The 226,752-nt window shown below is 69.7% G+C and carries 200 protein-coding genes and 1 riboswitch (2 of these 201 running past the window's edge); of the genes, 100 read left to right on the forward strand and 100 right to left on the reverse strand.

Annotation, left to right across the window (positions count from 1 at the left end):
• Positions 1–2,975: the 3' portion of a bifunctional diguanylate cyclase/phosphodiesterase gene (locus tag E9232_RS17615; protein ID WP_309795919.1), read on the forward strand. Its footprint begins 316 nt before the window's first position; 2,975 of the gene's 3,291 nt are visible here — the last part of the coding sequence; its start codon lies beyond the left edge, outside the window; it ends in the stop codon at positions 2,973–2,975.
• On the opposite strand, the gene E9232_RS17620 is transcribed toward E9232_RS17615, so the two are convergent.
• Positions 2,976–3,905 carry a DMT family transporter gene (locus tag E9232_RS17620; RefSeq protein WP_309795921.1) on the reverse strand — a complete coding sequence of 310 codons (930 nt, stop codon included), beginning with the start codon at positions 3,903–3,905 and terminating at the stop codon, positions 2,976–2,978.
• 102 nt (positions 3,906–4,007) lie between these two features.
• Here E9232_RS17620 and E9232_RS17625 point away from each other — a divergent pair, with 102 nt between their 5' ends.
• From E9232_RS17625 to ssuD, 3 genes are all read left to right on the forward strand, one after another.
• Positions 4,008–4,868 (forward strand): LysR substrate-binding domain-containing protein, encoded by an 861-nt coding sequence (locus E9232_RS17625; protein ID WP_309795923.1) that lies wholly within the window; start codon positions 4,008–4,010, stop codon positions 4,866–4,868.
• A gap of 227 nt (positions 4,869–5,095) precedes the next feature.
• Complete coding sequence (locus E9232_RS17630; RefSeq protein ID WP_309795926.1) at positions 5,096–6,055, forward strand: aliphatic sulfonate ABC transporter substrate-binding protein; 960 nt, start codon at positions 5,096–5,098, stop codon at positions 6,053–6,055.
• Positions 6,056–6,234: 179 nt separating this feature from the next.
• Positions 6,235–7,398, forward strand: a complete 1,164-nt coding sequence (gene ssuD / locus E9232_RS17635; protein WP_309795927.1) for an FMNH2-dependent alkanesulfonate monooxygenase — start codon at positions 6,235–6,237, stop codon at positions 7,396–7,398.
• Positions 7,399–7,503: 105 nt separating this feature from the next.
• Here the strand turns inward: ssuD and E9232_RS17640 are convergent, their stop codons facing one another.
• Positions 7,504–8,547: an aldo/keto reductase gene (locus E9232_RS17640; RefSeq protein ID WP_309795929.1), complete on the reverse strand. Its 1,044-nt coding sequence runs from the start codon at positions 8,545–8,547 to the stop codon at positions 7,504–7,506.
• Positions 8,548–8,747: 200 nt separating this feature from the next.
• Positions 8,748–9,374 carry an FMN-dependent NADH-azoreductase gene (locus E9232_RS17645; RefSeq protein ID WP_309795931.1) on the reverse strand — a complete coding sequence of 209 codons (627 nt, stop codon included), beginning with the start codon at positions 9,372–9,374 and terminating at the stop codon, positions 8,748–8,750.
• A gap of 147 nt (positions 9,375–9,521) precedes the next feature.
• Between E9232_RS17645 and E9232_RS17650 the strand changes: the two genes are divergently transcribed.
• Together E9232_RS17650 and E9232_RS17655 are read left to right on the forward strand one after the other, a co-directional pair.
• Positions 9,522–9,998, forward strand: a complete 477-nt coding sequence (locus E9232_RS17650) for a winged helix-turn-helix transcriptional regulator (RefSeq protein ID WP_445351989.1) — start codon at positions 9,522–9,524, stop codon at positions 9,996–9,998.
• 129 nt (positions 9,999–10,127) lie between these two features.
• Positions 10,128–10,697: a TetR/AcrR family transcriptional regulator gene (locus E9232_RS17655; protein ID WP_309795933.1), complete on the forward strand. Its 570-nt coding sequence runs from the start codon at positions 10,128–10,130 to the stop codon at positions 10,695–10,697.
• Positions 10,698–10,836: 139 nt separating this feature from the next.
• On the opposite strand, the gene E9232_RS17660 is transcribed toward E9232_RS17655, so the two are convergent.
• Entirely contained in the window at positions 10,837–11,079 is a 243-nt protein-coding gene (locus E9232_RS17660) for a DUF1127 domain-containing protein (protein ID WP_309795935.1), read from the reverse strand.
• 299 nt (positions 11,080–11,378) lie between these two features.
• Complete coding sequence (locus E9232_RS17665; protein ID WP_309795937.1) at positions 11,379–12,251, reverse strand: LysR family transcriptional regulator; 873 nt, start codon at positions 12,249–12,251, stop codon at positions 11,379–11,381.
• A gap of 106 nt (positions 12,252–12,357) precedes the next feature.
• Here E9232_RS17665 and E9232_RS17670 point away from each other — a divergent pair, with 106 nt between their 5' ends.
• The 4 genes from E9232_RS17670 (at position 12,358) to E9232_RS17685 (ending at position 14,870) form a co-directional block, all read left to right on the forward strand.
• Entirely contained in the window at positions 12,358–13,284 is a 927-nt protein-coding gene (locus E9232_RS17670; protein ID WP_309795938.1) for a DMT family transporter, read from the forward strand.
• A 109-nt stretch (positions 13,285–13,393) separates the two neighbouring features.
• Positions 13,394–13,780, forward strand: a complete 387-nt coding sequence (locus tag E9232_RS17675) for an NADH:ubiquinone oxidoreductase subunit NDUFA12 (RefSeq protein ID WP_309795940.1) — start codon at positions 13,394–13,396, stop codon at positions 13,778–13,780.
• 23 nt (positions 13,781–13,803) lie between these two features.
• Entirely contained in the window at positions 13,804–14,364 is a 561-nt protein-coding gene (mlaD, locus tag E9232_RS17680; protein ID WP_309795941.1) for an outer membrane lipid asymmetry maintenance protein MlaD, read from the forward strand.
• A gap of 8 nt (positions 14,365–14,372) precedes the next feature.
• Positions 14,373–14,870: a DUF2155 domain-containing protein gene (locus E9232_RS17685; RefSeq protein WP_309795944.1), complete on the forward strand. Its 498-nt coding sequence runs from the start codon at positions 14,373–14,375 to the stop codon at positions 14,868–14,870.
• 19 nt (positions 14,871–14,889) lie between these two features.
• On the opposite strand, the gene E9232_RS17690 is transcribed toward E9232_RS17685, so the two are convergent.
• Genes E9232_RS17690 through aat form a run of 3 tightly spaced genes read right to left on the reverse strand, consistent with a single transcriptional unit; the run spans position 14,890 to position 16,840 of the window.
• Positions 14,890–15,264 (reverse strand): MAPEG family protein, encoded by a 375-nt coding sequence (locus tag E9232_RS17690; RefSeq protein ID WP_309795946.1) that lies wholly within the window; start codon positions 15,262–15,264, stop codon positions 14,890–14,892.
• A complete protein-coding gene (locus E9232_RS17695; protein WP_309795948.1) occupies positions 15,261–16,193 on the reverse strand; it encodes a GNAT family N-acetyltransferase in 933 nt (310 codons plus the stop codon). The genes E9232_RS17690 and E9232_RS17695 overlap by 4 nt, the downstream gene beginning before the upstream one ends.
• A complete protein-coding gene (gene aat, locus E9232_RS17700; protein WP_309795950.1) occupies positions 16,193–16,840 on the reverse strand; it encodes a leucyl/phenylalanyl-tRNA--protein transferase in 648 nt (215 codons plus the stop codon). Before aat ends, E9232_RS17695 begins: the two co-directional genes overlap by 1 nt.
• A 304-nt stretch (positions 16,841–17,144) precedes the next feature.
• Between aat and trpS the strand changes: the two genes are divergently transcribed.
• Complete coding sequence (gene trpS, locus E9232_RS17705) at positions 17,145–18,191, forward strand: tryptophan--tRNA ligase (protein ID WP_309795953.1); 1,047 nt, start codon at positions 17,145–17,147, stop codon at positions 18,189–18,191.
• 9 nt (positions 18,192–18,200) lie between these two features.
• Here trpS and E9232_RS17710 read toward each other — a convergent pair whose 3' ends face one another.
• Together E9232_RS17710 and E9232_RS17715 are read right to left on the reverse strand one after the other, a co-directional pair.
• A complete protein-coding gene (locus tag E9232_RS17710; RefSeq protein WP_309795955.1) occupies positions 18,201–19,127 on the reverse strand; it encodes an aq_1923 C-terminal domain in 927 nt (308 codons plus the stop codon).
• A gap of 32 nt (positions 19,128–19,159) precedes the next feature.
• Positions 19,160–20,077, reverse strand: a complete 918-nt coding sequence (locus E9232_RS17715; protein WP_309795957.1) for an aq_1923 C-terminal domain — start codon at positions 20,075–20,077, stop codon at positions 19,160–19,162.
• Here E9232_RS17715 and E9232_RS17720 point away from each other — a divergent pair.
• Entirely contained in the window at positions 20,076–20,267 is a 192-nt protein-coding gene (locus E9232_RS17720) for a hypothetical protein (protein ID WP_309795959.1), read from the forward strand. The genes E9232_RS17715 and E9232_RS17720 overlap by 2 nt on opposite strands.
• A 63-nt stretch (positions 20,268–20,330) precedes the next feature.
• On the opposite strand, the gene E9232_RS17725 is transcribed toward E9232_RS17720, so the two are convergent.
• From E9232_RS17725 to E9232_RS17765, 9 genes are all read right to left on the reverse strand, one after another.
• Positions 20,331–21,215 carry an aq_1923 C-terminal domain gene (locus E9232_RS17725; RefSeq protein WP_309795960.1) on the reverse strand — a complete coding sequence of 295 codons (885 nt, stop codon included), beginning with the start codon at positions 21,213–21,215 and terminating at the stop codon, positions 20,331–20,333.
• A gap of 164 nt (positions 21,216–21,379) precedes the next feature.
• Positions 21,380–22,717, reverse strand: coding sequence for an acetyl-CoA carboxylase biotin carboxylase subunit (accC, locus tag E9232_RS17730; RefSeq protein ID WP_309795962.1), 1,338 nt, complete (start codon positions 22,715–22,717; stop codon positions 21,380–21,382).
• Positions 22,717–23,163 carry an acetyl-CoA carboxylase biotin carboxyl carrier protein gene (accB, locus tag E9232_RS17735; RefSeq protein ID WP_309795964.1) on the reverse strand — a complete coding sequence of 149 codons (447 nt, stop codon included), beginning with the start codon at positions 23,161–23,163 and terminating at the stop codon, positions 22,717–22,719. The genes accC and accB overlap by 1 nt, the downstream gene beginning before the upstream one ends.
• Positions 23,164–23,170: 7 nt before the next feature.
• Complete coding sequence (gene aroQ, locus E9232_RS17740) at positions 23,171–23,635, reverse strand: type II 3-dehydroquinate dehydratase (protein ID WP_309795966.1); 465 nt, start codon at positions 23,633–23,635, stop codon at positions 23,171–23,173.
• Positions 23,636–23,721: 86 nt separating this feature from the next.
• Positions 23,722–24,213 carry a TPM domain-containing protein gene (locus E9232_RS17745; protein ID WP_309795968.1) on the reverse strand — a complete coding sequence of 164 codons (492 nt, stop codon included), beginning with the start codon at positions 24,211–24,213 and terminating at the stop codon, positions 23,722–23,724.
• 1 nt (position 24,214) lies between these two features.
• Positions 24,215–25,144, reverse strand: a complete 930-nt coding sequence (locus tag E9232_RS17750; RefSeq protein ID WP_309795970.1) for a TPM domain-containing protein — start codon at positions 25,142–25,144, stop codon at positions 24,215–24,217.
• A complete protein-coding gene (locus E9232_RS17755; protein ID WP_309795971.1) occupies positions 25,141–25,695 on the reverse strand; it encodes a TPM domain-containing protein in 555 nt (184 codons plus the stop codon). Before E9232_RS17755 ends, E9232_RS17750 begins: the two co-directional genes overlap by 4 nt.
• A gap of 2 nt (positions 25,696–25,697) precedes the next feature.
• Positions 25,698–26,318 carry a LemA family protein gene (locus E9232_RS17760; RefSeq protein ID WP_309795973.1) on the reverse strand — a complete coding sequence of 207 codons (621 nt, stop codon included), beginning with the start codon at positions 26,316–26,318 and terminating at the stop codon, positions 25,698–25,700.
• Between the two features lie 131 nt (positions 26,319–26,449).
• Complete coding sequence (locus tag E9232_RS17765; RefSeq protein ID WP_309795975.1) at positions 26,450–27,319, reverse strand: LysR substrate-binding domain-containing protein; 870 nt, start codon at positions 27,317–27,319, stop codon at positions 26,450–26,452.
• A gap of 100 nt (positions 27,320–27,419) precedes the next feature.
• On the opposite strand from E9232_RS17765, the gene E9232_RS17770 reads away from it, so the two are divergent.
• From E9232_RS17770 to E9232_RS17790, 5 genes are all read left to right on the forward strand, one after another.
• Complete coding sequence (locus E9232_RS17770; RefSeq protein ID WP_309795977.1) at positions 27,420–28,343, forward strand: DMT family transporter; 924 nt, start codon at positions 27,420–27,422, stop codon at positions 28,341–28,343.
• A 65-nt stretch (positions 28,344–28,408) separates the two neighbouring features.
• Positions 28,409–28,747 carry a hypothetical protein gene (locus E9232_RS17775; protein ID WP_309795979.1) on the forward strand — a complete coding sequence of 113 codons (339 nt, stop codon included), beginning with the start codon at positions 28,409–28,411 and terminating at the stop codon, positions 28,745–28,747.
• A gap of 50 nt (positions 28,748–28,797) precedes the next feature.
• Positions 28,798–29,286 carry a cupin domain-containing protein gene (locus tag E9232_RS17780; RefSeq protein ID WP_309795980.1) on the forward strand — a complete coding sequence of 163 codons (489 nt, stop codon included), beginning with the start codon at positions 28,798–28,800 and terminating at the stop codon, positions 29,284–29,286.
• Positions 29,287–29,336: 50 nt separating this feature from the next.
• Positions 29,337–29,618, forward strand: coding sequence for a DUF3303 domain-containing protein (locus E9232_RS17785; RefSeq protein WP_309796591.1), 282 nt, complete (start codon positions 29,337–29,339; stop codon positions 29,616–29,618).
• Between the two features lie 22 nt (positions 29,619–29,640).
• Positions 29,641–30,444 (forward strand): MBL fold metallo-hydrolase, encoded by an 804-nt coding sequence (locus E9232_RS17790; protein WP_309795982.1) that lies wholly within the window; start codon positions 29,641–29,643, stop codon positions 30,442–30,444.
• A gap of 141 nt (positions 30,445–30,585) precedes the next feature.
• Here the strand turns inward: E9232_RS17790 and E9232_RS17795 are convergent, their stop codons facing one another.
• Complete coding sequence (locus E9232_RS17795; protein WP_309795983.1) at positions 30,586–32,094, reverse strand: multicopper oxidase family protein; 1,509 nt, start codon at positions 32,092–32,094, stop codon at positions 30,586–30,588.
• 105 nt (positions 32,095–32,199) lie between these two features.
• Positions 32,200–32,829 carry a CGNR zinc finger domain-containing protein gene (locus E9232_RS17800; protein WP_309795985.1) on the reverse strand — a complete coding sequence of 210 codons (630 nt, stop codon included), beginning with the start codon at positions 32,827–32,829 and terminating at the stop codon, positions 32,200–32,202.
• 75 nt (positions 32,830–32,904) lie between these two features.
• Between E9232_RS17800 and E9232_RS17805 the strand changes: the two genes are divergently transcribed.
• The 4 genes from E9232_RS17805 to E9232_RS17820 all read left to right on the forward strand — a co-directional run bounded on the left by E9232_RS17805 (position 32,905) and on the right by E9232_RS17820 (position 35,183).
• Positions 32,905–33,504 carry a GNAT family N-acetyltransferase gene (locus tag E9232_RS17805; RefSeq protein WP_309795987.1) on the forward strand — a complete coding sequence of 200 codons (600 nt, stop codon included), beginning with the start codon at positions 32,905–32,907 and terminating at the stop codon, positions 33,502–33,504.
• Positions 33,501–33,815: an antibiotic biosynthesis monooxygenase family protein gene (locus tag E9232_RS17810; protein WP_309795989.1), complete on the forward strand. Its 315-nt coding sequence runs from the start codon at positions 33,501–33,503 to the stop codon at positions 33,813–33,815. The genes E9232_RS17805 and E9232_RS17810 overlap by 4 nt, the downstream gene beginning before the upstream one ends.
• A 30-nt stretch (positions 33,816–33,845) precedes the next feature.
• Positions 33,846–34,250 carry a VOC family protein gene (locus tag E9232_RS17815; protein WP_309795990.1) on the forward strand — a complete coding sequence of 135 codons (405 nt, stop codon included), beginning with the start codon at positions 33,846–33,848 and terminating at the stop codon, positions 34,248–34,250.
• A gap of 360 nt (positions 34,251–34,610) precedes the next feature.
• A complete protein-coding gene (locus E9232_RS17820; RefSeq protein WP_309795992.1) occupies positions 34,611–35,183 on the forward strand; it encodes a GNAT family N-acetyltransferase in 573 nt (190 codons plus the stop codon).
• 12 nt (positions 35,184–35,195) lie between these two features.
• On the opposite strand, the gene E9232_RS17825 is transcribed toward E9232_RS17820, so the two are convergent.
• Positions 35,196–36,005 (reverse strand): hypothetical protein, encoded by an 810-nt coding sequence (locus E9232_RS17825; protein WP_309795994.1) that lies wholly within the window; start codon positions 36,003–36,005, stop codon positions 35,196–35,198.
• Positions 36,006–36,152: 147 nt separating this feature from the next.
• On the opposite strand from E9232_RS17825, the gene E9232_RS17830 reads away from it, so the two are divergent.
• Positions 36,153–37,106 (forward strand): DMT family transporter, encoded by a 954-nt coding sequence (locus tag E9232_RS17830; protein ID WP_309795996.1) that lies wholly within the window; start codon positions 36,153–36,155, stop codon positions 37,104–37,106.
• 12 nt (positions 37,107–37,118) lie between these two features.
• On the opposite strand, the gene E9232_RS17835 is transcribed toward E9232_RS17830, so the two are convergent.
• A complete protein-coding gene (locus E9232_RS17835) occupies positions 37,119–38,384 on the reverse strand; it encodes a 3-phosphoshikimate 1-carboxyvinyltransferase (protein WP_309795998.1) in 1,266 nt (421 codons plus the stop codon).
• A 73-nt stretch (positions 38,385–38,457) separates the two neighbouring features.
• On the reverse strand, positions 38,458–38,802 hold the full coding sequence (locus E9232_RS17840; RefSeq protein WP_309796001.1) for a cupin domain-containing protein: 345 nt from the start codon (positions 38,800–38,802) through the stop codon (positions 38,458–38,460).
• A gap of 269 nt (positions 38,803–39,071) precedes the next feature.
• On the opposite strand from E9232_RS17840, the gene E9232_RS17845 reads away from it, so the two are divergent.
• Positions 39,072–39,839, forward strand: a complete 768-nt coding sequence (locus E9232_RS17845; protein ID WP_309796005.1) for a DUF2867 domain-containing protein — start codon at positions 39,072–39,074, stop codon at positions 39,837–39,839.
• 482 nt (positions 39,840–40,321) lie between these two features.
• On the opposite strand, the gene E9232_RS17850 is transcribed toward E9232_RS17845, so the two are convergent.
• Positions 40,322–41,221: a LysR substrate-binding domain-containing protein gene (locus tag E9232_RS17850; protein WP_309796007.1), complete on the reverse strand. Its 900-nt coding sequence runs from the start codon at positions 41,219–41,221 to the stop codon at positions 40,322–40,324.
• Positions 41,222–41,346: 125 nt separating this feature from the next.
• Between E9232_RS17850 and argH the strand changes: the two genes are divergently transcribed.
• The 4 genes from argH to E9232_RS17870 are packed head-to-tail and all read left to right on the forward strand — an operon-like array spanning position 41,347 to position 45,306.
• Positions 41,347–42,771, forward strand: coding sequence for an argininosuccinate lyase (gene argH / locus E9232_RS17855; RefSeq protein WP_309796009.1), 1,425 nt, complete (start codon positions 41,347–41,349; stop codon positions 42,769–42,771).
• Positions 42,772–42,787: 16 nt separating this feature from the next.
• Positions 42,788–43,675, forward strand: a complete 888-nt coding sequence (locus E9232_RS17860) for an amino acid ABC transporter permease (protein ID WP_309796010.1) — start codon at positions 42,788–42,790, stop codon at positions 43,673–43,675.
• Between the two features lie 3 nt (positions 43,676–43,678).
• Positions 43,679–44,443 (forward strand): amino acid ABC transporter ATP-binding protein, encoded by a 765-nt coding sequence (locus tag E9232_RS17865; protein WP_309796012.1) that lies wholly within the window; start codon positions 43,679–43,681, stop codon positions 44,441–44,443.
• A 32-nt stretch (positions 44,444–44,475) separates the two neighbouring features.
• Complete coding sequence (locus E9232_RS17870; RefSeq protein WP_309796013.1) at positions 44,476–45,306, forward strand: ABC transporter substrate-binding protein; 831 nt, start codon at positions 44,476–44,478, stop codon at positions 45,304–45,306.
• A 221-nt stretch (positions 45,307–45,527) separates the two neighbouring features.
• Here the strand turns inward: E9232_RS17870 and E9232_RS17875 are convergent, their stop codons facing one another.
• Positions 45,528–46,685 carry a patatin-like phospholipase family protein gene (locus E9232_RS17875; protein ID WP_309796015.1) on the reverse strand — a complete coding sequence of 386 codons (1,158 nt, stop codon included), beginning with the start codon at positions 46,683–46,685 and terminating at the stop codon, positions 45,528–45,530.
• A gap of 193 nt (positions 46,686–46,878) precedes the next feature.
• Here E9232_RS17875 and E9232_RS17880 point away from each other — a divergent pair, with 193 nt between their 5' ends.
• From E9232_RS17880 to E9232_RS17890, 3 genes are all read left to right on the forward strand, one after another.
• On the forward strand, positions 46,879–47,628 hold the full coding sequence (locus E9232_RS17880) for an acetoacetate decarboxylase (RefSeq protein ID WP_309796017.1): 750 nt from the start codon (positions 46,879–46,881) through the stop codon (positions 47,626–47,628).
• Positions 47,629–47,732: 104 nt separating this feature from the next.
• Positions 47,733–48,131, forward strand: coding sequence for a low affinity iron permease family protein (locus tag E9232_RS17885; RefSeq protein ID WP_309796018.1), 399 nt, complete (start codon positions 47,733–47,735; stop codon positions 48,129–48,131).
• A 75-nt stretch (positions 48,132–48,206) separates the two neighbouring features.
• Positions 48,207–48,557 carry a hypothetical protein gene (locus tag E9232_RS17890; RefSeq protein ID WP_309796020.1) on the forward strand — a complete coding sequence of 117 codons (351 nt, stop codon included), beginning with the start codon at positions 48,207–48,209 and terminating at the stop codon, positions 48,555–48,557.
• 5 nt (positions 48,558–48,562) lie between these two features.
• Here the strand turns inward: E9232_RS17890 and E9232_RS17895 are convergent, their stop codons facing one another.
• From E9232_RS17895 to E9232_RS17905, 3 genes are all read right to left on the reverse strand, one after another.
• Positions 48,563–49,552 (reverse strand): glutathione S-transferase family protein, encoded by a 990-nt coding sequence (locus E9232_RS17895; RefSeq protein ID WP_309796022.1) that lies wholly within the window; start codon positions 49,550–49,552, stop codon positions 48,563–48,565.
• 52 nt (positions 49,553–49,604) lie between these two features.
• Entirely contained in the window at positions 49,605–50,204 is a 600-nt protein-coding gene (gene wrbA, locus E9232_RS17900; protein WP_309796024.1) for an NAD(P)H:quinone oxidoreductase, read from the reverse strand.
• A 130-nt stretch (positions 50,205–50,334) separates the two neighbouring features.
• Positions 50,335–51,513 carry an MFS transporter gene (locus tag E9232_RS17905; RefSeq protein WP_309796027.1) on the reverse strand — a complete coding sequence of 393 codons (1,179 nt, stop codon included), beginning with the start codon at positions 51,511–51,513 and terminating at the stop codon, positions 50,335–50,337.
• Positions 51,514–51,634: 121 nt separating this feature from the next.
• On the opposite strand from E9232_RS17905, the gene E9232_RS17910 reads away from it, so the two are divergent.
• Together E9232_RS17910 and E9232_RS17915 are read left to right on the forward strand one after the other, a co-directional pair.
• Entirely contained in the window at positions 51,635–51,979 is a 345-nt protein-coding gene (locus E9232_RS17910; protein WP_309796029.1) for an ArsR/SmtB family transcription factor, read from the forward strand.
• Between the two features lie 190 nt (positions 51,980–52,169).
• Complete coding sequence (locus tag E9232_RS17915) at positions 52,170–53,018, forward strand: hypothetical protein (RefSeq protein WP_309796031.1); 849 nt, start codon at positions 52,170–52,172, stop codon at positions 53,016–53,018.
• A 15-nt stretch (positions 53,019–53,033) separates the two neighbouring features.
• Here the strand turns inward: E9232_RS17915 and E9232_RS17920 are convergent, their stop codons facing one another.
• Complete coding sequence (locus E9232_RS17920) at positions 53,034–53,771, reverse strand: GNAT family N-acetyltransferase (protein ID WP_309796032.1); 738 nt, start codon at positions 53,769–53,771, stop codon at positions 53,034–53,036.
• A gap of 104 nt (positions 53,772–53,875) precedes the next feature.
• On the opposite strand from E9232_RS17920, the gene E9232_RS17925 reads away from it, so the two are divergent.
• Positions 53,876–54,763, forward strand: coding sequence for a LysR family transcriptional regulator (locus E9232_RS17925; protein ID WP_309796033.1), 888 nt, complete (start codon positions 53,876–53,878; stop codon positions 54,761–54,763).
• A 32-nt stretch (positions 54,764–54,795) separates the two neighbouring features.
• On the forward strand, positions 54,796–55,707 hold the full coding sequence (locus E9232_RS17930; protein ID WP_309796035.1) for a LysR family transcriptional regulator: 912 nt from the start codon (positions 54,796–54,798) through the stop codon (positions 55,705–55,707).
• On the opposite strand, the gene E9232_RS17935 is transcribed toward E9232_RS17930, so the two are convergent.
• The 3 genes from E9232_RS17935 to E9232_RS17945 all read right to left on the reverse strand — a co-directional run bounded on the left by E9232_RS17935 (position 55,704) and on the right by E9232_RS17945 (position 59,289).
• Positions 55,704–57,182 carry an MDR family MFS transporter gene (locus E9232_RS17935; protein ID WP_309796036.1) on the reverse strand — a complete coding sequence of 493 codons (1,479 nt, stop codon included), beginning with the start codon at positions 57,180–57,182 and terminating at the stop codon, positions 55,704–55,706. The genes E9232_RS17930 and E9232_RS17935 overlap by 4 nt on opposite strands.
• 110 nt (positions 57,183–57,292) lie before the next feature.
• On the reverse strand, positions 57,293–58,564 hold the full coding sequence (locus tag E9232_RS17940) for an ATP-binding protein (protein WP_309796038.1): 1,272 nt from the start codon (positions 58,562–58,564) through the stop codon (positions 57,293–57,295).
• Complete coding sequence (locus tag E9232_RS17945; RefSeq protein WP_309796040.1) at positions 58,561–59,289, reverse strand: response regulator; 729 nt, start codon at positions 59,287–59,289, stop codon at positions 58,561–58,563. The genes E9232_RS17940 and E9232_RS17945 overlap by 4 nt, the downstream gene beginning before the upstream one ends.
• 213 nt (positions 59,290–59,502) lie before the next feature.
• Between E9232_RS17945 and E9232_RS17950 the strand changes: the two genes are divergently transcribed.
• The 4 genes from E9232_RS17950 to E9232_RS17965 all read left to right on the forward strand — a co-directional run bounded on the left by E9232_RS17950 (position 59,503) and on the right by E9232_RS17965 (position 65,609).
• Complete coding sequence (locus tag E9232_RS17950; RefSeq protein ID WP_309796042.1) at positions 59,503–59,736, forward strand: hypothetical protein; 234 nt, start codon at positions 59,503–59,505, stop codon at positions 59,734–59,736.
• 92 nt (positions 59,737–59,828) lie between these two features.
• Entirely contained in the window at positions 59,829–61,337 is a 1,509-nt protein-coding gene (locus tag E9232_RS17955) for an efflux transporter outer membrane subunit (protein WP_309796044.1), read from the forward strand.
• Positions 61,338–61,351: 14 nt separating this feature from the next.
• Positions 61,352–62,503 (forward strand): efflux RND transporter periplasmic adaptor subunit, encoded by a 1,152-nt coding sequence (locus E9232_RS17960; protein WP_309796045.1) that lies wholly within the window; start codon positions 61,352–61,354, stop codon positions 62,501–62,503.
• A 10-nt stretch (positions 62,504–62,513) separates the two neighbouring features.
• On the forward strand, positions 62,514–65,609 hold the full coding sequence (locus E9232_RS17965; protein ID WP_309796047.1) for an efflux RND transporter permease subunit: 3,096 nt from the start codon (positions 62,514–62,516) through the stop codon (positions 65,607–65,609).
• A 4-nt stretch (positions 65,610–65,613) separates the two neighbouring features.
• On the opposite strand, the gene E9232_RS17970 is transcribed toward E9232_RS17965, so the two are convergent.
• On the reverse strand, positions 65,614–66,528 hold the full coding sequence (locus E9232_RS17970) for a LysR family transcriptional regulator (RefSeq protein WP_309796048.1): 915 nt from the start codon (positions 66,526–66,528) through the stop codon (positions 65,614–65,616).
• A gap of 127 nt (positions 66,529–66,655) precedes the next feature.
• Here E9232_RS17970 and E9232_RS17975 point away from each other — a divergent pair, with 127 nt between their 5' ends.
• A complete protein-coding gene (locus tag E9232_RS17975) occupies positions 66,656–67,657 on the forward strand; it encodes a zinc-dependent alcohol dehydrogenase family protein (RefSeq protein ID WP_309796049.1) in 1,002 nt (333 codons plus the stop codon).
• A gap of 135 nt (positions 67,658–67,792) precedes the next feature.
• Here E9232_RS17975 and E9232_RS17980 read toward each other — a convergent pair whose 3' ends face one another.
• The 3 genes from E9232_RS17980 to E9232_RS17990 form a co-directional block, all read right to left on the reverse strand.
• Entirely contained in the window at positions 67,793–70,105 is a 2,313-nt protein-coding gene (locus E9232_RS17980) for a transglycosylase domain-containing protein (RefSeq protein WP_309796051.1), read from the reverse strand.
• A 199-nt stretch (positions 70,106–70,304) separates the two neighbouring features.
• Positions 70,305–76,061: an alpha-2-macroglobulin gene (locus E9232_RS17985; protein ID WP_309796053.1), complete on the reverse strand. Its 5,757-nt coding sequence runs from the start codon at positions 76,059–76,061 to the stop codon at positions 70,305–70,307.
• Positions 76,061–81,190, reverse strand: coding sequence for a hypothetical protein (locus E9232_RS17990; RefSeq protein ID WP_309796055.1), 5,130 nt, complete (start codon positions 81,188–81,190; stop codon positions 76,061–76,063). Before E9232_RS17990 ends, E9232_RS17985 begins: the two co-directional genes overlap by 1 nt.
• Positions 81,191–81,805: 615 nt before the next feature.
• Between E9232_RS17990 and argS the strand changes: the two genes are divergently transcribed.
• Together argS and E9232_RS18000 are read left to right on the forward strand one after the other, a co-directional pair.
• Positions 81,806–83,572, forward strand: a complete 1,767-nt coding sequence (gene argS, locus E9232_RS17995) for an arginine--tRNA ligase (protein WP_309796057.1) — start codon at positions 81,806–81,808, stop codon at positions 83,570–83,572.
• A gap of 131 nt (positions 83,573–83,703) precedes the next feature.
• A complete protein-coding gene (locus E9232_RS18000) occupies positions 83,704–85,953 on the forward strand; it encodes a DUF3141 domain-containing protein (protein ID WP_309796059.1) in 2,250 nt (749 codons plus the stop codon).
• Positions 85,954–86,097: 144 nt separating this feature from the next.
• Here E9232_RS18000 and E9232_RS18005 read toward each other — a convergent pair whose 3' ends face one another.
• The 5 genes from E9232_RS18005 to E9232_RS18025 form a co-directional block, all read right to left on the reverse strand.
• A complete protein-coding gene (locus tag E9232_RS18005; protein ID WP_309796061.1) occupies positions 86,098–86,742 on the reverse strand; it encodes a lysozyme inhibitor LprI family protein in 645 nt (214 codons plus the stop codon).
• Positions 86,743–86,762: 20 nt separating this feature from the next.
• Positions 86,763–87,041 carry an EAL domain-containing protein gene (locus tag E9232_RS18010; protein WP_309796593.1) on the reverse strand — a complete coding sequence of 93 codons (279 nt, stop codon included), beginning with the start codon at positions 87,039–87,041 and terminating at the stop codon, positions 86,763–86,765.
• On the reverse strand, positions 86,968–87,429 hold the full coding sequence (locus E9232_RS18015) for a thiamine phosphate synthase (RefSeq protein WP_309796063.1): 462 nt from the start codon (positions 87,427–87,429) through the stop codon (positions 86,968–86,970). Before E9232_RS18015 ends, E9232_RS18010 begins: the two co-directional genes overlap by 74 nt.
• A 55-nt stretch (positions 87,430–87,484) precedes the next feature.
• Positions 87,485–88,414: a class I fructose-bisphosphate aldolase gene (locus E9232_RS18020; RefSeq protein WP_309796065.1), complete on the reverse strand. Its 930-nt coding sequence runs from the start codon at positions 88,412–88,414 to the stop codon at positions 87,485–87,487.
• A 112-nt stretch (positions 88,415–88,526) separates the two neighbouring features.
• A complete protein-coding gene (locus E9232_RS18025) occupies positions 88,527–88,964 on the reverse strand; it encodes an Lrp/AsnC family transcriptional regulator (RefSeq protein WP_309796066.1) in 438 nt (145 codons plus the stop codon).
• A gap of 131 nt (positions 88,965–89,095) precedes the next feature.
• Here E9232_RS18025 and rocF point away from each other — a divergent pair, with 131 nt between their 5' ends.
• Both rocF and rocD read left to right on the forward strand, forming a co-directional pair.
• Positions 89,096–90,079, forward strand: a complete 984-nt coding sequence (gene rocF / locus E9232_RS18030) for an arginase (protein WP_309796068.1) — start codon at positions 89,096–89,098, stop codon at positions 90,077–90,079.
• A 42-nt stretch (positions 90,080–90,121) separates the two neighbouring features.
• Positions 90,122–91,330, forward strand: a complete 1,209-nt coding sequence (gene rocD / locus E9232_RS18035) for an ornithine--oxo-acid transaminase (RefSeq protein ID WP_309796070.1) — start codon at positions 90,122–90,124, stop codon at positions 91,328–91,330.
• A 13-nt stretch (positions 91,331–91,343) separates the two neighbouring features.
• Here the strand turns inward: rocD and yfiB are convergent, their stop codons facing one another.
• Genes yfiB through yfiR form a run of 3 tightly spaced genes read right to left on the reverse strand, consistent with a single transcriptional unit; the run spans position 91,344 to position 93,707 of the window.
• On the reverse strand, positions 91,344–91,841 hold the full coding sequence (gene yfiB, locus E9232_RS18040; protein WP_309796071.1) for an outer membrane lipoprotein YfiB: 498 nt from the start codon (positions 91,839–91,841) through the stop codon (positions 91,344–91,346).
• Positions 91,834–93,117: a diguanylate cyclase DgcN/YfiN gene (dgcN, locus tag E9232_RS18045; protein ID WP_309796073.1), complete on the reverse strand. Its 1,284-nt coding sequence runs from the start codon at positions 93,115–93,117 to the stop codon at positions 91,834–91,836. Before dgcN ends, yfiB begins: the two co-directional genes overlap by 8 nt.
• Positions 93,114–93,707 (reverse strand): regulatory sequestration protein YfiR, encoded by a 594-nt coding sequence (gene yfiR, locus E9232_RS18050; RefSeq protein ID WP_309796075.1) that lies wholly within the window; start codon positions 93,705–93,707, stop codon positions 93,114–93,116. Before yfiR ends, dgcN begins: the two co-directional genes overlap by 4 nt.
• Positions 93,708–93,908: 201 nt before the next feature.
• Here yfiR and E9232_RS18055 point away from each other — a divergent pair, with 201 nt between their 5' ends.
• A complete protein-coding gene (locus E9232_RS18055; protein ID WP_309796077.1) occupies positions 93,909–94,700 on the forward strand; it encodes a ferritin-like domain-containing protein in 792 nt (263 codons plus the stop codon).
• On the opposite strand, the gene E9232_RS18060 is transcribed toward E9232_RS18055, so the two are convergent.
• Entirely contained in the window at positions 94,679–95,992 is a 1,314-nt protein-coding gene (locus E9232_RS18060) for an MFS transporter (RefSeq protein ID WP_309796079.1), read from the reverse strand. The genes E9232_RS18055 and E9232_RS18060 overlap by 22 nt on opposite strands.
• Positions 95,993–96,226: 234 nt before the next feature.
• Here E9232_RS18060 and E9232_RS18065 point away from each other — a divergent pair, with 234 nt between their 5' ends.
• Positions 96,227–97,570 carry an NAD(P)-binding protein gene (locus tag E9232_RS18065; RefSeq protein ID WP_309796080.1) on the forward strand — a complete coding sequence of 448 codons (1,344 nt, stop codon included), beginning with the start codon at positions 96,227–96,229 and terminating at the stop codon, positions 97,568–97,570.
• Positions 97,570–98,574 (forward strand): alpha/beta fold hydrolase, encoded by a 1,005-nt coding sequence (locus E9232_RS18070; RefSeq protein ID WP_309796081.1) that lies wholly within the window; start codon positions 97,570–97,572, stop codon positions 98,572–98,574. Before E9232_RS18065 ends, E9232_RS18070 begins: the two co-directional genes overlap by 1 nt.
• Before the next feature lie 3 nt (positions 98,575–98,577).
• On the opposite strand, the gene E9232_RS18075 is transcribed toward E9232_RS18070, so the two are convergent.
• Both E9232_RS18075 and E9232_RS18080 read right to left on the reverse strand, forming a co-directional pair.
• Positions 98,578–98,946, reverse strand: coding sequence for a cupin domain-containing protein (locus tag E9232_RS18075; RefSeq protein ID WP_309796083.1), 369 nt, complete (start codon positions 98,944–98,946; stop codon positions 98,578–98,580).
• An 87-nt stretch (positions 98,947–99,033) separates the two neighbouring features.
• Positions 99,034–99,954: a LysR family transcriptional regulator gene (locus E9232_RS18080; protein ID WP_309796085.1), complete on the reverse strand. Its 921-nt coding sequence runs from the start codon at positions 99,952–99,954 to the stop codon at positions 99,034–99,036.
• 170 nt (positions 99,955–100,124) lie between these two features.
• On the opposite strand from E9232_RS18080, the gene E9232_RS18085 reads away from it, so the two are divergent.
• The gene (locus E9232_RS18085) at positions 100,125–100,901 is read left to right on the forward strand and encodes a dioxygenase family protein (RefSeq protein ID WP_309796086.1); all 777 of its coding nucleotides are present in this window, start codon (positions 100,125–100,127) and stop codon (positions 100,899–100,901) included.
• 66 nt (positions 100,902–100,967) lie between these two features.
• Here E9232_RS18085 and E9232_RS18090 read toward each other — a convergent pair whose 3' ends face one another.
• From E9232_RS18090 to E9232_RS18115, 6 genes are all read right to left on the reverse strand, one after another.
• A complete protein-coding gene (locus E9232_RS18090) occupies positions 100,968–101,903 on the reverse strand; it encodes an NmrA family NAD(P)-binding protein (protein ID WP_309796088.1) in 936 nt (311 codons plus the stop codon).
• 83 nt (positions 101,904–101,986) lie between these two features.
• Positions 101,987–102,937, reverse strand: a complete 951-nt coding sequence (locus E9232_RS18095; RefSeq protein WP_309796089.1) for an alpha/beta fold hydrolase — start codon at positions 102,935–102,937, stop codon at positions 101,987–101,989.
• Positions 102,934–103,944: a nitrilase-related carbon-nitrogen hydrolase gene (locus tag E9232_RS18100; RefSeq protein WP_309796090.1), complete on the reverse strand. Its 1,011-nt coding sequence runs from the start codon at positions 103,942–103,944 to the stop codon at positions 102,934–102,936. Before E9232_RS18100 ends, E9232_RS18095 begins: the two co-directional genes overlap by 4 nt.
• 180 nt (positions 103,945–104,124) lie before the next feature.
• Positions 104,125–104,499, reverse strand: coding sequence for a hypothetical protein (locus tag E9232_RS18105; protein ID WP_309796092.1), 375 nt, complete (start codon positions 104,497–104,499; stop codon positions 104,125–104,127).
• A gap of 42 nt (positions 104,500–104,541) precedes the next feature.
• Positions 104,542–104,994 (reverse strand): hypothetical protein, encoded by a 453-nt coding sequence (locus E9232_RS18110; RefSeq protein ID WP_309796094.1) that lies wholly within the window; start codon positions 104,992–104,994, stop codon positions 104,542–104,544.
• On the reverse strand, positions 104,991–105,863 hold the full coding sequence (locus E9232_RS18115) for an alpha/beta fold hydrolase (RefSeq protein ID WP_309796096.1): 873 nt from the start codon (positions 105,861–105,863) through the stop codon (positions 104,991–104,993). Before E9232_RS18115 ends, E9232_RS18110 begins: the two co-directional genes overlap by 4 nt.
• A gap of 400 nt (positions 105,864–106,263) precedes the next feature.
• On the opposite strand from E9232_RS18115, the gene E9232_RS18120 reads away from it, so the two are divergent.
• Positions 106,264–107,220, forward strand: coding sequence for a GlxA family transcriptional regulator (locus E9232_RS18120; RefSeq protein WP_309796098.1), 957 nt, complete (start codon positions 106,264–106,266; stop codon positions 107,218–107,220).
• A 167-nt stretch (positions 107,221–107,387) separates the two neighbouring features.
• Here E9232_RS18120 and E9232_RS18125 read toward each other — a convergent pair whose 3' ends face one another.
• Together E9232_RS18125 and E9232_RS18130 are read right to left on the reverse strand one after the other, a co-directional pair.
• On the reverse strand, positions 107,388–107,849 hold the full coding sequence (locus E9232_RS18125) for a peroxiredoxin (protein ID WP_309796100.1): 462 nt from the start codon (positions 107,847–107,849) through the stop codon (positions 107,388–107,390).
• Positions 107,850–107,952: 103 nt separating this feature from the next.
• Positions 107,953–110,940 carry a bifunctional [glutamine synthetase] adenylyltransferase/[glutamine synthetase]-adenylyl-L-tyrosine phosphorylase gene (locus tag E9232_RS18130; protein WP_309796101.1) on the reverse strand — a complete coding sequence of 996 codons (2,988 nt, stop codon included), beginning with the start codon at positions 110,938–110,940 and terminating at the stop codon, positions 107,953–107,955.
• An 80-nt stretch (positions 110,941–111,020) separates the two neighbouring features.
• Here E9232_RS18130 and E9232_RS18135 point away from each other — a divergent pair, with 80 nt between their 5' ends.
• Entirely contained in the window at positions 111,021–114,221 is a 3,201-nt protein-coding gene (locus E9232_RS18135) for a YhdP family protein (RefSeq protein WP_309796103.1), read from the forward strand.
• Between the two features lie 4 nt (positions 114,222–114,225).
• On the opposite strand, the gene ggt is transcribed toward E9232_RS18135, so the two are convergent.
• The 4 genes from ggt to E9232_RS18155 all read right to left on the reverse strand — a co-directional run bounded on the left by ggt (position 114,226) and on the right by E9232_RS18155 (position 119,015).
• On the reverse strand, positions 114,226–115,989 hold the full coding sequence (gene ggt / locus E9232_RS18140; protein ID WP_309796104.1) for a gamma-glutamyltransferase: 1,764 nt from the start codon (positions 115,987–115,989) through the stop codon (positions 114,226–114,228).
• Between the two features lie 120 nt (positions 115,990–116,109).
• Positions 116,110–117,354, reverse strand: a complete 1,245-nt coding sequence (tyrS, locus tag E9232_RS18145; RefSeq protein WP_309796105.1) for a tyrosine--tRNA ligase — start codon at positions 117,352–117,354, stop codon at positions 116,110–116,112.
• Between the two features lie 100 nt (positions 117,355–117,454).
• Positions 117,455–118,306: a class I SAM-dependent methyltransferase gene (locus E9232_RS18150; protein WP_309796106.1), complete on the reverse strand. Its 852-nt coding sequence runs from the start codon at positions 118,304–118,306 to the stop codon at positions 117,455–117,457.
• 49 nt (positions 118,307–118,355) lie between these two features.
• Positions 118,356–119,015 (reverse strand): alpha/beta hydrolase, encoded by a 660-nt coding sequence (locus tag E9232_RS18155; RefSeq protein ID WP_309796107.1) that lies wholly within the window; start codon positions 119,013–119,015, stop codon positions 118,356–118,358.
• Between the two features lie 378 nt (positions 119,016–119,393).
• Between E9232_RS18155 and E9232_RS18160 the strand changes: the two genes are divergently transcribed.
• From E9232_RS18160 to E9232_RS18215, 12 genes are all read left to right on the forward strand, one after another.
• Positions 119,394–119,861 carry an Rrf2 family transcriptional regulator gene (locus tag E9232_RS18160; RefSeq protein ID WP_309796108.1) on the forward strand — a complete coding sequence of 156 codons (468 nt, stop codon included), beginning with the start codon at positions 119,394–119,396 and terminating at the stop codon, positions 119,859–119,861.
• A gap of 10 nt (positions 119,862–119,871) precedes the next feature.
• On the forward strand, positions 119,872–120,969 hold the full coding sequence (locus E9232_RS18165) for a cysteine desulfurase family protein (RefSeq protein WP_309796109.1): 1,098 nt from the start codon (positions 119,872–119,874) through the stop codon (positions 120,967–120,969).
• An 85-nt stretch (positions 120,970–121,054) separates the two neighbouring features.
• Complete coding sequence (locus tag E9232_RS18170) at positions 121,055–121,381, forward strand: ferredoxin family 2Fe-2S iron-sulfur cluster binding protein (RefSeq protein ID WP_309796110.1); 327 nt, start codon at positions 121,055–121,057, stop codon at positions 121,379–121,381.
• Positions 121,382–121,633: 252 nt separating this feature from the next.
• Positions 121,634–123,088 (forward strand): Fe-S cluster assembly protein SufB, encoded by a 1,455-nt coding sequence (gene sufB, locus E9232_RS18175; protein ID WP_309796112.1) that lies wholly within the window; start codon positions 121,634–121,636, stop codon positions 123,086–123,088.
• A 99-nt stretch (positions 123,089–123,187) separates the two neighbouring features.
• On the forward strand, positions 123,188–123,952 hold the full coding sequence (gene sufC, locus E9232_RS18180) for a Fe-S cluster assembly ATPase SufC (RefSeq protein WP_309796113.1): 765 nt from the start codon (positions 123,188–123,190) through the stop codon (positions 123,950–123,952).
• Positions 123,953–123,959: 7 nt separating this feature from the next.
• Complete coding sequence (gene sufD, locus E9232_RS18185) at positions 123,960–125,288, forward strand: Fe-S cluster assembly protein SufD (RefSeq protein ID WP_309796114.1); 1,329 nt, start codon at positions 123,960–123,962, stop codon at positions 125,286–125,288.
• A gap of 3 nt (positions 125,289–125,291) precedes the next feature.
• Positions 125,292–126,545 (forward strand): SufS family cysteine desulfurase, encoded by a 1,254-nt coding sequence (locus E9232_RS18190; protein WP_309796115.1) that lies wholly within the window; start codon positions 125,292–125,294, stop codon positions 126,543–126,545.
• On the forward strand, positions 126,542–127,000 hold the full coding sequence (locus tag E9232_RS18195; RefSeq protein ID WP_309796116.1) for a SufE family protein: 459 nt from the start codon (positions 126,542–126,544) through the stop codon (positions 126,998–127,000). The genes E9232_RS18190 and E9232_RS18195 overlap by 4 nt, the downstream gene beginning before the upstream one ends.
• Positions 126,997–127,425, forward strand: a complete 429-nt coding sequence (locus E9232_RS18200) for an iron-sulfur cluster assembly protein (protein ID WP_309796117.1) — start codon at positions 126,997–126,999, stop codon at positions 127,423–127,425. Before E9232_RS18195 ends, E9232_RS18200 begins: the two co-directional genes overlap by 4 nt.
• Before the next feature lie 108 nt (positions 127,426–127,533).
• Positions 127,534–127,914: a HesB/IscA family protein gene (locus tag E9232_RS18205; protein WP_309796595.1), complete on the forward strand. Its 381-nt coding sequence runs from the start codon at positions 127,534–127,536 to the stop codon at positions 127,912–127,914.
• Positions 127,915–127,932: 18 nt separating this feature from the next.
• Complete coding sequence (locus tag E9232_RS18210; RefSeq protein WP_309796119.1) at positions 127,933–129,258, forward strand: chloride channel protein; 1,326 nt, start codon at positions 127,933–127,935, stop codon at positions 129,256–129,258.
• A gap of 42 nt (positions 129,259–129,300) precedes the next feature.
• Entirely contained in the window at positions 129,301–129,609 is a 309-nt protein-coding gene (locus E9232_RS18215; RefSeq protein ID WP_309796120.1) for a hypothetical protein, read from the forward strand.
• 14 nt (positions 129,610–129,623) lie between these two features.
• Here the strand turns inward: E9232_RS18215 and E9232_RS18220 are convergent, their stop codons facing one another.
• Positions 129,624–130,010: a nuclear transport factor 2 family protein gene (locus tag E9232_RS18220; protein ID WP_309796121.1), complete on the reverse strand. Its 387-nt coding sequence runs from the start codon at positions 130,008–130,010 to the stop codon at positions 129,624–129,626.
• A gap of 198 nt (positions 130,011–130,208) precedes the next feature.
• Between E9232_RS18220 and E9232_RS18225 the strand changes: the two genes are divergently transcribed.
• From E9232_RS18225 to E9232_RS18270, 10 genes are all read left to right on the forward strand, one after another.
• Positions 130,209–131,186: an aliphatic sulfonate ABC transporter substrate-binding protein gene (locus E9232_RS18225; protein ID WP_309796122.1), complete on the forward strand. Its 978-nt coding sequence runs from the start codon at positions 130,209–130,211 to the stop codon at positions 131,184–131,186.
• A 3-nt stretch (positions 131,187–131,189) separates the two neighbouring features.
• Complete coding sequence (locus E9232_RS18230) at positions 131,190–132,017, forward strand: ABC transporter permease (RefSeq protein WP_309796123.1); 828 nt, start codon at positions 131,190–131,192, stop codon at positions 132,015–132,017.
• Between the two features lie 17 nt (positions 132,018–132,034).
• Entirely contained in the window at positions 132,035–132,829 is a 795-nt protein-coding gene (locus tag E9232_RS18235) for an ABC transporter ATP-binding protein (RefSeq protein ID WP_309796124.1), read from the forward strand.
• A 9-nt stretch (positions 132,830–132,838) separates the two neighbouring features.
• Complete coding sequence (locus tag E9232_RS18240) at positions 132,839–133,348, forward strand: OsmC family protein (RefSeq protein WP_309796125.1); 510 nt, start codon at positions 132,839–132,841, stop codon at positions 133,346–133,348.
• 400 nt (positions 133,349–133,748) lie between these two features.
• On the forward strand, positions 133,749–135,308 hold the full coding sequence (locus tag E9232_RS18245; RefSeq protein WP_441717635.1) for a flavin monoamine oxidase family protein: 1,560 nt from the start codon (positions 133,749–133,751) through the stop codon (positions 135,306–135,308).
• A 38-nt stretch (positions 135,309–135,346) separates the two neighbouring features.
• Complete coding sequence (locus E9232_RS18250; RefSeq protein WP_309796127.1) at positions 135,347–135,748, forward strand: c-type cytochrome; 402 nt, start codon at positions 135,347–135,349, stop codon at positions 135,746–135,748.
• 183 nt (positions 135,749–135,931) lie between these two features.
• Positions 135,932–136,426 (forward strand): RidA family protein, encoded by a 495-nt coding sequence (locus E9232_RS18255; RefSeq protein ID WP_309796597.1) that lies wholly within the window; start codon positions 135,932–135,934, stop codon positions 136,424–136,426.
• A 136-nt stretch (positions 136,427–136,562) separates the two neighbouring features.
• Positions 136,563–137,678, forward strand: a complete 1,116-nt coding sequence (locus tag E9232_RS18260) for a catalase family peroxidase (protein ID WP_309796128.1) — start codon at positions 136,563–136,565, stop codon at positions 137,676–137,678.
• Positions 137,675–138,238: a cytochrome b gene (locus tag E9232_RS18265; RefSeq protein ID WP_309796129.1), complete on the forward strand. Its 564-nt coding sequence runs from the start codon at positions 137,675–137,677 to the stop codon at positions 138,236–138,238. Before E9232_RS18260 ends, E9232_RS18265 begins: the two co-directional genes overlap by 4 nt.
• 73 nt (positions 138,239–138,311) lie before the next feature.
• Positions 138,312–138,614 (forward strand): putative quinol monooxygenase, encoded by a 303-nt coding sequence (locus E9232_RS18270; RefSeq protein WP_309796131.1) that lies wholly within the window; start codon positions 138,312–138,314, stop codon positions 138,612–138,614.
• 16 nt (positions 138,615–138,630) lie between these two features.
• Here E9232_RS18270 and cysW read toward each other — a convergent pair whose 3' ends face one another.
• The 5 genes from cysW to E9232_RS18295 all read right to left on the reverse strand — a co-directional run bounded on the left by cysW (position 138,631) and on the right by E9232_RS18295 (position 143,056).
• Entirely contained in the window at positions 138,631–139,536 is a 906-nt protein-coding gene (gene cysW, locus E9232_RS18275) for a sulfate ABC transporter permease subunit CysW (RefSeq protein ID WP_309796132.1), read from the reverse strand.
• Entirely contained in the window at positions 139,520–140,374 is an 855-nt protein-coding gene (gene cysT, locus E9232_RS18280; RefSeq protein WP_309796134.1) for a sulfate ABC transporter permease subunit CysT, read from the reverse strand. The genes cysW and cysT overlap by 17 nt, the downstream gene beginning before the upstream one ends.
• 13 nt (positions 140,375–140,387) lie before the next feature.
• The gene (locus E9232_RS18285) at positions 140,388–141,389 is read right to left on the reverse strand and encodes a sulfate ABC transporter substrate-binding protein (protein WP_309796135.1); all 1,002 of its coding nucleotides are present in this window, start codon (positions 141,387–141,389) and stop codon (positions 140,388–140,390) included.
• 164 nt (positions 141,390–141,553) lie between these two features.
• Complete coding sequence (locus E9232_RS18290) at positions 141,554–142,618, reverse strand: sulfate/molybdate ABC transporter ATP-binding protein (protein WP_309796136.1); 1,065 nt, start codon at positions 142,616–142,618, stop codon at positions 141,554–141,556.
• A 240-nt stretch (positions 142,619–142,858) separates the two neighbouring features.
• Positions 142,859–143,056 carry a DUF3553 domain-containing protein gene (locus E9232_RS18295; RefSeq protein WP_309796137.1) on the reverse strand — a complete coding sequence of 66 codons (198 nt, stop codon included), beginning with the start codon at positions 143,054–143,056 and terminating at the stop codon, positions 142,859–142,861.
• 97 nt (positions 143,057–143,153) lie between these two features.
• On the opposite strand from E9232_RS18295, the gene E9232_RS18300 reads away from it, so the two are divergent.
• Both E9232_RS18300 and E9232_RS18305 read left to right on the forward strand, forming a co-directional pair.
• Positions 143,154–144,299, forward strand: coding sequence for a trans-sulfuration enzyme family protein (locus E9232_RS18300; RefSeq protein ID WP_309796138.1), 1,146 nt, complete (start codon positions 143,154–143,156; stop codon positions 144,297–144,299).
• Between the two features lie 171 nt (positions 144,300–144,470).
• Entirely contained in the window at positions 144,471–145,565 is a 1,095-nt protein-coding gene (locus E9232_RS18305; protein ID WP_309796139.1) for an ABC transporter ATP-binding protein, read from the forward strand.
• Between the two features lie 15 nt (positions 145,566–145,580).
• Here the strand turns inward: E9232_RS18305 and E9232_RS18310 are convergent, their stop codons facing one another.
• Positions 145,581–146,294, reverse strand: a complete 714-nt coding sequence (locus tag E9232_RS18310; RefSeq protein WP_309796140.1) for a DJ-1/PfpI family protein — start codon at positions 146,292–146,294, stop codon at positions 145,581–145,583.
• A gap of 82 nt (positions 146,295–146,376) precedes the next feature.
• Here E9232_RS18310 and E9232_RS18315 point away from each other — a divergent pair, with 82 nt between their 5' ends.
• On the forward strand, positions 146,377–147,324 hold the full coding sequence (locus E9232_RS18315) for a GlxA family transcriptional regulator (RefSeq protein ID WP_309796141.1): 948 nt from the start codon (positions 146,377–146,379) through the stop codon (positions 147,322–147,324).
• A gap of 7 nt (positions 147,325–147,331) precedes the next feature.
• On the opposite strand, the gene E9232_RS18320 is transcribed toward E9232_RS18315, so the two are convergent.
• The 3 genes from E9232_RS18320 to E9232_RS18330 form a co-directional block, all read right to left on the reverse strand.
• A complete protein-coding gene (locus E9232_RS18320; protein WP_309796142.1) occupies positions 147,332–147,619 on the reverse strand; it encodes a GIY-YIG nuclease family protein in 288 nt (95 codons plus the stop codon).
• A 181-nt stretch (positions 147,620–147,800) separates the two neighbouring features.
• Complete coding sequence (locus tag E9232_RS18325; RefSeq protein WP_309796143.1) at positions 147,801–149,000, reverse strand: lytic murein transglycosylase; 1,200 nt, start codon at positions 148,998–149,000, stop codon at positions 147,801–147,803.
• Positions 149,001–149,243: 243 nt separating this feature from the next.
• Complete coding sequence (locus E9232_RS18330) at positions 149,244–150,233, reverse strand: aldo/keto reductase (protein ID WP_309796144.1); 990 nt, start codon at positions 150,231–150,233, stop codon at positions 149,244–149,246.
• Positions 150,234–150,665: 432 nt separating this feature from the next.
• Here E9232_RS18330 and E9232_RS18335 point away from each other — a divergent pair, with 432 nt between their 5' ends.
• Both E9232_RS18335 and E9232_RS18340 read left to right on the forward strand, forming a co-directional pair.
• Complete coding sequence (locus E9232_RS18335) at positions 150,666–152,168, forward strand: C1 family peptidase (protein ID WP_309796145.1); 1,503 nt, start codon at positions 150,666–150,668, stop codon at positions 152,166–152,168.
• A 24-nt stretch (positions 152,169–152,192) separates the two neighbouring features.
• On the forward strand, positions 152,193–152,591 hold the full coding sequence (locus E9232_RS18340) for a protease inhibitor I42 family protein (protein ID WP_309796146.1): 399 nt from the start codon (positions 152,193–152,195) through the stop codon (positions 152,589–152,591).
• 92 nt (positions 152,592–152,683) lie between these two features.
• On the opposite strand, the gene E9232_RS18345 is transcribed toward E9232_RS18340, so the two are convergent.
• Positions 152,684–153,715, reverse strand: coding sequence for a D-2-hydroxyacid dehydrogenase (locus E9232_RS18345; protein WP_309796147.1), 1,032 nt, complete (start codon positions 153,713–153,715; stop codon positions 152,684–152,686).
• A 250-nt stretch (positions 153,716–153,965) separates the two neighbouring features.
• On the opposite strand from E9232_RS18345, the gene E9232_RS18350 reads away from it, so the two are divergent.
• Positions 153,966–156,476 carry a GcvT family protein gene (locus tag E9232_RS18350; RefSeq protein ID WP_309796148.1) on the forward strand — a complete coding sequence of 837 codons (2,511 nt, stop codon included), beginning with the start codon at positions 153,966–153,968 and terminating at the stop codon, positions 156,474–156,476.
• A 51-nt stretch (positions 156,477–156,527) separates the two neighbouring features.
• On the opposite strand, the gene E9232_RS18355 is transcribed toward E9232_RS18350, so the two are convergent.
• Positions 156,528–157,298 carry a class II glutamine amidotransferase gene (locus tag E9232_RS18355; protein ID WP_309796149.1) on the reverse strand — a complete coding sequence of 257 codons (771 nt, stop codon included), beginning with the start codon at positions 157,296–157,298 and terminating at the stop codon, positions 156,528–156,530.
• Positions 157,299–157,519: 221 nt separating this feature from the next.
• Here E9232_RS18355 and E9232_RS18360 point away from each other — a divergent pair, with 221 nt between their 5' ends.
• Complete coding sequence (locus E9232_RS18360; protein WP_309796150.1) at positions 157,520–158,113, forward strand: PAS domain-containing protein; 594 nt, start codon at positions 157,520–157,522, stop codon at positions 158,111–158,113.
• Between the two features lie 27 nt (positions 158,114–158,140).
• Here E9232_RS18360 and E9232_RS18365 read toward each other — a convergent pair whose 3' ends face one another.
• Complete coding sequence (locus E9232_RS18365; protein ID WP_309796151.1) at positions 158,141–158,308, reverse strand: hypothetical protein; 168 nt, start codon at positions 158,306–158,308, stop codon at positions 158,141–158,143.
• 428 nt (positions 158,309–158,736) lie between these two features.
• On the opposite strand from E9232_RS18365, the gene E9232_RS18370 reads away from it, so the two are divergent.
• Positions 158,737–160,329, forward strand: a complete 1,593-nt coding sequence (locus tag E9232_RS18370; RefSeq protein WP_309796152.1) for a DegQ family serine endoprotease — start codon at positions 158,737–158,739, stop codon at positions 160,327–160,329.
• Between the two features lie 150 nt (positions 160,330–160,479).
• Entirely contained in the window at positions 160,480–162,612 is a 2,133-nt protein-coding gene (locus tag E9232_RS18375; protein WP_309796153.1) for a glycoside hydrolase family 3 N-terminal domain-containing protein, read from the forward strand.
• A gap of 196 nt (positions 162,613–162,808) precedes the next feature.
• Here the strand turns inward: E9232_RS18375 and E9232_RS18380 are convergent, their stop codons facing one another.
• Complete coding sequence (locus E9232_RS18380) at positions 162,809–163,726, reverse strand: helix-turn-helix transcriptional regulator (protein ID WP_309796154.1); 918 nt, start codon at positions 163,724–163,726, stop codon at positions 162,809–162,811.
• 117 nt (positions 163,727–163,843) lie between these two features.
• Here E9232_RS18380 and E9232_RS18385 point away from each other — a divergent pair, with 117 nt between their 5' ends.
• The 4 genes from E9232_RS18385 (at position 163,844) to E9232_RS18400 (ending at position 168,699) form a co-directional block, all read left to right on the forward strand.
• Complete coding sequence (locus tag E9232_RS18385; RefSeq protein ID WP_309796155.1) at positions 163,844–165,307, forward strand: alpha-glucosidase/alpha-galactosidase; 1,464 nt, start codon at positions 163,844–163,846, stop codon at positions 165,305–165,307.
• A 51-nt stretch (positions 165,308–165,358) separates the two neighbouring features.
• A complete protein-coding gene (locus E9232_RS18390) occupies positions 165,359–166,615 on the forward strand; it encodes an ABC transporter substrate-binding protein (protein WP_309796156.1) in 1,257 nt (418 codons plus the stop codon).
• A 291-nt stretch (positions 166,616–166,906) separates the two neighbouring features.
• Positions 166,907–167,851 (forward strand): carbohydrate ABC transporter permease, encoded by a 945-nt coding sequence (locus E9232_RS18395; RefSeq protein ID WP_309796157.1) that lies wholly within the window; start codon positions 166,907–166,909, stop codon positions 167,849–167,851.
• Between the two features lie 2 nt (positions 167,852–167,853).
• Positions 167,854–168,699, forward strand: a complete 846-nt coding sequence (locus E9232_RS18400) for a carbohydrate ABC transporter permease (protein ID WP_309796159.1) — start codon at positions 167,854–167,856, stop codon at positions 168,697–168,699.
• A gap of 85 nt (positions 168,700–168,784) precedes the next feature.
• Here the strand turns inward: E9232_RS18400 and E9232_RS18405 are convergent, their stop codons facing one another.
• From E9232_RS18405 to pepN, 12 genes are all read right to left on the reverse strand, one after another.
• Positions 168,785–169,330 carry a hypothetical protein gene (locus tag E9232_RS18405; RefSeq protein WP_309796160.1) on the reverse strand — a complete coding sequence of 182 codons (546 nt, stop codon included), beginning with the start codon at positions 169,328–169,330 and terminating at the stop codon, positions 168,785–168,787.
• Position 169,331: 1 nt separating this feature from the next.
• Positions 169,332–170,540 (reverse strand): agmatinase family protein, encoded by a 1,209-nt coding sequence (locus tag E9232_RS18410; protein WP_309796161.1) that lies wholly within the window; start codon positions 170,538–170,540, stop codon positions 169,332–169,334.
• Complete coding sequence (locus E9232_RS18415) at positions 170,537–171,340, reverse strand: ABC transporter ATP-binding protein (protein ID WP_309796163.1); 804 nt, start codon at positions 171,338–171,340, stop codon at positions 170,537–170,539. Before E9232_RS18415 ends, E9232_RS18410 begins: the two co-directional genes overlap by 4 nt.
• Entirely contained in the window at positions 171,337–172,161 is an 825-nt protein-coding gene (locus E9232_RS18420) for an ABC transporter permease (protein WP_309796165.1), read from the reverse strand. Before E9232_RS18420 ends, E9232_RS18415 begins: the two co-directional genes overlap by 4 nt.
• Before the next feature lie 21 nt (positions 172,162–172,182).
• Positions 172,183–173,256, reverse strand: a complete 1,074-nt coding sequence (locus E9232_RS18425) for a putative urea ABC transporter substrate-binding protein (protein ID WP_309796166.1) — start codon at positions 173,254–173,256, stop codon at positions 172,183–172,185.
• Positions 173,257–173,355: 99 nt separating this feature from the next.
• Positions 173,356–173,462: riboswitch (guanidine-I (ykkC/yxkD leader) on the reverse strand.
• Positions 173,463–173,623: 161 nt separating this feature from the next.
• A complete protein-coding gene (locus E9232_RS18430) occupies positions 173,624–174,478 on the reverse strand; it encodes a hypothetical protein (RefSeq protein WP_309796168.1) in 855 nt (284 codons plus the stop codon).
• Between the two features lie 113 nt (positions 174,479–174,591).
• Positions 174,592–176,037, reverse strand: a complete 1,446-nt coding sequence (locus E9232_RS18435; protein WP_309796170.1) for a sensor histidine kinase — start codon at positions 176,035–176,037, stop codon at positions 174,592–174,594.
• Positions 176,024–176,704 (reverse strand): winged helix-turn-helix domain-containing protein, encoded by a 681-nt coding sequence (locus E9232_RS18440; RefSeq protein ID WP_309796172.1) that lies wholly within the window; start codon positions 176,702–176,704, stop codon positions 176,024–176,026. Before E9232_RS18440 ends, E9232_RS18435 begins: the two co-directional genes overlap by 14 nt.
• A gap of 81 nt (positions 176,705–176,785) precedes the next feature.
• Entirely contained in the window at positions 176,786–177,199 is a 414-nt protein-coding gene (locus tag E9232_RS18445; RefSeq protein WP_309796174.1) for a YbaN family protein, read from the reverse strand.
• Complete coding sequence (gene cydC / locus E9232_RS18450) at positions 177,186–178,928, reverse strand: thiol reductant ABC exporter subunit CydC (RefSeq protein ID WP_309796175.1); 1,743 nt, start codon at positions 178,926–178,928, stop codon at positions 177,186–177,188. Before cydC ends, E9232_RS18445 begins: the two co-directional genes overlap by 14 nt.
• Positions 178,928–180,640: a thiol reductant ABC exporter subunit CydD gene (cydD, locus tag E9232_RS18455; RefSeq protein WP_309796177.1), complete on the reverse strand. Its 1,713-nt coding sequence runs from the start codon at positions 180,638–180,640 to the stop codon at positions 178,928–178,930. Before cydD ends, cydC begins: the two co-directional genes overlap by 1 nt.
• A 309-nt stretch (positions 180,641–180,949) precedes the next feature.
• Positions 180,950–183,601, reverse strand: coding sequence for an aminopeptidase N (gene pepN, locus E9232_RS18460; RefSeq protein WP_309796179.1), 2,652 nt, complete (start codon positions 183,599–183,601; stop codon positions 180,950–180,952).
• A 609-nt stretch (positions 183,602–184,210) separates the two neighbouring features.
• Here pepN and E9232_RS18465 point away from each other — a divergent pair.
• Both E9232_RS18465 and E9232_RS18470 read left to right on the forward strand, forming a co-directional pair.
• Positions 184,211–186,079 (forward strand): calcium-binding protein, encoded by a 1,869-nt coding sequence (locus E9232_RS18465; protein WP_309796599.1) that lies wholly within the window; start codon positions 184,211–184,213, stop codon positions 186,077–186,079.
• A 93-nt stretch (positions 186,080–186,172) separates the two neighbouring features.
• The gene (locus E9232_RS18470) at positions 186,173–188,947 is read left to right on the forward strand and encodes a beta strand repeat-containing protein (protein WP_309796181.1); all 2,775 of its coding nucleotides are present in this window, start codon (positions 186,173–186,175) and stop codon (positions 188,945–188,947) included.
• 43 nt (positions 188,948–188,990) lie between these two features.
• Here the strand turns inward: E9232_RS18470 and E9232_RS18475 are convergent, their stop codons facing one another.
• The 3 genes from E9232_RS18475 to E9232_RS18485 all read right to left on the reverse strand — a co-directional run bounded on the left by E9232_RS18475 (position 188,991) and on the right by E9232_RS18485 (position 193,905).
• Positions 188,991–191,903 carry a phosphoenolpyruvate carboxylase gene (locus tag E9232_RS18475; RefSeq protein WP_309796183.1) on the reverse strand — a complete coding sequence of 971 codons (2,913 nt, stop codon included), beginning with the start codon at positions 191,901–191,903 and terminating at the stop codon, positions 188,991–188,993.
• 492 nt (positions 191,904–192,395) lie between these two features.
• Positions 192,396–192,794 carry a hypothetical protein gene (locus tag E9232_RS18480; RefSeq protein WP_309796185.1) on the reverse strand — a complete coding sequence of 133 codons (399 nt, stop codon included), beginning with the start codon at positions 192,792–192,794 and terminating at the stop codon, positions 192,396–192,398.
• 250 nt (positions 192,795–193,044) lie between these two features.
• Positions 193,045–193,905: a hypothetical protein gene (locus E9232_RS18485; RefSeq protein ID WP_309796187.1), complete on the reverse strand. Its 861-nt coding sequence runs from the start codon at positions 193,903–193,905 to the stop codon at positions 193,045–193,047.
• A gap of 250 nt (positions 193,906–194,155) precedes the next feature.
• Here E9232_RS18485 and E9232_RS18490 point away from each other — a divergent pair, with 250 nt between their 5' ends.
• Positions 194,156–195,322 carry an arsenate reductase/protein-tyrosine-phosphatase family protein gene (locus E9232_RS18490; RefSeq protein WP_309796189.1) on the forward strand — a complete coding sequence of 389 codons (1,167 nt, stop codon included), beginning with the start codon at positions 194,156–194,158 and terminating at the stop codon, positions 195,320–195,322.
• Between the two features lie 176 nt (positions 195,323–195,498).
• Positions 195,499–198,075 (forward strand): beta strand repeat-containing protein, encoded by a 2,577-nt coding sequence (locus E9232_RS18495; RefSeq protein ID WP_309796190.1) that lies wholly within the window; start codon positions 195,499–195,501, stop codon positions 198,073–198,075.
• 108 nt (positions 198,076–198,183) lie between these two features.
• Here the strand turns inward: E9232_RS18495 and E9232_RS18500 are convergent, their stop codons facing one another.
• The 5 genes from E9232_RS18500 to E9232_RS18520 all read right to left on the reverse strand — a co-directional run bounded on the left by E9232_RS18500 (position 198,184) and on the right by E9232_RS18520 (position 206,312).
• Positions 198,184–200,178 carry a PhoX family protein gene (locus tag E9232_RS18500; RefSeq protein WP_309796192.1) on the reverse strand — a complete coding sequence of 665 codons (1,995 nt, stop codon included), beginning with the start codon at positions 200,176–200,178 and terminating at the stop codon, positions 198,184–198,186.
• Positions 200,179–200,346: 168 nt separating this feature from the next.
• Positions 200,347–202,605 carry a hypothetical protein gene (locus E9232_RS18505; RefSeq protein ID WP_309796194.1) on the reverse strand — a complete coding sequence of 753 codons (2,259 nt, stop codon included), beginning with the start codon at positions 202,603–202,605 and terminating at the stop codon, positions 200,347–200,349.
• A 204-nt stretch (positions 202,606–202,809) separates the two neighbouring features.
• Positions 202,810–203,208 carry a PAS domain-containing protein gene (locus E9232_RS18510; RefSeq protein WP_309796195.1) on the reverse strand — a complete coding sequence of 133 codons (399 nt, stop codon included), beginning with the start codon at positions 203,206–203,208 and terminating at the stop codon, positions 202,810–202,812.
• Positions 203,205–204,179, reverse strand: a complete 975-nt coding sequence (locus tag E9232_RS18515; protein ID WP_309796196.1) for a threonine ammonia-lyase — start codon at positions 204,177–204,179, stop codon at positions 203,205–203,207. The genes E9232_RS18510 and E9232_RS18515 overlap by 4 nt, the downstream gene beginning before the upstream one ends.
• 216 nt (positions 204,180–204,395) lie before the next feature.
• A complete protein-coding gene (locus E9232_RS18520) occupies positions 204,396–206,312 on the reverse strand; it encodes a lytic transglycosylase domain-containing protein (protein ID WP_309796198.1) in 1,917 nt (638 codons plus the stop codon).
• 135 nt (positions 206,313–206,447) lie between these two features.
• Here E9232_RS18520 and dapA point away from each other — a divergent pair, with 135 nt between their 5' ends.
• Together dapA and smpB are read left to right on the forward strand one after the other, a co-directional pair.
• Positions 206,448–207,323 carry a 4-hydroxy-tetrahydrodipicolinate synthase gene (gene dapA, locus E9232_RS18525; RefSeq protein ID WP_309796199.1) on the forward strand — a complete coding sequence of 292 codons (876 nt, stop codon included), beginning with the start codon at positions 206,448–206,450 and terminating at the stop codon, positions 207,321–207,323.
• A 20-nt stretch (positions 207,324–207,343) separates the two neighbouring features.
• Positions 207,344–207,814 (forward strand): SsrA-binding protein SmpB, encoded by a 471-nt coding sequence (smpB, locus tag E9232_RS18530; protein ID WP_309796201.1) that lies wholly within the window; start codon positions 207,344–207,346, stop codon positions 207,812–207,814.
• A 44-nt stretch (positions 207,815–207,858) separates the two neighbouring features.
• Here the strand turns inward: smpB and E9232_RS18535 are convergent, their stop codons facing one another.
• Positions 207,859–208,491, reverse strand: coding sequence for a LabA-like NYN domain-containing protein (locus E9232_RS18535; RefSeq protein ID WP_309796203.1), 633 nt, complete (start codon positions 208,489–208,491; stop codon positions 207,859–207,861).
• A gap of 214 nt (positions 208,492–208,705) precedes the next feature.
• Between E9232_RS18535 and rpoZ the strand changes: the two genes are divergently transcribed.
• The 9 genes from rpoZ (at position 208,706) to E9232_RS18580 (ending at position 219,196) form a co-directional block, all read left to right on the forward strand.
• Positions 208,706–209,149 carry a DNA-directed RNA polymerase subunit omega gene (rpoZ, locus tag E9232_RS18540; RefSeq protein ID WP_309796204.1) on the forward strand — a complete coding sequence of 148 codons (444 nt, stop codon included), beginning with the start codon at positions 208,706–208,708 and terminating at the stop codon, positions 209,147–209,149.
• A 201-nt stretch (positions 209,150–209,350) separates the two neighbouring features.
• A complete protein-coding gene (locus E9232_RS18545; protein WP_309796206.1) occupies positions 209,351–211,513 on the forward strand; it encodes a RelA/SpoT family protein in 2,163 nt (720 codons plus the stop codon).
• A gap of 84 nt (positions 211,514–211,597) precedes the next feature.
• The gene (gene lepB / locus E9232_RS18550; RefSeq protein WP_309796209.1) at positions 211,598–212,371 is read left to right on the forward strand and encodes a signal peptidase I; all 774 of its coding nucleotides are present in this window, start codon (positions 211,598–211,600) and stop codon (positions 212,369–212,371) included.
• Positions 212,323–213,084, forward strand: a complete 762-nt coding sequence (gene rnc, locus E9232_RS18555) for a ribonuclease III (RefSeq protein ID WP_309796210.1) — start codon at positions 212,323–212,325, stop codon at positions 213,082–213,084. The genes lepB and rnc overlap by 49 nt, the downstream gene beginning before the upstream one ends.
• The gene (era, locus tag E9232_RS18560; protein WP_309796212.1) at positions 213,081–213,983 is read left to right on the forward strand and encodes a GTPase Era; all 903 of its coding nucleotides are present in this window, start codon (positions 213,081–213,083) and stop codon (positions 213,981–213,983) included. The genes rnc and era overlap by 4 nt, the downstream gene beginning before the upstream one ends.
• A gap of 242 nt (positions 213,984–214,225) precedes the next feature.
• A complete protein-coding gene (gene recO / locus E9232_RS18565; RefSeq protein ID WP_309796213.1) occupies positions 214,226–214,960 on the forward strand; it encodes a DNA repair protein RecO in 735 nt (244 codons plus the stop codon).
• Between the two features lie 12 nt (positions 214,961–214,972).
• A complete protein-coding gene (gene parC / locus E9232_RS18570) occupies positions 214,973–217,204 on the forward strand; it encodes a DNA topoisomerase IV subunit A (protein ID WP_309796215.1) in 2,232 nt (743 codons plus the stop codon).
• Between the two features lie 168 nt (positions 217,205–217,372).
• Positions 217,373–217,957, forward strand: coding sequence for a biotin transporter BioY (locus E9232_RS18575; RefSeq protein WP_309796217.1), 585 nt, complete (start codon positions 217,373–217,375; stop codon positions 217,955–217,957).
• A 147-nt stretch (positions 217,958–218,104) separates the two neighbouring features.
• A complete protein-coding gene (locus E9232_RS18580; RefSeq protein ID WP_309796219.1) occupies positions 218,105–219,196 on the forward strand; it encodes a TRAP transporter substrate-binding protein in 1,092 nt (363 codons plus the stop codon).
• Positions 219,197–219,254: 58 nt separating this feature from the next.
• On the opposite strand, the gene E9232_RS18585 is transcribed toward E9232_RS18580, so the two are convergent.
• From E9232_RS18585 to E9232_RS18605, 5 genes are all read right to left on the reverse strand, one after another.
• Positions 219,255–220,826, reverse strand: coding sequence for a TRAP transporter large permease (locus E9232_RS18585; RefSeq protein ID WP_309796221.1), 1,572 nt, complete (start codon positions 220,824–220,826; stop codon positions 219,255–219,257).
• A gap of 31 nt (positions 220,827–220,857) precedes the next feature.
• Positions 220,858–221,406, reverse strand: coding sequence for a TRAP transporter small permease subunit (locus E9232_RS18590; protein WP_309796222.1), 549 nt, complete (start codon positions 221,404–221,406; stop codon positions 220,858–220,860).
• Between the two features lie 181 nt (positions 221,407–221,587).
• Entirely contained in the window at positions 221,588–222,322 is a 735-nt protein-coding gene (locus tag E9232_RS18595) for an arginyltransferase (protein WP_309796224.1), read from the reverse strand.
• A gap of 130 nt (positions 222,323–222,452) precedes the next feature.
• The gene (locus tag E9232_RS18600; protein WP_309796226.1) at positions 222,453–223,673 is read right to left on the reverse strand and encodes a threonine ammonia-lyase; all 1,221 of its coding nucleotides are present in this window, start codon (positions 223,671–223,673) and stop codon (positions 222,453–222,455) included.
• 30 nt (positions 223,674–223,703) lie between these two features.
• Positions 223,704–226,085 (reverse strand): penicillin acylase family protein, encoded by a 2,382-nt coding sequence (locus E9232_RS18605; RefSeq protein ID WP_309796228.1) that lies wholly within the window; start codon positions 226,083–226,085, stop codon positions 223,704–223,706.
• A 212-nt stretch (positions 226,086–226,297) separates the two neighbouring features.
• On the opposite strand from E9232_RS18605, the gene E9232_RS18610 reads away from it, so the two are divergent.
• Positions 226,298–226,752, forward strand: partial view of a type III PLP-dependent enzyme gene (locus E9232_RS18610; RefSeq protein WP_309796230.1) — the start only. The gene runs 697 nt beyond the window's last position; only the first 455 of its 1,152 coding nucleotides appear in the window; it begins with the start codon at positions 226,298–226,300; the stop codon falls past the right edge of the window.

The following is a 226,752-nucleotide window of genomic DNA, read 5'->3' on the forward strand; positions in this document are numbered from 1 at the left end:
GGGGCATGGCGCATGTCTCCGCCCTGCGCGACATGGCCGGTGCGCCCAGCCTCTACATCTACCAGATCGTCGATATCGGGCCGAAGAAGCGGGCCGAGGCCGACCTGCTGGCCAATGAGCGGCGCTGGAACTTCGCCCTCGGCAGCGCCGGGCAGGGGGTATGGGACTGGGACGTGGAAAGTGGCCGGATCTGGCGGTCGCGCCAGTGCCGGGCCATGCTCGGCTTCCGCGAGGCGGAGATCGACGAGGTCGGGGACCGGTGGTGGCGCCGCCGGCTGCATCCCGACGATGTCGGCCGCGTGCTGGCGGCGTTCGATGACCTCGCCGGCGGCCGGGACCAGATCTACGACACGGACTACCGGCTGCGGCACCGGGACGGGCGCTGGGTCTGGATCCTGGCCCGCGGCAAGGTGGTCGAGCGGCGGCCGGACGGGCGGCCGCGGCGGATGGTCGGGACCAACACCGACATCACCCGGCAGAAGGAGATCGAGGAGCAGCTGGCGATGGTCAGCGAACGCCTCGAGCTCGCCGTCAAGGCCGGCCGGATCGGGGTGTGGGACCTCGATCTCGTGACCGACATGTACAATCTCAATGCCGAGATGCACGAGATCTATGGGCTCGGCCAGGAGGGGATGCGCGCCGGGGTGGCGCCGGGCGCCTATGGCGGGACCATGGCGGAGGCCTTCGCGCTGATCCATCCCGACGACGTGGCGAAGGTGTCGGAGGACTGGCAGCGCGCCCTGGGGCAGACCTCGGCCTATGAGGGCGAGTTCCGCATCCGCCGGCCGACCGGCGAGCTGCGCCACATCTATTCCGTCGCCCAGGTGCAGCGCGATCCGGCCGGCAAGGCGCGCCGGGGCATCGGCATCAATCTCGACATCACCGAGCAGAGGGAGGCCGCGGCGCGCGTCGCCGCCCTGAACGAGCGGCTGGAGCTGGCCCTGGAGGTCGGCAGCGTCGGCATCTTCGACTTCGACTTCGCCACCGAGCACTACAGCTGGGACGGCCGGATGTACGAGCTGTACGACCTGTCCCCCGGAACCTATGACGGGACCCTGGCGATGTGGATCGGCTTCCTGCACCCGGACGACATCCCGAAGGTGATGAGGGAGTACGAGATCGCGGTGCAGGAGACCTCGGTCTTCAGCATCGACTTCCGGATCCGGGCGCAGCGCACGGGCGGCATCCGCCATATCCGCTCGCTCGCCCGGGTGATCCGCCGGCCGGACGGCAGCCCGCTCCGCGCCGTCGGCATGAACTGGGACATCACCGACCACAGGGACCTGGCCGAGGCGCTGTTCGAGGAGAAGGAGCGCCTGCGCATCACCCTGCATTCGATCGGCGACGCGGTGATCTCCACCGACGCCGAGGCCCGGATCACCTTCATGAACCCGGTGGCCGAGCAGCTGACCGGCTGGCCGGCGGCCGAGGCCATGGGGCGGCCGCTGCCGGACGTCTTCCGGATCGTCGACGAAGCCAGCGGCGAGGTAATCGCCGATCCGGTCAGCATCTGCCTGGAGCGGATGCAGCCATTATACGTCAGCGACGGCGCCATCCTGGTGGGGCGGGGCGGCGAGCGCCGCAACATCCGGGATTCCGCGGCACCGGTCCGCACCGCCTCGGGCGAGATCATCGGCGCGGTGCTGGTGTTCCAGGACGTCACCCGCGACCGCACCCTGCAGCAGGCGCTGGCGCATTCCGCCAGCCATGACAGCCTGACCGGCCTGCCCAACCGGATGGCCTTCGAGCACGGGCTGCGCGAGGCGGTCGAACAGGTCCGGCGCGGCGAGGGGCGTGAGCACGTGCTGTGCTGCATCGACCTCGACCGCTTCAAGATCGTCAATGACGGCGCCGGCCATGCCGCGGGCGACGCCCTGCTGCGCGACGTCGCCAACCTGCTGCGGCGGCGGTGCCGGGCCGAGGACCTGGTGGCCCGGCTGGGAGGCGACGAATTCGCCCTGCTGCTGCGCGACTGCTCGGTCGGCGACGGCGTGACGGCGGCCCGCCAGGTGATCCGCGCGGTGGCCGGCCTGCGCTTCGTCTGGGACGACAAGAGCTACCACATCGGCGCCAGCATCGGCCTGACCGTGGTCGCCGCCGATGGCGGCCGCCCGGACGAGCTGATGAGCCAGGCGGACATCGCCTGCTACACCGCCAAGACGGCGGGCCGTGGCCGGGTGTCGATCTATGGCGGCGACGGCAGCGCCGCCCGCCGCCACCACCGCGAGATCCAGATCGCGGCCGGCATCCGCAACGCCATCGAGACCAACCGCTTCCGCCTGTATGCGCAGGAGATCCGAAGCCTCGGGCCCAACCCGGTGCCGATGAGCCACATCGAGATCCTGCTGCGCATGCAGGACGACGACGGGAACATCGTCGAGCCGGTGGATTTCATCCCGGCCTCGGAACGCTACGACCTGATGGGCAGCATCGACCGCTGGGTGATCCGCACCACGCTGCGCGACCACGGCCCCAACCTGCGGGCCGCCCCCGGCCTGTCGATCGCCATCAACCTGTCCGCCAATTCGCTGAACGACCCGTTCCTGTGGCCGTTCCTGAAGGAGGAGCTGTTCGTCTCCGGCCTCAACCCCGGGCGCCTGCATCTCGAGATCACCGAGACCGCGATGATCAACAACCTGGGCGCGGCCGGGCAGTTCGTGACCCGGGCGCGCGCCGCCGGCTGCCGCGTCGTGCTCGACGATTTCGGCACCGGGCTCAGCTCCTTCAGCTATCTCCGCCAGTTCCCGGTCGATGGGGTGAAGATCGACGGCGGCTTTATCCGCCAGGTGGCGGGCAGCGCGGTCGACCGCGCCATCGTCGAATCGATCAACGCGATCGGGCACCGGCTCGGGGCGATCACCACCGCCGAGCATGTCGAGGATGCCGAGACCCTGGAGATCGTGCGGGCGATGGGGATCGACCAGGCCCAGGGCTATGCGGTCGCCCGGCCGCAGCCGCTGGACACGGTGATCTGACTACCGTCCGGCCTTCGGCCGCGGCGCGGTGGTGACCAGCCGGATGCCGAGGGCGATCGGCACCACGCCGAGCAGGTCGAGCGGCGGCACATGCTCGCCGAGCACGGCCCAGCCGAGCAGCAGGCCGATCGGCGGCACCAGGAAGTGCAGGGCGCTGGCGGTCGAGGCGCCGAGCCGGTCGAGCATGTCGAACCACAGGAGGTAGCTGGCGAGCGAGACGGCGAGGGCGAGCCAGAGGAAGCTGGCCAGCAGCTCCGGCGTCCAGCGGATCGCCGACATCGGCTCCAGCGCTAGGCCCAGAGGCAGCAAAGCGATGCCGGCCGCCAGGGTCTGCACCGCGGTGCCGTACCAGAGGTCGCCGGACGGTCCGTTCGATGGCGGCGCGATCCGCTTGTACAGGATGGTGCTGGCCGACAGCGCCACCAGCGCGCCGAAGGTGAAGGCGATGCCGACCGGCCCCTCGATGCCGCTGCCGAGCCGGCTCTGCAGCACGATGCCGACGCCGACGACGCCGAGCGCCAGCCCGGCCAGCTTCGTCCGGGTCAGCCGCTCGCCCAGCAGCAGCGCCGCCAGCACCGCGGTCAGCACCGGGTTCATGCTGATGATCAGCGCCGCGAAGCCGGAGGTGACGCTCCGCAGCCCGAAATAGGACAGGGCCAGGTAGACCGCCATGGTGACGATGCCGAGCAGGGCGAAGCGCGCCACCGCGCCGGGGCCGAGCGTCCAGCGCCGGCCCGACAGCCGGGCCAGGCCGGCCAGCACCAGCCCGGCCAGCAGGAACCGCGTCGACAGCAGCAGGAAGGGCGGGGCGTAGGTCACCGCCACCTTGGCGGCGGTGAAGGCCGAGGCCCACAGCACCACGAACAGGGCGGGAAAGCCCCAGCGCACCAGGGTGCTGCGGCCGGAAGCCGGGATCGAGGCGGCGTGCATGGTCGATCTCTCCTTTGGATCGGCTGCACCTTAGAGGCCGGAGTGACTATTTAGAAATTCAATGGTTAAATGATGTTCAGTGGAAAAGCAGATAGGTGCCTCATGCTGGATCTCGACCTGTTGCGCAGCTTCGTTTCGGTGGTCGATGCCGGCGGCTTCACCCGGGCGGGCGAGCGGGTGCACCGCACCCAGTCGACGGTCAGCCAGCAGATCCGCAAGCTGGAGCAGGGGATCGGCCGGCCGCTGCTGGACCGCCAGGGCCGCGCGGTGGTGCCGACCGAGGAGGGCGAGCGTCTGCTCGGCTATGCCCGCCGACTCCTGGCCCTCAGCGACGAGGCCGAGGATGCGCTGCGGCGGCCCGACGGCCTCACCGTGGTGCGGGTGGGCCTGAGCGAGGATTTCGCCGCCGAGCGGCTGACCGGGCTGCTGTCCGGCCTGGCGCGGCTGAAGCCGACATTGCGGCTCGACGTGCACTGCGACCATGGCATCGAGCTGCGCCGCGCCTTCGCGGCCGGCGACCTCGACGTCGCCGTGCTCAAGCGCGACCCCGGCGCGGGCCCCGCCTTCGCCGCCTGGCCGGAGCCGCTGGCCTGGGTTGCCAGCCGCCGCCATGGCGTGCCGGACGGCGACCCGGTGCCGCTGGTGGCCTATGAGCAGGGCTGCCTGTACCGGGCGCGGGCGATCCATGCGCTGGAGGCCGCCGGCCGCCGCTGGCGCATCGCCTTCACCGGTTCGAACCTGCCGGCGGTGCAGGCGGCAATCGAATCCGGTTTCGGCATCGGGATCCTGGCCGGACGCGCCGTTCCCGATGGCCTGCGCTTCCTGCGTCCCGAGGAGGGGTTCCCGCCGGTGCCGCCGAGCGAACTCGCGGTGATGCTGCAGCCTGGCGCGGCAGGTCTGGCGCGGCTGGTGGCGGAACGGCTGGCCGAGGCCTGCGCCGAGGCGCGGCCCGAGGCGGCGTAAGCCAGAGGCGCCATCGACTTCGTCATCGCGAGGTGTAGGTTGGGTTCGCAAGAGCGAACCCAACCTACGAAGCTTACTCAAAATAACTCATAATTTATGTTGTTAAATCGATAATTTACATTTTCAACTGAAAATCAGATTGACGAACTCCAGTCCGGATTGAGAGATTATGTATGGGCGCCGGTCTGCCGGGCCTGGACTCGGCCCGGCCTTCCGGAGAACTGGACATGCTTTCCCGCCGCACGCTGCTCTCGACCACCCTGGCCCTCGCGGCCGCGGCCCCCCTGATCGCCGGCCGGCCGGCGCGGGCGGAGGAGGCGCCGAAGGCGCTCCGCATCGGCTACCAGAAGAACGGCATCCTGCTGGTCGCCAAGACCCGCAAGTCGCTGGAGGGGCATTTCGGCCCGCTCGGCGTCACTGTGGAATGGGTCGAATTTGCCTTCGGCCCGCCGCTGCTGGAGGCGCTGAACGCCGGCAGCATCGATTTCGGCGCCACCGGGGACACGCCACCGATCTTCGCCCAGGCGGCGCAGGCAGATCTGGTCTACGCCGCGGCCCAGCCGGCCGCCGGTTCGGGGCAGGGGCTGGTGGTGCCGAAGACCTCGACGGCCAGGACCGTCGCGGACCTCAAGGGCGCCCGCATTGCCGTCGGCAAGGGCTCCAGCGCCCACAACTTCCTGGTCGCGGCCCTGCAGAAGGCGGGCCTCGGTTGGCAGGACATCACCCCGGTCTATCTCGCCCCGGCCGATGCCCGCGCCGCCTTCGCCGGCGGCAGCCTGGACGCCTGGGCGATCTGGGATCCCTATTTCGCCATCGCCGAGCAGGAGGAATCGGCCCGGGTCATCACCACCTCCGCCGATGTCGAGCCGCAGAACTCCTACTTCCTCGCCAGCAAGGGCTTCGCCAGCGACCATCCCGGCGCCCTGCGCAGCCTGGTCGAGGAGCTGAACCGGGTCGGCACCTGGGCCGATGCGCATCACCCGGAGGTGGCGAAGCTGTTCGCCGACGAGACCGGCATCAGCCTGGCGGCGGAGCAGCGCTCGGTCGACCGCGCCACGTTCCACATCGGCCCGCTGACCGACGAGATCGTGACCCAGCAGCAGAAGATCGCCGATCGCTTCGCCGCGCTGGGGCTGATCCCGGGGCCGATCACGGTGCGGGACATCGTCTGGACTCCGAGCGCCTGAGAGACCGTTTGGAAATGCTACTGGTGTGGCCGTCTGACGGCGGTTTCTGCGCTTCCGGTGCTCACGGACCCAAACGTCCGCTGCGCGCCGGTTCTCGAAACCACCGCCAGCCGACTCACACCAGCGCATTTCCAAACAGTCTCTGAGCGCCGCCTTTCCCAATCATCAGGACGCCGCCCATGTCCGACACCCAGAAGCCGCTCGACCTGTTCTGGTTCATCCCGACCAGCGGCGACGGCCCCTATCTCGGCACCCAGGACCGGCACCGTCCGGCCGATTTCCGCTATCTCAGAGAGATCGCGACCGCGGTCGACCGGCTCGGCTTCAAGGGCGTGCTGCTGCCCACCGGCCGCGGCTGCGAGGATGCCTGGATCACCGCCACCGCGCTGGCGACGGCGACCGAACGGCTGCGCTTCCTGGTGGCGCTGCGCCCCGGCGTGGCGACGCCTGCCTTCTTCGCCCGGCAGACGGCGGCGCTGGACCGCATCAGCAACGGCCGGCTGCTGCTCAACGTCGTGGTCGGTGGCGACCCGGCCGAGCTGGCCGGCGACGGCGTCTTCCTCGACCACGACACCCGCTATGCCCAGGCGGCGGAGTTCCTGACCATCTGGCGCGGCCTGCTGTCCGGCGACACCGTCGATTTCGAGGGCGATTTCCTGAAGGTGAAGGGCGGCAAGCTGTCCTTCCCGCCGGTGCAGCGGCCGCATCCGCCGCTGTGGTTCGGCGGCTCCTCCGACGCGGCGCTCGACCTCGCCGCCGACCAGGTCGACACCTACCTGACCTGGGGCGAGCCGCTGGAGCAGGTGGCGGAGAAGATCGCCGTGGCGCGGGCGCGGGCGGCGGCCCGCGGCCGCACCCTGCGCTTCGGCATGCGCATCCACCTGATCGTGCGCGAAACCGAGGACGAGGCCTGGCGGGTGGCCGAGCGGCTGATCCGCGACGTCTCGGACGAGGCGATCGCCGAGGCCCAGAAGAAGCTGGCGGACGGGTCGGATTCGGTCGGCCAGAAGCGGATGACGGCGCTGCATGGCGGCCGCCGCGACAAGCTGCTGGTCGGGCCGAATCTGTGGGCCGGCATCGGGCTGGTGCGCCGCGGCGCCGGCACCGCCCTGGTCGGCGATCCGGAGACGGTGGCGGCGCGGCTGCGCGAGTACCAGGCGCTGGGCATCGAGACCATCATCGCCTCGGGCTACCCGCATCTCGAGGAGGCCTACAACGTGGCCGAGCTGCTGTTCCCGGCGCTCGGGATCGGCGCCGACGGCGAGAAGGCCGGTGCGCATGAGCTGCATCCCGGCGAATTCGGCGCCGTCACCGGAAAGCCGAAGCTGACCGCGGTGTCGTAGGGGCGGGAGCGGCCGTAGGGTGGGTTCGCGATTCGCGAACCCAACATCGTGACGATCGAGCCAATGTTGGGTTCGCCGGGGCGAACCCAACCTACAATGCGAGCCTTACCCTTCCCGCTTGGTCCAGGCGGTCGGCTTCGGGTTGCGCTCGAAGCCGATCTGGTGCCAGTAGGGATAGGCCGGGGTGCGGTGGCTTGCGTCGTCCAGCACCGCCACCTGCTCCGGCGTCAGGTTCCAGCCGACCGCGCCGAGATTCTGCTTCAGCTGCTCCTCGTTGCGGGCGCCGATCACGATGTTGGCCACGGTCGGCCGCTGCAGCAGCCAGTTCAGCGCCACCTGCGCGATCGTCTTGCCGGTCTCCTGCGCCACCCGGTCGAGCGCGTCGACGACGTCGTACAGGTACTCGTTGTCGACCGGCGGCCCGCCGACATCGCCGCCGGAGGCGACGCGGCCCGCCCCGGCCGGCTGGCCGCGCCGGAACTTGCCGGTCAGGCGGCCCCAGCCCAGCGGGCTCCACACCATCAGCCCGACCTTCTGGTCGACGCCGAGCGGCATCAGCTCCCACTCGTAGTCGCGGCCGATCAGCGAGTAGTAGCCCTGATAGGCGACATAGCGTGCCAGCCCGTAGCGCTCGGACGTCGCCAGCGCCTTCATCAGGTGCCAGCCCGAGAAGTTGGAGGCGCCGATATAGCCGATCTTGCCGGCGCGGGTCAGGTCGTCGAGCGCCCGCAGCGTCTCGTCGACCGGCGCGATCGCGTCGAAGCCGTGCATGAAGTAGAGGTCGATATGGTCGGTGCCGAGCCGCTTCAGGCTGGCCTCGCAGGCGCGGATCAGGTGGTGGCGCGACGAGCCCACATCGTTCGGCCCGTCGCCCATCCCGAAGGTGGCCTTGGTCGAGATCAGCACCTTGTCGCGCCGGCCTTTCAGCGCCTGGCCCAGGATCTCCTCCGACACGCCCTGGCTGTACACGTTGGCGGTGTCGAAGAAATTGACCCCGGCCTCTAGGCACAGATCGACCATGCGGCTGGCCTGGGCGACGTCGGTGTTGCCCCAGCGCTCGAAGAACTCGTTGGCGCCGCCGAAGGTGGCGGTGCCGAAGCTGAGGGCCGGAACCTTGAGGCCGGATCCGCCGAGCTGACGGTATTCCATGGGAGGGTCTCCGTGGTGGCGACGGGATGGGTGCGCCGAAGCTGCGGCTCGTTGCCACGGATATGATGGGCGCGCGCGCATCTCCAATCCAGCCGCTGGAGGCATCAGGCCCGTGATCTTGGCATCGGACGGGCCGGCGGCCGTGTGCTAGGCGCCGGGAGATCGGGATCAGCCGCTCCTGGCCGATCCCGATTCTGAGGTCAGGCCGCCTGCGCGGTGACGGCGGAGGCCTTGGCCAGAGCTCCGGACACGGCCTTCTCCGCGGCTTCCGGGCCGTAGGCGACGCCCTCGGCCGCGATCACCTCGACATCGGTCAGCCCGATGAAGCCCAGCAGATGCCGCAGATAGGGCTCCTGGAAGTCATAGGCCTTGGCCGGACCCTCGGAATAGATGCCGCCGCGGGCCTCGACCACATACACTTTCTTGCCGGTGACCAAGCCCTTCACGCCGTCGGCGCCGTAGCTGAAGGTGGCGCCGGCCCGCAGCAGGTGGTCGAACCAGCTCTTCAGCGTCGAGGCGAGGCCGAAATTGATCATTGCCGAGGCGATGACGATGGTGTCGGCGGCGAGGACCTCCTGCACCAGAGTGTCGGACAGGGCGAAGGCCGCGTGCTGCGCCGGGCTGCGGGCCTCGGGCGCCACGCCCAGGACGGCCACGGCCACGAAGTCCTCGCCGATATGCGGCAGCGGGTCGGCGGCGAGGTCGCGACGGACCACCGTGGCGGCCGGATCCGTCGCCGTCAGCCGGTCGACCAGCGCCTCGGCGATCTTGGTGGAATGCGAGGCCGCGCCGCGCGGGCTCGAGGTGACGAACAGGATGCGGCTCATGGGCAAATCGATCCTCATGCTTCGGAAGGGGCCCGGGCCCTGGGCGGCCAATCGGCACGCCGGGATTGACCTCGGCCCGGGTCAGTCACATTTTGTGACCGACGCTAAATTGATGACTGCCCGGAATCCCCGCAAGGAGGCACATTTTTGGAACCCAGTCACAGCGATGTGCATGGCGACTGCCGCGCGATCAGCGACGTGCTGGCGCGGATCGGCGACAAATGGACGGTGATGGTGGTCGGCCTGCTGTCGGACGGGCCGATGCGCTTCAACGAGCTGCGCCGCACCATCGGCGGCATCTCGCAGCGGATGCTGACGCTGACGCTGCGGGGGCTGGAGCGGGACGGGCTGGTGACGCGCACCGTGTTCCCGACCATCCCGCCGCGGGTGGACTATGAGCTGACCGATCTCGGCCAGACCCTGATCGTGCCACTCAAATCGTTGTTCGCCTGGGCGACCAGCAACCGCCCGATGATCGCCGCCGCCCAGCAGGCCTTCGACGCCGCCACGCCCAACACGCCGGTGCCCCATCCGCCGCGGCAGGTGCCGAACCTGCAGGCGGCCCGGCTGCCGAAGATGGCCCAGGCCTTCGACGACGCACCGGGCGGGCGGAACGGCCGCTGACGGGGAGGGCTGCCGCGGTCCGGGGCCGGGCCGCTGGACGGCCGATTACCCTTTGTAAGATACTATCGGTAGGATTGTCGGGCCCTCTGCCCTCGCGGGCGGATCCGGCCTGATGCAGGAGACGATCGGATGAAGCTGCCCAGGGCGCAGCGGCGCGACCAGCTGCTGGAGACCGCGCAGGCGATGGTGCGCGAGCAGGGGACCGATGCCCTGACGCTCGGCGCCCTGGCGGAGCGCGCCGGCGTCAGCAAGCCGATCGCCTATGAGCATTTCAAGACCCGGTCCGGCCTGCTGATCGCGCTGTACGACCTGCTCAACGACCGCCAGGTCGCGGCGCTGCTCGAAGCGCTGCAGCGCACGCCGCGTCGGCTGGAGGATGTCGCCCGGGTGGTCGCCCGGGCCTATATGGACTGCTACACCTCGATCGGGCCGGAATGGCACGCGGTCGCGGCGGCGCTGCAGGGCGACGAGGAGATGGGCGGCCATCAGCAGGAACTGGTCGACTGCTATGTCGCATTCTACTTCGATGCGCTCGCGCCCTATTCGGCGGTGCCGAAGGAGGAGCTGCATCTGCGCTGCGTCGGCATCATCGGGGCGGCGGACGCGATCTCGCGGGACATGATCCGCGGGCGGGTCGACGAGGCGACGGCGGCGGCCAGCCTGGCCTCGCTGATCGTCAACTGGGTCTCGGCGGCCTGAGCAGCGAGGGCGTCTGAGCGGCAGGGGGCGGCGGGCTTGGCGTCCGGACAAAAGAAAACCCCGCCGGCTTACGCTCGGCGGGGTTTTCGCGACCCTTGTCCGGGGGAGGAGTCGGACAGGGTGCCTCCAGTCGCTCCGATCACGCGGCGCGACGGATGACCGAATCTTCGTTCGCGGCGGCAACGACGGCCGTCGGGCGCAGCATGCTGGCAACGTCGGCATGGCCGATGTTGGTGTCGCGGGCGGCGCGGCTGAGGCGCTCCATGATGGTGCCGCGGTTCATGCCGATGTCGGCCAGCAGGCGGTCATCGAGCTGCATCAGGGCAGCATAGGCACGACGACGGTCCCAGGCGGCGACCAGCTTGTTGATGAGGGTGTTCACGTCAGACTTCCTTCTTTGGGCGTGCCGCGACCAGCGAGGTGTTCGCGGCGCGGTGTGCGGTGTGTCTCACTGCACGAGCCGATATATGCGCTTACCTTAGCCATGCTTCCACCCCTGCCTATCGCACCGCAGCAATGCAGGCGATGCAATGCCTGACAATTAATCGCCCACTGCGCCCAGCTTCCGCCTCGGTTGGCGAAATTCGTCGCAATTCCGCCGCAATGCGCAATTGGTGCGCTGCAAAACAATTGGGCAGGCGGTGCAAACCGAATGGGCTTACGAGAAAGTAAGCGAGAGTACTATATCGCCGCGGCGAGCTCGGGGAGGGCCAGTCCTTCGGCCAAGTGCCGGGCCAGCAGGGCGCCGGCCGGGGCCAGGCCGGGCGCCCGGTGCAGCCGGATATCCGCCTCCGGCAGCGGCGGCAGCCCGTCGCGGTCGCCCAGCGGGCGCAGCTCCGGCGGAAACAGCCCGGCCTTGACCACGGTGACGGCCAGGCCCTGCGCCGCGATGGCGGTGACCGCCGCCAGGCTGTGGCTGACGAAGGCCAGGCGCCAGGGCAGGCCGGCCCCGTCCAGCGCCGCCATGGCCCAGGCCCGGAACAGGCAGCCCTGCGGGTAGAGGGCGAGGGGCATAGGGCTGAGGCCGTCACTCGCCAGGGCACGGCCGGCGGCCCACAACGCCCGCTCCCGCCGCAGGAAGGTGCCGCCGCCGTCGCCCGCGGCGTGCATCGCCAGCACCAGGTCGAAGCGCTCGCCCAGCCGCGGCAGCATCGGCCCGGTCAGCCCGGTCACCATCTCGACCTGGATGCGGGGATGGGCGGCGGCGAAGCCCGCCAGCAGCGGCGGCACCAGCCGGGTGCCGTAATCCTCCATCACGCCCAGCCGCACCACCCCCTCGACCTGAAGGTCGCGCAGCCGGCCCACCGCCTCGGCCGAGACCGCGAGGATGCGGCGGGCGTAGCCGAGCAGGACTTCGCCGGCCGGGGTCAGCCGCAGGCTGCGGCGGGTGCGGTCCAGCACCGGCGCGCCGACCGCCGCCTCCAGCCGCTGGATCTGCATGCTGACCGCCGACTGGGTCCGGTTCAGCGCCGCGGCGCCGCGGGTGAACGAGCCATGGTCGGCGACGGCGACGAAGGCGCGCAGCAGGTCCGGGTCCAGCACGATCCCCTCCATCACGGCTCCTTCATCACGGATGGTGATGCAGTGGATCACAGTTATGCGTTTCCGTGAAGTTGGCTGCGGCTCCTATCCTTCTTATGCATGGCGGAAGGGGCAGGGGATGTCGCGGAACGGGATCGGGGTGATGGCGGCGCTGGCGTCCAGCACGCTGGGGGGCACGTCGGTGGTGGCGACGCGCTTCGTGATCGGCGCCACCGACCCGGCGACGCTCAGCGTGTTCCGCTTCGGCATCGGCTGCGCCCTGCTGGTGCCGGTGGTGCTGGCGCTGCGGGCGCCCTGGCCGGCGCGGCGCGACCTGCCGGCGGTGGCGCTGCTGGGGCTGCTGTTCTTCGCAGCCTTCCCCTTCCTGTTCAACGCGTCGCTGGCCCACACCACCGCGGCACGCGGGGCGCTGGCGCTATCGACTCAGCCGCTGCTGACCCTGGCCGCCGGCGCGGCGCTGGGGATCGAGGCGCTGACCCGGCGCAAGGCGGCCGGCGTCCTGCTCGCCATGGCCGGGGTGGCGCTGGCATTGATGGCCGGTCTGGCCGACGCGCCGCCGCAGGCCTGGCGCGGCGATCTGCTGATGGTCGGGGCGGCGGGCTGCGGCGCCCTCTATAATGTGTGGTCGCGCGCCTATGTCAGGCGGTCCGCTGCCCTGTCCTTCACCGCGCTCGGCATGGCGGCGGGCGGCTGCGGCCTGGCGGCGCTGGCGCTGGCGACACGGCCGGTGGCCCTGCCGGCCCTCGACGCCGCCGGCTGGGCCGTGGTGCTCTATCTCGGCGTGGTCGGCGCCGCGCTGACCTTCTTCCTGTGGTCCTTCGCCCTCGGCCGCACCACGCCGACCCGGGTGGCGATCTCGGTCACGGTGAACCCCGTGGTGGCCACGCTGTTCGGCACGCTGCTGCTGGGCGAGCCGGTCGGCTGGCCGCTGCTGCTGGGCCTGGCCACGGTCGCGGCCGGCATCGCCGTGGCGGCGACCGACCCGCGGCGCCCGGCCGCGCCGATGCCGGAGGCGAGCGTTTCTTCACCTGCGCGGCTGCCTTGAAAATGCCCCGGCCGCGCGGCGGCGCGCGCACTGGACGCGGGCGGTCGGCGATGCCATAGTCCGCGCCGTTCGGCGACCTGGGGTCGCCTCTCGGTATGTCCACGGATCCATGGCCTTCGATCTGACCGAATTCGGGCTCCGCGCCTATCTCCGTTTCGTCACCTGGCGGCATGGCGCGCATGTCGGCAATGACGCGCTCGGCAACCGCTACTTCCGCAGCCGCAAGATCCGTGCGGGCGGCCGCGAGAAGCGCTGGGTGGTGTTCAACGGCGGCGTGTCGGAAGCGACCCGCGTGCCGCCGGAATGGCATGGCTGGCTGCACCACACCACCCAGCAGCCGCCGGGCGAGGCCAGCCCGTTCCGCCGCCCCTGGCAGCAGCCGCCCGAGAGCAACCCGACCGGGACCGAGCACGCCTACCTGCCGCCCGGCCATCCGCTGCGCGGCAGCCATCGCGCCAAGGCGACCGGCGACTACGAGCCGTGGACGCCGACGTGACCGGACCCGCCTGAGGAAGAGTGATGCACAGGAACGTCATCGAGACGGTGATGGGCGCGGTCGTGTTGGCCGTCGCCCTGTTCTTCCTGGGATTCGCCTATTCCAGCGCCAATTTCAGCACCGTCTCGGGCTATCGGCTCAAGGCCCAGTTCGACCAGGCTGACGGCGTGTCGGCCGGCACCGACGTGCGCATCGGCGGCGTCAAGGTCGGCACCGTGACCAGCATCGCCCTTGACCCCCAGACCTACCTGGCCAATGTCGACCTCTCGATCGACCCGTCGATCAAGCTGTCGAACGACACCGCTGCGGCGATCAGCAGCGACGGGCTGCTCGGCGGCCGCACCCTGACGCTCAGCCCCGGCGGCCGCCCCGACGATCCCAGCGGCTGGCTGAAGGATGGCGACACCATCGACCACACCCAGTCCAACCCCAGCCTCGAGCAGCTGCTCGGCCAGGTGATCTTCAGCATCGGCCAGATCGGCGACAAGGCCAGCAGCGGCGGCCTGGGCGGGTCGTCTCAGGGTGGGGCGTCCCAGGGCCAGGCCCCGCAGACCAAGCCGGCCGGCGGCATGTTGGGGAATTGAGCGGCATCATGCGTCGTTTCGCTGTCCTGCCGGCCCTGGCGGTCCTCGCCGTCGCGGCGCTTCCCGCCGCGGCCCAGGCCGCCGCCACCATCGACCAGCCGATCGCCGAGCTGCGCGGGCTCGACAAGATCACGGCGCGGACCCAGCCGCTCGAGGCCAAGGTCGGCGACAAGGTCCAGTTCGGCAGCCTGGCCATCACGGTGCGGGCCTGCCGCAAGGCGCCGCCCGAGGATCCGCCGGAAAGCGCCGCCTTCCTCGAGATCACCGACACGCCGCCGGGCCACCCCGCGGCCACGGTGTTCTCCGGCTGGATGTTCGCGTCCTCGCCCGGCGTCTCGGCGCTCGACCATCCGGTCTACGATGTCTGGGTGGTCAGCTGCACCGACGCCTCGCCGGCCGCGGCCGCCGCCAGCCAGGAGGTCGACGACAACGTGCCGGATGCCTCGACCCTGCCGTTGCCGGAAATGAAGATCATCCCGCCGGCGCTGCCGCCCAGCCGTCAGTAGGGTGGGCCACCAGTAGGGCCTACAGCGCCGCGACCGCGAACAGCCCGAGGACGCAGAGGAAGCCGAGCGTCCACAGGCTGGAGCGCAGGCTGGGCAGGTCGGCCGCATAGGCGCCGGTGTAGGCGATCCGGGCCAGCACGAACAGCCCGGCCAGCAGGTCGACCCGGCCCTGCGGTGCCGCCGCCAGCTGGGCCACCAGCACTGCCGCGGCGAAGGCCGGGAACGTCTCGAAATGGTTGCGGTGCGCCCAGTCCAGGCGCTGCGCCCAGCCGGTCATCCGCTCCATGCCCAGGCGCGGCGCGTGGTTGTCGATCCGCGCGGCGGATTTGGCCGGCATGACGGTGAGATAGGGCAGCATCACGGCGGCCAAGATCATCCAGGTGGCGAAGGTCATCGCGGCGACTCCAGCGGGCCAGCCTCGGGAAACGCCTTGGCGAAGACCGGGATGGTCTCGCTGACCGCGAAGCCATGGCGGCGGTACAGCGCCAGCGCCGCGTCGTTCGCCGCCGCCACGTCCAGCACGGCGCTGCCGGCCCCGGCGGCGTGCAGCCGGCGCAGGCTCTCGGCCACCAGGACGTCGCCCAGCCGGCCGCCGCGGAACTCCGGATCCCGCCCGATCAGGCCGACATCGCCCTCGCCGCCGGGCGCCTCGGGCGGATGCACGCGCAGGAAGCCGGCGACACGGTCGCCCTGCAGGATCAGGCCGTGATTCTCGGCCAGGGCCATGGCGCGCACGGCAAAGCTGTCGAAGTCGGGGATGCTTGAGCCGGGGACGGGCGCCATGGCGCGGCGGACGGCGTCGTGCTGGCTGCGCATGGTGGCCTCCGTCGGCCGCCCCCAGGACAGGCCGTCGGGCAGCGGCGGCACTGGCGGCGGCGGGCCGTCCAGGGCGCGACGCATCAGGTACATCCGGTAGGCCTCACGGTAGCCCCGCGCGACCAGCCGGGCCTCCCAGTCGAGGAACAGGTCCGTGGCCTCGATCTCGAGGTGGCGGCGCCGGCTGCCTGGCATCGCCGCCTCGGCCTCCTGCAGCAGCCGATCGGCCAGGGCCTGCCGGTCGCAGCCGGGATCGATGCCGAGCAGCGCGAAATTCGCCGCGTCGGCGGCGTTGCTGCAGGTGTCGACCAGCACGGCCACGGCGACGCGGCGGCCCGCGACATCGGCCAGGTCGAGGATGGCGCCGGGACCCGAGACCAGTTTGGTCAGGCCCCAGCGCGGGTCGAACGGCATCGCAGGCACCGGATGGGCCGCGATGAAGTCGAACAGCGCCTCGTCGATCGGGCTGGCCGGGACCGGGCGGCGGCGCAGGGGCAGGGTGCTCATCATCCCTCCGGTCGATGGTGCAGCAGGTCGTCCATCTCGGCAGCCGGGTCGGCGCCGGCCCAGTCCGGCCGCAACGCCAGCGCGGTGGCAAGCTGCCGGCGGTATTCGGCGCGGTCGATCTCGATGGTGCCGAAGCGGGCGAGATGGTCGGTGACGAACTGGGTGTCGAGCAGGATGAAGCCGGCGGCGCGCAGCCGGGCGACGAGATGGATCAGCGCCACCTTGCTGGCGTCGGTGGCACGGCTGAACATGCTCTCGCCGAAGAAGGCACCGCCGAGCGAGACGCCGTACAGCCCGCCCACCAGCGTGTCGCCGTCCCAGCACTCGACGCTGTGGGCGAAGCCGCCGCGGTGCAGCGTGGTGTACAGCGCGACGATCTCGTCGTTGATCCAGGTGTTCGGCCGGTCGGGCGCGGGCGCGGCGCAGGCGGCGATCACGGCGGCGAAGGCCCCGTCCGCCGTCACCCGGAAGCGGCCGGCCTTGACGGTGCGGGCGAGGCGGCGGGGCACGTGCAGGCCGTCGAGCGGCAGCACGCCGCGACGCGGCGGGTCGAACCAGTGCAGCTCGGTGCTGTCGGCGGATTCCGCCATCGGGAACAGCCCGGCGGCGTAAGCGCGCAGCAGCAGCTGGGGCGTGATGCGGGTCATGGCCGGGACCGGGTGGTGATACCGGAAGCAAGGGGAGTCGCGGCGCTCATGTTCCGTCGATAGCCGAGGGGGAGGGGGCGCGTCTAGCCGCCGCGGTCTTTCCTGCGCGGCCGCGTCGCGCTATCATGCCGGCATGATGAAGCCCGCGACCTCGTTCCGGAATTGGTGGCGCAGCGCCTGACGGCGGCTGCGCGTGCTTCGTCCTGCACCCCGGGCCGCTCCGATGGAGTCGGCCCTTTTTCATCTCCGTGAGACGGCAATCCATCCGAGCGGCCCCCTTGCCTTGCTCGAAAGGACTCGTCCTATGACCGACATCACCCTTGCCCGCCCGGCCCCGGCGCCCGGGATCACCGAGGCCGACACCGTGCTGACCGGCGACCGGCCGACCGGGCCGCTGCATCTCGGCCACTATGCGGGGTCGCTGGCCAACCGGCTGCGGCTGCAGCGCCTGTGCCGGCAATTCGTGCTGATCGCCGACCTCCAGGCCCTGACCGACAACGCCGCCGATCCCGGCCGGGTCAGCCGCAACGTGATGGAGGTGGCGCTGGACCACCTCGCCATCGGCATCGACCCGGCGCGGAGCCACATCGCGCTGCAATCCGCGATGCCGGAGCTGGCCGAGCTGGCGATGCTGTACCTCAACCTCGTCACCGTGGCCCGGCTCGAGCGCAACCCGACGGTGCGCGACGAGATCCGCCAGCGCGGCTTCGCCCGCGACCTGCCGGCCGGCTTCCTGTGCTACCCGGTCAGCCAGGCCGCCGACATCACCGCAGTGGCGGCGACACTGGTGCCGGTGGGGGCCGACCAGGCACCGATGCTGGAGCAGACGGTCGAGGTCGTCCGCGCCGTCAACCGTCTGGCCGGCGATGCGGTGCTGCCGGAGCCGCGCATCCTGCTGTCGGCCACACCGCGGCTGCCGGGCCTCGACGGCCAGGGCAAGATGGGCAAATCTGCCGGCAACGCCATCGACCTGCGCGCCGATGCCGATACGGTCCGCGCCGCGATCCGCCGGATGTACACCGACCCCGGCCATGTCAGGGCGGAGGACCCGGGCCGGGTCGAGGGCAATGTCGTCTTCGCCTATCTCGACGCCTTCGACCCCGATCCGGCCGGGGTGGCGGCGCTCAAGCAGCGCTACCGCGCCGGCGGCCTGGGGGACATGGCGGTGAAGCGGCGGCTTGAGGAGGTGCTGAACGCGCTGCTGGCGCCGATCCGCACCCGCCGGGCGGAATTCGCGCGGGCCCCGGACGAGGTCCGCGCGATCCTGCGGCGCGGCACCGAGGCGGCGCGGGCCGAGGCCGCCCGGACGCTGGATGCGGTGCGCGCGGCCTTCGGGCTGGTGCGGCCGTGAGAACGCAGCTCAGTAGCTGGCGGTCAGGTTCAGCCGCTTCACCAGCGCCGTCAGCTTGGCCAGCTCGCTGACTTCGCCAGGTTCCAACTCCGCCAGCTCGGTGAGAGGGAGCGGCGGCTGCGGCGCCAGCGACAGCCGGAACGGCCCGCGCGGCTGCGGCATGGACTGGATGAAGCGGCCGATCGCCGCCACCGACTCCTTCGGCACCCCCGCCGCGACCAGGATGGCCAGCTGGGCCATGCCCTGTAGCTTGGCCGCGGCGACCGCGCCTTCCGGGTCGGTCTCGCCGTCCGGCAGGGCGAACAGCAGCGGCAGCAGGGCATAGCCTTCGAACATGCCTTGGTTGTCGAACTCCAAGGTCAGCGACTGCAGCGCCACCCCGGCCGCGACCGCCGGGTCCGGAACCTGGTCCGCGGTCAGCTTGTCGAGGTTGAGTCCACGCACCGCGGCAGTGACGGTCAGATGCCCAATCTGCTGGCCGCGGAAGCTGGCGTCGCGGATGGTCAGCACATTGGCGGCCGCGTCGTAATCGAAGTCGAAAGTGATCTCGATCGGCTTCTGCACCAGCTTCATCTGATAATTGTTCGCCGCGGGCAAGGCCGGCGCGGTGAAGCGGATGCCTTCAGCGCGGACCGACAGCGTCAGCGGAAACCGGTCGGTGTAGAAACGCTTGAAGTCGATCCGGTCGATGGTCAGCGACCCGACCATCCAGCCCTGGTACCGGCTTATCGCCACGAGCAGGTCGTTGTAGTGGCAGCCGCTGTCGCCGACCGGCGTCACCTTGCCGACCGTCGGGGCCTCCTCGGTGGCCTTGCCGATCATCGGGATCAGATCGCGGCAGCGCTGCACCGGGTCCGCTGGAACCGGGGCGGCGTGGGCCGGCAGGACGAAGCCGGCCGCGACGACGAAGGCGGCGGCGCTCCAGATGCGGGTCATGGTCTTCTCCGTCTCGGTCGGCTCGGGCGGGCTCAATAGGTCACGGTCAGGTTCAGGCGCCGGAACAGCGCCTCCGGCGTCGCATCCCCGGCATCTTCGCCGAACAGCAGCGCGGGCATCGACACCGTTCCGGCCGGCGCGGCGGTGAGGGTGATCGGCCGGGGCGCCGGGAAGTCGCGCACGAAGGCCAGCAGCGGCGTCACCATCGAGTCCGGGAACCCGCCGGCGGACATGGAGGCGACCTGGTTCTGTACCGCCTGCTGCAGCGCGGCCTTCCGCTCCTCGTTGGTGCCCGGGTCCTTCTCGGCCAGGCCCTGCGCTCCCGCGGTGAGGACGCGGTCGACGATGCCGTCGTCGCGGAAGCGCAGCGACATCGCCGTCAGGTCGCCCGCGCCGATCAGGACGTGGACCGGGAATCTCGGCGCGAAGTCGAAGGAGAAGGTCTGGGCCCGGACGTTCCGGCGCCGGTTGCTGAACGAGATTTCGCCCAGGCCGGGGCCGGACAGTGACAGCGACGAGACATCGAGATCCCCGGTCGCGGCATCCCAGCGGTAGTCGAGCGCCGCGTCGAGCTTGACCAGGCCGGGGCCGAGCGCCGCCGTCACAGCGGAGTCCTTCAGCTGGACGTCCTTGGCCCGCAGCGACGCCGCCTCCAGCCGGCGATCCTGGTAGATTCGGGCGAAGTCCAACCCGTCGGCCGACAAGGTGCCGACGGTCCAGCTGCGGCCGAGCCCGAGATCGACACGCAGCTCGGAGAAGCGGCAGCCATCGGCTCCCAGCGGTTCGACGGTGGCGGCCGCCGGCGTGGCGATCCCGGCCACCGCCGCCGCGATCTCCAGCAGGCCGCGGCAGCGGTCGGCGGGGGCGGTGGGGACCGGCGCGGCATGGGCCATCGGGACGAGGCCTGCCACGATGACGGCGACGGCTGCTGCGCGGCGGATGCGGGTCATGGCGATATTCGTCTCACTTGGCCCGGTCAGTCGGCGACAACGAGATTCAGGCGCTCCACCGCCCGTCGAAGCCGCTGCGGATCCGATCGAAGTCGATACGGTCGACCAGGATCAGTCGATCGATGCCGCCGGCCACAAGGCCGCCGTTGCCAGCGCCAGGATCGCCAGGGTCTTCATGCCGGTCTCCTGAGACGGCGATGGCCGGGGAGTCGCCGCCCCGGCCATCGCTTCACATCAGGTCCGATCGCAGCCGTCAGTAGGCGACGGCGACATTCAGGCTCTTGACCAGCTCGGTGAACTTCGGCTCGCCCGGCTTGGCCGCGGCGAACTGCGCCAGCGCCACCGGGGCGGCCGGGTCGGCCGAGATGGTGATCGGGCCCTTCGGCGCCGGGAAATCCTGGGCGAAGGCCATCAGGCTCTTCACCGCCGGCTCCGGCACGCCGAAGGCGGACAGCATCGCCATGCCCATGGTCGCCTGGCTCTTGCCCTGCTCGATCGCGGTCTTCGGGTCCTCGCCCTGGGCCGTCGCGAAGGCGATGACCTTGTCGATGATGCCCTTGTTCTCGAAGTGCAGCTTGATGCTGCGCAGCGCCGCGGTGGCCAGCATCGCGCTGGGGTCGGACGCCGTGGTGGCATCCGTGCTGATGCCGTCGAAGGCGCCGGTCAGCGCCACTTCGCCCAGCGCGTCGCCGCTGACCGTGAAGTCGGTCAGGGTGAACATCTTGGTGGCGGGGTCGAGCACGTAGTCGACCGAGACGTCGAAGGACTTGGCGTCATCGCCGAGGAATGCCTTGGCTTCCGGGCTGTCGATGGTGATGCCCTTGGCCTCGGCCACCAGCGCGTTCGACGGCTTGCCTTCGTAGACGCTGGCGAAGTCCATCTTGTCGAGTGTGACCTCCTCGATCGAAACCGTCGTCGGGTCGCCGGGCTTGGTGATCTTCAGGTCGGTGAACTTGCAGCCGGTGTCCCCGACCGCTTCGATGTTGCCGATCTGGGCGTCCTTCAGGGGCGAGTCCGGCAAAGCGGTCACCAGGCCCTTGCAACGCTCGAGCGGATCGGACGGGACATCGACCGCAAAGGCCGGGGCCGCAAACAGCGCGACCAGCGCCGCCGCCGTCGAAGCACGAAACACGTTCATCTGTCTCTCCTCGCATATCGGGGCGGCAGCCGGACCCCTAGGCCGGAATAGGCCCGGGAAGGCGATCGCATCATCCCCTATGGATCGCCGTCCCCAGGCTCTTCCCCGGGGCACCTGGCAAGGTCATATCCCCAGAATTGGGCTGAATTCAGGCTGGACGCGCGCTATTTCGCCATCAGCTTCTCAAGCCAGCGAATATCGTATTCGCCGTTGATGAAGTCGGGCTCCGCGATCAGCCGGGCGTGCAGCGGCAGGGTCGTCTTCACCCCGTCGATGACATATTCCTCCAGCGCCCGGCGCAGCCGCATCAGGCATTCGTTGCGGGTGCTGCCGCGCACGATCAGCTTGGCGATCAGGCTGTCGTAGTGCGGCGGGATGCGGTAGCCGTCATAGATCGCGCTGTCGACCCGCACGCCCAGGCCCCCCGGCGCGTGGTAGCCGTCGATCCGGCCGGGGGAGGGGATGAAGGTCTCCGGATCCTCGGCGTTGATCCGGCATTCGATGGCGTGGCCCTGGAACACGATGTCGTCCTGGGTGTAGCCAAGCGGCGCGCCGGTGGCGACGCGGATCTGCTCGCGCACCAGGTCGATGCCCGAGATCTCCTCGGTGATCGGGTGCTCGACCTGCAGCCGGGTGTTCATCTCGATGAAGTAGAACTCCCCGTCCTGATACAGGAACTCCATCGTGCCGACGCCGCGGTAGCCGAGCTTGCGCGCGGTGTCCGCCGCCAGGCCGCCGATAAAGGCCCGCTCCTCGGCGTTCAGGGCGGGCGACGGGGCCTCCTCGATCACCTTCTGGTGGCGGCGCTGGATCGAACAGTCGCGCTCGCCGAAATGCACCACGTTGCCGTGCATGTCGGCCAGCAGCTGGATCTCGATGTGGCGGGGGTGGTCGAGATACTTCTCGACATAGACGCTGTCGTTGCCGAAGGCGGCACGGGCCTCGTTGCGGGCCATGCTGTAGGCCTCGGGCAGCTCGGCATCGGTCATCGCGACCTTCATGCCCTTGCCGCCGCCGCCCGCTGTGGCCTTGACCAGCACCGGATAGCCCATGCCGCGGGCCAGCGCCTGGGCCTCGTCGACCGTGTCGACGGCGCCGTCGGAGCCGGGGACCACGGGCAGGCCGGTGGCCTTGACCGCATCCTTGGCGGCGATCTTGTCGCCCATCACCCGGATGTGCTGGGCGGTCGGGCCGATGAAGGCAAAGCCGTGCTCCTCCACCATCTCGGCGAAGCGCGCGTTCTCGGCCAGGAAGCCGATGCCGGGATGGATCGCGTCGCAGCCGGTGATGGTGGCGGCCGAGAGCAGGGCCGGGATGTTGAGGTAGCTGTCGCGCGCCGCCGGCGGGCCGATGCAGACCGCCTCGTCGGCCAGGCGGACGGCCATGGCGTCGCTGTCGGCCGTCGAGTGCACGACCACGGTGCGGATGCCCATCTCGCGGCAGGCGCGATGGATGCGCAGCGCGATTTCGCCGCGATTGGCGATGAGGACCTTCTCGAACATCAGTCGATCACGACGAGGGGTTCGGCGAATTCGACCGGCTGCGAATCCTCGACCAGGATGGCGGTGATGGTGCCGGACCGCGGGCTGCGGATCGGGTTCATCACCTTCATCGCCTCGACGATCAGCAGTGTCGCGCCCTCGGCCACTTTGTCGCCGACCTTGACGAAGGCGGCGCTGCCCGGCTCCGGCGACAGGTAGACGGTGCCGACCATGGGTGAGGTCACCGCGTTCTTCGGCGGGCCGGCCGGGGCCGCCGGGGCTGCGGCCGGGGCCGCTGCGGCGACGGCCGCGGGGGCTGCGGCATAGGTCGCGGCGACCGGTGCCGGCTGGCGATTCAGCCGGATCCGGCGATCGCCCTCCGAGAACTCGATCTCGGTCAGGCCCGTCTCGTCGAGGAGTTTGGCCAGGCCGCGCACGAAGTCGGGATCGAGGCTGAACGTGCTCATCTATTGCTCACCGGTCGGTTTCGAGAAGCCGCGCCATGGCCTGCAGGGCCAGAAGATAGCCGTGCACGCCCAATCCGCATACCACCCCGGTCGCCGCCTGCGACACATAGGAATGGTGGCGGAACGGTTCGCGGCGAAAGATGTTGGAGAGATGGACCTCGATCACCGGCAGCTCGGCGGCCTGAAGCGCGTCGAGGATGGCGACCGAGGTGTGGCTGTAGGCGCCGGCGTTGACGACGATGCCGTCATGGGCGGTGCGGGCCTCCTGGATCCAGGTGACCAGCTCGCCCTCGTGGTTCGACTGGCGGAAGTCGACCTCGAGCTCGAGCTGCTCCGCCTCGTCGGCGCAGGCCTGCTCGATGTCGGCAAGCGTGTCCCGGCCGTAGATCTCAGGCTGGCGCACGCCCAGCATGTTGAGGTTGGGGCCGTTGAGGATAAGGACCGTCGGCCGGTCCGATTGGATCGCCGTCACGCGTCGCTGCTCCCGGAATCACTAAGGGCGGGGGTATCATAGGCGATGCGGCTTCCACAAGCGCCGTCGCAAGAACCTGTAACCCTTCACAGGGTGACGGGCCGGTCCGGCAGCTCGTCGGGATTGGACTCGCCCTCGGCCAGCGGCCATGTACGCAGCAGCTCGGCGTCGATCGCGGCCAGCGCGTCCACCACGCCCTGCTCGTACTGTCCGGCCTGGAACCGGGCCCGCAGCTCGGCGCAGATCCGCAGCCACACGGCGTCGTCGACCCGGGCGGTGACGCCGCGGTCGGCAACGATCTCGATGCGATGGTCGGACAGCAGGATATGGAGCAGCACGCCGGTGGCCTGCGCCGTGTCCCACACCCGCAGCCGGCCGAACACCTCCAGCGCCCGTGCGCGGCTGTCGCGGATGTGCGGCGGGGCCGCGGCCTCGACCGCCACCACGATCTCGCCGCGGTGCCGGCGCTCGGCGATGTGGATGGTCTGGTGCAGCCGGGCCATCACCGCCGCGCCGAAATGGCGCCGCAGCAGCCGGTGGCCATGCCAGTGGGCGAAGGGCCTGAACCGCCGCAGCATGTTACCAGCTCCCGGATGCACCGCCGCCTCCGCTCGATCCGCCGCCGCCGCTGAAGCCGCCGCCGCTGGATCCACCGCCACCGCCTCCACCGCCGCCGAACCCGCCGCTGGATCCGCCGCCGAACCCGCCCGAGCCGCGGCCGGAGCTGAAGGTGCCGCCGCCGAGGCCGCCCAGCCCGCTGCCGAAGCCGCCGAGGATCAGCGCGCCGAGGCCGCAGAACGCCCCGAGGAATAGGATGCCGGACACCGCCCAGCCGATGCCGCCGGCGACCAGCGCGCTGCCGACCGGCGGCAGCGGCGCGGGCAGGCCGGCGGCCCGCAGGCCGAAGCGGACCACCACGCCGGCGATGATCGCCATGATGAAAACCTGGGGGAAGTCCAGCGGCGCGCCGCTGGACGATCCGCTGTCCGGCGGGGGCGGCGGCAGGGCCTCGCCGTTGATCAGGCGGATCAGGCTGTCGACCCCGGCGCCGAGGCCGCCGGCGAAGTCGCCCTGGCGGAAGGCCGGGGTGATCTGCTCACGGATGATGCGGCCGGCGGCGATGTCCGGGATGGCGCCCTCCAGGCCGCGCCCGGCCTCGATCCGCACGGTGTGGTCGTTCTTGGCCACCAGCACCAGCACGCCGTCGTCCACGCCCTTGCGGCCCAGCTTCCACTGGTCGAAGACGCGGATGGCGTACTGTTCGATGCTGTCGGCGCCGGTGGTCGGCACGATCAGGATGGCGATCTGCGATCCCTTGCGCCGCGCAACCTCGGCCAGCTTGTCGGTCAGCGCCTGGGCCTGGCCCGGCGTCAGGGTCCCGGTCAGGTCGGTGACCTGGGTGGCCAGCTGTGGCACCGCGACCGGCTGCTGCGCCCAGGCCGGCAGGACGAAGGCCAGCAGCAGGGCCAGGGCGGCAAGGTGGCGGGGCAGGCGCAGGCTCAGGGTCATGCCGCGTCCGCCAGGGCAGGGGGCATGGGGGTGGCTTGCGACGCCTTCTCCGGCTTCGGCAGGCCGTCCCGTGCGATCAGCGGCACCAGGGACGCGATGGCGGCGGTGATGCCGCGGGCGAAGTCGCCGGCGCGGAACGCCGGCACCATGTCGTCCTGGATGATCCGCACGGCGGTGGCGTCGGGGATCGCGGTTCCGAGGCCGGTGCCGACCTCGATCCGCATCCTGCGGTCGGTCTTGGCCACCAGCAGCAGAACCCCGTCATTGATGTTCTTGCGACCCAGCCCCCAGCTGCTGAAGACGCGGAGGGCATAGGCCTCGATGCTGTCGGTGCCCGTGGTCGGCACGATCAGCACGGCGATCTGGGCGCCGGTGCGGCGTTCGACCCAGGCCAGCTTGGTCTCGATCATCCGGCTCTGCTCCGCCGTCAGCGTTCCGGTCTGGTCGGTCACCCGGGTGGCCAGGGCCGGCACGGCGACCGGGTCCGCCCGGGCCGGCTGCAGGGCGAGGGCCAGCAACAGGCCGGCCGCGGCGGCCATCCGGCGCAGCATGGTCAAGGCTTCGGCGTCGCCGGGTTCCCGAACTCGACCTTGGGCGCGGTCGAGATCGCGGCCTCGTTCTCGACGCTGAAATTCGGCTTGGGCCCGAAGCCGAGGAGGCCGGCCACCAGGTTGCCGGGGAAGCGCCGGACGCCGACATTGTACTCCTGCACCGCCTGGATCGAGCGGTTGCGGGCGACCGTGATCCGGTTCTCGGTGCCTTCCAGCTGGGTCATCAGGTCCTGGAACAGGGCGTCGGACTTCAGCTGCGGATAGTTCTCCGTCACCACCAGCAGCCGCGACAGGGCCGAGGACAGCTCGCCCTGGGCCGCCTGGAACTTCTGCAGCGCCGCCGGGTCGTTCAGCGTCTCCGGCGTCACCTGCATGGTGCCGACCTTGGCCCGCGCCTCGGTCACCTGGACCAGCACGTCCTTCTCCTGGTTGGCGTAGCCCTGGACGGTCTTGACCAGGTTGGGCACCAGGTCGGCGCGCCGCTGATACTGGTTCAGCACCTCGGACCAGGCCGCCTTGACACCCTCGTCGCCGGTCAGGAAGCGGTTGTAGGCGCTGCCGCCCCACAGGGCGATCAGCACGACCAGGACGATGATGACGATCAATCCGGTGAAGCGACGCATCCGATCCCCCTTCGATGTGCGGAGCGACTCCGCCCGAATTGCAGCATCAACCCATGGCTGCGGCAATCGTGCCGACAAAAATCATATCATCTCCAGCAACTTCTGGGACTGGTTTCACATCCGGGCGATCTCTAAGCGGCGACGGCTTCCGGCCGGCCGATGGTGCCGCGGATCTGATCGGCCAGCCGCAGGGCGGCCGGGCTCCGCGGCCGGGCGCCCCAGGCCAGGGCCACCTCCAGCATCGGCAGGGACGGCAGGCCGTCGCGCTCGCCCAGCACGCGCATGCCGGCGGGCAGGCTGCATTCGACCACCACCGCCACCGCCAGCCCGGCGCGGACCACGGCGGCCAGCCCGACCAGGCTGGGGCTGCTGTAGGCCATGCGATGTGGCCGCTGCGCCGCGGCCAGCGCCTGCAGGGTGACGTCGCGGGCGACGCAGCCGGGCTCGTACAGCGCCACCGGCAGCGGGTCGGCGAGATGCGGATCGTGGTCCGGCGACCCGAACCACACCAGCGGTTCGCGCCGCAGCAGTTCGCCGTCGCGGCCCAGCCCGCGGGTGACCACCGCCAGGTCGATGCGCCCGGCCGCCAGATGGTGGTCCAGCAGCGTGCTCTGCTCGCAGATCAGCTCGACCTCGACATGCGGGTGGGTGGCGGCGAAGCGCGACAGGATCGGCGGCAGCAGCGAGTCGGCGTAGTCGTCGGGAATGCCGAGCTGGACCCGGCCGCGCAGGTCGGGCTCGATCAGCGCCGCCCAGGCCTCCTCCTCCAGCCGCAGCATACGCCGGGCGTGGCCCAGCAGGCTTTCGCCGGCGGCGGTCGGCCGCACGTGCCGGCTGCCGCGGTCGAACAGCCGCTTGCCGGTGGCCTCCTCCAGCCGCCGGATCTGCATGCTGACCGCCGACTGGGTGCGGCCGACCCGCGACGCGGCCGCGCTGAAGCTGCCATCCTCGGCGATCGCCACCAGGGTGCGCAGCACGTCGAGATCGAGACGTCGTTCCATCGCCCAATCATAAATCCAGGTGATGGCTCCCTTCAAATCTATTCGTTTGAGTGAAGGCGGCCGCAGCCCCAGCTTCCAGCGATCGGAACGGGAGGCGGCGATGGCGGGCAGTGTCGAGGTGACGGCGGCGGAGCGGCGGACGGGGATCCTGCAGCTCGGTTTGGGCATGGCGGTGGTCGGCACCGTCGGCGTGTTCATGCAGGAATCGGGGCAGGGGCCGATCAACGCGGTGTTCTTCCGCTGCGTGTTCGGCGCGCTGGTGCTGGCGGCGTTCTGCGCCGCCCGCGGCTGGCTGGGGGGCCTGCGCCTGCCGCTGCGGACCTGGGGGCTGATCCTGTTCGGCGGCGTCTGCATCGTGCTGAACTGGGTCGCGTTCTTCGCCGCGATCCAGCATACCTCGATCGCCTTCGCCACCATCGTCTACCATGTCCAGCCCTTCTGGGTGGTGCTGGCCGGCCCGATCCTGTTCGGCGAGCGCATCAGCCGGCAGAAACTGGGCTGGATCGCCATCGCCTTCGCCGGGCTGGTGCTGGCCATCGGCATCGGCACTGGCGGCGCCGAGCCGGGCCGCCTGCTGGGCGCCGGCCTCGCGATCGTCGCCACGCTGCTCTACACCGGCACAGTGCTGTCGACCAAGGCGCTGCGCGGGGTGCGGCCGCATCTGACCGCGATGGTCCACGCCGCCACCGGCATCGTGCTGCTGGCGCCCTTCGTCAGCATCGCGGCGCTGCCCGCGATGCCCGGCCCCTGGGGCTGGCTGGCCGGGCTCGGAATCGTCCACACCGGCCTGGTCTACGTCCTGATGTACGCCGCCTATCCGAAGCTGCCGACGCCCGTCATCGCGGTGCTGGCCTTCATCTATCCGGCCTCGGCCATCGTCAGCGACTGGGCGGTCTACGGCCACCGGCTGGGGCTCGAGCAGGCGGCCGGCATGGGTCTGATCGCCCTGGCCAGCCTGGCGGTGACGCTGGGCTGGCGGCTGTGGCCGGCGCGGCGGGTGCCGGCGGCGGTCGGCCAGGGCTGACCGCAGGCCGCCTCCCGCCTGCGCAGGGCGTTGACTTAACCGCGGCGTTTGTTCATGATCCGTTCATGAGTAAGCCCACGCGCCCCGCCCCCAACCCAGCCCTCGTCACCGATCCGGTGCTCGCCCGGCTCGAGAAGCGGATGCAGTCGCTGGATGATCTCGCCAAGCGACGCATGGTGGAGGTGGAGGCGCTGGCGAAGGACCCCGACGCCGTTCCGGACATGGTGGACCGCTTCTGCCGCCTCTCCGAGGAGGTGACCGGGGCCATCGAGCAGAGCCACACGCTGCGGCAGACGTACCGGCGCCGGTTCGAGAAGCTGGAAGCGGAGCGGGCCCGGCGCGTGGCGGCCGCCCGCGTCGCGTTCCTGGCTCCCGGCGCGCCGCCCGCGGGCACCAAGCACTAGCCGCCCGACCCGCGCGGCAGGGCAGCGGATCGCCAGCCAGGGAGGCCGCCATGTCCGACACGCCATCCTCGATCAACGCCGACGGCGTCTACGAGCCGTTCTCCGTCGAGCAGGTGCCGTGGGAGGAGTTCTCCCGCGGCAAGCTGGGCAGCCGCTTCCGGGTGCTCAGCAAATTCGGCGGTGGCGACCATGTCGGCGTGGCCTATGAGGAGCTGCCGCCCGGCAAGCAGTCTAATCTGCTGCACTATCATCTGCTGGAGGAGGAGCATGTCTTCATCCTCGAAGGCGCGCTGACGCTGCGCCTGGGCGACAAGGCCTATCCGATGAAGGCGGGCGACTATGTCTGCTTCCCCGCGGGGCAGCAGGCCGGGCACTGCCTGGTCAACCACACCGACGCGCCCTGCCGCTACATCCTGATCGGCGAGAACAACCCGCATGACGTCGCGGTCTTCCCCGAGACCGGCCGGGTCAGCGTGCGCCTGACCGGCGAGGGCTATCGCGCATCCGCCGTGATGGACTATTGGGAAGGCACGGACTGAACCCGGCGGCCGGCGCCGGGACGGGCGAGGGAGGCCAGGCCGTGCTTTTCATGGTCATCGAGCGCTTCGGCGACGGCGATCCGGTGCCCGCCTACCGGCATCTGCGCGATGCCGGGCGCGGCATTCCCGACGGGCTGACATATGTCGACAGCTGGGTCGAGGCCAATGGCGCGCGCTGCTTCCAGCTGATGGAATGCGACGACCTGGCCCTGCTGCAGCAATGGGTGCTGCATTGGCGCGGCACCGGCGTCAGCTTCGAGATCGTCCCCGTGCTGCGCAGCGCCGAGACCCGCGCCGTGGTCGCGCCGCTGCTGGATGCGCCCGGCGCCTGATGCCGAAGAGGATGCGATGACCATGACCGACTCCGCGCTGCCCGTCGCCCCGGACTGGTTCCGCCAGCAGGATATGGGCGGCGGCCTGACGCTGATCGTCGAGCCGCATGTCGACGTGCTGATGCGGGCCAACATCTGGCACCTGCGCGGCCGCGACCACGACCTGCTGATCGATGGCGGCCTGGGCGTGGCGCCGCTGCGCCCGGCCCTCCCGGGGCTGTTCGCGGGCCGCGACACCGTCGCCCTGGCCACCCACACCCATGCCGACCACATCGGCGCGATCCATGAGTTCGAGCAGCGCTGGGTGCATCCGGTCGAGGCGGCGTCCCTGGCGACGCCGCGCCCGGGGTCGCTGATCTCCGACGACATCCCGGCCGAGGCGCGGCAGCGCTTCCTGGCCGCCGGCTATCCACCCCTCGGGCCCGCTTTGGTCACGGCGGTGCCGCATGCCGGCTACGACCTGCGCAGCTATGCCCTGCAGGGCGCGGCGCCGACCCGGCTGATCGAGGCCGGCGAGACGGTCGACCTCGGCGACCGCCGCTTCCGCGTGCTGCATGTGCCGGGCCATTCCCCCGGCAGCATCGCCCTGTTCGAGGAGGCGACCGGCACGCTGTTCGCCGGCGACGTGATCTATGACGGCCCGCTGCTGTACCGCGGCCCGGGCATGGACATCGCCGACTATATCAGCTCCTTCGCCCTGCTGAAGTCGCTGCCGGTCACGGTGGTCCATGCCGGCCATGACGACAGCTTCGGCAAGGCCCGGCTGGACGCCATAATCGACGCCTACCTGGCGCGCTGGCGGGCCGAAGGGCTGGTCGAGGGCTGAGGGCGGGAGGCCTCCAACACTGTCATTGCCCGGCTTGACCGGGCAATCCAGGGGCCACCAAGAGCTGCTCTGGCCGCCCCTGGATGCCACGGTCAAGCCGTGGCATGACAAGTTGGGTGGCGACGCGTCGGCCCTCAGCCCTCAGCCGATCCCCTCATACGCCACCGTCGTCATCATGCCGCCCTCCATGTGGTAGAGCAGGTGGCAGTGGAAGGCCCAGCGGCCGGGGTTGTCGGCGTCGAAGGCGACGGTGACGGTGCGGCCCGGCGGCACCAGGACGGTGTCGCGCCGGGCGCCCGCCAGCGGCGTGCCGTCGATCGCCACCACCTGGAAATGATGGCCGTGCAGATGCATCGGATGGGCCATCATCGACGGGTTGGACATCACGATCGCCACCCGCTCGCCCTGGCGCACCGCCAGCGGCGTGTCCTGGCCATAGACCTTGCCGTTCAGGGTCCAGACATAGCTCGCCATGTCGCCGGCCAGCACCACCGGGATGGTGCGGTCGACTGGGCGGGCGGGCAGGGGATCGGTCGCCGCCAGCTTCGCCTCCAGCGCCAGGTCGAGTGGCGGGGTCTTGTCCCCGCCCTGATCGGCGATGCGCGCCACCGCGGCGCCGGGCGCGGCCAGGACCAGGCCGGTGCGCTGCCGGTCGCCCTCGCGCAGCGCCAGCACCGGCAGCGCGGCGCCGGCGGGCACGGTCAGGCGGATGTCCAGGCGCTGGGCGACGGCGATCGGGAAGCGGCGGCCGATGACCGGCACCACCGGCATGCCGTCGACCGCGACCAGCGAGCCCGACACCGCGCCGAGATCGATGTGGAAGTTGGTGCCGGCGGCGCCGTTGATGATGCGCAGCCGCACCCGGCCGCCGCGCTCCACCCGCACCACCTCCGGGTCGGCCAGGGTGCGGTCGTTGGCGAGGTAGGCGTCGTATTCGACGTCGTTGAGGTCCATCGCCATGCCCGCCATGGTGCCCATGCCGGCCATGTCGTGCTTCATCCCCGGCATGGCGTCCGTACTCGGCTTGGCACCCATGCCGGGCATCGCCGCCATGTCGTGGCCGCTATGGTCCATCCCGGCCATGCCCGTCGCCGCCTGGCCCTGGTCGCCGCGCAGCTGGGCCAGGATCTCGGCGGGGTCGCGGAAGGTGAAGTCGTGCAGCATCAGCACCACTTCCTGCTCGTCCAGCCCGGCCTCGGCCGGGTCGGCGACGATCAGCGGCGCCGCCAGCAGGCGCTGCTCCTGCAGCCCGAAATGGGAATGCATCCAGTTGGTGCCGGGGCGCGTCAGCGGGAAGTCGTAGTCGAAGCCGGCGCCCGGCGGCAGCGCGTCCTGGGACACGCCGGCCACCCCGTCCTGGCGCCAGGGCGGGGTCATCCCATGCCAATGCACCAGCGTCGGCTCGGCCAGGCCGTTGGTCAGCCGCACCCGGAAGGCGTCGCCGGCCGTGGCGCGCAGGCCGTGGCCGCCATCCGGCCGGGTGATGCCGAACACGGTGGCGGCGCGGCCGTCGACCTCGATGCTGCGCGTCGCCACCGTCAGCCCGACCGGTGCTGCGGCGCGGGCCAGCCGGGGGCCGATCCCGGCCAGGGCGGCTGCGGCGGCGGTGCCGGCCAGGAAGCGGCGGCGGGTCAGGGCAGGGGCGGTCACAGGCGGAGCCTCATTCTGTCGACGAGGCCGGGACTCTGAGGCTTCCCCCTGCGGGAAGGTAAAGCGCGTCATCGCGTCGCTCCGGCCCAGGCCAGGGTCGACGGGTCAACCGGCCTCGCGGCTGCGCTCGTAGTGCCGGCGCGCCTTGTGCCGGTTGCCGCAATCCTCCATCGAACACCAGCGCCGGCTGTGGTTGCGCGAGGTGTCGAGGAAGACCCAGGCGCAGTCCGGGTCGGAACAGCTGCCGACCCGGTCGGCGCGGCCGGAGATCAGCAGCTCCGCCGCGTCCCACAGCACCGGCCAGATCGGCTGTTCCAGCGCTTCGGCCGGCGATGTCGCCCAGGCGAAGCCGGCCTTGGTCGGCACCAGCCCAATGCGGGTCGGGGCGCGGGCCAGCAGCGCGTTGACGGTGGCCAAGTCGGCCGGCGCGATGGCGTCCCGCGCCGTGAAGATGCGGTCGATCGCGCCGCGCAGGCCCAGCGCGGTGGCCAGCGCCGCCGCCGCGACCTTGGGGCGGCGCTCCGCCTCCTGCACCAGGCGGCGAACCTCGGCGCGGTCGAGGATCCCGACATGGCCGGCCCACAGCGCCAGCTCGCCATAGCTGGTCAGGCGTTCGCGCCGGTCCGGGACGTCGCCGCGCCACATCTCGGTGTTGATGAAGTCCAGGCACAGCGTGCCGCCGATCCGTTTCGGCGGCCGCAGGGCGTAGGACGGGGCGGGTTCGGCTGTCTGCATCGCCTAACCATCCTACCGGTTGACTCGGGCGGCGCAAGCCCGGCATCGTCGGCCCGACCGGTCCAGGGGTTAGACATGCGGAAGACCGATCGCGAGGACGCCCTCCACTGCCGGCCGCTGACGCCGGACCGGCTCGGCGACGTCGAGGCGGTGTTCGCCGGCTGCGCCGATGCCGGCCGTTGCTGGTGCGCCTTCTGGCGCCGGCCGCGCGCCGACTACAACGCCGGAACCCGCGACGGCGGCAACCGCGCCCTGTTCCACGACCGGGTCGCGGCAGGCGAGACGCTGGGGCTGGTCGGCTATCGCGAGGGCCGGCCGGTGGCCTGGTGCGGCGTCGCGCCGCGCTCGGCCCAGCCGCGCCTGGCCCGGTCGCGCAACCTGGCGCCGGTCGACGACCTGCCGGTGTGGTCGATCACCTGCTTCGTCACCGCCCGCGCCCATCGCCGCACCGGGCTGCTGCGCCCGCTGGTGCAGGCCGCGGCACGGCTGGCGCGGTCGCAGGGCGCGCCAGCGGTCGAGGCCTATCCCATCGATGCCGGCCGCCGGCTGTCTTCGGGCGAGATCTACACCGGCGTGCTGGGGCCGTTCCTCGACCTCGGCTTCCGCGAGGTGGCGCGCCGCGGCCCGACCCGCCCGATCGTCCGCCTGGACCTGACAGAGGAGGATTCGAGATGATCGCACGCATGTGGCGCGGCCCGGTGCCGAAGGCCAAGAAGGACGCCTATGTCGCCTATCTCCAGGAAACCGGCCTCGGCGACTATGCGCAGACCCCCGGCAATCGCGGCGTCTGGCTGCTGTGCCAGGACCGCGGCGACGAGGTCGAGTTCCTGACCCTGACGCTGTGGGAGTCGGTCGACGCGATCAAGGCCTTCGCCGGCGAGGATCACGGCCGCGCCCGCTACTACCCGCGCGACCGCGACTTCCTGACCCGCTTCGACCCGGAGGTCGAGCATTTCGAGGTGATCGACACCAAGGCCGCGGGCTAGAAGACACCGCACGAGACGGGGAGAGACACAATGCAGTTCCACCGGGGCCGCCTGATCGACCATGTCCATCTGGTGGTGCGCGACCTGGCGGCGAGCCGGCGCTTCTACGAAGCCGCGCTGGCCTCGGTCGGCCGCGCCATCACCTTCGAGGGCCCGGGCTTCTTCGCCTCGGACGAGCTGTTCGTCAGCCCGGGCGACGGCATCAGCCATGTCCATCTGGCGTTCCAGGCGGCGGATCGCGAGACCGTGCACCGCTTCCATGCCGCGGCGCTGGCCGCCGGGGGCCGCGACAATGGCGGGCCGGGCGAACGGTCCTACCATCCCGGCTATTACGGCGCCTTCGTGCTCGATCCCGACGGCAACAATATCGAGGCGGTGCATCACGGCCCGGCCGAGCGGTCGGCCGAGTCCGTGGTCCTGACGGCCGAGGTCTGAGCGCGGCATGACCTCCGACATCCGCCTGCGTCCCATCGCCGGGGATGACCTCGCCGCCTTCGCCGCCACCGCCACCGATCCGGCCCATGCCGGGGCGGTGCGGGCCTATGTCGACGACCTCCTGGCCAAGGGCGCCATGCGCCGGGAGTGGTGCTTCCTGGCCGAGGCGGGCGGAGATGCCATCGGCCGCGTCGCCTTCTGGTCGATGCCCAGGGCCGCGGCGCCGTCCGACATCGTGCTGCTCGACCTGCCCTGGACGGCGCCCGAGGCCCCCGCGATCGGCGCGGCGATCCTGGACCAGGCGGCCGGCCTGGCGCGGTCGCTCGGCGCCGCGGCGCTGGGCCATGTGCTGACACCCCGATGCAGGCGCCGCAATGGCAGGCCGAGCCGGAACGGCGGCGGGCGGTGCTGTCCGGCCACGGCTTTGCGATCCGGCGAGAGACGGTCCGCTTCGAGCTGGATGCGGGCACGGCAGTGCGGCCGCCCGCCGGCGACCTGGTGTTCCGCTCGCTGGCGGAGGTGGGGGAGGCGGCGTTCCGCGCCGCGACCGACCGGATCACTGTCGGCACCCTCGACCGTCGCGCGGGTGAGGGCGAGGAGGATGTCTTCGCCGACCTCCAGGCGATGGAATACGATCCGGCGTGGTGGGAGCTGGCCTATGCGCCCGACGGCGCGCTGGTCGGCCAGGTCATGCCGGTGGTGGCGCCGCGCATGGCGTCGATCGGCCATATCGGCGTGGTGCCGGAGATGCGCGGCCGCGGCCACATCGACGCCATGCTGACGCGCGGGTCGCAGACGTTGCTGCGGATCGGCCGCCATCCGATCATCGCCGACACCGACACCCGCAACGCGCCGATGGCCGCGGCCTTCCGCCGGGCCGGCTGGCGCGGCTTCGCGACCCGCACCGAGTTCGAGCTGCCGCTGAAAGGCTGACCGGTCGTTCGGTCAATCTTGTGGCTGGGCTGCGAGCCGGCGCGGCCGGCCGCGCAGCGCCAGCACCGCGCCGTTCCACAGCATGCAGGCGGCCAGGGCCAGGCCCAGCGCCGCAGGGGAGCCGAGCGGGGGTGCTGACAGGTGCAGCAGCGCCAGCGTCGGGATGTACCCGGCCATGCCGATCAGGGCGTTGGTGAAGACCGCTGCGGTGGCCGGGCCGCCGATGCGCGGCTGCAGCAGCATGGCCAGGCTGCTTGTGACCACCGGGAACAGGGCGGCGAAGCCGGCGGCCATCGGCCCCAAGGCGCGGCCGATCAGCAGGACGGCGGCGATCAGCGCCATCACCGCGACGGTCCGCACCGGAATGTCCCAGCGCCGGGCGGCGGCGCGGACCGGCGGGGTCGCCGCCAGGCGCGGCAGCACCAGGGCCAGGCAGGGGGCGAAGACGGCCAGGTTCAGCGCCACGGCGCCGGCCAGGCTCCACTCGACCCGGCTGATCGCGGCGGCGGCCGTCAGCCAGGCCAGCAGCCCGGCGCCCAGGCTCAGGGCCAGGCCGCGCGATCGGGCCAGCAGCGCGTAGAGGGTCATGAACACGGCGGTGGCGGCATTCACCGCCAGGCTGGCCAGGGCGCTGCCGGACACGAAATCGGCGTCGTGCTCCAGCGCCAGGAAGACATAGGCCGGGCCGGCGGAGATCGGCAGGGTCGCGATCATGGCGCCGAGCAGCGGCCCGCTGCGCTCGACCAGCAGCGACGCGGTGACGACGATCCCGGCGGCCAGCACCAGCTTGGCGGCGAACAGGAGCCAGAACGGGTCGATCACGGCAGGGTCTCCGAAGGGGCCGTATTCCTTGGTAGCCCATCCGGCGGCACCGGTGCTCCGGCGCTTTCTGGGGCCTGTCCTGCGCAGCACAGAATACGGCCGCAAGAACCGGGTGGCGGGGCCGTCCCGCTTCGGCCAGAACGGAGCATGACCTCCGCCGCGCCTGCCCTCATCCGCCCCGCAACCCCGCCCGCGATGGGAGCGGCCGACTGGCTGCTGCTGGTCGCGCTGTCGATCGTCTGGGGCGGGTCGTTCTTCTTCGCCAAGGTCGCGGTGGCCGAGGTGCCGCCCCTGACCATCGTCCTGGTCCGGGTCGGGCTGGCCGCGATCGCCCTGCTGGCGGTGCTGCGCGCCATCGGCCAGGCCATGCCACGCGACCCCAAGGTCTGGGCCGCCTTCTTCGGCATGGGGCTGCTGAACAACCTGATCCCGTTCAGCCTGATCTTCTGGGGCCAGACCCAGATCGGCAGCGGCCTGGCCGCCATCCTCAACGCCACCACGCCGCTGTTCACCGTGCTGGTCGCGCATGTGCTGACCACCGAGGAGAAGCTGACGCCGAAGCGGCTGGCCGGGGTGGTGCTGGGCATCGCCGGGGTGGCGGTGATGATCGGGCCGCAGGTGCTGGGCGGGCTCGGCGGTGCGGTGCTGGCCCAGCTCGCGGTGCTGGGGGCGGCGCTGTCCTACGGTTTCGCCAGCATCTTCGGCCGCCGCTTCCGGGCGCTGCCGCCGATGGTCACCGCCACCGGCCAGGTCAGCGCCACCAGCGTGATGATGCTGCCGATCGTCTGCCTGGTCGACCGGCCCTGGACCCTGCCGGTGCCCAGCTGGTCCACGGTGTCGGCGCTGGTCGGGCTGGCGCTGCTCAGCACCGCGCTGGCCTATGTCTTCTACTTCAAGCTGCTGGCCCGGGTGGGGGCGACCAACACCGCCCTGGTCACGCTGCTGATCCCGCCCAGCGCGCTGATGCTCGGCAGCATCGTGCTCGGCGAGGCGATGACCGGCCGCGCCTGGGCCGGGATGGCGCTGATCGCCCTCGGCCTGATCGCGCTGGACGGCCGGCTGTTCGGGATGGTCCGGCGGCGGGTGCTGCGGATTGCCTGACCGGTCGTTCGGTCAATCCACCGTGTCGTAGGTGACGCCGAGCGAAGCCAGCGCATCCCAGAAACCGGGATAGGTCTTGGCGACGCAGCCGGGGTCCAGGATGGTGATGCCGCCGATCTTCAGCCCGGCCAAAGCGAAGCTCATGGCGATGCGGTGGTCGGCGTAGGTCTCGATCCGGGTCGGCAGCACCTGGCCGGCCAGGTCGGGGTCGGACGCCACGATCAAATCGTCGCCGTCCTCGCGGCCCAGGCCGGGGCGGATGCGCGACAGCTCGGTGGCCAGCGCGCTGACCCGGTCGCATTCCTTGACCCGCAGATTGGCGATGCCGGTGAAGCGCACCGGGGTGCGGTTGAAGGCGGCCAGCACCGCCAGGGTCGGCACCGCATCCTGCATCTGCGACCCGTCGATCACCGCCGGCAGATGCGGGAACGCCGCGATCAGCGCCTGGGCCTTGGCATCCGGCTGGGTGAAGGCATCGGCCGGCACGCCCAGGTCGATGGCGCCGCCGGTCAGCACCTCGGCGCCCCACAGATAGGTCGCGGCCGAGGCGTCGGGTTCGACCGTGAAGTCGGCGGCGCGGTAGCCGGTGGGCTGCACCCGCCAGGCCGCTTCGTCCAGCTGCTCGACCTCGGCGCCGAAGGCGCGCATCGCCGCGACGGTCAGGTCGACATAGCCGCGGGCGCCGATCTCGCTGCCGGTCAGCGCCACCTCGACCGGCCCGGTGCCGCAGGCGGCCGCCATCAGCAGCGCCGAGATGTACTGGCTGGACAGGCCGCCATCGATCTCCACCCGGCCGGCGGAGAAGGGGCCGCGGCCATGCACCGTGACCGGCGGATATCCATTGCTGTCGGCGATGTCGATGCCGAGTGAGCGCAGCGCCTGGACCAGCGGGCCGATCGGCCGCTTGCGCATATGGGCGTCGCCGTCGACCACCACGGTGCCGTCGATCATGGTCACCGCCGCGGTCAGGAAGCGCATCGCGGTGCCGGCATTGCCCAGGAACAGCGGCGCGGCCGGGGCCCGCAGCCGGCCGGTGCCGGTGACCGTGAAGCTCGTCGCATCCGGCTCGTCGATGGTCACGCCCATGGCGCGCAGGGCCTGGGCCATCAGCTTGGTATCGTCGCTCTTCAGCGCGCCGGTCAGGCGGCTGGTGCCTCGGGCCAGCGCCGCCAGCAGCAGGGCGCGGTTGGTGATCGACTTCGAGCCGGGCGGGGTGACGCGGCCGGTCAGCGGCCGGCCCGGCGCCTTGATCGTCAAACCGTTTGCGCGCGCATCCATGCCGGTCGTCCAACTCTCTCGGGTGATCATTCTGTCCTAGACGTCCCGGCGGCCTTCAACCAGCGCGATCGGCTCATTCGAGCCATTCGGTGATGAAGGTGCCGTTCTCATGGATGTCGATGGTGTGCAGCGGCGCCGGGCCGGGATTGGTGAATTTGTGCGGGGTGTTCGGCGGCACCACCACGATCTGCCCGGCCTCGGCCAGGATCTCCCGGGCGCCCAGTGTGAACAGGGCGCGGCCGGAGCGGATGATGAAGGTCTCGGGATAGGGGTGGCGGTGCAGCTTCGGCCCGCCGCCGGGCTCGTCGCGCTCGAAGAAGATCACCGAGATACCGGCGCCGTGGCGGCCGAGCTGGACCTCGCCATGCCAGCGTCCGGGATCCTCGGCCCAGTCCTTGCGGTCGATCGCGGGGTTCATGGCGTGTCTCCCTTCGTGCATTCACTGCGTCGTCATCGCCGGTCCTGCAGGGCGTGGCGATCCTGCACAGGGGCGCTATTGATGGGTGATCAAGGATCTGGTGGTCGCGTCGCTTGTCCCTTGTCACATTCATATGCCGAATATGGGAAATCGAGCGTGATGTCGCTTGCCGCGAAGCGCTATGTCTCCTGTGAAATCCATAAACTTCATTTCTTAATCAATTCTCTTCACAACGACGACCTCAATGCGGCTCGCCTCGAAGCAGCCCGTTGAGCTTCGTCGCCATTGCAGCCCGCATCGGCAAAAGCGACCTTAACCCAGTGGCTTTGGCTTGCGACCGCGCCGCTTGGGCTGCGGCAGCAGCGGCACTATCAGAGCGTATTGTTCATCGGACAAATCACTGCATAGCGCTCACGTTCAATATTATATCGTTGCCGATCGGCTCCGTTCCGAGGCATGTACTCCCTCACCGCTATTGGCCGGCCAGCTGTCGCAAAGACTGCCATGATCGAGCTTTCGGCATGTGCTTAGAACGCAAAGCGCGGGTGCGCCGGACCACGCCGCCACCTGAAAGCGTCGTTGCAGGCTGGTACGAGAACGCCAGCCTACTCGATAGCTACAGCACCGATTTGAGTTCATCGAAACAGTACAGCATGCGCGTGCTGGCGACCCGGACACTCGGCGATCCGCCCGCGTGGATCAAGGCTTTGGTCGCGGTGCGCGACGCCATGGTGACGCCCTTCGACGTCAAAGCCTCCGGCGAGGTCCGAGCGTCCAGGGCCGACAATGAACGCGTGGACTTTTTCCCGGTGCAATGGGAAAGCGACGACGAGATTGTGCTGGGTGAGGATGATCGACACCTGGACTTCCGATTATCGCTGCTTCGCGGCAATTCTCCAACCGGCACGAAGCTCATCGCGACAACCGTCGTGCACTCCCACAATGCCTTCGGCCTCACCTATCTCAACGTGATCAGGCCCTTTCATCACCTCGTGGTCAGGACCAGCCTGGCTCGCTTTGCACGAGCACAAGGTTAGGTGGCCACAGAAATCTTGATTTTATGCACCCTCCTGCTTTGGCTCAACCTGGCAGATGAAATGCATTTGGCCTTCGCCCACGGGGCCGAGCCGATATGCACGAACGGCACGCGGTAGGGCTTCACCTGCGCGCGCCAGAGGTCGGCGTGCTGCTGCGCCAACGCCGTCGCGGCATCTGGCGACTGGACGCCTGGAACCTCGCCGCGCCCGGACCCCATACCCGGATCGACACTTATGACCTTTGCGCCGTCAGCACGCCGCGCGCCGTTCGCCCGGGGAACTTCGGATGGGTTTGCCAAGTCGTGGTTATTGACAGAATGTCGCCGTCAACATTGAAGAATCGAAGTCGCTCAGAGCCGACCCAAGCCGGATGCCATGCTGCGTCTACCTTTATGACGAGCCTGACCTCATCCTCGATATGGCACAAGCATCGGCGTGGCGTTGAGGCCAAGCGGCACTGCTTTCTTTAATCGTTTCTCCGACTACATCCCCGGCCCCAGACCACGGGCCTCGTCCAGCAGCCAGTCGCGGAAGGCGACCAGGCCGGGGCGCGGCACGCGGTCCGCCGGCTGGGTGAACCAGTAGCCGTGGCGGCTGTGGAAGCCGAGGCCCTCGGGATTGACCAAACGACCGGTCAGCAATTCCTCCGCGATCAGGCAGCGCGGCACCAGGGCCAGGCCCTGGCCGGCGATGGCGGCGCGGATCACCAGGGCGTAGAAGCCGAAATGTACCATATGGGCCGGGGCGAACTCCGCCAGCCCCTGGGCCCCGGCGAATTCGCTCCAGCGCAGCGGCGTGTGGCGATGGTCCAGCACGGTGTAGCGCCGGACATCTTCGGCCCCGGCGATGCCGCCCATCCGGGACAAAAGCTGCGGCGCCCCGACCAGCGCCACGTTGCGGCCGAACAGGTATTCCGCCCGCTGGCCTAGCCACTCGCCCTCGCCGAAGCGGAACACCGCATCGGCCTCCTCGACCGTGTCGCCGGTGGCCTGGGTGGTGAACTGCACCTCCAGCTCCGGCCGCGCCTTGGCCAGTTGCGACAGCCGTGGCACCAGCCAGCGGTCGCCCAGGATCGGCAGCACATGCAGCCGGATGGCGTTGGGCGACCCGCGCAGCGCCGCGACCCGGCCGGCCGCCGTCTCCAGCGCCCCCAGGGCGATCCGCGCCTGGCTGACGTAGATCCGCCCGGCCTCGGTCGGCACCAGGCCGCGGCCGGTGCGGGCGAACAGCGGCATGCCGGCGATCTCCTCCAGGCTGCGCAGCTGCTTGCTCACCGCGCTCTGGGTCAGGTTCACGCTCTTCGCCGCCTCGGAGGCCGAGCCGTGCTCGACCAAAGCGGCCAGCACCCGCAGCGCGGTGGTGGAGGGAAGGGGGACCTGCATCGGCGGCGCATCTCTGTCGGAACCGGCCGGCACGATATTCCATTCCCGACTATCCCGGGGAAATCATTTCCATTGTGGCTCTCGGCTCGGCTTGACAGCATCCCGGGTCCGAACAGGGGGCTCCCATGACCGAACCGACCCGTCTCTGGGGCGCCCGCTTCCGCGCCGCGCCCGCGCCGGAGCTGATGCGCCTGTCGCGCTCGGATGCCAGCCATTTCCGCCTCGCCCCCTACGACCTCGCCGCCTCGGCCGCCCATGCGCGCGAGCTGGTGCGGGCCGGGATCCTGACCGAAGCCGAGGGCGAGACCACCCTAGCCGCTTTGGCCGAGCTGGGCCGCGACGTCGCGGCCGGCGCGGTGCTGCCGAACGAGGGCGACGAGGACGTCCACACCTTCCTCGAACGGGCGCTGACCGAACGGCTGGGCACGCTCGGCGGCAAGCTGCGCGCCGGAAGGTCGCGCAACGACCAGGCCGCCAACGACCTCAAGCTCTACCTGCGCGACGTCGCCCGCCGCCTCGCCGGCCACGTGATGACCTTGCAGCAGGCGCTGGTCGGGCAGGCCGAGGCGCATGTCGCCACCCTGGCGCCCGGCTTCACCCATCTGCAGCCGGCCCAGCCGGTCACCTTCGCGCACCAGCTGCTGGCCCACGCCCAGACCTTCGCCCGGGATGTCGACCGGCTGCAGGACTGGGACCGGCGCAGCGCCCGCTCACCTCTCGGGGCCGCCGCCCTGGCCGGGTCCGCCATCGCGCTGCGGCCCGATTTGTCGGCCGCCGAGCTGGGCTATGACGGCCCCTGCGAGAACTCGATCGACGCGGTCAGCAGCCGCGACCATGTGGCGGAGTTCCTGTTCGTCGCCGCGATGCTGTCGGTGCATCTGTCGCGGCTGGCGGAGGAGGTGTTCCTGTGGTCGTCGCGCCAGTTCCGCTGGGTCGAGCTGGACGATGCCTACGCCACCGGCTCCTCGATCATGCCGCAGAAGAAGAACGCCGACATCGCCGAGCTGACGCGCGGCCGCGCCGCCCGGCTGATCGGCGGGCTGACCGCGATGCTGACGGCGCTGAAGGGCCTGCCCTTCGCCTACAACCGCGACCTGGCCGAGGACAAGCGCGCCGCCTTCGAGGCGGTCGACACGCTGGACGCCGTGCTGCCGGCGATGGCCGGGATGCTGCGCACCCTGCGGATCAATGTCGAGACGCTGCGGCGCCAGTCGGTCGAGGGCTTCACTTTGGCGACCGAGGTGGCGGACTGGCTGTCGCGGCGCGGCGTGCCGTTCTCCGAGGCGCATGAGATCACCGGCGCCCTGGTCCGCCGCTGCGAGGATCGCGGCATCGGCCTGGAGGAGCTGGAGGATGCCGACCTCGCCGCGGTCGATCCGCGGCTGGCGCCGGAGATCCGGTCCTGCCTGACGCCGCAGGCGGCGGTGGCCGCCCGGTCGGGCCATGGCGGCACCGCGCCGGACCGGGTGCGGGAACAGCTGGCGCGGCTGCGCGAGCTGTTGATGGAGCAGGACGACTGGGCCCAGCGCTATGATGGTCCACACGTCTAGGGCAGGGGGACACGGGATGACCGACACCACGGGGGCCTCGCCCTATTCCATCGCCCATCTGCGCCATGTGCCGCGCCGGCACTACGGCCGCTGGGTCGCGGCGGCGCTGATCCTAGTGGCGCTGGCCGCGGTGGTGCGGGCCTTCGCCGTCGGCCAGATCGCCTGGCCGGTGGTGGGGCAGTTCTTCACCGCCCCGGCGATCCTGTCCGGCCTGGCCAACACCATCCTGATGACGGTCTGCGCCATGGCGCTGGGCATCGCGCTGGGCGTGGTCTTCGCCATCATGGTGATGTCGCCCAACCCGGTGCTGAAGACCGTGGCGGTCGGCTACATCTGGTTCTTCCGCGGCACGCCGCTGCTGCTCCAGCTGCTGTTGTGGTTCAACCTGGCGCTGGTGTTCCCGGTGATCGGCATCCCCGGCCTGTTCGAGGCGCGGACGGTCGAGCTGATCACGCCCTTCGTCGCCACGCTGCTGGGCCTCGGCATCAACCAGGGCGCCTACACCGCCGAGGTGGTGCGCGGCGGCATCCTGTCGGTCGACCTGGGCCAGACCGAGGCGGCCAAGGTGATCGGCATGACCCGGCTGGTGGCGCTGCGCCGCATCGTGCTGCCGCAGGCGATGCGGGTGATCATCCCGCCGATCGGCAACGAGGTGATCTCGATGGTCAAGCTGACCTCGGTCGCCAGCGTCATCCAGTACGCCGAGATGCTGCGCAATGCCCAGACCATCTACTACGCCAACGCCCGGGTGATCGAGCTGCTGATCGTCGCCGCGATCTGGTACCTGGTGGTGGTGACCGTGCTCAGCATCGGCCAGCATTTCCTCGAGAAGCATTTTGCCCGCGGGCGCGACGGGGCGCAGCGCAAGCGCGCCGTTGTGATCGACCAGCCGAAGGAGGCCTGAGCCATGCCGCCGATGGTGGTCGCCGCCGAGATCCACAAGCATTTCGGGTCGCTGCACGCGCTGCAGGGCGTGTCGCTCGAGGTCGAGCCGGGGGAGGTGCTGTGCATCATCGGCCCGTCCGGCTCGGGCAAGAGCACGCTGCTGCGCTGCATCAACCAGCTCGAAAGCGTCGATGGCGGCGCGGTCTGGGTCGATGGCGAACTCGCTGGCTTCCGGCAGGAGGGCGATAGCCTCTATGCCCTGACCGACCGCGAGGTGGCGCGCCAGCGCCTGGCCAGCGGCATGGTGTTCCAGCGCTTCAACCTGTTCGCCCACATGACGGTGCTGGCCAACATCATCGAAGGCCCGGTCACCGTGCAGAAGCGGCCGAAGGCGCAGATGGTGGCCGAGGCGATGACGCTGCTGCAGCGGGTCGGCCTGGCAGACAAGCGCGACGCCTATCCGGCCGAACTGTCCGGCGGCCAGCAGCAGCGCATCGCCATCGCCCGCGCCCTGGCGATGAAGCCGAAGCTGATGCTGTTCGACGAGCCGACCTCGGCGCTGGACCCGGAACTGGTGGGCGAGGTGCTGGCGGTGATGCGCGACCTCGCCGCCAGCGGCATGACCATGATCGTGGTGACGCATGAGCTGGGCTTCGCCCGCGAGGTCGCCGGCCGGGTCGTGTTCATGGATCGCGGCCGCATCGTCGAGATGGGGCCGCCGCAGCAGGTGCTGGGCAGCCCGCGCGAGGCGCGCACCCGCGACTTCATCGCCGCCGTCCTGTCGTGACCGGCGGACCCACAACAACAGGAGAGGCCTTCATGACCCGTTTCGCCCTGCTCGCCGCCACCGCGGCCGTCGCCGCGCTGGCCGTCACCTCCGCCTCGGCCCAGGCCTTGCCCGACCGCATCAAGCAGGCCGGCAAGATCATCATCGGCACCAACAACAACTACCCGCCGATCATCTACAAGGACCTGGCAACCAACGAGCTGACCGGCTTCGACATCGACCTGGGCAAGGCGATCGGCAAGCAGCTCGGCGTCGAGGTCGAGTGGCAGGAGATCGCCTTCGCCCAGATGCTGCCGTCGCTGCAGACCGGGCGCATCGACATGGTGATGGCGGGGATGAGCGACACGCCGGCGCGCCGCGACACCGCCGATTTCGTCGACTACATGAAGTCGGGCGCGCAGTTCTACACCTCGACCGCGCTGGCCGGTGAAATCAAGACGCCGGAGGATCTGTGCGGCAAGACGGTCGGCGCCAGCCGGTCGACCAACTGGCCGCAGCAGATCGGCGAGTGGAGCGACGCCAACTGCGTCGCCAAGGGCAAGCCGGCGATCAATGTGGTCGGCACCGAAGGCTCGGCCGATGCGCGGACCCAGCTGAAGACCCAGCGCATCCAGGCGGCGGCCCAGGGTAACGAGACGCTGCCCTATTTCCAGCAGCTGGAGCCCGACACCTATGTCGCGATCGGCCAGGCCTTCACCGAATCCCTGGTCGGCATCCCGGTCTTGAAGACCGAGCCGCAGCTGCGCGACGCGGTGAAGACGGCGGTGGAGAAGCTGCAGGCCGACGGCACCTACGACCAGATCCTGGCCAAATACGGCCTGCAGGCCAACAAGCTGCCGGCGGCGCTGAACCAGGGGCAGTGAGGGGAGGGGTAACCGCCCCGTACCATCATCGCGAGCCGTCCCACCCCAATTGTCATGCCACGGCTTGACCGTGGCATCCAGGGGCGGCCAGAGCGGCTCTTGGTGGCCCCTGGATTGCCCGGTCAAGCCGGGCAATGACATTGAAAAGAGTAGGATCTAAGGGGTTGCCTCTCCCGCCAGGCGAGAGAGGCAATTTGAAGACACTCGACAGTTCCCCCCCCTCAATCCAGCCGATGCACGTCGTGGATCACGATCCCCGCGCCTTCGCGGGGCATTTCCATCCACTGCTTCCGCTTCAGCGTGCGACGGGTGTCCTCGTAGCCGCTCTGCCAGTGCTCGCGCATCGAGGTGCCGGAGAACTCGTGGTCCTTGGCCTGCCCCTCATAGGCCTTCTGCTGGTAGATCAGGTGCAGGATGGTGATCTCCGGCAGCCGCGCCAGCTCGTCCCGCATCCGCCGCTCATCGTCCGACAGCGTCTCCTCCGGCAGTTTGGCCAGGGCCTGCGCCAGCCGCGTCTTCCAGATGTGCAGCCGCTTGTACAGGTCGGTGGTGTAGCGGGTGCGCGACGAATACATGATGTCCTTGTGCCGGGCCATCACGTCGTGGATGTCGCGCGGCAGCTCGCCCCGGGCGCTGAACAGGTCGACCTGGAACACCAGCGTGTTCAGCCGGCTGTCCTCGTCCAGCAGGTGCTGCAGCGGGGTGTTCGAGACGATGCCGCCGTCCCAGTAATGGTCGGTGCCGATCTTGACCATCGGCAGGGCCGGGGGCAGGGCGCCGCTGGCCATGACATGGTCGGGCGCGATCTCCTCCTCGGCGCTGTCGAAATAGATGAAGTTGCCGCTCAGCACATTGACCGCGCCGACCGCGAAGCGCACCGGGCCGTTGTTGACCAGGTCGAAATCCACCAGCTCCAGCAGGGTCTCGCGCAGCGCCGCGGTGTCGTAGTAGCTGGTCGCGCTCTTGGCCCCGGCCGGGCTCAGCCACGGGCTGGTGCCGTGCGGCGAGAAGAAGCCGGGCTGGCCCTGCAGCATCGTCATCCAGGAGCTGGTGGCGTTGCGCATCTGGCGGAAGATGTCGCCATCCGGGGTGTAGGCCCAGATCCGGCGGTCGGTGATCCGCTCCCAGAACGTCTTCAGCCGCTCCAGCCGCCGCTCCGGCGGGTTGCCGGCGATGATGGCGGCGTTGATCGCGCCGATCGACACGCCGGACACCCAGTCCGGCTCGATCCCGGCCTCGTGCAGTGCCTGGTAGACGCCGGCCTGGTAGGCGCCGAGGGCGCCGCCGCCCTGCAGCACCAGGGCGACGCGGTCGCAGCGGTCTGGCCGCCAGCCGGCGGAAGCGGTGTCGTGCTCTCGAATTGGGCTCTTCGCATCCATGGCCGGCCGGTCTCCTGCTTGGGGAGCGCACGATAGGCCGGGATGGATGACGGTCTGATGACGCGGCGGCGGCCGGCGTCGCGGCCCGCAGCGATGTCACATCTCTGTCGAAAGACTGTCGCGGGAGTTTCAGCGCTTGCTGGCTATGACGGTCGCGGCCCGCATCGCGGCCGTCCGGCAAAGGGTTGAGATCATGCGCAGGGAAGATGTCCTCCGGCTCCCGTCGATGCCGGCCGCTGGGCCGAGCTATCCGGCCGGGCCGTACCGGTTCGTCGACCGGGAATACATGATCATCACCTACGAGACCGATCCGGAGGTGATCCGCGACCAGCTGCCCGAGCCGCTGGAGCCGCTGGAGCGGCCGGTGGTGCATTACGAGTGGATCCGGATGCCGGACAGCTCCGGCTTCGGCAGCTACACCGAATCCGGCATGGTCATCCCCTGCACGTTCCGCGGCGAGGAGATGAGCTTCGTCGCCCAGATGTACCTGGACGACGACCCGCCGATCGCCGCCGGCCGCGAGATCTGGGGCTTTCCCAAGAAATACGCGCATCCCAAGCTGGCGATCGTGAAGGACACGCTGACCGGCACCCTGTCCTATGCCGACCAGCTCGTGGCCATGGGCACCATGGGCTACAAGCATGAGAGCATGGCCGGCAACGGCCACCGGACGATGGCGACGCTGTCGAAGACCCAGGTCAACCTGAAGCTGATCCCGGGCGTCGACGGGCGGCCGGAGATCTGCCAGCTGGTCGCCTACAACCTGGTCGACATCACGCCGAAGGGGTCTTGGATCGGGCCGGCGCGGCTGCACCTGGTGCCGCATGTCAACGCGCCGGTGGCCGACCTGCCGGTGCGCAAGGTGATCGGGGCGCATCACCTGATCGCCGATCTGACACTGCCTTACGGCCGGGTGATCTACGACTACAACCGCCCGGATTGAGGGGAGGGGGCGGCCCGCGAAATCGAACGGCGCGCCGCCTCGCCTCGGCACGATCTGCCCCGTCGTCCCGTTGTCATGGCATCCGGTCCGATTTGGAGGATGCCTTGAAGGACGCCCCCTGGTTCGTTCGCTTCGCCAACCGGTTCTCCCAGCTGGCCGGCCATCCCGTCACCTTCGGCATCGCGGCGGGCGCGATGATCGCCTGGGCCGCGATGGGGCCGTTCGTCGGCTTCTCCGACGTCTGGCAGCTGACCGTGAACACCGGCACCACGATCATCACTTTCCTCATGGTGTTCCTGATCCAGAACACCCAGAACCGCGACAGCGCGGCGGTGCAGATCAAGCTCGACGAGCTGATCCGGGCGACGGAGGTGGCGCGCAACTGGATGCTCGATCTGGAGGAGCATTCCGACAAGGACCTGCAGGAGATCCGGGAGGAGTACCGGACCCTGGCGGCGAAGGCGCGGGCGGAGCGCGACCGCGCAAAACGTATGGAAACTTGATGGGCGGGGGGGCCAGGGTCGCGGCCTCAGCGGTCGTCCCGGACGGGGCGGCGCGCCGACATCCGGACGATGATCATGTTGGACCAAGAGACCCCGCCGGCGGCCGTCAGGCCGGGCCCGGGCGAAACCATCTGGCAGCGGACCGCGCCGGAATCGCGCCGGCGCATCGCCAGCTTCGTCTCGCGGCTGGCGATGATGCTGGGCATGCTGGCGCTGATCGCCCTGCCGGGCCGCCGCTCCATTCCCGAGATGCTGCAGCTGCTTCAGACCGTGATGTTCTTCGCCGGGCTGTGGAGCGCGCTGTTCGCCTGGGTGGCGCATGAGCCGCCGCAGCCGGGCCGCCTGAACCTGTGGGACGAGGCCCTGGCCTTCACCGGCCTGTTCCTGCTGGTGCGCATCCTGCGCACCGTGGTGTTCGGGATGTGAACGGGTTAACGGGCTTCGGGCAGCCGCTCGCGGCCATGCGGTGCGGCCAGGTCCAGCACCGGGCCCTTCGGCACGATGCCGGTCGGGTTGATGCTGTGGTGGCTCTCGTAATAGTGCCGCTTGATGTGGCTCATCTCGATGGTCGCGGCCACGCCCGGCGCTTGAGCGATCTCGCGGGTGTGCCCCCACAGCGCGGTGTATTCGTGCAGCGGCCGCAGGTTGCACTTGAAGTGGCCGTGATAGACCGGGTCGAAGCGCAGCAGCGTGGTGAACAGCCGGATGTCGGCCTCGGTCAGCCGGTCGCCGACCAGCCAGCGATGCGCCGACAGCCGGGCCTCCAGCATCTGCAGCGCCTCGAACAGCCGGGTCACGGCCTCGTTGTAAGCCGCCTGCTCGGTGGCGAAGCCGGCCTTGTACACGCCGTTGTTCACCCGGTCGTAGACATCGGCGTTGATGGCGTCGATCTCGGGCAGCAGCGCGGCCGGCGATAGATTGACCGAACGATCGGCGAATTCATCAAACTCCGAATTCAGCATCCGGATGATCTCGGCCGACTCGTTGTTCACGATGGCGCCGGTCTGCTTGTCCCACAGCACCGGCACGGTGACCCGGCCGGTGTAGTCGGGCTTGGCCAGGCTGTAGACCTCGTGCAGCGCGGTCTTGCCGTTGACCCGGTCGCCGGTCGCGCCGGGCGAGCGGCTGCCGTCGCGGATGTCGTCGAAGGTCCAGCCCTGGGCGCCCATGAACGGATCGACCACGTCGACCGAGATCACGTCCTCGAGCTTCTTCAGCGCCCGCACGATCAGGGTGCGGTGGGCCCAGGGGCAGGCGTAGCAGACATAGAGGTGATAGCGCCCGGCCTCGGCCTTGAAGCCGGAGCTGCCGTCGGCCGTGACCTTGCCGCGGAAGGCGCTGTCCTGCCGCACGAAGCGGCCGCCGGTCGCCTTGGTGTCGTACCACTGGTCGGCCCAGCGGCCTTCGATCAGCAGGCCCATCGTCTTCTCCGCAGCCGCCGGGGCTCGGCGCCCCGGCGGATTTCCAACAGGCTCAGCCGACGAGCTTCGAGGCGATCTTCGTGACATGCGCGCCCTGGAAGCGGGCGGCCGCCAGCTCGTTGGCGCTGGGCTGGCGCTGGCCCTGGCCGCCGGCGATGGTGGAGGCGCCGTAGGGCGACCCGCCGGTGATCTCGTCCAGCGTCATCTGGCCCTGGAAGGAATAGGGCAGGCCGACGATCACCATGCCCTGATGCAGCAGCACGGTGTGGAAGTTCAGGATGGTCGATTCCTGGCCGCCATGCTGGGTGGCGGACGAGGTGAAGACGCTGCCGACCTTGCCGATCAGCGCGCCCTTCATCCACAGGCCGCTGGCCTGGTCGAGGAAGGTCTTCATCTGCGCGGCCATCATGCCGAAGCGGGTCGGCACGCCGAAGATCACGGCGTCGTAATCGGCCAGCTCGTCGACCGTGGCGACCGGCGCCGTCTGGTCGAGCTTGAAGTGGGCGGCGCGGGCGGCCTCTTCCGGCACCGTCTCGGGCACGCGCTTGATGGTGGGCTCGCCGCCCGCTTCGCGGACGCCCTCGGCGATCGCCGTGGCCATGGTCTCGATATGGCCGTAGGAGCTGTAGTAGAGGACCAGAACCTTCGTCATCGCATCGTTTCCCTATCGTACCCGCAGCCGACGCTGCGCCGAGAAGGTAGTCCTTGATGCGGGACGGGAGAACCCGCCCGTCCGGAACAGGATTGTTTCCAAATCAGCGACGATCGAGCGGGGCGGCGGCTCAGACCGCCGGCTGCACCGCCCGTGTGGCCTTGCGCCGCACCGTCACCGCCAGCACGCCCAGCGCGATGGCGGCGCACAGGGCCCCGACCCAGCCGAGATCGGTGACGTCGCCCCAGGCGATGGTCATCGCGCCCAGCGTCGAGCCGAAGGCGACGCCGGCATAGAGCGCGGAGGAGTTCAGGGACGCGGCGACCATCGCCACCTCCGGCGCCAGGCGGATCAGCCGGGTGGTCTGGGCCGGGTGGAAGGCCCAGCCGGCGACGCTCCAGATCACGATCAGCGGCGCCGCGACGATCAGCGCCTGGTGGGCCGGCAGGAGGGCGGCGGCCGACAGGCCGAACAGCGACAGGGTGAGGACTCCAAGCGACCAGGCCTGCACCGGGACCGGGCCGATCCGGTCGGTCAGGTGGCCGCCCAGGGCGTTGCCGGCGGCCGCGCCGATGCCGAACAGGAACAGCATGGCGCTGACGCCGTCGGCGCCGATGCCGGTCGCCCGCTCCAGGAACGGGGCGATGAAGGTGTAGACCACGAAGCCGGCGGCGATCCAGAAGACGGTGACCACCAGCGCCTGCAGCACCGCCGGCCGGCGGGCGACGGCCAGTCGTTCGGCCAGGGTGCTGGCGCCGCGGGGCAGCTGCGCCGGCAGGCCGAAGCGCAGGCCGAACACGCCGGCGAGGCTGAGGCCGGCGACGATCAGGAAGGTGGTCCGCCAATCCGCGTGGTTGCCGATCCAGGCGCCCAGCGGCACGCCCAGCGCGGTGGCGATGGTCATGCCGCTGGTGACGGCGGCGATCGCCCGCCCGCGCCGTTCCGGGACGACCAGGGACGCGGCGACGGCATAGGCCGTCGGCATGAACAGGCCAGCGCTGAGCGCCAGCAGCACCCGGACCGCAACCAGCTGCCACAGCGTCTCGGTCGCCGCCGCCAGCAGGTTGGCGAAGGCGAAGAACAGCAGGGCCAGCACCAGCAGCCGGCGCCGATCGAGGCTGCCGCAAAAAGCCGACAGGATCGGGGAGCCGACCGCATAGGCGAGGGCGAAGATCGTGATCAACTCGCCGGCCGTGGCGACGGAGGTGTGGAAATCCGCGGCGATCGCGGGCAGCAGCCCGGCGATCATCAGGCCTTCGGTGCCGATGGCGAAAGCGCCGATCGCGAGCCAGACCAGGGAGGCGGGCATGGGGATGATCCATTGTTCAACGATATTTGAAATATCGGATTGGCCGAGGGAGCCGTCAAGCCAATTGTTCAAAATTCGTTGAACATTGAATATCGCCGCCGGATGGCTTAGATCTCGGGGCATGCGCACGCCCTATCACCCCGATCGCGACCAGATGGACCTCGTCACCATCCTCGCGGCGCTGAGCGACCCGACCCGCCTGGCGATCGTGCTCCAGCTGTCGGAGATGGGGGAGGAGGCCTGCAGCAGCATCGACCACGCGCCGAAGACCAGCCTGTCCTACCACTACGCCAAGCTGCGCGAGGCCGGGGTCACCCGGACGCGGATCGAAGGAACCCAGCGCTTCATCTCCCTGCGCCGCGACGATCTGGAGGCGCGGTTCCCCGGGCTGCTCGACTCTGTAGTGACAAATGCGCGCAGGGACGGCGGCCTGAAAACCCGGGCATTCCCTGCCGAGATTCGGTGAATCCAAGGCAATCCGGGGCCGTCCGCGGGTTTCTCCATTTTACCAAAGGGTAATTTCACGTCGCAGGCGGGACCACTTATGGTCCGCTGAGGCCAAGACGCGGGAACGCTGGCCGCGGCGATGTGTTTGAGGTTCCGTTGACCCATCCAAGAGCCAGATGACGATCGATATGCGTCGCTCCACCGAGCCCATGCGGAAATTTGCCGTTGTCACCACCTGCAACGGCGCCGGCTATGCCGAATACGGGCAGCGCATGATCGACACCTTTGACCTCTATTGGCCGGAGGATGTCCCCCTCCTGGTCTATCGCGAGGGTTTCGAGCCGGAGGTGCCGAGCGACCGCATCGTGGTGCGGGACCTGGTCTCCAGCTGCCCCGACCTGGTCGCCTTCAAAAGCCGCCACGCCGACAACCCGCTCGCCAACGGCCAGACCGAGCGCTACCGCTTCCGGCTGTCGCGCAACCCCTACAAGAACCGGATCAAGCTGGGCGACCGGCGCTGGGGCACCGGCTTCCGCTGGGATGCGGTGCGGTTCAGCCACAAGGCCTTCGCCATCTTCCACGCCGCGGCAAACACCGATGCCGACGTGCTGATCTGGGTCGATGCCGACAGCCTGTTCTTCGCCGAGCCGAGCCGGGAAGAGCTCGAGAGCTTCATTCCGCGCGACTGCTTCGTCGGCTATCTCGACCGGCCGACCTACTCGGAATGCGGCTTCATCGCCTACAACCTGAGACACCCGGCGACGCGGGAGATGCTGGCGGCGTTCAAGCGCCTCTACACCCATGACGAGCTGTTCGAGCAGTACGAGTTCCACGACGCCTATCTGTTCGATGTCGTGCGGCGGCAGATCGAGCGCGCGGGCCACCAGTCCTTCGACATCGCCGACGGCATCGGCCGGCAGGCCAAGCACGTGCTGATCAACTCCCGGCTCGGTCGGTTCATGGACCACATCAAGGGCGGCCGGAAGACGACCGGCCACAGCCCGCGCAACGATCTGGTGGTCGAGCGCCGGGAATCCTACTGGCGCAACACGGCCTGAGCCTCCGCTGACGGATCACGCATCGGGGCCGGGCGCCACGGTGTCGCCAACGCCGAGGGGCCGCTGCATCAGCACGGTGTCGACCCAGCGTCCCAGCTTGAACCCGATCGACCGGAAGCTGCCGGCCCGGTGGAAGCCCAGCCTTTCGTGCAGGGCGATCGAAGCCGCGTTGCGGCTGTCGCCGATCACGGCGACCATCTGGCGCCAGGGCCCGGCCTCACAGCGGGTGATCAGCCCCGCCAGCAGCGCCCGGCCGATGCCGCGGCCGGCCAGCCCGTCGGCGACATAGACCGAATCCTCGACCGTGTGGCGATAGGCCGGCCGCGGCCGGTGGGCGCCGGCATAGGCATAGCCGACCACCCGGCCGTCGATCTCCGCCGCCAGATAGGGCAGGCCCTGGCCCAGGGTCGCCACCCATCGCGCCACCAGCTCGGCCGCGTCCGGCGGCGTCTCCTCGAAGCTGGCGAAGCCGTGCAGGACGTGATGGGCATAGATCGCCTGCACCGCCGCCATGTCCGCCATGGCCGCATCGCGGATGGTGACCGGGGCGGGCAGGGTGATGTCGTGGCGGTCGGGCATCAGGGTCTCTCTGTCGGGGGCGGGTCGTCCGCGCAAGGCCTCGCCGCGGCAGATGCCGAGATCGGCCAGCCGCCGGTCGTCGAGCCCGCGCAGCATGTCCAGCTGCCGCCGGCGCGACAGGGGCGAGGCGGCGAGCCAGCGCAGGGTCTCGGTCAGGGGCGGAAGGCGGGACATCGGTCACGGCTATGGTCGGGGGAACTGATGAAGTCGAGCTTGCGCCGTGGCTTCGGATAAGGGAAATTTGGATATTCAATGCAGAGGATAAGGAATTCTTTGGGATGCGCGGCCTGAACCTCGACCAGTTGCGCAGCTTCTGCGAGGTGATCCAGGCCGGCAGCTTCTCCGCCGCCGCCGCCCGGCTGAACCTGACGCAGCCGGCGGTCAGCCTGCAGATCCGGCAGCTGGAGGCCAGGCTGGGCGTCCGCCTGATCGAGCGGGTCGGCCGGCGGGCGACCCCGACCCTGGCAGGTGCCGACCTGCTGGCCTATGCCGGGCAGATCGAGGCCGCGGTGGCGACGGCGGTCGAGGCCATGGCCGAACACGCCACCGGCACCATCGGGCGGGTCCGGCTGGGCACCGGCGCCACCGCCTGCATCTACCTGCTGCCGCCGGTGCTGCGGGCCCTGCGGCGGCGGTTCCCGTCGCTCGAGATCGTGGTCAGCACCGGCAATGCCGTCGACGTCCTGCGCCTGCTGGAGGAGAACGCGCTCGACCTCGGCCTCGTCGCCCTGCCGGCGCCTGGCCGCGCCTTCGCCGTGACGCCGCTGCTGGAGGAGGAGTTCGTCGCCGTGGCCCCGGTCGAGGCGGACGACCTGCCGCCGGAGGTGACGCCGGCGGTGCTGGCCCAGCGGCCGGTCGTGCTCTACGAGCCGGGCGGCCAGACCCGGCGCATCGTCGACGACTGGTTCGCGGCGGCCGGGATCAGCCTGAAGCCGGCGATGGCGCTGGGCAGCGTCGAGGCAATCAAGGAACTGGTCGGCGCCGGCCTGGGCTGTGCCGTGCTGCCGCGCATGGCGATGCCGCCGGGCGAGACCCGGCTGGTGGCGCATTCCCTGTCGCCGCGGCTGCACCGCCGCCTCGGCCTCGTGCTGCGCCGGGACAAGCCCCTGACGCGCGGCCTGCGTGAGATGATCGCGGCGCTGCAGCAGGCGGCTCTGGATCGTTGACCCGCCGCTTCGCCTCATAGACCCTGCGCGCCATGGACATGCCCGGCGCCATGATCATCTTCGCCCAGGTCGTCGACAGCCGCAGCTTCTCGGCCGCGGCGGTGCGGCTCGGCCTGTCGAAATCCGCAATCAGCAAGCAGATCGCGAAGCTGGAGGACCGGCTCGGCGCCCGGCTGCTGAACCGCACCACCCGCACCCTCAGCCCGACCGATGCCGGCCAGGATTTCTACGAGCGCTGCGTCCGCGTCGCCCGCGAGGTGGAGGAGGCGGAGCGGGCGATCAGCCACCTGTCGACCGAGCCGCGCGGCCTGCTGCGCCTCAACGCGCCGGCCAGCTTCGGCCGCGACTACATCGCGCCGCTGGTGCCGGAGATGCTGGTGCGCTGGCCCGAGCTGCGGATCGATGCGGTGTTCGACGACCATTTCGTCGATGTCGTGGCCCAGGGCTTCGACCTGGTGATCCGCATCACCAAGCTGCAGGATTCCAGCCTGGTGGCCCGGCGCCTGGCCCATTGCCGGCGGCTGGTCTGCGCCGCGCCCGCCTATCTCGAACGCCATGGCGTGCCGAAGACCCCGGCCGACCTCGCACGGCACGATTGCGTGCTCTACAGCTACGCCGCCGACCAGGGGGAATGGCAGTTCGTCGGGCCGGACGGGCGGCTGGAGACGGTGCGGGTCGACGGCCGGCTGCGGGTCAACAGCGCCGAGGTCATGATGGCGGCCCTGCGCGCGGGCGTGGCCCTGGCGATGCCCCCCGACTTCCTGGTCGGCCCCGACATCGCCGCCGGGCGCCTGGTGCCGCTGCTGACCGAATACGAGAACCCGTTCGGCGCGATCTACGCGGTCTGGCCGCACAACCGCAACCTCGCCCCCAAGGTCAGGGCGGTGGTGGACTTCCTGGTCGAGCGCTTCGCGGTCGAGCCGATCTGGGCGCCGCGCGGCTAGAGCGGTTCTGCCCCGGCGCCCATGTCCGGCCGCTCGCGCAGGGGCCGGTGCGCCACCCGCATGTAGATCACGAGGCTGAGGGCGAAGACCGCGGCCACCGCGGCGAACATGATGGCGAAGGCGCGGGCGATGTCGGTGCGCTCGGTGTCGGTGACCGGGCGGCGCACCAGATCCTCCAGCCCCGAGACCGTGCCGACCGATGGCACCCAGGCGACGATCAGGCCCAGCACCAGGGCCGAGGCCGCGGCGATCAGGATGGCGCCACCCAGGGCGCGGGAGAAGCCGATGGCGCCGGTCACCGCGCCGAGGTCGCGGCCGGCGACCGCGTTCTGCGCCGCCACCATGCTGGCCGGGAAGATCGGGCCGACGCCGAAGCCCGCGACCATCAGCAGGCCGGAGGCGACCAGCGGCGTGGCGTGCTCGGCCACGGCGGCGAGGGCGAGGAGGGCCACGATCGCCACCGGCAGCCCGATCAGCGGCGGCCGGCGGTAGGTGCCGGTGCGGGTGACGTAGCGGCCGGACAGCGACGCGGTGATGGTGGTCGACAGCATCAGCGGGATCATCATCAGCCCGACCTCGCCGACCGGGGCCCGCAGCGCCACCTGCAGGTAGGTCGGCGCCAGCACCGCCAGCACGAGATAGCCGCCGAAGGCCAGGAACACCGCCGCCAGCACCGGCCCGACCACGGTGTCGCCGAGGAAGCGCGGCGGCAGGATCGGCTCGTCGGCCCGGGCCTGGCGGCGGAAGAACAGCCAGCCGCCGGCCGCCGCCGCCACCAGCGCGACGACGATCGGCAGCGATAGCCAGGGGAAGGTGGTGCCGCCCCAGGACAGGCCCAGCAGCAGCGCGGTGGTGCCGAAGGTCAGCAGGCCGATCGAGGCGAAGTCGATCGGCGCCCGGACCCGCCGCACCGGCAGCTTGCGCAGCGCCCGGTCGACCGTGACCAGCGCCAGCGCGCCCAGCGGCAGGTTGATCCAGAAGATCCAGGGCCAGCCGACATACTGGGTCAGGACGCCGCCCAGGGTCGGGCCGATCAGGGCCGACCCGGCCCAGACCGTGGCGAAATAGGCGGCGTAGCGGCCGCGGTCGCGCGGCGCCACCACATCGGCGATCACCGTCTGCGCCAGGGTCAGCAGCCCGCCGCCGCCGAGGCCCTGCACCGCCCGCGCCGCGATCAGCATCACCATCGAGGTCGACAGGGCGCACAGCACCGACGCGCCCAGGAACACGAACAGGCAGATCAGCAGCAGCGGCCGGCGGCCGTAGAGGTCGCTGAGCTTGCCGAGGATCGGCGTGGCGCAGGTCGAGGTCAGGAGATAGACGGTGACGACCCAGGAGATCAGCTCGAAATCGCCGAGCTCGCGGCCGATCGAGGGCAGGGCGGTGGCGACGATGGTCTGGTCGAGCGCCGACAGGAACATCGCCAGCAACGCGCCGATGACGATGGTGCGGACCTCGGACTGGGTCAGGGACATGCTCGGTGCTTCCTCCCGCCCGCGCATGGTTCGTCCCGCGCGAGTCGCTGCCCATCCTAGCGGCTGGGGCGGCCGGCGCGGTCGGCGATTGGCCGGGAGCAGCCCTGCGGTCAGCCCGCGGCGCCGCCGCGGGGCAGGATCACGGTCTGGACCAGGCCGCCCTCGGCGCGGTTCTCGATCACGATGCGGCCGCCGCTGCGGTCGATGATCTCCTTGGCGATGGCCAGGCCCAGCCCGGCGCCGGGCACCGTCTGGCGCCGGGCGAAGTCGACCCGGAAGAACGGCTCGAACACCTGGGTCAGCAGCGCCGGGGGAATGCCGGGGCCGCGGTCGGCGATGGTGATGCGGGCCTCGCCGCCGACCGCCGCCAGCGTCACCTCCGCCCCCTTGCCATGGGTGGCGGCGTTGATGATCAGGTTGCGCAGCGCCCGCTTCAGCGCCAGCGGCCCGGCCTTGATCAGCAGCGGCTCGGCCCGGGTCAGGGCCACCGGCAGCGCCTGCTCGGCCAGCTCGGTGCACACCGTCTCGACCAGCCGGTCCAGGCGCAGCGGCTCGGTGTCACCACCGTCGACCTCCTCGCGCACCAAGCGGATGGCGCTGTCGGCGATGCGGTCGAGCTCGTCGAGGTCCTTCAGCCAGGCGGCCTGGTCCTCCTCCGGCAGGAACTCGGCGCGCAGCCGCATCCGGGTCATCGGCGTGCGCAGATCGTGCCCCGCCGCCGCCACCAGGCGCATCCGGCTTTCCATCGCCGCGCGCAGCCGGGCCGACAGGCGGTTCAGGGTCCGGGCGGTGGTGCGCATCTCGGCCGGCCCGGTCTCCGGCAGCTCGGGCAGGATGCCGTCCGGCCCGATGCGGGCGATGGTGCTTTCCAGCAGCGCCAACGGCCGGATCAGCTTGCCGGCGACCACCAGGGCGATGCCGATCGCGCCCAGCACCAGCAGCACCATCCAGCCGGCGAAGGCCAGCGGCACGCCCTGCGGCACCGGCACGTCGGAGATGGTCAGCCACAGCCAGCGCTGCGGGTCGATCTGCACCGACAGCATCGGCGGCGATTCGGGGCTGGGCCGGGTCACCCTGAGCGGCAGGTCGGGCCCGGTCTTGCGCATGGCGTCCTGCAGGTAGTCGGCGAAGCGCTCGATCGGCTCGCCCGGCCCCGGGATGGGGTGCAGCTCGAAATCCGCCACGCGGCCGGGGGCGCTCACCGGGCCGATGCCGTTCTCGACCAGGTCGGCGATCAGCCGCACCTGGCGGACCAGCGGGTCGATCGTCCGTTCCGGCGACGGCCCGCGCAGCAGGCTGACGGCGGCGAAGCTGGCGATGCCCACGACGGCGATGATGGCGATCACCAGCAGCAGGGTGATGCGGGCCCGCAGCGTGTTCACGCCGCGTCGCCCTGCTGCTCGACCGCGACCGCCAGCTGGTAGCCGCCGTTGCGCACGGTCTTGAAGATGTGGAACGGCCCCTCGTCGCCCAGCTTGCGGCGCAACCGGCTGACCAGCACGTCGATCGACCGGTCCAGCGGCTCCGCCTCGCGGCCCTGGGTCAGGTCCAGCAGCTGGTCGCGCGACAGCACCCGGCCGGGCCGGTCGAGGAAGGCGACCAGCAGCTCGAACTCGGCGCCGGTCAGGACGACCTCCTCGCCGCCGGCATCGGTGACGCGCCGGGCGGACGGGTCGGCGGTGAAGCCGGCGAAGCGGTAGCGCCCGGCGGTGGCCGGCGCCTCCTCCGGCGCCGCCGCGCTCCGCCGCAGCACGGCGCGGATCCGGGCCACCAGCTCGCGCGGGTTGAACGGCTTGCCGATATAGTCGTCGGCGCCGATCTCCAGCCCGATGATGCGGTCGACATCCTCCTTCAGCGCGGTCAGCAGGATCACCGGCAGATGCGCCCGGCGCTGGCGCAGGTCGCGGCAGATCTCCAGCCCGGAGCCGTCGGGCAGCATGACGTCGAGGACCACCAGGTCGATCCGGCCGGCCGCGATCGCCTCCTCGCAGTCGCGCCGGTCGGCGGCGAGGGTGACGCGGAAGTTCTGACTGTCGAGATAGCGGCCCAGCAGCCGCCGGATCTCGGGGTCGTCGTCAACGACGAGGATGTGGGGCGAAGTCTGCATGGAATATGTGGCCGGTCAGTGCTGGCGTGATCTTTACGGCCGCGGCCCCGCAGCGCGATGGGTTTTTTGCAACGGAGTGTTGCCGATTCCCGGCCGGCAACGTTCGGACATCAATTTGATTGCCCGGTTCATCTTCGGCAACACGCCGACGAAGCGCAGCAACAGACCGCGCCTAGCGTCGCTTGGCCGACAGCAACTCCAGCGAGGTCGCAGATGAAATCCACCGTCGTCATCATCGGCGTCGCGACGGCCAGCGTGATCGGGCTGACCGCCAGCGCGATCACCGGCCTGACCGGCCCGGCCTTCGCCGCCCCCGGTGCCTCCGCCAATGCCTCGGACCGCATCGATGCCCCGCGCCCCGGCCTGCCCTTCTTCGGATCCGGTCCGTCCGAACCGCCGCGTCTGCCACTGCCGGATGCCCCCCATCCGACCCCCGACGCCGGCTGACGGACCGGTCGGGCCGGCCCGGCGTTCCCCCACGCCCGGGCCGGCCCGATGGTTTCTTCCTGCCTTCACTGCAAAGACCGATTGCCGCGATCTTGAAAACTCATCTGCTCCGGGGCGCCACCTCGCTGTCCGTCCTGCTCGTGGCGGCCTGCGCGGTCGGCCCCGATTTCCAGCGTCCGGATGCGCCTGGTGTCAGCCAATACACCCCCGGCACGCCGCTGGCCGAGACCTCTTCGGCCAAGGTGGCGGGTGGTGCGGCGCAGCGCATCCAGAACGGCCGTGACATTCCCGGCGACTGGTGGCGCGTGTTCCGGTCGGATTCGCTGGACCGGCTGATCGCCGAGGCGCTGCGGGCCAATCCGGACCTCCAGGCCGCCCAGGCCTCGCTGCGCCAGGCGCAGGAGAATGTCGCGGCCGGGCAGGGCGCGCTGTTCCCGACCATCAGCGGCTCCAGCTCCGCCACCCGGCAGCAGAGCAACAGCACCGCATCGACCGCGACCGGCACCCGGACGGTGACCTCGGTCTTCAACGTCACCAGCGCCTCGCTCGACGTGTCCTACGACCTCGACGTGTTCGGCGGCACCCGGCGCAACATCGAATCGCTGCAGGCCCAGGCCGATTTCGAGCAGTTCCAGCTCGAGGCCAGCTACCTCACCATCAGCAGCAACGTGGTCGTCGCCGCGATCCAGGAGGCGTCGCTGCGGGCGCAGATCGACGCGACCCAGGACATCATCAAGACCCAGCGGTCCTTCCTCGGCATCCTGCAGCAGCAATTCGCGGCGGGCGGCATCTCCCAGGCCGATGTGGCGTCGCAGCAGGCCGTGGTGGCGCAGACCGAGGCGACGCTGCCGCCGCTGCAGAAGCAGCTGGCGCAGCAGCGCAACCAGCTCGCCGTCTTCCTCGGCCGCTTCCCCAGCGAGATCTCGGGCGACGACTTCCAGCTGTCCTCGCTGCAACTGCCGACCGACCTGCCGCTCAGCCTGCCGTCGAAACTGGTCGAGCAGCGGCCGGACATCCGGTCGTCGGAGGCGCAGCTGCACGCGGCCAGCGCCAAGATCGGCGTGGCCATCGCCAACATGCTGCCGCAGATCTCGCTCAGCGCCAGCTACGGCAGCACCGCCAGCAGCTTCGGCGACCTGTTCTCGCCCGGCACGGTGGCCTGGAGCCTGGCCGGCAGCATCGTCCAAACCATCTTCGACGGCGGCACGCTGCTGCACGACAAGCGGGCGGCCGAGGCTGGCTTCGACGTGGCGGCGGCGCAGTACCGCAGCACCGTGCTGTCGTCGTTCGAGGACGTCGCCAACGCCCTGCACGCCATCCAGTTCGACGCCGATACGCTGAAGGCGCAGCTGGCGGCGGAGCAGGCGGCGCAGCGCAGCCTCACCATCGCCCGCAGCCAGTTCCAGGCCGGCGCCACCGACTACGCCACCGTGCTGACCGCCCAGACCAACCTGCTCAACGCCCGGATCAGCCGCATCCAGGCCCAGGCCGCGCGGCTGAGCGACACCGCCGCGCTGTTCCAGGCCCTGGGCGGCGGCTGGTGGAACCGGACCGACACGCCCGCCGGCGCCACCCAGCCGACCCCCAGCCTGCCGAAGTAATCACGGACGAGACGATGGCAAAGAGCAGAGCCTTTTCGATGACCCTGCGCATGGTCGTCATGCTGGTGGTGATCGGGGTCATCCTGGGTGGCATCTTCGGCTTCCAGGTCTTCAAGTCGCATATCATCGCGCAGGTCCTGGCATCGCGCAGCAACCCGGCCCAGACCGTGTCCACCACCGTGGCGGCGAAGGCGGACTGGCAGGATTCGCTGCAGGCGGTGGGCAGCTTCCGCGCGCTGAACGGCGCCAACCTGTCGTCCGAGGCCGCCGGCATCGTCGACTCGTTCAGCTTCGCCGACGGCCAGGACGTCGCGGCCGGCGCGGTGCTGGTGCAGCTGCGGCTGGACAATGACGTGTCCACGCTGCACCAGCTGCAGGCGACCGCCGACAACGCCCAGGTCACCTATGACCGCGACCTCAGGCAGCTCAAGGCCCAGGGCGTCAGCCAGGCCACGGTCGACAGCGACCTGGCGACGCTGAAGAGCGCCAGGGCCCAGGTCGAGGGGCAGCAGGCGCTGATCGACGAGAAGACGGTCAAGGCGCCCTTCGCCGGGCGGCTGGGCACCCGCCAGGTCGATCTCGGCCAGTATCTGTCGCCCGGCACCACCATGGTGACGCTGCAGGCTCTGGACCCGATCCTGCTCGACTTCACCCTGCCGCAGCAGGCGCTGGCGCAGATCAAGACCGGCCAGGCGGTGACGGCGACGGTCGACACCTGGCCGGGCAAGGGCTTCGACGGCAAGATCATCGCGATCAGCCCGGTGGTCGACACATCAAGCCGCAGCCTGACGGTGCGGGCCAGCTTCGCCAACCCGGACCACCAGCTGCTGCCCGGCATGTTCGGCAAGGTCTCTATCGGCGTCGGCGCGCCGCAGCAATACGTCACGCTGCCGGCGACGGCGGTGACCATCAACCCCTATGGCAACGTCGTCTTCCTGGTCACCGAGAAGGACGCCAACGGCCAGAAGCAGCAGGTGGCCAACCAGACCTTCGTCACCACCGGCGGCACCCGCGGCGACCAGATCGCCGTGCTGAAGGGGGTGGAGGCGGGCCAGACCGTCGTCACCTCGGGCCAGCTGAAGCTGCAGAACGGGTCGCCGGTCACGGTCAACAACGCGGTGACGCCGCCCAGCAACCCCAACGCCGCCCCGGCGGACCCGAGCTGAGGCGCGCGCCATGAACATCACCGAGATCTTCATCCGGCGCCCGGTGCTGTCGCTGGTGGTCAGCCTGCTGATCGTGGTGATCGGCTACCAGTCCTTCAACTCGCTCGCCATCCGCCAGTACCCCAAGACCGAGAACGCGGTGGTGACCGTCACCACCACCTATTTCGGCGCCGACCCCGACGTGGTGGCCGGCTTCATCACCACGCCGCTGGAAAACGCCATCTCCCAGGCGAACGGCATCGACTACATGACGTCGACCAGCACCAGCGGCACCTCGATCATCACCGTCAACCTGCTGCTGAACTACAATTCCGACGCGGCGGTGACCGAGATCAACACCAAGGTCAATTCGGTCATCAACCAGCTGCCGCCGGCGGCGCAGCAGCCGACCATCACCCTGGCGGTCGGCCAGACCATCGACGCCATGTATATCGGCTTCAACAGCGACCTGCTGGCGGCGAACCAGATCACCGACTACCTGACACGCGTGGTGCAGCCCAAGCTGCAGGCGGTGCAGGGGGTGCAGACCGCCGAGATCCTGGGCCCCAAGATCTTCGCGCTCAGGGTCTGGCTCGACCCCGACAAGCTCGCCTCCTACGGATTGACCGCCAGCGACGTCAACACTGCGCTGACCGCCAACAACTTCATCTCGGGCGTCGGCAACACCAAGGGGACGATGACCCAGATCACGCTGACCGCGACCACGGACCTGCATGATGTCGAGCAGTTCCGCAACCTCGTGGTCAAGCAGGTCGACGGCGCCGTGATCCGGCTGAAGGATGTCGGCAATGTCGTGCTCGGCGCCCAGGACTACGAAAGCCAGTCCAGCTTCGACGGCAAGCCCGGCGTGTTCATGGGCATCCAGGTGGCGCCGACCGCGAACCTGCTCGACGTCGTCGCCGGCGTGAACGCCGCGATGCCGGCGATCAAGGCCCAGCTGCCGAACGGGCTGAACGCCGCGGTGATCTACGATTCCAGCGCCTTCGTCAGCAGCTCGATCACCGAGGTCGTCACCAGCCTGGTCGAGGCGCTGGCGATCGTGATCTTCGTGGTCTTCGCCTTCCTCGGCTCGCCGCGCTCGGTCTTCATCCCGATCGTGGCGATCCCGCTGTCGTTGGTCGGCACCTTCGCGATGATGCTGGTGTTCGGCTTCTCCATCAACCTCCTGACCCTGCTGGCGCTGGTGCTGGCGATCGGGCTGGTGGTCGACGACGCGATCATCGTGGTCGAGAACGTCAACCGCCATATCGAGGAGGGGGCGAAACCCATGCAGGCGGCGATCGACGCCGCGCATGAACTGGTCGGGCCGATCATCGCCATGACCGTCGTGCTGATCGCGGTCTATGTCCCGATCGGCTTCCAGGGCGGCCTGACCGGCGCGCTGTTCACCGAATTCGCCTTCACCCTGGTCGGCGCCGTCGCCGTGTCGATGATCGTCGCGCTGACGCTGACCCCGATGATGTGCTCGCGCATCCTGAAGGCCCATCTGGAGGACCGCAGCGGCTGGGAGGAGCGGTTGCAGGACTTCATCGACCGGCGCTTCAACCAGATCCTGCGCCCCTACAAATACTTGCTGCACGGCAGCCTGAACACGGTGCCGGTGACGCTGGTCTTCGCCGCCATCGTGCTGGGCAGCATCTACTTCCTCTACGCCGGGGCGCAGACCGAGCTGGCGCCGAGCGAGGACCAGGGCGCCGTGCTGGTCTCGACCACCAACCCGCCGCAGGCGACGCTGGAGCAGAAGGTCTCGAACGGGGGCCAGGTGATCCAGGCGATGCAGGGCTATCCCGAGGTCCAGCACACCCTCGGCATCGATTCCACCGCCACCTCGATCCAGATCGCGGCGCTGAAGCCCTGGGACCAGCGCACCCGCACCGCCGGCGCGCTGCAGCCCCTGCTGCAGGGCGACATCGCCAAGATCGCGGCGTCGCAGAGCGTGGCCTTCCAGCTGCCGCCGCTGCCGGGCAGCAACGGCCTGCCGATCCAGTTCGTGATCGGCACCACCAATGATTTCGGCGAGCTGAACGACGTCTCCAACACCTTCCTGCAGGCGGCGCTGAAGAGCGGCCAGTTCATCTTCCTGACCAAGGACCTGCAGATCGACAAGCCGCAGGACGCGATCGTGATCGACCGCGACAAGGCGGCCCAGCTGAACCTGACCATGAGCGATGTAGGCAACGCGCTGGCCACCATCCTGGGCGGCGGATTCGTCAACTATTTCAGCATCGACGGCCGGTCCTACCAGGTGATCCCGCAGGTGCAGCAGCGCTCGCGCCTCAACAGCGCCCAGATCCTGGACTACCCGATCGCCGAGGTGAACGGCACGCAGATCCCGCTCTCGGCCATCGCCACCATCAAGTCCGAGGCGGCGCCGCGCTCGATCGCCCATTTCCAGCAGCTGAACTCTGCGACGATCCAGGGCGTCGCCGCCCCGGGCGTCGACCAGGGCACGGCTCTCGCCACGCTACAGACCCTGGCCGCCCAGACGCTGCCGCAGGGCTATTCGGTGGATTACGGCGGCCTGTCGCGGCAGACGGTCCAGGAATCCAGCGGCATCGTGCAGATGTTCGCCCTGGCGCTGATCATCATCTTCCTGGCGCTGGCGGCCCAGTTCAACAGCTTCCGCGACCCGCTGATCATCCTGGTCTCGGTGCCGATGTCGATCGCCGGGGCGCTGGCCTTCATCAGCGTCGGGGTCGGCGGCGCCACCATGAACATCTACACCGAGGTCGGGCTGGTGACGCTGATGGGGCTGATCAGCAAGCATGGCATCCTGATCGTCGAGGTCGCCAACGGCCTGCAGAAGGCGGGCAAGACCAAGCGCGAGGCGATCGAAGGCGCCGCCGCCATCCGGCTGCGCCCGATCCTGATGACCACCGGCGCCATGGTGCTGGGCGTGGTGCCGCTGATCATGGCGTCCGGGGCCGGCGCGGTGTCGCGCTTCAACATGGGGCTGGTGATCGCCAGCGGTCTGGCCATCGGCACGCTGTTCACCCTGTTCGTGGTGCCGGCGGTCTACATGCTGATCGCGGCGAAGCATCAAACCGAGGCCGCGCCGGAACCGCATCCGGCACCGAGCCCGGCCCCCGATCCAACCAGGGCGTGACCGCTCAGGCTGGCCCGGCGTCCATCATCGCGGGCAGCCGGGCCGCCAGCGCGTCGATGGCCGCGCGGGTCTTCGACGGCAGGTGCCGGCTCTGCGGCCACAGGGCATGGACATCGAAGGTGAAGCCCGGGTGGTCGGCGAACAGTTGCACCAGGGTGCCGTCCCACAGCCGGTCGGCGACCTGCCAGCACGGCAGCCAGGTGATCCCGGCACCGCCGGCCGCGGCGTCGGCGATCGCCTCCAGGTCGTCGAAGCGGACCCGGCCGTCCAGCGCCAGGTCCCGCATCTGCCCGTCCGGTTCGGGAAAGCGCCAGGCCGCGAGCCTCCCCGCCCGGCCATAGACCAGAAGCTCATGGGCGGCCAAGTCCTCCAGGCGGGCCGGTGTCCCGTGCCGGTCCAGATAGCCGGGGGCGGCGCAGACCGCCATGGCCATGCGCCCGACCCGCCGCGCCGCCAGGCCGGCGACGTCCGGCAGCGGGCCGGTGCGGACCGCGAGATCGATGCCGTCCTCCACCAGATCGGCCGGGCGGTCGGTGAAGGACAGCTCCAACTGCAAGGTCGGATTCTGGCGGACCAGGTCCAGCAGAACCGGCGCGACGCAATGGCGGCCGACCAGCAGCGGCGCCGTGACCTTCAGCCGGCCCGCCGGCGTCGCACGGCCGGTGTCGATGTCGGCCTCCGCCGTCTCCAGTTCGGCCAGCACGCGCCGGCAGCGCTCGAAATAGGCCTGGCCGGCCTCGGTCAGGCTCTGGCTGCGGGTGGTGCGGTGGAACAGGCGGGTGCCCAGCCGGTCCTCCAGCCGTGCGATGCTCTTGCCGACCGCGGAGCGGGACAGGCCGACGCGCTCCGCCGCCAGGGCGAAGCTGCCGGCCTCCGCCACCTGGACGAAGAGGCTGATGCCGTTGAGGCGATCGATCATCGCAGGGCTCGATTGGTTCGTTCCATTCCACAGTAATGGGAAATATCGGCAGCACTGGAGAGAAAATGCCTCGCCTATGGTTGAAGCGGCCCGATTTGGGTCAGGCAAGAACCTGACGAGCACGAGCATGAAACGGTGGCAGATGTCCCGGCTGGGACGCGACGGCCTGAGCCTGGTCGACGCGGCGATCCCGCGGCCGGGGCCGGGCGAGATCCTGGTCAAGGTCGGGGCGGTGTCGCTGAACCACCGCGACAAGCTGGTGGTCGAGAGCGGCATGGGCATGACGCTGGACTTTCCACTCACACCCGGCTCGGACATGGCCGGGACGGTGGTCGAGGCCGGCGCTGGCGCGACCCGCTTCGCCACCGGCGACCGCGTGCTCGGCACCTTCTGGCCGGGCTGGATCGACGGCCTCGCCAGCGGTCCGCGGGCGGCGCTGGGCGGGCCGCTGCCGGGCGTGCTGTCGGAATATCTGGTGCTGCCGCAGGATTGGGCGGTGGCGGCGCCGCGCCGGCTGGATGACGCGGCGGCCAGCACGCTGCCCTGCGCCGGGCTGACCGCCTGGTTCGCGCTGGTCGAGACCGGCGGCCTGAAGGCCGGCCAGACCGTGGTGGCGCAGGGCACCGGCGGGGTGGCGCTGTTCGGCGTGCAGATCGCCCGCGCCCATGGCGCCGAGGCGATCGCGATCTCCGGCGACCCCGCCAAGCTGGAGCGGGCGCGGGCCCTGGGCGCGACCCACGGCATCGACCGTCACGCCACACCCGACTGGGGGCGGGTGGTGCGCGAGGTGACCGGCGGCCGCGGCGCCGACCATGTGCTGGAACTGGCGGGCGGCAACCTGGCGCAGACGGCGGAGGCGCTGGCCCAGGGCGGCCGCGTCGCCCTGATCGGGCTGCTGGACGGGCTCAACTTCACCGCCCCGACCGTGCCCGTGATGATGAAGCAGGCGGTGATCCAGGGGATCTCGGTCGGCCACCGGCGGGGGCTGGAGGACCTGGTCCGCGCCGTCGACGGCACCGGCCTGGCCCCGGTGATCGACGCCGAATACGCCTTCACCGACCTGCCGGCCGCGCTCGACCATCTCGACCGCGGACCATTCGGCAAGATCGTGGTTCGGGTGGATGGGTAGGGGGCTCGTCCTTGCCCCTCTACTGTCATTGCCCGGCTTGACCGGGCAATCCAGGGGCTTTCAAGAGCCGCTCTGGCGGCCCCTGGATGCCACGGTCAAGCCGTGGCATGACAAAAGAGAGAACGCCCTCTCGGCCTATTCCACCACGATCCGCACCGGCCGTGACTCGCCGTCCTGCAGCGGCAGGCGGATCTGGAAGCGGTGGGCGCCAGGGGACAGCGGCCAGTAGACCGTCTCGTCCCCGCGCGCCGTGCGGAAGGGCAGGCCGTCGACATACCACACGATCTGCGAGACCCCCGGCGCCGACGCCTTCAGCGCCAGGCGGTCGAGCGCCGGCGGCATCTCCGGGTTGCGCCAGATCCGGGCGTTCTGCTCCGGCATGGTGATCGACAGGCGCGGCGGCTCGGCGGAGCCGATGCCGGGCTCGGCGGAGCCGATGCCAGGGCCGCCGGCCTGGGGCTGGGCGACAGCCGGGATCAGCGCCGGCGCGGCCGCATCCGCCTTCACCCATTCGACCAGGCGCTGGCGGCAGAAGGCGGGGGCGGGGCCGCCATTGGTGCTGGGTTGGGCCGGGACGCACAGCTCGACCGGCTTGTAGGCCCGCGGCACCGGGAAGCTGGCGTCCAGCAGGTCGCCCGGCCGGGCGCCGTGCAGGCCCAGCAGCACGTCCTGCGCCAGCTTGGCGGCGGAGCCGGCGCCGGCCACCTGGCGCATGGTCCCGGCATCCGGCCGGCCGAACCAGACCCCGACCATGTAGTCCTGCGACCAGGCCACCACCCAGGCGTCGCGGTAGCCTTGGGAGGTCCCGGTCTTCAACGCCACCGGGAAGGGGAATTCGGTGGTGCCGTAGCGCGGGAAGCTGGGCAGCCGCGCCATCGGGTCGGACAGGAACAGCGTGACCAGCCGGGCGATGTCGGGCGACAGCACCCGGCGCGGCGCCGCCTGGGCCTGGCCGCGATACCAGCTGAGGTCGCGCAGGATCCCGTCATCGGCCAGGGCGCCATAGGCGCGCACCAGCTTGTCCAGGCTGGTCGGCAGCGACCCGATCGCCATCGACAGGCCGAAATTCTCGGCCGGGACGTCCAGGTCGTGCAGCCCGAGGTCGCGGAAGAAGCGGAAGCCGCTGTCCAGCCCGACGCGGCGCAGCAGGTTGGTGGCCGGGATGTTGCGCGAATTGGCCAGCGCCTGGCGCGGCAGCACCGGCCCCAGGAAGCTGTGGTCGGCGTTGGAGATGCCGGACGCGCCCTCGGGCATGTCGGCCATCACATCGGTCGGGGACAGCAGCGCGCGCTGCATCGCCAGGGCATAGACGAAGGGCTTCAGCGTGCTGCCGGGGGACCGGATGGTGCGGCTGAAGTCGATCGATCCGCCATTCGCACCGCCATAGCGGGCGCTGCCGACATCGGCCAGCACCTCGCGGGTGTCGCGCCGGGCGACGATCACCGCCACCTGCTGCGCCCCCATCGGGCTGAGCGCCCGCAGCTGTCGCCGGGCCGCCGCGGTCACGGTCTGCTGGATATCGAGATCCAGCGTGGTGCGCAGCCGCGGATCGGTCGGGTCCAGCGCCTCGGCGCCGTCGCGCGCGATCATCTGGCGCAGCCGCAGGATGGCGGGCACCGCGTCGGGCCGGAGCGGCGTCGGCGGCAGGCGCAGATCGGCCAGCTGGGCGGTGGCCAGGGTCAGCTCCTCGGGGCCGATCACGCCTTGCTGCGCCAGCTCGTCCAGCGCCCGCTGGCCGCGCTGCTTGGCCTTGGCCAGGCCCAGCGGGCGGCGCGGGTTCATGGTGCCCGGCGCCTGCGGGATGGCGGAGAGCAGGGCGATCTCGGCCCAGCTCAGATCCGCCACCGGCTTGTCGAAGTACCAGCGCGCGGCATGGGCGATGCCGTGGCTGCCATTGCCGTAGGGCACCAGGCGCAGGTAGTGGGCCAGCAGCGTCCTGCGGTCATAGCGCTGGGTCAGCACCAGCGCGGTGCCGGCCTCCACCGCCTTGGCCCACAGGGTGCGCGACCGCGGCTCCTGCATCCGGGCGATCTGCATGGCGATGGTCGAGGCGCCGGACCGGACCCGGCCGCCCTCGACGTTCTGCCACAGGGCGCGGGCGACGGCGCGGGGGTCGATTCCGGGATGGTCCCAGAACCGCCGGTCCTCCAGCGCCAGGGTGGCGCGCACCACGCGGTCGGGCAGGGGGTCGACGGTCCAGTAGCCGTAATCGACGAAGCGCCGGCCGTCCTCGGTGCGCTCCTCATGCCCGATCTGGGCGACGAACCGGCCTTGCCGGTCGTAGAGGATCGGGGTCGGCGCCGGCGCCTCAAGATGCGCCCGCTGCGCCACCTGGATGGCGAATAGGCCGGAGACGGCGACGACCAGCGCCAGCACGGCCCAGCCGATCCGGCGCCGCCAGGGGCGGCGGGGCGGGGAGGGTGGTGCGGGGGGAGACACGGGCTGCATCTAGGGCTGCCGGAACGCGTTGCCTCTCCCGCTTGCGGGAGAGGTCGGAGACGCGAAGCGGCTCCGGGTGAGGGGAGTTTGTCGAGGCCGGTGCCAGCCCTCACCCGGAAATCCAAGAGGATTTCCGACCTCTCCCGCCAGGCGGGAGAGACAACGCGTTCCCTCGAGACAGCCCGAGACCATCTTCATCCGACCCGCCTTACGGGCTGACGACGACGCGGGCGCCGGCGCTGGCGCCGTAGACGCCGGCCCGGTACATCATCTCGGCCTCGCCCGGCGGCTGGATGAAGCTGCCCGCCACCTGCGCCCGCAGGCGGAAGCGCAGGGTCAGGGTGCCCTTGTCCAGCCGGTCGTAGAACACCCGGACCTCGTCGTCGCCATAGCTGGAATAGCTCGGCGGCGCCGACGGCCCGGCCGAAGGTGCTGCTTCGGCCGGCGCCGTCGCCAGGTTGGGGTTCAGCGGCTCGAAGCCGGCCGCGATCGGTAGCCGGATGGCGACCTGGGCGCGGGCCTCCGGGTTGATCAGCTCGGCGACCTCCTCGACCACGTCGCCGGCGGCGACATGGATGGCACCGTCCCCGCCCGGATCCAGCCGTTCGAGCGGGCCGTCGGCCGGCACTCGGTACAGCTGGCGCGACAGCACGAAGCCGTCCTGCACCGCCGTCGCCGCCGACCCCGGGGCCTTGGGCAGCCAGCGGCTGTCGCCCAGCGCCACCACGGTCTGGCCGCCATGGTTGACCACGCCGATCGGCCCGCCCTGGTCGGTGGTCCAGCGCAGCACCGGGGTCTCGGCCTCCAGCGTGCCGGACTGCTCGCCGCCGGGCAGCGAGGCCGCCACCGGCACCGACCCGCTCGGCGTCACCCAGGCCGCGGCGAGGGCGCGCAGCGCCGCCGCATCGGCATTGGTGCTGCCCCAGCCGGAGCCGTCGCCGAGGCCGATCAGCCCGGTGCGCAGCAGGCCCAGCAGCGGGTCCTCCGGCGCGGCGCGGGTGACCGCCAGCATGACTTCCGACAGGGTGCGGGTCTCCGACGGCAGGATCATCGGGTCCGCCGGGCGGTCCTGCAGCCCGGCATAGACCGGCTTGCCGTCGCGCGACAGCAGCCGGACATTGGCCTTGACCTGGTCCAGCAGGGCCGAGACCTGGCGCGGATCGGCATCCGGCGATGCGGCGACGATCGCGGTCACCTGCGCCAGCGATTCCAGCGGCAGCAGCGCCGCGCGGCGGCTCAGCTCCGCGACATAGGCCGGGTCGAGGTCCCCGCCCGCGGCCAGCGCGGCCAGGGCGGCGACCCGCTCGCGGATCTCCTCGCCATAGAGGAAGCGGGGATAGTCCGACCGCAGCGCCTGCTTCAGCACCTGGGCCAGCCGGTCCTTCAGCGCCGGGTCGACGGTCTCGCCGGCCTGGGTCGCCTGGACCAGGAAGGAGTAGGCATAGGCGGTCAGGATCACCGACCCGCGCGACTTCGGCCAGAAGCCGACCAGCCCGTCATCGTCGGTGTTGCGGCCGATGGTCAGGATGGTCTTCTGGACGTCGGCGGAAACGCGGTCGCTCAGGCCGGCCGCGGCCAGGATCGGGTCGAACGGCTTCAGCGCCAGCTCGGCCGAGGACAGGCCGATCACCTGCTCGGTGCAGCCGAAGGGATAGTCGGCCAGGGCGTTCAGGCCGGCGACCAGCCGCACCAGCGCCGGGTCGCCCGCCAGCACCACCGAGGCGGAGTAGGAGCCGGGGCGGACGTCACCGGGTTCGGCCAGCAGGTCCTGCCGCGCGCCGGGCGCCAGCTCGACGATGCGGCGCTGGCGCAGCGGCGGCCGGTCCGGCCGGATCGGCAGCGCGATCTCGACCGCGTCGCCGGCCTTGTCGGCGTCGCGCTGCAGCAGCAGGCGCAGCTTGGCCGTGTCCTGGCCCGGCGCCGGGTCGGGCACCGAGACCGGGAAGGTGATCCGCGCCGGGCGGGCGCCGTCCCAGGCGAAGGCGCGGTCCTTCGACCCCTGCACCGTCAGCCCGTCGACGCTGATGCCGGCGCGGCCGGACCCGCCGGGGCCTTCGACCACGCGGCCGATCAGCCCGGCGTCGAAGCTGTCGCCCGGCCGCACGAAGCGGGGCAGGGCGGGCTGGGCCACGATCGGCTGGCGCACCTTGACCTCGCCGGTGCCGAAGCCAAAGCGGTCGGCGCCGCTGGTGACCACGGCGCGCAGCTTGTAGACGGTCAGGGTGTCCGGCAGCTTGACCTTGACCTTGGCGGTGCCGTCCGGCCCGACCTGGACATGCGGCAGGTAGATCGGCACCGGGTTGAAGTTGCGGCGGACGGAGATGTTCTCCACCCCCCATTCATCCGTCGCCTCGTCGCCGCCCGGCACCTCCTCCAGCGGGATCACGCCGAACGCCATGTTGCGGGTGTCGCGCGCCGCCATCTTCGCCATGCGGGCGACGATGAATTTCGGCAGCGGGTCCAGCGGCTGTTCCTTGGCCAGGGACAGCACCGCCTGGTCGACCATCCAGAAGGTGGCCTCGCCCGACAGCGGCTTGCCCTTCAGGTCGGCCAGATGCAGCGTGACCTCGATCTCCTGCGCCGGCCGGGCGCTGGGCGGGGCGTCCAGCGTCACCGCGACCTGGTTCTCCACCGGGGTCACCTTGACCCAGGCGGTGGTCGCCAGCGTCACCGGCTTGCCCTGGTCGAACGGTGCGGTGGCCGCCTGCTCCGGCCCGGGCAGCCGCCCGCGCATGACCAGGAAGTTCACCGCCAGCCGGGGCAGCTGCTGCTTGCGGATCGGCACGGTGTAGCGGCCGAAGCCGTTGGTGATGTCGACCCAGTCGTAGCGGAACTGGCCCTCCGGCTCCTCCACCACGGCCAAGGCGCGGGCGGTCTGGAACGGGCTCTCGATCACCAGCGTGGCGGTCTCGCCGGGGGCGTAGGCATCCTTGTCGCTGGTGACGGTGACGTTCTGCCCCGGCGGCCGCGACCAGGTCACCGGCGTGTCGCCGGCGGCGAACAGGTCGACCTTGACCGACTGGGCGCGGCCGATCTTGTCCGCCGCCTCGATCGAGACGATGTAGACGCCGGCCTCCGGCAGGGCGAAGTGCAGCGTCTGCACGTCGGCGGTCGAGGTGACCTTGCGCTCCTCGACGGTGTCGTCGATCACCTGGGTGACGTATTTCGCCGAACCCTGGCTGAAGTCGCTGGCCTGCAGCACGGCGTTCCAGTTGCGGTGGATCAGCTTGATCGTCATCTCGACGCCGGCCAGCGGCTTGCCCGCGGCGTCGACTGCCAGGATCTCCGGGTCGATCGCATCCGCCTTGGGCAGGTAGCGCGGCACCTTCAGCCCCAGGGTGAAGGGCGGCAGCGCCACCACATGCTGGGTGCTGCGGATCTGCATGTCGTCGTCGCCGGTGACCGTGGCCTCGACCACGTAGCGGCGGGGCTGGGCGGTCGGCTCGATGGTCGGGTCCAGGGTGATCTGGGCCGACCCGCCGGCATCGGTCTTGCCGTCCTGCTGCAGCACCGGGGTCGAGCGGAACTCATGTTCGCCGGAGAAGCGGGAGTCGCTGGAGAACAGGAAGCCCTCGCGGCCCGGCGGGGTCCAGCTGTAGGGGAACTGGGTCACCCGCCACTTGATCGGGCGGTCGGCCAGCAGGCCGCCGGCGAAGTAGCGGGCCAGCAGCGAGACCTGGATCTGGCTGTCGAGGGGTGCTGCATCCGGGCCGTTCAGCAGCACCTCGAAGGTGGGCAGCTTGTAGGCTTCCTTCTTGAACGCCACCTGGCCGCATTCGGTGCCGTCCTCGTCGACGAAGCGGACGCTGTAGTCGCCCGTCGCCTCGGTGGTCTCGTCGAAGCGCTGGTAGAAGCCGCCATTGGCGTCCAGCGTCACCGGCAGGCGCCATTCCTGGTCGTCCGGGCCGTTGATCACCGCCTCGCCCTTGCCGCCGGCGAAGGACAGGGCGCCGCCGAGATAGGAGCGGACGAAGCCGCGGATCTCCACCGCTTCCTCCGGCCGGTAGATCGGCCGCTCGGTGAAGACGTGGCACAGGATCTGCGCCTGTTCACGCCGCGCCGCGACGTCGCCGAAGCCCCAGGCCAGCCAGGGCTCCTCCGGCCTGGTCCAGTTCTCCTGGGCGTATTCCTCCGGCCCCTGGTCGGGCTCCAGCACCAGCGTGTCGGTGCCCTTGGTCACCACGATGCGGCGGATCTCCGGCTCTTCGGCATAGACGCCCTTCGGCGTCCACACGAAGCTGCCATCGGCCTGGGTGACGCCGCGCTGCAGGGTGACGAATTGGTTGTCGCGCACGCCCTCCAGCCGGACCTCGGCGCCCTCGACCGGCTTGGCGGTGTTCAGCGAGGTGACGGCGAAGCGGATGCGCTGCGGCTCCTCCACCGTCGACAGGGTCAGGTCGGTGACCTGCAGCCGCAGCCAGCGCCGGCTGCCGCCATCCATCGGCCGCAGCCCGACCAGATAGGTGCCGGGCTGGTTGGCACCGGCGATCTTCTGCAACAGCGGCTTGAGGTCGAGGCCGAACTTGGCCGACACGCCGCCGCGCAGCGAGGGCAGGGGCACCAGCTCGGACACGGCGGGGGAGCCGAGGGCGGCGATGCGCTCGGCCATGGCGTCGCGGTCGATCTGCGCCGCGTCGCGCCAGGGCGACGGCTCGTTGCCGGCCAAGGGCGGAGCGGTGTCGTCGTCGGTGGTCAGCCCTTCCGGCGGGAACGGCCAGAAGTCGCGGCCCAGCGGGTCGATGCGGTGGATGCGGATGTCGGCGCGGTCGTAGCCATGGCCGCGCAGCGGCACCATCTGCGGGCCGAACCGCTCGCTGATGCCCTGGCCGGCATCCCAGGCCAGCGCCGGCAGGTCGGGCGGGAACACGAAGCGGGCGGAGGTCGCGGCGCCCGACAGGGCGCGGCCGCGCACATCCTTCACGCTGCCGGGGTCGATCCGCAGGGTGTAGACCGTGTCGGGCAGGAAGCGGCCGGTCAGGGTCAGGTTGCGGCCGTCGGGCTCCAGCGCCAGGTCGTCGACCGCCGGGGTGATGCGGAACACGTCGCGGGCGCGGACCACGTCCAGCGCCTCGGGCTCGCTGGAGAAGCGCAGATGCAGCCGGCGCGGCCCGGGCGGCTGCGCCTCCTCGCCCTCATAGGCGGGCGGCGGGCTGCAGCGCAGCACGCCGTCCTGCAGGTCCTGCTGGAAGCTGCCGCCGCAGGCGGTGTCGGTGACGGTGAAGGGCGCGGCGCTGCGCAGTCGCAGCTCGAAGATCGGGTCGTCCAGCCCGGCGGCGTCCGACAGGCGCAGCCGCAGGATCGCCATCCGCCCGTCGGGAATCGGGTGGCGCAGGGTGACGACATAGCTCTGCTGGGCGCTGCGGTCGGCCCGCTCCAGCGCCTTGACCGTGAAGTCCTGCGCCGTCAGCTGCTGGCTGCCCTGGCCGTCAAAGCCGGGCAGGGGCCGCAGCTCGATGGTCAGCAGGCGGGTCAGGGCCTGGACGTCGACCGGGTCGGCGAAGGTCAGGCCGATGGTGTCGAGGTCGGCGATGCCGTCGGGCTGGTCGGCCGGGCTGGTGGCGACCGGGGTCGGCAGCAGCGGGATCAGCTCGGTGCTGCGGCCGGCGGAGGCGACGGTGACGCGGCGCAGCGGCTCCCACGGGTCGGCCGGACGGAACTGCAGCACACGGGGGCCCAGCCACTGCCAGGCTCCGGCCTGGTCGGGCGACAGCGTGGCGTATTTCGCCGGGTTGTCCTCCGGCCCGCCGGCGCGGGGGCCGGTGTCGCGGTTGAAGAACACCGTGATCGGGTCCCAGCGCCGCAGGAACCGCTCCGGCACCACCTGGGCGCCGTCGGCGCGCTGCAGCTGGTCCAGCGGCACCGGCACTGCGGCCGGCGACGGCGCGGTCTGCGCCAGGGCCGGCACGGCGAGGGTCGCGAGAAGGGCGAGGGCCAGGGGAAGGGCCGAGGGATGACGGGGGCGCATCACTTGCCTCTCACGCTGCTTGCGGCGGGGGCCAGCCCGGCCAGGTCCAGATAGTCGCGGATGACGTCCTCGGGCGGCCCGCTCGGCCGGGCCTTGATCCCGACCACGGCCGGCCGCACCAGGCTGGCCGGCGCGTCGGGCGGCACCCGCACCTCGACCAGGTAGCGGCCGGGGGCGAGATGGCGCATCTGCACCACCCCGTCGCCCAGCGGCTGGCCCTGGGCGTCGAGCAGCCGCACGGCCACCCGGTCGGGTTCGGCGCGGATGCCGATGCCGATGTCGCTGTCCTTCTCGACGGTGAAGCCGAACAGCCCGGTGCCGCCGGACGCGACGGTGACGGGGTCGCCGACGCCTTCGGCCAGTGGCACGATCGGGGTGGCGACCAGCTCGATCGACCCCGACAGCGGCCCGTCCTGCGGCGAGAACAGGTGCAGCAGCGACGCATCCTGGAGATAGCGGTGGAACTCGGCCCCGGCCGGGTACAGCACCGGCTCGTCGCCATCGGCGGCCAGGATCACCGGCGCGGTGGTGCGGGCGGTCAGCAGCGCGGGGGCGGCCGACCGGACCCGCAGGGTCATGGCCTCGCCGGCCAGGGGCAGGTTGCCCGGCAGCGGCGCGTCCTGCAGCTCCGGCTGCGGCCACGGCCCGGCTTCATTGGCCTCGCGCCACAGGGCGACCAGCCCGGCATCATGGCGCAGCACCACGGTCCCCGGCCCGGTCAGCGGGATCCGGTGGCCGCGGGAGACCTTGCCGTCACGGCCGATCACGGTGGCGTCGGCGGCGCCGGCCACCACCAGGCGATGGCCGGGGCCGGTGTCGGGCGGCAGCTGCAGCAGCACCATGCCCTCGGCGCCGTAGAAGCGCTTCAGCATGCCGTCGAAGGCCGGCGCGGGCCCCGGGATCTGCGACAGCGCGACCGGCGCCGGCGCCGTCCCGGTGTTGATCAGCAAAACCTCGGTCCAGTCGCTGTCCAGCGACCAGCTCGCCGGCGCGGCGCCGGCCCAGGCGGTGACGGCGTCGCGGTTGTCCTGGCGCAGGGCGAGGGCGGCGACGCCGGCCGGCAGGTCCAGCCGCAGCCGCTTCGGCCCGGCGGGCAGGATCACCGGCAGCACCGTGCTGGGGGCCAGGGTCGCGGACAGGTCGGCCTCGGCGCGGCGCTCGGGGACCAGGGTCACGTCCAGCCCGGTCAGCTCCAGCCGCAGCGCCCCGGCGCCGGCGGCGTTGCGCACGGTCAGCGGCGTGGTCGGTTCGGCCGCGGCGATGGCCTCGCCATCGGCCACGCCCATGCCGAAGCCGGCGTCCAGCCCGGGCTGGCCGTCGCCCGATCGCGCCAGCCACACCCGCAGTTTGTTGGTCTGCGCCACGGCCGGTAGCGTCGCGGTCTCGCCGGCGGCGAGGTCCAGCACGATGGCCTTCGACGGGTCGGCGGCCAGCGGCTGCAATGCCAGTTTGGCCGTCGGAGCGGCCCGGCTGAGCAGCCAGACCCGGTCGGATTGCGGCGCCAGCACGGTGCCGCCGAGCGGGCGCAGGGCGCGCCCGGGGACCGAGCCCTGCCACAGGGCGTCGGGCCCGTCGTCGACCTGGCTCAGCCCGGCGCCCGGCGTCGCCACCAGGGCGGCGGCCAGGGTCTGCGGCAGGCCGTCCAGCGGCACCGCGGCCAGCACCACCGATTCGGCCTTCTGCGGCGGGGCGGTGACGATCCGGGCGGCGACCTGCACGGCCTCGCCGCCGCCATCGACGGTCCAGGTCGACAGGCGCCACGGCCTGATGTCGTCGCCATCGGCCGGCACCGCGACCACCGGGGCCAGGCCCCGGTCGATCGCCACGCTGGTCCAGGCGCCGTCCTGGCCCTGGCGCTCCAGCGCCAGCATCAGCTCGGCGGTCGAATGGGCCGCGGCGACCATCAGGCTGCCCTTGGCGGCCGCCGGCATGGCGAGGTGGTGGACAGTCGGCCCCTTCAGCTCGGCCGTGCCGGTCGGCGCCGCGGCGGCGCCGGCGCTGTCGTCCGGCGGCAGCGACAGCCGCAGCTCGGTGGTGGGGCCCGACCCGTCGCCGGAACTGTCGGAGCTCTCGGACTCGTCGGAGCTGTCGCTCGATTCATCGCTCGTGGTCGTCGCCGCCTCGACCTGGGCGAGGTCCAGGCTGTAGCGGCCGGCGGGCAGGTATTGCGACACCGCGATGTTCCAGTCGCCGTCGCGGTCGTCGAACCGGCCCAGCACCTGGCCCTCCGCATCGCGCAGCGTGGCCTTGACGTCGAGGCCGCCGAAGCTGGTCAGGCTGACCACCCGGTCCGCGGCGATGCTGAACGGCACCGTCGCCGGCAGCGCGACGTTGCGCGGCGTGTCCGGCTGCAGGTCGTCGGTGTGCAGCGCCAGGGTGTAGTCCAGCCGGTCGTTGCGGCCCAGGCTGGTGGCCTCGACCCGATAGTGACCTGCCGGCAGCTCGGCCTCATAGGCGGCGGCGCTGCTGAAGCGGGCGACCGGCGGCGCGTCCGGCGTGTCCAGCCGGCGCAGGTCGGCGACCATGCCCTCGCCCAGGGTCAGGCTGGTCTTGGCCGGCCCCTCCAGGGCGAAGTCCCACTGGTCGGGCGTGCGGGGATCGCCGCGCCCGTCCGGCTCGCGCCACTGGAAGCTCTGCTCGGCATCGAAGGGCAGGGGGTGCGGGCCATGACCTTCCAGCGCCACCTCGGGCACGATCCGGGTCAGCCGGGCCACCACCTCGGTGTCAACCGCCTCGGGCAGGATCATCAGGCGGTAGCGGCCGGCGGCCAGGGTCTGCTGCAGGTCCGACAGGTCGCCGGCGGGCAGCAGCGGCCAGCCCTCGGCATCCTCCAGCCGGGCGGTGAAGCTGCGGTTCAGCCCCAGGATCTCCAGCCGGTAGTCGCCATCGGCCGGGATCTCGATCGGGAACAGGATGCCGCTGCCGGCGGGCAGGGCGGCGCGCACGCTGCCGGCCGGGACCAGGGCGGCGCCGCCCAGCATCGGGGTCGGGCGGGCGGTGATGCCGACGCGGCCAGCGGTGTCCTTCGACCCGACGGCGACGCGGTAGCGGCCGGCGCGCAGATACTGCTGCAGCAGCATGTTCTGGCCGGCGCCATTGGCCGCGGCGTCGCCGAGCGAGGCGATGAAGGCGGTGGCGATCGACCCTGTGGTGCTCAGCCGGCCCAGCGTCTCGACCCGGTACAGCCCGCCCTCGGCGACATCGAGGGTGAAGCTGCGCTGGGTGTCGCGGCCGAGGTCGAAGAAGAACGGCTTGGTCGCCTCCAGCCGGGTCAGGGCCGGCAGCGGCGTCACCACCGGGTTCGCCACCGGCACCTCCGGCAGGCGCCAGGACAGGATGGTGTTGCGCGGCTGGTCGGGCGGCGGCAGCTGCAGCGTCACCGACCCGTCGGCGGCCGGCTTGGGCTGCGGCAGCGCCAGGGCGCCGGCGCCGACCACGGTGGCGACCAGGGTGCCGTCGTCCGGGTGGCGCAGCGGCACGGTGACCGCCTCGCCCGCCGCCTGGGTCACGGTCAGCGGCCCCTGCGCCAGGTCGGGCGGCGAGGGCCGGGCCGACAGCCCGGCCGAGGTGCCGGGGCCGCCGTTCTGGACGAGGTAGAAGGTCTGGCCGGACGCCACGGTGCGCTGCCCGAACGCGACCACGGGCGCCGCCGGCTGGATCGGCTTGGAATCGGGCGGAACCACCCCCGGCGGGCCGACGGTGAGGTCGAGGATGCCGCTGGCGCCGCCCACCGGGTCCAGCCGCAGCAGGTACCAGCCGGCCGCCAGGTCCCACACCTGCGGCGCGGCGCCGTTGGTGCGGGCGGGCAGGGGCGACCCGTTGGGATAGGTGATCGCCGGCTTGATGGTCGGGCCGTCGCTGCGCACCGTGACCGGGCCGGGCGCGGTGACCTGCAGCAGCAGCGTGCTGGCGCCGCGCAGGTTGAAGCGCTGGCGCCAGGCCAGGCCGGGCCCGATCTGCGGCGCGTTGCTGGCGACGGTGATGCTGGGCTTGTCGGCGCCGTCGGAGCGGATCACCGCCAGGGTGGAGGGCAGTTCGTCGCCGCCGAAGCCGATGGTCGGGGCGGACAGCCACCAATCCCCGGCCTGCGACAGCTCGCGGCTGCCCGGGGTCTCGATCGCGCGCAGCTGGAAGGCCTGGCCGGCGGCGCCGGTCACCTCCAGCACGCGGTCGCCGGTGCTCTGCGCCCCCGCCGACAGCGACACCGTCGGCTCGCGGCTCTTGCGGTCGATGCCGGCGCCGGATTGGGCGTTGATGCCGTCATACAGGCGCAGGCCGGCCGGCGCGGCCGCCGGCAGGTCCAGCCGGTAGGTCGTGGCAGCATTGCCGATGCGGTACAGGTCGCGGCCGAACGGGCCGATGGTGCCGCCGATCCAGCCGGCGGCCAGGGCGTCGGAGGCGCCGAAGCGGATGTGGAAGGGCTGCTCGGTCTTGCCGTCGGCCCACACCGCGGCGGGGCCGCCATAGGCGGTGACCAGATAGGCGCCGGGCTCCAGCGCGCCCTCGAAGACGATGTCGGTCATCGGGTGGCCCGCCACCGGCTCGGTGGTGCGCAGCCGGCCGGTCTGCGGCACCAGGTCGGTGCCGTTCAGCCAGAAGCGCAGATCGGCCAGGCCGCGGCCGGCGGCCTCCAGGCGCAGCGGCGCCGGGCCGTCGACCATCAACCAGTAGGACCGCTGCTGCAGGTCGGCCAGCTCGCCGCTCACCACCGCGCCGTCGCGCGGCCGCAGGCTGGGCGGCTGGTCGTCCTTGAACGGCGCCACCGACAGGGCGACCTCCCCCTCGGCCGCCTTGGCGCCGAACAGCCGCAGCTTGTAGGTGCCGATATCGAGCAGCGCGTCCAGCCGCCCGTCGGTGGCGCCGGCCTCGCCCGACGGCTCGGACGGGCCGGTCAGCATGTCGACCAGCTGCAGCGCCACGCCGCTCTGGCTGCGCACGCGGATCGAGAAGCGGCCGGGCTGCAGCACATGCAGCAGCGTGTCGTGCTGGCCGGCGGTGGGGAACTTGTCCTGGTCGATGGTCGCCGCCGCATCCGGGCGGGTGGGCAGCGCGGCGGGCTGCGCCCAGGCCTGCGGCACCATGAGGAAGACGACCAGGCTCAAGACCTGCGACCAGCGACCTGCATTCATGGCGTCTTCCCCCAGCCCCGTCCCGTCGGACTGCATCGACCGGGCAATTGTTTCAATAGGATTCGTGGCATTTCGATGATCTTCGCCGTGTTTTTCTTGGGCCTTCAGTATTTCGGGGGCTCCGGCATGCATTCGCCATGGGCGGCCGGCGCGTCCGTCCGGCTGCCCCCAAGCGAGTCGAAGGGGACAGCCCAGCGTCGCCGTCTCCCGGCTGGTCGACCTGTCCAAGCCGGGGGCCGGGGTGGTGGAGCTGACGGTCAGCGCGCCGGTTCCGCTATCCGATGTCGGGGCGGTGAAGGCGGCGCTGATGGGGCGGATCAACGCGGCCCTCGGCCGCCTCGCCGCCGCCCCGACGCCCCCGCCGCGGGGAATGGGTGAGGGGTACCGGGCCTCTCTCTGAGCGCCCTCCCTCTTCGTCATTGCGAGGAGGCGAAGCCGACGAAGCAATCCATAGCGCCGCACGAGCGGCCCGATGGATTGCTTCGCTGCGCTCGCAATGACGAATGGGGGTGAGTGGGTGGCTCCGGCCTCTCCGGGGGTCAACGGCAGGGCGGGCCTTGCCTCGAGCGCGCGTGGACCCTAAAACCCGCGGATAGCCCGGAAAGACCTGCCCGCATGTCCTCGCTCGCCGCCAAGCTGACCGAAACCGTCGCCGCCGCCTTCGCCGCGGAGGGGCTGCCGCCCGAACTCGGCATCGTCACCGTCTCGAACCGCCCGGATCTCGGGCAGTTCCAGTGCAACGGCGCCCTGCCGGCGGCCAAGCGCGCCGGCGCCAACCCGCGCGAGATCGCGGAGAAGGTGGCCAAGCGCCTGCAGGCGAACCCGGATTTCGACAATGTGTCGCTGGCCGGCCCGGGCTTCATCAACCTGTCGCTGACCGACCCGGCCATCGCCGCCCATGTCGACGCCCAGGCGGAGGACGAGCGGATGGGCGTGCCGCTGGCCAACCCGCCGCGCCGGGTGGTGCTGGACTATGGCGGCCCGAACATCGCCAAGCCGATGCATGTCGGCCACCTCCGCGCCTCGATCATCGGCGACAGCCTGCGCCGCCTGTTCCTGTTCGTCGGCGACGACGCGATCGGCGACGTGCATATGGGCGACTGGGGCACGCCGATGGGCATGGTGATCAGCGAGATCGCCCGCCGCCAGCCGGACCTGCCCTATTTCGACCCCGACTTCACCGGCCCCTATCCCAATACCAGCCCGGTGACGATGGAGGACCTCGAGGTCCTGTACCCCGCCGCGTCCCAGGCCTCGAAGGCCGATCCGGCGCGGATGGAGGAGAGCCGCCAGGCGACCGCCGAGCTGCAGGCCGGCCGGCCCGGCTACCGCGCGCTGTGGCAGTGCTTCATCGACGTCTCGATCGCCGGGATGCAGCGGGAGTTCGACGCGCTGGGCGTGCATTTCGACCTGTGGAAGGGCGAGGCCGCGGTCCACGACCTGATCGAGCCGATGGTGGCGGACTTCCAGGCCCGGGGCCTGGCCGAGACCGACGCCGGCGCCGTCATCGTCCGCATCGCTCAAGAGAGCGACAAGAAGGAGATGCCGCCGCTGATCCTGGTCAAGTCGGACGGCGCCGTCACCTACGGCACCACCGACCTCGCCACCATCATCGACCGGCGCCGGTCGCTCGACCCCGCGCTGGGGCTCTATGTCGTCGACCGCCGCCAGTCGTTGCATTTCGAGCAGGTGTTCCGCGCCGCCCGCAAGGCCGGGCTGAACGGCCGGTCCGACCTGGAGCATCTCGGCTACGGCACCATGAACGGGCCGGACGGCAAGCCGTTCCGGACCCGCGCCGGCGGCGTGATGAAGCTGTACGACCTCTTGGACACCGCCACCGAGATCGGGCTGAAGCGGCTGGAAGAGGCGCATCTGGCCGAAGGCTATCCGGAGGAGGAGCGGCGCGAGATCGCCCGCCGGGTCGGCATCGCCGCGGTGAAGTTCGCCGACCTCCAGAACAACCCGTCCTCGGACTACGTCTTCGACCTCGACCGCATGCTGCGCTTCGAGGGCAAGACCGGCCCCTACCTGCAATATGCGGCGGTGCGCGCCCGGTCGCTGCTGCGCCGGGCGGAGGGGCAGGGCGACGCGCCGGGCACCATCCTGTCGGCGGCGAACGAGGGCGACCGGGCGCTGATGCTGCAGCTGGCCCAGCTGCCGGACGCGGTCCGCAATGCCTATGACAAGCGGGCGCCGAACGAGCTGTGCGACTTCGCCTACGCCCTGGCGCGCGAGTTCAGTCGTTTCTACGATGCCTGCCATGTGCTGAGCGAAACCGACGCCGCGCGCCGCGCTTCCTGGCTCGGACTCACGGCTTTGACGCTGCGTCAGCTGGAACAGCTGCTCGGCCTGTTGGGAATTGAAGTTCCGGACCGGATGTAACCCGTAAAATATGCTATATCGTCTGACTTAGGGCGGAGCGACCAGCTGAGTCCCGTGACGGTGCAGAAGGGTATCAAGCCCCTCGCGTCATGGGATGGTCATCCGCAACCGAAGGAAGAGGACGGGTTATCATGACCGGTACCGCCGACCGGAGCGCCGCGCTCAGTGCCGCCTGGGCCGAGCCTTGGGCGTCTGCCGCCGAATACTGGGTCGATGCGGCACAGCGCACGGTGCTGTTCTGGGACGTGCTGCGCCAGCGCGGCAACCAGTATCTCGAACACGCGGCAGACCCGACGCCGCATGTGCTGTCCTACGAGTTCGAGGTCATCCTCGACGGCCGCAGCCTGGAGCGGCCCTGCAACTACATGCTGGTCCGCATCGTGCCGCCCGAGGGCGTGACGGTCGACCCCGACAAGCGGCCCTTCGTCATCGTCGATCCGCGCGCCGGCCATGGGCCGGGCATCGGCGGGATGAAGCCGGAAAGCCAGATCGGCCGCGCCCTGCGCGCCGGCCACCCCTGCTACTTCATCGGCTTCCTGCCGGTGCCGGCGGCGGGCCAGACGCTGGAGGATATCGGCCGGGCCGAGGCCGCCTTCCTGCGCCTGGTGGCGGAGCGGCACCCGAATGCCGAGGGCAAGCCCTGCGTCATGGGCAACTGCCAGGCCGGCTGGGCCCTGGCGATGCTCGCCGCGATCAAGCCCGACATCGTCGGGCCGATGATCCTGGCCGGCGCGCCGCTGTCCTACTGGGACGGGCCGCGCGGCAAGAACCCGATGCGCTATCTCGGCGGCCTCGCCGGCGGCGGCTGGCCGGCGGCGCTCAGCGCCGATCTCGGCCATGGCCGCTATGACGGCGCCCATCTGGTGCAGAATTTCGAGAGCCTGAACCCGTCAAACACGCTGTGGTCCAAGCAGTACAACCTCTACACCAAGATCGATACCGAGGTGCCGCGCTACCTCAGCTTCGAGAAGTGGTGGGGCGGCTATGTCCTGCTGAACGCCAACGAGATCGAGACCATCACCGAGGATCTGTTCGTCGGCGACAAGCTGGCGGCGGGCCAGCTGGCGACCTCGGACGGGCGCAAGATCGACCTGCGCAACATCAAGTCGCCGATCGTGGTGTTCTGCTCGCAGGGCGACAACATCACCCCGCCGCAGCAGGCGCTGGGCTGGATCCTGGACCTCTACGACTCGACCGACGACATCGTCGCCAATGGCCAGACCATCATCTACGCCATCCATGACGACATCGGGCATCTCGGCATCTTCGTCTCGGGCCGCGTCGCGGCGAAGGAGCACAACCAGTTCATCCAGAACATCGACCTGATCGACGTGCTGGCGCCCGGCCTCTACGAGGCTGTCATCACCGAGATGCAGCCGGACGACCCGAACGCCGACCTGATCCGCGGCGACCATGTGGTGCGGTTCGAGGTGCGCAGCGTCAACGACATCCGCGCGCTGGGCATCAACAACACCGAGGAGGACCGCGCCTTCGCCACCGCGGCCCGGGTGTCGGAGATCAACAGCAAGATCTACGGCAGCACCCTGCGCCCGCTGATCCGGGCGGCGTCGAGCGAGCCTGCGGCGGAGCTGGGGCGGCGCTTAAGCCCGCTGCGGCTGCAGTATTCGCTGTTCTCCAACCGCAACCCGGCGATGCTGCCGGTGGCGATGGCGGCCGAGCAGGTGCGCGAGCACCGGCGCCCGGCGGCGGCCGACAACCCGTTCCTGGCGTTCCAGGACCTGATGTCGAACCAGATCGTGACCATGCTGGACGGCTGGCGCGACATGCGCGACCGCTGGATCGAAAGCACCTTCTACGCCGTCTACGGCAACCCGGTGCTGCAGGCGATGCTGGGCATCGACGACCGCACCTTGGCCGAACGCCGCCCGCCGCGGGGCCGCGAGATCGACGAGGTGGTCGACGGGCTGCGCGGCAAGGTGGCCGAGGGCGACATCCGCGCCGCGGTGCTGCGCGCCGTGCTCTACGCCATCTGGCCGATGCGCGCGGTCGACGAGCGCGGCTTCGCCACGCTGCGCCAGCTCTACGACGACAGCCTGCCCGGGCACTGGGACTCGCTGGCCGAGTTCAAGGAAGCGGTGCGCGAGCAGTACCTGATCATGCGCTGGCTGCCCGAGGAGGCGCTGGCGGCGCTGCCGGACCTGCTGCCCAAGGACGCCGCGACCCGCGACCGTGCCTTCGGCGTGATCGAGGCGGTGGTGTCCTCCTCCGGCCCGGTCGCGGGCGAGGTCAAGCTGCGGCTGGAGCAGATGCGCACGGCCTTCGCCGCCGAGGCGGAGACGCCTATTGCTGAGGTGGAGACCCCGGCCCCGCAGCCCGCGCGACGCGGCCGGACGGGACGGACGCTGAAGGTGGTGCAGTAGGGTAGGCCAGGCGCCCACCCTCACTTGTCATGCCACGGCTTGACCGTGGCATCCAGGGGCGGCCAAAGCGGTGCTTGGTGGCCCCTGGATTGCCCGGTCGAGCCGGGCAATGACAGTGGAGGGGGTGGATTGAAGCCCGCCCGCTCAGTTCTTCTGGTACCGGCCGGAGAAGCTGCCGTTCAGGCCGCAATAGGCGACCTCGCAGCCATGGTCCTCGATGCCGGCGGCGCCATTGCTGAAGCTCAGGCCGATCGAGCAGTGCTTGTCGTCGCCCATCGGCGAGTCCGGGTCGGTCCAGCGGGCGCCGGCCTTGCCCAGCGGCGCATCCTCCAGTTCGACCATGCAGACCGGATAGGCCGGGCCGGCGCCGACCGTGTCGATCCGGGCGGCCAGCGTGCCGTTGGGGAAGGGGATGGCGGTCATCGCGCCGCTGCCGTCGAGATAAGTGTAGACGCCGGCGATCCGGCCCTTGTCGTAGCCGGCGGCGAGGGCCGCGAAGCGGGTCATGTACTGGCCGCTGAGGCAGTTGGCGCGGCCCTCGGCGGGGCATTTGTTGCGGTCGGCCAGCCAGGCGCGCTGGCTGTCGCGCAACTTGGTGCCGCCGCTGCCCTGCAGCGCCGCGTAGAGCCGCCCCATGGTGTGGTCCAGCCAGGACAGGGTCATGTCGGCGCAGATCGCCTTCTCGACGGCGGTGCCAGCCTTGTCGCAGTCGAAGCTGGGCGCGGTCTCGGCCAGGGCCGGGGTGGTGGCGAACAGGGCGAGCAGGGGAAGCAGGAAGCGGGCGCGCATGGGATCTCCGGACTGCGGCGTCAAACCATCCGATCGGGCGGCAGCACCGGGCCGATGGCATGGCCCTGGACGCGGTCGATGCCGAGCTCCCGCACGATCGCCAACGTCTCGGCATCTTCGGCCGATTCGGCGACGGTTCCAGTGCCGAGATCGTGGCCGATCTCGTTGATCGACCGCACGATCGCGCGGTCGGATCCGGCGGATCGGGGCCCGCCGCGGCCGAGCTCAGCCCAGCGCGCGGACGGCGGCGGCGGCGGCCTGCGGGTCGGTCCAGCCCTCGGCCGCCAGGCGCCGGAAATCGGCGTCGGGCAGGGCGGCGACGCAGGGGATCTCCATCATCTCGGTCCACCAGGACACGATCTCCGGATCGGCGTCGAAGCCGATGAAGTCGGCCCCGGCCTCGCCCGCCTCCATCGCCTCGTGGCGGCTGGTGCCGGCCACCACGCCGACGATCGCCTGGCCGCCGACGGCCTTGCGCGCTGCGCCATAGCCGGCGGGGTCGACCACCACGCCGTCGCATTGCGCCTTCGCCGCCAGCGCGGCGTCGCCGCGCAGCAGGAAGGCGACGCCGGCGGCCTGGGCGATGTCGCGCAACCGCTCCACCGCGGCGCGGGCCGCGGCGGCATCGGCCGGCACCGCCAGCTCGACGCAGGCGACGTCGCCGGCGCCGAGGGCGGCCGCGAGCACCGCCGGGTCGAGGTCCGGCGGGATCGCGAGATAGAGGCGGGACTCGGTCAGGGGGTTATTCCTTGCCCTGGAAGATGCGGATGATGGTGTCGAGCAGTTCCAGCGCCTCTTCCCGTGGCCGGCGGAAGCAGTTGCGGCCGATGATCGAGCCGTTGCCGCCGCCATCACGGATGGCGCGGGCATCGTCCAGCACCGAGGCGGTGTCCTTGGCGGCGCCGCCGGAGAACACGACGATGCGGCGGCCGGCGAAGCAGGAGCGCATGACTTCGGCGACGCGCTCGGCCTGGGTGCCGATCGCGATCTTGGCGCCGTCGAACTCCTTCTTCGCCTCCTTCTGCTCGATGAAGGCGCTCGGCAGCTTGACCTTGATGACATGGGCGCCGAGCTGGCTGGCGAGATGGGCGGCATAGGCCACCACGTCGATCGCGGTCTCGCCGTCCTTGGTGATGTTGCCGCCACGCGGATAGGACCACAGCACCGTCGGCAGGCCGACCGCCTTGGCCTCGCGGATCAACTCGGCGATCTCCTCCATCTGCTCCAGCCCCTGGTCCGAGCCGGGATAGATGGTGAAGCCGATGGCGGTGCAGCCCAGCCGCAGCGCGTCCTCGACCGACCCGAAGATCGCCTGGTCGGCGTCTTCCTTCAGGCGGGACAGGCTGTTGGAGTGGTTCAGCTTCAGGATGGTCGGCACCTGGCCGTACAGCTTGCCGGTCGAGACTTCGAGCTGGCCCAGCGGCGCGGCATAGGCGCTCAGCCCGGCATCGATCGCCAGCTGGTGGTGGTAGAACGGGTCGTAGCCGCCGGGGTTGATCGCGAAGCTGCGGGCCGGGCCGTGCTCGATCCCCTGGTCGACCGGGAGGATCACCATCTTGCCGCTGCCGCCGAGCCGGCCGTTCATCAGGAGCTGCGCGAGCCGGGCCTTCACGCCCGGGTTTTCGCTGTCGTAGTTCGACAGGATCTTCTGCACGCGCGGACTGATTCTCATCGTGCGTCTCTTCCTCGATGCGTTGGATCGGTTGGTGCAATCCCTAACCGAGTGGGAGGGCTTGTTCAACGCCGCCGCATGCGGAAGGTTGCGGGAAAAGCGCGCGGCGGCGCTATTCAGCGGCCGTCCGGGTCTGGATCGACGACAGCATCAGGCTGGTCTCGGTCACCGAGATGCCCTCGACCTGCCGGATCCGGCGCAGGGTCTGGTCGAACGCCTCCAGCGTGTCGGTCTCGATCTCGGCCACCAGGTCCCAGCGGCCGTTGGTCGAATGCAGCGCCCGGACCTCGGGGAAGCCGCGCAGCCGTTTCATCACCTTGTCTGCAGCCTGGCCCTCCACCTCGATCAGGGTGATGGCGCGGATCACATGCGGCTGGCTGCCGGCCTTGACCACGATGGTGAAGCCCTGGATCACGCCGGTGTCGACCAGCCGGTCGATCCGGGCCCGGACCGTGGCGCGCGACACGCCCAGCGTCGCTGCCAGGGTCGAGGCCGGGCTGCGGGAATCGGCCCGCAGCAGGGACAGCAGCCGATGGTCGAGATCGTCCATTCTGGTCGGGAGTCCTTAGCACTTTGCGCAATACGGTGATCAGATTAGTCACCATGCCGTCTTTATGTCACCCCCGATCCGGCCGATAATCCCCGCTCTGGTCAACGCCACAGGGCAAGGGACGGCAGGACATGGACGCAACCCAGACCGACCACCGGGAGCACCGGCCCTCGCGCATCGCCCTGGTCGGCGCCCCGGTCGAGGTCGGGGCCGGGCATCGCGGCGCCGTGATGGGCCCCGCCGCGCTGCGCACCGCAGGCCTGCTGCCCAGCCTGCGCGGCCTGGGCTTCGAGGTCGAGGACCAGGGCGACCTGGCGCCGCGGCCGCTGCCGGAGCTGCAGGAGACGCCGCAGATGCGCTTCCTGCCGGAAATCGCGGGCTGGGCCCGGGTCCTGAGTGACCGCGCCTATGCGCTGATGAACGAAGGCGTGCTGCCGATCTTCCTGGGCGGCGACCACAGCCTGTCGATGGGCTCCGTCAACGGCGTGCTGCGCCACAGCCGCGAGGCCGGGCGCGAGCTGTTCGTGCTGTGGCTCGACGCCCATTCCGACTTCAACACGCCGGAGACCACGCCGTCGGGCAACATGCACGGCATGTCGGCGGCGCTGCTATGCGGCGAGCCGGGGCTGGACGACGTGTTCGGGCCGGAGCCGCGCGAGCGGCTGGACCCGCAGAATCTCACCATCTTCGGCGCCCGTTCGATCGACCGCGAGGAACGGGCGCTGCTGCGCCGCCGCGGGGTCGAGGTGTTCGACATGCGGCTGGTCGACGAATACGGCGTCTCGGTGCTGATGCGCCGGATCATCGACAAGGTCGCGGCCCGCAACGGCGTGCTGCATGTCAGCCTGGACGTCGATTTCCTCGAGCCGGCGATCGCGCCGGGCGTGGGCACCACGGTGCCGGGGGGCGCCACCTACCGCGAGGCGCATCTGATCATGGAGATGCTGCATGACAGCGGCCTGGTCGGGTCGCTCGACGTGGTCGAGCTGAACCCGTTCCTCGACGACCGGGGCAAGAGCGCGCTGCTGCTGGTCGACCTGGTCTCCAGCCTGTTCGGCCGGCAGATCATCGACCGGGCCGGGGCGCTGGAGCGGGCATCGTCGCTGTCACTCTGACACGCGGCTGGGACGGGAACGGACAAGACAGGGAACAGGATCATGGCCACGGCAACCAGCCTCATCGAGACCGAAGCCCGCCTCGGCGCGCACAACTACAAGCCGCTCGACGTGGTGCTGTCGAAAGGCGAGGGCGTCTGGGTCTGGGATGTCGACGGCAACCGCTACCTCGACTGCCTCTCGGCCTATTCCGCGGTGAACCAGGGCCATTGCCACCCCAGGATCCTGGCGGCGATGGTCGAGCAGGCGCAGAAGCTGACCCTGACCTCGCGCGCCTTCCGCAACGACCAGTTGGCGCTGTTCTACGACGAGATCGCGGCGCTGACCGGCTCGCACAAGGTGCTGCCGATGAACAGCGGCGCCGAGGCGGTGGAATCCGCGGTCAAGGCCGTCCGCAAATGGGGCTACGAGGTCAAGGGCGTGCCCCAGGGCCAGGCCGAGATCATCGTCTGCGCCGACAATTTCCACGGCCGCACCCTGGGCATCGTCGGCTTCTCGACCGACCCGGATGCGCGCGGCAATTTCGGGCCGTTCGCGCCCGGCTTCAAGGTGGTGCCGTTCGGCGACGCCGCCGCCTTCGAGGCCGCGATCACCCCCAACACCGTGGCCTTCCTGGTCGAGCCGATCCAGGGCGAGGCCGGGGTGATCATCCCGCCCGACGGCTATTTCAAGACCGTGCGCGCGCTGTGCACCCGGCACAACGTCACCCTGATCCTGGACGAGATCCAGACCGGCCTGGGCCGCACCGGCAAGCTGCTGGCCGAGGCGCATGAGGGCATCGAGGCCGATGTCACCCTGGTCGGCAAGGCGCTGTCCGGCGGCTTCTACCCGGTCTCGGCCGTGCTCTCGAACTCCGAGGTGCTTGGCGTGCTCAAGCCCGGCCAGCACGGCAGCACCTTCGGCGGCAACCCGCTGGCCTGCGCCGTCGCCCGCATGGCGCTGAAGGTGTTGGTCGACGAGGGCATGATCGAGAACGCGCAGGCCCAGGGTGATTATTTCCAGGCCGGTCTCGCGGGGCTGCGCAGCAACCTGATCCGCGAGGTCCGCGGCCGCGGCCTGATGCTGGCGGTCGAGCTGCACCCCGAGGCCGGCGGCGCCCGCCGGTACTGCGAGGCGCTGCAGAAGCGCGGCGTGCTGGCCAAGGACACCCATGGCGACACCATCCGAATCGCGCCGCCGCTGGTGATCACCCGCGACCAGGTCGACTGGGCGCTGGAGCAGTTCGCGGCGGTGATGACCGGCACGGCCTGACCGCGGCTGCAGGTCACTGCTGGTTCGACACGATGATCGACACCCGCCGGTTCTCCCGCCGGCCGGCGGCCGAGCGGTTGTCCTCGACCGGCGCGCTCTTGCCCAGGCCGCGCACCTGGATGTTCTCCGGGCGCATGCCGGCGGCGACCAGCGCGTCGGTCACGGCCTGGGCCCGCCGCTGCGACAGGTCGAGGTTGTAGTCGTCGGTGCCGTAGTCGTCAGTGTGGCCTTCGACCCGCATGCGCTGGATGTCGACGGACAGCAGGGACCGGGCAAGGCGCCCGATCGATTCGCGCTGTCCCTCAGCCAGCGTCGCCTCATTGGTGCCGAACAGCAGCTTGCTGGCGATGCCGACCTCCCAGCCGCCATCGGTCGGTTCGAACCCTTCCTGCTTCAGCACGGCGATCTGGGCCGCGGTGAGGCCGGAGGCGCAGCCGGCGAGTAGCAGGGCGGCGGTCAGCAGGCCAGACAGGGCGAAATGGGTGGCGGCACGGCGGGAGATATCAGGCAATTCGGGACTCCACATCTGGACGGCCCGGGTCGTCGTCTCCCGCAAGCCGACGGCTGCCGGGCTGCAACCGCTTGGCGAGATACATCGCAGAATCTGCAATTTGGATCAAATTCGTTGAATCCCGAGCATGATCCGGGAACAGCGCAACGCCGATGCTCAGCGACGCCGCGACGGTCTCGCCATCCGGCAACCGGATCGGCTTGGCCATGCCGTCCAGGATGTCGTCGGCGATCCGCAGCGCCTCCGCCGCCTCCTGCAACGGTGCCAGCATCACCGCGAATTCGTCGCCGCCCAGCCGCGCCACTAGGTCGCCCGGGCGCAGCCGGGCCCGCAGCCGATCGGCGATGTCGACCAGGACGGCATCGCCGGCGGCATGGCCCAGACGGTCGTTGGTATCCTTGAAGCGGTCGCTGTCCAGGAATAGCACCGCGACCTGGCCGCCATCCCGCCCGGCGTCGCGGATGGCGCGGTCCAGCCGGTCCTCGAACACGGCGCGATTCGGCAGGCCGGTCAGGCTGTCATGGCTGGCTTGGTGCGCCAGGGATGCGTTCTCGCGCTGCAGATGGTCCTGCCAGGACTCCAGCTCGGCCAGCAGCGCGTTGAAGTCATCGCCCAGCTGGTTCAGCTCGGCGATCGCGGCCGGCGGCACCCGGCGGCCGAAGGCGCGGTCGCGCCGGACCGCATGCGCGACATCGGCCAGCGTCTGCAGCGGGCCAACGATCCCGGATTGAAGCGAGCGCGACAGATACAACGCCCCGACCGTGCTGAGGCCGAGGCAGGCCAGCACGACCGCGACGCCGAGGCCGAGGAAGCGCAGCAGCCCGACGGCGCTGCCGCGCAGCCGGACCACGCCGATCTCCGCCCCGTCATGGCTGATCGGCGCCAGGACCGGGCCGGGGAAGACCAGATCCGCCATCCGCTGTTCCAGGGCCTCGAACGACCCGCCCGGCGGTCGTTGCCAATAGACCAGGACCCGGCCCTGCGGGTCGAGGATGGTGGCCTCCGCCACCTCTTCGGGCGATGCGATCAGCGCCACCGCCTCCTCGGCCGCGCCGCGGTCGTCGAACACGACCGCGGCCTCGACCGTGTAGCTCATCGAGGTCGCGATCAATTGCAGGTTGTTGCTGGCATAGACATGCAGCACGACGAAGCCGGCGATGGTCAGGGTCAGCCCGGCCAGCACCACCGCCAGCAGGGCGACGCCGAAATGGGCCCGCCGCAGCACGCTGCGCAGGGCGGGGCGGGGCTTCCGGACTGGAGCGGGCGGGCGCGTCATGGCGCCGGCGTCCGGCGGCGGCCGAGCTGCAGCACCTTGGGATTGATCCGCACGCGGCTGCGCGCGACCGAGTCCAGATTGACCTGGAACCAGATCTGGGTGTCTTCGATCTGCAGGCAGAACATGCTGCCCACCGTGCAGGATGCGTCCCGCTCACTGATGCTGAGGATCGGGCGATCGACCAGCTGGGCATAGAGCGGACGCCGCTCCGCCTCGCCGAGCGCGCCGAGATAGACCACATCGCACTCCGTCCCGATCCGGGGATCGCCGGGCGTCAGCCGGCGGGAGCGGACGGGGCGGCCGGAGGCCTGGGTGGCGCCGGCCAGCAGGTCGTCCGCGTAGTCGGCCGATCCGACGACGCAAAGCCGCAGCTCTGGCGGTTCGGCCGGCCAGCGGGTGTAGCTCAGGATGCCCAGCACCTCCTGCTCCACCGCCGCCGCATGATCCGCATCGGGGACGGGGGATCGGGCCGGGGCCGGGGGGGCGGCCAGCGTCAGCAGCACCGTGGCGGCAAGGCAGGCGAAGCCGCGCAGGCGGGCCGATATCGACCGGCCGGACCCTGGGGCGGGGCCGTGGCCGATGATCTGCAATCGCTCGGGAGGACGGGGGGGCGGACGATGCTGAAGGAGGTGTTCCAAGCTTCCGGATCGATCATGCTGCACAGAGAGAGCCGAGCGAAGCGGCTGCCGCAGGGTAGCATCATCGGTCAGATCAGGCATCCCACTGCCCCTTGACCCCGGCCGCTGGCTGGATCAGCACTGGGCGGCCGACACACATCCGGGACAGATCGTTTGCCATCGCTCGTCGACAGCGCCGTCCAGATCCTCGAGGCGGCGGATCCGCAGGACAAGATCGCCCTGACCCATGCCGCGGCGGAGGCTTGGCGCCAGCGGGCGATCCCGGTGCTGGGCACGCGCCGCCCGCCGATGCGGCCGGCCCGGCCGGCGCGGCCTGAGCTGCTGCGCCCGGGCGACATGCCCAAGCGCCGCCTGGGCGGGGAGGCGGGGCGGATCGCGCTGCTGCACGCCCTGGCCCATATCGAACTGAACGCGATCGACCTCAGCTGGGACCTGATCGCCCGCTTCGCCACGGCGGAGACGCCGCGGGGCTTCTTCGACGACTGGGTCAAGGTCGCCGACGAGGAGGCGCTGCACCACGACCTGCTGTCGCGGCGGCTGCGCGAGCTCGGCTCCTCCTACGGTGCGCTGCCGGCGCATGACGGGCTGTGGCAGGCGGCGGAGGAGACGGCGGAAGATTTCCTCGGCCGGCTGTCGGTGGTGCCGCTGGTGCTGGAGGCGCGCGGCCTCGACGTGACGCCGGAGACGGTGGAGCGGCTGGAGCGGGCCGGCGACCCGGACAGCGCCCGCATCCTGCAGCGCATCTACACCGACGAGATCGGCCATGTCGGCGCCGGCCGGCGCTGGTTCGAATGGGAATGCGCGCGCGAGGGCAGGCCGCCGGTCCCGATCTATCACGCGCTGGTGCGGCGCTACTTCCGGGCCAAGCTGAAGCGGCCCTTCAACGTCCCGGCCCGCGACCTCGCCGGGTTCGCCGCCGCCTTCTACGAGCCGCTGGCGGACTGATCGGCCAGCCCGGCGGCGATGCCTCGTGCGGCGGGCGTCAGATGGGCGGTCAGGGCCCAGAACAGCAGCGCCGCGGCGCTGATGCCGGCGCCCAGCAGGCACACCCCCGCCCAGCCGGCCCAGGCATAGACCAGGGTCGAGGCGATGGCGCCGGCGCCGCTGCCCACCGAATAGAACAGCATGTAGCAGCCGACCAGCCGGCTGTGCGCCTCGGGCCGGGTGCGGAAGATCATGCTTTGGTTGGTGACGTGGATGGCCTGGCCCCCGAGGTCCAGCGCGATGATGCCGAGCATCAGCGCCCACAGCGACTGCAGGCCGAAGCCGATGGGCAGCCAGCAGGCCAGCAGCAGCGCCAGGGCCAGGCCGGTGGTCCATTGCCCGAGGCCGCGGTCGGCCATGTGTCCGGCACGGGCGGCGGCCAGCGCGCCCACGGCGCCGACCAGGCCGAAGGCGCCGATGGCGCTGTGCGACAGCGACAGCGGCGGCTCGCTCAGCGGCAGCACCAGCGAGGTCCAGAACACGCTGAAGGCGGCGAACATCAGCATGGCCAGCACGCCGCGGACCTGCAGCACGCGCTCCTGCACCAGCAGGGTGGCCATCGACCGCAGCAGCTGCAGATAGGACAGGCCGGCGGTCGGCTGCGCCTGCCGCGGCAGCATCCGCGACAGCACGGCGATCATCAGCACCGCCAGCGCCGAGGAGGCGAAATAGACCGAGCGCCAGCCGGCGAGGTCGGCCAGCAGCCCCGCCATGCTGCGCGCCAGCAGCAGGCCGACGACCACCCCGCTCGCCGCCGCGCCGACCACGCGCCCGCGCTCCGCCGGCGCCGCCAGGGTGGCGGCATAGGCGATCAGCCCCTGGGTCATCGCCGTCCCCAGCAGCCCGACGGCGACCATGCCCGCCAGCAGCATGGGCTGCCCCGGCGCGATGCCGACAACCACCAGGGTCAGGCCCAGCAGGAGCAGCTGGACGATCACCAGCCGGCGGCGGTTCAGCAGGTCGCCCAGCGGCACCACCAGCAGCAGGGCGAGGGCGCAGCCGATCTGGGTGGCGGTCATGACGATGCCGATCGAGGCGCGGGCGATGCCGAAATCCTGCGCCATCGTGTCGAGCAGCGGCTGCGCGTAATAGACATTCGCCACGCTGAGGCCGCAGGCGACCGCGAACAGCAGCACCAGGGAGCGGGGCATCTTGTCGGCCACGGCGGTGCCCGTGGTCCCCGGCCGACGTTCCGTCGTGCCGATCGTCGCGTCGGTCTCGGCGACCAGCTCCGTTCCGGGTTCGAGCTTCATCCGCGGCTCCTCTACGGCTGATCGGTTTTATAATGCAACCTTATGCCTGATAGCCGATCCAGTTTTATCTTGCAACCTAATAGCGATGCGCCCGACGCCTGTGCAGCCGGAGCAGCCGGTGTCGTGAGGCTGGCCGTCGGGGTTGCAGCGGTAACCCTTCTCCGGCGCCGGTGAAACCACGCAGTAACCGCCGTCCCCGACCCTCATCGCAGCAATCGATGAGGAGACGGTGAATTGGACACGCGACTGGGCAGGCATGCCATCGTCGTCGGCGCCGGGATCGCCGGGCTGGCGGCCGCTGCGGCGCTTTCCGACCATTTCGAGCATGTCGCCGTGCTGGAGCGCGACGAGCTTCCCCCCGATCTCGGTCCCCGGACCGGAGCGCCGCAATCGACGCAGCTGCACGGGCTGCTGGGCGGCGGCCAGCGCGCGCTCTCCACCCTGTTCCCGGGCTTCGATCGGGATCTCGCCGAGGCCGGAGCGGTGGCGGTCCGGGTCGGCCTCGAGGACCGCCTGGAGATTCCGGGCTACGATCCCTTTCCGCGCCGGGACCTCGGCATGCTCGGCTTCACCATGACCCGGCCGCTGCTCGAGCGCACCTTGGCGCGCCGGCTGCGGCGGCTGCCGAACGTCACGGTGCACGAGCGCTGCCGCGTCCTGGAGATCCTGGCGGATGACGACGGCACGGTCGGCGGCGTCCGGTGCCGGGGGATCCACGGCGTCGAGGGAGTTCTCCCCGCCGATCTCATCGTCGATGCCTCGGCACGCGGCGCCCTGACGCTGTCGCTGCTCAAGGCCGGCGGCTGGCCGGAGGTGGAGCAGACCGATGTCGGCATCGACATCCACTACGCCACCACGACCTTTGCGGCGCCCCGCCGCGCCCGGGACTGGAAGGCGGCGATGACCTTCCCCGACGGGACGTCGGACACCAAGACCGGATACGTGTTCGAGGTCGAAGGCGATCGCCTGATGGTCCTGGTCAGCGAACGGCACGCCCCCGCGCCGTCGGCCGACCATACCGGCTTCCTGGAGCTGCTGCGGCAGTTGCGGACCTCCACGCTGTATGACGCGCTCAAGACCGCCGAACCGCTGGACAAGGTCCATCGCTTCGCCTTCCCCGAGAGCTCGTGGCGGCACTACGAGCGGCTGAAGGATTTTCCGCGCGGGCTGGTGCCGATCGGGGATGCGATCTGCCGGTTCAACCCGGTCTACGGCCAGGGGATGGCCATGGCCGCCCTGGAGGCCTGCGTCCTCAAGGACCTGCTTCGGGCGCGGGCGGGGGAGAGCGATCCGCTCGCCGGGCTGGGGCAGGCGTACTTCGCCAGGGTGCAGCCCTCCATCGCCGCGGCCTGGTCGATGTCGGCCACCCCGGATTTCGTCCATCCCCTGACCCGGGGCACCCCGCCGGCCGATCTCGAGAAGTCGCTGCAATTCTCCGCGGCGCTGTACCGGATCGCGGCCCGCGATCCCGAGATCCACCGGCTGGCGGTCTCGGTCCGCCACCTCGCGGAATCCCCGGCCCGGCTGCGGGATCCGGAGCTCGTCCGGCGCGTGGAAGCGGAAATGGCGGAGGCATGATGGCCACGAGCGCAATCCTGGCCGGGCCAACCCACCGGACGGTCGAGACCAACGGCATCCGCATGCATGTGGCGGAGCAGGGCGAGGGGCCGCTGGTGCTGCTCTGCCACGGCTTCCCCGAATCCTGGTACTCCTGGCGCCACCAGCTTGCGGCCCTGGCCGCGGCCGGCTTCCACGCCGTGGCGCCCGACATGCGCGGCTATGGCCGGACCGACCGGCCGGAGGCGATCGACCAGTACACCCTGCTCCACCTGGTCGGCGACATGGTCGGCCTGCTGGACGCGCTGGGCGCCGAGACCGCGGTCATCGCCGGCCATGACTGGGGCGCCCCGGTCGCCTGGCACGCCGCGCTGCTGCGGCCGGACCGGTTTCGCGGCGTGATCGGGCTGAGCGTCCCGTATCTGCCGCGCGGCCAGGTTCATCCCACCCGGACCGTGCCCGAAGCCGACGATGCCTTGTTCTACCAGCGCTACTTCCAGGCTCCCGGCGTGGCCGAGGCCAACCTGGAGCGCGATGTCCACCTGACCCTGAAGCTTTCGCTGTTCAACGCTTCAGGGGATGCCCCGATTCCGGACGCCTCACCCGCGGCGGAAGGGCATGTCCTGATGATCCCCCGCGATCGGGGCTTCGTCCCGGCCGGCATCGGCGCGGAGACGATCCCGCTGCCGCCCTGGCTGACCGAAGCCGATGTGGATGTCTATGCCGGGGAATTCGCCCGGACCGGCTTCCGCGGCGGCCTGAACTGGTACCGCAACATCGACCGGAACTGGGACCTGCTGGCGCCGTTCGAAGACGCCAGGGTCACGGTCCCGGCGCTGTTCATTGCCGGCGACCGGGACGTGGTGCTGGCGTTCCGCGGCATCGGCGCCGTGCTGTCCAACCTGTCGGCCGCCGTGCCGCGCCTGCGAGAGACGGTCATCCTGGCGGGATGCGGCCACTGGACCCAGCAGGAGCGGCCGGAGGAGGTCAGCGCTGCCATGATCGGGTTCCTGCGCCAGCTGTAGGGGTCAGCCCTTGCGCTCGTAGATGACATAGAGCTTCCGGGCGGCGGAGAGGTTCTGCCAGGTGCCTGTGAAACCGGCGGGGATGACGAAGCTGGCCCCGGCCTCGAAGCGGTGGCTGGCGCCGGCGGCGTCGGCCAGCACCACCGTGCCGGACAGCAGGTGGCAGAACTCCTCCTCGGTGTAGTTGATCCGCCAGGTGCCGACCGCGCCCTCCCAGATCCCGGCCGAGAACTGGCCGGTCGGGTCGTCGTAGAAGTTGCGCACCGTCTGCAGCGGGTCGCCGGCCAGCACCTTGGCGGCATCGGGCCGGTAGGTCGTGTCCTCGGACCGGGCGGCGGCGAAATCGACGATGTCGGCGGCGGTCTTGGTCATGCGGGCCTCGCCGGAGCCGGATATCCGGCTCCACTTCAAAGTGGAGAGCGCGATCGCGCTCTCGCGGAAGCCGCGAGACTGCCGGCTTCAATCGCCGCTGTCGAGCGGGGGCAAGGCCCAAGGCGGGTCGGCGAAGCGGTCGACCAGATAGTCGACGAAGCTGCGCACCTTGGCCGACAGCGTGCGGGCCGGCGGGTAGACCGCATAGACCGCGATATCCTGCTGGTGCCATTCCGGCAGGATCTGCACCACCCGGCCGGCGACGAGATCGGCCGCGGCAATGAAGTCGGGCTGCCGGGCGATGCCGTAGCCCTCGCGGATCGCGGCCTGGATGGCGTCGCCGTTGTTCACCTGCAGCCGGGTGCCGACCCGGACGCGGACCTCGCCCTCCGGCCCGTCGAACACCCATTCGTCGCGGTTGGCGCCATAGGCGTAGGCGATGCAGCGGTGCTGCGCCAATGCGGCCGGATGCGCCGGCGTGCCATGGGCCGCGAGGTAGGACGGCGCGGCGCACAGTAGCAGGCGGCACGGCGCCAAGCGGCGCGCGATCAGCGAGGAATCGGCCAACCGCCCGATCCGGATGGCTAGGTCGTTGCCGTCCTCCAGCAGGTCGACCACGCGATCGTTCAGGGTCAGGTCGACCGAGACCTCGGGATAGCGCTCGAGATAGCCGGTCAGGGCCGGGGCGACCTGCAGCACGCCGAAGCTCATCGGCGCGTTGACCCGCAGCAGGCCGCGCGGCCTGGCATGCAGCGCCGCGGCCTCCTCCTCGGCCTCCGTCACATCGGCGGTGATGCGCTGCGCCCGGTGGTAGAAGGCGGTGCCGGCCTCGGTCAGGCTGAGGCGGCGGGTGGTGCGGTTGAGCAGCCGGGTGCCGAGCCGGGCCTCGAGGTCGAGGATGGCGCGGCTGGCCTGGGCCCGGGACAGGCCGAGCTGCTCCGCCGCCGCCACGAAGCTGCCGGCGTCGGCGATGCGGACGAACAGGTCCATCGTGGCGAGGCGGTCCATGGGATTGTCACGCTAGCATCAACAATCTCTTGCTGCCATGCGGGATTGTTTGTTCTGGCGCAGCGATCAATATGTCGATCATCGCAGCCTCCACGCTGCCGCGCCCGATCGCGTAACCTCAGTCCAAGGGTGCCCGGCCCAGGCCGGCACCGTATGTCCGGAGCTCCATCATGACCACGATGCCCGCGCTCTTCGTCTCACACGGCTCGCCGATGCTGTCGGTGTCGGACGAGCCGGCAGGGCGGTTCTTCGACACGCTCGGCCCGACCCTGCCGCGGCCCGACGCCATCCTTATTGCCTCGGCGCATTTCGAGACCGAGGTGCCGACCCTGGGCGCCGCACCGCAGCCCGAGACGATCCACGACTTCCACGGCTTCCCGGAACAGCTGTACCGGATCCGCTACCCCGTGGCGGGCGCCCCCGGCCTGGCCCGGCTGGCGGCCGAACGCATCGCCGCGGCCGGCCTGCCGGTGGCGATCGACGACCGCCGTGGCATCGACCACGGCACCTGGGTGCCGCTGCGCCGGATGTATCCGGACGCCGACATCCCGGTCGCGACCCTGTCGATCCAGCCGCATCGCGATCCGGCGCATCACTACGCGGTCGGCCAGGCGCTGCGCGGCCTGCGCGACGAGGGCGTGATGGTGGTGGGCTCGGGGTCGCTGACCCACAACCTGCGGGCGCTGGACTGGCATGGCGGGCCGGACGCGCCGGTCTCGCCCTGGGCGCAGGCCTTCATCGACTGGGTGGCCGCGGCAGTGGCCGAGGGCCGCACCGAGGATCTGCTGAACTACCGCCGCCTGGCGCCGGAGGCGGTGAAGAACCACCCGGCGGACGAGCATTTCCTGCCGTTCTTCGTCGCCCTCGGCGCCGGCGACGGCTCCGGCACGCGCCTGCACGCCAGCGTCACCATGGGCGCGCTGGCGATGGACGCCTACGCGTTCTGAGGCCAGCCGTAGATTGGGTTCGCGCCCACGCAACCACGCTTGTCTGCGAAGTCTACGATGCCGAGCCTATTCCGTGCTTGAAGGCACGACCGGTGCGAACACATGTGCATTTTTCTGCACGAACGCCCGAACGCTTATCGGCGGCACGCCGGTCAGTCGCTCGACATCGTTGCTGAATCGATCGTACCGGTTGTCCTGATGTAGCTGGGCCATCGTCGCCACGTGAGCAACGACATGCGGCGGCATTCCGAAGGCGGCCAGTTGCCCCTTCATGACATCGAGCGGAACGTCGACATACGAGATCGTGCGGCCGAGCGCGGCCGAGAACTCGCGTGCGACCGCGTCCATGTCCTGCGAAACAGGCCCGGTTAGATGGTACGTCTGGCCGATATGCTCGGTGGGATCACTCAAGATCTCGGCGATCACTCGAGCCACATCGACTGCAGCGATGGCCGAGTTCTTCCCCATTCCAAAGGGCGCCGTAAGCTTGTCCTGCATGGAGACCGCTTTGGCGATCTGAAGGAATAGCCCCTCCATGAAAGCCGTTGGTCGAACTTCCACCACCGGCAGTCCGGACCAGGATAGTATCTGTTCTGCCAGCCAATGCTGCTTCTGTTGCGGGCTCGCAGTCGTATTGAAGATATCCATCTCCTTGACGGTCATCTGGGAGAGATTGACGAACGCTTTCACGCCGTGGTGCTTGGCAACAACTGCGACGTTGGCGGCCGCCTCGAGGTAGCCCGGTGAGACCGACATCACGAAGCAGAGACGTTCGCACCCCTCGATCGCCCGATGTACCGCCGTGAGGTCGAGCAGATCGCCAACCACGACCTCGGCACCCAGATCCCGCAACATGGCCGCGCGCTCGTCGTTCACACGAACCTGCGCCCGTACTCGGAACCCATGGGTGAGAAGGAGCTCCGTGACCATGCGTCCCACGGAGCCGATCCGGCCGGCAGCGCCGGTCACGAGGATCGGACGTTTATGCTCCACCTCGTTCATCTTCCACCTCGCTCAGAATGAATATGCATCGTCACGCCGCGACGACTGTCGTCCGTAGGTCGATCGGCAACTGCTTCACCCCGTCATCCTTTGAGGAAAGCGAGCAGGTCTGCATTCACCTGGTCGGCATGGGTGACGCACATGCCATGCGGAGCGCCGGCATATTCCTTCAGGCTCGCGTTCGGCAGGATCTTCACCGAACGCCGGGAGGCAATGTCGATAGGAACGATCTGATCATCATCGCCCTGCAGGAGCAGGGTCGGGATCGTCATCTTCCTGAGATCATCCGTGAAATCGGTCTCGGAGAAGGCCTTGATGCAATCATGCTCGCCTTGGAGGCTGCCCATCATGCCCTGAAGCCAGAAGGAGTCGACCTGGCCCTGCGAAACCTTCACGTTGGGACGGTTGTAGCCGAAGAATGGCATCGCCAGTTCCTTGAAGAACCCCGCCCGATCGGCGACCAGGCTCGACCGCAAGCCGTCGAACACGCTCATCGGCGCACTGTTTGGGTTCGTCGGCGTCTGCGCCATATGGGGAGGCACTGCGGAAATCAGGACTGCTTTCGACACACGCGATGTGCCGTGGCGGCCGATATAACGCGCGACCTCGCCTCCACCGGTCGAATGGCCGATCATCGTTGCGCCCTTGACGTCGAGCGTCTCGAGCAGCGTGGCGAGATCGTCGGCATAGGTGTCCATGTCGTTGCCGGTCCAGGTCTGGTCCGATCGACCATGGCTGCGTCGGTCATGGGCGATGACGCGGAAGCCGTGGCTCCCCAGAAACAGCATCTGGGCGTCCCAGGCGTCGGCGGTGAGCGGCCAGCCATGGGAGAAGGTTACGACCGGACCGGCGCCCCAGTCCTTGAAGTAGATATTCGCGCCGTCTTTCATTATCGCGGTCGTCATGGCTTTGATCCTTTGTGAGCGGATTGGTGGGCTGGCGACTTTCGTCGCGTCCGCAGGCGCCGCTTTCGGGAGGTCGAGCGCGGCGACGAGACCGCCGCCAGCGACAAGGAGATGCCGGCGTGAGGTCATGAGATTGCCGCCATTGCCGGACGCGATCCGGCCTCTTCCGGCCGATCGGCCCGGTCGAGGGATTCCAGCGCTGGATGCGCGCTGCGCTCATGGACATGGGACTTTGGCGTGCGGTCGATCAGCAGGCTGAGCAGTTCCGGACGGCTGTAGTGACCGCGCGAATCCATCAGGCGCTTGCGTTTGTCGATGGCCCGGAAATCGAGATCGGCGATGACCTCGCCTTCGCCCGATCGCAGTGGCGCGCCCATCAATGCGCCCTCTGGCGAGACGATCGCCGTGAAGCAGCCGCTGGTGATGGGCTCAATGCTGCAGCCGGTGTCCTTCATGATCTGGGCTTGCTGCTCGGCGTCCAGCCAGGCGGTCGCACAGACCACGAAACACCCGGCCTCCAATGCGTGCTGGCGGATATTGACCGAGATCTGTTCGGAGAAGCCGTCGCCGGCGAACGACCCGGGATACATGGCCGAGTGAATTTGTTCGCCGTCCGCCATCAAGGCATAGCGGGCCAGCGGGTTGTAGTGTTCCCAGCAGGCCAGTTGACCGATGCGCCCAACGGCGCTGTCGACACAGCGCAGGCCGGAGCCATCGCCTTGACCCCAGACCATGCGTTCATGATAGGTCGGGGAGATCTTGCGGCGGTGCTGAATGAGCGTGCCGTCGGCATCGAACAGGAGTTGCGCATTGTAGATCGTGCCGCCATCGCGCTCGTTGACGCCGATGGAGACGACCATGCCAGCTTGCTTGGCGGCCTCGGCGATCGCGCGGGTAGCGTCGGACGGCACGGTCACCGCCTGATCGAGCAACTTGTAGTGTTCCGCGCCCATCAAATAAGGCGCTTCGACGAAGGAAAAATAGGGATAGTAGGGAACGACCGTTTCCGGGAAGGTCGCGAACTGGACACCTTGGCGCCCAAGCTCGAGGATCTTCTTGACGACTTTGCCGACTGTGCCCTCGCGACTGTAGAGAACGGGACTGAGCTGCACGGCTGCGGCTTTGACAACAGGCATCGCGGCGGGTCCTTATTGGCGGGTTGTTGATGTCGTCGTCGCTCCGCCGCGACATGGTTCCGCCGGGTCCCGAATTGCGGTTCGAGATCGGTTGACGATCGAGCAGTCACGAAGTTGACGAAGGCGATCCCGATGGAGCCTGGAGCGCTGCCAGGCTTCCAACGAGGCCCGCGGATCACATCACGAGCGGGGCGGCTCACCGATGAGCATGGCGAGCGGGGCGAGCGGCCCGAGAGCGATCAGCTCGAATTCCATCATGCCGGCCACGCCGAGAGGAAGCTTCTCCAGGAGTTCGTGGGCCTCTGCGGTGCTGGTGGCGTTCACGATGAAGACGACGCCGTAGCCCTCGGTCTGGAAGAACCACTGCTCGATCTTTCCGGCGAGATGGTTGCGAACCGTCGCGCGGACTTCGTGGGGCAGGACCGGCGCGATCGCCTCGGGCGTGCCCTTGGCCGTGACCGAGCCGATCGCCAGGATCTTGGTCGTCGGAACGACGACGGCGGCAAGTGCGGGCAGTATCTCGGCATGAACGCGCGGATTCTTGTTGTTGGGCATTTTGCTAATTCCTTTTGATAGATTGGTCTGGAACGCCGCGAACTACTTCGCAGGCTCGGCTAAAAGCACGCGAAGCGGCGCGATCGGGCCGAGCGGGATGATCTGGAATTCCATCAGACCCGCCTGGCCGAAGGGAAACTTGCCAAGAAGCTCCAGAGCCTCGTTTGGGTCGGTGACGTTCATCATGAACACCACGCCGCTCTGGTCCTGTTTGAGGTACCACTGGTCGATTTTCCCAGCGAGATAGAGCCGTACCGTGTCGCGCACTTCGGCGGGGAGGAGCGGCTTCCATTGCTCCGGCGTCCCCTTGGCCGTGAAGGTGCCGATCGCCAACAGTTTGGTTGTCGGAACGTCGAGGCCCGAGGATGGCGGCGCCGACTGAGCGAACGAAGCGGCCGGCCCGATCGCTGCGAGCACCGCAACGAGGACGCCGATGCAGGCGAGCCTACTCAAGCGGGTCGCGTTCACAGCGAACTTGTCGAGGACGCGGCTCATGACAGCATCGCCTTCGCCACTTGCGCGGGCTCGTCGGCCTGCAGCCAATGGCCTGCCGGGATGACGGTGAGGGACGCATTCTTGAGCTGAGACTGGCGCCGCTCGGCCATGGCGGCGGGGAAGTAAGGATCGAACTGTCCCCAGATCAGTTTGACCGGAATATCCAACGCCTTGAGCGCCGTCAGATGCTGGGCGTTTCTGGCATGTTCATCGAAGAATTCCGCGGCCAACTGTACGAAGGCAGGCCCGGCGCCAGGTTGGACGATGAAGTTGTCGCTGATCAGCGAACCGATGAACGCGCTGAAATGGGGCTTTTGCGCCTCGGGCAAAGCGTCCAGGAATTTCTTCTGCTGCCATCTCAGCAGCCAGCCAAACTGTTCGGGGCTCTGGGCGATCGCCATGGCCAGGGGCTGGATGCTCCGGGTCGCAAAGAGCGTGATCATCTCTGGCCAAAGAAAAGTGGAGTCCTCGCTATAGGCCGAGTTGAGCATGATCGCGGAGTCGACGGCCTCCGGATGCGTGAGCGCGTAGTTGAGAGTCGCCATACCGGAGGAATCGTGAGCGACCGGGACGATCTTCCCCAGGCCTAGACTCTCTACGACCGCTTCAAGGTCACCCAGTTGCTGATTGAAACTGTACGCAGCGGCGGCGGGTTTGTCGGAGGCGCCGAAGCCCAGAAAATCGAACGTCACAACGCGACGTCCGCTCGCGACCAAGTGCGGGATCAGGTCATCCCAGATATGCAGGTTGTCGGGGAAGCCGTGCATAAGCACAAAAGCCGGCCCGGTGCCGGCATAGTCTCTAGCGTAGACGCGTCCCTCGCCTCGCGGAATACGGTGCTCGGTGAATGCGATGTGATCAGAAGACATGCATCATCCTTTCTTCCTCGCGGAAGAGTTGAGGTAGGCGTTTGATTGGCCGCTGGTGCCGCAACACGATCCGCCTCCAGAGAGGTCCAGGAATAGCCGTGCCCGGCGAGCACTCGGCAGCTTGGCCATAGCACTCGAGTTGATGGCGGCCGAACAGACGCTTCCTTTATTACTCAGAAGATGAGCAACAACCTGGTTAGGCAGAACGAGATCTGTGTGTTGCTTATGTATTAGCGATTTTGGCGGGATCAGCGTAGGTCGTTCTTGCCACCATTCGTGACATGGATCGGCACGAGCCTAACGAAGCTGGCTCGCGAGCGCCGAGCGGCTGTTTCCGAACACACCTCGTGGATGGCATTAATTTCGGGTAGCATATGAATTTCGGACACTAGGAGTGAATATGCATCGGGTCGGTTTCATCGTGCCGCGCGGATTCCAGTTGATGAGCCTAGCGGCGCTGACGGCGTTCGAGATCGTGAACCTGCCCCCGGCTGACCAGCGCTACGACATCCATTTGCTGTCTGAACATGGCGGTCCAGTTCGGTCTTCCTCGGGAATGATGCTGGAAACCGAGGCATTCGGAGATCCCGCCTTCGACACCGTCATCGTGGGTTCGATCACCGAGATGGAAATGCCGCCCTCAGATGCGAGCGTGATCGCGTTCGTCCGAGAAGCCGCCAAGGCCTCCAGGCGGACAGCCTCCATCTGCAGCGGCGCATTTGTGCTTGCTGAGGCGGGCCTTCTGAATGGCCGGCGCGCGACGATGCACTGGGCCCATGCAGCGAGCTTCAGGATCCGGTTTCCCGACGTCAAAACGGAAGAGGACCGGATCTTCATCAACGATGGCCCGATCTGGACCTCGGCTGGCATGACCGCGGGGATCGACCTCGTTCTGGCGCTGATCGACAACGATCTTGGTCCCGAAACCGCAAAGATGGTCGCCAAGCTTCTGGTCATGAACCAGCGTCGGATGGGCGGACAAAAACAGCATTCCGCACTCCTTGATATGACGCCGAAATCCGATCGCATCGAATTGGTCCTGGCGCATATTCGTCAAAATCTCCGGAACCCGCTCACGATCGAGGAGCTTGCGGACGTCGCCAACCTCAGTCCCCGCCAGTTCAGCCGCGCCTTTCTGGCCGAGACGGGCCAGTCCCCGGCTAAGGCCGTCGAGCAACTTCGGCTGGAGGCGGCCAGGTTCATGATTGAAGAAGGGCGGCACACGGTTAACGTCGTCGCGCAGGAGACGGGTTTTGCCGACCGCGAACGCATGCGTCGAGCGTTCCTCCGGACCTTCGGTGTGCCTGCCGAGATGCTGCGCAGGAACGCGCGACGGGAGGCGGTGGCGGCGGCCTGACTTTGGGCCTTGGCCACGACCTTCCGTTAAGATTGGCATCTGCGGAGCGCACTCCCCTTGTGGATTGGCTGCCGGCAACCGATTAAGCAGCAAGCTTGGGAATTGGCTGTTCGACCAATCGCAAGAACCGGGTGTTGCGAGCCCGCGAACCCAACCTCGCGGGGGACCTAACCCTTCGCGGCGGCCAGCACCGCCTCGACATGGCCCGGCACCCGGACGCCGCGCCACAGGCCGCGCACGACGCCGGTTTCGTCGACCAGGACGGTCGATCGGTCGATGCCCATGTACTTCCGGCCATACATCGACTTCTCGACCCAGGCGCCGTAGCGCTCGACCGTGTCGTCGTCCTTGGCCGAGGCCAGGGTGAAGGTCAGGCTGTACTTCGCCGCGAACTTGTTCAGCGCCGGCACCGGATCCTTCGAGATGCCGATGATCTCGGCATCGACGCCGCTGAATTCCGGCAGCGCGTCGTTGAAGCCGCAGGCCTCCTTGGTGCAGCCCGAAGTGTCCGCCTTCGGGTAGAAGTAGACGATCACCTTCCGGCCCTTGAGGGCCGAGAGCGAGACCGTCCCGCCGCCGGCCTTGGGCAGGGTGAAGTCGGGGGCGGGCTCGCCGATCTCGACAGTCATTCGGATGTCTCCACACGCGGTTCGCTGCGCTCTGACCTAGGACGCCGGCCGTCATTCGGCAAGCCCGTCGATACGGCGAGGCCGGCTGACCTCAGCATGCTGCCTACGCCTTCGCCGGCTCGTCCCGGGGCGGCGGGGGCGGGCCGATCACCCGGTCGAAGATGGCCATGACCGCCGCGGCCTGCTCCTGCATGCCGGCCACGGCGGCGTCGAGGTCCTCGGGCGGCGCCGTGCGGTTCTCGCCGATGGCGCGCAGCAGGCCCTGGATCATGGCGTGCGAAGCGTCGGCCGGGTCGAACTTGTCCTCCACCGCGAAGCGCAGGAACGCCTGCAGCCGCTGCCAGGTCGCCAGCGCCCGCTGCAGCACCTCGGCCTCGTCGGGCGGCAGCAGCCCGGCGGCGGCGATGCGGCGCAGCGCCTCGGCCGTGGCCTGGTGCAGGATGTCGGGATGCTCGGCGGCGTGCAGCAGCTGCAGGTGCTGGGCGATGAACTCGATATCGACCAGCCCGCCGCGGAAATGCTTGATGTTCCAGATGTCCGCCGTGTCGCGCTGGCGGGCCATCCGGCCGCGCATCTCGGCGATGTCGCGGCGCAGCGTGTCGGGGTCGCGCTTCATGCACAGCACGGCCCGGACCTCGGCCTCGATCCGCCGGCGCAGCGGCTCCGGCGCCAGGATCACCCGGGCCCGGGTCAGGGCCATGTGCTCCCAGGTCCAGGCCTCCCCCTGCTGATAGGCGGTGAAGGCGTCAAGGCTGGTCGCCAGCGGCCCGGAATTGCCGGAGGGGCGCAGCCGCATGTCGACCTCGAACAGGGCTCCCTGCGCCGTGGGCGCCGTGATCGCCGACACCAGCCGCTGGATCAGCCGGGTGTAGTAGACCATCGGGCCGATCGGCTTGTCGCCGTCCGACACCTGATCCGCCCCCGCGTCATGGATCATGATCAGGTCGAGGTCGGAGCGGATGGTCATCTCGCGCCCGCCGAGCTTGCCGAGGGCGAGGAGGGCGATGCCGCCATCCGGGAACCGGCCGTGCCGGCGCGCGAACTCCGCCTCCACCCGGGGCGTCAGCGCCCGCAGCGCCACCTCGGTGACGTCGGACAGGAAGGCGGCGCAGGACGGCGTCTCCGACAGCCGCCGCAGGATGTGGACCGCGGCGCGGAAGCGTTGGTCGTTGGTCCAGCGCCGCAGTACGTCGAGCGAATCCTCGAAGTCGCGCGCCGTCGCCAGCTCGCTGCCCAGCCGCTCCTCCAGCCGGTCCTGCTCCGGCAGGGTGGTGAAGAAGCCCGGCGCCAGCACCGCCTCCAGCTGGCCGGCATGGGTCGTCAGATAATCGGCTATCCGGCCGCCAAATCCGAGTATATCTATAAGGAGATCAAGGAGCTCTGGGTTGATGTTAAACAAGGAGAAGAGCTGGACGCCGGCCGGCAGCCGGCCCAGGAAGCCATCCAGCCGCTGCAGCGTGGCGTCGGCGTCGGCGGTGGCGCCGACGATCGCCAGCAGCCGGGGCAGCAGGCTGTTGATCAGTGTCCGCGCCCGGTCGCTGCGCAGCGCCCGGTAGCGGCCGTGCAGCCAGCCGCGGACGATGGCGATCGCCTCGGGCGGGCGGGCGAAGCCCAGCCGCTGCAGCGTCTCGACCGTGCCCGGGTGGTCGTCGGCGCCGGCGAAGACCAGGGCGACGCTGCCCTCGGGCGGCCGCTCCTCCTGGAACAGCTCGGCGTAGCGGCCCTCGACCAGGCGCAGCGTGTCGGTCAGGACGGTGCGGAAACCGGCGGGGTCGGGGAAGCCCAGGAACCGCGCCAGCGCGTCGACCTCGGCCGGGTTCTCCGACAGCGCATGAGTCTGGCGGTCGTCGACCATCTGGATGCGGTGCTCGACCCGGCGCAGGAAGCGGTAGCACTCGGCCAGGCTGGCGGCGGTGGCCCGGTCCACCCGGCCGGCCTCGGCCAGCGCCGTCAGCCCGGCGATGGTGCCGCGCAGCCGCAGCTTCGGCTCGCGGCCGCCGAAGATCAGCTGCTGCATCTGGACGAAGAACTCGATCTCGCGGATGCCGCCGCGGCCCAGCTTCAGGTCATGGCCCTCGATGGCGACGACGCCGTGGCCGTGATGGCTGTGGATCTGGCGCTTGATCGCATGGATGTCCTGGATCGCCGCGAAGTCCAGGTTGCGGCGCCAGACGAAGGGCGTCAGGAAGTCGAGGAAGGCGTCGCCGGCCGTCTTGTCGCCCGCCACCGGCCGGGCCTTGATCATCGCCGCCCGCTCCCAGCTCTGCGCCAGGCTGGTGTAGTAGGTCTCGGCCGCCTCCAGCGACACCGCCGGCGGCGTCGCGCCGGGGTCGGGGCGCAGCCGCAGGTCGGTGCGGAAGACATAGCCGTCGACCGTCCGCTCCTCCATGATCCGCACCATCTCGCGCACCAGCCGGGTGAAGGTCTGGCCGAGGTCGTCGGGCCGGTCGGTCGGCACCTTGTCGCGGTCGTAGAAGATGATCAGGTCGATGTCGCTGGAGTAGTTCAGCTCGCGCGCGCCGAGCTTGCCCATGCCCAGCACGATCAGCCCGGACGCGTCGGGCGTGGCCACGGCCTCGGGCCGCAGCAGGCCACGCCCCACGGCGCGGGCCAGCAGGTGCGAGATCGCGAGGTCCAGGGTGGTGTCGGCGAGGTCGGACAGGGCGGCGGTCACCCGCTCCAGCGGCCACTGGCTGCCGATGTCGGCCAGGGCGATCAGCAGCGCGGTGCGGCGCTTGGCCAGGCGGAACGCCGCCATCAGCCGGGCGGTGTCGGTCTCGGCGGCCAGCTCGGCGCGCAAAGTCGCCAGCTCGGCGGCGACGGCCGCGTCGGGACCTTCCGCCAGGAAGCGTCGGATCGTCGCGGGCGTCTTCAGCACCAGCTCGGTGAGGTAGGGGCTGCCGCCGAACACCGCCTCCAGCAGGGCGTGGCCGCCGGGGTCGGAGGGCAGCGCCACGGCAAATTCGCGAAGCTCGGGATCGGATTGCTCGGCCGCGCGTTCAACCCAACGTTCGAGCCCGCGCCGGGCGCGGTCGGGGTCGCCCGCGCGGGGCCAGACGGCATCGGGCCAGGCGACATCAAGACGTGGCATCGAGCTTTCCAAGTGCCTAAGGTGCGGGCGCAGCATCGGGTGCCTGCGGGTACTGGTCAAGCAGGGGTGAAACGTTCGGGATGAGGGCGCTGAAGATCCTGGCGGAGATCGTCGGTCTGGCGGTCGCCGGCTTCGCGCTCGCCGCTGTCGCCCTGGCGTGGCGGCTGTCGTCCGGGCCGCTGGAGATCGGCGGCCTGACGCCGTATGTCGAACAGGCGATCTCCGACCAGAACGCCACCACTGAGCTGGGCAGTCTTTCGCTGCGCTGGGACGGGTTCCAGCGGCCGCTGGTGCTGACCGCCACCAATGTCCGGGTGCGCCAGAAGGACGGGACGGCGATCGCCATCATCCCGGAGATCTCGGCCGACCTCAGCTTGCCCCGGCTGGCGCGCGGCGAGGTGGCCCCGCTGCGGCTGGACATGATCCGGCCGCATCTGCGGGTGGTCCGCACCGCCGAGGGCGATTTCAGCTTCGGCCTGGACAGCGCGGCACAGGCGAATCCCCAGGGGCCGCCGACGGATCCGGTCGCGCCGCCGCCAGCCGGGCCGCCGACGCGGGATGTGGTCAAGGACCTGCTGGCGGCTCTCGACGCCCGGCTCGACAGCGGCACCAGCCCGATCGCGTCGCTGCGGCGGCTGACGGTGGTCGACGGCAGCGTCAGCATCGACGACCGCATGCTCGGCCAGACCTGGTATGCGCCGAAGGCCGCCGCCGACCTCAGCCGGACGGCGACCGGCGTCGACGGCAGGGCCTCGCTCACCGTGGTGTCCGTCGGCGGGGCCTCGGATTTCTCGGGCGAGATCCACTATGTCCGCGCCCGGCGGAGCGGTCGGGCGGCGATCGGCTTCACCAACGTGACCCCGGCGTCGCTGACCCGGATCTCGCCGGTGCTGGCGCCGCTGGAGGCGATCCAGAGCCCGGTGTCGGGCCGGCTCGACGTCGATTTCGATTCCCGGTTCCAGCCGACCACCGGCCGGTTCTCGCTGACCAGCATCAATACCCGGCTGATGCTGCCGCCTTTGTGGACCGCGCCGTTCAGCGCCGCCCGGGCCAGCCTGTCGGGGTCGGTCGACCTGCCGAAGCGGCGCCTGGTGCTGGACGACTTCACCATCGATCTCGGCGGGCCCAGGATATCCCTGTCCGGCCAGGTCGATGCGCCACAGGACACGATCGAGGTGGCGATCGTCGGCACGGTCGCCAGCCTGCCGGTCGACCTGCTGGACAGCCTGTGGCCGCCCGGCGTGCCCAGCGGCGCCCGAGACTGGATCACCACCAACCTCCGCGACGGCATGATCGACCGGACCGAGTTCAGCCTGCAGGCGCGCGCGCCGCTGGCCGATCCCGCCAATGCGGCGCTGGTGTCGCTGGACGGCACCCTGCAGGCGCGCGGGCTGACGGTGAACTACTTCAACGGCCTGCCGAAGATCACCGGCCTCAACGCCGCGGGCAGCTTCAACCAGTCGCTGCTGCGCATCGCCACCGCCGGCGGGGGGATCGGCGACATCGCGTTGAAGCCTGCCGACATCACCATCACCGGCCTAGACCAGCACGACCAGGTGATCGAGATCGACGCCCCGATCGAAGGGCCGGTGAAGTCGGTGATGGGGGTGCTCGACGTGCCGCGGCTCGGCTACGCCAAGAAGGTGGGCCTGGATCCCGACCGCATGTCGGGGCGGGTGGCCGCCCGGCTGCGCTTCGGCTTCTCGCTGCTCGCCGACCTGACCTTCGAGCAGATCCGGCTCGCGGCCGACGGCGACCTGACCGATGTCGGCGTGACCGCCGTCAAGCCCGGCTACGACGTGAGCGGCGGCAACGCCAAGCTCGCGCTCGACAAGGCCGGGATGACGCTCGACGGCCGGGCGCAGGTCAACACGGTGCCGGTCGCGTTCACCTGGCACGAAGCTTTCGACGATTCCCCCGTCGACACCAAGGTCTCCGCCAAGGTGACGCTCGACCCGGCCGCCCGCGCGGCCCTGCACCTGCCGGAGATCCAGATGATCGGCGGCACCGTGGTCGCCGATCTCGACCTGGCGATGGGCGGCAGCACCGGCACGCTCGACGCCAAGCTCGACCTTACCGATGCGCGGATCTCGCTCGACCCGATCGGCTGGACCAAGCCGCCCGGGGGCAAGGCGAACGCGGCGGTGACGCTGTCCCTGGCCGGGGCGCGCGTCGCCAAGGTGTCGCAGTTCAGCGTCTCCGGCGGCGATATCGCGCTCTCCGGCAGCGCCGATTTCGCGCGCGACGGGTCCCTGGCGCAGCTCAACATCGGCTCGCTGCAGCAGGGGCAGACCCAGGTGAAGGGCCAGGTCGAGGTGCTGGGGCCGGACAGCTACCGCCTGGCGCTCGACGGCCCGCGCCTTGACGTCTCCGGCCTGTTGGGCCAGCGCCGCAGCGCCGGCGCGCAGGACGCCGCCGCCGCTGACGGTGCCCCCGGGCCGCAGATCGACGCCACCTTCGCGGTCGGCGAACTGGTCTTCGGCAAGGACCGGTCGCTCAAGTCGGTGCGCGGCCGGGCGATCGGGCGCACCACCAACCTGCAGGACGTGACGCTGGCGGCGCTGCTGCCGGGCGGTAAGCCGGTCGACCTGCGGCTGACGCCGCAGCAGGGGCAGCCGGACCGCCAGATCGTGACCCTGCGCGGCGAGGATGCGGGCGAGGCGCTGCGCGTGCTCGACATCGCCGACAACATCTCCGGCGGCAGCCTGCTGGCGACCGGCACGCGGAACGGCACGACCGGGGCGATCGACGGCCAGCTCGACGCCCGCGGCTTCGTGCTGCGCGACGCGCCGGGGGTGGCGCGGCTGCTGGCGGCGACCTCGCCCTCGGGCATCCAGGACCTGTTCGGCACCAGCGGGCTGACCTTCAACCGGCTCGAGGCCGACTTCACCTATGCGGCCACCCAGCGGCGGGTGACGCTGAAGCAGGGTCGCGGTGCCGGCGGCGACCTCGGCCTGGCCTTCGACGGCATCCTCGACCTGAAGGCCGAGACCATCGACCTGGCCGGCACCATCGTGCCGATCTACCACATCAACAGCGTGATCGGCTCGATCCCGCTGCTTGGCGACATCCTGACCGGCGGCGGGGGCGGCGGGCTGTTCGCCTTCACCTACACCATCCGCGGCTCCTTCGCCGACCCATCGGTTTCGGTCAATCCGCTCTCGGTACTGGCGCCGGGCTTCCTGCGGCGCCTGTTCTTCGAGGAGACGCCGTCGGATGGCGGGGCGCCGGCGCCGACACCACGCCGGCCGCCACCGCGGCCGCCCGTCAGCGACCGATGACGGCCTATTCCCCCACCGCCAGCCCCGCCGGCCGGCGGTCGTCATTGGCGCCGTAGACGAAGCCGGGCCTCATCTTGCCGCCGAGGGTGGAATCATTGCCGGAGGAGGCGGCGCCCGTGGCAACCGGCAGCGGCAGGGCGATCAGCTCGGCCGCGCCCCAGGGCGTCTGCTCGGTGACCTTGTAGCCCATCTCGCCCAGCAGCTTCACCGTGTCGGGCGACAGCGCATAGGGTTCGGCGAAGACCTCGTCCGGCAGCCACTGGTGGTGGATGCGCGGCGCATTCACCGCCTCCTGCGGCTGCATGCCGTAGTCGATGATGTTCAGTGCCGCCTGCAGCGTGATGGTGATGATGCGCGCCCCGCCCGGGCTGCCCAGCACCAGCACGACGTGGCCGTCCTTGGTCACCAGTGTCGGGGCCATCGACGACAGCGGCCGCTTGCCCGGCGCGATCGAATTGGCCTCGCCCTGCACCAGGCCGAACAGGTTCGGCACGCCCGGCTTGACCGTGAAGTCGTCCATCTCGTCGTTCAGCAGGAAGCCGGTGCCGGGCGCGATCACCCCGGCGCCGAACAGGCCGTTGATGGTGTAGGTGACCGACACCGCGTTGCCGTCCTTGTCGACCACGGAGTAGTGGGTGGTCTCGGTCTTCTCATGCGGCGCGATGCCGGGCTGGACGTCCTTCGACGGCGTCGCCTTGTCGGGCTGGATCCGGGCCCGGATCTGGGCCGCGTAGTCCTTGCTCAGCAGCCGGTCGAGCGGGTTGGTCACGAAGGCCGGGTCGCCGAGATAGGTGTTGCGGTCCATGTAGGCGTGGCGCATCGCCTCGACCATCAGGTGCACGCTGGCCGCCGAATGGTAGCCCAGCGCCTTCATGTCGTAGCCTTCCAGGATGTTCAGGATCTCGCACATCGTGGTGCCGCCGGAGGAGGGCGGCGGCGAGGACACGAAGACGTAGCCGCGGTAGGAGCAGGTGACCGGATCCGTCTCCGTCACCTTGTAGTCGGCGAGGTCCTGGGCGGTCATGATGCCGCCATTGGCCTTCATCGCCGCCGCGACCTTCTCGGCGATCGGGCCCTTGTAGAAGGCGTCCGGCCCGCCCTTGGCGATCGCCTCCAGCGTGTCGGCGAGCTCGGGCTGCACCAGCCGGTCGCCGGGCTGCAGGGCGGAGCCGTCGGGCTTGAAGTAGATCTTCGCCGCCACCGGGTCCTTCTTCAGCAGGGCGGCGCCGGCATCGATGATGTCGGTGTCGCCGCGGGTCAGGATGAAGCCTTCGCGCGCCAGCCTGATCGCCGGCGCCATCACGGTCTCGCGCGGCAGGGTGCCGTATTTCGCCAGGGCGCTGTCGAGGCCCAGCACGCTGCCCGGCACGCCGGCGGCGAGATAGCCGTAGAGGCTGGCGCCCTTGACCGGGTTGCCGGCGGCGTCGAGATACATCGCCTTGGTCGCGGCGGCCGGCGCCATCTCGCGGAAGTTGATGAAGGTGTCGCGGTTCTCTTTGGCCAGGTGGATGACCATGAAGCCGCCACCGCCGATATTGGCGCAGCAGGTGTTGGTCACCGCCTGGGCGAAGCCGGTGGCGACCGCGGCGTCGATGGCGTTGCCGCCGGCGCGCAGGATCTCGGCCCCGGCGTCGGAGGCGAGGTGCTGCGACGACACCACCATGCCGTCCGGCGCCTCGACCGCGGGGCGGGACGCGGCCTGCGCCCCGGTTGCGGAACCGAGGCCACATGCTGCCACGGCCAGCGCCGCCGCCACCTGTCGGATCATCGCATCGCTCCCTGTCGTGACGCGCTAGGGCGGATGTCCCTGCGCGCCGCAAGCTCTCTGAGGAAAGCGATGCTGCCCCGTTCGCGGGGTCGCCGCAACGGCCGTGCGGCAGCCCCTACGTCAGGCCGGCCGCACCAGCACGTGCTTCTTGCGGCCGGCGGACAGCTTGACCACGCCGTCGGCGCCGATCTCGCCGCTGCCGATCGTCTGCTCCGGGTCGGCGATGGCGGCGTCGTTGACGCGGCCGCCGCCGCCCTGGATCAGCCGCCGCGCCTCGCCGTTCGAGGTGGCGAGCCCGACTCGTGCGAACAGGCGGAAGGCCGCGATGCCGGCCTCCAGCTCGCCGCGCGGGATGTCGACCGACGGCAGGCCTTCGGCCGACACGCCCTGCTCGAAGGCCTGGCGCGCGGTCTCGGCCGCCGCCGCGGCCTTGTCGCGGCCATGCACCAGCGCGGTCGCCTCGGTGGCCAGGATCTTCTTGGCCTCGTTGATCTCGGCTCCATCAAGCGCCGCCAGCCGGTCGATCTCGTCCAGCGGCAGCTCGGTGAACAGCTTGAGGAAGCGGCCGACATCGGCGTCCTCGGTGTTCCGCCAGTACTGCCAGTAGTCGTAGACCGGCAGCCGGTCCTCGTTCAGCCACACGGCGCCGGCCGCGGTCTTGCCCATCTTGGCGCCGGACGAGGTGGTCAGCAGCGGCGAGGTCAGGCCGTAGACCTCACGCCCGGCAATGCGCCGGGTCAGGTCGATGCCGTTGACGATGTTGCCCCACTGGTCCGACCCGCCCATCTGCAGCACGCAGTCGTGGCGGCGCGCCAGCTCGAGGAAGTCGTAGCCCTGCAGGATCATGTAGTTGAATTCGAGGAAGGTCAGCGGCTGCTCGCGGTCGAGCCGCAGCTTCACCGAATCGAAGCTCAGCATCCGGTTGATGGTGAAGTGCCGGCCGATCTCGCGCAGGAACGGGATGTAGGCCAGTTCATCCAGCCAATCGGCGTTGTTGGCCATGATCGCGCCGTGGTCGAAATCCAGCAGCTTGGCGAACACGGTTCGCAGCGAGGCGATGTTGCTGTCGATCGTGGCGTTGTCGAGCAGGGGCCGGGCGTCGTCTCGGAAGGTCGGGTCGCCGATCTTGGTGGTGCCGCCGCCCATCAGCGCGATCGGCCGGCCGCCCGTCTTCTGCAGCCAGCGCAGCATCATGATCTGGACCAGGCTGCCGACATGCAGGCTGGTCGCCGTGGCGTCGAAGCCGATATAGCCCGTGACCGACCCCTTCGCCGCCAGGGCGTCGAGGCCCTCGGCATCCGTCATCTGGTGGATGAAGCCGCGCGCCTGGAGGGTGCGCAGGAAGTCGGAGCGGAATCCGGTCATGATCGTCGGCTGTCGGTCGGAGGATCGGGACAAGGGCTGTAGCACGTCCGCCGCCCGTGCCTCAAACCGAACTTCCCCTCGGGGAGGAGCGGCCGGGGCCTCAGGCCGTGGCGGTGACGATCCAGGCGGCGGCGTCCAGCAGCACGCCGTCGACGGTTTCATGCGGCGCCAGGGCCTCGCGCACCGCGACGGCGACGATATCGCGCTTGTCCTGATGCTCGCGCAGCATGGCGCCGACCGGGCCGCTGCGCAGCACCAGGGCCAGCGTCTGGTCGAGGTCGCCGACGCCGCATTTGGTGTCGAAGCGCGTGGCGGCGATGGTCGAGAAGCCGGCGCGGCTGAGGATGGTGCGGATCCGGTCCGGGTCGGCGAAGGCAAAGGCGCCCGGGGCCCCCGGCTCCGGCCGGGGCGGGGCCGGCAGGTGGCGCAGCGCCGCGTTCATCGACACGGTGGCCCAGGCGTTCTCGGCCAGGGTGCGCCAGCAGACGAAGGCCAGACGGCCGCCCGGCTTCAGCGCCTTGTGCAGGTTGGTGAAGGCGGCGACCGGGTCGCCGAAGAACATCACCCCGAAGCGCGAGAACAGCCCGTCGAAGGCGGCGGTCCCGAGATCGGCGGTCTGGGCGTCGGCTTCCCGGAACTCGACATTGGCCGAGCCGGCCTGCGCCGCGCGGCGCCGGGCGAGGCCGAGCATGGGGACCGAGATGTCGACGCCGAGCACCTTGCCCGCGGCGCCCACCAGCTGGCCCAGCTCCAGCGTGCTGCCGCCGCTGCCGCAGCCGATGTCGAGCAGGGCTTCGCCGGCGGCGGGGGCCAGCGCATCCACGGTGCGCCGGCTGAACGGCGCGGTCATGCGGTCGAGCTGGGCCTGCATCTCGACCCAGACCGGCCCGCCGCTCTCGTTCCAATAGGCGATCTGGTCGGCGTTCGGGGTTGCGGCGTCGCTCGTCGGCATGCGGCTTCTCCTCTGCCCGGTCTGTGGTGGCCCCGCCTGCAGCCCGGCGTCAGCCGCCGTTCTGCGGCGTCAGCTTCACCGATTTGGTCAGGTAGTCGTCGATATGGGCCAGCAGCTGGTCGCCATGCATGGTGAAGAAGTGATTGGCCCCCGGGATGATCCGGTAGTCGATCTTGATGTCTTTCTGCAGCGACAGCTTGTTCACCAGCTTCTGGACCGATTCATGGGGGACGACGTCATCCTTGTCGCCCTGGACGACCAGCCCGGAGGACGGGCAGGGGGCCAGGAAGGTGAAGTCGTACTTGTTCGCCGGCGGCGAGATCGAGATGAAGCCGTCGATCTCCGGCCGGCGCATCAGCAGCTGCATGCCGATCCAGGCGCCGAAGGAGAAGCCGCCAACCCAGCAGGCCTCGGCATTCGGGTTCAGCGCCTGCAGCCAGTCCAGCGCCGACGCGGCATCCGACAGCTCGCCCTCGCCACGGTCATGCACGCCCTGGCTGCGGCCGACGCCGCGGAAGTTGAAGCGCAGGACGGTGAATTCATGCTTCTTGAAGGTCTGGTACAGCGTGTGCACGACCTTGTTGAACATCGTCCCGCCGCCCAGCGGGTCGGGGTGCAGCAGCAGGGCGATCGGCGCGTTGGTGCGCTTGCTCGGGGTGTAGCGGCCTTCGAGGCGGCCTTCGGATCCGTTGAAGATGACGTCCGGCATCGACCGTTAAGCTCCTCGAGGTTGCGACGGTGCGGGCCGGATCATCGGCCGTAAATTTCGCGGTGCACCGGGTGGCGCGTTGGGGCGGCTTTCTTGACCATCGGGTTTGGATGTCTATATCTAAGCGGTCATTCACCCTGCCACGTCGTGGACCGTGACGGCCACCGCCGTCCACGCGATCCACGCGAAATGTTCGTATACCATCGGGACGGCCTGAGTGTTCAAGCGTCTTCGCGATGATTGGGACATACCTGTCCGGCACGGGCGGATGATCATGGCGCGGATTGCGCATCCGGCGGTCGGGTGCGGCGGTCATCCGGGCCATGGCTGCGTGAAGCATGGTCCGACGGGCAGGTCGGGCTATTGGGGGCGCGGAACATGCGTTTGAGCACCAAGGGACGCTACGCCGTCATGGCGATGGTCGACCTGGCGCGGCACGGTGCGGACGGTCCGGTGGCGCTTGCCGACATCGCCCTCCGCCAGGAAATCTCATTGCCCTATCTCGAGCAGCTGTTCGCCAAGCTGCGACGCAGCGGCCTGATCCGCAGCGTGCGCGGGCCCGGCGGCGGCTATCTGCTGGCCCGGCCCTGCAGCAGCATGCGGATCTCCGACATCATCGTCGCGGTCGACGAGCCGATCCAGGCGACGCGCTGCGAGAAGCACAGCCCGCTCGGCTGCCACAGCGACAAGAGCCGCTGCCTGACCCATGATTTATGGGAGGAGCTGGGCAACCAGATCCACCTCTATCTCTCCTCGATTACGGTCGAGGATGTGGTCAACCGCCGGGTGCTCGGCTCCAGCCATCTCTTTTCCGCCGGCCAGCACGTGACCGCCGCCGCCGAGTGAGGCGCGTGCCGTGACCCCCGTCTATCTCGACCACAACGCCACCGCGCCGCTGCGGCCCGAGGCGCGGGCGGCGATGCTCGCGGCGCTGGACGGCACCGGCAACCCGTCCTCGGTGCATCGCCACGGCCGCGACGCGCGGCGCATCGCCGAGGCCGGGCGGTCGCAGGTCGCGGCCCTGGCCGGCGTCAAGCCGGCCCAGGTGGTGTTCACCGGCAGCGCCACCGAGGCCAACGCCCTGGCGCTGACCGGCCTCGGCCGCCGCCGCATCCTGGTCTCGGCGGTCGAGCATGACAGCGTGCTGGCCTGGGCGACCGAACGGATCCCGGTCGATGGCGACGGCCGGGTCGATCTCGACGCGCTCGACCGCATTCTGGCGGCGGAGTCCGGGCCGGCGATCCTCTCGATCATGGCGGTCAACAACGAGACCGGCGTGATCCAGCCGGTGGCCGAGGCCGCGGCGATCGCCCGCCGTCATGGCGCGCTGGTGCATTGCGACGCGGTCCAGGCCGCCGGGCGCATCGCGCTGCCGGCGGTGGGGGCGGAGGTCGACGCGCTCAGCCTGTCCGCCCACAAGCTGGGCGGACCGCAGGGCATCGGCGCGCTGGTGCTGCGCGACGGGTTGCCGCTGGCGCCGCTGCTGCGCGGCGGGGCCCAGGAAGGCCGCCGCCGTGCCGGCACCGAGAATGTCGCCGGCATCGCCGGCTTCGGCGCCGCCGCGTTCGTCGTGGCCGGGCTGGCCGACCAAGCCGGGATCGCGGCGCTGCGGGCGGATCTGGAAGAGCGCCTCACAGCCGCCGGCGGCGTCGTGCTGGGGGCGGGCGCCCCGCGTGTCGCCAACACCAGCTGCGTCGCCATGCCCGGAGTCGCCGCCGAGACCCAGGTCGCGGCGCTCGACCTCGCCGGCGTCGCGGTCAGCTCCGGCTCGGCCTGCAGCTCCGGCAAGGTCCGCCGCAGCCACGTGCTTGAGGCGATGGGCCTGGCCGCCGACCTCGCCGACGGCGCGATCCGGATCAGCCTGGGGCCGAGCACGGATGCGGCGGCGATCGAACGCTGCGTCGCTGCCTGGACCGATCTCGCCGCCCGCCGGCGGGGACGTGCGGTGGCGTGACACGGCCGACATGAATTTTCGCCGATTGCCGGCGGTTTGCGGCTTGCGGTAAAGACCACGCTTTTGGAGCAGGAGCAGGGCGGTCATGCCCAGGATCATCTTCATCGAGCCCGACGGCAACCGCCGCGAGATCGACGCCCCGGCCGGGCTGTCGATCATGGAGATCGCGCACAAATACGACGTCGATCTCGAAGGCGCCTGCGAGGGCTCGCTGGCCTGCTCGACCTGCCATGTCATCGTCGAGCCCGACTGGTACGCGCGGCTGCAGCCGGCGCGGGAGGATGAGGAGGACATGCTCGACCTCGCCTTCGGCCTGACCAAGACCTCGCGGCTGGGCTGCCAGATCATCATGACCGATGCGCTGGACGGGCTGACGGTGCGGCTGCCCGCCGGCACCAACAACCTGATGTGATGTCGAGGCTTTTGGTCATGGGCGGGTCGCATGCCCGCCTTGGCGGAGGCGCAGCTGAGAACGACTCTCGCGGTCGGGTTTTCGCTGGCATTCGCCGCTGGAACGCCTATCTATTGGCGTGAGGTGGATGGCGGCACGGGCCTGTCCTGGAGCATTCCGGCGGGCCAGCCACATCGGATTACCCGACTAGCCCGGTTGGTTAATCGGCCCCGTGAGTTAGTCGGTTTGGGTTCAGGCGTTGAGGAGTGAGGCATGGCGGCGGTCCAGGAGACGGTCCGACAGGTCGAAGAGATCACGAACACCCGCTACAAGCACGGCTTCATCTCGGACATCGAGATGGAAACGGCGCCGAAGGGCTTGAGCGAGGACACCGTTCGCTTCATCTCCGCCAAGAAGAACGAACCCGAGTGGCTGCTCGAGTGGCGGCTGCGCGCCTTCCGGCTGTGGCTGACCATGGAGGAGCCGCATTGGGCGAAGATCGGCCACCCGCCGATCGACTATCAGGCGGCCTACTACTACGCCGCGCCGAAGAAGAAGCCGCAGCTGGGCAGCCTGGACGAGGTCGATCCCGACATCCTGGCCGTCTATGAGAGGCTGGGCATCCCGCTGCGCGAGCAGGAGAAGCTGGCCGGCGTCGCGGTCGACGCGGTGTTCGACAGCGTCTCGGTGGCCACCACCTTCAAGGACCAGCTCGAGAAGGTCGGCGTCATCTTCTGCTCGATCTCCGAGGCGGTGCAGAAATACCCCGAGCTGGTGCGCCAGTATCTCGGCTCGGTGGTGCCCTATTCCGACAACTACTTCGCCACCCTGAATTCGGCCGTCTTCACCGACGGGTCCTTCGTCTACATCCCCAAGGGCGTGCGCTGCCCGATGGAGCTGTCGACCTATTTCCGCATCAATGCGGAGAATACGGGCCAGTTCGAGCGCACCCTGATCATCGCCGCCGAGGGCAGCTACGTCTCCTACCTCGAAGGCTGCACCGCGCCGCAGCGCGACGAGAATCAGCTGCACGCCGCGGTGGTCGAGCTGGTGACGCTCGACGACGCCGAGATCAAGTACTCCACCGTCCAGAACTGGTATCCGGGCGACGAGGAGGGCAAAGGCGGCATCTACAATTTCGTGACCAAGCGCGCCGCCTGCCGCGGCCGCAACTCCAAGGTCAGCTGGACCCAGGTCGAGACCGGGTCGGCCATCACCTGGAAGTATCCGAGCTGCATCCTGCAGGGCGACAATTCGGTTGGCGAGTTCTACTCGGTGGCGATCACCAACAACCGCCAGCAGGCCGACACCGGCACCAAGATGATCCATATCGGGAAGAACACGACGTCCCGGATCATCTCCAAGGGCATCTCGGCGGGCAAGTCGGACAATACTTATCGCGGCCTGGTGCGGATCCTGCCGGGCGCCGAGGGCGCGCGCAACTTCACCCAGTGCGACAGCCTGCTGATCGGCGACACCTGCGGCGCCCACACCGTGCCCTATATCGAAAGCCGCAACCCGACGGCGCAGGTCGAGCACGAGGCGACGACCAGCAAGGTCAGCGACGACGTGCTGTTCTACTGCCGCCAGCGCGGCATCGGCACGGAAGAGGCGCTGGGCCTGATCGTCAACGGCTTCTGCCGCGAAGTGCTGCAGGCCCTGCCGATGGAGTTCGCGGTCGAGGCCCAGAAGCTGGTCGGCATCAGCCTGGAAGGTTCGGTCGGCTGACCACGCGCCGCGGCGATGCGGCATTTGCAGAAAGACGCTGCGTTCGCGCGGCCCGGTTGAGTTGAGGAAAGCCGCCGTGAGGCGGCGAGGGAAAGCGGAATGCTCGAGATCAAGGACCTGCACGTCTCCGTCGATGGCAAGGAGATCCTCAAGGGGGTCTCGCTGACGGTGAACAAAGGTGAGATCCACGCGATCATGGGGCCGAACGGCTCCGGCAAGTCGACGCTCAGCTACGTCATCGCCGGGCGCGACGGCTATGAGGTCACCGGCGGGTCGATCACCTTCGAAGGGCAGGACCTGCTGGCGCTGGAGCCGGAGGAGCGGTCGCGCGCCGGCGTTTTCCTGGCGTTCCAGTATCCGCTCGAGGTCGCCGGCGTCGGCACCGTCACCTTCCTGCGCACCGCCTACAACGCCCATCGCAAGCATCGCGGCGAGCCCGAGCTGGACCCGATGCAGTTCACCAAGCTGCTGCGCGAGAAGGCCAAGGGCCTGGGCATCGAGACCGACATGCTGAAGCGGTCGGTCAATGTCGGCTTCTCCGGCGGCGAGAAGAAGCGCAACGAGGCGCTGCAGATGGCGATCCTGGAGCCGACCTTCGCCGTGCTCGACGAGACCGACAGCGGCCTCGACATCGACGCGCTGAAGGTGGTGGCCGAGAGCGTCAACCGGCTGCGGTCGCCCGAGCGCGCGGCGCTGGTGATCACCCATTACCAGCGGCTGCTCAGCCACATCATCCCCGACCATGTCCATGTCCTGGCCGACGGCCGGATCGTCCGGTCCGGCGGCAAGGAGTTGGCGCTGGAGCTCGAGGAAAAGGGCTATGCCAACGTCGTTCCGGACGGTGCCGTCCCGGTCGGCGCGTGAGCCGGTCATGAGCGAACGGATCACGATCTCGCCCACCGTCGCCGCCCAGCGCGACCGCTTCGCCGCCCGCCGCGCCGGCCTGCCCGGGGTCGGCCGCAGCGCCATCGACCGCCGGCGCGAGGCGGGCATGGCCCGGTTCGAAAGCCTCGGCCTGCCGACGCGCAAGCTGGAGGCCTGGAAATACACAGACCTGCGGCGGCTGGAGAAGTTCAGCTTCGCCAGCGCGGCGCCGGACGAGCTGGCCGTGCCCGAGGCGCTGCGCGGCTTCATCCCGGCGCAGGGCCCGTCCATGGTCTTCGTCAACGGCCAGCTGCGCCCGGACCTGTCGCACTATGACGACCTGCCCGCCGGGCTGCGTCTGGACGGCTACGCCGCGGCGCTGGAGGATGGCGACGCCGACGTCGAATCCCGCTTCGCCGCCGCCGCCGATGCGGCCTCGATGGTCGAGCTGAACACTGCTTTGGTCGATGACGGCGCCGTGCTGCGCATCGCGGCCGGCGCGGTGATCGAGACGCCGATCCGCCTGGTCTTCCTGTCTGCGCCCGGCGAGGCGCCGGTGGCGAGCCATTCGCGGATCCTGATCCTGGCCGGCGCCAACAGCCAGGCCACGGTGATCGAGTCCTATCACGGCACCGACAACGCCGGGTACTTCACCAATGCGGTGGGCGAGGCCGAGATCGGCGACGGCGCCCGGCTGCGCCACTACCGGCGCCAGAGCGAGGGGCTGCAGGCGGTCCATCTCGTCAACGGCCGCGTCCGCATCGGCCGCGACGCCACCTATGACAGCTTCACCCTCAGCCTCGGCGCCGATCTGGCGCGGACCGAGGTGACGGCCACCTTCGCCGGCACCGGCGGCAACGGCCATGTCACCGGCGCCTATCTCGCCGACGGCAACCGCCACATCGACACCACCACGCTGATCGACCACGCCGTGCCGGATTGCCGGTCGCGCGAGGTGTTCAAGGGCGTGCTCGACGACAAGGGACGCGGCGTCTTCCAGGGCAAGATCATCGTCCGGCGCGATGCCCAGCGGACCGACGGCTACCAGCTGAACCGGGCGCTGATGCTGTCGCGCACCGCCGAGATCGACAGCAAGCCCGAGCTCGAGATCTACGCCGACGACGTCAAGTGCAGCCACGGCGCCACCATCGGCGAGCTCGACTCCGCGGCGCTGTTCTACCTGCGCAGCCGCGGCATCGACGAGCGCACGGCCCGCGCCATGCTGGTCGAGGCCTTCCTGCGCGAGGCGCTGGAGGAGATCGCCGACGAGGCGATCCGCGACGAATTCGGGGCCGCGGTCGAGCTGTGGCTCGCCGGGCGGCATCAGGAGGCCTGAGACATGGACACCCGGATGCACACCAGCGGCATCAACACCTATGACGTGAACGCGATCCGGGCGGATTTCCCGATCCTGTCGCGCACCGTCTACGGCAAGCCGCTGGTCTATCTCGACAACGCCGCCTCGGCCCAGAAGCCGCTGTCGGTGATCGAGGCCGAAAGCCGCGTCTACAAGGAAGAATACGCCAACGTCCATCGCGGCCTGCATTATCTCAGCGGCGCCGCGACCGATGCGTTCGAGGCGTCGCGCGAGGCGGTGAAGAGCTTCATCAACGCCCGCTCGATCAAGGAAGTCATCTACACCCGCGGCACCACCGAGGCGATCAACCTGGTCGCCCAGACCTGGGGCCGCGCCTTCCTGAAGCAGGGCGACGAGATCATCGTCTCGGTGCTGGAGCACCATTCGAACATCGTGCCCTGGCAGCTGCTGGCGCAGGAGAAGGGGCTGGTCCTCAAGGTCGCCCCGATCGACGACGAGGGCAACTTCCTGCTCGACGAGTTCGAGAAGCTGCTGTCGCCGAAGACGAAGCTGGTCGCGCTCACCTACATGTCGAACGCGCTGGGCACCATCGTCCCGATCAAGGCGGTGATCGACCGGGCCCATGCGGTCGGCGCCAAGGTGCTGATCGACGCCGCCCAGGCCATCACCCACATGCCGGTCGACGTCCAGGCGCTGGGCTGCGATTTCCTGGCCTTCTCCGGCCATAAGCTGTACGGCCCGACCGGCATCGGCATCCTCTATGGCCGCGAAGAGCTGCTGGAAGCGATGCCGCCCTGGCAGGGCGGCGGCGAGATGATCCGCACCGTCAGCTTCTCCGGCACCACCTATGCCGACCTGCCGGCCAAGTTCGAGGCCGGCACCCCCGCCATCGCCCAGGCGATCGCGCTGAAGGCGGCGATCGATTACGTCACCACCCTCGGCCTCGACACCATCGCGGCGCATGAGCGCGAACTGCTGGACTACGGCGTCGAGCGGTTGTCGCATGTGCCGGGGCTGACCATCGTCGGCCGCGCCCGGGAGCGCGCCTCGATCATCTCCTTCGCCATGGATTGCGCCCATCCGCACGACATCGGCACGGTGATCGACCAGGCCGGCGTCGCGGTGCGGGCCGGCCATCACTGCGCCCAGCCGCTGATGGAACGGCTCTGCTTGCCGGCGACGGCGCGGGCCTCTTTCGCCCTGTACAACACCAAGGCCGAGATCGACGTGATGGCCGAGGCGTTGGACAAGGTGGTCAAGATGTTCGCGAGATGACCATGCCCCCCTCCCAGGCAAGGCTATCGCCCGAAGAGTTGGAGGAGAACTTCTCCCTCCTCGACGATTGGGAGGAGCGCTACGCCTACATCATCAGCCTGGGCGACGCCCTGCCGCCGTTCCCGGATGCCGAGCGGACCGAGGCCAACAAGGTCCATGGCTGCCAGAGCCAGGTGTGGCTGGTGGCCCGGCCGGAAGACCAGGCATCGGACCGCATCGTGTTCCAGGGCGACAGCGACGCCCGCATCGTCAAGGGGCTGATCGCCATCGTCACCGGCGTGTTCTCCGGCCGCCGGCCGGAGGAGGTGGCGGCGATGGACCTGCGCGGGCTGTTCACCCGGCTGGGTCTCGACACCCATCTGACCAGCGGGCGGCGCAACGGCCTGGCCTCGATGGTCGAACGGATCAAGGAGATCGCGCGGCGGCACCTGTCCGCGCGGGAGGCGACATCATGAGTTCTTTCCCCGACGACGGCCTCGGCCTGAACGACTTCATGCGCGCCGGCACGCTCGACCTGCCGGAGCCGGACTGGATCCATGTCCGCACGCCGATGTCCAAGGTCACATACCCGCTCGATGTCGCGGCCACGCGCTCGGCGGTGATGGACAACCTGACCCTGGTCTACGACCCGGAGCTGCCGGTCAACATCGTCGAACTCGGGCTGATCTACCGGGTCGAGGTGTCGCCGCAGGGCCAGGTCGACATCGACATGACCCTGACCGCGCCGAACTGCCCGGTCGCCGGATCGATGCCGGTGATGGTGGAGCGGGGGGCGCTGTCGGTCCCCGGCGTCACCGGGGCCAAGGTGAACCTGACCTGGGATCCGCCCTGGTCGATCGAACGCGCCAGCGAGGATGCCCGGCTGGCGTTGGGGATGTGACGAAAGATCGCCCGGCTAAAGCCGCGCGATCCTGGGATGCTGCCGCAAACCGTTGAAGTCCTTCCCCGATCGGCCCATCTTGGGGATTGAGGATACGAGGTGAACACCATGCGCGCCCTGCCACCGCCGATCTCGCTGACCGACCGCGCCGCCGACCGCGTGCGCGAGCTGATCGAGAAGTCGACCAAGCCGATCCTCGGCCTGCGCGTCGGGGTCAAGGCGCGCGGCTGCTCCGGCCTCAGCTACTTCATGGAATACGCCGAGGAGCGGAAGAAGTTCGAGGACGTGGTCGAGAGCAAGGGCGTCACCGTCCTGATCGACCCGTCGGCGATCATGTTCCTGCTCGGCACCGAGATGGACTGGGTGCAGGAAGAGTTCGGCGCGCGCTTCGTGTTCAACAACCCGAACGAGGTCGACCGCTGCGGCTGCGGCGAGAGCTTCCGCGTCGCCCAGCCCGAGAACAAGGAACCGGCGCACGCCGGCGCCTGACGCCGTCCGGCCGTCGCCGTGGCTCACAACGCCGGCGCCGCGCCGGACCTGACACCCCGAACCCTTCGCCGTCTGCTGTCGCCGCCGCGCCTGCGACGCCTGATCCGATTCGCGATCGGTGGGCTGCTGGTCGGCTGCATGGCGGTCGCCTTCGCCCGCGCCGCCGACTGGGCCCAGGCCGTCTTCTTCTGGATCACCGACGGCCGGCTGTGGCTGGCCCCGATCCTGGGCGCCGTCGGCTTCGGCGTCTCGGCCATGGCCGCCGCGCAGTTCTTCCCGGCGGCGCCGGGCAGCGGCATTCCCCAATGCATCGCGGCGATGCGCCGGCCGCTGGAGCTGGTGCCGAGCCAGCTCAACATCCGCACCGGCATTGGCAAGATCCTGCTATGCCTGTTCGGCTTGGTCTGCGGCGCGTCGATCGGGCGTGAGGGGCCGACGGTGCAGGTCGGCGCCGTGATCCTGGCCCGCTTCACGCCCCACGCCAACCCGGCCCGCCTGCGCCGCGTGATCACCGCGGGCGGGGCGGCCGGCCTGGCCGGCGCCTTCAACACACCGCTGGCCGGCATCGTCTTCGCTCTGGAGGAGCTGGTCGGCGGCTTCGACATCCGCAACCGGATGGCGGTGCTGACCGCGATCTTCCTGTCCTCGGCGGTCGCGATCGCCGTGCTCGGCGACTACACCTATTTCGGCCGCCATGCGCTGGACTTCACGGCGCGGGCGATCCCGGTCTTCATCCTGGTGGCCTTCCTCGCCGGGCTGCTGGGCGGCCTGTTCGGCCGCTGCGTCCTGGCGCTGACCCGACTGCTGCCGCGCCTGTTCCGCCGCTGCGGCCGCTGGTCGGTGCTGCTGGCGGCGGCCAGCTGCGGCCTGCTCGCCGGGCTGATCGGCCTGGCCGCGGGCGGCACCACCTTCGGCACCGGCTACGAGCCGACGCGCCTCGCCCTCGAAGGTGCGCACGCTTTGTCGTGGTGGTTCTTCCCGGCCAAGTTCGCCGCCACCGCCCTGGCCTCTTCGGCCGGGATCCCGGGCGGGCTGTTCGCGCCGTCGCTGGCGGTCGGGGCCGGGTTCGGCGCGATCTTCGCGCCGCTGGTCGATCCCGCTTTGGTGCCGTCTCTGATGCTGGTGGGAATGGCCGCCTACCTCACCGGCGTCACCCATTCCCCGGTCACGGCGCTGGTGCTGCTGGCCGAGATGACCGGCGAGTCCCGCGGCCTCGCCATCCTGATCCCGGCGGTCGGCCTGGCCTGGTTCGGATCGCGCCTGGTGCTGCGGCAGGGGCTGTACCACCTGCTGGCCGAACGAATTCTTGCACGCGGCGGCTGGAATCCTTCAGCGACAAGCTGATATCGTCCCCCACAAAGAAAAAGATCCTTTTGGGGGTTCAGGGTGAGATACGTCCTTCCAGCGCTTGCGGCGCTGCTTCTTTTGGGCTGCGCGGAGAAACCCACTGAGTCCTCGGCCGTCCTGTCGCAGACGGTGAAGGTGAACGGCCTGGATATCGGCGTGACCCGGCTGGCGACGTCGAGTTGGGGGGCCTGGCTGGTGGGGCCGAGCCTGATCGCCCCGTCACACAGCAAGGTCCGTGCCGCCGAGCGCAAGGCCATCGAACTGGTCTCGGCCTGCAGGGTCACCGACATCGCGCCGCGGGACAACCCGATGCGGTCCGAATATGTGGAGCTGACGGTGGCCTGCTGAACGGCCGCCGAATCCTAGCCGGCCGGCACCCGCAGCGCGTAGCGCTCGGTCCAGCGGCTGCGGTCATAGGGCGGCTCGCCCGAATCCCCGAACACCTCCAGGGCCTCGGTGATCTGGCCGTCGCGCAGGCGGTAGACCGAGATGGCGTGGACGACCTCCACGTCGTTGGTCAGCAGGACGCGGGAGATTGCCCGCTCTCCCGCCGCGATCAGCTCCTGCAGATGGCAGCGCCAGCGGGCGGGATGGTTCGCGTTGACCGCGATGAAGGCGTCGGCGCCGCGGATGCGCTCGCAGGTCTGCGGCCAGTCGGCCACGAAGTCGTCGGCCAGCAGACCAAGGGCCCTGGCCCAGTCACGCGTGTCGAATGCACGCCAAAGATCGGCGACGATATGGTCGTCCATGGCATTTCGATAAATTTGTTCCTATTTTGTTCATTATGCCCATGCAAGGCCTGCATGTCGAGCGCTCAGACATAGACACTAGAATATTGTTCAATATGGAAATATTTGACACTTGGACTGGATAAAATTAGCCTATTTGCCCGATGAATTGACGGGCGGGTCGCGTGAATCCTGCCGGCTGAAAGGATCGCAAAACCCATGTCCGCTGTCTCTCGCCGCCTGCTGCTGACGGCCGCCGCCGCCCTGTTGAGCCTCGGTCCGGTCGCGGCCCATGCCGCCGATGCGGTCTCCGGCATCACCATCGACTGGGCCTACTACAACCCGGTCAGCCTGGTGCTGAAGGACAAGGGCTGGCTGGAGGAGGCGCTGAAGCCGCAGGGCGTGTCGGTGACCTGGGTGCAGAGCGCCGGTAGCAACAAGGCGATCGAGTTCCTGAACTCCGGCAGCGTCCAGTTCGGCTCGACCGCCGGCGCGGCCGCCCTGCTGGCGCGGATCAACGGCAGCCCGATCAAGGCGGTCTACTCCTACTCCAAGCCGGAATGGACGGCGCTGGTCACCAATGGCGACAGCCCGATCCAGTCGGTCGAGGACCTCAAAGGCAAGCGCGTCGCCGTCACTCGCGGCACCGACCCCTACATCTTCCTGCTGCGCGCCCTGGCCGATCACGGCCTGACCGAGCAGGACATCGAGGTGGTGCTGCTGCAGCATGCCGATGGCCGCAACGCCCTGATCGGGCACCAGGTCGACGCCTGGGCCGGGCTCGACCCAATGATGGCGCAGGCGGAGCAGGAGCAGGGGGCGCGGCTGTTCTACCGCAAGCCCGACCTCAACACCTATGGCGTGCTGAACGTCAACGAGCAGTTCGCCGCTGACCATCCGGAGATCGTCGAGGCGGTGATCCGCGCCTATGAGCAGGCGCGCCGCCACGCGCTGGCCCATCCGGACGAACTGCGCGCCGCCCTTGTCCAGGCCGCCGGCCTGTCCGACGCCGTGGCGGCCAAGCAACTGGAGCGCACCGACCTGTCGAACCCGGCGATCGATGCGCCCAAGCGCGACACCATCCTGAACGCCGGGCTGGCGCTGCAGAAGGCCGGGGTGATCGACGCCGCGGTCGATGTCGCGGCCACGGTCGACGCGCTGCTCGACAGCCGCTTCAAGACCGCGCTCGCGAACTAGCCGATGGCCAGCCTGGACAGCACCGCGATCGAGCCGGCCCGCGCCGCACGGCCGGGTTTGAATGCCGCCGGCACCCTGGCCGTCGGGCTCATCCTGCCGGTCGGGCTGGCCCTGGCCTGGGAGGGGCTGGCGGCGCTGGGCGTGGTCTCGACCCGGCTGCTGCCGCCGCCGTCGCAGATCCTGCGCACCCTGGGCGACCTGGCGATGCGCGGCGTGCTGCTCGACCATGTGCTGACCACGCTGGGCCGGGTCGCCGCCGGCTTCCTGCTCGGGGTCGCCGCCGGCACCGCGCTGGGCGCCGCGACCGGGGTGTGGCCGCTGGCCCGCCGGCTGCTGGACCCGACCATCCAGGCGCTGCGCAGCATCCCGTCGATCGCCTGGGTGCCGCTGTTCATCCTGTGGTTCGGCATCTTCGAGACGCCGAAGGTGATGCTGATCGCGGTCGGCGTGTTCTTCCCGGTCTACCTCACCCTGGCCGGCGCCATCGCCTCGGTCGACCGCAAGCTGGTCGAGGTCGGGCGCATCTACCGCTTCGGCACCTGGGACCTGGTGCGGCGCATCCTGCTGCCGGCGGCGCTGCCGACCTACATCACCGGCCTGCGCGGCGGCCTCGGCCTCGGCTGGATGTTCGTGGTGGCGGCCGAGTTCATGGGCGCCAGCAAGGGCCTCGGCTACCTCCTGGTCGACGGCCAGATGACCGGGCGGCCGGCGATCATCCTGGCCGCGATCCTGCTGTTCGCCGTGCTCGGCAAGCTCAGCGACCTCGCCCTGGCCGCGCTCGGTGCCCGGCTGGTGCGCTGGCAGGACGGCTTCCGGCCGGAAGGGGCCTGACCATGGGGGCTGAAACGATGTTGGCCCTCTCAGGCGTCGCCAAGCGCTACCCGAACGGCCTGGCCGCGCTGTCCGGCATCGATCTCGCCATCGATCCCGGCGCCATCGTCGCCGTGGTCGGCGCCAGCGGCTGCGGCAAGAGCACGCTGCTGCGCCTGGTCGCCGGGCTAGACCGCGCCACATCAGGCACGGTCGCGGTCGCCGGCCATCCGGTCGACGGACCGGGCGAGGATGTCGGCGTGGTGTTCCAGGAACCGCGGCTGATGCCGTGGCTGACGGTCGAGGCCAACATCCGCTTCGGCCTCGGCCGGCTGCCCAAGGCCGAGGCGGCACGGCGCGCGGCGGAGGCGATTGCCCGGGTCGGGCTGGCCGGCTTCGCCTCGGCCTGGCCGCGCCAGCTGTCGGGCGGCATGGCCCAGCGCGTCGCCATCGCCCGCGCCCTGGTGGCGAAGCCGAAGGTGCTGCTGCTGGACGAGCCGTTCAGCGCGCTCGACACCTTCACCCGGCGCGACCTGCACCAGCACCTGCTCGACATCTGGGGCTGGCTGCGCCCGACCATGATGCTGGTGACCCACGACATCGACGAGGCGCTGGCCCTGGCCGACCGCGTGGTGGTCCTGGCGGGCCGGCCGGGCCGCATCGTCGCCGACGTCGCGGTGCCGCTGCCGCGGGCCGACCGGGCAGGGGCGCCGGAGTTGCAGCGGCTGCGCGAAGCCGTGCTATCGTCGCTGGCGGTGCCGCGCGACGCGGCGCCGGACCGTGACGCGGGCGCCGCAGGGGCCCGGGTCTCGGCCATACCCGTCACGATCTGAGAGATGGCGATGGACTCCGATGCACTGCGCGCCATGCAGGCGCCGCTGAAGGACCGGTATCGTGAGGCGCCGGAGGCGGCGCTGGTCACCCTGCGCGCCAAGGGGCGGCTGGGCGACGAAGGGGTGACCTGCAAGGTCGAAACCGGCCGTGCCCTGGCCGAGGCCGGGCTGCACCCGGCGACCGGCGGCGACGGGCTGTCGCTGTGCTCCGGCGACATGCTGCTGGAGGCCCTGGTGGCCTGCGCCGGGGTGACACTGAAGGCGGTGGCCACCGCGCTGGCTTTGCCGGTCACCGGCGGCACGGTCTCCGCCGAGGGCGACCTCGATTTCCGCGGCACGCTCGGCGTCGCCAAGGACGCCCCGGTCGGCTTCCGCGCCATCCGGCTGCGCTTCGACGTCGAGGGCGACCTGACCGAGGAGCAGCGGGCGACGCTGCTGAAGCTGACCGAGCGCTACTGCGTGGTCTACCAGACCCTGCGCCAGCCGGCGGCGTTCGCGGTCGACTTGGTGAGCGCCTGACACCCGAGCCGTCATTGCGAGCCCCGCAGGGGCGTGGCAATCCAGCGGCACCGACCCCTGGATCGCCACGTCGCTGCGCTCCTCGCGATGACGAGGGTAGGGATGAAGGAGCTTGATGTAATTTGACGTGAATATTGAATTATTTTCTATCAATTCAAATAATACCTGATTTTCCGAAATATTGATCTGCCCATTATTTGTCTGATCTGATGCCTTTTGCTTCGGCATCCGACGGATGCATGGGCGATCCTTGAGCTCGGGATGGCGCCGGAACCGGCCTCGCCGGTTCTGGCATCGTTCTTGCTCCGCCCTCGATCGATGACCGGATCGATCCGGCGCGACCGTCGAAGGGGCAAGACCAATGCAAGAGGACCACGGGGCCGGCGTCAGTCGGCGAGGCTTGCTGTCGCTGATCGGGATGACCGCCGGCAGCGCCGCCATGTACCAGGCCATGACCAGCCTCGGCCTGGCCGCCGAGTCGGGCTACAAGGGGCCGATCGCGCTGGGCGGCGATCCGAAGGGCGCCTCGGTGCTGGTGCTCGGCGCCGGGCTGGCCGGGATGACCGCGGCGCTGGAACTGCGCCAGGCCGGCTACAAGGTCCAGGTGCTGGAGTTCAACGACCGGCCGGGCGGGCGGAACTGGACGCTGCGCGGCGGCGACCGCTTCACCGAGCTCGGCGGCGCCACCCAGGCCTGCGAGTTCGACGAGGGGCTGTACATCAACCCCGGACCGTGGCGCATCCCGTACCACCATCACGGCGTGCTGGATTATTGCCGCCGCCTGGGCGTGGCGCTGGAGCCGTTCCAGCAGCTCAACCACAACGCCTTCCTGCACAACACCAAGGGCTTCGGCGGCAAGCCGCAGCGCATCCGGGACATCAAGACCGACTTCCAGGGCCATGTCTCCGAGCTGCTGGCCAAGGCGACGCAGCAGGGCAAGCTGGACGATGCGGTGACCAAGGAGGACCGCGAGATCCTGCTGCAGGCGCTGAAATCCTGGGGCGCGCTGGATGGGGACTACGCCTACAAGGCCGGCGAGACCTCGTCGGAGTTCCGCGGCTTCAGCAAGGATGCCGGCGGCGGCCTGGGCGCGGCCCCGGTGCCGAGCGAGCCGATCGGCCTGTCCGACATCCTGACCTCGCGGCTGTGGCGCGGGCTGCAGAGCTTCGCGCTGTACGAGTTCCAGACCACCATGTTCCAGCCGGTCGGCGGCATGGACATGATCGGCAAGGCCTTCGCCGCCCAGGTCGGCGACCTCATCCGCTACCACGCCAAGGTCACCCGCATCCAGCAGAGCGAGAGCGGGGTCACGGTGACCTATGAGGACACCAAGAGCCCCGGCAGCCCGCTCCAGGCCACCGCCGACTGGTGCATCTGCACCATCCCGCTGACCGTGCTCAGCCAGATCCAGATCGATGTCGGGCCCAAGATGCAGGCGGCGATCGAGGCGGTGCCCTATGCCTCCTCGGTCAAGGTCGGGCTGCAGTTCCGCCGCCGCTTCTGGGAGGAGGACGAGGCGATCTACGGCGGCATCAGCTACACCGACCTGCCGATCCGCCAGATCTCCTACCCCAGCACCGGCTACAACCGCGGCGGCAAGGGCGTGCTGCTCGGCGCCTACACCTGGAACGGCCCGAACTCCTATGAGTTCGCCGCTATGGCGCCGGCCGAGCGGATCAAGCGGGCGGTCGAGTTCGGTGGCCAGATCCACCCGCAATATGCGGCGGAGTTCGAGACCGGCGTCGCCGTGGCCTGGCACCGGGTGCCCTTCATCCTGGGCTGCTCCGGCGACTGGACCGACGAGGCCCGCGCGCAGCACTACGACAACCTCTGCCAGATCGACGGCCGCATCGTGCTGGCCGGCGAGCACGCCTCCTACATCCCGGCCTGGCAGGAAGGGGCGATCCTGTCCTCGCTCAACGCGATCGAGCGGCTGCACCACCGGGTGGTGGGGGCCTGACGATGAGCCGCACCGCAATGCTTCCGGGGATCCTCGCCATGACCATCCGCCTCGCAGCCTGCCTGATGCTGCCCGTGCTGGCGCTGCCGGCCGTCGCCTCGGCCCAGGAGGCGCCGGCGCCGATGCTGAGCCCGGCTTCGACCTTCGCCGAAACCGACGGCGCGGCCCTGTTCGCCAATGTCTGCCAGGCCTGCCACATGCCGGCGGCGCAGGGCGCCATCGGTGCCGGCCACTACCCGGCCCTGGCCAAGAACCCTAATCTCGAGACCGGGGCCTATCCGGTCTATGTCGTGGTCCATGGGCTGAAAGGCATGCCGCCGGTCGGCAGGATGATGAACGACGACCAGGTCGCCGCGGTCGTCAACTACCTGCGTACCAGCTTCGGCAATTCCTATACCGATCCGGTGACGGCCAAGGACGTGGCCGACGCCCGAAACTGACCACGGAAAAGCTTTTTCGAGAATCCCAAACCGTCATCGCGAGGAGCGAAGCGACGTGGCGATCCAGGGGCCGGTGCCGCTGGATTGCCACGCCCCTGCGGGGCTCGCAATGACGGCTCTGGAAAGACCCGGGATGGCACGACACCGAGAGCCACACTCACCAAGGGGAGAGAACGAGTGACGATGATGAAGACGATGGCCGCCGCCTGTCTGGCGGCATTGGTGACGGCCGGCCCGGCGCTGGCCGACGATGTGATCCGCCACAAGATCCCGAATTCCGACTTCCCGATCGCCCGCGCGGTCGAGGTGCCGGCGGGCAAGACCACGGTCTATGTCAGCGGCGCGGTGCCGCCGGTGGCGGATACGGCCGCGGCCAAGAACACCGTCGCCGCCTATGGCGACACCAAGGCCCAGACCGTCGCGGTGTTCCAGTCGATCGAGAAGACCCTGAAGGATCTCGGCCTCGGCTTGGGTGACGTGGTCAAGATGCAGGTCTTCCTGGTCGGCGACCCGGCCAAGGAGGGCAAGATGGATTTCGCCGGATTCATGGAGGGTTACCGCCAGTTCTACGGCACCGCGGCCCAGCCCAACCTGCCGGCCCGATCGGCCCTGCAGGTTGCCGCCCTGGCCAATCCCGGCTATCTCGTCGAGATCGAGGTAACCGCCGTGCGGCCCTAGGCGAACAGCGGGGCGGGGATCGCCAGGGCGGTTCCCGCCGGCCCGCCTCGGTCCGCCGGCGGAATTGTTTCGACGGTGCCGGAATAGACCGGTAGCGTTGGGCGTCTCTCCCGTAGCAACCGCCAAGGAGTGGATGGTGTCCGGCAGTCGTGAGCCATTGAGGGGCGATATCCCGCCACCCCTGAGTCCCCTGGGAACCCTGGTCCGGCTGGGCGTGATCGGCGCCGTGCTGCTGGTCGCCGCGGGGGCCTTCGCCTACACCGGCGGCTGGCTGTCCCCGGACCGGCTGACCCCGGACCGGATCATCGATGCCTTCGAACACGACAACGGCGTGCATCCGGGCTTCCGGCGCAACCATGCCAAGGGTCTGTGCATCGCCGGGTCGTTCGAGAGCAACGGCCAGGGCGTCCGCCTGTCGAAGGCCGCGGTGTTCGCGCCCGGCCGGGTGCCGGTGGTCGGCCGCTTCGCCAATGCCGACGGCCATCCCTTCGTCGTCGACACCCCCGCCTCGATCCGCAGCATGGCGCTGCAGTTCACCACGTCCAACGGCGAGGTGTGGCGGACCGGGATCAACGACATCCCGGTCTTCGTCGTCAAGACGCCGCAGGCCTTCTACGACCTTCTGGTGGCGTCGGCGCCGGACCCGGCCACCCAGCAGCCCGATCCGGCCAAGATGCAGGCGTTCTTCGCCGCCCATCCCGAAATGCTGAAGGCGATCGGCGCCATCAAGGCCCAGCCCTTCTCCTCCGGCTTCGGCGACGCCGCCTACAACAGCCTCAACGCCTTCCGCTTCGTCAATGCGGCCGGCACCTCCACCCCGGTCCGCTGGTCGATGGTGCCGGTGCAGCCCGTCACGGCGGAAAGCCCGGACCAGGCGGCCCAGACCGACAAGAATTACCTGTTCGACGACCTGATCGCCCAGGTCCGCAAGGGGCCGCTGCAATGGCGCCTGGTGGTGACCGTCGGGCAGCCTGGGGATGTGACCGACGATGCCACCGTGGCCTGGCCGGCGGATCGCGAGCAGGTCGATGTCGGCACCATGACCATCGACCATGTCGAGGCCGAGGCGGCGGGCAATTGCCGCGACATCAACTTCGACCCGCTGGTGCTGCCATCGGGCATCGAGGCGTCCGACGACCCGCTGCTCAGCGCCCGGTCGGCGGCCTATTCGAAATCCTACACGCGCCGCAGCGGCGAGCCGAAGTCGCCCAGCGCGGTCCAGACCGATGCAGCGCAAGGATCGGGGTCATGACGGGCGAACCGCGCTTCACCGCGTTCTCGCGGATCCTGCACTGGGTGATGGCCGTGCTGATCCTGGCGATGCTGTTCATCGGCGTCGGCATGGTCGCCTCGGTGTCCGAGCGCTATCGCCTGCTGGTGTCGATCCACAAGCCGCTCGGCGTCCTGATCCTGGTGCTGGTGGTGGTCCGCATCGCCAACCGGCTGTTCAACGTGCCGCCGCCGCTGCCGCGCCACATGCCGGCCTGGCAGAAGCTGGCGGCGAGGGCGAGCCACCTCGTGCTCTACGCCCTGATGCTCGCCATGCCGCTGGTCGGCTGGGGGATGCTGTCGGCGGCGGGCTATCCGATCGTGCTGTACGGGCCGGTGCACCTGCCGGCGATCCTGCCGCAGGACGCGATGCTCTATGCCGCGCTGCGCCAGGCGCACACCGTCCTGGCCTATCTGCTGTTCGCCACCATCCTGGCCCATCTCGGCGCGGCGCTGATGCACGCGCTGATCCATCGCGACGGCGTCTTCACCAGCATGGCGTCGTGGAAGGCGCGGGGCGGGGAGGCGGTCCGGAAAGGCTGACGGCGGGGCATTGCGGGCTGGCGATGCCGCACTTCGGGGCGATAAGATCCGACAAAACATCGGAGACCCCAAAGTGATTCACGTCATCGCCATGCTCACCGCCAAGCCGGGCCAGCGCGCGGCCCTCCTGGAGGAGTTCCGCAAGATCATCCCCGCGGTCCATGCCGAGCAGGGCTGCATCGAATACGGCCCGGCGGTGGATGCCGAGGGCAGCGCCGACCGCTTCGGCGACGACACCTTCGTCGTGATCGAGAAGTGGGAGAGCCCGGAGGCGCTGAAGGCGCATTCGGTGGCGCCGCACATGAAGGCCTATGGCGAGCGAGCCAAGGACCTGCTCGCCGGCCGTGCCGTCCATGTGCTGGCCCCCGCGGGCTGAACCGATCCGGCCGGGGTCAGTGCCCCGGCCGCCCCGTCCGCCGGCTGCGGCGTTCGATCAGCGTCTTCACCGTCAGGGTCACCAGCGCCAGCAGCGCCAGGGTCGAGGCCGCGGCGAAGGCGCCGACGGCGTTGTAGTCGTTGTACAGCAGCTCGATCTGCAGCGGCAGCGTGTTGGTCTGGCCGCGGATGTTGCCGGAGACGATGGAGACGGCGCCGAATTCGCCCATCACCCGGGCGTTGCACAGCACCACGCCGTACAGCAGCGCCCATTTGATGTTGGGCAGGGTGACGCGGAAGAAGGTCTGCCAGCCATTGGCGCCCAGCGTCGCCGCCGCCTCCTCCTCGTCGCGCCCCTGCGCCTGCATCAGCGGGATCAGCTCGCGCGCCACATAGGGCGAGGTCACGAACAGGCTGACCAGGACGATCGCCGCCGGGGTGAACATCACCTGCAGCCCATGCGCCTGCAGCCACGGCCCCAGCAGCCCCTGGGCGCCGTAGAGGAAGAGGTAGACCACGCCGGCCACGATCGGCGAGACCGAGAACGGAATCTCGATCAGCGTGGTCAGCAGGCGCTTGCCGCGGAACTGGAACTTGGCGATGGCCCAGGCCGCCATGATGCCGAACGCGGTGTTGACCGGCACCACGATCAGCGCCGTGGTCACCGTCAGCCCGATGGCGTGCAGCGTGTCGCGCTCGACGATGTTGCGGGCGAAGACGGCGATGCCGGCGGACAGGGCCTGGACGAAGATCACGACGATCGGCGCCACCAGCACCAGCGCCGCGGCCAGCAGGGCGAGGCCGATCAGGATGCGGCGGGTCCAGCGGCCCTCGCCGATGCGCGGCGAACGCCGCGGACGGGTGGCCGCGGCCGGGCGCGCGGGCTCGACGTCCGGCGTCACGCTGTCAGCGGCGATCGACATGGCGCAGGAACCGGGCCTGGAGCAGGTTGGTGGCGAGCAGGATCACGAAGGCGGCGGCCAGAATGGTCACTGCCAGCGCCGCCGCGGCGGCGTAGTCGTATTCCTCGAGCCGGATGAAGACGAGCAGCGAGGTGATCTCGGTCTGCATCGGCCGGTTGCCGGCGATGAAGATGACGGCGCCGAACTCGCCCAGGGACCGGGCGAAGGCCAGGCTGCAGCCGGCCACGAAGGCGGGCAGGATCGCCGGCCACACCACATGGCGCAGGGTCGACAGGTCGCCGGCGCCGAGCGTGCGCGCCGCCTCCTCGACCCCGGGGTCGAGATCCTCCAAGACCGGCTGCACGCTGCGCACCACGAAGGGCAGGCTGGTGAAGGCCATGGCGATGGCGATGCCCAGCGGGGTATAGGCGACCGGGATGCCGATCGCCGCCAGCGGCGCGCCGAACCAGCCGTTCTTGGCGAACAGCGCGGTCAGGGCCAGGCCGGCCACCGCGGTCGGCAGGGCGAAGGGCAGGTCGACGATGGCGTCCAAGAGCCGCCGTCCGGGGAAGCGGTAGCGCACCAGCACCCAGGCCAGCAGCAGCCCGATGACGCCGTTGAACACCGTCGCGCCCAGCGCCATGCCCAGCGTCAGCTGATAGGTGGCGATGGCACGGGGCGACCCGACGATGGCGAAGAACTGCGCCGGCGTCAGGCTGGCCGCCTTCAGCCCCAGCGCCGCCAGCGGCAGCAGCACCACCAGCACCAGGTAGACCAGGGTGCAGCCCAGCGTCAGCCGGAAGCCGGGCAGCACCCGGCGTCGTGCCGGGTGAGGGGCGGTGAGGGCGGCGCTGGTCATTCCGGCGAACCGGTCATTGGTTGACGAACACGCTGTCGAGGATGCCGCCGGCGGCGAAATGCTCGGCATTCACCTTGTCCCAGCCGCCGAACACCTCGTCGACCGTGGCCAGCGTCACCGCCGGGAACTGGTCGGCGTGCTTGGCCGCGACCTCGGCCAGGGTCGGGCGGTAGAAATTCTCGGCCAGGATCTCCTGGCCCGCCGGCTGGTACAGGAAGTCGAGATAACCCTTGGCCAGCGCGGTGGTGCCGCGGGCATCGGCGACCTTGTCGACCACCGCCACCGGGAAATCTGCCTTCAGGCTGGCCGGCGGCACCACCACGACGAAGCCCTTGTCGCCGTATTCCTTCTGGATGCCGCGGGTCTCGGCCTCGAAGGTGATCAGCACGTCGCCGGTCTCGCGCTCGACGAAGGTGGTGGTGGCGCCGCGCCCGCCGGTGTCGAACACCGGCACATGCGACAGCACGGTCTTGACGAAGGCCTTGGCCTTCTCCTGGTCGCCGCCATTGGCCTTCAGCGCATAGGCATAGGCCGCCAGGTAGGTGTAGCGGGCGTTGCCGGAGGTCTTCGGGTTGGGGAACACGGCCTGGACGTCGTCGCGCGCCAAGTCGCCCCAATCCTTGATCCCCTTGGGGTTGCCGGCCCGCACCAGGAAGGCGGGGAAGGAGTAGTAGGGCGAGGCGCCGTTGGGGAAGGCCGTCTGCCAGCCCGGCTTGACCGCGCCGCCCTTCTCCAGCGCCGTGATGTCGGTGGCCTGGTTGAAGGTCACGACATCGGCCTGCAGCCCTTCCAGGATCGACCGCGCCTGCTTCGAGGTGCCGGCATGCGACTGCTCGACCTTCACGTCCTGCCCGGTCTTGCCCTTCCAGTAGGTCTGGAACGCCGGGTTGATGTCGGTGAACAGCTCGCGCCCGACATCGAAAGAGGCGTTGAGGATGCTGGTCTGGGCCTGCGCCGCAGCGGCACTGCCGAACAGGCCGGCGACAAACGCCAGCGCCAGGAAGGAACGCTTCATTCAAATCTCCAAGAGGGATCGGAGGCCGTCCGGAAATGCGCTGATGTGAGTCGGATGGCGGTGGCTTCGAGACCCGGCGCGCAGCGGACGTTTGAGTCCGTGAGCACCGGAAGCGGAGAAGCCGCCGTCAGACGGCCACAGCAGTAGCATTTCCGGATGGCCTCTCAGGCGGCCTGGCGCGCCGGGAAGAGGCCGAAATGGCTGGTGCCGACCTGCAGCGTCTCGCCGGCGGCGGGCAGGCGGGTGGCCAGCTGGCGGCGATGCCATTCCAGGTCGATCGGGATCGCGCCGTGCTCGGTCACCGCCTCGACCCGCACCAGCGGGCCGATGACGGCGACGCTGCGGATCGCGATCGGGAAGGCGTCGCTGCGCGCTTCCTGCGGCAGCAGGTCATGCGGCCGGATGAACAGCTCGCCGGCGCCGTCCGGCCCGGAATAGCCGGCCGGGCGCGGCAGCACCGCGCCCTCGACATCGACCCGGTCGGGGCCGATGCGGCAGGGCAGGCGCACGGCCTGGCCCAGGAACTCGTAGACGAAGGGCGTCGCCGGCCGCTCATAGACCTCGGTCGGGCTGCCGATCTGCTCGACCTTGCCGTGGTCCATCACCACCACCTGGTCGGCCAGCTCCAGCGCCTCCTCCTGGTCGTGGGTGACGAAGACGGTGGTCAGCTTCAGCGTCTGGTGCAGCTCGCGCAGCCAGCGGCGCAGATCCTTGCGCACCCGGGCGTCGAGCGCGCCGAAGGGCTCGTCCAGCAGCAGGATGCGCGGCTCGATCGCCAGGGCGCGGGCCAGGGCGACGCGCTGGCGCTGGCCGCCGGACAGCTGGTCGGGATAGCGGTCGCCGAACTTCTCCAGCTGCACCAGGGCCAGCAGCTCCTTGGCCCGGGCGCGGATCGCCTCGGCCTCCGGCCGGGTCTGGCGCGGCCGCACCTTCAGGCCGAAGCCGATGTTGTCCAGCACCGACATGTGCCGGAACAGGGCGTAGTTCTGGAACATGAAGCCGACCTGGCGGTCGCGCACGTCGACGGCCGACATGTCGAGGCCGCCGATGCGCAGCGACCCGGCATCGGCGTGTTCGAGGCCGGCGATGATGCGCAGCAGCGTGGTCTTGCCCGAGCCGGAAGGGCCGAGCAGCGCACAGAGATGCCCCGCCTCGATGTCGAGGCCGATCCCCGACAGAGCGGTGAAATCCTGAAACCGCTTTTCGATCCCGCGGAGCTCGACGCGCATCGATTCAGCTTTCTTTTACCGTAAATTCAAGCCTTCGATCATAGTGGAGTGTATAAAGCGCGCCAATGGAAATTCCATGCACTCGTGCGATGGCGGCGATATTGAACACATAATTATAGTATTAACTTGTCATTGCCCGGCTTGACCGGGCAATCCAGGGGCCACCGAGAGCCGCTCTGGCCGCCCCTGGATGCCACGGTCAAGCCGTGGCATGACAAAAAGGGGAAGGGAGCGGCCCCGCTACAGCTCCCCCGCCGGCTCCAGCTGGATCACCGTGCTGTCGATCAGCACCTTGCCGCGGTTCTCGAAATTCACCGTCACCCGGCTGCCGATCACCGACTGCACCTGGCCCGGGCCCCAGTCGGGCTGGGTGGGGTGCCGCACCCACATGCCGGGCGCCAGGCCGAAATCCACGCCGAACCCGTTCTCGACCGCCATCTCTCCGCCCCTTCGCGTTGCCCGACGACGTTGCCACGGATTGCCGCGCCGCGTCAGCGGGGTTACACCCGGAAGACACTCTGGAGTCACGCCCTCCATGGACGATCGTCCGCCCTGCCGTCCCGAAACGCTGGCTGCCCGCCTCGACGGCTATCTGTGCGGCGACACCGGCGCGATCGTGCCGCCGATCCACCCGTCCTCGACCTATGCCCGCGACGCGGACTACGCCCAGATCGGCGGCCGGGGCTACAGCCGCGACGACAACCCGACCTATCTCCAGGCCGAACATGTGCTGGCCCAGCTCGAGGGCGGGGCGGCGGCGATGCTGTTCGCCTCCGGCATCGCGGCGATCGCGGCGCTGTTCCAGGCGCTGCAGCCGGGCGACCATGCCGTGGTCTCGCGCGACATGTATTTCGGCACCGCCAAGCTGCTGCGCGAGGTGCTGATCCCCTGGGGCCTGCGCTGCGACATGGTCGACACCGCCGATCTCGACGCGCTGCGGGACGCGGTCAAGCCGGGGGTGACGAAGCTGGTGTTCGTCGAGACCCCGGCCAACCCGACCTGGGCGGTGACCGACATCGCCGGCGCCGCCGCCATCGCCCATGCGGCCGGGGCGCTGCTGGCGGTGGACAACACCTCGGCCTCGCCGGCGCTGTGCCGGCCGATCGCGCATGGCGCCGACCTGGTGGTGCATTCCGCCACCAAATACCTCAACGGCCATTCCGACGTGGTGGCCGGCGCGGTGGTGACGGCGGCCGACACGAAGCTGTGGCAGCGGATCGGCCGCATCCGCTTCCTGGCCGGCCCGGTGCTGGGCCCGTTCGAGGCCTGGCTGCTGCTGCGCGGCATGCGCACCCTGTTCATCCGGGTGCGCGCCGCCGGGGCCAATGCCCAGCGCATCGCCGAGCATTTCGACGGCCACAAGGCGATCGCCCAGGTCTGCTATCCCGGGCTGCCGGGCTTTCCCGGCCATGCCATCGCGGCGCGGCAGATGGAGGGCGGCTTCGGCGGCATGCTGTCGCTGCGCGTGGCCGGCGGCCGCGACGCCGCGATGCGCGCCATCTCCCGGGTCCGCATCTTCATCCGCGCCACCTCGCTGGGCGGCGTCGAAAGCCTGATCGAGCACCGCGCCACCATCGAGAAGGAGGACGGCACCGTCCCCGACGACCTGCTGCGGCTGTCGGTCGGCATCGAGGCGGTGGAGGATCTGATCGCGGATCTGGAACAGGCGCTGGCGGGATAAGACAGGAAGACGTTGACCCGGACCCGTCTTCCCTTTGTCATGCCACGGCTTGACCGTGGCATCCAGGGGCGGCCAGCGCGGCTCGTCGTGGCCCCTGGATTGCCCGGTCAAGCCGGGCAATGACAGCAAAGAGAGCCGGCATGAACCGGCACGACCAGTGACAGGGGCGGCATGACGGACAGGGAAGCGGGCGCCTTCGTCGAATTCGTCGACGTGGCCAAGACCTATGACGGCGAGACGCTGGTGGTGCGGGGGCTCGACCTCGCCATCCGCCAGGGCGAATTCCTCACCCTGCTCGGGCCCTCGGGCTCGGGCAAGACCACGACGCTGATGATGCTCGCCGGCTTCGAGACGCCGACCCGCGGCCACATCCTGCTCGGGGGCAAGGCGATCGACGCGCTGCCGCCGTGGCGCCGCGACATCGGCATGGTGTTCCAGAACTACGCCCTGTTCCCGCACATGACGGTGCGTGAGAACGTGGCCTTTCCGCTCAAGGTGCGCGGCCTTTCGGGGGCGGATGCCGAGAAGCGGGTCGAACGCGCGCTCGACATGGTCAAGCTGGCCGGCTTCGGCGGCCGCCGGCCCGCCCAGCTCTCCGGCGGGCAGCAGCAGCGCGTCGCCCTGGCCCGCGCCCTGGTGTTCGAGCCGCGGCTGGTGCTGATGGATGAGCCGCTGGGCGCGCTCGACAAGCAGCTGCGCGAGCACATGCAGCTGGAGATCAAGCACTTGCACCGCTCGCTCGGCGTCACCGTGGTCTATGTCACCCACGACCAAGGCGAGGCGCTGACCATGTCGGACCGCATCGCCGTGTTCCATGAGGGCGGCATCGACCAGCTGGCGACGCCCGACGACCTCTACGACCGGCCCGAGACCGCCTTCGTCGCCCAGTTCATCGGTGAGAACAACCGCCTGGCCGGGACGGTCGAGGCGCTGGCGGGCGGGCAATGCACCGTCGCGGTCGATGGCGGCGGCACGGTGCTGGCGACGCCGGTCGGCGGGGGCGGGCAGGGCAGCCGCGCCACCCTGTCGATCCGGCCGGAGCGGGTGCGGCTGGCTCCCGGCGCCGAGGCCGGACCCAACCGCTTCCCGGCGCGGATCGAGGAGCTGATCTTCCACGGCGACCACACCCGCGCCCGGCTGGCGCTGCTGGGCCGCGACGACTTCGTGCTGAAGCTGACCAACGCCGACGGCCGCCCGGGCCTGGCGCCGGGCGAGATAGTCACGGTCGGCTGGGCCGCCGCCGACTGCCGGGCGCTGACGGCATAGGACGCGGCCTGCCGCTCAGGCGGTCGCGGCCCGGGCGAGGTGCCGGTTCGCCGCCACCTGGGCGATGATCGCGGCGCGGTCCGGCTGGCGGGCGGCGTTGCGCGCCCGGGCCAGGGCCAGCACCTCGGCCGGCGCGGTCTCGGGGCGGCCGGACTCGAAGGGCGGCGCCGGCGCGTATTCCAGGCCCAGCTGGATCGACTGCGCCACGGTCGTGTCGGCCAGTTCCGCCGCCAGGGTCAGGGCGAAGTCGATGCCGGCGGTGACACCGCCGCCGGTCAGGACGGTGCCGTCGCGCACGACCCGGCCGGCATCGGGAATCGCGCCGAACAGCGACAGCTCGTCCCGCCACGCCCAGTGGCTGGCGGCCCGCTTGCCCTCCAGCAGCCCGGCGGCGCCGAGGATCAGCGAGCCGGTGCAGACCGAGGTGACGTAGCGCGCGCCGGCGGCCAGCCGCCGGATCTGTGCGAGATAGCCCGGGTCGCGCATGGCGTCGAGGCAGCCGAACCCTCCGGGCACGCACAGCACGTCGCAGCGCTCCACCGCCTCCAGCCGCGCCAGGCCGGAGAAGGCGAAGCCCTCGACCACGACCGGCGTGCCGCCCATCGACGCCACCACCGGGACGGCGCCCGGCAGGCGCGACAGCACCTGGTGCGGGCCGGTGAAGTCGAGCTGGGTGACCCCGGGATAGATCGGGAAGACGATGATGAGGGGGACGATGGGGGCGGCCATGGCGCTCTCCGCTGGAATTGACAGCGCCAGTATCGCCCGCCAGGATCATGTCTGAAACGACATTGATCCCTTATTTAGCGCCATGACCCTCGCTATCGGCTTCCTGGTCTTCCCGGGCTTCAACATCCTCGACCTCACGGGGCCGCTGGCGGCGTTCGACACCGTCTCGCGCGACCGGTCGCCGCGGCCCTACCGGCTGGAGGTGCTGTCGGAACCGGGCGGCGCGGTCGCCAGCTCCTGCGGCCTGCCGGTGGTGACGCTGCCGCTGGAGGGCCGGTCGCCCGACCTGCTGCTGGTGGTCGGCGGCCGCGGCGTCGACCGGGCGGCGGCGGTGCCGCAGCTGCTGGCCTTCATCCGCGACGCCACGGCCGGGCGGGTGGCCAGCGTGTGCACCGGCGCCTTCCTGCTCGCCGCCGCCGGGCGCCTCGACGGGCGGCGCGCCACCACCCATTGGCGGCATGCGGCGACGCTGCAGCGCCAGTATCCGGGCGTGCGGGTCGAGATGGACCGGATCTTCATCAAGGACGGCCCGGTGTGGTCCTCGGCCGGCATCACCGCCGGCATCGACCTGGCCCTGGCCCTGATCGAAGAGGATCTCGGCGTCGAGGCCGCGCGCGGGACGGCCCGCGACCTCGTCGTCTATCACCGCCGCCCGGGCGGCCAGTCGCAATTCTCGGCGCTGCTGGATCTCGAGCCGCCCTCCGACCGCATCCAGGCCGCGCTGCGCTATGTGCGGGAGCACCTGCACGAGGCGCTGTCGGTCGACCGCCTCGCCGCGGTGGCGCATCTCAGCCCCCGCCAGTTCGGCCGCGCCTTCCTGGCCGAGACCGGGCAGACCCCGGCCAAGGCGGTCGAGCGCCTGCGCGCCGAAGCCGCCCGGCCGCGGATCGAGGACGGCATCGAGCCGATCGAGGCCATCGCCCGCGATGTCGGCTTCTCCGACCCCGAGCGGATGCGCCGGGCCTTCCTCCGCGCCTTCGGCCAGCCGCCCCAGGCCCTGCGGCGGGGCCGGCGGGCCGCGGCGGCATAGGGGGCGATCAGCTGTTGATCGTCTCGAACAGGTCGAGCCATTGCGGGTTTTGGTCTTCGATCAAAGAGAGCTTCCAGGCACGCGGCCAGCGCTTGAAGGTCTTCTCGCGCGCAATGGCGAGGCGGACATCGTCATAGGTTTCGACGTAAACCAGCCGTTTGATGCCGTACCGTTTGGTAAATCCCGGAGTGGTGGCGGTGCGATGCTCGTCGAGGCGGCGCGAAATATTGTTGGTGACGCCGATGTACAATGTGCCGTTGCGGTGACTGGTCAGAATGTAAGTGTAGTAGGGCATTGGCGGCGATGGGTCAGTGTATCGGAACGATACCGCTCTTCGTTGTTAATACCCATCTCTCAAATTGTCATGCCACGGCTTGACCGTGGCATCCAGGGGCGCCCAGAGCGGCTCTTGGTGGCCCCTGGATTGCCCGGTCAAGCCGAGCAATGACAATAAAACAATAGGCTCTGAAGCTTTTCTACTGCCCGCCCAGCGCGCGGTAGATCTTCTGGCCGGCACGGCCGGTCGAGGGCATCCCGGCGCGCTGTTCGGCCTGGGAGATGGCGGCGCGGGTGGCCGGGCCGATCTTGCCGTCGGCCTGGCCGCCGATGTCGTAGCCCTGGGCCAGCAGCAGCTGCTGCAGCCGCAGGCGCTGGGCCCGCGACAGGCCGGGGTCGTCGGTCGGCCACGGCGTGCGCAGCGCCGGCCCGCCGGACAGCCGCTGGGCGAGGTGGGAGATGGCGAGCGCGTAGGATTCGGCCGCGTTGTAGGAATAGATCGCGTCGAAGTTGCGGAACACCAGGAAGCCCGGGCCCTGCGGCCCGGCCGGCAGCAGCAGCCCCGCCTGGGCGCTGCCCGACAGCGGTGCCCCGTCGGCCCGCACCACGCCGCGCTGGGCCCAGGCCGACAGCGGGTCCTTGTCCTTGCGCCCGGTCGGCCCGTTGTAGCCGGCCGGCACCTTGACCTCGATCATCCAGGGCTGGCCCTGCTGCCAGCCGGAGCGCTTGAGGTAGTTGGCGGTGGAGCCGAGCGCGTCGGCCACCGACCCGACCAGGTCGCGCCGCCCGTCGCCGTCGAAATCGACCGCCAGGCGCTGATAGGTCGAGGGGATGAACTGGGTCTGGCCGAAGGCCCCGGCCCAGGAGCCGTTCAGCTCCTCCAGCCGCAAATCGCCGGCGCTGACCAGCTTCAGCGCCGCCATCAGCTCGCCGCGCCAGAAATCGGTGCGCCGCTCGCCGGCGCAGACCAGCGTGGCCAAGGCATGCGGCAGGAAATAGCCGCCGGTCTCCTTGCCATAGTCGCTCTCGACGCCCCAGACCGCGGCGATCACGGTGCGGTCGACGCCGTAGCGCTGCTCGGCCTGCTGCAGCACCCGGCCGTATTTCGACATCATGGCGCGGCCGTCGGCGATGCGCTGGTCGTCGACCAGGAAGGCGAGGTAGTCCCAGATCGGGGTCACGAATTCCGGCTGGGCCTGCGAGAAGCGCAGCACCTTGTCGTCCGGCTGGGTCAGCCCGTCGAAGGCGCGGGTGGCGATGTCGCGGCTGACCCCGGCCTTGATCGCGGAGTCGGCCAGGCCGGCGACGCAGGACGAGAAATCGGCCAGGGCGGGGCCGGCGGAGAGCAGCGGCAGCAGCGCCAGCAGGGCCGCCTTCCAGGGTGAGCCGAACAGGGTCATCGGGGTCCTTGCAATCCGGAATCGGCCCCGGGGAATCAGCCGGGGCGCATCCGGCGATCCTCGCCGATCCCTCCGGCGCGGACAACCCGCCCATGGCCCCGCGGGGGCCTTTCGGGGGTGCCTTCCCCTCCTCGTCATTGGGAGGAGGCGCAGCCGACGAATCCATCCATGGTGCGGCCTGGCATGGATTGCTTCGCTGCGCTCGCAATGACGGCAAAGGGGGAGGGAGGGGGAGAGCCGGTCCTAGATCTGGACCGATTTCATCCCCGCGGCCGGATAGCGCGTGCCGGCGGCGGCGCCGGCCGGGATCGCCGCGTCCAGCCGGGCCAGGTCGTCGGGCGTCAGGGCCACCGGCAGCGCGCCGAGATTCTCGTCCAGCCGCGCGATCGAGCGGGTGCCGGGGATCACCGTCACGTCCTCGCCCTGGGCCAGCACCCAGGCCAAGGCGAGATGCGACGGCTTGCAGCCCTTCTCGGCCGCCAGCGCCTCGAACCGCGCCACCAGCCCGCGGTTGTGGTCGAAGTTCTCGGCCTGGAAGCGCGGATGCGCCGCCCGCCTTCCGTCGATCTGCGACAGGTCGCGGATCGCCCCGGTCAGGAAGCCGCGGCCGAGCGGCGAATAGGCGACGAAGCCGATGCCGAGCGCGCGGGTGGTCCTGCGGGTCTCCTCCGCCTCGGTGCGGTACAGCAGCGAATACTCGGTCTGCACCGCCGCGATCGGGTGCACCGCATGGGCCCGGCGGATGGTGTCCGCCCCGGCCTCGGACAGGCCGAGATGGCGGACCTTGCCCTGCTCCACCAGCCGGGCCATGGCGCCGACCGTGTCCTCGATCGGCACGTTGGGGTCGACCCGGTGCTGGTAGTAGAGGTCGATGGTGTCGACCCCGAGCCGGCGCAGGCTGGCCTCGCAGGCCTGGGCCACGTAGCCGGGCCGGCCGTCGACGCCGTTCGGCCCGCCCTCGCGCCGGGTCTGGCCGAATTTGGTGACCAGCACCACGCGGTCGCGCCGGCCCTTGATGGCGCGGCCCAGCAGCTCCTCATTGTGGCCCCAGCCATACATGTCGGCGCTGTCGAGATGGTCGACGCCGCGGTCGATGGCGTGACGGATCAGGTCCTCCGAGGCGGCGTCGTCGGCGGCGCCATAGACGCCCGAGAGCGGCATCAGGCCGAGCCCGATGGCCGAGACCGACAGCCCGCCCAGCCGGCGATGCGCGATGCCCTGAGTCGATGTCATGCTTGCGTCCTTCCGATCAGGCCGTTCTGGATCGTCGCCCCGGAGGCGACGCAATATGCGGAAGCGGCTGCTGCCGTGGGGACACGGACGGAATGGCGAGAGCCGTGCCGGAGCGGGCAGGCCGTTCAGGTCCATATTGGCCCGGGGAGGTCCTGGTGCCAAGCGGGTTCCCGGCATCAGAACGGTCCGCGATCGCGAGCGACAGTGCCGCCGCCTTGCTGCACGCCGACAATGCCCCGGGACCGTCTAGCCATGGCGCTTAATCAGCAATATCAGTTCGCCTACTTGAGACGATCCGAAAATGATGTTATCCTAAAAAGAATTATTTCTGTAATCAAGATGATTCTCTGCGTTGCAGAGCGTCCTCATGCTTGGGCAATGGGCTATTTCATAACAAAAAGGAACCAGTGATTTAATAAAAGGGGGAGAGCTATGACCATTTTACGAATAGTCGCTCTTGGGTGTTTGATCGGAATAGTTTCGCTCGGGCCGGTCTACGGCCAGGTGACTCCGCCCGTACCCGAGGATCTGCCCTCGTATTTCCGTGACCAGGAGGCTACCGCGCCTCTGGCGGATCGGCAGGATCTGGACCAGCTGCGAAAGATGGGCCGGGAAAGGGGATGGACGTTCCAGGTCGGCTACACCTCCGCCTTCACCAGGCCCATCGCCGAAGTGGCGACGACGGCCATTCCCGAGAACTTCCTGGGGCTGGCAGCCGCTCAGAACGAACTCGCGGCCCAGGCAAATGATGTCGTAGACGAAAGTGCGCGGCTGGCCGGGGTGAATGTCGCCACCTATCTGAAGAGCTGCAGGCCCGACCTCGCACGGTTTAACTGGCGAGACGATGGCGACATGGGCGCGGTCCGCAACCAAGGCGGCTGCGGCAGCTGCTGGGCGTTTTCGGCCGCCGCCACCTATGAAGGCGCCTACGGCATTCGCAACGGGCAGCTCGTCGATGTCGCGGAGCAGCATATTCTCGATTGCGCCAAGGCGGACGGGCAGATTGCGGGAACCTGCTCGGGCGGCTGGTACTACCCGGTCTTCAAATGGCTGATGTCCAAGGGCGCAGGATCCGAAGCCGATGCGCCCTATCTCGGTCACGTCGGATCCTGCAGACCGGAGCTCCAAAGCCGCTACCGCGCGATCTCCTGGGGCTTCGTGACGGACAGAACCGACATCCCGCTCAACAGCGAGCTCAAAGACGCCTTGTGCCGCTATGGTCCGCTGTCCGTGGCAATGGAAGCGACGCCGGCCTTCAAGGCCTATGTCGGGGGCGTCTTCAACGAAGGATCCAATGGGCGGATCAATCACGCGGTCAACCTGGTCGGCTGGGACGACACGAAGAACGCCTGGCTGGTGAGGAACTCCTGGGACACCCGATGGGGCGACAACGGGTATGTCTGGATAGCCTACGGCACCAACAAGATCGGCTATGCGGCCGCCTGGGTCCGGCCCGTCGACACAACCATTCCGATCTTGTCCGACGCCCTTGCCAGTGCGTGGGACCGGAATGCGACAGCTTTGGGGGATGCTGAAAAAGCCGTCGAAACGCCCAATCTGACCGTTTCGACCAAGAGCGCCGAGTTTGTCGCGATCGACTCTAAGAACACCGAGCCGGATACCAAATTTGCCAACACACCAAAGGAGACGGTGTGGATCCAATATGGCACCGCGGACCAGCGGACAGCCGCCGATCTGCTGCGCAAGGCGCTGCAGACCGAGGGCTTCGTGGCACCCGGAATTGAAGACGTCTCCAAGAAGGGGGCAGCAATGCCGGCTGCCGGACAGATCCGGTATTTCCGCCCGGCGGATATCGAGGCAGCCCAGCGGATCGAGGCGCTCGCGGAGCGGGTGACGGGCCTGCCCTTTGCGACGATCAAGCTCGATCTGAAGGCCCCCGCGTCCACGATCGAGGTCTGGTTCTCGAAGTCATGACGGTCGTTCCGCAGAGGATATGTCGTGAGCCGTTCGAAGCTCATTGTTGAGGCATTGATTTTGGCATTGGTGTTGCCCGAGGCCGGTCGCTGCGACGATGTGGAGCTGAGGCGATCGGAAGGTCAATCGCTGAATGCGACTGTCAAGATCGGCGACAGCATAGTGATTGCTGTCGACGCGGCCTCGGGCATTAATTATGACTGGGTATACGATATCGTCGACAACAGGGCCGGAATTTGGGTCGTCAAGGATCCTGAGGTCAGGCAATCAGAAGAAGAGACGCCTGGCGCGCCGGAGACAAAGCGCTTCTTCTTCGGGATCCGCAATCGGGGGTGTGCGATCCTGCATTTCATGCTCCGTTCGCCGGACTACGATGGCGCCAAGATTGCGGATCAGTTCCGGGCGGAAATCTGTGGCGCATGATTTTCGGTGACGGGGCTCTCGTCCGGCGCCGGCCAATCGCGAGTCCGTAAAGCGGTTGCACCTCCAGACCGGCGCGACGCCGACAGATCGTCTCACGAGGGCGAGCGGCCGATGGTTCGGCCGGCCTCGCACCTCAGCCCCGCCCGCCGGCCTCCCGCCACCAGGTTGAACGGCTTGCCCTGCTGGAACCCGTCGACCAGGTCGATCAGCTGGTCGGCCAGGGCCTGCATCGCGCCGCGGCCGGCCCAGGCGACATGCGGGGTCAGGATGAAGTTCGGCAGGTCCAAGAGCCGCATCAGCGGCGCGTCGGCCGGCGGCGGCTCCGGCATCGCCACGTCGAAGCCGGCGCCGCCGATGCGGCCCGACCGCAGCGCCTCGGTCAGCGCCGCCTCGTCGACCAGCCCGCCGCGCGCCGTGTTGATCAGGATCGCCTCCGGCTTCATCCGGGCGAACTCCGCGGCGCCGATCAGGCCGCGCGTCTCCGGCCGCAGCGGGCAGTGCAGCGAGATCACGTCGCTGGTCGCGATCACCTCGTCGAACGGCATCCGGCCCTCGGCGGGGGCGGCGTCGCCCTTGCGGCCGGCGAACACCACCTCCATGCCGAAGGCCCCGGCGATGGTGGCGACCGCGTTGCCCAGCGACCCGCCGCCGACCAGGCCCAGCCGGGCGCCGTGCAGGTCCAGGATCGGGTGGTCGAAGAAGCAGAACTGCCGCGCCTCCTGCCAGCGCCTGGCCTCGACCGAGCGGCGATAGGGCAAGAGCGACCGGCGCAGCGCCAGGATCAGGGTGAAGACATGCTCCGGCACCGTGTGCACGGCGTAGCCGCGGATATTGGCCACCGCGACGCCGTTGCGGTCGCACCAGGCGGTGTCGACGCAGTCGGTGCCGGTGGCGGCCACGGCGACCAGCCGCAGGTCGGGCAGCTGGGCCAGCACGTCCTCGCGCAGCGGCACCTTGTTCAGCACCGCGACGCTGGCGCCGCGCAGCCGCGGCAGCACCTCGTCCGGCGCGGTGCGCTGATGCTCGACCCAGCGATGCGGGAAGGCGGGCGGGCGCAGGCGGACCGACGGCGCCAGGGTCTCGCGGTCGAGGAAGACGACGGTCGGTTCGGCGGGCAGGGGCATGGTCGGGACTCTCGCTGGGGCTGCCTTCGCAGCATGCCGATCCCGGCACAGGCGGCCAGCCCGATTGCGACATCCGCCGGGCCGGTTCCGGCCGCGGCGGAGGCCCGGGTGACGCAGCCGGATGCGTTTGGCGGGGCTGCGACATCACAGGTCGCGGCTGGATTAGCCGAAAACCGGCCTCGCCCGGAGACTTCGCCACCAGTGTGAAGGGCCTGCCAGGCCCTGCGGTCCGGACGGAGCGGTTCGAGCGATGAAGTCAACAGCGCGCGTGGTGGTGATCGGTGGCGGCGTGGTCGGCGTGGGCACGCTGTACCATTTGGCCAAGAAGGGCTGGACGGATGTCGTCCTGATCGAGCGCAAGGAGCTGACCTCGGGGTCGACCTGGCACGCCGCAGGCCTGCTGCCGCTGTTCAACATGAGCTACTCGGTCGGCCAGATCCACAAGCACTCAGTCAAGCTCTACAACTCGCTCGAAGCCGAGACCGGCCAGCATGTCGGCTTCCGCCAGGTCTCCAACATCCGTCTCGCCCGGACCAAGGACCGCTGGGACGAGTTCATGTACTACAAGGGCGTGGCCGACACGATCGGCATCACCGTCAACCTGCTGACCCCCGCCCAGGTCAAGGAGATCTGGCCGCTGTGCGAGACCGACGGCATCATCGGCGCGATTCAGCACCCGGATGACGGCTACATCCAGCCGGCCGACCTGACCCAGGCCTTCGCCAAGGGCGCCCGGGCGCTGGGGGCGGAGATCAACCGCTTCACCACCGTCACCGCGATCGAGCAGACCCCGTCGGGCGAATGGCTGGTCAAGACCGACAAGGGCGACATCACCTGCGAGCATGTGGTCTCGGCCTCGGGCAACTTCGCCCGCCGCACCGGCGCCATGGTCGGGCTCGACATCCCGGTGATCCCGGTCGAGCACCAGTACATCGTCACCGAGCCGCACCCGGCGGTGCAGGAGCGCCACCGCCAGGGCCTGCCGGAGATGGGCGTGCTGCGCGAGGCGGATTCGTCCTGGTACCTGCGCGAGGAGGCCGGCGGCTTCATCCTCGGCCCCTATGAGCCGGGCGCGCCCTGCTGCTATCTCGACGGGCCGGACGACCAGTCGGAATACGAGCTGTTCCAGGAGGATCTGGAGCGGATCGCGCCGCATATCGAGACCGCGATCGCCCGCGTCCCGGCCTTCGGCGAGGTCGGGGTCAAGAAGGTCTACAACGGCGCCATCGCCTACACCCCGGACGGCAGCCCGATCATCGGCCCGGCCTGGGGCCTGAAGAACTTCTGGCTGAACGAGGGCCACAGCTTCGGCGTCACCGCCGCCGGCGGCGCCGGCTGGCAGCTGGCCGAATGGATCGTCGAGGGCGAGCCGTCGATCGACATGATGGGCGTCGACCCCCGCCGCTTCGGCCCCTACGCCTCGCGCGGCTACCTCAAGGCCAAGAACGAGGAGGCCTACCGCAACGTCTTCACCGTCCATTACCCGGACGAGGAGCGGGCCGAGGCGCGGCCGCTGAAGCGGGCGCCGTGCTACGACCGGATGAAGGCGCTGGGCGCCGTGTTCGGCACCGTCTACGGCTGGGAGCGGCCGAACTGGTTCGCGCCCCAGGGCTATGAGCTGACCGAGGCGGAGCTGGCCAAGCCGGACACGCTGGTCAACGAGAATCATGCCCCGGTGAAGCCGGGCGAGAAGGTGCGGGAGAAGTGGAGCTTCCGCCGCTCCAACTACTTCGAGTTCGTCGGCCGCGAGGCCCGGCACGTGCATGAGAAGGTCGGGCTGCTCGACATGTCGGCCTTCGCCAAATACACGGTCTCCGGGCCGGGCGCGGCGGCCTGGCTGGACGGCCTCGTCGCCAACCGGGTGCCGAAGAAGCCGGGCCGCATGACCCTGGCGCATCTGCTGACCAGGAACGGCGGCGTGCGGTCGGAGTTCACCATCTACTGCGAGTCCCCCAACCACTACTACCTGGTCGGCGCCGGCGCCTATGAGCGGCACGATTTCGACACGCTGCAGAAGCTGCGGCCGCGCGACGGGTCGGTCGACCTGCAGAAGATCACCACCCAGAACGGCGTCTTCGTGCTGGCGGGCCCGAGTTCCCGCGACCTGCTGCAGAAGCTGACCGACACCGACCTGTCGACCGCCGCCTTCCCCTGGCTGTCGGGCAAGGCGATCAATGTCGGCATCGCCCAGGCCCAGGCGCTGCGCGTCAACTTCGTCGGCGAGCTGGGCTGGGAACTGCATCACCCGATCGAGATGCAGAACACCATCTTCGACCTGCTGATGGATGCGGGGAAGGAGTTCGACCTCAAGCCTTTCGGCATCCGCACCATGGATTCGCTGCGGCTGGAGAAGTCCTACCGCCTGATCCCGCGCGAGCTGTCGATCGAATACTCGGCGCTGGAATCGGGGCTCGACCGCTTCGTCCACCCGAACAAGGGCGACTTCATCGGCCGCGACGCGCTGGTGGCGTGGCGCGAGCGCGGGTTCAAGAACCGCTTCGTGACCCTGGAGGTGCTCGACGTCACCGATGCCGACGCCCGCGGCAACGAGCCGATCACCCGGAACGGCGAGCTGGTCGGCCGCTGCACCTCGGGCGGCTATGGCTGGCGGATCGGCAAGTCGCTGGCGCTGGCGATGGTCCGGCCCGATCTCGGCGAGATCGGCACCGAGCTCGATGTCAGCATCCTGGGCAAGCCGCACCGCGCCATGGTGATCGAGGAATCGCCGTTCGATCCCAATAACGAGCGCTTGCGGGCCTGATGGCCCGCGGGGACCGCCTGCGGGCCTGACGACAGTGCCCGGCCGGCGGGATCAGGGGCTGAACGGCTCCAGGTCCAGCCGGCCGGCGCAGTCGGTGACCAGCAGGTGGCCCGGCGGCATCTGGTGCCAGTGGTCGAAATCGCCGTCCAGCGGCTCGGACACGATCAGCCGCTGCTCGTCCTCGGAACAGAAGAACAGCGACGGCGGCGTCTCGTCGGTGGCGTAGCGCACCGCCCAGACGCTGCAGCCGTCGCTCAGCGCCGCGGTCATGCGGAACGGCTCGGTGATGTCGGCCGCGGCCATCGCATCGCCGATCGCGGCCACCGTGCGGCGCAACGCTGCGGGCGGGTCGGTCTCCAGCCCGAAGCCGAACAGGGCCAGGAAAATCAGCTCGCTGTCGGTGGTGCCGCCGCGCCGGGCGTAGAGCTCGTCCGGGATCAGCGCGTCGAGCCGCCGGCGGATCCGGTCATAGCCGCCGATCTGGCCGTTGTGCATGAACAGCCAGCGCCCCTGGGCGAAGGGGTGGCAGTTGGCCCGGCTGGTGGCGGTGCCGGTCGAGGCGCGGACATGGGCGAAGAAGGTCTTGGCCCGGATCTGGTGGGCGAGGCTTTTCAGATTGGGATCGGCCCAGGCCGGCAGGATGTCGCGGTACAGCCCGGGGATCGGCCGCTCGCCGTACCAGCCGACGCCGAAGCCGTCGCCATTGGTCGCGACCGCCGCCTTGCGCGCGCGCAGGCTCTGCGCAATCAGCGAGAACTCGGGTTCAAAGATCAGCTTTTCGAGGAAGATCGGTGCACCCGAATAGCTCAGCCAGCGGCACATGATCGTTTCGACTCGTGAAAATCCGTAATCCTCTTGTGAATACGCTCCGGTCTCGTCCGCGTCACCAGCCGTGGCGAAACAATATGATAGGTCCCGACGAATCGTCGTAACGCGGATGAAAACTTTCGATGTCATCCTCCAATTGGGGGATGCGCAAGTTGGGGTGCGGGCGCAGAATTTATTCTCGTGAGTGGCGAGCTTCCAGCGGGGGGATGGTCAGCGTGGCGTTCGGCGAGGCGATTGCGGACCGGCAGCTTCGGACAGTCTACCGGATTTGGGCACAGCTGGCGGCGAAGGGTCGCCTGCCGGCTTGCGACGACATGATCTTCGCCAGCCTGAGCCGGTTGCCGCCGCCCATCCTGCTGTGGGCGTGGATGCCGTGCGAGGCAACGTTCCGCTTCGCTCTCGATGCGCAAGGGGCGGGGCTGGCCCCCGGCCGCAACCTTCCCGGGCGGCCTCTGGAGGAACTGATCCGCGGCGAACGGCATGAGGCGATGCGCCGGGCGCTGATGTCGGTGCAGTTGTCCGAACGTCCGTTCTACGCCGAATTCGCGCTGTCCGACGGGCTCGACAGCGTGCGCAAGCGCACCCTGCTGCTGCCGCTCTCGGACACCACGGACGACCTCGCCTATGTGCTGATGCTGGTGGCCACGGTCTGGCCGGCCGACGCCACGATCCAGCAGCGCATCGACGGCTGTGACGATGTCCGCGTCCATGTGCTCAACCAGTTGAGCGACGAGGCCGCGCCGCGCTGGGAAGACCCGCAGCCCGAACTCGACCCGGCCGAGCTTCAGACCCTGCTGACGATCATCTGACGCCAGGCCCGGCCGGCAGGGCGAGGTTCAGCGCCATTCCAGCGTTCCACGCGCCATCGGCGCGATCCGGCGGGGCGGTGCCGAACGGATTTCTTCGGTTTCGTCGTCCCGGATCCTAGAACACCACCAAGCGCCGAGGACCAGGCCGACCGACGGGCCGATGACGGCCCAGATGATGAGAAGTGCTGTTGCCATCGGATTTCTCTCCGCCACTGCAAGTGGTGAGCACCGGCGCATTCCTCAAGTGTTATGCTACGAACAGTGTAGCTGGTGCGACGATACGGACCGGCACGGGCAGGCCCAGCATCCATCGCGGATTGGAAGACGTCGGAAAGACCGACTGTCTTCAGCCATTAGTGGTTATGCACCAGTTGGAAAGACCGCGACTGCGCGGCCGTCGATAACAACCAGATGCCTGCTGCGTTTTGCGCCTCGAGGTTGCGACCCTCAACATAATTTTCGTTAAGCTTCCCAAGCTGGCGGAATCCCTGGACATGCACCCCGGACTGTAAAATTACCTCGATTTAATACCGTCGAAACTGGGGGTTAAACGCCGAGGCCCCATCTTCATCAACACACGCCGACCGTGACCGGTGGCGCCCTGGAGATTGGTGGAGATGCAGATGAAGACCCCCTTCGGTTCCGACGACCAAGCCCGCCGGCCCGGCCTCCGCCGGATGACGGCGGCGCTGCTGCTCGGCACGGCTTTGATCGGTGTGCCGGTCGGGGCCATCCTGAGCTTCGACCGCCCGGCCGTGGCGCAGAGCCAGAACGAAGCCACGACCGCGATCGTCCCGGTCGCTCCCGGCTCCTTCGCCGGGCTGGTGCGCCAGGTGACCCCGGCCGTGGTCAATGTCTCGACCGTCGAGCATCCGGCGGCCAGCCGGATGGCCGACCGTGACGATGGCGGCGAGATGCAGCAGTTCCCGCAGGGGCAAGGGTCGCCCTTCGACCAGTTCTTCAAGCGCTTCTTCGACGAGCAGCAGCCCGGCCGTCGCGGCCAGCGCGGTGGCGGCGGTGGTGGCGGCGATGACGCCGACCAGGTGGTCCATGGCGCCGGGTCCGGATTCATCATCGATCCGGCCGGCTACATCGTCACCAACAACCATGTGGTGAAGGATGCCGACGCCGATAAGATCACCGTCACCCTGAACGACGGCACCGAGATCCCGGCCAAGGTGGTCGGCACCGACGAGAAGACCGACCTCGCGCTGCTCAAGATCGACACCGACAAGAAGCTGACCGCGGTCGAATGGGGCGACAGCGACGCCGCCCAGGTCGGCGACTGGGTGGTGGCCGTCGGCAACCCGTTCGGCCTCGGCGGCAGCGTCACCGCGGGCATCGTCTCGGCCCGTGGCCGCGACCTGCATTCCGGCCCGTTCGACGACTTCCTGCAGATCGACGCGCCGATCAACCGCGGCAATTCCGGCGGCCCCAGCTTCGACACCAGCGGCAAGGTGATCGGCATCAACAGCGCGATCTACTCGCCCTCGGGCGGGTCGGTCGGCATCGGCTTCGCCATCCCGTCGAACCTGGCCAAGACCGTGATCGCCCAGATCCGCGAGCATGGCAGCGTCGAGCGCGGCTGGCTGGGCGTCCAGATCCAGGCGGTGACGCCGGAGATGGCCGATGCGCTGGGCCTCGACAAGGCCAAGGGCGCCCTGGTCGCCGACGTGCAGGACGACAGCCCGGCGCTGAAGGCCGGCCTGAAGCAGGGCGACGTGATCCTGAGCTTCGACGGCAAGCCGGTGAACCAGCTGTCGGAGCTGCCGCGCCTGGTCGCCGACACTGCGGCCGGCAAGACCGTGCCGGTCGAGGTGCTGCGCAACGGCAAGAGCGAGACCGTCCAGGTCGACATCGCCAAGCTGCCGAACACGCAGCAGGTGGCCAGCGCCGAAGAGAACGGCCCGGCCGTCGACGACCAGCTCGGCCTGTCGCTCTCGGCCCTCACCCCGAAGGTGCGCCGCGAGTTCAGTGTGCCGGATGAGATCGAGGGCGTGCTCGTCACCGGCATCCGCGAGGACGGCCCGGCGCGCGAGACCGGCGTCGGCCCCGGCGACGTCATCGTCCGGGTCGGCAGCGAGACGGTGAAGACCCCGTCCGAGGTCGCCAAGCAGGTCAAGGTGGCCAAGGAAGCGGACCGCAGCGCCGTCATGCTGCTGATCAACCACCAGGGCGACCAGCGCTTCGTCGCGCTGAAGCTGCCGAAGGCCTGATCCCCGGCCAGACTCCTTCTTAGACTTCCCCTCCACTGGGGCGCCGGATTCCCCCTTTCCGGCGCCCCTTTTTTTTGCCTTCATCCACACGGGCCCCCATGACGGCAAAAGGGGGCGAAGCGAAGGAAACGGGCTGTGGCTGAGACACCGGTGGACCGCATCGAAATCCTGCTCGCGGCGATGACGCTCGACGAGAAGATCGGCCAGCTGATCATGGTGTCCTCGACCCTGGCGGTCACCGGGCCGGTGCTGCCGGGCGACGTGGCCGAAGGGGTGCGCACCGGCCGCGTCGGCAGCGTGTTCAACCATTGGGGTGCCGGCCGGGTGCGCGAGACCCAACGCCTGGCGGTGGAGGAGACGCGGCTGAAGATCCCGTTGTTCTTCGCCTTCGACGTCATCCACGGCCACCGCACCATCTTCCCGATCCCGCTGGCGGAAGCCGCGCTGTTCTCGCCCGACCTGTGGGAGCGGACGGCGCGCGAGGCGGCGGTGGAGGCGACCGAGGACGGGCTCGACCTCGTGTTCTCGCCGATGCTCGACGTGGCGCGCGACCCGCGCTGGGGCCGCATCTCCGAGGGGCCGGGCGAAGACCCCTGGATCGCCTGCCGCATGGCCGAGGCCAAGGTCCGCGGCTACCAGACCGATGACCTGTCCGCGGCCAATGCCGTGGCGGTCTCGGCCAAGCATTTCCTGGCCTATGGCGCCGCCACCGCCGGCCGCGACTATGCCTCGGCCGAGGTGTCGGACCGGGCGATCGAGGAGGTCTACCTGCCGCCCTTCGCCGCGGCCGTCGCCGCCGGCGCCGCCACGGTGATGCCGGCCTTCAACGACGTCGCCGGGGTGCCGATGACGGCCAATGCCCACCTGCTGCGCGACGTGCTGATCGGCCGCCTGGGCTTCGACGGCGCCGTGATCAGCGACTACAACGCGGTGATGGAGCTGCTGAGCCATGGCGTCGCCGCCGACGCGGTCGAGGCCGCGGCGCTGGCGCTGAAGGCCGGCGTCGACATGGACATGATGAGCGGCGCCTACGCCGCCGGCCTCGCCACCGCCCTGCAGCGCGGGCTGGTGACCCAGGACCTGATCGACGACGCGGTCCGCCGGGTGCTGCGGCTGAAGCAGCGGCTGGGGCTGTTCGACGACCCCTACCGGCGCGTCGCCGCCACCGCCGACGCCTTCCACGATGTGGAGCGCCGCCGCCTGGCGCGCGAGGTCGGGGCCAAGTCGATCGTGCTGCTGACCAACAAGGGCGTCCTGCCGCTGGCGGCCGCGGCCAAGCGCATCGCGGTGGTCGGACCGCTGGCCGACGCCCGGTCCGAGATGCTCGGCTCCTGGGGCGGCGCCGGCAAGTGGGAGGAGGCGGTCACCATCCTGGAGGGGCTGAAGGCGGCCCTGCCGCAGGCCCAGATCACCTATGTGCCCGGCACCGAGATCGAGACCGGTGGCGACGCCGGCATCGCTGCGGCGGTGGCCGCTTCCCGCGGCGCCGATGTCGTCCTGCTGTGTGTCGGCGAGGCGGCGATCATGACCGGTGAGGCCGCCAGCCGCGCGCGGCCGGAGCTGCCGGGCCGCCAGCGCAACCTGGCCGAGGCGGTGCTCGACCTCGGCATCCCGACCGTGGCGCTGCTGACCTCCGGCCGGCCGCTGATGCTGCCCTGGCTGTTCGAGAGGGCGGCGGCGGTGGTGGCCACCTGGTTCCTCGGCACCGAGGCCGGCCACGCCATCGCCGATGTGGTGACCGGTGCGGTCAACCCGTCCGGCCGGCTGCCGGTGACCTGGCCGCGCGACGTCGGCCAGGTGCCGATCTTCTTCGGCGAGCGCAACACCGGCCGCCCGACCGATCCCGACCAGCACTACACCAGCAAATACATCGACATGCCGGCCACGCCGCAATTCCCGTTCGGCCACGGCCTGTCCTACAGCCGCTTCGCCCTGGCCGACCTGCATGTCTCGGCCGAGGTGCTGCGCCCCGGCGAGACGCTGACGGTCGAGGTGGCGGTGGCCAACACCGGCGCCGTGGCCGGGGAGGAGACGGTGTTCCTGTTCATCCGCGACCCCGTCGCCAGCGTGGCGCGGCCGCTGCTGGAGCTGAAGGGCATGGCCAAGGCGGTGCTGGCGCCGGGCGGGCGGCAGGTGCTGCGGCTACCGCTGGCGGCCGACGCGCTCAAATTCCCCGGCCTCGACCTGAAGCCGGTGCTGGAGGCCGGCGACATCGAGATCCTGGTCGGCACCAATGCCGACCGCACGGAGCTGCTGTCGACCAGGATCCGGGTGGAGGTGTGATAGGGGCCGCGGTCGGCAGGAAGCGCCATCCCCTCTACTGTCATTGCCCGGCTTGCCCCCGGATCAAGTCCGAGGGGGGCAATCCAGGGGCCATCGAGAGCCGCTTTGGCCGCCCCTGGATGCCACGGTCAAGCCGTGGCATGACAAAAGAGGGGTGTAGCGTCACCCCGAAATTCCCCGGGCCGTCTGTATCCGGCTACGCCTCGCGCGCCACCGCCGCGTCCTCTACCCGCCCGGCCTGCACCGTCCCGGTGTACATGCCGCTGCGGCGGAAATCCTTCGGCCCGATGCCGTAGAACCGGCGGAACACCTTGGCGAAGTAGTTGGCGTCGTCGAAGCCGCAGCGCTGGGCGATCACCTTGACCGGCGCCTCCTCGACATGCAGCAGCCGCGCCGCTTCCTCCATGCGCAGGCGCAGCAGGTAGCGGGCCGGCGTGGTGCCCTCATGGGCGGCGAACAGCCGGCTGAAGTGGTAGCGGCTGTAGCCGGCGGCCCGGGCCATGCGGGCGACGTCGATCCGCTCCGCCGGCTGGGCGGTGCACAGCGACACCGCGCGTTCCACCGCCGCCGGCCGGGGCGAGGCCGGGTGCATCTCGCCCCAGGGCAGCAGCTCGTCGGCCAGGCCCATCGCCGCGGCATAGGCGATGGCGGAGGCGCGGGCCGGCGATCCGGCCTCGCCGTCCAGCACCGACAGGCATTGGTCGGCCAGGCGTTCGATCGCGCCCTCCGGCAATGTCACCACCGGGCCATGCGCCGCCGTCACCTCGCGCCACACCCGCAGCACCTCGCGGCCGTTCAGGCAGATCCAGAAGAACTCCCATTCCGGGTTGCGGCCCAGCCAGTAGCGGTTGTCCTGGGGGAAGCGCAGCAGCATGGTCTGGCCGGGCCGCAGCTCCCAGCGCTTGCGGTCGACCCGGAGGTGGCCGCGGCCGCCCAGGGTGTGCTGCAGCAGCACGAAGGGCGCGTCGCCGCGCCTCAGCCCGTGCCAGTCATAGCCGGGATCGGTGCAGCGGTCGTAGCCGGCGCTGGTGACCATGGCGTGCAGCCGGTAGCGGTCCTTGGGGAAGACGACCGAGACCCCGCCCGGCGCCCGGGCCCGCAGCGCGGTCAGCATGGAATGCCCCATGATCGCACGAAATTCCTCTTTCGCCGGTTTTCTGGTGTCCATAGACCATAGCACGAAACTGCTTGCCGAGGAGCCGGGCGGAACCGGGGCTCCGGGGAGGATGCGATGAAGGTTGCCGTCATCGGCGCGGGCAGCGTCGGCTTCACCCGGAAGCTGGTGCGCGACATGCTGAAGGTGCCCGAGCTGCAGGACACCGAATTCGCGCTGCACGACATCAACGCCGCCAACCTCGACATGGTGGCGCAGATCCTGCGCCGCGACGTCGAGGCCAACGGCCTGCCGGCCCGGATCACCACCTCGGCCGATCGGCGCCGGGCGCTGGAGGGCGCGCGCTACGTCATCAGCTGCGTGCGGATCGGCGGGCTGGGGGCGTTCGCCAGCGACATCGAGATTCCCCTGAGATACGGCGTCGACCAATGCGTCGGCGATACCATCTGTGCTGGCGGCATCCTGTACGGCCAGCGCAACATCCCGCAGGTGCTGGAGTTCTGCCGCGACATCCGGGCGGAGGCGGAGGAGGGGGCCTGGTTCCTGAACTACGCCAACCCGATGGCGATGAACACCTGGGCCGCGATCGAGCATGGCGGCGTCGCCAACACCATCGGCCTGTGCCACGGGGTGCAGCATGGCTGGCACCAGATCGCGGAGGTGCTGGGCGCCGAGGACCCGCATGAGGTCGACTACATCTGCGCCGGCATCAACCACCAGACCTGGTACATCGACATCCGCCACCAGGGCCGTCGGATCGAGTCGGCCGAGCTGCTGGAGGCCTTCGAGCGCCACCCCCGGTTCCGCGAGGAGGAGAAGGTCCGGATCGACGTGCTGCGCCGCTTCGGCTGCTATTCCACCGAGAGCAACGGCCATCTCAGCGAATACCTGCCCTGGTACCGCAAGCGGCCGGAGGAGATCGGCCGCTGGATCGACCTGTCGAACTGGATCAACGGCGAGACCGGCGGCTACCTGCGCCACAGCACCGAGCAGCGCAACTGGTTCGAGACCGACTTCCCGCGCTGGCTGGCCGAGGCCGGGGCGCCGCTGGCCGACCATCGCCGCTCCGACGAGCATGGCAGCTACATCATCGAGGCGCTGGAGACCGGCCGGGTCTATCGCGGCCATTTCAACCGGCGCAACGAGGGGCTGATCACCAACTTGGCGCAGGATTGCATCGTCGAGGCGCCGGGCTTCGTCGACCGCTTCGGCCTGAACATGGCGGCGGGGCTGGAGCTGCCGCTGGGCTGCGCCGCCACCTGCAGCGCCTCGATCAACGTCCAGCGCATGGCCGTCCAGGCCGCCGTCACCGGCGACCTCGACCTGCTGCGCCTCGCCGTGCTGCACGACCCGCTGGTCGGCGCCGTCTGCAACCCGGAGGAGGTCTGGCAGATGATCGACGAGATGCTGGTGGCCCAGGCCGAATGGCTGCCGCAATACGCCGATGCGGTGCCGGCGGCGCGGGAGCGCCTGGCCCGCGGCAAGGTCGCGACCCGCGGCTCGGACGGCGCCGCCCGGCTGTCGGTACGCAGCATCGACGAGCTGCGGGCGGCCCGCGCCCGGGCCAAAGCGGCGGAATAGCCGACCGGGCGGCGCAACGCCCGGCGAACACCACATCGAGGGGAGGGCATCATGAGGATTCTGAAGATCGGGCTGCTGCTGGGCGGGCTGCTGCTCGCACCGATCCTGCCGGCCGCGGCCGAGCCGGTCACCCTGCAGTTCTGGGCGGCCTGGGACCTGAACCAGCCCGACGCCCAGGCGATGCAGGGCCAGATCGCCGCCTTCGAACAGGCGCATCCGGACATCCGGATCGAGACCCAGACCATCGCCTTCGGGGCGCTGCACGACAAGCTGGTAACCGCGGTGGCCGGCGGCGACGCGCCCGACATCAGCTGGGGCCTGCCGGAATGGTTCGGCGAGCTGTCGCGCATGGGCGCGCTGCTCGACGTCACGCCCTATGCCGCCGACTGGCCGGACCGGGCGGCGATCTACCCCAATGTGCTGGACGGCCTGACCATCGACGGCAAGCTGATGGCGATGCCGCATTATCTCGGCATCCGGGCGCTGCTGGTGCATGACGCTGTCCTGCAGAAGGCCGGCATCGTCGAGCCGCCGAAGACCTGGGACGAACTGATCGCCGCCGCCGTCAAGATCAAGGCGGCGACCGGTCAGTACGGCTTCGGCATTGCCGGCACCGGGGTGCGGGCGCCGCAGGAGCTGATCATGTACCTCGCCCAGAACGACGTCGCGGTCGCGCGGCGCCAGCCCGATGGCGGCTACAAGAACAGCTGGGCCGACGACCCGGCGGAGCTGGCGCGGGCGACCGAGGTCTTCGCCTTCTACCGCCGCCTGCTGGACGAGGGCGCGATCGCGCCGGAAGCGGCGGGCTGGGGCTGGGAGGAGGAGGACAGCAACTTCGCCCTCGGCAAATACGCCATGGTGGTGGACGGCGCCTGGATGCAGTCGCGCGCCCAGCAGAACCCGGAGACCATGGCCGATGTGAAGGTGGCGCCGCCGCCCTACAAGGCCAGGCCGGCGACCTTCTTCGAGATCAACCCCTTCTACCTGTTCAAGAGCACGCAGCATCCGAAGGAAGTCTGGGAATTCGCGTCCTTCATGGCGGGCCGGGACTATCAGGCGGCGGGGCGGCCGACGACCTCGGTGCGCAAGGATGTGGTCAGCACCGACCTGTGGGGCCAGGGCTTCGCCTCGCTGGCGCCCAGCGGCGTGGTGTTCCCGCCGGTGGCGCTGGGCCAGATCACCCGGGCGATGGAGGAATCGATCGGCCGGGTGCTGCTGAAGCAGGAGGATCCCGCCGCGGTCGCGGCCTGGCTCGGCAAGCAGGTCAACAAGGCCCTGCGCCAGTCGGGCGAGCTGAGTTCGTCATAGGGCGGGCTTCAACTCTTACTGTCATTGCCCGGCTTGACCGGGCAATCCAGGGGCCACCAAGAGCTGTTCTGGCCGCCCCTGGATGCCACGGTCAAGCCGTGGCATGACAAGTGAGGGAACGCAGCGTCCTACTGATATTCTCTATGATCTGTGTTTCGCCTCAATCGGGCTCCGGTGGACTTGATCCGGGCATCCGGAGACTGTCGACATCCTCTGGATTGCCGGGTCAAGCCCGGCAATGACAGTGAAAACTAGATGCGATGTATCACCGCCGCGGGAGGATATCGGGGCATGAAGGCCGATGCCGCAGTTCAGGGGCCAGTCCTCGCCATCCGGGCCTCTGGCCACCGCCCGACCCGCGCCGGCCAGGTCCGGCGCACGGCGCTGAAGTTCCTGGCGCCGGCCGGGATCCTGTTCCTGATTCTGATCGCCAATCCGCTGCTGCGGGTGCTGTGGGACAGCCTGCACATCGTCAACCTGGTCAATCCGTCGGTCACCGGCTTCGCCGGCTGGGACAACTACCGGACCGTCTGGGAGGACGGCGACTTCCTGCCGGCCCTGGGAAACACCGCGATCTGGACCGGGCTGTCGGTGGCGGGCGAATACGCGCTCGGCCTCGCCTCCGCCGTGGCATTGGCACAGCCGGTGCGGTTCCGCGCGATCTTCCGCGGCGTGATCATCATCCCCTGGGTGATCCCGATCGCCGTCGCGGGGCTGAACTGGACCTGGATGCTGACGCCGGATTACGGGATCCTCAACGTCTGGATGGTGGATCTCGGCCTGCTCGACCGGCCCTATCCCTGGCTCGGGCAGATCGACACCGCGCTGCTGACCGTGACCTTCGTCAACATCTGGCGCAGCTATCCCTTCTACACCATCAGCCTGCTGGCCGCGCTGCAGGCGATCCCGCGCGAGCTGCACGAGGCCGCGGCGGTGGACGGGGCCGGGGCGTGGCGGCGCTTCCGGGTGATCACCCTGCCGCATCTGCGCACTGTGTCGCTGACCCTGATCTTCATCCACATCATCTGGACCGCGATCAATTTCGACTTCATCTGGGTGATGACCGAAGGCGGGCCGCTGAACGCGTCGGAAACGCTGCCGATCATGATCTACCGCTACGCGATGCAGGATTTCGACGTCGGCGCCGCCTGCGCCCTGGCCAGCCTTTCGATGGCGTTCATGGCCTGCCTGTTCTTCGTCTATTACTACGGCGTCGCACGCCGCCGGGCGGCGTAGCCATGGTCGTCGGGTCCTCCCAGCACTCGCTGCGCAGCGTGCTGACCTATGGCACGCTGATCGTCTTCGCCGCCTACAGCCTGTTCCCCTTCCTGTGGATGATCGACACCGCGCTGAAGCCGGTGGCGGAGGTGCGCAGCGCCGACCCCAGCTTCTGGATCGCCAGCCCGACCCTGTCGAACTTCACGCGGGTGCTGCTGGACAGCGCGTTCCTGACCTATTTCCGCAACAGCCTGATCGTCGCCGGCAGCACCACCGTCCTGACCATCGCCATCTCGGTGTTCTGCAGCTACGCCCTCAGCCGCTGGGGCCGGCTGCCGCTGTCGCGCCTGGTCGGCGGCGCCCTGCTGCTGTCGCAGATGATCCCGGGCGTGCTGCTGCTGGTACCGCTGTACATCCTGATGCAGCGGCTCGGGCTGCTCAGCACCTATGCGGCGCTGATCATCGTCTACTGCAGCTTCACCATCCCGCTCTGCACCTTCATGTTGAAGGGCTTCTTCGACGCCATCCCGCGCGAGCTGGAGGACGCATCGGAGATCGACGGCTGCAGCCGCACCGGCTTCATCCTCAGGATCCTGCTGCCGATCTCGGCGCCCGGCATCTTCGCCACCAGCGTCTTCGCCTTTGTCACCGCCTGGAACGAGTTCATGTTCGGCTATGTGCTGATCAACAGCGACGCGCGGCGCACCCTGACGCCGGGCATCATGATCTTCAAGGGCTCGCACCTGACCGACTGGGGCGGGCTGATGGCCGCCTCGGTGCTCGCGGTGGTGCCGATCGCGCTCGGCTTCGTCTACCTCCAGCGCTTCCTGGTCGAAGGCCTGTCGGCGGGCGCGGTCAAAGGCTAGAATCGCTCGGCCCGAACCTTGAGCAGGCGATAGACCAGGCTTCGCAGGGCCTTCAGCCCGGACAGCCAGGATCTGGGCAGCGGCATCACGGATCTCCCCCGGTCAGGTCGAGCGTCGAGGCGTCGCTGCGGTCGCGCAGGGCCCGGGCCTCGGCGAAGCCCAGGCGCCGGGTCTCCGGCCCGTCCTGATAGACGAAGCCGAGGCGGCGGCGGCGCGAGGTCAGCTGGGCCGGCAGCGGGTCGTAGCGCATGCCCCCGCCGCCGAGCAGCGGCGCGACCGAGCCGACATCGACCACATCCTCGGCCTCGACCCGCAGCAGGTGCAGCCGCCGCCCGGCCGCGTCCTCGCCGACAAAGGCGATGCCGGCGAGGCGCAGGAAGCTGGTGGCGTCCGGCGCCCGGGCGAAGCCTTCGACGAAGGCGGCCTCGACCAGGTCGAGGTCGGCCGGGCGCGGGGCCGGGGCGGGGTCGGGTTCGCCCGGGCGATGCGGCGTCTGCCACTGCACCGCGCGTCCGGCCGGGCCGTTGTGGCCGGGCCCGGCCGGATGATGGTGATGCCCATGCCCATGGTCATGCGGGTGATCGTGGTCGTGGTGATGCGGGTGGTCGTGGTGGTGATGGGGCCCGTGCATCTCAGAAGCTCACGGGCTTGTCGATGATGGCGCGGTGCTTGCCCAGCGTGCCGTTCGCGACCATCGATCCCAGCGCCTCGACCACCACGCGCACGCCGAACAGGGCGGTGATGTCCGAGGTGTCGTAGGGCGGCGAGACCTCGACCACCTCCAGCCCGCAGATGCCGGGCGCGGTGACCAGGCCGAGGATCTTCAGCGCCTCGCGCGGCAGGAAGCCGCCCGGCTCGGGCCAGCCGGTGCCGGGCACGAAGCCGCAATCGATCGAATCGACGTCGAAGGAGACATAGACCGCGTCGGCGTCCTTCCAGGCCAGCTCCAGCGCGATCTCCGCCGTCTTCTCCAGCCCCAGCCGCTCGATGTCGGCAATGGTCAGGACGTTGGTGTTGCGCTTGCGCGCCTCGGCCACGCCGGCCCGCGGCACCTGCCAGCCGCCGATGCCGAGCTGGACCAGGTTGGTCGCCGGCACGTTCGGCAGGTTGGTCGCCCAGAACCAGGGCGTGGTGTGCATCCGTTCATCCAGGTCCTTCTCCTGGATGTCGATGTGGCGGTCGAAATGGATGATGCCGATGCGCTTGGAGGTGACGTCGGCGATGCCGCGGACGCACGGGAACCCGATCGAATGGTCGCCGCCCAGCATGATCGGCAGCGCGCCGGAGGAGGCGACATGGCTGACGCCGCGGGTGATCTGGTCGAAGCTCTTCTCGAGGTTGGCCGGGATGGTGAAGACGTCGCCGGCATCGCACAGGGTCATCTGCTCGCGCAGGTCGACGCCGAGCTCGTAGTTGTAGGGGGTGTACAGCGCCGAGATGCGGCGGATGCCCTGCGGGCCGAAGCGGGTGCCGGGGCGGTAGGTGGTGCCGGAATCGAACGGGATGCCCAGCACCGCCGCGTCGTATTTGCCGACATCACGAACATTCTCGACATAGGGCGCCTTGAGGAAGGTGTTGATGCCGGCGAAATGCGGCAGCTCGCCCCGGGCGAAGGTCGGGATGGTCTTGTCGGTCAGGCTGTCCGAACCGGCCAGGCCCATGTCCAGCGCCCATTGCTGCTCGCGCCGCCAGCCGTCCGCCGGCAGCCGACCCTCGGCGTCGAGCGCCTTCCAGCCCTGCATGTCGCGGGCGGTGAAGTCCGGATGGTGGAACCGGACGCGGGGCGGCGTCGGCGCTGCACCGGCATGGCGGCGGCCGCGCCGCGACAGATGGCGGGTCATGGGATCGCTCCTTGGCTGATCAGGAGAGGGATGTCGGCGCCCCGGCCGGTGGTCGGCACGGGCGTCGCGGGCGCCGGCCGGTTGCGGGGCAGGTCGAGGTCGTAGGTCAGGCGCGCGCCGTAGCGGCCGGGCGCCTGCGGGTCGTGGCGCAGCTTGTCGAAGGCGATCAGCCTTGTGCCCAGGCCGAACGCCTCCTTCAGGTCGTGGGTGACCATGATCACGGTCATGCCGTGCTGCCGCCACAGCGGCTTCAGCAGGTCGTGCATCTGGGCGCGGGTGCCGGGGTCGAGCGCGCCGAAGGGTTCGTCCAGCAGCAGCACCTTGGGGTTCTTGGCCAGCGCCTGGGCGATCGCCAGCCGCTGCTGCATGCCGCCGGACAGGGCGCTGGGATACTTGTCGCGATGGGCGGCCAGGCCGACCGCCGCGATCAGCTCGTCGCTGGCCGCGACCGCGCGGCGGCGGGCCGCGCCGAACAGGGTCCCCAGCAGCGGGCTGGCGGCGAATTCGAAGCCGGCCAGCACATTGCCCAGCACGGTCAGATGCGGGAACACGGAATAGCGCTGGAACACGATGCCGCGGTCCGGCCCCGGCTCGGCCGGCAGCGGCGCGCCGTCGAGCAGCAGCCGGCCACGGGTCGGCCGCTCCTGGCCCAGCACCATGCGCAGGAAGGTGCTCTTGCCGCAGCCGGACGGCCCGACCACGGTGACGAAGGATCCCGAGGCGATGTCGAGGTTGAGCGCCTCGAGCACGATCTGGTCGCCATACTCGACCCAGACGTCGCGGACGGTGATGGCGCTCATCGCCGCCGCGCCCCGTCATAGGCCCAGGCGAAGGCGCCGCGGGCGAGGCGGGACAGCGCCAGGTCCATCGCGAAGGCGATCAGGGTGATCCAGGCGACATAGGGCAGGATCACGTCCATGGCGAGGTAGCGGCGCACCAGGAAGATGCGGTAGCCGAGCCCGGCATCGGCGGCGATCGCCTCGGACGAGATCAGGAATAGGAAGGCCGGGCCGAGCGACAGGCGCAGCCCTTCGATCAGCCGCGGCAGGACCTGCGGCAGCACCACCCGCAGCACGGTCTGCCAGGTCGAGGCGCCGAGCGTCTGGGCCTTGACCAGCTGCTCGCCCGGGATGGCGCCGACCGTCATCGCCAGGTCGCGCACCAGGAACGGGGTGATGCCGATGACGATCAGCACCACCTTCGACAGCTCGCCCAGGCCGAACACGATGAACAGGATCGGCAGCAGCGCCATCGGCGGGATCATCGACAGCACCCCGACCAGCGGGCCGAAGGTGGCGTCGACCGTGGGCAGGATGCCCAGGGCGATGCCCAGCACCAGGCCGATCAGGGTGGCGACGGCGAGCCCGACGGCCAGGCGCTGCAGGCTCGCGGCGGTGTCGGCCAGCAGGGTGATCTCGCCGGTGCGACGGTCGGGTTCGGTCGCCAGCCGCCCCGCCGTGTCCGCCATCTCGGCGAAGGGCGGCAGCAGCTTGTCGTCCGGGTTGGCGGCGCGGCGGTCGGCCGAACCCAAGGCGTAGACGCAGACGATCAGCAGGAAGGGCAGCAGGGCCAGCAGCAGGCGCGTCCCGCGGCCCGGCGCGATGTTCATGGCGCGGCGCATGGCGGCGGCTCCGGGCGCCGGTCAGAGCTTGCCGTCGGCCGCCAGCGCCATGAAGGAGGGGTCGAAGCGCAGCTTCAGGTTACCGGCATCGCCCAGGGTCGCGCCCTTGGCGAAGGCGATGCCGACCGCGTCCTTGTCCCGGGCGCCCTCGCCGAGCAGACCGTGGTCGAAGGAGAAGCCGCGCACCAGGTCCATGGTTCGCACCAGCTCCTGGCTCTCGCTGAAGGCGACGGCGTCCTTCGGGTCGGCGAACAGCCGGGTGGCGGCCAGCTGGGCCTCGAAGCCGACGCGGTCGGTGCCGGACTGCTTCGCCATCGCCTCGCGCGCCGCCTGGCCCTGGGGGCCGGGGTCGGTGACCAGCGCCAGGGTCTCGTACCAGATGCCGACCAGCGCCTTGCCGAAATCCGGGTTGTCCTTCAGCGTCGCCGTGTTCACGCCCATCAGGTCGATGATCTCGCCCGGCACCTTGCTGCTGTCGAACAGCAGCGACGCGCCCGGCTCGGCCTTCACCTCGGCCAGCAGTGGGTTCCAGGTGACGACGGTGCCGACATCCGGCGATTTGAAGGCGGCGACGATGTCGGCGTCGGAGGTGTTGACGACCTTGACGTCCCGCTCCGACAGCCCGGCGGTGTCCAGCGCCCGGGCCAGCAGGTAGTGCGACACCGACAGCTCGACCAGGTTCAGGCTCTCGCCCTTCAGCCCGGCCAGGGATTTGGCGGTCTTCGAGACGATGCCGTCATTGCCGTTCGAGAAGTCGCCGACGATCAGCGCCGTGGTGTCGACCCCGCCGGCGGCCGGGATGGTCAGCGCGTCCATGTTGGTCAGGGTCACGCCGTCGAACTTGCCGGCGGTGAACTGGTTGATCGATTCGACGTAGTCGTTGATCTGCACGACATTGATGGTGATGCCGTATTTGTCGGCCCATTTCTTGACGATGCCGCTCTCGGCCGCATAGGGCCACGGCATCCAGCCGACATAGATGGTCCAGGCGATGTCGAAGCTCTTCTTCGGCGCGGCCTCGGCGGCGGGCACGGCCAGGATGAAGGCCATGGCCAGCAGGGGGGCGAACAGGGCGGCGGCCAGTCTCTGCAGCATCGGATAGCTCCTCGGTTGAACGGCCGTCGGCCGGTTTCGCCACAAGGAGGTTCGCCGCGCGCATGGGAGGTCGGTTCGCGGCGGCGAACCCGTGCAGTGACCTCCCGGGATTTTGTCCCGCCGTGTCTCCGCGCCCGTCGCCGGCCGCGAAGTGCGTCTCTCGGACCAGCATCGCCGAAGCGACCGGAACCCTAGACGCGCTGCACGCTCAGATGTGAAGCAAGCCTTGTGCCAGCGCCCGCAGGGCGCGAATCCCGGGCCCGGATCCTGTCAGGACAGCGAGGATGGCGCGATTTTGCCCGCCGGGCCCGAAATTTGGGCAGGCGGGCATCCGGGCAGGTTGCCGATCCTCACGCCGCAAGCCGGCTCATTCGTCCAACAGGACCCGGAACTCGGTCATCCAATCCTGGACATGGCCGATGTAGTCCCGGCCGATGTCGGGCGTCATGGGAATCCCGATGTTCATCGCCTTTACGGTGTTGGTGTATCCGGTCACGACGATGCAGCGCCAAAGCTGCACTTCCTCGCGCCTGACCGAGCCCGACCAGAACGCCGACCTGTTGGTGACCGTGAACACCCCCTCGGCAAAGCCCTGGTTGGCCAGCCTCAGCACGGTTCCCCGTCGGAACACCGTGTAGTCGCTATCCGAGAATATCTTCCAGCCGTCGATGAAGAACTCCATGACCTCCTCGATCGGGTCGGATCGAAGTTTGTCCCTCCTGATGGAGGAGATCATGATGAACGGGTGAATGTTTCGGAAGATGGGGTGTCGGTCGGACGGTTTCAGGGCCCTGTGGGAATAGTTCAGTTCGCAATCCCCGGTTCCGCGAAAATACGGCATTGACGCATTGTCCAGCAGTGCGCCCCATTTTTCGGCGAGCGGGGAAATCGAATCCTTCCAGATCTTGGTGTTCGTGCGAAACCAGAGGTCCGCGATCTGGCCCGGAGTCATGTCGTCTCTCGTGAAGGCGGATCCCCTCGCCGGCTTCGGAAACTTGTAGATGTCCACGCCGCGCGCCGGCGTGTCCTTGATCAGAAATTTTTCCAGATGGTCGCAGATCTGCCGGACGTCGTTCAGGCTGGGGTGGTCGGCCTTCTTCCAGTCCTTGATCATCCGGTCGAGGCGGCTGAGCACCGTTGGGCCGTAATGTTTGATGGTGATGTCGGATATCGACTTGAAAGCTTCGCCGCCGACAAAAGCCAAGGCTGCCTGACCCAGCATCTCCTGCTCCCCGCCCTATGGATCTCCCGGTGCTGGATCATGAGGCCATCGCGTGGGTTGCGGCGCAAGGCTCCCACGCTCCGGGCCCTCCGCCGGCGACGGGACCCGGCCGGTCAGGCCAGGCGGCGGGCGGATTCGGCCGCCAGCGGCGCCGCGGGCGCCTCGATCCGGCCGTTGGCGGCGGGCACCACCTGCGGGAAGCGCAGGGTGATGCGCAGGCCCGGCGCGGCGTCGTCCAGCGTCAGGGCCGCCTTGTGCAGCCGCGCCACCGCCGAGACCAGCGACAGGCCGAGCCCCGCCCCGGGCTCGCTGCGGCTGGCGTCGAGCCGGACGAAGCGCTCGAGCACATGGGCGCGGGCCGCCTCCGGGATGCCGGGGCCGTTGTCGCCGACGCTGAGGATCGCGCCGTCGCCGTCGCGCCGGACGGTCAGCGCGATGCGGCCGTCCTGCGGCGTGTACTTGATGGCGTTGTCCAGCAGGTTGGCCACGGTCTGGGCCAGCAGGTGGCTGTTGCCGGGGACGGTTATGCCGGACTCGATCTCGGCGGCCAGGACCTGGCCCTTCTCCTCGGCCACCGGGCCGTAGAGCTCGCCGGCATCGGCGGCCAGGGCGGAGAGGTCGATCGGGCTGAAGCGGTCGCGCACCGCCCCGGCCTCGGCCAGCGCGATCTCGAGCAGCGCGTTGAAGGTGGCGAGGATGCCGTCGGCCTCGCGGATGGTGTCCTCCATCGCCCGGCGATAGCCCTCGGCGTCGGTCTCGCTCATCAGCGTGACCTCCAGCCGGCTGCGCAGGCGCGAGATCGGGCTGCGCAGGTCGTGCGCGATGTTGTCGGCGACGCCGCGCATGCCGGTCATCAGCCCGTCGATCTGGTCCAGCATGGCGTTCAGGCTGGTGGCCAGGCGGTCGAACTCGTCGCGGTTGCCGCGCACCGGCATGCGCCGCGCCAGGTCGCCCTGCAGGATGCCCTCGGTGCTGCGGTTGATGCCCTCAATGCGGGCCAGCAGGCTGCGGCTCATCAGCACCCCGCCGGCGATGCCCAGCACCAGGGTCAGGATCAGGCCGCCGATCAGCGCGTCGGTCATCAGCTTGGTGAAGTCGGTGCGCTCGGTCATGTCGCGCCCGACCAGCAGGTAGAAGCCGCCGGCAAGCGCGAAGGTGCGGGCCCGCGCCACCTGGGGCTTGGTGTCCTCGCCGACATTGGTGGCGACCAGGAAGTCGACCACGTCGGGGTCGCCGCGCGCGATCGGCGGCCAGGACGAAAGGTTGCCTTCGATCCGGTTGTAGTTGCGGTCGGCCAGCAGATAGAGGCCGCGCCGTCCCGGGGCGGCCTGGCTGCGCTCGCGGATCACGCGCACCAGCCCCAGCAGCCCGAACTGGCGGTACTGCTCGGCCAGGCCGGTGATCTCGGCCTGGATGGTGTCGTCGGTCTGCGAGGCGATCACCCGCACCGTCTGCCAGTAGACGAAGCCCAGCACGCCGGCGACGGAGACCCCGAACACCAGCATGTAGATCATCGCGTAGCGGAAGGTGGAGCTGCGGAGGACCCTAATCAGATGCACGGAGGCAATATCCGGCGCCGCGCACGGTCTGCAGCAGCGAGGTGTCGAAGTCCCGGTCGATCTTCTGCCGCAGCCGGCTGATATGGACGTCGATCACGTTGGTCTGCGGATCGAAGTGATAGTTCCAGACATTCTCCAGCAGCATGGTGCGGGTGACCACCTGGCCAGAGTGGCGCATCAGGTATTCCAGGATCTGGAACTCGCGCTGCTGCAGGTCGATCTTGCGGCCGGAGCGGGTGACCGCGCGCGACAGCAGGTCCATCTTCAGGTCGCCGATCTGCAGCTCGGTCTGCGCCGCCGCCGGGCCGGCGCCGCGGCGCAGCAGCGCCTCCAGCCGGGCCAGCAGCTCGGTGAAGGCGTAGGGCTTGGTCAGGTAGTCGTCGCCGCCGGCGCGCAGGCCGCGCACCCGGTCGTCGACCTGGCCCATGGCGCTGAGGAACAGGACCGGGGTCTGGTTGCCGTTGCGCCGGATGGTCTCGACGATCAGCAGCCCGTCCATGCCCGGCAGCATCCGGTCCACCACCATGGCGTCATAGGTCTCGCTGGTGGCCAGGAACAGGCCTTGCGGCCCGTCCGGGGCGTGGTCCACCACGAAGCCGCTCTCGCGCAGGCCCTTGGTCAGGTAGTGCGCCGCCTGGGTGTCGTCTTCGATCACGAGAATTCGCATGACTGGGACTTTACCCCGACCGTGACCCATCCGGAAATGACAAGCATGTCATGGCTTGCCCATGATCCGGTTAGCCTTTTTTCACTTCCCCGAGACCGAGTTGGGCCGGGTCAGGATATAGAGGACCAGGATCGCGAAGAAGGCGGCGACGCTGCCAATCGCCAAGCGCGAATGCACCGTCAGGACGATGATCGCCAGGCTGGTGCCGATGCCGATCACGGCCAGCAGCTTGGCCAGCGGCGGGATTGCGCCGTGCCGCTCCCAGGCCTGCAGCGGCGGCCCGAAGCGGCGATGGGTCAGCAGCCAGTTGTGCAGCCGGGGCGAGGACCGGGCGAAGGCCCACAGCGCCAGGATCATGAAGATCGTGGTCGGCCACAGCGGCACGAACAGGCCGATGATGCCGGCGACGACGCACAGGGCGCCGAAGACCTGCAGGACCAGGCGCAGCACCGCGGGGCCGAAAGCGCCGACCGGCTGCCGGTCAGACCGCGACATGGCGCTTCGCCCGCACCGGCAGGGCTGCGTCCAGGACGTCGGCCGGCACGCCCTGCACCGCGATGCGGCCTTCGGCCATCAGCACCGCGCTCTCGGCCAGGCGCAGCAGCGCCGGCCGGTGGGTGATCACCAGCGTGGTGCGGCCGGCCGTCAGCCGGTCCAGCGCATCGATGATCTGGTCCTCGGTCTCGCCGTCCAGCCCTTCGGTCGGCTCGTCCAGCACCAGGATCGGCGCGTCCTTCAGGATGCAGCGGGCCAGGGCGATGCGTCGGGCCTGGCCGCCGGAGGCCTGGATGCCGGCCTCGCCGACCCAGGTGTCCAGGCCGCGCGGCAGGGTGGCGACCCAGCCGGCCAGCCCGGCCGCCTCGACCGCCGCGGCCAGGGTGGCGTCGTCGGCCTCGGGCGCGCCGATCAGCAGGTTGTCGCGGATGGTGCCGGCGAAGATCTGGCTGCGCTGCGAGAGATAGGCGACGCGGCGCCAGATCTCGGCCTGGGGCAAGGCGCGCAGGTCGGTGCCGCCGAGCGTGATGCTGCCGGCATCGGGGTCGCGGAAGCGCAGGATCAGGGCGGCCAGGGTGCTCTTGCCGCTGCCGCTGGGACCCAGCACGGCGACCCGCTGGCCCTCCGCCAGCACCAGGTCGATGCCGGTCAGCGCCGGCCGGTCGCCGGGACGATAGCGGTAGGCGACATCCGACAGGACCAGGGTGTTGCCCACGGGGGCGGCCGCAGGCGTCGCCGGGTCGCGCACCAGCGGCTCCAGCGCCGCGAAGTCGAGCAGCCGGCGCGCGGCGGCGCGGGTGCGGCCGAGATTCTGGAAGGCCAGCGGCAGCGGCACCAGCGCGTCGAACAGCGCCAGCGCGCCCAGCATCATCAGCGCCACCGCTGGCCCCGGCAGCACTCCGGCGGCGACGCCGGCCACGCCCAGCGCCAGGATCGCCAGTGCCGCCAGCTGCCCGGCCAGGCCGGACAGCGCGGTCGAGATGCCGGACAGCCGGGCCATGCGCCGCTGCGCCGCCATCAGCGTCTCGTTGTCGCCCAGCACCGCCTCGGCATGGCGGCCGTCGGCCTGGTAGACCTTCAGCTCGGCCAGGCCCTGCACGCCCTCGACGATGCGGGTGCGCAGCCGGGCGGTGGCCGCGGCGATGGCCTGGCCGGGGGCGGCGCCGATCCGGCGCATCGCCAGCGGCAGGGCGATGCCGACCAGCAGCGCCAGCACCACCACGATCGCGGCGGCGGCCGGGGCCAGCCACAGCAGCACGCCGCCGACCAGCAGCACGGCGATGCCGGCGACGATGCTGGGCACGATGACACGCAGATAGATGGCGTCGAGCGAGTCGACATCGGCGGTCATGCGATTCAAGAGGTCGCCGCCGCGCTGCTCCTCCAGCCGCGCCGGGGCCAGCGGGATGGCGGCGCGGAACAGCCAGACGCGCAAGCCCGCCAGGAAGCGGAAGGTGGCGTCATGCGTCACCAGCCGCTCGGCGTAGCGCGACCCGGTGCGCAGCACGGCGAAGCCGCGGATGCCGGCCGACGGGCTGGTGAAGTTGAAGGCGAGGGCGGTCGCGGTGGTGGCGCCGGCCACGGCCGAGGCGGCGATGAACCAGCCGGACAGCACCAGCAGGCCGATGCCGGCCAGGGCGGTGACGATGGCCAGGACCAGGCCCAGCACCATCTGCCGCCGCTGCGGCCGGGCCATGCGCAGGATGGCGCGGAGGGGGCGCTTCTCCATCATGCCGCCTCCGCCTGGACGCGGCCCTGGTCGAGCAGGATGCGGCGGTCGGCGATCGCCATCGCCGCCGGGCTGTGCGTCGCCACGATGGCGGTGCGGCCGCGGGCGAGGCGGCGGATCGACTCCAGGATCTCCGCCTCGGTGTCGCGGTCGAGCGACGCGGTGGGTTCGTCCAGCAGCACCAGCGGCGCGTCCTTCAGGAAGGCGCGGGCCAAGGCGATGCGCTGGGCCTGGCCGCCGGACAGGCCGACGCCCCGCTCGCCGACCGGGGTGTCCAGGCCGTGGGGCAGGGCGGCCGCGAACTCCGTCACCCGCGCCTCGGCCGCGGCGCGGTCGACCGCCGCATCGTCGGCATCGGGCCGGCCGAGGCGGATGTTGTCGCGCAGCGTGCCGTGGAACAGCACCGGCGCCTGGCCGATCCAGGCGATGTGGCGGCGCAGATCCTCCGGGTCGATGTCGGCGAGGTCGATGCCGTTGACCAGGACCCGGCCGCTGTCCGGGATGCGGAAGCCGAGCAGCAGCGACAGCAGGGTCGACTTGCCGGCGCCGCTCATGCCCACCAGGGCGACATGGTCGCCGGGCGCGATGCGCAGGCTGACGCCCTCGACCGCGCTGCGGGTGCCGCCGTCGAAGGCGACCGAGACGTCGTCGAACACGATCTCCAGCTCGCCCGACGGCATCGGCGCGCGGCCGGTGGGGGCCTCGTCCGCCCCGTCGAGGATCTCGGCCAGGCCTTCGGCGGCGCCGATCGCCGCCACCCGGTCGTGGTAATAGGCGGCCAGCAGCCGCAGCGGCTGGAAGAAGTCCGGCGCCATCAGCAGCACGAACAGGCCGCTGAACAGCGTCAGCTCCGGCGCGGTGCCCCAGCCGATCCGCCCGATCAGGCCGAAGCCGACATAGGTGGCGACGATGGCGACCGCGACCGAGGCGAAGAACTCCAGGCTGGCCGAGGACAGGAAGGCGATGCGCAGCACCCGCATGGTGCGATCGCGGAAGGCGTCGGCCGCCTGGGCGATGTTGTCGACCTCGGCCTCGGCCCGGCCGAACAGCCGCAGCGTGGTCAGCCCCTGCAGCCGGTCGAGGAAATAGCTGCTCATCCGCGCCAGGGTGCGGAACTGCTTGCGGCTTTCATCCGCCGCCTTCATGCCGATCAGCGCCATGAACAGCGGCACGAAGGGGCCGGCGATTGTCAGGATGACACCGGAGACCCAGTCGACCGGATAGACGGCGACCAGGATCAGGATCGGCAGGATCATCGCCACCCGGCTCTGCGGCAGGAAGCGGGCGTAATAGCCGTCCAGCGCCTCGACCCGCTCGATCAGGGTGACCGCGATGTCGCCGGTCTGCCGCTCCGCCCGCCACGCCGGGCCGAGGGCGTGCAGCCGGTCGAGGATCTGCCGCCGCAGCCGGGTCTTGACCCCGGTCGCCGCCACCGCGCCCAGCGCCTCGGACGCCCAGGCGGCGCCGGCGCGCAGCAGCGCCACCGCCAGCAGGGCCGCGAACAGCGGCCACAGGCCGGACAGGGCCGCGCCGTCCATCACCGCGCGCTGCAGGATCCAGGCGATCAGCCCGGCCTGGGCGACGCCGCACAGCCCCTGGGCGATGCCGGCCGCCGCGGTCAGCACGATCGGCCCACGCGCCAGTCCGGCCTGGCGCTTCAGCCAGCGGCCGGCGGCGCGGTCGTCGATCGGTCGGGACGGGGTCGGGGCCAAGGGGGCGACGCTCCAGGTAATGCCAGTGCGAGGTAGAGCGCCCGACCGGCCGGGTCAACGGCACGAAGTGAAGCAGCTGTTTCGTGCCGGCGAAGAAAGCGCATTTCGGACCATAGCGACATCCCCGACTTCGCGGGGGTCGTTTCAGCTCATCCCTTTGGCCAGGACCCGGCCCGACAGCCTCCTTCTCCTTGTCATGCCACGGCTTGACCGTGGCATCCAGGGACGGTCAGAGCGGCTCTTGATGGCCCCTGGATTGCCCGGTCGAGCCGGGCAATGACAGGAAACAAAAAGATGCTCCGAACCTGCTCAGGCCCGGCTCTTGGCGGCGATCTCATAGACGTCGCGCGACAGGTCGGGGGCGGCCAGGATGCGGTCCAGCTGGGCCTGCATCGCCGCCTGGCGGCCGGGATCGTGGCGCTGCCAGCGGCCCAGCGGCACCAGGATGCGTGCCGCCAGCTGCGGGTTGGCGGCGTTCAGCGCCAGCACCTGGTCGGCCAGGAAGGCATAGCCGGCGCCGTCCGCGGCGTGGAAGTGCAGCGGGTTGCCCATCGCGAGGCTGGAGATCAGGGCCCGCGCCCGGTTGGGGTTGCGCAGGGTGAAGGCCGGGTGCCGGGTCAGCGCCCGGATCGCGTCGAGCGTGCCGGGCAGCGACGAGGTGGCCTGCAGCGCGAACCACTTGTCGATCACCAGCGGTTCGTCCTGCCAGCGGTCGTAGAAATCCTGCAGCACCTGGGCCCGTTCCGGGATGTCGCGGTCGCGCAGCACGGTCAGCGCCGCCAGCACGTCGGTCATGGTCTGGGCGCCGCGCGCCTGGGCCAGAACCAGCGCCGTCGCCTCGGCATCGTCCCGCAGCAGGCCGAGATACGACAGGGCGGCGTTCTTCAGGGCCCGCTTGCCGACGGCGGCGGCCGAGACGTCGAACGGCCCGTGATCGTCATTGGCCCGGTAGACCGCCAGCAGCCGGTCGCGCAGCGCGGTGGCGACGGCCAGCCGCGCCGCCTCGCGCACCGCATGGATGCCCTCGACATCGATCACTCGCATCTGGTCGGCCAGGAAGGATTCGCCGGGCAGGGCGGTCGCCTCGGCGATGAAGGCGGCGTCCAGCGCGGGGTCGTCCAGCAGCCGGCCGATGGCGGCGACGAACTCGGCATCCAGGCGCCAATCCTGCCCGGCCTTCCGCGCCGCCACGCCCTCCAGCAGCAGCTGGGTCGCCAACTGCTGCCCGGCCTCCCAGCGGTTGAACGGGTCGCTGTCATGGGCGAACAGGAAGGCCAGCCGGTCGCGCGGCTGCGGCGCCAGCTTGATCGGGGCCGAGAAGCCGCGGAACAGCGACGGCACCGGCCGCGCGGCCAGCCCGTCGAAGTCGAAGCGCTGCTCCGCCGCGGTCAGAGACAGCACACGGGTGCCGGCGGCGGGCGCGGCCTCGCCGGCCAGCCGCACCGGCAGGTCGCGGCCTTGCGCGTCGAGCAGGCCGAGCGCGAAGGGGATGTGCAGCGGCTGCTTGTCCGGCTGACCCGGCGTCGGGCCGGTCGACTGGCGCAGCGTCAGGCTGTAGCGTCCGGCGGCGTCGTCCCAGCTGTCCTCGACCACGATCTCCGGCGTGCCGGCCTGGGAGTACCAGCGCCGGAACAGCTTGAGGTCGGTGCCGCTGGCATCCTCCATCGCCGCCACGAAGTTCTCGCAGGTCGCGGCCTGGCCGTCATGGCGCGCGACATAGAGATCCATGCCCTTCCGGTACCGCTCCGGCCCGATCAGGGTGTGGATCATGCGGATGACCTCGGCGCCCTTCTCGTAGACCGTGGGGGTGTAGAAGTTGTTGATCTCGATGTAGCTCTCGGGCCGGATCGGATGGGCGATCGGGCCGCCATCCTCCGGGAACTGGATGGCGCGCAGGCGGCGGACATCGGTGATGCGCTGCACCGGCCGGCTGTTCATGTCGCCGGAGAATTCCTGGTCGCGGAAGACGGTCAGCCCTTCCTTCAGCGACAGCTGGAACCAGTCGCGGCAGGTGATGCGGTTGCCGGTCCAGTTGTGGAAGTACTCATGCGCCACCACCGATTCCACGCGCTGGAAATCGCCGTCGGTGGCGGTCTCGCGGCTGGCCAGGACCAGGGCGGTGTTGAAGATGTTGAGGCCCTTGTTCTCCATCGCCCCCATGTTGAAGTCGGAGACGGCGACGATCATGAACAGGTCGAGATCGTATTCGAAGCCATAAACCTGCTCGTCCCAGGCCATCGATGCCTTCAGCGCCCGCATGGCGTGGTCGACCTTGGTGTGGTCGCCGCGGCGGGTGAAGATCTTCAACGCGATGTCGCGGCCGGAGCGGGTGGTGAAGCTGTCCTCGACCGCCACCAGATCGCCGGCCACCAGGGCGAACAGGTAGGACGGCTTGGGGAACGGGTCCTCCCACTTCGCCCGGTGCCGGCCGCCCCCGAGGTCGGTGGTTTCCACCGGGTTGCCGTTCGACAGCAGCACCGGGTACTTCGCCTTGTCCGCCACGATGGTGGTGGTGTAGCGGGCCAGGATGTCCGGCCGGTCGAGATAATAGGTGATGTGGCGGAAGCCCTCGGCCTCGCACTGGGTGCAGAAATTGCCGCCCGAGGTGTACAGCCCCTGCATCGTGGTGTTCTGCTGCGGCGCGATCTCGGTGGTGATGTCGAGGGTGAAGACGCCGGGCAGGTCGGTCACGGTCAGGTGTTCGGCATCGACCGTGTAGCGGTTGGCGCCCAGGGCCTCGCCGTCCAGCGCGATCCCGGTCAGCTTCAGATCCTGCCCGTCCAGCACCAGCGGCGCCGCGGGGTCCGACGTCGCCGGGTTGCGCCGCATGGTCAGGCGCGACGTCACCGTGGCCCCGTCCTCGCGCAGGTCGAAGGCCAGGTCGACCGCATCGATCAGGAAGTCCGGCAGCCGGTAGTCGGCGAGGCGGATGGTGCGCGGGGGCGTGCTGGAATCGGGCATGGTCTCGATCATCGCTGGGGCGGTTGATCCGTTCTAGAGCAGTCCGGCCGATGGCGGAAGGATGGGGTGATCCTCTCTCGACACCAGGTCGCGGGGGCGACCGTTCAACGAGAATAAACCGGTATGCCGGGGCTGGAATTCATGCCGGGGCAGGATTATTGTCGGGGCGAACTGGTCCCCAGATTTGCAGAGGCGCCCCATCCGATCCGGGCGGGCGCTCCCGGCCGGCGTGCCGATGGTACCTTGGGATCTGATAGATAAAGAAATGTCTTTTTTAATCTAAAATAATTGAAATAGGGGGAGATGAAGATGTCTGATCCACTTCCGTCGGTCCTCGACGTCAGCAACTATGCCATCGGCCCGGATGGGGCTGGCGTGACGATATACTGGGATTTTATGTCCCTGGCTTCGATAGTAATCGATATCGAGTATACGGTACAGTACTTATATTTCAATGGAAGCAGTGACGATATAGGATACTACCACGTTTGGTTTAGTACATTTGATGGGCAAACCTATACAGACTATTCAGTGGTTGAAAATTTTATTCTCACGGATGGGAATGACCGTGTCAACGCGGCGGTTCACGGGGCTCTTACCGTGTACGGCATGGGCGGCGACGACATCTTGACGGCCTCGATCTTCCTCGACGGGGGCGATGGCAACGACTCGCTGACCGGGGCTGGAACCATGATCGGCGGCAACGGCGATGACGTGTTCCACCTCAACGCCGGGGGCGCCCAGATGATCGGCGGCGACGGCATCGATACGGTCGACTACAGCCGCTACGCCAGCGGCATCACCGTCGACCTCGCAGCCGGGACGGGGACCGGCAGTCAGCTCAGCAGCATCGAGAACGTGTTGGGCACGGGGTTTGCCGACGTCCTGACCGGAAGCAGCGCCGCGAATGCGCTGACGGGCGCGGCCGGCGACGACGTCCTGTCCGGGGGCGCGGGCGCCGACCATTTGGATGGCGGCGACGGGACCGACACGGCGGACTACGACCCCGATCCCGGCCACAACACGGTCGGCGTGACGGTGGATCTGGCGGCAGGCACCGCCAGCGGTGGCAATGCCCAGGGCGACGTCCTGGTCGGCATCGAGAACCTCGCCGGCACCGCCTATGCCGACACGCTGACCGGCGATGCCGGGGCCAACAGCCTGTGGGGGCGGGACGGCAACGATGTGCTCAACGGTGGCCTCGGCAACGACGTGCTCTACGGCGACGCCGGGGCCGACTCCCTGCTCGGCGGCGATGGCGACGATACGCTGGCCGGTGGCGCCGGCGGCGACGTCATGGATGGCGGCAGCGGCACCGACGTGGCGAATTATGCCGCGGCGCTGGCCGGCGTGACACTGAACCTCGCCACTGGGCTCGGGACCGGCGGGGACGCCCTGGGCGACAGCTACACCAGCATCGAGAACGTGCTGGGCTCGGCCTTCGCCGACGCGATCACCGGCGACAATGGGGCGAACCGGCTCGATGGCGATGCTGGGAATGATGTGCAAGGTGGCGGCGGTGCCGATACCCTGATCGGCGGCGCCGGCTTCGACATCGCCGACTACGGCGCTTCGGCGTCGGCGGTGACCATCGACATGGGGACTTCGGCCAACAGCGGCGGCGATGCCCTGGGCGATATCCTGATCGGGATCGAGGCTGTCGGCGGGTCGAACCTCGCTGATGTCCTGACCGGGGATACCGGCGCCAACACGATCTGGGGCCGCGCCGGCAACGACCTGCTCAGCGGCGCCGCCGGCAACGACACGCTCTATGGCGAGAGCGGCGTCGACACGCTGGCCGGCGGCGATGGCGACGATGTGCTGGTCGGCGGCGCCGGGGCCGATGTGCTGAACGGCGGCAGCGGCAGCGACACCGTCCACTACGCCGCCTCCGCGGCGGCGGTGCGGGTCAACCTCCTCACCGGCAGCGGGGCCGGCGGCGATGCGGCCGGGGACAGCTACAGCGGCGTCGAGAATGTGGTGGGCTCGGCCTTCGCCGACCAGATCATCGGCGATGGCGGCGCCAACCGGCTTGCGGGCGCGGCCGGGGCGGACCAGCTCTACACCAGCGGCGGCAACGATGTGGTCGACGGCGGCGACGGCAACGACCTGATCGTCGGTGGCGGCGGCGCCGATGTGCTCAAGGGCGGCACCGGGGCCGACAGCTTCACTTATGGCGCGGTGACCGACAGCACCGTGGCGGCGGCCGGGCGGGACGCCATCGTCGACTTCTCGCATGCCGAGGGTGACCGCATCGACCTCTCCCTGATCGACGCCGACGGCAACGCCGCCAACGGCAACACCGCCTTCAGCTTCCTCGGCGGCGGCGCCTTCACCGGCGCCGGGCACGAGCTGCGGATGGCGGTGATCGGCGGGGTCCAGGTGGTCCAGGCGGACCTGACCGGCGACAAGGTGCCGGACATGCAGATCAACGTCACCAGCGCCACCGCCCTGGTGGCCGGCGACTTCGTGCTCTGACCGATTTTCGGTCCGGCGCGGCACTCCGGGGACCCCGGCAGTGCCGCCCCGACGGGCGGCATTTTTTTCGAATCCATTTGAAGGGGGGCGGCGATGGCCACCATCACGGGGACGAACGGTAGCGACTTTCTCGAAGGCGGCGGCGGCGACGATCTGATCATCGGCCTGGACGCGGGCGACACGCTGATCGGCGGCAATGGCAACGACGTGCTCCGCGGCGGCGCCGGCGCGGATCTGCTGGTCGGCGGAAACGGCATCGACACCGCCGACTACAGCGACCTGACCACCGGCATCACGCTCGACCTGCGCGGTTTCGCCAGCGACGGCGACCGGTTGAGCGAGATCGAGAATGCGATCGGCTCCGCCTTCGCCGATGTGCTGCTCGGTTCCTCCGGCGCCAATGTCCTCGACGGCGGAGGCGGCGACGACGTCCTGACAGGAGGCGGCGGGGCCGATGCGTTGATCGGCGGCGCCGGCCTCGACACGGCGGATTACAGCGCCTCCAAGGCCGCCGTGGTTCTGGATCTCGCTGGAACGGGGACGGTCGGGGACGCCCTGGGCGATGTGTTCAACGGCATCGAGCAGGTGCGCGGATCCGCCTTCGACGACCAGCTCACGGGCGATAGCGGCGCGAATGTCCTCATCGGCTCCAGCGGGAACGACACCCTCTCGGGCGGCGATGGCGACGACCGGCTGGTCGGGGGTGTGGGCGCGGATGCGCTGTCCGGCGGCAACGGTGTGGACACCGCGGACTACACCGCATCCTCGGGCGTGGTCGTCAACCTGGCGACCGGCACCGGGACTGCCGGCGACGCGGCCGGCGACACCTATTCGGGCATCGAGAACGTCCTGGGCTCTGCTTTCTGGGACACGCTGACCGGCACCGCTGCCGCCAATGTGCTGAATGGCGGTGCCGGGGACGACATCCTGATAGGGGGCGCCGGCGCGGACCAGCTGATCGGCGGCGACGGCTTCGACACCGCGGATTACAGCGCCTCCGCGGCGGGCATCGTGCTCAACATCACATCGTCGGGTGGCAGTGGCGGCGACGCCCAGGGCGACGTGCTGAGCGGGATCGAGGCGGTGATCGGAACCGCCTTCGCCGACACGCTGACCGGCAATGCCGCCGCCAACATCCTCACCGGCGGGGCTGGTGACGATACGCTGGTCGGCGCGGCCGGCGACGACAGCCTGATCGGTGGTGCCGGTGGCGACGCGCTGGCTGGTGGGGCCGGCAGCGATCGCCTGACGGGTGACGCCGGTGACGACACGCTGGCTGGCGGGGACGGCGATGACATCCTGATCGGCGGCGCCGGTGCCGACGGCCTCGACGGCGGCGCCGGCGTCGACTGGGCCGATTACAGCGGCGCGGCCGGCTCGGTGGCGGTCAACCTCGCGGTCGGCCAGGGATCGGCCGGCGATGCCACGGGCGACACCCTGACCGCGATCGAGAATATCCTCGGGGGCGCCCTGGCCGACACCCTGGTCGGCGACGCCGGGGTCAATGTGCTGGACGGCGCGGCGGGCGACGACATCCTCATCGGCGGCGATGGCAACGACGTCCTCTTCGGCGGGGCCGGCGCCGACCATCTGGACGGTGGGGCGGGCATCGACCTTGTGGATTACGATGCCGATCCCGCTCACAATTCGGCCGGCGTGACGGTCGATCTCGGGGCTGGGACGGCGTCGGGCGGGAATGCCCAGGGCGACGTGCTGATCGGCATCGAGAATCTCGGCGGCACCGCCTACAGCGACACGTTCACCGGCGATGCCGGTATCAACACGCTGTGGGGCCAGGGCGGCGCCGATGTGCTCAGCGGCGATGCCGGCAACGACACGCTCTACGGCGGCAGCGGCTTCGACACGCTGGCCGGCGGCGACGGCGATGATGTGCTGATCGGCGGCACCGAAGGCGATTCGCTGAACGGCGGCGCCGGCATCGATCGGGCGGACTACGGAGCATCCGGCAGCGGCGTTACGATCAATCTCGCGACCAACTCCAACTCCGGCGTCGATGCCAGTGGTGACAGCCTGTTCGGGATCGAAACTGTCGGCGGATCCGCCTTCGCCGATACCCTGACCGGGGATGCCGGCGCCAACACGCTGTGGGGGCGCGACGACAATGACACCCTCAGCGGCGACGCGGGCAACGACACGCTCTATGGCGAGAACGGCGCGGATACGCTGGCCGGCGGTGACGGAGACGACGTGCTGGTCGGCGCCGCCGGGGCCGATGTGCTGAACGGCGGCAGCGGCAGCGACACCGTCCACTATGCCGCCTCGGCGGCGGTGGTGCGGGTCAACCTCATCACCGGCAGCGGGGCCGGCGGCGATGCGGCCGGGGACAGCTACGGCGGCGTCGAGAACGTGGTGGGCTCGGCCTTCGCCGACCAGATCATCGGCGATGGCGGCGCCAACCGGCTTGCGGGCGCGGCCGGGGCGGACCAGCTCTACGCCAGCGGCGGCAACGATGTGGTCGACGGCGGCGACGGCAACGACCTGATCGTCGGGGGCGGCGGCGCCGATGTGCTCAAAGGCAGCACCGGGACCGACAGCTTCACCTACACTGGGGTGACCGACAGCACTGTGGTGTCGGCCGGGCGGGATGCCATCGTCGACTTCTCGCATGCCGAGGGCGACCGCATCGACCTCTCCGCGATCGACGCCGACGGCAACGCGGCCAACGGCAACACCGCCTTCACCTTCCTCGGCGGCGGCGCCTTCACCGGCGCCGGGCATGAGCTGCGGGTGGCGGTCAGCGGCGGGGTCCAGGTGGTCCTGGTGGACCTGACCGGCGACAAGGTGCCGGACATGCAGATCAACGTCACCAGCGCCACCGCCCTGGTGGCCGGCGACTTCGTGCTTTGAGAAGCACGCGGATGGCGGGGTCTCTCCCGCCATCCGCGCTCTATCAGCCGAAGAAGCCGGTCCGGTGCACCACCGCGGCCGAGACCCGGCGGACCAGGCCGTAGAGCTGGCGCATCGGCCGGAAGATGCGCTCGTTCTCGAACTGGTAGTTCTGGCTCTCGTCCGAGCGGTAGGTCGCGGCCTCGCCGAAATCGGCCACCGCGATGGTGTCCTCGGTCAGCGGGAAGATCTCCTCCAGCGACGTCATCGCCGGCAGCACGTCGAGATGCAGCACGCGGGCGATCACCTGCTTCAGCGTCAGGTTGTGCCGGCTGGAGAATTCCGGGATCCGCATCGCCAGCAGGAAGATCTCCTGGATCAGCGCCAGCCGCACCGCGTGCAGCACGGCCAGCGCGTCGCGGGTGGCGGCGTCGGCATGCGGCGCCTCGTCCGTCACCCCCTCCAGCCCGTCGCGCAGCAGCTGGAAGTCCTTGTGCAGGGCGCGGAACACCCGGCTCTGCCGCTCCCACACCGGCATCGGCTCGAGATGGCCGGACAGGGCCAGCATGCGGTCGGCCAGCTCGCGGTCGCCGGTGGCGGCGGCGCGGGTGATCCAGGCGCCGGGGTCGAGCGCGTCGATATAGCCCTTCATCGCCGCCGGGTTGCTGATCGAGGCGCCATAGGTGACGATGCCGATCAGCTGCCGGAAGCGGTGCGAGCTGCCGTACAGCTCGCGGAACCGCTCCGGGTCCTTGGCGATGGCGGCGCCGGCGCCGCCGACGCTGTTGGCCAGCAGGCCGAGCTGCATCAGGATCGCGTTGTGCGGGATGGCCCGCAGCTGCGACGGCATGGCGTGGTCCAGCTCGCTCGGGTCCTCGTGCTGCCGCTTGGTGGCGCGGCTGCCGGACGGGAACAGCAGGTTCGGCCCCAGCGCCTGCAGCAGCACGCCGTAATCGCGGCTCTCCATCAGCCGGACCTGGAACTCCTTCACCGTGGTGAAGAACTCCCTGATATAGGCGCCCTCATCGTAGAACGGGTCGTCGGCGACCTTGCCGTCGCGGCCGTCCGGGATCTCGCGCAGCACATGCTCGACGATGCGGGTGATGACGGCATAGGCCAGGTCGGGATGGGCGAAGTACAGGTAGCCGTCGCCGCCCTGGAAGCTGACCTCCTGTTTGAACCGCACCCCCTGCTCGGCCATGAAGGCGCGGGTGGCCGGCGGGTCGACATAGGTCAGCCGGTCGGCGATGCCGCCGGGATGGCAGCCGCGGCCGATGGACTCGCCATGGGTGTCGAAGATCAGCAGCTGCACGTCGGGCAGCCCGGCCTTGGCGATCACCCGGGTCAGCCGCAGCCGCAGCCGCTCGATCGAGGCGCTGGCCGGGGGCTGGCCGAGATAGCGGCCGGCGTCGGAGTACCCGGTCTGGACGCAGACCCGGCCGCGCCGCCGGATATAGTCGCGGTAATGCGGGTTCTCCAGCAGCTGCTCGATGATGCGGCTGCCGTTCTCCAGCGCCTTCTCGGTCTCGAACAGCGGCGAGATGTCGACCATGCCGTCGACCCCGAACAGCCGGGCGTAGTACAGCGCGGTCAGGCAGGTCAGCGCGCTCTCGCTCTCGGCGATCAGGAAGCGGATCGGGGCCGAGCTGTCGTTGTACTTCAAGAGCTGGGCCAGCAGCATGAACAGCCGCTTGACCGAGGTGCGCTCGGCCAGCATCGAGCCGAAATTCACCGTCACCGGCTCGACCGCGTCGAGCAGCGCGTTCAGCCGGTCGAGATAGGATTGGCGGTAGCGCGGGTCGTTGGGGTCGGACACCATGCCGACCGCCTTGCGGATGGCGTTGTGCACCTGGGTGGCGTTGATCCGGACATGGCTGTGCGCGGCGCCCAGCCCATGGGTCGCCAGCTCGGCCCGCAGCAGGCAGAAGCGGCGCGACAGGGCGTCGTCGTCGGTGCGCTCCAGCGCGCGGTCGACGATGGCGATCAGGCTGGCCGCCTCGGTCAGGCGCAGCGCCTGGCCGGCATGGATGCGCTGGCTGATGACGCGGATCTGCTCGCGCCCCGCGGCCGAGCCGGGATCGGCGACGGCGAAGGCGGCGACCTCGTCGCGGATCTGGGCGATGGCCAGGGCCACCCGGCTCTCCAGCAGGTCCAGCGTCTCCACCAGGTCGGTGCGGCCGCGCGGCAGCTGGCCCCGGATCGCTCGCACCTCGGCCAGATAGTGGTCGAGCTGCGCCGCCTGGACCAGCAGCCGCTTGTGCAGCGTGTCGGTCCAGCGGATGTCGGAGCGGCCGTCGAGGTCGTAGCCGACCCAGGTGGCCAGGGTGATCAACCGCGGCGTCAGGCTGCGCCAATCCTCGGGATAGGCCTCGCGGGCGACGTCGAGCAGGATGCCCCAGGCCCGGCCCAGCGCGGCCCGGGCATTGCCGATGGCGTCGAGCGACAGCGCATGCTCGCGCGCCAGGGTCAGGTCCTCGTCCGGCCGGTGCTCGGCGGCGCCGACGCGGGCCAGCAGGGCGGCCCTGGCCTCGTCGGTCAGGGCCTCGCCGTCGACGGTGCGGCCGGCGGCCAGCAGCGCCAGGTCGGCCATCAGGGCGCCGGACAGGTTGAAGGTGGGGTGGGCGGTGAAGACGGCGCCGAAGGCCTCGCTCTCGACCCGGCGGCGGAAGTCGGCGAAGGGCACGGTTGCGCCCTGCGCATCCCGGGTCAGCGCCTGGAACAGCGCGTGCAGCTTGGCATCGTTGACGTCGGGCGCGGTCTCGCCGAGATAGCGGCCCAGCCGGGCGGCGCGGTGGCTGAAGCCTTCGAGGGTGAGGTGGCCGATCAGCCCCTCGACATCGGTATAGCCGAGCTTGCCGTCGCCCAGGCGGCGCGACAGCTCCAGGGCCAGATGCTGGATCGGGTTGGCGAACGGGTCCTCGCGCTGGGACTTCTCGTACCGCTTCAGCAGCTGCGTCAGCTCGCGGGCGAGGGGCATCGTCCGATCCTCCTGGTGAGGCGAGGCTTGGCGCGTGTCCGGCATGGCGCGATCCCTGTGCGGCGGGTGCAATGCTGCACCCGCGTTACGCATCCATGTTGCGCTGCGAAGAGCTTGTCAATCGCTTTGGCGAAGAATTTCCTCCCGGAAACGGTGGAAACGAAGGTCGCGCCGGCATGTGGTCGCCCGCGCGCGGAATTCCGCGCCGCGGCCGAAACGGTTGAAATTCAATCGGTTGTCCGGAGGCCCAAAAAGAAGTGGCCCCGACGCGGGGGGAGCGCCGGGGCCGTTCTTCTAGCCTGAGACCGATCCGCTCGGAGGGGAGGGAGCGTCCGGTTCGGCTGACGGCGTATTCGATCCCATCGGAGGACCTTGGTGAGGGTGGGGGGGACACACCATCACCGCCGCCCTACTGATTTGGGAACGAACCCCGGATTGTCAAGCAATCGGATGACGGGAATCGCGGCGCGACGGACCGTCGCAGGCCGTTTGTCAATGGGCGTCGGCATGGTCCTGGGCGTGGGCGCGGTCGATCAGGTCGAAGCCGCGCTTCAGCGCGGCGCCGGCGCCGATGGCGCTGACCCCGAACAGGCCGAGCCCGACATGGTACAGCTCCGGCGACCCCGCCAGGAACAGGCCGACCAGCGCCAGGATGCCGAGCAGGAAGGTGACCATGAAGCAGGAGTCGGGCTGGGTCGGCAGGAAGGCCCGGGTCGGCAGGTGCTCGCGGGCGTCGAAATGCTGCTTGATCAGCAGCATGACGATGGCGACGCAGCCGACGAACAGGGCGATGCCGAGGACGTAGAGGTCGTTGCCCTGCGCCCGGGCGGCGCTGACCAGGCCGAGCAGGGCGATGATGGCGGCGGCCGCGGCCGCGTTCAGGCGTCTCATGATCCGTGATCCGATCGTCTCGCGAAATGCGATCCACTTTTAATGTGGTCCCGCGCCACCGCAAGGCGAACGGCACCGGAAGCGACAAAAAAGCCTCCGGGCGGGTCGGCCTTTCACGTGGCTCGCCTGGCGGCGCGGGAAGGGGGCGGGCCCGCACAGCGGGACTGGGTGAGGGGCCGGCACCGTTTCCCCAAACAGTTCCTCTTTCCTTGTGGGAGGGGGCAGGGCGGCCCTCTCCCTCCCTCGGCCGTCATCCCCGCGAAAGCGGGAATCTTTCGCCGGTTGGAGCGCGACGAGATCCCCGCTTTCGCGGGGATGACGAGGGGGGAAGAAACGGACGCGCACAGGCCTCTCCCCCTCCTGCAAGGGGGACAAGGAGGGTGCTGCCGGTCGAACGAATGAAATGAGCGGGTCCGCCGCGTCGGCTCAACTGCTGTCCGGCGGCTTCCGGACCCGGCGGGATCGGTGGGCCGGTCTCGTCCCGGTCGGCGGGGTTGATGGGGTCGGGCGCCGCAAGGGGCGGGTCGTCCAGTGCCTCGGGCAGCGGCTCGGCCGCCTCGTCCTCGGCGAAAACGTCGTCCCAGCCCTGCGGCAGCCGGCCCGGCTTGAGGCCGCGCCGCCGGCAGATGCGCCGCACGATCTCGTCGATCGGCAGGGTGTCGAGCTCGACGTCCGGCACCTCGGTCTCGGTCAGGCTCTCCCGCGGTGCGGCGTCGGCCTTGGCACCGGCCCGGGCCGGCTTCCCGGCTTGAAGCGCCTCGGCCACGGCGCGGGCGACCTGCGCCCGCCGCCGCTGCCCGCGCTCCTGGATCTCGACGGCGGCCTTCTCCGCCGCGTCCTTGCAGGCCCGGTAGGCCTCGCGGATGCGCTCGGTCATGGCGATGGTCAGGCGCGCGGCACGGGCGATGCGGGCCTGCGCCAGCGCGAAGTCGGTCACGGGCGGCTCGAACCGGTTCCCGGCCACGATGTGCTGGCCCTCGAGCCGGCGGGCGGTGCGCATGTCGATGTCGACCAGCTCGCGCAGGGTGCCTAGCGCCCACACCGTCCACTCCCGGTCGGGGTCGACCGGCGGGGTCTCGGCAGGGGCGTCGTCGATCGGCGCGTTGTCCATGGGACAAATCATGAACGAGCGGCCACAGTTAACGCAATGCACATTGTGTTAACTGTGGCCGGGCACGCGCTTTTGGATGAAGGGGCGCTTGCTTTTAGACGGACGCCCCTCCTTCCGATAGTCGCACCTCCACAAGTGCTTGGCGTGATCGAGACGGCACCCTGGTCTAGAATCTGTTCATATGGAGAGCGTTGAGAGGCGAGCTGATGGGGCCCGGCTGGCTGGTCGGCCACCAGCCTAGGGGCCGATGATGACAGAGAAGACTTTTACCGTGCTGTTCCTGTCGCGTCGGAATTCGGCGCGAAGCGTTCTCGCGGAAGCGTTTTTGAACAAGGTGGGGAAGAGCCAATTCCGAGCATATAGCGCTGCCGTTGAGCCGGCGCCGGCGTTGGCTCCGCAAACGATCCAGCTATTGAAGCAAGCCGGGCTCTCGGCCGAAGGCCTTCGACCGAAGCACTTCCGCGAATTTGCGAAGCCCGGCGCCCAGCCGCTCGACTTTGTGTTCACGCTGAGCGACACCGCCGCCGGCGAGGCGCCGCCCGAATGGCCGGGGCAGCCGATCACAGCACATTGGAGCTCGCCAGATCCGGCGCTTGCGACCGGGGCCGAATGGGAGCGAATGCGGGCCTTTGTTCGCGTGCTCATCGAACTTGAACGCCGGATACGGATTTTCATGAGCCTTCCCCTTCCCAAGCTCGACCGGATGAGCCTTCAGACCCGCCTCAATGAGATCGGCAGCAGCCGTCCGTTGGACCCGGCGTGGCGCCTCGACTCTCAAAGCCCCGCTCTTGGGAAACGCTGGATTTCCACTGGGCGTTTGGCCACCGCGGCCTCCAATACGATCGCGAACCAGGAGGGTTCAGTCACCGCATCATCGACGAGCGACGGTCAGGTGTCGTCGCCGATCCGTTCTCCCGGCAAAGGCAAGTCGGGCAAGAAGGGAGACGGGACCAAGGCGATCCGCGTGCAATACGGCGCGCTACCATACCGTGTGCAGCCGGATGGCTCGGTCGAATTCCTTCTTGTGACCACGCGGCAGACACGGCGCTGGATCATTCCGAAGGGTTGGCCGATCAAGGGCATGAAGCCGGCGAAGTCGGCAGCACAGGAGGCCTATGAAGAGGCCGGTGTGCGCGGTGCCATCGAATCGGAACCGATCGGAAGCTACCTCTATGAGAAGGTGTTGGAGGAAGGCGTGAGCGTGCCTTGCGAGGTGAGCGTCTTTTCCTTGAGAGTCGAGCGAGAGCACAAATCATGGCCCGAACGCCGCGAGCGCGAAGTTCGATGGCTCGCCCCGGCCGAGACGCTTCTCCTGCTGGAGGAGCCAGGACTTCGAGACTTGATCTCGATATATCTCCAGAGGGTTACCGGAGCGGCGAGGCCAGCCGACGTCACAACTGCTTCAGGGGGATTCTGACCAGATCCCATGATCATCGGAGCGGACGGCAATCCGTCCAATCCGCCTATCTGGGTATGCGGAATATGTGCTAAATCCTGCCCATTCTTGTCTGCCTGGGCCAACCGGGCGCATTTCGAAGCTCGGACGCTCCCATGGGAATCGGCGGCGCCGATCAGACAGTGGGAGGACATTTCATGACCCAGACCCTCGACGGCACCGCCGGCAACGACATCCTCACCGGGACCGATCCGGGCGACGTCGCCAACCCCGACGGCATCGACATCATCAATGGCGGCGACGGGGCCGATTGGCTGATAGGCCTCGGCGGCGACGACATCATCGAGGGGGGCGCGGGCTCCGACAAAATGGAAGGCGGCGCCGGCTTCGATACGCTGAGCTACGCCCAGGCCGGCGGAAGCGTCACCGTGTATCTGAGCCTCGGGGGCCTGTCGGGCGAGGCCTCGGGCGACCAGATCAGCGGCTTCGAGGCCCTGATCGGCAGCGCCTTCAACGACCAGCTCGTCGGCGACGCCGGGGCCAATACGATCGATGGCGGCACCGGCAGCGACTTCATCGGGATCAGCGGTGGCGCCGATAAGATGGACGGCGGCGACGGCTCGGACTACGTCAACGGCACTACTGCGACCTCGGCCATCGACGTCAACCTGACCACCGGGGTCGGGCAGGGCTGGGCCGCAGGCTGCACCTTCTCCAGCTTCGAGGCGGTCCTGGGCTCGTTCTTCAACGACATCCTGACCGCCAACCTGAACCTCGGCACCATGCTGACTGGGGAAGGCGGCAACGACACGCTCAACGGCGCCAATGGGGACGACACTCTGGTCGGCGACATCGTTTTCAGCCAATTTGGCAGCGGCGGCACTGACACGCTGAACGGCGGGGCCGGCAACGACACGCTCACTGGTGGCGAGTTGGGCGACGTGCTGAATGGCGGCGCCGGAATCGACACCGCCGTCTATTCCTTATCCAGTGCGGCGGTGACCATCAACCTGGCGACCGGGGCCGCCTCCGGCGGCGATGCCGACGGCGACACGCTGACCAGTATCGAGAACGTCGCCGGCTCCGTCTTCAACGACGTGCTGGCCGGCAGCACCGCGGCCAACACGCTGGATGGCGGCGACGGCACCGACCAGGTGACCTATGCCGCGTCCGGCGCCGCGGTGAGCATCAACCTCACCACCAACGCCAACAACGGCGGCGACGCCCAGGGCGACACGCTGCTCGCTGTCGAGAACGTCACCGGCTCGGCTTTCGGCGACACCCTGATCGGCAGCACGGCGGTCAACGTGCTGGCCGGCGGCGACGGCAACGACGTGCTCGACGGCGGGGCCGGGGCCGACACGCTGGACGGCGGTGCCGGCAGCGACACGGCGACCTATGCCCAATCGAATGCGGCGGTCACCATCAACCTGATCTTCGGCGGGAACACCGGCGGCCATGCCCAGGGCGACGTGCTGCAGGGCATCGAAAACCTGGTCGGCTCGGCCTTTGGCGACACGCTGATCGGCGATTCCGGGGACAACGTCATCGACGGTGGCGCCGGCGACGACCAGATCGTCGGCTATGACGGTGCCGACACCATCAACGGCGGCGCCGGCATCGACACGGTCTATTACTTCAACGCGGCGGTGATCGTGAACCTGGCCACCGGCAGCGGCACGGGCGGCGACGCCCAGGGCGACACCTACCAGAATGTCGAGAACGTCGTCGGCTCGGCCCTCGCCGACCGGCTGTACGGCGACGCCGTTGCCAATGCGCTGAGCGGCGAGGACGGCGACGACACGCTCCGCGGCGGCGCAGGGGCGGATGTGCTGGACGGCGGCCACGGCTCGGATTTCGCCAACTACCAGGGCTCGGCCGCGGCGGTGACGGTCGACCTGCTCAACCACAGCGCCTCGGGCGGCGATGCCCAGGGCGACACGCTGGCCAACATCGAGAATCTCTACGGCTCCAGCAACGACGACCATCTCAGCGGCGATGCCGGCCGCAACGTGATCGGCGGCGAGAGCGGCAACGACACCCTGGCCGGAAATGGTGGCGACGACGCCATGAACGGTGAGAACGGCAACGACAATCTCGATGGCGGCGATGGGGCCGACCGCCTTGTCGGCGGCGCCGGCACCGACACCATCCATGGTGGCGCGGGCATCGACTCGATCGATGCCGGGGCCGACAACGACATCGTCTTCGGCGATGCCGGCAATGACGGCGTCTATGGCGGGACCGGTGACGACCAGATCGACGGCGGCGACGGCAACGACGTGCTCGAAGGCGCGGTCGGGGATGACACCATCAACGGCGGCGGCCAAGCCGACATCCTCCTCGGCGGGGACGGCAACGACACGCTCCGCGGCGGAGACGCCAACGACCGCCTGGTCGGGGGCGCTGGCGACGACGTGATCACCGGCGGTGGCGGCAGCGAGCTGCTGCAGGGTGGTGCCGGCAACGACACCTTCACGTATCAGGTAATCGGCGACAGCACGGTGGCGGCGGCGGGCAAGGACGTGATCGTCGACTTCACCACCGGCGACAGGATCGACTTGTCGGCGATCGACGCCAACGGCGCCGCGGCCGGCGACGGCGCCTTCATCTTCGGCACCGGCGCCTTCACCAGGGTGGCCGGCGAACTGCGTGTGGTGACCATCGGCGGGGTGCAACTGGTCGCGGCCGATATCAATGGCGACCGGCAGATCGACTTCGCCATCAACGTCATCTCCGACCATGCGCTGACCGCGGCGGATTTCGTGCTGTAGCGGATCGGCGGGTCGAGCGCCATCGGCGCCTCGACCCGCTCGGTCCTATGCCTGGGGCTGGGTGTGACCTCTCCCGCGAGGCGGAAGGGGTCACACGCCATTGGGCAATCAGGCGCCGATCTTGCCGCCGCCCTGCTTGGTGATCACCACCACCGACGGCCGCGGCGGCACGCCGTCCTGGAAGTCCGGCCAGCGGGTCGACGGGTCGGCGAAGGTGCTCGGCCGGCCGAATTCCGGCCATTCCTTGCCGCCTTCGCCCGGATGCTGCACCGAGACGAAAAAGGTGGCGAGGTCCGGGGTGATCTTCGGGCCGCACATCTCGGCCCCGACCGGGACGCGGAAGAACAGCTTGCCGGTGCCGCGGGCCTCGCCCTCGGTCTCCAGCCCCCAGATGCCGTCGGCGCGGCCGCTGTATTTGTAGTTGTTGCCGTCAGTGGCGACCCACAGCCGGCCATCGGCGTCGATCTCGCAATTGTCCGGCGACCCGAACCAGCCGTTCTGGGTGGTGCCGGGGTGGAAGGTGGCGCCGACAGCGGCGACGCTGGGGTCGCCGCACTTCACCAGCAGGTCCCAGGACGCGGTGGTCGCGGCATGGTCGCCATCGGTCGGCAGGATCTCGACGATGTGGCCGAACTTGTTCTCCGGCCGCGGGTTCACCGCGTCGACCTGCTCGGCCTTGCGCTTGTCGTTGTTGGTCAGGATGACATAGACCTTGCCGTTCACCGGGTTCGGCTGCACGTCCTCCGGCCGGTCCATCTTGGTGGCGCCCAAGAGGTCGCCGGCGCGGCGGGTCTCGATCAGCACATCGGCCTGGCTCTTGAAGCCGTTGGCCTCGGTCAGCGGGCCCTGGCCGAACACCACCGGCATCCAGGCGACCTTGCCGTCGGCGTCGAATTTCGCGACGTACAGCGTGCCCTCGTCCAGCAGATCCATGTTGGCCTTGCGGTCGGCCGGGTTGAACTTGCCCGCGGTGACGAATTTGTAGAGGTAGTCGAAGCGCTGGTCGTCGCCCATGTAGAACACCACGCGGCCATCCTTGGCCACGATGCTCTCGGCGCCCTCATGCTTGAAGCGGCCCATCGCGGTGCGCTTCTTCGGGGTGGAGGTCGGGTCGGTCGGGTCGATCTCGACCACCCAGCCGAAGCGGTTCGGCTCGTTCGGCTCCTTGACCAGGTCGAAGCGGTCGTGATGCAGGCTCCAGCCGTACTCGGCCTCGCCCAGGCCGTAGCGCTTGTAGTTGCGCGCCTCCGGGTGGTCGTCCTTCAGCTCGCCGCCGAAATAGCCGTTGAAGTTCTCCTCGGCATGCACCGTGGTGCCCCAGGGCGTGGTGCCGCCGGCGCAGTTGTTGATGGTGCCGATGACCTTGGTGCCGGTGGCGTCGGCCGAGGTCTTCAGCCGGTCGTGGCCGGCCGCCGGGCCGGTGACCAGGAACTCGGTCGACCGCGCGGTAATGCGGCGGCCATAGGCGCTGTCCGGCACCACGGCCCATTTGCCGTCGGCGCCGCGCTTGATCTCGATCACCGACTGGCCATGGGCGGCCATCTCGATGTCGATCTGCTCCTTGCTCTGCGCGCTCAGCTCGAACTCGCCCTTGGCGTCGGCCAGGCCGGGGAACATGATCGCGGCGTCGGTGTATTCGTGGTTCACCACCAGCAGGCCGTGGTCGCTGGTAGTCGACCCCAGCGGGAGCGGCACATAGCCGATGTAGTCGTTGTTGTAGCCGAACTGCTTCTCCTGGGCGTCCGCCGTCTGCTTCTGCACGTCGAAGGCGGGGGCGCCCTTGACCACCGGGTCGCCCCAGCGGATCAGGATGTCGGCATCGTAGCCCTGGGCGACATGGTGCTTGGTGTCGACCCCGGCCTGCAGCTCGTCGAAGGCGAAGCGCGAGCCCGAGGCCTGCGCCGGGCGGCTGGACAGCAGCGCCGCCGCCGGCCCCATCACCGCGCTGATCGCCGTGACGGCGAGGGCGCCGCGCAGCATGCCGCGCCGGCCGAAGCGGGCGTTGACGATGTCGCCCATCGTCGGGTTGGCGGAAGCGTTGCTGCTGCGGTCGTCCTGCTGTTCGTAGCGCTGGACGCGCGAAAGCGTGGAGTCGTGGTCCATCTCGGTCCTCTGGGCTGGCATGCCGTGGGCGGCGGGCTCGGGTCGAGGCCGGACATTAACTATCTGTAATGTTGGATCTGTTGCAGTTGGATGACGGTTCGATGACGCCGGGGACGTCGGCCCGGGCCGGCCGACGGGACTCGGCCGGCCCGGGCTTTGCTGTTGGCGCTATTCGCTGACCACGCAGGTCGGGCTGACCTTCACGATCAGCGGCAGGCTGGTGAAACCGGCGGTGCCGGTGGCGGTGGCCAGCTGCATCCGGCAGGTGTTGGTCGCCTGGTTGCGGGTCGCGGTCACCGTCACGCGGTTGCCGGCGGGCGGGTCCAGGACGACGTGGACGCCGTTGAGCGCCGGGGCCTCGTAGCTGCTCAGCCGGGTGCCGACGGCGGTCCACACCACGGCATATTGCTTGCCGTCGCGCTGCACCGTGGTCACCGACACGGTGCCGTCGGTCCGGGTGGCCGCGAGCGGCGTCGCGGCGGTGGTGGAATCGACGTCCAGCAGGTGGACGCTGCTGGGGTTGGGGCCGGGCACCTGGACGTTCCACTCGCTCGACGCGAACCGCCCGACGGTGCAGGCGCCCTGCAGCGGATCGCAGCTGTCATCCACCGTGACCGGATGGACCGCGGTGGTGGCAGCACCGGCCAGCCGGCGGACCAGCAGCGCCGACCCGCCCACCACGGCGCGCGCCCGGTCACCGCCGGAGGCGACGAAGGTGCCGAGCGAGCGGAAGCGCAGCAGCAGCGGATTCGGCGTTGCCGAATAGGCCGCCCTGGTCGCCAGGGCGTCGCGCACCAGCACCGAGGCGCCGGTCGTGCCCGGCAGCAGCACGATCTCGCGCCGCGCCACGCCGACGATCGCCGAGGCGTTGCCCTGGAAGCGGAACTGCCCGGCATAGTCGCAGCGCGTCACCGCGACGCCCGTGCTGGGGCTGGACCGCGCCAGCAGGAACCGCGTCGACAGCCCCGCCGGCACGATGTCGGGCGGATTCACCTCGCCCCAGCTGGCCTGGCTCGGCCGGTACTCCGGGTTGAAATGCGGCTGCGACATCGTCGGCGCGTTGCCGGTCAGCGTCGACTGAGACCCGTAGGGCGACGGGTCGACCAGCAGGTCGTCGGCGCCGCGGGTCAGGGTGATGTTGCCGGCGTCGACATGCTGGTGGTTGCTGATGATGCCGCGGCACTGGCTGACCAGCCAGGTGCCGGTCGGGGCGAAGCTGGTGCGGGCATAGAAGTTGCCGGAGCCGGCGGCGAGATAGCTCACCGGCAGCGCGGCGCGGTTGATGGTCTGGGCCGGGGTCGTCTCGGCCGCGACCAGCGACTGGGTCAGGAGGGTGAAGTCGCCGTTGAGGGCCGGTGTCGGCAGGGCGAGACGGGCGATCTCTCCCTTGGCCTGGGCCTTGTCCGCCGCGGCGGCGGGGCCGGCGATCACGCCGTAGAGCGGCAGGGGGTCGGGCTCCAGCGTCGGCGCTTCGTTCTGGACGTCGCCGCCGATGAACGTCCGGTTGTTCGGGGTCAGGGCGTAGACTTGGCGGATCAGCACCGCATGCAGCCAGGGTCCGATCCAGGGCTGCTGCACGCCCTGCTGGACCATGGCCCGGCCGGCCAGGGCGTAGGACGCCACGGAGAGCGGCCCGTACTCCCAGCCCTCAGCCCAGTCGCCGCCCAGCATCGGCCGGCGCGGGGCCTGGGCGGCGGCCATGATGTGGCCCCACATCTCGTTGGTGACGTAGGTCCACAGCGACGTGCCGGTGCCGGCCGTCGCGGCGTCCATCTCGTCGGCGTGGCCGATCGCCATCAGGGTCACCGCCAGCACGTGGCCGGCATGGTAGTTCGACCCGGTGTCGGCGCGTTCGAAGCTGTCCGGGTCCATGTGGAAGGCAAGCCACTGCTTGAACCGGGTGGCGTACCGGGCCCGCAGGGTGGGGCTCAGGTCGTCGTGCAGCCAGTCGTAGCCCAGCGCGGTCCAGGCGACGTAGGTGCGCATCGAATAGCCGGCATCCTGCGCGGCGATGCCAAACGGGGTGGGCGACCCGCAGCTGTTCGGGTAGCAGGGGCCGTCGCCATCGCCGACGGTCTGCGCATCGTCCATCAGCGCGGTCCAGTACTTGATCGCAGTGTCGCGATGCAGGGCCGATCTGGTGGTCTCATAGGCCACCAGGCAGGCGTCCAGCGCCTCGACCCAGCGGAAGCCTTGAAACTGGCCGTCCGAGTAGTCCGCGGGGTCCAGCCTCGCGTTGTTGCATTTGGTGATCGCGCGGTTGACCGGGCTGTTGGGCACGGACTGGATCGCCTGCCAGCTGGCGACGATCTGCGGCGTCAGCCAGATGCGCGGATGCGGGCCGGACGGAACCGCGGCCAGGGCGGGCAGGGCGGTGGCGACGAGGAACAGCAGGGTGCCCTGAAGAATTCGTCGAAATCTTGGCATAATTTCCCCCAGAGGTCGGCAATCGAAGTATTGGGAAAAACTTCTCTTCCGGATCCTGGTGTTATGCTTCAGGCCGCCCAAAATTGCCATGCGCGGGGCGGTTGTTTCTTTGAGTACTCAAGCGATGGCGGCGCCTCGATAGGACGTTCCGCCTAAGGATAACGCTTCGATGTGGCGGGACTGTGCCGCCGCTGAAGGATTCGATCAGGGCGCCGCCGGCGCCAGCCCGGCCAGCGCCGCGGCGATGCCGCCATCGTCGCCGGCCAGCGGGCACAGCAGAGCGGGGCGGCCGCCCAGCAGCGCCTCCACCGGACGGGCCGCGGCGATCATCTGGGCGATGGCAGCCTCGGAGCCGGGTCCGCCCAGCGGGGTTTCGGCCAGCGGGCGGTCGCCGGGATTGCCGCCGAGCGCCTCCTTCACCGCGGTGCCGGCCCACAGCACCAGCGGTGCCGGGCCGGCGAGGTCGAGCATCACCAGATGCGGCAGCATCGGCATGATCTCGACCGGGCTCAGCGCGTCGCGATGCGGCGGCCGGCCGCCGGCGGCGTGGCCGGTCCACCACGCCTCCAGCCGGTCGAAGAAGGCGGGCCGGCCCGAGGTCACAGCGTGGCGAGCGCGTCGCGGAACGTGGCGGCGTCGACATTGCCGCCGGAGCACACGATGACGACGCTGCGGATGTCGTCGGGGATCCGGTTCTCCAGCGTCGCCGCCAGGCCGACGGCGCCGCCGGGCTCCAGCACCAGCTTCAGCGTCTCGAAGGCGACGGCCATGGCGCGCAGCACCGCGTCGTCGGGGGCGGTGACGCCGCCGGCCAGGGTCTCGCGGGCGATCGGGAAGGTGATCTGCCCCGGGGTGGGGGATTGCAGCGCGTCGCAGATCGACCGGGCGCCGGGATCGTTGGTCACGCGCTCGCCGGCGGCCAGCGACCGCCGCATGTCGTCCAGCGCCTCGGGCTCGGCGGCATAGATCCGCACCCCCGGCATCCGCGCCCGGATGGCGATGGAGACGCCGGAGACCAGGCCGCCGCCGCTGCAGCTGGCCAACACCGCATCCGGGCGCACGCCCAGCTCGGCGCATTGCTCGGCGATCTCCAGCCCGATGGTGCCCTGGCCGGCGATGATGCCGGGGTCGTCATAGGGCCGCACCAGGGTGGCGCCGGTCTCGGCCACGATCTTCGCCGTCACCGCCTCGCGGTCCTCGCCGAAGCGGTCATAGGGCACCACCGTGGCGCCGTAGGATTCGGTGTTGCGCCGCTTGATCGCCGGGGCGTCGGCCGGCATCACGATGGTCGCCTTGATGCCGAACAGCCGGGCCGCCGCGGCCACGCCCTGGGCGTGGTTGCCGCTGGAGAAGGCGACCACGCCCTTGCCCCGGTCCGCCGCCGGGATCATCGCGATCCGGTTGTAGGCGCCGCGGAACTTGAACGACCCGGTGCGCTGCAGCGGCTCGGCCTTGATCAGCACCTCGCGCCCGGCGCGGGCGTCGAGCAGCGTCGACCGCAGCAGCGGGGTGCGGACGGCTTGGCCCTGCAGACGCCTGGCGGCGGCTTCGATGTCGGCGATCGAGACGGTCATGGTTATTTCTCAGATAGATGGCGGGTGATCTTGAACTGATGCTTGAATTTAAGCGGCGACTGGGGCGTCACCCTTTCCTGTCATGCCACGGCTTGACCGTGGCATCCAGGGGCGGCCAGAGCGGTTCTTGGTGGCCCCTGGATTGCCCGGTCAAGCCGGGCAATGACAGAAGAGGTGGGGCTGAGACCAGAGGCGGCGGGCGGGCGCTGTCGTCGATCACCGCAGCAGATCCGCTTCCAGCGACCCGGCCTTGGGAGGCTCGCCTAGTCGCAGACGATAGACCTGGGTGTTCTCCAGCACGCGCTGGACGTAGCTGCGCGTCTCCGGGAACGGGATGGATTCGATCCAGTCCACCACCTGCTCGGGCGATTTCGATGGCGTCGGCGCCCAGCCGTCGACCCGGTTGAAGCCGGCATTGTAGGCGGCGATGGCCCGCGGCCAGCTGCCGTTGTAGCGCTGCACCAGGTCGGCGAGGTAGCGGCTGCCGAGGCGGAGGTTGTGCACCGGGTCGTCGCTGAGCATGCCGGTGGTGTGGTCGACGCCCAGCGCCTGGGCGACGTCGCGCGCCGTGCCGGGGCGCAGCTGCATCAGCCCGATCGCCCCGGCGCCGGAGACCGCGGTGGCGTTGAACTCGCTCTCCTGCCGCGCCAACCCCAGCACCAGCGCCGGCGGCAGGCCGCTGAGGTCGTCCGGCATGTCCACCAGCGGATAGGCGGCGTCGATCAGCCAGACGCCGTCGCGGGCCAGCGCCTTGGCGGCGCGGACCGCGACGAAGGGGTGCTTCAGCGACAGCGCCAGGGTGGCCAGCAGCCGGTTTTTCTCCGGCGTGTCGGCATCGAGCATCAGCTTGCGCAGGAACAGGTCGGCGCGGTCGCCCTGGCCGACGGCGTCGAGCAGCCGGGCGGCGCGGACCAGGTCGTTGCCGTCATAGGCGGCCATGGCCTGCGCGTTCGGCGTCGCCGCCACCGGCAGCGCCGCGATGCTGGGCTGGTCCAGCTGGTCGGCGGCGAGCTGGCCGTAGAAGGTCAGGGACTGCTTAGCCGCCAGCCGGTACCACTCCGCCGCCTTCTGCTTGTCGCCGACGGCGGCATGGGCGCGCCCGGCCCAGTAGGCGCCGCGGGCCAGGCTGATCGGCATGCTGACATCGGCGTACAGCTTCTCGAAATGGCCGACGGCATCGGCCGGCTTGTCGAGGAAGCGCAGCGCCAGCCAGCCGGCGAGAAAATCCTTGTCGGCGCGGTCGACCGGGTCGCTCTGCTCCCGCGCCGTGACCAACTGGTAGGCCTGTCGGTAGGACTGCTCGTCGAACAGGCGGCGGGCGATGATGTGCCGCTCCAGCCACCAGGCCCGGGCATGGGTGGTGGTGCGCGGCTGGCTGCCCAGCAGCTCGATCGTCCCGGCTTCGTCGTCGTTGCGGCGGCGCCAGCGGGTGCGCTCGTACAGGATGCCCTCATCCTGCTGCAGCTTCGCCGGCAGGGCGCGGACGGCGGCCGAGGCGTCCGGCGTGCGCGTCATCAGCTTCAGCCGGGCATCGGCCAGCTGCCGCCGGTCGCCGCTGACGCGGGGCAGCATGCGGCGCGCCTCGTCGGCCCGCTCGGCCCAGATCAGCGCATCGAGGCGGGCCCAATGGTCGTCGGGTTCCAGCAGGCTGCCGAAGCTGGTCAGGAACTGGGTCTCCTGCTCGGCGGTCAGTGTCAGGCCGCGCCAGGTGTTGCGCACCCACAGCTGGGCGCGGATCGGGTCGACCGTGCGCAGCGCGGTGCCGAAATGCAGCGTACCCTCGGGGGTCAGCGGCGCGAAGGCGTCGAACCAGGCCACCACAGCGTCGGGCGGCAGCCCCTCCGGCATCGCCCGCTCGGCCCGGCGGCGCAGCGCCTGGACGTTGGGCCAATCCGGATTGCGGACGATGAAGGCGGCCAGCTCCTGGAAGCCGGCGGTGCTGTCGGCGCGCGACAGGTCGGCCCAGGTCGCCAGCCGGCCGACCAGGGTCGTGCCCATCTGGCCTTCGACCGTCCGCACCACGTCCCAGGCGTTGCGGTCGACGGCGGAGAACAGGGCCTGCGCCGCCTTGATCTCGGCCGGGGTGGCGGGCTGGGCGAAGGCAGGCGGGGCGAGGGCGAGAAGCAATGCCACGGCGGCTGCCACAGCTGTCCGCGCGGCGGCTTTTGTAGCCGTCCGCACGGCGGCGCTTTGCGCCGTCCGCTTGCCGCTGCGGGCGGCAGACGCTATGAACAAGCGTCTCCCACCCCAACGCCACTGGAAGCCCCCATGTTCAAGGGATCGTTCGTCGCCCTGATTACGCCCTTCACCGACCACGGGGTGGACGAAAAAGCGTTCCAGAAATTCGTCGAGTGGCAGATCGGCGAAGGCACCCAAGGCGTCGTGCCGTGCGGCACCACGGGGGAGTCCCCGACGCTGAGCCACCCCGAGCACGAGCGGGTGATCGAGCTGTGCGTCGAGGTCGCCCGCGGCCGCATCCCGGTCATCGCCGGCACCGGCTCGAACTCGACCGAAGAGGCGATCTCGCTGACCCGGCATGCCAAGAAGGCGGGCGCGGATGCCGCGCTGGTGGTCACGCCCTACTACAACAAGCCGACGCAGGAAGGTCTCTACCAGCATTACAAGGCCATCCATGACGCGGTCGATCTGCCGATCGTGATCTACAACATCCCGGGCCGCAGCGTGATCGACATGTCGATCGACACGATGGCCCGCCTGGCCGAACTGCCGGGGATCGTCGGGGTCAAGGATTCGACCGCCGACCTGGCGCGGCCGCTGGCCACCCGGGTTCAGATCGGTCCCGAGTTCTGCCAGCTTTCGGGCGAAGATGCCACTGCCACGGGATTCCTGGCGCAGGGCGGCCATGGCTGCATCTCGGTCACTGCCAACATCGCGCCGCGGTTGTGCGCCGAGATGCACAATGCCTGGGCGGAGGGCGACGTGAAGCGCATGGAGGCGGCCCGCGACCGGCTGGCGCCGCTGCACCGGGCGCTGTTCCTGGAGACCAGCCCCGGCCCGGTGAAATACGGTGCCAAGCTGCTCGGGCTGGGCGGCGACAAGGTCCGGCTGCCGCTGGTGGTGCCGGGCGAGGCGACGCGGACGGCCGTGCGCGAGGCCATGGCCTTCGCCGGCCTGATCAACTGAGCAAGGACATATAGAGGATCATGGCGCAGCCGAAAACCCCGGGCCGTGTGGTCGCCCAGAACCGGCGGGCGCGGCATGATTATTTCATCGACGAGAACGTCGAGGCCGGCATCGTGCTGGTCGGGACCGAGGTGAAGGCGTTGCGCGAGGGCCGCGGCAACCTGCAGGACGCCTATGCCGGCGAGATGCAGGGCGAGCTGTACCTGTTCAACGCCCACATCCCGGAATACGGGCCGGCCCAGCGCTTCAACCACGAGCTGAAACGGCCGCGCAAGCTGCTGGTGCGGCGGCGCGAGCGGGACAAGCTGCTGGGCAAGGTGAAGCGGGACGGGATGACGCTGATCCCGCTGTCGATCTATTTCAACGACCGCGGCATCGCGAAGATCGATCTCGGCCTCGCCCGCGGCAAGAAGGCGCATGACAAGCGCGAGACCATCAAGGCGCGGGACTGGCAGCGCGAGAAATCACGCGTCCTGCGCGACCGCGGCTAAGGCCGCAGGAGAGGGCCGGCTTCCTGGGAAGCCGGCCGCCTCGATCAGGCCGTACGGGCGTAGGCGCTGGCCTGGGGCGTCGCCTCGTCGCCATCGCCGTCTTCAGTCTCGGGCGCGGTCGCCGGTGCGGCCACGGTCCGGTTCGGCGCGTTCATCCGCTGGATGTGGGGCGACAGCTCCGCCAGCTCGACGAAATTGTCGGCCTGGCGGCGCAGCTCGTCCGACACCATCGGCGGGCTCGACTTGATGGTCGAGACCACGGTGACGCGCACCCCCTTGCGCTGGATCGCCTCGACCAACCGCTTGAAATCCCCGTCGCCGGAGAACAGCAGGATGTGGTCGGCGCGGTCTGCCATCTCCAGCGCGTCGATCGCGAGATCGATGTCGACATTGCCCTTGACGCGGCGTCGGCCCTGGCTGTCCGTGTACTCCCGCAACGGCTTGGTCACCATGCTGTAGCCGTTGTAATCCAGCCAGTCGATCAGCGGGCGGATCGGAGAATATTCCTGATCCTCGATCAAAGTCGTATAGTAGAAGGCCCGGATCAGGCGACCCTTCTTGGCGAAGAGGTCCAGCAGCCGCCGATAATCGATATCGAAACCCAGGGAGCGGGCGGCGCCATAGAGGTTGGCGCCATCGATGAATATAGCGAGACGTTCTTCCTTATAGAATATCATGTTCGTTCCTTCGGGCAGGGGACAGACGACAGATTTGGGTTCGCTACCGACTTTGCAAGGAGCGGTCAACGGTTTGCGACAAGGCTTGCGCATCCGTCGCATCTGCGCTACGTCGTCCGCCCTTCGGTATAACAAAGATGTGGCCCTTGCGTTGCATCCATCGTGTCACGATTCTATCGTTGTGACAGTTTTTCGCGTTAGGAGCGGCTAGCCCATGGCACGCGTCACCGTCGAGGATTGCGTCCTCAAGATCCCGAACCGGTTCGATCTGGTGCTGATGGCGGCCCAGCGGGCCCGCGACATCACCTCCGGCGCCGCCCTGACCCTCGACCGCGACGACGACAAGAACCCGGTCGTGGCGCTGCGCGAGATCGCCGACGAGACCGTGCCGCTGGAGAGCCTGAGCGAGGCCCTGGTCAAGGGCCACCAGAAGCTGGCGGAGATCGACGAGGCCGATGAGGAGATCATCGAGCTGATGGCCGGCGAGGAGGAGTGGCTCCAGGCCGGCGTCGCCCCGCAGCAGCCGGTGGCGGGCGTGGGCTCGGACGAGGAGTCGACCTTCGGCATCGAGGTCGCCGAGGACGAGACCGAGGCCGAGGAAACCGACGAGGACGGTCGCGGCGACCTGGAAATCGGCTCCACCGACGACGACATCTGATAGAGCGGAACGGCCCGGCATGGTGTCAGACCGCCTGTCGGGAGATCGTCGGATGCGGCATGACGGATCAGGCCGGACGCCCGCTGTGCGGGCGCCGGTCGAATTTGATCCACAACGCAGGGGATTGTGGTTCACTTTAGCCGGACGGGGGCAATCCGCCCGCCCGGGAGTGTCGTGCATGGATCGGTGGCGGGGCGTGGCATGATCCGCCAATACGAGCTGGTCGAGCGTGTCAAAGCCTACGATCCCTCGGCCGACGAGGACCTGATCAACCGCGCCTACGTCTATTCGATGAAGGCGCATGGCTCGCAGAAGCGGGCCTCGGGCGACCCTTACTTCGTGCACCCGATCGAGGTCGCCGGCATCCTGGCCGGCATGAAGCTCGACACCGGGTCGATCGTCACCGGCCTGCTGCACGACACGGTGGAAGACACCGGCGCGACCCTGACCGAACTCGAATCCCTGTTCGGCCGCGAGACGGCGCAGCTGGTCGACGGCGTCACCAAGCTGTCCAAGCTGGAACTGCAGAGCGACCAGTCGAAGCAGGCGGAGAATTTCCGCAAGCTGGTGCTGGCGATGTCGAAGGACATCCGCGTGCTGCTGGTCAAGCTGGCCGACCGGCTGCACAACATGCGCACCCTTGGCGCCTTCGCCGATGCCGAGAAGCGCCGCCGTATCGCCCGCGAGACGCTGGAGATCTACGCCCCGCTGGCCGAGCGCATCGGCATGCACGGCATGCAGGAGGAGCTGGAGGACCTGGCCTTCGCCCAGCTCCACGCCGATGCGCGCGAGAGCATCGTCCGCCGCCTGGCCCAGCTGCGCGAGGAGGGGCAGGACGTCGTCTCCAAGGTGCTGGCCGAACTGCGGCAGGGGCTGGAGGAGGGCGGGCTGAAGGCGACGGTGGTCGGCCGCGAGAAGCGCCCCTATTCGATCTGGCGCAAGATGCAGCGCAAGAACATGGCGTTCGAGCAGCTGGCCGACATCATGGCGTTCCGCATCGTGGTCGAGACCGAGGGCGACTGCTACCACGCGCTGGGCCTGATCCACAGCCGCTACGCCTCGCTGCCCGGCCGCTTCAAGGACTACATCTCGACGCCGAAGCCGAACGGCTACCGCTCGCTGCACACCGCGGTGATCGGCCCGATGCGCCAGCGCATCGAGGTCCAGATCCGCACCCGCGACATGCAGGAGATCGCGGAGCTCGGCGTCGCCGCGCACTGGGCCTACAAGCAGGACGAGCGCAACCAGGACGGCACCCAGTACCGCTGGCTGCGCGACCTGCTCGACATCGTCGACCAGGCGCAGAAGCCCGAGGAGTTCCTCGAGCACACCAAGCTGGCGCTGTTCCAGGACCAGGTGTTCTGCTTCACGCCCAAGGGCGCCGTGATCGCGCTGCCGCAGGGGGCGACGCCGGTCGACTTCGCCTATGCCGTGCACAGCCAGATCGGCGACACCTGCGTCGGCGCCCGGGTCAACGGGCGGATGGTGACGCTGCGCCACCTGCTGCAGAACGGCGACCAGGTCGAGATCATCACCTCGAAGACCTCGACGCCGTCGCCGGAATGGGAACGCTTCGTCGCCACCGGCAAGGCGCGGGCCTGCATCCGGCGCTTCATCCGCGCCCAGCAGCATGACGAGCACGCCAAGCTCGGCCGCTCGATGCTGCAGGGCGTGTTCCGGCAGGAGGGCTACGACTTCTCCGACAAGGCGCTGGAAGGCGTCCTGAAGATCTTCAAGGCGGGCCAGGTCGACGACATCCTGGCCAATGTCGGCGCCGGCGTGCTGGGCACCCGCGACGTGTTCAACGCCGTCTTCCCCGGCCACCGCGCCCTGGTGCAGCAGGAGAAGGAGAAGTCGGGCAAGGTCGTGCCGCTGAACCGGGCGCGCAAGACCGCCCCGGGCGGCAACGGCGCCATCCCGATCCGCGGCCTGATCCCGAACCTGGCGGTGCACTACGCCCGCTGCTGCCACCCGATCCCGGGCGACCGCATCGTCGGCATCGTCACCACCGGCAAGGGCGTGACCATCCACACCATCGACTGCGACACGCTGGAAAGCTTCTACAACGCGCCGGAGCGCTGGCTCGACGTCAGCTGGGACGCCGGCGCGGATGCGGCGGACGACCATGTCGGCCGGATCCAGGTGACGATCAGCAACGAGCCGGGCAGCCTGGGCACGCTGACCACCGTGATCGGCAAGAACGGCGGCAACATCACCAACCTCAAGATCACCAGCCGCTCGGTCGACTTCTTCGAGATCCTGATCGACATCGACGTCAAGGACGTCAAGCACCTCACCAACATCATCGCGGCGCTGCGCGCCATGCCGGTGATCAGCGCGGTCGATCGTGCGCGCAGCCGCTGAGCCCCCCATCGCGCACGGGCTGCGACCCCGTCGCCGCGGGTGCGCGATTGATTTCCCCCTGTCGCCGGACCATACAAGGGCGCCATGACCCAGAACCAAAAGACGATCGAGATGTCGAAGAAGAAAAGCGGCGGATGGCTCGAAACCATCCTGACCGTGGTCTATGCCATCGCGATTGCCTTCGGCATCCGCACGGTCGCCTTCGAGCCGTTCAATATCCCCTCCGGCTCGATGATCCCGACCCTGCTGGTCGGCGACTACCTCTTCGTCTCGAAGTTCTCCTACGGCTACAGCGCCCAGACCATCGCCTTCGGCCTGCCGCTGTTCGACGGCCGCATCCTGGGCAGCCCGCCCCAGCGCGGCGACGTCGCCGTGTTCCGCCTGCCGCGGGACACCTCGGTCGACTTCGTCAAGCGCGTGATCGGGCTGCCGGGCGACCACATCCAGGTCACCGGCGGGCGCCTCTACATCAACGGCCAGCTGACCGACCGCCGCGAGATCGAGCCCTACGCGTCGACCAACCAGTACGGCCAGCGCGAAGTCCTGCACCAGTACATCGAGACGTTGCCCGGAACCAATGGCGGCGCGCCGGTCGAGCACAAGATCCTCGAGAAGTACGACAACGGCCCGTCCGACAACACCCCGGAATACGTCGTGCCGGCCGACCACTATTTCATGATGGGCGACAACCGCGACAACAGCGACGACAGCCGCGGCATCGTCGGCTACGTTCCGGTGGAGAATTTCGTCGGTCGCGCCGAGATCCTCTGGTTCAGCCTCGACGACGCCAGCTTCTGGCAGGTCTGGAAATGGCCGTTCGCACTCCGCTTCAGCCGCATGTTCACGGGGATCCACTGACGATCGCCGAGACGCCCGAAACGACGCAGGAGGGCGCTGATCTCGACGCGCTCGCCGGGCGCCTCGGCCACGTCTTCCGCGATCCGCTGCTGCTGGCCGAGGCGCTGACCCATCCCAGCGTCAGCGGTCACAAGCGGCGCCTGGCGCGCCACGGCTACGAGCGGCTGGAGTTCCTCGGCGACCGGGTGCTGGGCCTGGTCATCGCGGAGTGGCTGCTGGAGCGGTTCCCGAAGGAGGACGAGGGCGGCATCGCCAAGCGCCACGTCGCCCTGGTGCGGCGCGAGGCGCTGTTCGAGGTCGCACAGGCGATCGGCCTCGGCCGCCACCTGACCCTGTCGCCGGGCGAAGACGTGGTCGGCCGCGAGAACCCGACCATCCTGGCCGATGCCTGTGAGGCCGTGATCGGCGCGCTGTACCGCGACGGCGGGCTGGCGGCCGCGGCCGGCTTCATCCGCGGCGCCTGGGACGGCTTCATCGGCCGCCACGCCCAGCCGCCGCAGGACCCCAAATCGGCGCTGCAGCAATGGGCGCTTGCCCGCGGCCTGAAGCTGCCGCGTTATGTCGAGGTGGCGCGCGGCGGCACCGACCACCAGCCGGTCTTCGAGATCAGGGTCGAAATCGAAGGCCAGCCCGCGGCCAGCGCCAGCGGATCATCGAAACGGGTGGCGGAGCGCGACGCGGCCGCCGCCCTACTGCAAAGGCTCTCCTCATGACCGAAGCGACGCGCTGCGGCTTCGTCGCCCTGATCGGCGCCCCGAATGCCGGGAAATCGACCCTGCTCAACACCCTGGTCGGCACCAAGGTGGCGATCGTCTCGCCCAAGGTGCAGACCACGCGCAGCCGGGTGCTCGGCATCCTGACCGAGGGCCAGGCCCAGGTCATCTTCGTCGACACCCCCGGCATCTTCAAGCCGAAGCGCCGCCTCGACCGCGCCATGGTCGCGGCCGCCTGGGCCGGCGCCGCCGAGGGCGACCTGGTGCTGCTGCTGGTCGACGCCTCGAAGAAAGGCGTGCGCGAGGAGACCCGCGGCATCATCGAGAAGCTGGCCCAGACCAAGCGCCAGGCGATCCTGATCCTGAACAAGATCGACGCGGTGCGGCGCGAGATCCTGCTGGCCCTGGCCGCGGAGCTCAACGCCTCGGGCGTCTTCACCGACACCTTCATGATCTCGGCCCTGACCGGCGACGGCGTCCAGGATCTCCGCACCTCCCTGGCCGAGCGCCTGCCGGAGGGGCCCTGGCTGTTCCCCGAAGACCAGGTCTCCGACATGCCGATGCGGCTGCTGGCCGCCGAGATCACCCGCGAGAAGCTGTTCATCCGCCTGCAGCAGGAGCTCCCCTACGCGGTCGCGGTCGAGACCGAGGATTGGGAGGAGCAGGCCGACGGCAGCGTCCGCATCGCCCAGGTGATCTACGTCCAGCGCCCGGGCCAGAAGGCGATCGTGCTCGGCCATGGCGGCCAGATGATCAAGGCCATCGGCACCGCCGCCCGGCTGGAGCTGGAGGAGATCACCGAGCAGCGGGTGCACCTCTCGCTGTTCGTCAAGGTGCGCGAGAACTGGCTCGACGATCCCGCCCGCTACAGCACCTGGGGCCTCGACTTTGATGCGTGAGGTGGCGTGGTCTGGATTTGGGCTATTCTTCCTTTGTCATTGCCCGGCTTGCCCTCGGATCAATTCCTAGGGGCGCAATCCAGGGGCCACGCTGAGCCGCTCTCGATGGCCCCTGGATCCTCGGGTCAAGCCCGAGGATGACAATAGAGTGGCGGCGCAGCCCCGAATGGTCCTGGGACGAGAACTGCCCTTCGTTCTCGTTTCGTGCTATACAGGCGGAATGACCGCAGACAGGGCATGACGTGGACTGGCGCGACGACGGCATCGTCCTGACCGTCCGCCCGCATGGCGAGACGGCGCTGATCACCGGGCTGCTGACCCGCGAGCACGGCCGCCATCTCGGCATCATCCACGGCCAGCGCCGCCGGGCCGGGCTGCCGCCGGGCACGCTGGTGGCGGCGCAGTGGCGCGGCCGGCTGGCCGACCATCTCGGCACCTTCACGCTGGAGGTCGACCGCACCCCGGCCGCGGCGATCATGGACGAGCCGCTGCGGCTCTTGGCCCTGGTCTCGGCCTGCGCCGTGCTCGACACCGCCCTGGCCGAGCGCCAGCCGCTGCCGGGCGTGTTCGACGGCACCCTGGCCTTCCTGGAGACCCTGCCGACGCCGCATTGGGATGCCGCCTATGTCCAGTGGGAGATCGGGCTGCTCGGCGCGCTGGGCTTCGGCCTCGACGTCTCGCGCTGCGCCGTGACCGGCGACAACGACCATCTCGCCTTCATCAGCCCGCGGACGGGCAGGGCGGTCTCGCTCTCCGCCGCCGCGCCCTACCGCGACCGCCTGCTGCCGCTGCCCGGATTCCTGACCGGGCGCGAGCCGGCGACGCCGAAATCCGTGGTCGAGGGGCTGGCCCTGGCCGGGCATTTCGTCGAGCGCCACCTGTTCGCCCAGGCCGGCAAGCCCCAGCCCGAGGCGCGGACGCGATTTGTCGAGGCGTACCGCCGAACTGCGCTTCGATCGGCCGCTGCGATCGGCTAGACTGACGGGGTCATGACCAGCACGCCCTCCAAAGACCCTTCGGCCGAAACCATCCAGCCGGTGCCGCTGCACGAAGCGCTCGGCACCCGCTATCTCAACTACGCGCTGTCGACGATCACGTCGCGGTCGCTGCCGGACCTGCGCGACGGGCTGAAGCCGGTACATCGCCGGCTGCTCTACGCCATGCGCCAGCTGCGCCTGGCCTCGACCACGCCGCCGAAGAAATCGGCCCGCGTGGTCGGCGACGTCATCGGCCAATACCACCCGCATGGCGACAGTTCGATCTACGACGCGCTGGTGCGCATGGCGCAGGATTTCGCCCAGCGCTATCCGCTGGTCGACGGCCAGGGCAATTTCGGCAATATCGACGGCGATAACGCCGCGGCGATGCGGTACACCGAGGCTAGGCTGACCGCCGTGGCCGAGGCGCTGCTGGAGGGCATCGACGAGGACGCGGTCGATTTCCGCGAGACCTATGACGGCGAGGGGCGGGAGCCGGTGGTGCTGCCCGCCGCCTTCCCCAACCTGCTGGCCAATGGCAGCCAGGGCATCGCGGTCGGCATGGCGACCTCGATCCCACCGCACAATGTCGGCGAGATCTGCGACGCACTGCAGCTGCTGATCAAGCGCCCCGCTGCCACGGTCGACGACCTGCTGACCGTGGTGGCCGGGCCGGACTTCCCGACGGGCGGCGAGCTGGTCGAATCCGCCGCCGCGATCCGCGAGGCCTACGCCACCGGCCGCGGCGCCTTCCGCGTCCGGGCGCGCTGGGAGATCGAGAAGCTGCCGCTCGGCCTGTTCCAGATCGTGGTCACCGAGATCCCGTACCAGGTGCAGAAGTCGCGGCTGATCGAGAAGCTGGCCGACATCGTCACCGCGAAGAAGCTGTCGACGCTGGAGGATGTGCGCGACGAATCGGCCGAGGATGTCCGCATCATCCTGGTGCCGAAGAGCCGCAACGTCGAAGCTGACATGCTGATGGAGCAGCTGTTCCGGCTGACCGAGCTGGAAACCCGCTTCAGCCTGAACATGAACGTGCTGGACGCCACCAACGTCCCGCGGGTGATGGGGCTGAAGGATGTCTGCCAGGGCTTCCTCGACCACCGCTACGAGGTGCTGGAGCGGCGGACCCGCTACCGCCTCGGCAAGATCGAGCGGCGGCTGGAGATCCTCGGCGGCTACCTGATCGTCTTCCTCGATCTCGACGAGGTGATCCGCATCATCCGCGAGGAGGATGAGCCGCGATCGGCGCTGATGGCGCATTTCAAGCTGACCGAGGTCCAGGCCGATGCCATCCTCGACATGCGGCTGCGGTCCCTGCGCAAGCTCGAGGAGATGGAGATCCGGCGCGAGTTCGACGGGCTGTCGGCCGAGCGCGACGCCGCCGAGGCGCTGCTGGCGGACGAGGGCAAGCGCTGGAAGGCGATCGGCGCCGAGATCGCGCTGATCAAGAAGCGCTTCGGCCCGGACACCGAGCTCGGCCGCCGCCGCACCAGGATCGGCGACCCGCCCTCGGCCGTGGTGGTCTCGCTGGAGCCGCAGATCGAGCGCGAGCCGCTGACCGTGTTCCTGTCGGACAAGGGCTGGATCCGGGCGCTGCGCGGCCACGGCCTGGAACTGGCCGAGATCAAGTACAAGGACGGCGACGGCGAAGGCTTCGTGCTGCAGGCCGAGACCACCGACAAGATCCTGCTGTTCGGCAGCGACGGCCGCTTCCACACCCTGGCGGCCGACAAGCTGCCGCGCGGCCGCGGCTTCGGCGAGCCGGTGCGCATGATGGTCGATCTCGGCAACGACACCGACATCATCGCGCTGCTGGCCCATGTGCCGGGCCGCAAGCTGGTGGTGGCGTCGACCGACGGCCGCGGCTTCGTGGTGCCGGAAAGCGACGTGATCGCCCAGACCCGGGCCGGCAAGCAGGTGCTGAACCTGAACGACGGCGCCAAGGCCGCGGTCTGCCGGCCGGTCACCGGCGACACCGTCGCGGTGGTCGGCACCAACCGGCGCCTGCTGTGCTTCCCGCTGTCCGAGCTGCCGGAGATGGGGCGCGGCAAGGGCGTGACGCTGCAGAAGTACCATGGCGCCGCGCTGTCGGACCTGACCCTGTTCAAGCGCGAGGATGGGCTGAGCTGGCAGATGGGCGGCGGCCGCACCCGGACCGAGCCGGAGATCCCGATCACCGCCCGCGGCCGCAGCGGCAACCTGCCGCCGCGCGGCTTCCCGCAGACCAACAAGTTTTCGTGACCACTGACCGACCCCTCCCGCCTGTCATTGCCCGGCTTGACCGGGCAATCCAGGGGCCGTCGAGAGCCGCTCTGGCCGCCCCTGGATGCCACGGTCGAGCCGTGGCATGACAATCGTTGGAGCGAGGATGCGTAGAATTCAGACAGACAAGACAGCCGGAGCCCCGACATGACCACCCGCACCCTTCCCCTGATGCTGTCCGTCTGGCGCGCCGAGAGCAGTGATGCCGGCCGGGTCCGCGCCGTCGTGCTGGTGCTGCTGGGGTCGGCCCTGATGGCGCTGTCGGCCAAGATCCAGGTGCCGTTCGTGCCGGTGCCGATGACCATGCAGACCGGCGTCGTGCTGCTGCTCGGCGGCGCCTATGGCTGGCGCCTCGGCGGGCTCACCATGCTGGCCTATCTGGCCGAAGGCCTGGCTGGGCTGCCGGTCTTCGCCGGCGTCCTCGCCGGCCCGGCCTATGTGGCGGGGCCGACCGGCGGCTATCTCGTCGGCTTCGTGCTCTCGGCCGCCCTGATGGGCTTGGCGGTGGAGCGCGGCTGGACCCGCGGGCTGCTCGGCATGGCCGCGGCGCTGACCCTGGCCACGCTGGTGCCCTTCGTCACCGGCGTGGCCTGGCTGGCGATGCTGATCGGCCCGGCGGCGGCGATCGCCAACGGCTTCATGCCCTTCATCCCTGCGGCGATCCTGAAGGGCGCGCTGGCCGGGATGCTCCTGGCAACCCTGGGCGGGATCGCCCGCCGGCGCGGGGCCTGAGCGCAAAAGGCGCGGCGGCGCAGAAGCGCCGTTGCGTCACGCGCCTGAGTTTCATTAGATGAGATCGACGCCGCGGCGCGAACCAAACGTCGCGGCGAATCACCGATCCACGGTCAATCGTTGCGAAACAGGGGGAGAATCCGAGACATGAAGCGGCGGAATTTCATCGCGACCGCGGGCGTCGGCCTGGCGGCCGTGCCGTTGGCAGCGCCGGCGATCGCGCAGGAGCGGCCCGAGATCAAGTGGCGCCTGGCCTCCAGCTTCCCCAAATCGCTCGACACCATCTATGGCGGCGCCGAAGTCATGTCGAAGACGCTGTCGGACCTGACCGACGGCAAGTTCCAGATCCAGGTGTTCCCGTCGGGTGAGCTGGTGCCGGGCCTGCAGGCCCTGGACGCGGCGCAGAACGGCACGGTCGAGGCGGCCCACACCGTCGCCTACTACTATGTCGGCAAGGACCCGACCTTCGCCATCGGCTCGTCGATCCCGTTCGGCCTGAACGCCCGCCAGCAGAACGCCTGGCTGTACCATGGCGGCGGCAACGACCTGCTGAACACCTTCTTCGCCAATTACGGCGTGGTCGGCTTCCCCGGCGGCAACACCGGCACCCAGATGGGCGGCTGGTTCCGCAACGAGGTCAAGTCGCTGGCCGACCTCAAGGGCCTGAAGATGCGCATCGCCGGCCTGGCCGGCAAGGTGGTCGAGCGCATCGGCGTGGTGCCGCAGCAGATCGCCGGCGGCGACATCTACCCGGCGCTGGAGCGGGGCACGATCGACGCGACCGAATGGGTCGGGCCCTATGACGACGAGAAGCTGGGCTTCTACCAGGTCGCCAAGTTCTACTACTACCCCGCCTTCTGGGAAGGCGGCCCGACCGTGCATTTCCTGTTCAACAAGGAGAAGCACGAGGCGTTGCCCGACGCCTACAAGAAGGCGCTGGCCGTGGCCACCGAGATCGCCAACTTCAACATGCTGGCGCTGTACGACGTGAAGAACATCACGGCGATCCGCAGCCTGGTCGGCAAGGGCGTGCAGTTGAAGCCGCTGCCCCGCGACGTGCTCGACGCCGCCTATGTCGAATCGTTCAAGCTCTACGACGAGCTTTCGGCCTCGAACGCCAACTGGAAGGCGATCTACGAGCCGTGGAAGCAGTTCCGCACCGAGGCCTATCAGTGGTTCCGGGTCGCGGAATACACCTATGACAGCTACGTCTACGCCCAGCAGGCCGCCGGCAAGTAGCGGGCTGCCCTGAACCGACCGGGCCGGTCCTCTTTCGGGGGCCGGCCCTTTTCTTTGCTCACTTGAAGCTGGGCGCGGGCAGGGGATCGCCGGGCTGCGCCGCCGGGGCGGGCGGTTGGCTGCCAGGGGCGGGGGCGCCGAAATCCGGGGGCGGCGGCGTGCCGAAATCGGGCGTCGCCGGGGCGCCGAACGGGTTGCTGTCGCCGGCCCCGGGCATCGGCACGTTGATGTTGATGCTGTTCGGATCGACATCGATCCGGCCCGATTTGTAGTGGGTCACCAACCCGGGGAAGCCGATCACGATCGCGACCATCACGATCTGGATCAGGACGAAGGGGATCGCGCCGAGATAGATCTGCCCGGTGGTCACCGGCGCGATCGTCCTTCCGGTGATCTTGTCCCGGTAAGCCCGGGTCGGTGCCACCGAGCGCAGGTAGAACAGCGAGAAGCCGAAGGGCGGGTGCATGAAGGACGTCTGCATGTTGACCGCCAGCAGCACGCCGAACCAGACCAGGTCGATTCCAAGGCTGCTCGCCACCGGCGCCAGCAGCGGCACGATGATGAAGGCCAGCTCGAAATAGTCGAGGAAGAAGGCCAGCACGAAGACGATGATGTTGGCGATGACCAGGAAGCCGATGACGCCGCCTGGCACCGAGGTCAGCAGGTGCTCGACCCAGACATGGCCGTTGACGCCGTAGAAGGTCAGCGAGAAGACGCGGGCGCCGAGCAGGATGAAGATGACGAAGGCGGTGAGCTTGGTGGTAGTGTCCAGCGCCTGCTTGACCATGGTCAGGTTGAGCCGCCGGTTGATCGCGGCCAGGATCAGCGATCCGGCCGCACCCATGGCGCCGCCCTCGGTCGGCGTGGCGATGCCGAGGAAGATGGTGCCGAGCACCAGGAAAATCAGCACCAGCGGCGGCACCAGGGAGGTCACCACCTTGGCCGCAAGGGCCAAGCCCCGCAGCGATCGCGCCTCCAGCGGCAGGGCGGGGGCGGTCTTCGGCCGGATGAACGTCATCAGCAGGACATACAGGGTGTAGAGACCGGTCAGGATCAGCCCGGGCAGCACCGCACCTTCGTACATGTCGCCGACCGAGCGGCCGAGCTGGTCGGCCATGATGATCAGGACCAGGCTGGGCGGGATGATCTGCGCCAGCGTGCCGGAGGCGGCGATGACGCCGGCGGCCAGCGACCGGTCGTAGCCGTAGCGCATCATGATCGGCAGCGAGATCAGCCCCATCGAGATCACCGAGGCGGCGACCACGCCGGTGGTGGCGGCCAGCAGGGCGCCGACGAAGATCACGGCATAGGCCAGGCCGCCGCGCACCGGACCGAACAGCTGGCCGATGGTGTCGAGCAGGTCCTCCGCCATGCCGCTGCGTTCGAGGATCAGTCCCATGAAGGTGAAGAAGGGGACGGCCAGCAGCGTCTCGTTCGACATCTGGCCGAAGAACCGGTCCGGGATCGCCCCGAACAGGCTGACCGGCAGCAGGCCCAGTTCGATGCCGAGCAGGCCGTAGCCGAAGCCGACCGCGGCGAGGGAGAAGGCCACGGGGTAACCGAGCAGCAGCACGATCACCAGCGAGGCGAACATGATCGGCGCCATGTTCTCGATCAGGAACTGCGTCATGCGGACGGACCTTCAGATTCGGGTGGCCGGCTCAAAGGGGGTCGGCTTCGTGGCCGTGCGCTTCGACGATGTCGGGGATCCGGCCCGACAGGATGGCGATCCGCTTGACGAGTTCCGATAGGCCCTGCAGCCCCAGCAGCAGGAAGCCGGCCGGGATCAGGGCCCAGACCGGCCAGAGAATCAGGCCGTTGGCGTTGCCGGAGATTTCGCCGCTGACGTATTTGTCGACCATCACCGGCCAGGACAGCAGGATGGTGATGATGCAGAAGGGCAGCAGGAAGACGACGGTGCCGAACACCTCGATCCAGAGCTGGGCGCGACGCGGCCAGCGGGCGTAGAGGATGTCGACCTTGACGTGCTCGCCCTTCAGCAGCGTGTAGCCGGCGGCCAGCAGGAACACGGCGGAGAAGAGGTACCATTGCAGCTCCAGCCAGGCGTTGGAGCTGATCGAGAAGGATTTGCGCAGGATGGCGTTGCCGGTGCTCACCAGCACGGCGACGAGGACGAGCCAGGACACCGATCGTCCGATCCAGCCGTTGACAGCGTCGATGACGCGGCTGGCACCCAGCAAAGCCCCCATGGTTCCCCCTGTTTCCTTGTTCTGCTTCGGCACTGCAGATTGGATCGGTTCAATCGTCTCCGAATTCGCTATCGCGAAATATCAGCTTTCGGGGACGAGACCAACCTTCGATCGACCGCAAAGCGCGGCCGCGCCCGGGAAAGGGGGGCTTCGCCGGGGGAGGCGGATATCGGTGAACGGCTCAGCCTTCGATCTCGAGCGGCATCCAGCCGTTGTCGGTCAGGGATTCCAGCGGCTGGAAGCGGGCCTTGTAGGCCATCTTCTGGCTCTGCTCGATCCAGTAGCCGAGATAGACATGGTCGAGGCCGCGCAGCCGGGCCTCCTCCACCAGCGCCAGGATGACGTAGGTGCCCAGGCTGCGCTGCGGCACGTCGGGGTCGTAGAAGCTGTAGACCGCCGACAGCCCGTCCTCCAGCACGTCGACCAGCGCCGCGGCCCGCAGCTCGCCCTTGGCGTCGCGGAACTCGATCAGGGCGGCGCTGCCGCTGCCCTCCTCGATCATGCTGCCGTAATCGGCCCGCGACATCCGCGCCATGTCGCTGTCGCCGTGGCGGTGCCGCTGGTAGCGCAGGAACAGCGCGAACTGCTCGTCGGTGCCGACCGGCAGGGCCGAGCGGCGGCCGAGGTCGAGATTGGCGGCCCAGGCCCGGCGCATGCTGCGGCCGGGCACGAAGCGCGCCACCGGGATGCGCACCGGGACGCAGGCGCGGCAGCCGGGACAGACCGGCCGGTAGACGATGTCGTGGCTGCGCCGGAACCCGGCCTGGGACAGGGTGGTGTTGAGCGCACGCGCGTCGCCGCCGTTGAGACGGGTGAACAGCTTGCGTTCGACACGGCCGGCGATATAGGGGCAGGGCAGCGGGCCTGACCGGTAGAAATGCTGCAGACGACCGAGCGTGCCGTCGATGACGGACATCAAAGGCTCCTGGGTCGAGGCACCAACCTCATAGACCCATACTGGATCACAGTGCGGGACCGGCAGCAAGCGACTCGGAGCCGCGCGATGAATCCGGCCGGCGCTAGCCGCGGCCGATGACAAATGCGGGCTAGGCCCCGACGTCGCCCAGCAGCTTGGCCGGATAGCCCTCCGCCGTCAGCTTGGCGATGATGACCTCGACATGGGCGCGGTCGCGGGTCTCGACCACCACGTCGATGTCGGCCCGCTTCACCGGGATCTGGAAGAACAGGCGCTGGTGGTAGGTCTCGATGATGTTGCCGCCGATCGCGCCGATGATGCCGGCGATGCGGCTGAGCACGCCGGGGGAATCCTCGATCTCGATGCGCAGCCGCGCGATCTGGCCGTTGCGCACCAGGCCGCGCATCAGGATCGAGGCCAGGATGCGCGGATCGATGTTGCCGCCGCAGACCACCACGCCGACCCGCCGCCCGGCAAAGCGCTCTGGGTTGGCCAGGATGCCGGCGATGCCGGCCGCCCCGGCGCCCTCGGCCACCAGCTTCTGCTGGGTCAGCAGCATGTGCACGCCGTGCTCCAGCACCGTCTCCTCGACCGTGACGATGTCGTCGACCAGCTCGGCGATGATCTGGCGGGTCAGCACGCCCGGGCTCTTGACCGCGATGCCCTCGGCGATGGTGGCGCCGCCGTAGATGCCGGTGCGGCCGGCGACGGCGTCGCTCATCGAGGCGTAGAGCGCGGCCTCGACCCCGGTGATGCGCACCGACGGCCGGATCGACCGGGCGGCGATGGCGATGCCGGAGATCAGCCCGCCGCCGCCGATCGGCACCACGATGTCGTCGAGATCGGGCACGTCGGCCAGCATCTCCAGCCCGGCGGTGCCCTGGCCGGCGACGATGTGGGGGTCGTCATAGGGGTGGATCAGGGTCAGCCCCTCCTCGTCCACCAGCTTGCGGGCATGCCCCATGCTGTCGTCCAGGGTCTGGCCGACCAGCACCACGCGCGCGCCATAGCCCTCGGTCTTCGCCACCTTGGTGAAGGGGGTGAAGGTCGGCATGACGATGGTGGAGGGGATGCCCAGGCGGGTGGCGTGGTAGGCCACGCCCTGGGCATGGTTGCCGGCCGACATGGCGACGACGCCGCGCTTGCGCTCCGCCTTGCCGAGCGACCGCAGCTTGTTGTAGGCGCCGCGGTCCTTGAACGACCCGGTGCGCTGCAGCGTCTCCAGCTTCAGGAAGATCTCGCAGCCCAGGATGCCGGACAGCTGCGGCGCCGCGATGGTCGGGGTGCGCGCGACCTGGCCCTCGAGCGCGGCGGCGGCGGCGTGGATGTCGTCGATGGTGACCGGCAGCATGGCGGACTCCGATGGTCCTGGTCTGAAGCCTCAGGGGGGCGGCTGCAGGGTGGTGAGTGATTCCCCCGCGGCAGCGAGATCAGCCTCGTTACCGGACAACGTCAAGCTGCGTCCGTCTCGCCAATCCGCGACCAGGTCCCCCCAATGTGGCGACAGCGGGTTGCCGGACTGGCCGGTGGCGATCATGAAACGCGACCGCGCGCGGTCGGCGAGGTCGTAGACGGCGCGGTAGCCGGCGCCGTGGGTGTGGGCGTAGGGGGTGACGGGATCGTCGATGGTGGTGGCGCCGCGGTTGAGGGTATAGGGGCCGCCATCCGTCGGCGTTGCCAGCGAGATCAGGCCGCCGACCACCGGCACGCGCGACAGCACCTGGTCGGCCAGGGGCGCGACATGCTCGTCACCCCAACGCCAGGCGGCGATGTCGGCGCCGTGGCGCTTGGTCAGGGCGTCCAGCGCCTCGCCCAGGGTGCGCTGCAGCAGCGCCTGGCAATCCGCCGGGGGAGGGGACGCCGCGGCGTCGCCGCACCAGGACGGGTCGCGGGTCAGGATGGTCTTCAGCACCGTCGGGTGCAGCCCGAAATAGTCCTGGGCGAGCGGGCCGAGCGGCAGGTCGAACACGGCGTGGGCGAAGCGGCGCAGCCATTCCATGTACAAGAGCGGCTCCGGCTTGCTCCGGTCCATGTGCATGTCCCAGCCGCGCAGCCGGGCCAGCGCCGCCGCCATGCGGCCGTTCACCGGCTCGATCCCGGTCATCAGCGGCAGCAGGTCCTGGGCCTCCAGGGTCAGCGTGTCGGCCTGCATCGCCCGGGAGCGGTCGACCGTGACCGGCCCGTCCGCGCCCAGCATCTCGACGATGCGGCGGGCGCGGTAGGGTTCGTCGTAGCCCGAGCCGATGTAGTGGGGGTAGTCCGGCCCGACCACGGTGTTGTTGGCGTTGGCGACGAAGCCGGCCGGCGGGTTCAGCGCCTGGGGCAGGTCTTCGAACGGGATGGTGCCGGTCCAGTCCTGGGCGCCGGAGGCGCCGTCGCCGGGCAACTCGCCCTTGCCGGAGCGGCGGACCGGGATCGCGCCGGGGGTCAGGAAGCCGATGTTGCCGCCGTCATCGGCATAGACCACATTCTGGATCGGGGCACGCCAGAACCGCATCGTGGCCAGGAAGTCCTGCCAGTTGCCGGCCCGGTTCAGGCCGTACAGCGCCTGCGCCGAGGTGTCGCCGGGCGCCAGCGCGGTGAAGGCCAGGGCGGCGACCTTGCCGCTGCCGGCCAGCTTGTCCATGTCGGGGTCGAGGTCCGACAGCACCGGCCCGTGCCGGGTGCTGCGGATGGTCATCGTCACCGGATCGCCGCCGGAGACGGCGATGGTCTCGGTCCGGATGTCGAAGGCGGCGCTGCCGTTGGGGGTGAGGTAGCGGGCCGGGTCCTTGGGATCGACGGTCTCGAGGAACAGGTCCTGGACGTCGGCGCCGGTGGTGGTGAAGCCCCAGGCGATGTGGCGGTTCTGGCCGAGGATGGTCAGCGGCACCCCGGCGACGGTGGCGCCGGCCACCGACAGGGTCGGGGTCTCGATCCGGGCGAGGTACCACAGGATCGGGGCGCTCAGCCCCAGATGGGGGTCGTTGGCCAGGATCGGGGCGCCGGTGCCGGTGCGGCCGGGGCCGACCACCCATTCGTTGGAGGCGGTGCGGGGGCCCAGCGGCGGCGGCAGCGCCGCGGCCAGCCCGGCCAGCATCGGCACGGCCTGGTCGAGGGCGGCGAGGGTGGTGGGCGTCAGGGCGCCGAGGTCGGGGAACAGGGTGGCGGTGCGCTCCGGCCCCAGCCGCTCGATCATGCGGGTGCGCTGGATCTCGTCGACATAGTTGCCGGAGAGCTGCAGCGCCATCAGCTTGCTCCAGACCAGCGTGTCGGCCGGGCGCCAGGGCGCGGGCCGGGTGCGCAGCAGGTAGAATTGCGGCGGCAGGGCGCCGTCATGGCCGTCGATCCAGGCGTTGACCCCGGCGGCGTAGCGGCCGAAGGCGGCCTGGGTCTCGGGCGACAGGCTGGCGACATCGGCCTCGGCGAGGCGGTAGAGGCCGAGGGTGCGCATCAGCCGGTCGAGCTTCAGCGTCGCCGGGCCGACCACCTCGGATAGGCGCCCGGCGCCGATCCGGCGCTGCAGTTCCATCTGCCACAGCCGGTCCTGGGCGTGCAGGTAGCCGAGGGCGAAATAGGCGTCGCCGTCGGTCTGGGCGAAGATGGTCGGGATGCCGTGGGCATCGCGGTAGACCCGGACCGGGGCGGACAGGCCGTCGAGCGCGATGGTGCCCGATTCGGCCGGCACCCCGGTGCGCAGCCACCAGAACCCGCCGCCGACGAGCCCCGCGAGCAACAGAAGAAGACAGGCCAGCGCCACCGCGCCGCGACGGACCCATTTCATCGACAGCCTCTCCACGCAGCGCGGTATCGGCTGCGCCCAGGGCCGTTATAGGGGGCTTTCCGGCGCCGGGCGAGGCAGGCGGTGTCGCATCGGCCGGACTTAATTTTGATGAAATTCTGGGCGAAGCTCCGTCCGGGCTGGGCAATCCGCCGGGGCTGCCTAGATCATGAGTCCGATGCGGTGCTCGGCCGTCGCCCGGTGGAAAGAGGTCCATGGAAGTCTTCGCCGACGCCCTCGCGATGGTCACCGCGCTTCGCCCCGAGGAGCCGGTCTACTGCCTGCGCCCCAAGGTCCTGAAGGACGCTGCGGCGCAGTTCGTGCAGGCCTTCCCGGGCACGGTGATGTACGCGGTCAAATGCAACGACCACCCCGAGGTCCTGGCCGGGCTGCAGGCCGGCGGCCTGACCGATTTCGACGTGGCATCACTGAGCGAGATCGAGGCCGCGGCTGCGCTGCCGGGCGCGCGGTCGCACTACATGCATCCGGTCAAGAACCGGCAGGCGGTGACCCTGGCCTATCACCGCTTCGGCATCCGCACCTTCGCCCTCGACCATGAGGAGGAGCTGGCCAAGATCCTGGCCGTGACCGGGGAGGCCCGCGACCTGACCCTGGTGCTGCGGGTGGACATGCCGCGCTTCGATTCGGTCTGCGACCTCACCGGCAAGTT

Source organism: Inquilinus ginsengisoli (assembly GCF_031453975.1).
Taxonomy (GTDB): domain Bacteria; phylum Pseudomonadota; class Alphaproteobacteria; order DSM-16000; family Inquilinaceae; genus Inquilinus; species Inquilinus ginsengisoli_A.

Bases quoted from the DNA above. Each gene is read 5' to 3' on its own strand.
- E9232_RS17620 (WP_309795921.1), bottom strand. From the start codon at position 3,905: ATGCACGCCGCCTCGATCCCGGCTTCCGGCCGCAGCACCCTGGTGCGC.
- E9232_RS17625 (WP_309795923.1), top strand. From the start codon at position 4,008: ATGCTGGATCTCGACCTGTTGCGCAGCTTCGTTTCGGTGGTCGATGCC.
- E9232_RS17630 (WP_309795926.1), top strand. From the start codon at position 5,096: ATGCTTTCCCGCCGCACGCTGCTCTCGACCACCCTGGCCCTCGCGGCC.
- ssuD (WP_309795927.1), top strand. From the start codon at position 6,235: ATGTCCGACACCCAGAAGCCGCTCGACCTGTTCTGGTTCATCCCGACC.
- E9232_RS17640 (WP_309795929.1), bottom strand. From the start codon at position 8,547: ATGGAATACCGTCAGCTCGGCGGATCCGGCCTCAAGGTTCCGGCCCTC.
- E9232_RS17645 (WP_309795931.1), bottom strand. From the start codon at position 9,374: ATGAGCCGCATCCTGTTCGTCACCTCGAGCCCGCGCGGCGCGGCCTCG.
- E9232_RS17655 (WP_309795933.1), top strand. From the start codon at position 10,128: ATGAAGCTGCCCAGGGCGCAGCGGCGCGACCAGCTGCTGGAGACCGCG.
- E9232_RS17665 (WP_309795937.1), bottom strand. From the start codon at position 12,251: ATGGAGGGGATCGTGCTGGACCCGGACCTGCTGCGCGCCTTCGTCGCC.
- E9232_RS17670 (WP_309795938.1), top strand. From the start codon at position 12,358: ATGTCGCGGAACGGGATCGGGGTGATGGCGGCGCTGGCGTCCAGCACG.
- E9232_RS17675 (WP_309795940.1), top strand. From the start codon at position 13,394: ATGGCCTTCGATCTGACCGAATTCGGGCTCCGCGCCTATCTCCGTTTC.
- mlaD (WP_309795941.1), top strand. From the start codon at position 13,804: ATGCACAGGAACGTCATCGAGACGGTGATGGGCGCGGTCGTGTTGGCC.
- E9232_RS17685 (WP_309795944.1), top strand. From the start codon at position 14,373: ATGCGTCGTTTCGCTGTCCTGCCGGCCCTGGCGGTCCTCGCCGTCGCG.
- E9232_RS17690 (WP_309795946.1), bottom strand. From the start codon at position 15,264: ATGACCTTCGCCACCTGGATGATCTTGGCCGCCGTGATGCTGCCCTAT.
- E9232_RS17695 (WP_309795948.1), bottom strand. From the start codon at position 16,193: ATGAGCACCCTGCCCCTGCGCCGCCGCCCGGTCCCGGCCAGCCCGATC.
- aat (WP_309795950.1), bottom strand. From the start codon at position 16,840: ATGACCCGCATCACGCCCCAGCTGCTGCTGCGCGCTTACGCCGCCGGG.
- trpS (WP_309795953.1), top strand. From the start codon at position 17,145: ATGACCGACATCACCCTTGCCCGCCCGGCCCCGGCGCCCGGGATCACC.
- E9232_RS17710 (WP_309795955.1), bottom strand. From the start codon at position 19,127: ATGACCCGCATCTGGAGCGCCGCCGCCTTCGTCGTCGCGGCCGGCTTC.
- E9232_RS17720 (WP_309795959.1), top strand. From the start codon at position 20,076: ATGGCGATATTCGTCTCACTTGGCCCGGTCAGTCGGCGACAACGAGAT.
- E9232_RS17715 (WP_309795957.1), bottom strand. From the start codon at position 20,077: ATGACCCGCATCCGCCGCGCAGCAGCCGTCGCCGTCATCGTGGCAGGC.
- E9232_RS17725 (WP_309795960.1), bottom strand. From the start codon at position 21,215: ATGAACGTGTTTCGTGCTTCGACGGCGGCGGCGCTGGTCGCGCTGTTT.
- accC (WP_309795962.1), bottom strand. From the start codon at position 22,717: ATGTTCGAGAAGGTCCTCATCGCCAATCGCGGCGAAATCGCGCTGCGC.
- accB (WP_309795964.1), bottom strand. From the start codon at position 23,163: ATGAGCACGTTCAGCCTCGATCCCGACTTCGTGCGCGGCCTGGCCAAA.
- E9232_RS17745 (WP_309795968.1), bottom strand. From the start codon at position 24,213: ATGCTGCGGCGGTTCAGGCCCTTCGCCCACTGGCATGGCCACCGGCTG.
- E9232_RS17750 (WP_309795970.1), bottom strand. From the start codon at position 25,144: ATGACCCTGAGCCTGCGCCTGCCCCGCCACCTTGCCGCCCTGGCCCTG.
- E9232_RS17755 (WP_309795971.1), bottom strand. From the start codon at position 25,695: ATGCTGCGCCGGATGGCCGCCGCGGCCGGCCTGTTGCTGGCCCTCGCC.
- E9232_RS17760 (WP_309795973.1), bottom strand. From the start codon at position 26,318: ATGCGTCGCTTCACCGGATTGATCGTCATCATCGTCCTGGTCGTGCTG.
- E9232_RS17765 (WP_309795975.1), bottom strand. From the start codon at position 27,319: ATGGAACGACGTCTCGATCTCGACGTGCTGCGCACCCTGGTGGCGATC.
- E9232_RS17770 (WP_309795977.1), top strand. From the start codon at position 27,420: ATGGCGGGCAGTGTCGAGGTGACGGCGGCGGAGCGGCGGACGGGGATC.
- E9232_RS17775 (WP_309795979.1), top strand. From the start codon at position 28,409: ATGAGTAAGCCCACGCGCCCCGCCCCCAACCCAGCCCTCGTCACCGAT.
- E9232_RS17780 (WP_309795980.1), top strand. From the start codon at position 28,798: ATGTCCGACACGCCATCCTCGATCAACGCCGACGGCGTCTACGAGCCG.
- E9232_RS17785 (WP_309796591.1), top strand. From the start codon at position 29,337: ATGGTCATCGAGCGCTTCGGCGACGGCGATCCGGTGCCCGCCTACCGG.
- E9232_RS17790 (WP_309795982.1), top strand. From the start codon at position 29,641: ATGACCGACTCCGCGCTGCCCGTCGCCCCGGACTGGTTCCGCCAGCAG.
- E9232_RS17800 (WP_309795985.1), bottom strand. From the start codon at position 32,829: ATGCAGACAGCCGAACCCGCCCCGTCCTACGCCCTGCGGCCGCCGAAA.
- E9232_RS17805 (WP_309795987.1), top strand. From the start codon at position 32,905: ATGCGGAAGACCGATCGCGAGGACGCCCTCCACTGCCGGCCGCTGACG.
- E9232_RS17810 (WP_309795989.1), top strand. From the start codon at position 33,501: ATGATCGCACGCATGTGGCGCGGCCCGGTGCCGAAGGCCAAGAAGGAC.
- E9232_RS17815 (WP_309795990.1), top strand. From the start codon at position 33,846: ATGCAGTTCCACCGGGGCCGCCTGATCGACCATGTCCATCTGGTGGTG.
- E9232_RS17820 (WP_309795992.1), top strand. From the start codon at position 34,611: ATGCAGGCGCCGCAATGGCAGGCCGAGCCGGAACGGCGGCGGGCGGTG.
- E9232_RS17830 (WP_309795996.1), top strand. From the start codon at position 36,153: ATGACCTCCGCCGCGCCTGCCCTCATCCGCCCCGCAACCCCGCCCGCG.
- E9232_RS17835 (WP_309795998.1), bottom strand. From the start codon at position 38,384: ATGGATGCGCGCGCAAACGGTTTGACGATCAAGGCGCCGGGCCGGCCG.
- E9232_RS17840 (WP_309796001.1), bottom strand. From the start codon at position 38,802: ATGAACCCCGCGATCGACCGCAAGGACTGGGCCGAGGATCCCGGACGC.
- E9232_RS17850 (WP_309796007.1), bottom strand. From the start codon at position 41,221: ATGCAGGTCCCCCTTCCCTCCACCACCGCGCTGCGGGTGCTGGCCGCT.
- argH (WP_309796009.1), top strand. From the start codon at position 41,347: ATGACCGAACCGACCCGTCTCTGGGGCGCCCGCTTCCGCGCCGCGCCC.
- E9232_RS17860 (WP_309796010.1), top strand. From the start codon at position 42,788: ATGACCGACACCACGGGGGCCTCGCCCTATTCCATCGCCCATCTGCGC.
- E9232_RS17865 (WP_309796012.1), top strand. From the start codon at position 43,679: ATGCCGCCGATGGTGGTCGCCGCCGAGATCCACAAGCATTTCGGGTCG.
- E9232_RS17870 (WP_309796013.1), top strand. From the start codon at position 44,476: ATGACCCGTTTCGCCCTGCTCGCCGCCACCGCGGCCGTCGCCGCGCTG.
- E9232_RS17875 (WP_309796015.1), bottom strand. From the start codon at position 46,685: ATGGATGCGAAGAGCCCAATTCGAGAGCACGACACCGCTTCCGCCGGC.
- E9232_RS17880 (WP_309796017.1), top strand. From the start codon at position 46,879: ATGCGCAGGGAAGATGTCCTCCGGCTCCCGTCGATGCCGGCCGCTGGG.
- E9232_RS17890 (WP_309796020.1), top strand. From the start codon at position 48,207: ATGTTGGACCAAGAGACCCCGCCGGCGGCCGTCAGGCCGGGCCCGGGC.
- E9232_RS17895 (WP_309796022.1), bottom strand. From the start codon at position 49,552: ATGGGCCTGCTGATCGAAGGCCGCTGGGCCGACCAGTGGTACGACACC.
- wrbA (WP_309796024.1), bottom strand. From the start codon at position 50,204: ATGACGAAGGTTCTGGTCCTCTACTACAGCTCCTACGGCCATATCGAG.
- E9232_RS17905 (WP_309796027.1), bottom strand. From the start codon at position 51,513: ATGCCCGCCTCCCTGGTCTGGCTCGCGATCGGCGCTTTCGCCATCGGC.
- E9232_RS17910 (WP_309796029.1), top strand. From the start codon at position 51,635: ATGCGCACGCCCTATCACCCCGATCGCGACCAGATGGACCTCGTCACC.
- E9232_RS17915 (WP_309796031.1), top strand. From the start codon at position 52,170: ATGCGGAAATTTGCCGTTGTCACCACCTGCAACGGCGCCGGCTATGCC.
- E9232_RS17920 (WP_309796032.1), bottom strand. From the start codon at position 53,771: ATGTCCCGCCTTCCGCCCCTGACCGAGACCCTGCGCTGGCTCGCCGCC.
- E9232_RS17925 (WP_309796033.1), top strand. From the start codon at position 53,876: ATGCGCGGCCTGAACCTCGACCAGTTGCGCAGCTTCTGCGAGGTGATC.
- E9232_RS17930 (WP_309796035.1), top strand. From the start codon at position 54,796: ATGGACATGCCCGGCGCCATGATCATCTTCGCCCAGGTCGTCGACAGC.
- E9232_RS17935 (WP_309796036.1), bottom strand. From the start codon at position 57,182: ATGTCCCTGACCCAGTCCGAGGTCCGCACCATCGTCATCGGCGCGTTG.
- E9232_RS17945 (WP_309796040.1), bottom strand. From the start codon at position 59,289: ATGCAGACTTCGCCCCACATCCTCGTCGTTGACGACGACCCCGAGATC.
- E9232_RS17950 (WP_309796042.1), top strand. From the start codon at position 59,503: ATGAAATCCACCGTCGTCATCATCGGCGTCGCGACGGCCAGCGTGATC.
- E9232_RS17960 (WP_309796045.1), top strand. From the start codon at position 61,352: ATGGCAAAGAGCAGAGCCTTTTCGATGACCCTGCGCATGGTCGTCATG.
- E9232_RS17965 (WP_309796047.1), top strand. From the start codon at position 62,514: ATGAACATCACCGAGATCTTCATCCGGCGCCCGGTGCTGTCGCTGGTG.
- E9232_RS17970 (WP_309796048.1), bottom strand. From the start codon at position 66,528: ATGATCGATCGCCTCAACGGCATCAGCCTCTTCGTCCAGGTGGCGGAG.
- E9232_RS17975 (WP_309796049.1), top strand. From the start codon at position 66,656: ATGAAACGGTGGCAGATGTCCCGGCTGGGACGCGACGGCCTGAGCCTG.
- E9232_RS17980 (WP_309796051.1), bottom strand. From the start codon at position 70,105: ATGCAGCCCGTGTCTCCCCCCGCACCACCCTCCCCGCCCCGCCGCCCC.
- E9232_RS17985 (WP_309796053.1), bottom strand. From the start codon at position 76,061: ATGCGCCCCCGTCATCCCTCGGCCCTTCCCCTGGCCCTCGCCCTTCTC.
- E9232_RS17990 (WP_309796055.1), bottom strand. From the start codon at position 81,190: ATGAATGCAGGTCGCTGGTCGCAGGTCTTGAGCCTGGTCGTCTTCCTC.
- argS (WP_309796057.1), top strand. From the start codon at position 81,806: ATGTCCTCGCTCGCCGCCAAGCTGACCGAAACCGTCGCCGCCGCCTTC.
- E9232_RS18000 (WP_309796059.1), top strand. From the start codon at position 83,704: ATGACCGGTACCGCCGACCGGAGCGCCGCGCTCAGTGCCGCCTGGGCC.
- E9232_RS18005 (WP_309796061.1), bottom strand. From the start codon at position 86,742: ATGCGCGCCCGCTTCCTGCTTCCCCTGCTCGCCCTGTTCGCCACCACC.
- E9232_RS18020 (WP_309796065.1), bottom strand. From the start codon at position 88,414: ATGAGAATCAGTCCGCGCGTGCAGAAGATCCTGTCGAACTACGACAGC.
- E9232_RS18025 (WP_309796066.1), bottom strand. From the start codon at position 88,964: ATGGACGATCTCGACCATCGGCTGCTGTCCCTGCTGCGGGCCGATTCC.
- rocF (WP_309796068.1), top strand. From the start codon at position 89,096: ATGGACGCAACCCAGACCGACCACCGGGAGCACCGGCCCTCGCGCATC.
- rocD (WP_309796070.1), top strand. From the start codon at position 90,122: ATGGCCACGGCAACCAGCCTCATCGAGACCGAAGCCCGCCTCGGCGCG.
- dgcN (WP_309796073.1), bottom strand. From the start codon at position 93,117: ATGACGCGCCCGCCCGCTCCAGTCCGGAAGCCCCGCCCCGCCCTGCGC.
- E9232_RS18060 (WP_309796079.1), bottom strand. From the start codon at position 95,992: ATGAAGCTCGAACCCGGAACGGAGCTGGTCGCCGAGACCGACGCGACG.
- E9232_RS18070 (WP_309796081.1), top strand. From the start codon at position 97,570: ATGGCCACGAGCGCAATCCTGGCCGGGCCAACCCACCGGACGGTCGAG.
- E9232_RS18075 (WP_309796083.1), bottom strand. From the start codon at position 98,946: ATGACCAAGACCGCCGCCGACATCGTCGATTTCGCCGCCGCCCGGTCC.
- E9232_RS18080 (WP_309796085.1), bottom strand. From the start codon at position 99,954: ATGGACCGCCTCGCCACGATGGACCTGTTCGTCCGCATCGCCGACGCC.
- E9232_RS18085 (WP_309796086.1), top strand. From the start codon at position 100,125: ATGACCACGATGCCCGCGCTCTTCGTCTCACACGGCTCGCCGATGCTG.
- E9232_RS18090 (WP_309796088.1), bottom strand. From the start codon at position 101,903: ATGAACGAGGTGGAGCATAAACGTCCGATCCTCGTGACCGGCGCTGCC.
- E9232_RS18095 (WP_309796089.1), bottom strand. From the start codon at position 102,937: ATGACCTCACGCCGGCATCTCCTTGTCGCTGGCGGCGGTCTCGTCGCC.
- E9232_RS18100 (WP_309796090.1), bottom strand. From the start codon at position 103,944: ATGCCTGTTGTCAAAGCCGCAGCCGTGCAGCTCAGTCCCGTTCTCTAC.
- E9232_RS18105 (WP_309796092.1), bottom strand. From the start codon at position 104,499: ATGCCCAACAACAAGAATCCGCGCGTTCATGCCGAGATACTGCCCGCA.
- E9232_RS18110 (WP_309796094.1), bottom strand. From the start codon at position 104,994: ATGAGCCGCGTCCTCGACAAGTTCGCTGTGAACGCGACCCGCTTGAGT.
- E9232_RS18115 (WP_309796096.1), bottom strand. From the start codon at position 105,863: ATGTCTTCTGATCACATCGCATTCACCGAGCACCGTATTCCGCGAGGC.
- E9232_RS18120 (WP_309796098.1), top strand. From the start codon at position 106,264: ATGCATCGGGTCGGTTTCATCGTGCCGCGCGGATTCCAGTTGATGAGC.
- E9232_RS18125 (WP_309796100.1), bottom strand. From the start codon at position 107,849: ATGACTGTCGAGATCGGCGAGCCCGCCCCCGACTTCACCCTGCCCAAG.
- E9232_RS18130 (WP_309796101.1), bottom strand. From the start codon at position 110,940: ATGCCACGTCTTGATGTCGCCTGGCCCGATGCCGTCTGGCCCCGCGCG.
- E9232_RS18135 (WP_309796103.1), top strand. From the start codon at position 111,021: ATGAGGGCGCTGAAGATCCTGGCGGAGATCGTCGGTCTGGCGGTCGCC.
- ggt (WP_309796104.1), bottom strand. From the start codon at position 115,989: ATGATCCGACAGGTGGCGGCGGCGCTGGCCGTGGCAGCATGTGGCCTC.
- tyrS (WP_309796105.1), bottom strand. From the start codon at position 117,354: ATGACCGGATTCCGCTCCGACTTCCTGCGCACCCTCCAGGCGCGCGGC.
- E9232_RS18150 (WP_309796106.1), bottom strand. From the start codon at position 118,306: ATGCCGACGAGCGACGCCGCAACCCCGAACGCCGACCAGATCGCCTAT.
- E9232_RS18155 (WP_309796107.1), bottom strand. From the start codon at position 119,015: ATGCCGGACGTCATCTTCAACGGATCCGAAGGCCGCCTCGAAGGCCGC.
- E9232_RS18160 (WP_309796108.1), top strand. From the start codon at position 119,394: ATGCGTTTGAGCACCAAGGGACGCTACGCCGTCATGGCGATGGTCGAC.
- E9232_RS18170 (WP_309796110.1), top strand. From the start codon at position 121,055: ATGCCCAGGATCATCTTCATCGAGCCCGACGGCAACCGCCGCGAGATC.
- sufB (WP_309796112.1), top strand. From the start codon at position 121,634: ATGGCGGCGGTCCAGGAGACGGTCCGACAGGTCGAAGAGATCACGAAC.
- sufC (WP_309796113.1), top strand. From the start codon at position 123,188: ATGCTCGAGATCAAGGACCTGCACGTCTCCGTCGATGGCAAGGAGATC.
- sufD (WP_309796114.1), top strand. From the start codon at position 123,960: ATGAGCGAACGGATCACGATCTCGCCCACCGTCGCCGCCCAGCGCGAC.
- E9232_RS18190 (WP_309796115.1), top strand. From the start codon at position 125,292: ATGGACACCCGGATGCACACCAGCGGCATCAACACCTATGACGTGAAC.
- E9232_RS18195 (WP_309796116.1), top strand. From the start codon at position 126,542: ATGACCATGCCCCCCTCCCAGGCAAGGCTATCGCCCGAAGAGTTGGAG.
- E9232_RS18200 (WP_309796117.1), top strand. From the start codon at position 126,997: ATGAGTTCTTTCCCCGACGACGGCCTCGGCCTGAACGACTTCATGCGC.
- E9232_RS18205 (WP_309796595.1), top strand. From the start codon at position 127,534: ATGCGCGCCCTGCCACCGCCGATCTCGCTGACCGACCGCGCCGCCGAC.
- E9232_RS18220 (WP_309796121.1), bottom strand. From the start codon at position 130,010: ATGGACGACCATATCGTCGCCGATCTTTGGCGTGCATTCGACACGCGT.
- E9232_RS18225 (WP_309796122.1), top strand. From the start codon at position 130,209: ATGTCCGCTGTCTCTCGCCGCCTGCTGCTGACGGCCGCCGCCGCCCTG.
- E9232_RS18230 (WP_309796123.1), top strand. From the start codon at position 131,190: ATGGCCAGCCTGGACAGCACCGCGATCGAGCCGGCCCGCGCCGCACGG.
- E9232_RS18235 (WP_309796124.1), top strand. From the start codon at position 132,035: ATGTTGGCCCTCTCAGGCGTCGCCAAGCGCTACCCGAACGGCCTGGCC.
- E9232_RS18240 (WP_309796125.1), top strand. From the start codon at position 132,839: ATGGACTCCGATGCACTGCGCGCCATGCAGGCGCCGCTGAAGGACCGG.
- E9232_RS18250 (WP_309796127.1), top strand. From the start codon at position 135,347: ATGACCATCCGCCTCGCAGCCTGCCTGATGCTGCCCGTGCTGGCGCTG.
- E9232_RS18255 (WP_309796597.1), top strand. From the start codon at position 135,932: ATGATGAAGACGATGGCCGCCGCCTGTCTGGCGGCATTGGTGACGGCC.
- E9232_RS18265 (WP_309796129.1), top strand. From the start codon at position 137,675: ATGACGGGCGAACCGCGCTTCACCGCGTTCTCGCGGATCCTGCACTGG.
- cysW (WP_309796132.1), bottom strand. From the start codon at position 139,536: ATGTCGATCGCCGCTGACAGCGTGACGCCGGACGTCGAGCCCGCGCGC.
- cysT (WP_309796134.1), bottom strand. From the start codon at position 140,374: ATGACCAGCGCCGCCCTCACCGCCCCTCACCCGGCACGACGCCGGGTG.
- E9232_RS18285 (WP_309796135.1), bottom strand. From the start codon at position 141,389: ATGAAGCGTTCCTTCCTGGCGCTGGCGTTTGTCGCCGGCCTGTTCGGC.
- E9232_RS18290 (WP_309796136.1), bottom strand. From the start codon at position 142,618: ATGCGCGTCGAGCTCCGCGGGATCGAAAAGCGGTTTCAGGATTTCACC.
- E9232_RS18295 (WP_309796137.1), bottom strand. From the start codon at position 143,056: ATGGCGGTCGAGAACGGGTTCGGCGTGGATTTCGGCCTGGCGCCCGGC.
- E9232_RS18300 (WP_309796138.1), top strand. From the start codon at position 143,154: ATGGACGATCGTCCGCCCTGCCGTCCCGAAACGCTGGCTGCCCGCCTC.
- E9232_RS18305 (WP_309796139.1), top strand. From the start codon at position 144,471: ATGACGGACAGGGAAGCGGGCGCCTTCGTCGAATTCGTCGACGTGGCC.
- E9232_RS18310 (WP_309796140.1), bottom strand. From the start codon at position 146,294: ATGGCCGCCCCCATCGTCCCCCTCATCATCGTCTTCCCGATCTATCCC.
- E9232_RS18315 (WP_309796141.1), top strand. From the start codon at position 146,377: ATGACCCTCGCTATCGGCTTCCTGGTCTTCCCGGGCTTCAACATCCTC.
- E9232_RS18320 (WP_309796142.1), bottom strand. From the start codon at position 147,619: ATGCCCTACTACACTTACATTCTGACCAGTCACCGCAACGGCACATTG.
- E9232_RS18325 (WP_309796143.1), bottom strand. From the start codon at position 149,000: ATGACCCTGTTCGGCTCACCCTGGAAGGCGGCCCTGCTGGCGCTGCTG.
- E9232_RS18330 (WP_309796144.1), bottom strand. From the start codon at position 150,233: ATGACATCGACTCAGGGCATCGCGCATCGCCGGCTGGGCGGGCTGTCG.
- E9232_RS18335 (WP_309796145.1), top strand. From the start codon at position 150,666: ATGACCATTTTACGAATAGTCGCTCTTGGGTGTTTGATCGGAATAGTT.
- E9232_RS18345 (WP_309796147.1), bottom strand. From the start codon at position 153,715: ATGCCCCTGCCCGCCGAACCGACCGTCGTCTTCCTCGACCGCGAGACC.
- E9232_RS18350 (WP_309796148.1), top strand. From the start codon at position 153,966: ATGAAGTCAACAGCGCGCGTGGTGGTGATCGGTGGCGGCGTGGTCGGC.
- E9232_RS18355 (WP_309796149.1), bottom strand. From the start codon at position 157,298: ATGTGCCGCTGGCTGAGCTATTCGGGTGCACCGATCTTCCTCGAAAAG.
- E9232_RS18365 (WP_309796151.1), bottom strand. From the start codon at position 158,308: ATGGCAACAGCACTTCTCATCATCTGGGCCGTCATCGGCCCGTCGGTC.
- E9232_RS18370 (WP_309796152.1), top strand. From the start codon at position 158,737: ATGAAGACCCCCTTCGGTTCCGACGACCAAGCCCGCCGGCCCGGCCTC.
- E9232_RS18380 (WP_309796154.1), bottom strand. From the start codon at position 163,726: ATGCTGACCGCGCTGCGGGCCCGGGCGCCGGGCGGGGTCTCGGTCGTC.
- E9232_RS18385 (WP_309796155.1), top strand. From the start codon at position 163,844: ATGAAGGTTGCCGTCATCGGCGCGGGCAGCGTCGGCTTCACCCGGAAG.
- E9232_RS18390 (WP_309796156.1), top strand. From the start codon at position 165,359: ATGAGGATTCTGAAGATCGGGCTGCTGCTGGGCGGGCTGCTGCTCGCA.
- E9232_RS18395 (WP_309796157.1), top strand. From the start codon at position 166,907: ATGAAGGCCGATGCCGCAGTTCAGGGGCCAGTCCTCGCCATCCGGGCC.
- E9232_RS18400 (WP_309796159.1), top strand. From the start codon at position 167,854: ATGGTCGTCGGGTCCTCCCAGCACTCGCTGCGCAGCGTGCTGACCTAT.
- E9232_RS18405 (WP_309796160.1), bottom strand. From the start codon at position 169,330: ATGCACGGGCCCCATCACCACCACGACCACCCGCATCACCACGACCAC.
- E9232_RS18410 (WP_309796161.1), bottom strand. From the start codon at position 170,540: ATGACCCGCCATCTGTCGCGGCGCGGCCGCCGCCATGCCGGTGCAGCG.
- E9232_RS18415 (WP_309796163.1), bottom strand. From the start codon at position 171,340: ATGAGCGCCATCACCGTCCGCGACGTCTGGGTCGAGTATGGCGACCAG.
- E9232_RS18420 (WP_309796165.1), bottom strand. From the start codon at position 172,161: ATGCGCCGCGCCATGAACATCGCGCCGGGCCGCGGGACGCGCCTGCTG.
- E9232_RS18425 (WP_309796166.1), bottom strand. From the start codon at position 173,256: ATGCTGCAGAGACTGGCCGCCGCCCTGTTCGCCCCCCTGCTGGCCATG.
- E9232_RS18430 (WP_309796168.1), bottom strand. From the start codon at position 174,478: ATGCTGGGTCAGGCAGCCTTGGCTTTTGTCGGCGGCGAAGCTTTCAAG.
- E9232_RS18440 (WP_309796172.1), bottom strand. From the start codon at position 176,704: ATGCGAATTCTCGTGATCGAAGACGACACCCAGGCGGCGCACTACCTG.
- E9232_RS18445 (WP_309796174.1), bottom strand. From the start codon at position 177,199: ATGTCGCGGTCTGACCGGCAGCCGGTCGGCGCTTTCGGCCCCGCGGTG.
- cydC (WP_309796175.1), bottom strand. From the start codon at position 178,928: ATGGAGAAGCGCCCCCTCCGCGCCATCCTGCGCATGGCCCGGCCGCAG.
- pepN (WP_309796179.1), bottom strand. From the start codon at position 183,601: ATGCCCGATTCCAGCACGCCCCCGCGCACCATCCGCCTCGCCGACTAC.
- E9232_RS18465 (WP_309796599.1), top strand. From the start codon at position 184,211: ATGGGCGGCGACGACATCTTGACGGCCTCGATCTTCCTCGACGGGGGC.
- E9232_RS18470 (WP_309796181.1), top strand. From the start codon at position 186,173: ATGGCCACCATCACGGGGACGAACGGTAGCGACTTTCTCGAAGGCGGC.
- E9232_RS18475 (WP_309796183.1), bottom strand. From the start codon at position 191,903: ATGCCCCTCGCCCGCGAGCTGACGCAGCTGCTGAAGCGGTACGAGAAG.
- E9232_RS18480 (WP_309796185.1), bottom strand. From the start codon at position 192,794: ATGAGACGCCTGAACGCGGCCGCGGCCGCCGCCATCATCGCCCTGCTC.
- E9232_RS18485 (WP_309796187.1), bottom strand. From the start codon at position 193,905: ATGGACAACGCGCCGATCGACGACGCCCCTGCCGAGACCCCGCCGGTC.
- E9232_RS18490 (WP_309796189.1), top strand. From the start codon at position 194,156: ATGACAGAGAAGACTTTTACCGTGCTGTTCCTGTCGCGTCGGAATTCG.
- E9232_RS18495 (WP_309796190.1), top strand. From the start codon at position 195,499: ATGACCCAGACCCTCGACGGCACCGCCGGCAACGACATCCTCACCGGG.
- E9232_RS18500 (WP_309796192.1), bottom strand. From the start codon at position 200,178: ATGGACCACGACTCCACGCTTTCGCGCGTCCAGCGCTACGAACAGCAG.
- E9232_RS18505 (WP_309796194.1), bottom strand. From the start codon at position 202,605: ATGCCAAGATTTCGACGAATTCTTCAGGGCACCCTGCTGTTCCTCGTC.
- E9232_RS18515 (WP_309796196.1), bottom strand. From the start codon at position 204,179: ATGACCGTCTCGATCGCCGACATCGAAGCCGCCGCCAGGCGTCTGCAG.
- dapA (WP_309796199.1), top strand. From the start codon at position 206,448: ATGTTCAAGGGATCGTTCGTCGCCCTGATTACGCCCTTCACCGACCAC.
- smpB (WP_309796201.1), top strand. From the start codon at position 207,344: ATGGCGCAGCCGAAAACCCCGGGCCGTGTGGTCGCCCAGAACCGGCGG.
- E9232_RS18535 (WP_309796203.1), bottom strand. From the start codon at position 208,491: ATGATATTCTATAAGGAAGAACGTCTCGCTATATTCATCGATGGCGCC.
- rpoZ (WP_309796204.1), top strand. From the start codon at position 208,706: ATGGCACGCGTCACCGTCGAGGATTGCGTCCTCAAGATCCCGAACCGG.
- E9232_RS18545 (WP_309796206.1), top strand. From the start codon at position 209,351: ATGATCCGCCAATACGAGCTGGTCGAGCGTGTCAAAGCCTACGATCCC.
- lepB (WP_309796209.1), top strand. From the start codon at position 211,598: ATGACCCAGAACCAAAAGACGATCGAGATGTCGAAGAAGAAAAGCGGC.
- rnc (WP_309796210.1), top strand. From the start codon at position 212,323: ATGGCCGTTCGCACTCCGCTTCAGCCGCATGTTCACGGGGATCCACTG.
- era (WP_309796212.1), top strand. From the start codon at position 213,081: ATGACCGAAGCGACGCGCTGCGGCTTCGTCGCCCTGATCGGCGCCCCG.
- parC (WP_309796215.1), top strand. From the start codon at position 214,973: ATGACCAGCACGCCCTCCAAAGACCCTTCGGCCGAAACCATCCAGCCG.
- E9232_RS18575 (WP_309796217.1), top strand. From the start codon at position 217,373: ATGACCACCCGCACCCTTCCCCTGATGCTGTCCGTCTGGCGCGCCGAG.
- E9232_RS18580 (WP_309796219.1), top strand. From the start codon at position 218,105: ATGAAGCGGCGGAATTTCATCGCGACCGCGGGCGTCGGCCTGGCGGCC.
- E9232_RS18585 (WP_309796221.1), bottom strand. From the start codon at position 220,826: ATGACGCAGTTCCTGATCGAGAACATGGCGCCGATCATGTTCGCCTCG.
- E9232_RS18590 (WP_309796222.1), bottom strand. From the start codon at position 221,406: ATGGGGGCTTTGCTGGGTGCCAGCCGCGTCATCGACGCTGTCAACGGC.
- E9232_RS18595 (WP_309796224.1), bottom strand. From the start codon at position 222,322: ATGTCCGTCATCGACGGCACGCTCGGTCGTCTGCAGCATTTCTACCGG.
- E9232_RS18600 (WP_309796226.1), bottom strand. From the start codon at position 223,673: ATGCTGCCGGTCACCATCGACGACATCCACGCCGCCGCCGCCGCGCTC.
- E9232_RS18605 (WP_309796228.1), bottom strand. From the start codon at position 226,085: ATGAAATGGGTCCGTCGCGGCGCGGTGGCGCTGGCCTGTCTTCTTCTG.